At 46.8% G+C, this 168,730-nt stretch carries 165 protein-coding genes, 15 tRNA genes, 1 rRNA gene, 2 pseudogenes and 2 riboswitches (2 of these 185 cut by a window edge); of the genes and pseudogenes, 45 read left to right on the forward strand and 138 right to left on the reverse strand.

Annotated features, from left to right (window positions below):
* Positions 1–283: the 5' end (the start) of a DUF1796 family putative cysteine peptidase gene (locus tag ACYCS5_RS05990; protein ID WP_029518295.1), read on the reverse strand. The gene continues 365 nt to the left of window position 1, outside the view; the window shows 283 of its 648 coding nt (coding positions 1–283); it begins with the start codon at positions 281–283; its stop codon lies off the left edge, out of view.
* Positions 284–528: 245 nt separating this feature from the next.
* Here ACYCS5_RS05990 and ACYCS5_RS05995 point away from each other — a divergent pair, with 245 nt between their 5' ends.
* Both ACYCS5_RS05995 and ACYCS5_RS06000 read left to right on the forward strand, forming a co-directional pair.
* Positions 529–876, forward strand: coding sequence for a hypothetical protein (locus ACYCS5_RS05995; protein ID WP_459760951.1), 348 nt, complete (start codon positions 529–531; stop codon positions 874–876).
* 25 nt (positions 877–901) lie between these two features.
* Positions 902–1,324 carry a hypothetical protein gene (locus tag ACYCS5_RS06000; protein ID WP_459760952.1) on the forward strand — a complete coding sequence of 141 codons (423 nt, stop codon included), beginning with the start codon at positions 902–904 and terminating at the stop codon, positions 1,322–1,324.
* Positions 1,325–1,388: 64 nt separating this feature from the next.
* Here ACYCS5_RS06000 and ACYCS5_RS06005 read toward each other — a convergent pair whose 3' ends face one another.
* From ACYCS5_RS06005 to ACYCS5_RS06020, 4 genes are read right to left on the reverse strand one after another with little or no spacing between them, the layout of a single operon-like run.
* Positions 1,389–1,562, reverse strand: a complete 174-nt coding sequence (locus ACYCS5_RS06005) for a hypothetical protein (protein WP_165148594.1) — start codon at positions 1,560–1,562, stop codon at positions 1,389–1,391.
* Between the two features lie 31 nt (positions 1,563–1,593).
* Entirely contained in the window at positions 1,594–2,814 is a 1,221-nt protein-coding gene (locus tag ACYCS5_RS06010) for a glycosyltransferase family 4 protein (protein WP_459760953.1), read from the reverse strand.
* Between the two features lie 33 nt (positions 2,815–2,847).
* The gene (locus tag ACYCS5_RS06015; protein ID WP_165148588.1) at positions 2,848–4,074 is read right to left on the reverse strand and encodes a sialidase family protein; all 1,227 of its coding nucleotides are present in this window, start codon (positions 4,072–4,074) and stop codon (positions 2,848–2,850) included.
* Positions 4,074–5,297 (reverse strand): sialidase family protein, encoded by a 1,224-nt coding sequence (locus ACYCS5_RS06020; protein ID WP_459760954.1) that lies wholly within the window; start codon positions 5,295–5,297, stop codon positions 4,074–4,076. The genes ACYCS5_RS06015 and ACYCS5_RS06020 overlap by 1 nt, the downstream gene beginning before the upstream one ends.
* Positions 5,298–5,512: 215 nt before the next feature.
* Here ACYCS5_RS06020 and ACYCS5_RS06025 point away from each other — a divergent pair, with 215 nt between their 5' ends.
* Positions 5,513–5,869, forward strand: a complete 357-nt coding sequence (locus tag ACYCS5_RS06025; RefSeq protein WP_239645229.1) for a hypothetical protein — start codon at positions 5,513–5,515, stop codon at positions 5,867–5,869.
* On the opposite strand, the gene ACYCS5_RS06030 is transcribed toward ACYCS5_RS06025, so the two are convergent.
* The 18 genes from ACYCS5_RS06030 to ACYCS5_RS06115 form a co-directional block, all read right to left on the reverse strand.
* Positions 5,866–7,065: a glycosyltransferase gene (locus tag ACYCS5_RS06030; RefSeq protein WP_069012648.1), complete on the reverse strand. Its 1,200-nt coding sequence runs from the start codon at positions 7,063–7,065 to the stop codon at positions 5,866–5,868. The two genes, ACYCS5_RS06025 and ACYCS5_RS06030, sit on opposite strands and share 4 nt — an antisense overlap.
* 28 nt (positions 7,066–7,093) lie before the next feature.
* Entirely contained in the window at positions 7,094–7,810 is a 717-nt protein-coding gene (locus tag ACYCS5_RS06035; protein WP_459760955.1) for a glycosyltransferase, read from the reverse strand.
* Complete coding sequence (locus tag ACYCS5_RS06040; protein WP_029518286.1) at positions 7,807–8,805, reverse strand: NAD-dependent epimerase/dehydratase family protein; 999 nt, start codon at positions 8,803–8,805, stop codon at positions 7,807–7,809. The genes ACYCS5_RS06035 and ACYCS5_RS06040 overlap by 4 nt, the downstream gene beginning before the upstream one ends.
* Positions 8,766–9,620 (reverse strand): dTDP-4-dehydrorhamnose reductase family protein, encoded by an 855-nt coding sequence (locus ACYCS5_RS06045; protein WP_069012647.1) that lies wholly within the window; start codon positions 9,618–9,620, stop codon positions 8,766–8,768. Before ACYCS5_RS06045 ends, ACYCS5_RS06040 begins: the two co-directional genes overlap by 40 nt.
* Entirely contained in the window at positions 9,617–10,603 is a 987-nt protein-coding gene (locus tag ACYCS5_RS06050) for a polysaccharide biosynthesis protein (RefSeq protein WP_029518284.1), read from the reverse strand. The genes ACYCS5_RS06045 and ACYCS5_RS06050 overlap by 4 nt, the downstream gene beginning before the upstream one ends.
* Positions 10,596–11,687, reverse strand: coding sequence for a non-hydrolyzing UDP-N-acetylglucosamine 2-epimerase (wecB, locus tag ACYCS5_RS06055; RefSeq protein WP_209949724.1), 1,092 nt, complete (start codon positions 11,685–11,687; stop codon positions 10,596–10,598). The genes ACYCS5_RS06050 and wecB overlap by 8 nt, the downstream gene beginning before the upstream one ends.
* Before the next feature lie 121 nt (positions 11,688–11,808).
* Positions 11,809–13,470 (reverse strand): glycosyltransferase, encoded by a 1,662-nt coding sequence (locus tag ACYCS5_RS06060; protein ID WP_459760956.1) that lies wholly within the window; start codon positions 13,468–13,470, stop codon positions 11,809–11,811.
* A 60-nt stretch (positions 13,471–13,530) separates the two neighbouring features.
* On the reverse strand, positions 13,531–14,664 hold the full coding sequence (locus ACYCS5_RS06065; protein WP_459760957.1) for a CgeB family protein: 1,134 nt from the start codon (positions 14,662–14,664) through the stop codon (positions 13,531–13,533).
* 33 nt (positions 14,665–14,697) lie between these two features.
* The gene (locus ACYCS5_RS06070) at positions 14,698–15,789 is read right to left on the reverse strand and encodes a CgeB family protein (RefSeq protein WP_459760958.1); all 1,092 of its coding nucleotides are present in this window, start codon (positions 15,787–15,789) and stop codon (positions 14,698–14,700) included.
* A gap of 182 nt (positions 15,790–15,971) precedes the next feature.
* Positions 15,972–16,331 carry a FliH/SctL family protein gene (locus ACYCS5_RS06075; RefSeq protein WP_039272662.1) on the reverse strand — a complete coding sequence of 120 codons (360 nt, stop codon included), beginning with the start codon at positions 16,329–16,331 and terminating at the stop codon, positions 15,972–15,974.
* A complete protein-coding gene (locus ACYCS5_RS06080; RefSeq protein WP_039272663.1) occupies positions 16,279–16,629 on the reverse strand; it encodes a hypothetical protein in 351 nt (116 codons plus the stop codon). The genes ACYCS5_RS06075 and ACYCS5_RS06080 overlap by 53 nt, the downstream gene beginning before the upstream one ends.
* Entirely contained in the window at positions 16,629–16,961 is a 333-nt protein-coding gene (locus tag ACYCS5_RS06085) for a hypothetical protein (protein WP_029518277.1), read from the reverse strand. Before ACYCS5_RS06085 ends, ACYCS5_RS06080 begins: the two co-directional genes overlap by 1 nt.
* Before the next feature lie 29 nt (positions 16,962–16,990).
* A complete protein-coding gene (locus ACYCS5_RS06090) occupies positions 16,991–17,278 on the reverse strand; it encodes a hypothetical protein (RefSeq protein ID WP_013311765.1) in 288 nt (95 codons plus the stop codon).
* A gap of 119 nt (positions 17,279–17,397) precedes the next feature.
* Positions 17,398–18,858: a glycosyltransferase family 2 protein gene (locus tag ACYCS5_RS06095; RefSeq protein ID WP_459760959.1), complete on the reverse strand. Its 1,461-nt coding sequence runs from the start codon at positions 18,856–18,858 to the stop codon at positions 17,398–17,400.
* A 72-nt stretch (positions 18,859–18,930) separates the two neighbouring features.
* On the reverse strand, positions 18,931–19,662 hold the full coding sequence (locus tag ACYCS5_RS06100) for a sugar phosphate nucleotidyltransferase (protein WP_029518275.1): 732 nt from the start codon (positions 19,660–19,662) through the stop codon (positions 18,931–18,933).
* Positions 19,659–20,459, reverse strand: coding sequence for a glycosyltransferase family 2 protein (locus tag ACYCS5_RS06105; protein ID WP_459760960.1), 801 nt, complete (start codon positions 20,457–20,459; stop codon positions 19,659–19,661). Before ACYCS5_RS06105 ends, ACYCS5_RS06100 begins: the two co-directional genes overlap by 4 nt.
* A complete protein-coding gene (locus tag ACYCS5_RS06110; protein ID WP_459760961.1) occupies positions 20,456–21,391 on the reverse strand; it encodes a glycosyltransferase family 2 protein in 936 nt (311 codons plus the stop codon). The genes ACYCS5_RS06105 and ACYCS5_RS06110 overlap by 4 nt, the downstream gene beginning before the upstream one ends.
* Positions 21,388–22,317 carry a glycosyltransferase family 2 protein gene (locus ACYCS5_RS06115; protein ID WP_069012640.1) on the reverse strand — a complete coding sequence of 310 codons (930 nt, stop codon included), beginning with the start codon at positions 22,315–22,317 and terminating at the stop codon, positions 21,388–21,390. Before ACYCS5_RS06115 ends, ACYCS5_RS06110 begins: the two co-directional genes overlap by 4 nt.
* Positions 22,318–22,876: 559 nt before the next feature.
* Between ACYCS5_RS06115 and ACYCS5_RS06120 the strand changes: the two genes are divergently transcribed.
* Together ACYCS5_RS06120 and ACYCS5_RS06125 are read left to right on the forward strand one after the other, a co-directional pair.
* On the forward strand, positions 22,877–24,655 hold the full coding sequence (locus ACYCS5_RS06120) for a M4 family metallopeptidase (protein ID WP_322252305.1): 1,779 nt from the start codon (positions 22,877–22,879) through the stop codon (positions 24,653–24,655).
* Between the two features lie 468 nt (positions 24,656–25,123).
* Positions 25,124–26,923: a M4 family metallopeptidase gene (locus ACYCS5_RS06125; RefSeq protein WP_459760962.1), complete on the forward strand. Its 1,800-nt coding sequence runs from the start codon at positions 25,124–25,126 to the stop codon at positions 26,921–26,923.
* 130 nt (positions 26,924–27,053) lie between these two features.
* On the opposite strand, the gene ACYCS5_RS06130 is transcribed toward ACYCS5_RS06125, so the two are convergent.
* On the reverse strand, positions 27,054–27,836 hold the full coding sequence (locus ACYCS5_RS06130; RefSeq protein WP_459761304.1) for a WIAG-tail domain: 783 nt from the start codon (positions 27,834–27,836) through the stop codon (positions 27,054–27,056).
* A gap of 113 nt (positions 27,837–27,949) precedes the next feature.
* Positions 27,950–29,113 carry a glycosyltransferase family 4 protein gene (locus tag ACYCS5_RS06135; RefSeq protein WP_029518269.1) on the reverse strand — a complete coding sequence of 388 codons (1,164 nt, stop codon included), beginning with the start codon at positions 29,111–29,113 and terminating at the stop codon, positions 27,950–27,952.
* A gap of 204 nt (positions 29,114–29,317) precedes the next feature.
* Between ACYCS5_RS06135 and ACYCS5_RS06140 the strand changes: the two genes are divergently transcribed.
* Both ACYCS5_RS06140 and asd read left to right on the forward strand, forming a co-directional pair.
* The gene (locus ACYCS5_RS06140; RefSeq protein ID WP_029518268.1) at positions 29,318–30,445 is read left to right on the forward strand and encodes a YheC/YheD family endospore coat-associated protein; all 1,128 of its coding nucleotides are present in this window, start codon (positions 29,318–29,320) and stop codon (positions 30,443–30,445) included.
* Between the two features lie 88 nt (positions 30,446–30,533).
* A complete protein-coding gene (asd, locus tag ACYCS5_RS06145) occupies positions 30,534–31,331 on the forward strand; it encodes an archaetidylserine decarboxylase (protein WP_029518267.1) in 798 nt (265 codons plus the stop codon).
* Positions 31,332–31,518: 187 nt separating this feature from the next.
* Here asd and ACYCS5_RS06150 read toward each other — a convergent pair whose 3' ends face one another.
* Positions 31,519–32,304, reverse strand: a complete 786-nt coding sequence (locus ACYCS5_RS06150) for a helix-turn-helix domain-containing protein (RefSeq protein ID WP_069012637.1) — start codon at positions 32,302–32,304, stop codon at positions 31,519–31,521.
* Between the two features lie 180 nt (positions 32,305–32,484).
* On the opposite strand from ACYCS5_RS06150, the gene ACYCS5_RS06155 reads away from it, so the two are divergent.
* Positions 32,485–33,783: an aminotransferase class I/II-fold pyridoxal phosphate-dependent enzyme gene (locus ACYCS5_RS06155; RefSeq protein ID WP_069012636.1), complete on the forward strand. Its 1,299-nt coding sequence runs from the start codon at positions 32,485–32,487 to the stop codon at positions 33,781–33,783.
* A gap of 101 nt (positions 33,784–33,884) precedes the next feature.
* Here ACYCS5_RS06155 and ACYCS5_RS06160 read toward each other — a convergent pair whose 3' ends face one another.
* On the reverse strand, positions 33,885–35,162 hold the full coding sequence (locus tag ACYCS5_RS06160) for a sensor histidine kinase (RefSeq protein WP_029518264.1): 1,278 nt from the start codon (positions 35,160–35,162) through the stop codon (positions 33,885–33,887).
* A 206-nt stretch (positions 35,163–35,368) separates the two neighbouring features.
* Between ACYCS5_RS06160 and ACYCS5_RS06165 the strand changes: the two genes are divergently transcribed.
* The gene (locus ACYCS5_RS06165; RefSeq protein ID WP_023990126.1) at positions 35,369–35,485 is read left to right on the forward strand and encodes a hypothetical protein; all 117 of its coding nucleotides are present in this window, start codon (positions 35,369–35,371) and stop codon (positions 35,483–35,485) included.
* A gap of 111 nt (positions 35,486–35,596) precedes the next feature.
* Here ACYCS5_RS06165 and ACYCS5_RS06170 read toward each other — a convergent pair whose 3' ends face one another.
* From ACYCS5_RS06170 to ACYCS5_RS06190, 5 genes are all read right to left on the reverse strand, one after another.
* On the reverse strand, positions 35,597–36,820 hold the full coding sequence (locus ACYCS5_RS06170; RefSeq protein ID WP_039272674.1) for an ABC transporter permease: 1,224 nt from the start codon (positions 36,818–36,820) through the stop codon (positions 35,597–35,599).
* 2 nt (positions 36,821–36,822) lie between these two features.
* Positions 36,823–37,569, reverse strand: coding sequence for an ABC transporter ATP-binding protein (locus ACYCS5_RS06175; protein WP_013311782.1), 747 nt, complete (start codon positions 37,567–37,569; stop codon positions 36,823–36,825).
* Positions 37,570–37,587: 18 nt separating this feature from the next.
* Positions 37,588–38,979, reverse strand: a complete 1,392-nt coding sequence (locus ACYCS5_RS06180; protein ID WP_029518262.1) for a DEAD/DEAH box helicase — start codon at positions 38,977–38,979, stop codon at positions 37,588–37,590.
* 122 nt (positions 38,980–39,101) lie between these two features.
* On the reverse strand, positions 39,102–39,881 hold the full coding sequence (locus ACYCS5_RS06185) for an SDR family NAD(P)-dependent oxidoreductase (protein ID WP_029518261.1): 780 nt from the start codon (positions 39,879–39,881) through the stop codon (positions 39,102–39,104).
* A 39-nt stretch (positions 39,882–39,920) separates the two neighbouring features.
* Positions 39,921–40,379, reverse strand: a complete 459-nt coding sequence (locus ACYCS5_RS06190; protein ID WP_029518260.1) for a chemotaxis protein CheX — start codon at positions 40,377–40,379, stop codon at positions 39,921–39,923.
* Between the two features lie 429 nt (positions 40,380–40,808).
* On the opposite strand from ACYCS5_RS06190, the gene ACYCS5_RS06195 reads away from it, so the two are divergent.
* The 3 genes from ACYCS5_RS06195 to ACYCS5_RS06205 all read left to right on the forward strand — a co-directional run bounded on the left by ACYCS5_RS06195 (position 40,809) and on the right by ACYCS5_RS06205 (position 43,477).
* Positions 40,809–41,711: a LysR family transcriptional regulator gene (locus ACYCS5_RS06195; RefSeq protein ID WP_023990132.1), complete on the forward strand. Its 903-nt coding sequence runs from the start codon at positions 40,809–40,811 to the stop codon at positions 41,709–41,711.
* 60 nt (positions 41,712–41,771) lie between these two features.
* Positions 41,772–42,581, forward strand: a complete 810-nt coding sequence (locus ACYCS5_RS06200) for a histidinol-phosphatase (RefSeq protein ID WP_029518259.1) — start codon at positions 41,772–41,774, stop codon at positions 42,579–42,581.
* A 155-nt stretch (positions 42,582–42,736) separates the two neighbouring features.
* Positions 42,737–43,477, forward strand: a complete 741-nt coding sequence (locus ACYCS5_RS06205; protein WP_165148567.1) for a GTP pyrophosphokinase — start codon at positions 42,737–42,739, stop codon at positions 43,475–43,477.
* Positions 43,478–43,730: 253 nt separating this feature from the next.
* On the opposite strand, the gene ACYCS5_RS06210 is transcribed toward ACYCS5_RS06205, so the two are convergent.
* Entirely contained in the window at positions 43,731–43,949 is a 219-nt protein-coding gene (locus ACYCS5_RS06210; protein ID WP_340933066.1) for a hypothetical protein, read from the reverse strand.
* A gap of 99 nt (positions 43,950–44,048) precedes the next feature.
* On the opposite strand from ACYCS5_RS06210, the gene ACYCS5_RS06215 reads away from it, so the two are divergent.
* The gene (locus ACYCS5_RS06215) at positions 44,049–44,927 is read left to right on the forward strand and encodes an NAD-dependent epimerase/dehydratase family protein (protein ID WP_459760963.1); all 879 of its coding nucleotides are present in this window, start codon (positions 44,049–44,051) and stop codon (positions 44,925–44,927) included.
* A 351-nt stretch (positions 44,928–45,278) separates the two neighbouring features.
* Here ACYCS5_RS06215 and ACYCS5_RS06220 read toward each other — a convergent pair whose 3' ends face one another.
* From ACYCS5_RS06220 to ACYCS5_RS06250, 7 genes are all read right to left on the reverse strand, one after another.
* Positions 45,279–45,887 (reverse strand): GNAT family N-acetyltransferase, encoded by a 609-nt coding sequence (locus ACYCS5_RS06220; RefSeq protein WP_069012630.1) that lies wholly within the window; start codon positions 45,885–45,887, stop codon positions 45,279–45,281.
* A 51-nt stretch (positions 45,888–45,938) separates the two neighbouring features.
* Entirely contained in the window at positions 45,939–46,679 is a 741-nt protein-coding gene (locus tag ACYCS5_RS06225; protein ID WP_069012629.1) for a metallophosphoesterase family protein, read from the reverse strand.
* Positions 46,680–46,783: 104 nt separating this feature from the next.
* Complete coding sequence (locus ACYCS5_RS06230; RefSeq protein WP_069012628.1) at positions 46,784–47,728, reverse strand: metallophosphoesterase; 945 nt, start codon at positions 47,726–47,728, stop codon at positions 46,784–46,786.
* Positions 47,729–47,792: 64 nt separating this feature from the next.
* Positions 47,793–48,602, reverse strand: a complete 810-nt coding sequence (locus tag ACYCS5_RS06235) for an AAC(3) family N-acetyltransferase (RefSeq protein ID WP_459761305.1) — start codon at positions 48,600–48,602, stop codon at positions 47,793–47,795.
* Between the two features lie 171 nt (positions 48,603–48,773).
* The gene (gene sdhB, locus ACYCS5_RS06240) at positions 48,774–49,541 is read right to left on the reverse strand and encodes a succinate dehydrogenase iron-sulfur subunit (protein WP_039272681.1); all 768 of its coding nucleotides are present in this window, start codon (positions 49,539–49,541) and stop codon (positions 48,774–48,776) included.
* An 18-nt stretch (positions 49,542–49,559) separates the two neighbouring features.
* Positions 49,560–51,305 carry a succinate dehydrogenase flavoprotein subunit gene (gene sdhA, locus ACYCS5_RS06245; RefSeq protein WP_459760964.1) on the reverse strand — a complete coding sequence of 582 codons (1,746 nt, stop codon included), beginning with the start codon at positions 51,303–51,305 and terminating at the stop codon, positions 49,560–49,562.
* A gap of 94 nt (positions 51,306–51,399) precedes the next feature.
* On the reverse strand, positions 51,400–52,074 hold the full coding sequence (locus ACYCS5_RS06250) for a succinate dehydrogenase cytochrome b558 subunit (RefSeq protein ID WP_069012627.1): 675 nt from the start codon (positions 52,072–52,074) through the stop codon (positions 51,400–51,402).
* Positions 52,075–52,299: 225 nt separating this feature from the next.
* Between ACYCS5_RS06250 and ACYCS5_RS06255 the strand changes: the two genes are divergently transcribed.
* Positions 52,300–53,205: a LysR family transcriptional regulator gene (locus tag ACYCS5_RS06255; protein ID WP_029518250.1), complete on the forward strand. Its 906-nt coding sequence runs from the start codon at positions 52,300–52,302 to the stop codon at positions 53,203–53,205.
* Between the two features lie 5 nt (positions 53,206–53,210).
* On the opposite strand, the gene ACYCS5_RS06260 is transcribed toward ACYCS5_RS06255, so the two are convergent.
* Together ACYCS5_RS06260 and ACYCS5_RS06265 are read right to left on the reverse strand one after the other, a co-directional pair.
* Complete coding sequence (locus ACYCS5_RS06260) at positions 53,211–53,888, reverse strand: potassium channel family protein (RefSeq protein WP_023990146.1); 678 nt, start codon at positions 53,886–53,888, stop codon at positions 53,211–53,213.
* Positions 53,889–53,906: 18 nt separating this feature from the next.
* Complete coding sequence (locus tag ACYCS5_RS06265; RefSeq protein WP_459760965.1) at positions 53,907–55,247, reverse strand: TrkH family potassium uptake protein; 1,341 nt, start codon at positions 55,245–55,247, stop codon at positions 53,907–53,909.
* 413 nt (positions 55,248–55,660) lie between these two features.
* Positions 55,661–55,814, reverse strand: a riboswitch (cyclic di-AMP (ydaO/yuaA leader).
* Positions 55,815–56,075: 261 nt separating this feature from the next.
* Here ACYCS5_RS06265 and ACYCS5_RS06270 point away from each other — a divergent pair.
* The gene (locus ACYCS5_RS06270) at positions 56,076–57,806 is read left to right on the forward strand and encodes a CPBP family intramembrane glutamic endopeptidase (RefSeq protein ID WP_459760966.1); all 1,731 of its coding nucleotides are present in this window, start codon (positions 56,076–56,078) and stop codon (positions 57,804–57,806) included.
* On the opposite strand, the gene uvrC is transcribed toward ACYCS5_RS06270, so the two are convergent.
* The 4 genes from uvrC to ACYCS5_RS06290 form a co-directional block, all read right to left on the reverse strand.
* The gene (uvrC, locus tag ACYCS5_RS06275) at positions 57,775–59,859 is read right to left on the reverse strand and encodes an excinuclease ABC subunit UvrC (RefSeq protein WP_459760967.1); all 2,085 of its coding nucleotides are present in this window, start codon (positions 59,857–59,859) and stop codon (positions 57,775–57,777) included. The two genes, ACYCS5_RS06270 and uvrC, sit on opposite strands and share 32 nt — an antisense overlap.
* A gap of 160 nt (positions 59,860–60,019) precedes the next feature.
* Entirely contained in the window at positions 60,020–60,337 is a 318-nt protein-coding gene (gene trxA, locus ACYCS5_RS06280; RefSeq protein ID WP_010347861.1) for a thioredoxin, read from the reverse strand.
* A gap of 125 nt (positions 60,338–60,462) precedes the next feature.
* Positions 60,463–61,410, reverse strand: a complete 948-nt coding sequence (gene dnaI / locus ACYCS5_RS06285) for a primosomal protein DnaI (protein ID WP_029518246.1) — start codon at positions 61,408–61,410, stop codon at positions 60,463–60,465.
* A 53-nt stretch (positions 61,411–61,463) separates the two neighbouring features.
* A complete protein-coding gene (locus ACYCS5_RS06290; protein ID WP_069012623.1) occupies positions 61,464–62,981 on the reverse strand; it encodes a replication initiation and membrane attachment family protein in 1,518 nt (505 codons plus the stop codon).
* Between the two features lie 345 nt (positions 62,982–63,326).
* Between ACYCS5_RS06290 and hemQ the strand changes: the two genes are divergently transcribed.
* The gene (hemQ, locus tag ACYCS5_RS06295; RefSeq protein ID WP_023990152.1) at positions 63,327–64,106 is read left to right on the forward strand and encodes a hydrogen peroxide-dependent heme synthase; all 780 of its coding nucleotides are present in this window, start codon (positions 63,327–63,329) and stop codon (positions 64,104–64,106) included.
* A gap of 89 nt (positions 64,107–64,195) precedes the next feature.
* Here hemQ and ACYCS5_RS06300 read toward each other — a convergent pair whose 3' ends face one another.
* The 5 genes from ACYCS5_RS06300 to ACYCS5_RS06320 all read right to left on the reverse strand — a co-directional run bounded on the left by ACYCS5_RS06300 (position 64,196) and on the right by ACYCS5_RS06320 (position 68,633).
* Positions 64,196–64,354 carry a hypothetical protein gene (locus ACYCS5_RS06300; protein ID WP_459760968.1) on the reverse strand — a complete coding sequence of 53 codons (159 nt, stop codon included), beginning with the start codon at positions 64,352–64,354 and terminating at the stop codon, positions 64,196–64,198.
* Positions 64,355–64,405: 51 nt separating this feature from the next.
* Positions 64,406–65,353, reverse strand: coding sequence for an ABC transporter permease (locus ACYCS5_RS06305; RefSeq protein WP_459760969.1), 948 nt, complete (start codon positions 65,351–65,353; stop codon positions 64,406–64,408).
* Complete coding sequence (locus tag ACYCS5_RS06310) at positions 65,350–66,687, reverse strand: HlyD family secretion protein (RefSeq protein ID WP_459760970.1); 1,338 nt, start codon at positions 66,685–66,687, stop codon at positions 65,350–65,352. Before ACYCS5_RS06310 ends, ACYCS5_RS06305 begins: the two co-directional genes overlap by 4 nt.
* A gap of 114 nt (positions 66,688–66,801) precedes the next feature.
* Positions 66,802–67,308, reverse strand: a complete 507-nt coding sequence (locus ACYCS5_RS06315) for a MarR family winged helix-turn-helix transcriptional regulator (RefSeq protein ID WP_013372886.1) — start codon at positions 67,306–67,308, stop codon at positions 66,802–66,804.
* 134 nt (positions 67,309–67,442) lie between these two features.
* Positions 67,443–68,633 carry an NAD(P)/FAD-dependent oxidoreductase gene (locus tag ACYCS5_RS06320; protein WP_340886326.1) on the reverse strand — a complete coding sequence of 397 codons (1,191 nt, stop codon included), beginning with the start codon at positions 68,631–68,633 and terminating at the stop codon, positions 67,443–67,445.
* Positions 68,634–68,864: 231 nt separating this feature from the next.
* Here ACYCS5_RS06320 and ACYCS5_RS06325 point away from each other — a divergent pair, with 231 nt between their 5' ends.
* On the forward strand, positions 68,865–69,869 hold the full coding sequence (locus ACYCS5_RS06325) for an NAD(P)/FAD-dependent oxidoreductase (protein ID WP_165148522.1): 1,005 nt from the start codon (positions 68,865–68,867) through the stop codon (positions 69,867–69,869).
* 160 nt (positions 69,870–70,029) lie between these two features.
* Here the strand turns inward: ACYCS5_RS06325 and sda are convergent, their stop codons facing one another.
* Positions 70,030–70,173 carry a sporulation histidine kinase inhibitor Sda gene (gene sda / locus ACYCS5_RS06330; protein ID WP_007431918.1) on the reverse strand — a complete coding sequence of 48 codons (144 nt, stop codon included), beginning with the start codon at positions 70,171–70,173 and terminating at the stop codon, positions 70,030–70,032.
* 282 nt (positions 70,174–70,455) lie between these two features.
* Positions 70,456–71,112 carry a YheC/YheD family protein gene (locus ACYCS5_RS06335; RefSeq protein WP_165148519.1) on the reverse strand — a complete coding sequence of 219 codons (657 nt, stop codon included), beginning with the start codon at positions 71,110–71,112 and terminating at the stop codon, positions 70,456–70,458.
* A gap of 216 nt (positions 71,113–71,328) precedes the next feature.
* Between ACYCS5_RS06335 and ACYCS5_RS06340 the strand changes: the two genes are divergently transcribed.
* A complete protein-coding gene (locus tag ACYCS5_RS06340) occupies positions 71,329–72,864 on the forward strand; it encodes a Ppx/GppA phosphatase family protein (RefSeq protein ID WP_029518238.1) in 1,536 nt (511 codons plus the stop codon).
* Here ACYCS5_RS06340 and ppk1 read toward each other — a convergent pair.
* Positions 72,824–74,932 (reverse strand): polyphosphate kinase 1, encoded by a 2,109-nt coding sequence (gene ppk1, locus ACYCS5_RS06345; RefSeq protein WP_029518237.1) that lies wholly within the window; start codon positions 74,930–74,932, stop codon positions 72,824–72,826. The two genes, ACYCS5_RS06340 and ppk1, sit on opposite strands and share 41 nt — an antisense overlap.
* A gap of 307 nt (positions 74,933–75,239) precedes the next feature.
* Between ppk1 and ACYCS5_RS06350 the strand changes: the two genes are divergently transcribed.
* From ACYCS5_RS06350 to ACYCS5_RS06360, 3 genes are all read left to right on the forward strand, one after another.
* On the forward strand, positions 75,240–75,485 hold the full coding sequence (locus ACYCS5_RS06350; RefSeq protein ID WP_029518236.1) for a hypothetical protein: 246 nt from the start codon (positions 75,240–75,242) through the stop codon (positions 75,483–75,485).
* 201 nt (positions 75,486–75,686) lie between these two features.
* Entirely contained in the window at positions 75,687–76,349 is a 663-nt protein-coding gene (locus ACYCS5_RS06355; RefSeq protein ID WP_340956752.1) for a futalosine hydrolase, read from the forward strand.
* Positions 76,350–77,207, forward strand: a complete 858-nt coding sequence (locus tag ACYCS5_RS06360) for a 1,4-dihydroxy-6-naphthoate synthase (protein WP_459760971.1) — start codon at positions 76,350–76,352, stop codon at positions 77,205–77,207.
* Between the two features lie 156 nt (positions 77,208–77,363).
* On the opposite strand, the gene ACYCS5_RS06365 is transcribed toward ACYCS5_RS06360, so the two are convergent.
* The 5 genes from ACYCS5_RS06365 to ACYCS5_RS06385 all read right to left on the reverse strand — a co-directional run bounded on the left by ACYCS5_RS06365 (position 77,364) and on the right by ACYCS5_RS06385 (position 80,319).
* Complete coding sequence (locus ACYCS5_RS06365; RefSeq protein WP_023990165.1) at positions 77,364–77,684, reverse strand: hypothetical protein; 321 nt, start codon at positions 77,682–77,684, stop codon at positions 77,364–77,366.
* 313 nt (positions 77,685–77,997) lie between these two features.
* Positions 77,998–78,288, reverse strand: coding sequence for a hypothetical protein (locus ACYCS5_RS06370; RefSeq protein ID WP_029518233.1), 291 nt, complete (start codon positions 78,286–78,288; stop codon positions 77,998–78,000).
* Positions 78,289–78,306: 18 nt separating this feature from the next.
* On the reverse strand, positions 78,307–78,633 hold the full coding sequence (locus ACYCS5_RS06375; RefSeq protein WP_039272696.1) for a hypothetical protein: 327 nt from the start codon (positions 78,631–78,633) through the stop codon (positions 78,307–78,309).
* Positions 78,634–78,690: 57 nt separating this feature from the next.
* The gene (locus tag ACYCS5_RS06380; RefSeq protein ID WP_459760972.1) at positions 78,691–79,305 is read right to left on the reverse strand and encodes a hypothetical protein; all 615 of its coding nucleotides are present in this window, start codon (positions 79,303–79,305) and stop codon (positions 78,691–78,693) included.
* Positions 79,306–79,389: 84 nt separating this feature from the next.
* Positions 79,390–80,319, reverse strand: a complete 930-nt coding sequence (locus ACYCS5_RS06385; protein ID WP_069012614.1) for a DMT family transporter — start codon at positions 80,317–80,319, stop codon at positions 79,390–79,392.
* Between the two features lie 149 nt (positions 80,320–80,468).
* Between ACYCS5_RS06385 and ACYCS5_RS06390 the strand changes: the two genes are divergently transcribed.
* From ACYCS5_RS06390 to ACYCS5_RS06400, 3 genes are all read left to right on the forward strand, one after another.
* A complete protein-coding gene (locus tag ACYCS5_RS06390) occupies positions 80,469–81,347 on the forward strand; it encodes a LysR family transcriptional regulator (protein ID WP_029518230.1) in 879 nt (292 codons plus the stop codon).
* Positions 81,348–81,540: 193 nt separating this feature from the next.
* Positions 81,541–81,876 (forward strand): DUF421 domain-containing protein, encoded by a 336-nt coding sequence (locus tag ACYCS5_RS06395; RefSeq protein ID WP_459760973.1) that lies wholly within the window; start codon positions 81,541–81,543, stop codon positions 81,874–81,876.
* Positions 81,873–82,247, forward strand: a complete 375-nt coding sequence (locus ACYCS5_RS06400; protein ID WP_459760974.1) for a DUF421 domain-containing protein — start codon at positions 81,873–81,875, stop codon at positions 82,245–82,247. Before ACYCS5_RS06395 ends, ACYCS5_RS06400 begins: the two co-directional genes overlap by 4 nt.
* A 20-nt stretch (positions 82,248–82,267) precedes the next feature.
* Here the strand turns inward: ACYCS5_RS06400 and ACYCS5_RS06405 are convergent, their stop codons facing one another.
* The 3 genes from ACYCS5_RS06405 to ACYCS5_RS06415 form a co-directional block, all read right to left on the reverse strand.
* Complete coding sequence (locus tag ACYCS5_RS06405; RefSeq protein ID WP_069012664.1) at positions 82,268–82,711, reverse strand: ferritin-like domain-containing protein; 444 nt, start codon at positions 82,709–82,711, stop codon at positions 82,268–82,270.
* 134 nt (positions 82,712–82,845) lie between these two features.
* Positions 82,846–84,420: a sigma-70 family RNA polymerase sigma factor gene (locus ACYCS5_RS06410; protein WP_459760975.1), complete on the reverse strand. Its 1,575-nt coding sequence runs from the start codon at positions 84,418–84,420 to the stop codon at positions 82,846–82,848.
* A 93-nt stretch (positions 84,421–84,513) separates the two neighbouring features.
* Positions 84,514–84,879, reverse strand: a complete 366-nt coding sequence (locus ACYCS5_RS06415; RefSeq protein WP_340886337.1) for a hypothetical protein — start codon at positions 84,877–84,879, stop codon at positions 84,514–84,516.
* A gap of 261 nt (positions 84,880–85,140) precedes the next feature.
* Between ACYCS5_RS06415 and ACYCS5_RS06420 the strand changes: the two genes are divergently transcribed.
* Positions 85,141–85,341: a hypothetical protein gene (locus ACYCS5_RS06420; RefSeq protein ID WP_029518226.1), complete on the forward strand. Its 201-nt coding sequence runs from the start codon at positions 85,141–85,143 to the stop codon at positions 85,339–85,341.
* Between the two features lie 149 nt (positions 85,342–85,490).
* Here the strand turns inward: ACYCS5_RS06420 and ACYCS5_RS06425 are convergent, their stop codons facing one another.
* Entirely contained in the window at positions 85,491–85,850 is a 360-nt protein-coding gene (locus tag ACYCS5_RS06425; protein WP_013311832.1) for a HesB/IscA family protein, read from the reverse strand.
* Between the two features lie 371 nt (positions 85,851–86,221).
* On the opposite strand from ACYCS5_RS06425, the gene mqnE reads away from it, so the two are divergent.
* A complete protein-coding gene (mqnE, locus tag ACYCS5_RS06430; RefSeq protein WP_029518225.1) occupies positions 86,222–87,328 on the forward strand; it encodes an aminofutalosine synthase MqnE in 1,107 nt (368 codons plus the stop codon).
* Between the two features lie 204 nt (positions 87,329–87,532).
* Complete coding sequence (locus tag ACYCS5_RS06435) at positions 87,533–88,600, forward strand: NAD(P)/FAD-dependent oxidoreductase (RefSeq protein WP_029518224.1); 1,068 nt, start codon at positions 87,533–87,535, stop codon at positions 88,598–88,600.
* Positions 88,601–88,684: 84 nt separating this feature from the next.
* On the opposite strand, the gene ACYCS5_RS06440 is transcribed toward ACYCS5_RS06435, so the two are convergent.
* A complete protein-coding gene (locus ACYCS5_RS06440; protein ID WP_023990179.1) occupies positions 88,685–88,942 on the reverse strand; it encodes a YuzB family protein in 258 nt (85 codons plus the stop codon).
* An 87-nt stretch (positions 88,943–89,029) separates the two neighbouring features.
* Between ACYCS5_RS06440 and ACYCS5_RS06445 the strand changes: the two genes are divergently transcribed.
* The gene (locus ACYCS5_RS06445) at positions 89,030–89,275 is read left to right on the forward strand and encodes a NifU family protein (RefSeq protein ID WP_013311836.1); all 246 of its coding nucleotides are present in this window, start codon (positions 89,030–89,032) and stop codon (positions 89,273–89,275) included.
* A gap of 92 nt (positions 89,276–89,367) precedes the next feature.
* Here the strand turns inward: ACYCS5_RS06445 and ACYCS5_RS06450 are convergent, their stop codons facing one another.
* From ACYCS5_RS06450 to ACYCS5_RS06485, 8 genes are all read right to left on the reverse strand, one after another.
* A complete protein-coding gene (locus tag ACYCS5_RS06450) occupies positions 89,368–90,132 on the reverse strand; it encodes an SDR family oxidoreductase (RefSeq protein WP_029518222.1) in 765 nt (254 codons plus the stop codon).
* A gap of 142 nt (positions 90,133–90,274) precedes the next feature.
* Positions 90,275–91,117 carry a MetQ/NlpA family ABC transporter substrate-binding protein gene (locus tag ACYCS5_RS06455; protein ID WP_029518221.1) on the reverse strand — a complete coding sequence of 281 codons (843 nt, stop codon included), beginning with the start codon at positions 91,115–91,117 and terminating at the stop codon, positions 90,275–90,277.
* A gap of 74 nt (positions 91,118–91,191) precedes the next feature.
* Complete coding sequence (locus ACYCS5_RS06460; RefSeq protein WP_069012611.1) at positions 91,192–91,860, reverse strand: methionine ABC transporter permease; 669 nt, start codon at positions 91,858–91,860, stop codon at positions 91,192–91,194.
* Positions 91,857–92,879, reverse strand: coding sequence for a methionine ABC transporter ATP-binding protein (locus ACYCS5_RS06465; RefSeq protein ID WP_340886339.1), 1,023 nt, complete (start codon positions 92,877–92,879; stop codon positions 91,857–91,859). The genes ACYCS5_RS06460 and ACYCS5_RS06465 overlap by 4 nt, the downstream gene beginning before the upstream one ends.
* A 136-nt stretch (positions 92,880–93,015) precedes the next feature.
* A riboswitch (SAM riboswitch) is annotated at positions 93,016–93,155 on the reverse strand.
* A 125-nt stretch (positions 93,156–93,280) separates the two neighbouring features.
* Positions 93,281–94,006 (reverse strand): Cthe_2314 family HEPN domain-containing protein, encoded by a 726-nt coding sequence (locus tag ACYCS5_RS06470; protein ID WP_069012609.1) that lies wholly within the window; start codon positions 94,004–94,006, stop codon positions 93,281–93,283.
* Between the two features lie 51 nt (positions 94,007–94,057).
* The gene (locus ACYCS5_RS06475; protein WP_459760976.1) at positions 94,058–95,824 is read right to left on the reverse strand and encodes a UbiD family decarboxylase; all 1,767 of its coding nucleotides are present in this window, start codon (positions 95,822–95,824) and stop codon (positions 94,058–94,060) included.
* Positions 95,825–95,953: 129 nt separating this feature from the next.
* The gene (locus ACYCS5_RS06480; RefSeq protein WP_230585119.1) at positions 95,954–96,823 is read right to left on the reverse strand and encodes a COX15/CtaA family protein; all 870 of its coding nucleotides are present in this window, start codon (positions 96,821–96,823) and stop codon (positions 95,954–95,956) included.
* Between the two features lie 279 nt (positions 96,824–97,102).
* A complete protein-coding gene (locus ACYCS5_RS06485; RefSeq protein WP_025723593.1) occupies positions 97,103–97,447 on the reverse strand; it encodes a thioredoxin family protein in 345 nt (114 codons plus the stop codon).
* Positions 97,448–97,686: 239 nt separating this feature from the next.
* Here ACYCS5_RS06485 and ACYCS5_RS06490 point away from each other — a divergent pair, with 239 nt between their 5' ends.
* A complete protein-coding gene (locus ACYCS5_RS06490; protein WP_029518215.1) occupies positions 97,687–98,976 on the forward strand; it encodes a DUF2515 family protein in 1,290 nt (429 codons plus the stop codon).
* Positions 98,977–98,993: 17 nt separating this feature from the next.
* Here the strand turns inward: ACYCS5_RS06490 and ACYCS5_RS06495 are convergent, their stop codons facing one another.
* The 7 genes from ACYCS5_RS06495 to ACYCS5_RS06525 all read right to left on the reverse strand — a co-directional run bounded on the left by ACYCS5_RS06495 (position 98,994) and on the right by ACYCS5_RS06525 (position 108,144).
* The gene (locus tag ACYCS5_RS06495) at positions 98,994–100,628 is read right to left on the reverse strand and encodes a putative polysaccharide biosynthesis protein (RefSeq protein WP_029518214.1); all 1,635 of its coding nucleotides are present in this window, start codon (positions 100,626–100,628) and stop codon (positions 98,994–98,996) included.
* A gap of 138 nt (positions 100,629–100,766) precedes the next feature.
* A complete protein-coding gene (locus tag ACYCS5_RS06500; RefSeq protein ID WP_023990190.1) occupies positions 100,767–101,246 on the reverse strand; it encodes a DUF456 domain-containing protein in 480 nt (159 codons plus the stop codon).
* Between the two features lie 51 nt (positions 101,247–101,297).
* Positions 101,298–102,047 carry a Cof-type HAD-IIB family hydrolase gene (locus ACYCS5_RS06505; RefSeq protein WP_029518213.1) on the reverse strand — a complete coding sequence of 250 codons (750 nt, stop codon included), beginning with the start codon at positions 102,045–102,047 and terminating at the stop codon, positions 101,298–101,300.
* An 82-nt stretch (positions 102,048–102,129) separates the two neighbouring features.
* Positions 102,130–104,208, reverse strand: a complete 2,079-nt coding sequence (locus ACYCS5_RS06510; RefSeq protein WP_459760977.1) for a peptidoglycan D,D-transpeptidase FtsI family protein — start codon at positions 104,206–104,208, stop codon at positions 102,130–102,132.
* A gap of 180 nt (positions 104,209–104,388) precedes the next feature.
* Positions 104,389–106,473, reverse strand: coding sequence for a peptidoglycan D,D-transpeptidase FtsI family protein (locus ACYCS5_RS06515; protein ID WP_341039981.1), 2,085 nt, complete (start codon positions 106,471–106,473; stop codon positions 104,389–104,391).
* A gap of 20 nt (positions 106,474–106,493) precedes the next feature.
* Complete coding sequence (locus tag ACYCS5_RS06520; RefSeq protein WP_264217538.1) at positions 106,494–107,645, reverse strand: transglutaminase domain-containing protein; 1,152 nt, start codon at positions 107,643–107,645, stop codon at positions 106,494–106,496.
* A 16-nt stretch (positions 107,646–107,661) separates the two neighbouring features.
* The gene (locus tag ACYCS5_RS06525; protein WP_029518209.1) at positions 107,662–108,144 is read right to left on the reverse strand and encodes a hypothetical protein; all 483 of its coding nucleotides are present in this window, start codon (positions 108,142–108,144) and stop codon (positions 107,662–107,664) included.
* 223 nt (positions 108,145–108,367) lie between these two features.
* Here ACYCS5_RS06525 and ACYCS5_RS06530 point away from each other — a divergent pair, with 223 nt between their 5' ends.
* The 3 genes and pseudogenes from ACYCS5_RS06530 to ACYCS5_RS06540 all read left to right on the forward strand — a co-directional run bounded on the left by ACYCS5_RS06530 (position 108,368) and on the right by ACYCS5_RS06540 (position 110,301).
* Entirely contained in the window at positions 108,368–109,537 is a 1,170-nt protein-coding gene (locus tag ACYCS5_RS06530) for an MFS transporter (RefSeq protein ID WP_459760978.1), read from the forward strand.
* A gap of 184 nt (positions 109,538–109,721) precedes the next feature.
* Positions 109,722–109,790 (forward strand): annotated as a pseudogene (locus ACYCS5_RS06535) (YjcZ family sporulation protein); the annotation flags it as partial.
* Positions 109,791–109,956: 166 nt separating this feature from the next.
* Complete coding sequence (locus ACYCS5_RS06540; protein WP_029518206.1) at positions 109,957–110,301, forward strand: toprim domain-containing protein; 345 nt, start codon at positions 109,957–109,959, stop codon at positions 110,299–110,301.
* Between the two features lie 89 nt (positions 110,302–110,390).
* Here ACYCS5_RS06540 and cyoE read toward each other — a convergent pair whose 3' ends face one another.
* Positions 110,391–111,335: a heme o synthase gene (gene cyoE / locus ACYCS5_RS06545; protein ID WP_013311855.1), complete on the reverse strand. Its 945-nt coding sequence runs from the start codon at positions 111,333–111,335 to the stop codon at positions 110,391–110,393.
* Between the two features lie 203 nt (positions 111,336–111,538).
* Between cyoE and ACYCS5_RS06550 the strand changes: the two genes are divergently transcribed.
* Positions 111,539–112,522 carry a metal-dependent hydrolase gene (locus ACYCS5_RS06550; protein ID WP_039272715.1) on the forward strand — a complete coding sequence of 328 codons (984 nt, stop codon included), beginning with the start codon at positions 111,539–111,541 and terminating at the stop codon, positions 112,520–112,522.
* A 254-nt stretch (positions 112,523–112,776) separates the two neighbouring features.
* Here ACYCS5_RS06550 and ACYCS5_RS06555 read toward each other — a convergent pair whose 3' ends face one another.
* On the reverse strand, positions 112,777–112,998 hold the full coding sequence (locus ACYCS5_RS06555; RefSeq protein ID WP_013311857.1) for an alpha/beta-type small acid-soluble spore protein: 222 nt from the start codon (positions 112,996–112,998) through the stop codon (positions 112,777–112,779).
* Positions 112,999–113,119: 121 nt separating this feature from the next.
* Between ACYCS5_RS06555 and ACYCS5_RS06560 the strand changes: the two genes are divergently transcribed.
* Positions 113,120–113,287 carry a hypothetical protein gene (locus ACYCS5_RS06560; protein WP_007431986.1) on the forward strand — a complete coding sequence of 56 codons (168 nt, stop codon included), beginning with the start codon at positions 113,120–113,122 and terminating at the stop codon, positions 113,285–113,287.
* Between the two features lie 43 nt (positions 113,288–113,330).
* Here the strand turns inward: ACYCS5_RS06560 and trpS are convergent, their stop codons facing one another.
* Positions 113,331–114,320, reverse strand: a complete 990-nt coding sequence (gene trpS / locus ACYCS5_RS06565; RefSeq protein ID WP_459760979.1) for a tryptophan--tRNA ligase — start codon at positions 114,318–114,320, stop codon at positions 113,331–113,333.
* Positions 114,321–114,774: 454 nt separating this feature from the next.
* Between trpS and ACYCS5_RS06570 the strand changes: the two genes are divergently transcribed.
* A complete protein-coding gene (locus tag ACYCS5_RS06570) occupies positions 114,775–115,740 on the forward strand; it encodes an aldose 1-epimerase (RefSeq protein ID WP_165148483.1) in 966 nt (321 codons plus the stop codon).
* Positions 115,741–115,830: 90 nt separating this feature from the next.
* On the forward strand, positions 115,831–116,067 hold the full coding sequence (locus tag ACYCS5_RS06575) for an alpha/beta-type small acid-soluble spore protein (protein WP_013311861.1): 237 nt from the start codon (positions 115,831–115,833) through the stop codon (positions 116,065–116,067).
* 144 nt (positions 116,068–116,211) lie between these two features.
* Here ACYCS5_RS06575 and ACYCS5_RS06580 read toward each other — a convergent pair whose 3' ends face one another.
* Positions 116,212–116,613 (reverse strand): hypothetical protein, encoded by a 402-nt coding sequence (locus tag ACYCS5_RS06580; protein ID WP_029518202.1) that lies wholly within the window; start codon positions 116,611–116,613, stop codon positions 116,212–116,214.
* Between the two features lie 261 nt (positions 116,614–116,874).
* Positions 116,875–118,662, reverse strand: a complete 1,788-nt coding sequence (locus ACYCS5_RS06585; RefSeq protein WP_039272717.1) for a M3 family oligoendopeptidase — start codon at positions 118,660–118,662, stop codon at positions 116,875–116,877.
* 97 nt (positions 118,663–118,759) lie between these two features.
* On the opposite strand from ACYCS5_RS06585, the gene ACYCS5_RS06590 reads away from it, so the two are divergent.
* Both ACYCS5_RS06590 and ACYCS5_RS06595 read left to right on the forward strand, forming a co-directional pair.
* Complete coding sequence (locus tag ACYCS5_RS06590; protein WP_014277894.1) at positions 118,760–118,930, forward strand: YycC family protein; 171 nt, start codon at positions 118,760–118,762, stop codon at positions 118,928–118,930.
* Positions 118,927–119,163: a hypothetical protein gene (locus ACYCS5_RS06595; RefSeq protein WP_029518200.1), complete on the forward strand. Its 237-nt coding sequence runs from the start codon at positions 118,927–118,929 to the stop codon at positions 119,161–119,163. Before ACYCS5_RS06590 ends, ACYCS5_RS06595 begins: the two co-directional genes overlap by 4 nt.
* An 88-nt stretch (positions 119,164–119,251) precedes the next feature.
* Here ACYCS5_RS06595 and ACYCS5_RS06600 read toward each other — a convergent pair whose 3' ends face one another.
* Together ACYCS5_RS06600 and ACYCS5_RS06605 are read right to left on the reverse strand one after the other, a co-directional pair.
* Entirely contained in the window at positions 119,252–119,983 is a 732-nt protein-coding gene (locus ACYCS5_RS06600; protein ID WP_049817024.1) for a DUF2225 domain-containing protein, read from the reverse strand.
* Between the two features lie 21 nt (positions 119,984–120,004).
* On the reverse strand, positions 120,005–120,382 hold the full coding sequence (locus ACYCS5_RS06605) for a globin domain-containing protein (protein ID WP_029518198.1): 378 nt from the start codon (positions 120,380–120,382) through the stop codon (positions 120,005–120,007).
* Between the two features lie 412 nt (positions 120,383–120,794).
* On the opposite strand from ACYCS5_RS06605, the gene ylbJ reads away from it, so the two are divergent.
* Both ylbJ and ACYCS5_RS06615 read left to right on the forward strand, forming a co-directional pair.
* On the forward strand, positions 120,795–122,090 hold the full coding sequence (gene ylbJ / locus ACYCS5_RS06610) for a sporulation integral membrane protein YlbJ (protein WP_165148480.1): 1,296 nt from the start codon (positions 120,795–120,797) through the stop codon (positions 122,088–122,090).
* Between the two features lie 66 nt (positions 122,091–122,156).
* Positions 122,157–122,960, forward strand: coding sequence for an NAD kinase (locus ACYCS5_RS06615; RefSeq protein ID WP_013372943.1), 804 nt, complete (start codon positions 122,157–122,159; stop codon positions 122,958–122,960).
* A 58-nt stretch (positions 122,961–123,018) separates the two neighbouring features.
* Here ACYCS5_RS06615 and ACYCS5_RS06620 read toward each other — a convergent pair whose 3' ends face one another.
* Together ACYCS5_RS06620 and lipA are read right to left on the reverse strand one after the other, a co-directional pair.
* Positions 123,019–123,933, reverse strand: a complete 915-nt coding sequence (locus ACYCS5_RS06620) for a YutD family protein (protein WP_165148477.1) — start codon at positions 123,931–123,933, stop codon at positions 123,019–123,021.
* 24 nt (positions 123,934–123,957) lie between these two features.
* Positions 123,958–124,860, reverse strand: coding sequence for a lipoyl synthase (lipA, locus tag ACYCS5_RS06625; protein ID WP_029518195.1), 903 nt, complete (start codon positions 124,858–124,860; stop codon positions 123,958–123,960).
* Positions 124,861–125,106: 246 nt separating this feature from the next.
* On the opposite strand from lipA, the gene ACYCS5_RS06630 reads away from it, so the two are divergent.
* Positions 125,107–126,213: a M23 family metallopeptidase gene (locus ACYCS5_RS06630; protein ID WP_039272724.1), complete on the forward strand. Its 1,107-nt coding sequence runs from the start codon at positions 125,107–125,109 to the stop codon at positions 126,211–126,213.
* A 46-nt stretch (positions 126,214–126,259) separates the two neighbouring features.
* Here the strand turns inward: ACYCS5_RS06630 and yunB are convergent, their stop codons facing one another.
* From yunB to ACYCS5_RS06700, 14 genes and pseudogenes are all read right to left on the reverse strand, one after another.
* The gene (gene yunB / locus ACYCS5_RS06635) at positions 126,260–127,069 is read right to left on the reverse strand and encodes a sporulation protein YunB (protein ID WP_165148474.1); all 810 of its coding nucleotides are present in this window, start codon (positions 127,067–127,069) and stop codon (positions 126,260–126,262) included.
* Positions 127,070–127,195: 126 nt separating this feature from the next.
* A complete protein-coding gene (locus tag ACYCS5_RS06640) occupies positions 127,196–128,128 on the reverse strand; it encodes an aldo/keto reductase (protein WP_165148471.1) in 933 nt (310 codons plus the stop codon).
* An 89-nt stretch (positions 128,129–128,217) separates the two neighbouring features.
* On the reverse strand, positions 128,218–128,907 hold the full coding sequence (locus tag ACYCS5_RS06645; protein ID WP_318628419.1) for a DNA alkylation repair protein: 690 nt from the start codon (positions 128,905–128,907) through the stop codon (positions 128,218–128,220).
* 19 nt (positions 128,908–128,926) lie between these two features.
* Positions 128,927–129,544, reverse strand: coding sequence for a DNA-3-methyladenine glycosylase family protein (locus ACYCS5_RS06650; protein WP_459760980.1), 618 nt, complete (start codon positions 129,542–129,544; stop codon positions 128,927–128,929).
* Between the two features lie 63 nt (positions 129,545–129,607).
* The gene (locus tag ACYCS5_RS06655; protein ID WP_165148462.1) at positions 129,608–130,423 is read right to left on the reverse strand and encodes an SPL family radical SAM protein; all 816 of its coding nucleotides are present in this window, start codon (positions 130,421–130,423) and stop codon (positions 129,608–129,610) included.
* A complete protein-coding gene (locus tag ACYCS5_RS06660) occupies positions 130,413–130,955 on the reverse strand; it encodes a methylated-DNA--[protein]-cysteine S-methyltransferase (protein WP_029518188.1) in 543 nt (180 codons plus the stop codon). Before ACYCS5_RS06660 ends, ACYCS5_RS06655 begins: the two co-directional genes overlap by 11 nt.
* Positions 130,956–130,971: 16 nt before the next feature.
* Positions 130,972–131,541 (reverse strand): bifunctional transcriptional activator/DNA repair enzyme AdaA, encoded by a 570-nt coding sequence (locus tag ACYCS5_RS06665; protein ID WP_039272725.1) that lies wholly within the window; start codon positions 131,539–131,541, stop codon positions 130,972–130,974.
* A gap of 190 nt (positions 131,542–131,731) precedes the next feature.
* The gene (locus ACYCS5_RS06670; protein WP_459760981.1) at positions 131,732–133,216 is read right to left on the reverse strand and encodes an alanine/glycine:cation symporter family protein; all 1,485 of its coding nucleotides are present in this window, start codon (positions 133,214–133,216) and stop codon (positions 131,732–131,734) included.
* A 221-nt stretch (positions 133,217–133,437) separates the two neighbouring features.
* A complete protein-coding gene (locus ACYCS5_RS06675) occupies positions 133,438–135,327 on the reverse strand; it encodes a beta-glucoside-specific PTS transporter subunit IIABC (protein ID WP_459760982.1) in 1,890 nt (629 codons plus the stop codon).
* Between the two features lie 250 nt (positions 135,328–135,577).
* Positions 135,578–136,408, reverse strand: coding sequence for a BglG family transcription antiterminator LicT (licT, locus tag ACYCS5_RS06680; RefSeq protein ID WP_029518185.1), 831 nt, complete (start codon positions 136,406–136,408; stop codon positions 135,578–135,580).
* A 275-nt stretch (positions 136,409–136,683) separates the two neighbouring features.
* Positions 136,684–138,123 (reverse strand): 6-phospho-beta-glucosidase, encoded by a 1,440-nt coding sequence (locus tag ACYCS5_RS06685; protein WP_069012595.1) that lies wholly within the window; start codon positions 138,121–138,123, stop codon positions 136,684–136,686.
* A gap of 830 nt (positions 138,124–138,953) precedes the next feature.
* A pseudogene (locus tag ACYCS5_RS06690) lies at positions 138,954–139,052 on the reverse strand (transposase); the annotation flags it as partial.
* Between the two features lie 1,011 nt (positions 139,053–140,063).
* Entirely contained in the window at positions 140,064–140,903 is an 840-nt protein-coding gene (locus tag ACYCS5_RS06695; RefSeq protein ID WP_459760983.1) for an enoyl-CoA hydratase/isomerase family protein, read from the reverse strand.
* Between the two features lie 28 nt (positions 140,904–140,931).
* Positions 140,932–142,158, reverse strand: coding sequence for a M20 metallopeptidase family protein (locus tag ACYCS5_RS06700; protein ID WP_340887109.1), 1,227 nt, complete (start codon positions 142,156–142,158; stop codon positions 140,932–140,934).
* 224 nt (positions 142,159–142,382) lie between these two features.
* Here ACYCS5_RS06700 and ACYCS5_RS06705 point away from each other — a divergent pair, with 224 nt between their 5' ends.
* On the forward strand, positions 142,383–143,696 hold the full coding sequence (locus ACYCS5_RS06705) for a hypothetical protein (protein ID WP_029518181.1): 1,314 nt from the start codon (positions 142,383–142,385) through the stop codon (positions 143,694–143,696).
* A 173-nt stretch (positions 143,697–143,869) separates the two neighbouring features.
* Here ACYCS5_RS06705 and ACYCS5_RS06710 read toward each other — a convergent pair whose 3' ends face one another.
* The 3 genes from ACYCS5_RS06710 to ACYCS5_RS06720 form a co-directional block, all read right to left on the reverse strand.
* A complete protein-coding gene (locus ACYCS5_RS06710) occupies positions 143,870–144,349 on the reverse strand; it encodes a DinB family protein (protein WP_340886364.1) in 480 nt (159 codons plus the stop codon).
* 290 nt (positions 144,350–144,639) lie between these two features.
* The gene (locus tag ACYCS5_RS06715) at positions 144,640–145,428 is read right to left on the reverse strand and encodes a TrmH family RNA methyltransferase (protein WP_459760984.1); all 789 of its coding nucleotides are present in this window, start codon (positions 145,426–145,428) and stop codon (positions 144,640–144,642) included.
* 83 nt (positions 145,429–145,511) lie between these two features.
* Positions 145,512–146,174 (reverse strand): potassium channel family protein, encoded by a 663-nt coding sequence (locus ACYCS5_RS06720; RefSeq protein WP_459760985.1) that lies wholly within the window; start codon positions 146,172–146,174, stop codon positions 145,512–145,514.
* A 163-nt stretch (positions 146,175–146,337) separates the two neighbouring features.
* Here ACYCS5_RS06720 and ACYCS5_RS06725 point away from each other — a divergent pair, with 163 nt between their 5' ends.
* The gene (locus tag ACYCS5_RS06725; protein ID WP_016819939.1) at positions 146,338–146,571 is read left to right on the forward strand and encodes a small acid-soluble spore protein SspI; all 234 of its coding nucleotides are present in this window, start codon (positions 146,338–146,340) and stop codon (positions 146,569–146,571) included.
* Between the two features lie 151 nt (positions 146,572–146,722).
* Here the strand turns inward: ACYCS5_RS06725 and ACYCS5_RS06730 are convergent, their stop codons facing one another.
* The 3 genes from ACYCS5_RS06730 to ACYCS5_RS06740 form a co-directional block, all read right to left on the reverse strand.
* Complete coding sequence (locus ACYCS5_RS06730) at positions 146,723–148,303, reverse strand: peptide chain release factor 3 (RefSeq protein WP_029518174.1); 1,581 nt, start codon at positions 148,301–148,303, stop codon at positions 146,723–146,725.
* Between the two features lie 307 nt (positions 148,304–148,610).
* Positions 148,611–150,167, reverse strand: coding sequence for a glucose-6-phosphate dehydrogenase (gene zwf / locus ACYCS5_RS06735; RefSeq protein ID WP_029518173.1), 1,557 nt, complete (start codon positions 150,165–150,167; stop codon positions 148,611–148,613).
* 187 nt (positions 150,168–150,354) lie between these two features.
* Positions 150,355–151,119 carry a YwmB family TATA-box binding protein gene (locus ACYCS5_RS06740; protein ID WP_322252334.1) on the reverse strand — a complete coding sequence of 255 codons (765 nt, stop codon included), beginning with the start codon at positions 151,117–151,119 and terminating at the stop codon, positions 150,355–150,357.
* A gap of 247 nt (positions 151,120–151,366) precedes the next feature.
* Here ACYCS5_RS06740 and ACYCS5_RS06745 point away from each other — a divergent pair, with 247 nt between their 5' ends.
* Positions 151,367–151,831, forward strand: coding sequence for a hypothetical protein (locus tag ACYCS5_RS06745; RefSeq protein ID WP_459760986.1), 465 nt, complete (start codon positions 151,367–151,369; stop codon positions 151,829–151,831).
* 75 nt (positions 151,832–151,906) lie between these two features.
* On the opposite strand, the gene ACYCS5_RS06750 is transcribed toward ACYCS5_RS06745, so the two are convergent.
* The 14 genes from ACYCS5_RS06750 to ACYCS5_RS06815 all read right to left on the reverse strand — a co-directional run bounded on the left by ACYCS5_RS06750 (position 151,907) and on the right by ACYCS5_RS06815 (position 163,742).
* Entirely contained in the window at positions 151,907–152,557 is a 651-nt protein-coding gene (locus ACYCS5_RS06750; RefSeq protein WP_013372995.1) for a response regulator, read from the reverse strand.
* Positions 152,535–153,614: a sensor histidine kinase gene (locus tag ACYCS5_RS06755; RefSeq protein WP_459760987.1), complete on the reverse strand. Its 1,080-nt coding sequence runs from the start codon at positions 153,612–153,614 to the stop codon at positions 152,535–152,537. Before ACYCS5_RS06755 ends, ACYCS5_RS06750 begins: the two co-directional genes overlap by 23 nt.
* Before the next feature lie 16 nt (positions 153,615–153,630).
* A complete protein-coding gene (gene liaF, locus ACYCS5_RS06760; protein ID WP_165148438.1) occupies positions 153,631–154,278 on the reverse strand; it encodes a cell wall-active antibiotics response protein LiaF in 648 nt (215 codons plus the stop codon).
* Positions 154,279–154,427: 149 nt separating this feature from the next.
* Complete coding sequence (locus ACYCS5_RS06765; protein WP_025718885.1) at positions 154,428–155,132, reverse strand: PspA/IM30 family protein; 705 nt, start codon at positions 155,130–155,132, stop codon at positions 154,428–154,430.
* Positions 155,132–155,620: a PspC domain-containing protein gene (locus tag ACYCS5_RS06770; protein WP_459760988.1), complete on the reverse strand. Its 489-nt coding sequence runs from the start codon at positions 155,618–155,620 to the stop codon at positions 155,132–155,134. Before ACYCS5_RS06770 ends, ACYCS5_RS06765 begins: the two co-directional genes overlap by 1 nt.
* A gap of 7 nt (positions 155,621–155,627) precedes the next feature.
* Positions 155,628–156,299 (reverse strand): PspA/IM30 family protein, encoded by a 672-nt coding sequence (locus tag ACYCS5_RS06775; protein ID WP_013311897.1) that lies wholly within the window; start codon positions 156,297–156,299, stop codon positions 155,628–155,630.
* A gap of 84 nt (positions 156,300–156,383) precedes the next feature.
* A complete protein-coding gene (locus ACYCS5_RS06780; protein ID WP_013311898.1) occupies positions 156,384–156,695 on the reverse strand; it encodes a LiaF transmembrane domain-containing protein in 312 nt (103 codons plus the stop codon).
* 127 nt (positions 156,696–156,822) lie between these two features.
* Entirely contained in the window at positions 156,823–158,049 is a 1,227-nt protein-coding gene (locus ACYCS5_RS06785) for an MFS transporter (protein WP_459760989.1), read from the reverse strand.
* A gap of 153 nt (positions 158,050–158,202) precedes the next feature.
* Positions 158,203–158,754, reverse strand: coding sequence for a TetR/AcrR family transcriptional regulator (locus ACYCS5_RS06790; protein ID WP_029518165.1), 552 nt, complete (start codon positions 158,752–158,754; stop codon positions 158,203–158,205).
* A 383-nt stretch (positions 158,755–159,137) separates the two neighbouring features.
* On the reverse strand, positions 159,138–159,377 hold the full coding sequence (locus ACYCS5_RS06795) for a NifU family protein (RefSeq protein WP_013373004.1): 240 nt from the start codon (positions 159,375–159,377) through the stop codon (positions 159,138–159,140).
* Between the two features lie 314 nt (positions 159,378–159,691).
* Positions 159,692–161,089: a Fe-S cluster assembly protein SufB gene (sufB, locus tag ACYCS5_RS06800; protein ID WP_029518163.1), complete on the reverse strand. Its 1,398-nt coding sequence runs from the start codon at positions 161,087–161,089 to the stop codon at positions 159,692–159,694.
* Positions 161,090–161,132: 43 nt separating this feature from the next.
* On the reverse strand, positions 161,133–162,440 hold the full coding sequence (sufD, locus tag ACYCS5_RS06805) for a Fe-S cluster assembly protein SufD (RefSeq protein ID WP_412178896.1): 1,308 nt from the start codon (positions 162,438–162,440) through the stop codon (positions 161,133–161,135).
* Between the two features lie 23 nt (positions 162,441–162,463).
* The gene (gene sufC / locus ACYCS5_RS06810; protein ID WP_023990247.1) at positions 162,464–163,240 is read right to left on the reverse strand and encodes a Fe-S cluster assembly ATPase SufC; all 777 of its coding nucleotides are present in this window, start codon (positions 163,238–163,240) and stop codon (positions 162,464–162,466) included.
* The gene (locus ACYCS5_RS06815; protein ID WP_069012661.1) at positions 163,221–163,742 is read right to left on the reverse strand and encodes a MarR family transcriptional regulator; all 522 of its coding nucleotides are present in this window, start codon (positions 163,740–163,742) and stop codon (positions 163,221–163,223) included. The genes sufC and ACYCS5_RS06815 overlap by 20 nt, the downstream gene beginning before the upstream one ends.
* Positions 163,743–164,032: 290 nt before the next feature.
* Here ACYCS5_RS06815 and ACYCS5_RS06820 point away from each other — a divergent pair, with 290 nt between their 5' ends.
* Positions 164,033–164,176: a hypothetical protein gene (locus ACYCS5_RS06820; protein ID WP_459760990.1), complete on the forward strand. Its 144-nt coding sequence runs from the start codon at positions 164,033–164,035 to the stop codon at positions 164,174–164,176.
* A gap of 853 nt (positions 164,177–165,029) precedes the next feature.
* On the opposite strand, the gene ACYCS5_RS06825 is transcribed toward ACYCS5_RS06820, so the two are convergent.
* The 16 genes from ACYCS5_RS06825 to ACYCS5_RS06900 all read right to left on the reverse strand — a co-directional run.
* Positions 165,030–165,108: transfer RNA gene (locus ACYCS5_RS06825), tRNA-Leu, on the reverse strand.
* A gap of 11 nt (positions 165,109–165,119) precedes the next feature.
* Positions 165,120–165,194: transfer RNA gene (locus ACYCS5_RS06830), tRNA-Cys, on the reverse strand.
* A 12-nt stretch (positions 165,195–165,206) separates the two neighbouring features.
* Positions 165,207–165,278: transfer RNA gene (locus ACYCS5_RS06835), tRNA-Gly, on the reverse strand.
* A 7-nt stretch (positions 165,279–165,285) separates the two neighbouring features.
* Positions 165,286–165,360: transfer RNA gene (locus tag ACYCS5_RS06840), tRNA-Gln, on the reverse strand.
* Between the two features lie 10 nt (positions 165,361–165,370).
* Positions 165,371–165,443 (reverse strand) — tRNA-His (locus ACYCS5_RS06845).
* A gap of 17 nt (positions 165,444–165,460) precedes the next feature.
* Positions 165,461–165,534 (reverse strand) — tRNA-Trp (locus ACYCS5_RS06850).
* Positions 165,535–165,541: 7 nt separating this feature from the next.
* A tRNA-Tyr gene (locus ACYCS5_RS06855) sits at positions 165,542–165,627 on the reverse strand.
* Between the two features lie 5 nt (positions 165,628–165,632).
* Positions 165,633–165,708, reverse strand: a tRNA-Thr gene (locus ACYCS5_RS06860).
* 22 nt (positions 165,709–165,730) lie between these two features.
* Positions 165,731–165,803 (reverse strand) — tRNA-Phe (locus ACYCS5_RS06865).
* 37 nt (positions 165,804–165,840) lie between these two features.
* Positions 165,841–165,917 (reverse strand) — tRNA-Asp (locus ACYCS5_RS06870).
* Between the two features lie 15 nt (positions 165,918–165,932).
* Positions 165,933–166,009, reverse strand: a tRNA-Met gene (locus ACYCS5_RS06875).
* A gap of 26 nt (positions 166,010–166,035) precedes the next feature.
* A tRNA-Val gene (locus tag ACYCS5_RS06880) sits at positions 166,036–166,111 on the reverse strand.
* A gap of 69 nt (positions 166,112–166,180) precedes the next feature.
* Positions 166,181–166,252: transfer RNA gene (locus ACYCS5_RS06885), tRNA-Glu, on the reverse strand.
* 17 nt (positions 166,253–166,269) lie between these two features.
* Positions 166,270–166,361 (reverse strand) — tRNA-Ser (locus ACYCS5_RS06890).
* Positions 166,362–166,364: 3 nt separating this feature from the next.
* Positions 166,365–166,440 (reverse strand) — tRNA-Asn (locus ACYCS5_RS06895).
* Positions 166,441–166,507: 67 nt separating this feature from the next.
* Positions 166,508–168,730: ribosomal RNA gene (locus ACYCS5_RS06900) — 23S ribosomal RNA — on the reverse strand; it runs 708 nt beyond the window's last position.

The raw sequence follows: 168,730 nt of genomic DNA on the forward strand, positions 1-168,730 counted from the left end.
GCTCCTGCGGAAAATCATGTACCGAGATCACATTATAAGCGATATCTCTGACCATATAATTCAGTTGGCTCGTACCAACGACACTCAAATTGGGCAATTCCATAAATCCGGCAAACCGATTTTCAAGCAAGCGGTTCACATCGGACAGCGTGTCAGACATCATCCAATCCAGTACCCCGGCAAACGGCCGCAAACGGTTCTTTTCCAATTGAATGGCAGGTGTACAGTTTTGCCCCAGACTGAAGACCGCTTCATATTCCCCTGCCAGCTGTGCGAGTCTCATAGCCGTGCCTCCTTTTTTAATACGACCCTTCTCTCAGTTCCTACTCTATCCTTCTTCTGTAGTCGAAAAAGGGACTTCAGGCCGTAGTTTGTTCCACTCTACATTACATGCACAGCACGGCGAAAAGGGTTGGACACCGATACGATTTTTGTCAAAGAGGCGTACAACTATCCAGTCCAAACCCGTCTATTTTTCATATCATGTTAAGGCTGGTAACCTAACGGAATTCAAGGAGGCATCATCATATGTCCGTGTTTCTTTTAACCGTCGACCACCATTTCGCTTACCCCAGCGCCCATATACAAAGCTGCCATATGACCTTATTCAATCGTGAAAAGAGAGCCGTCGATGTGTTGCTGGAAATGGGAAATGACAGTGGTGTTTTCCGTCGGCAGCTCCTTCGATTGAGCCCTTCTCCCGAAGCTGGCTCCGTGCTAGAACTCAAGGATATGGAGGCAGCCCAAAATCCGTTTTATCTGCGAGTGATCACGAATATTTACAATCCAGAAACGCTGTTTATCCTGGCTGAATTTTTGGAAAATGGGAACGTTGTCGCTAAGCGTACAGCCAGTCATTTTACCGTGACACCCTAATGAACGGGCAGAGGAGGAAGAAGGTATGTTGAAATATTCAGTTCAAAACAAAGCTGAGCCAGGCACATATGCACTGCCTTTTCAGGTCACCGAACAGGAGAGCGTGCTCTCTACATTGATCATTCCTGCAAGTGAAGCTGAAGGACGTATTGTCATTGAAGTCTCTTTGGCATGGGAAAATCCGCTGCTCAACTGGGATATCGGGGAGCTGGATATTCGATTGCGTCGCAACGATGAGCGGGGACCTATGCTGGACTGGTTGCAGGATTCCTGTTATCAGGAGGGATTTGCCGAGTTAATCTATGAGGAAACGGGAACACAGGGAGAGCCTTATGTATACTGCCTGACCGTACAATCAGCCGACCGCCGTGCTGTTGTTACAGGACCACTCATGGTTCGAGGCTCTGTGTATGTAGATTCGATGGACGAAAACCCGGATGGACAATGAGCTGAAATAACTAAAGGCAGGTGGGAGTTTTAAGCCCAACCTGCCTTTTATAGGGTCTGTATTCTCATGGCGCGGATTGCTTCAGACATTCTAAAATGTCAGCGTCCGGCAGCGTATAATCTTCTGGCAACGAAGTGTTAATTCGGTTCCATATTGCGTAATCGACCTTCAAATCCGGGTGTGACTGCTGGATTTCAAAAATACGGTTGTACAAGTCTCCAACGACAGGAAAAGTCATGCTCTCCCTCCTAACTATTGAATCAACGTATTCAACGTACTTGATTCAGCGCTTGCCCATAAATATTCACGAGTCGTTCAATCATAACATCCAGAGACCAATGCGCGATCCCCCATGCTTTGGCACGATTTCCCATGACTATCCGCACTTTATCCTGAGCCAGCAAATGCTGCAAATGAGCTGCCAGTGCCTCCACATCGCCAACCGGGGAGACCAGTCCGGTGTATTCATGCTTCACCATTTCCGGCAGTCCGCCTGCATCCGATACCACTGCCGGAAGCCCCATAATCTGCGCCTCCATGACCGAAAACGGCTGATTGTCCTGTATGCTTGGATGAACAAAAAGGTCCGCCAGTTGTAAAAGAGCAGGTACATCTTCACGATGCCCCAGAAAAACCACGTCTTCTTCCAGCCCTAGCTCCTTCGCCTGTGTTTGAAGCTCTTCCCTTTTATCTCCCTCCCCGACAATCCAGCAAACCCAATCCGTACGACTTGCTTTCAGCAAGCCAAGAGCACTCATTAAATAATGCAGTCCTTTGATATAGACCAGCCGTGAAGGACAAATGATAACTTTTTTCCCCTCAGGTCGTATCATGTCCGTTCCCCGGGCGTGGACTTCCCAGAAGTGCTCGGTATCCAATCCGTATTGGAAAGTAGCAATCTGCTGCTCAGGCACTTCGAACTCACGCACAAGCGTCTGTTTCATCCATTCTGTAGACGTAATGGTAATATCCGCGGATAGAGCGCCATAGTGCTCTAGCGCCCAATAATACTTCCACATCAGCGTCTCACGGTAACCCTCCTCATGATCCCGCTCCAAAGCCATCATAACTTCACGAGCCAGCGAGCCATGAATATTCGCTACCAACGCGCTATCTTTGCGTTTGACCCGACTTAGCGCACGCGTCGCAATGACATCTTGCGTGTGAATCACATCATACTGCTCGACCCCGAAATACGCCGCTGCCAGCTCCATACAGTATCGATCCTTTTCCACCGTCTGCACCCATGAATCCAAATGTAATACAGGGACAGCCGATTCATTCAGCTTCGTATCCAGCAGGGGCAGCAGTTGATCCTTCAGTAGCTCCCTATCTTCAAAAACAATATGGTATTTAGGTGTATCCGGTCCGTTCCCCATCAAGTCTACCGTGTGGCCCAGTAGCTCCAGTCTCCGTTTAATTTGCATCATAAAGGGCCATACGCCACCCAAATGAGGAATCGGCCAGTACGTAGCCAACAAAATTTTCAAAACAGCCTCACCTCCTCTGTCTCGTACGCTGAGCTACATTCCGTTGCTTCCGTAAATTTGCTGGAAACCCGATAACGCATCTGTCCAGACCGCAAAAAAACCATTATTCGGCACGATCGTTACATCAATAAAATTACCGATTGTAACGACTGGAACCGGACTAATCCCGTTAGGATTAAAGGAGCTGTCTGTTACTCTGAGGTTCGTAAATGTACTTCCTCCGTCCGTTGATTCGGCCACAAATACGTCTAATAAAGAGGTCGTTATTTGATTGGTATAATATACGATCTTGATCACGCCGGTCACAGGCGAAACATCAATAGCCGGGAAAAAATGCTGTGCCCCTGCACTGGCCCCTGTCACCGATTGCGGTGCAGTCCAGCTTAATCCACCATTCACCGACCTGGCAAGCAGCACATCCGCATACCCTGCCCGATTATCCTGCCAGACCGCATAAAGTGTTCCCTGATTCGGGCTCGTAGAGCGATCCACGGCAATGTTAGCTGCCGGCAGCACATTGAAACCAAAGCCGGCCACGGGCAACGGACTCGGAACCGGGACCACAGAAGATACAGGTAGCGAGGAACTAAATGCTGTCCCTCCATTGAAGGACACAATGACCTGATATTGGTTAACCGGATTTGTGACAATGTACCCGACATAAATCACCCCTGTAATGCTCACAGTGATTTCCCCCCGCGTAATCTGATTGGAGCCAGCGGTGAGCACCACGGGTGTCCCCCATGTGATCCCTCCATCCTGCGAACGTTGGAAGAACATGACTGATCCGCCGAAAAAGTCAGGATTGTACTGATGCGTATAACATAAATAGATATTTCCGGTATAGGAGCTGACCTGAGAAGTATCGAATTTCACGCTGACCTCAACATTATTGACAAATGTCCCATACCCTCGCTGGGCAATCACAGGCGGATCAAATGTATTGCCGTTGTCTCTCGACACATAAGTGGCGATGGTACCGCTCAAACCGTCTGCGGTAAATACGTGACAGGCTATGACAAACAAGTTGGGAAAACCGTAGCTGACGCTATGGGATTCCGCCCCTACATAGCCGGCTGGTAGCGGTAAAATCTGCTGTGTGAAAGAGGCACCGCCGTTACCTGAACGGTATACCGCCGTCAACGGCGGTCCTGTCGTAAAATCGATAGCCGCAGACACAATGGTACCGTCGAGCAGGTTGAAAGCTACACTCGGCTCCTGGGCCAGCCTTCCGTTAGGCGTAAGCTGTACGTTCGGCATCAGGCTCCACCTCCTGGCACACCGGCAAATATCGTCAAACTGCCTGTGCGCGTATCTGTCCAGACGGAAATATAGCTGTTCGGCGGTACATTGGCGACATCAATATAATCGCCGATCAGCTCTGATTCGCCTCCACCGACATTCGGGTTAAAGGAGGTCGTCGTGAGACGACTGTTCGTAAAGGTGTTACCTCCATCGGACGACTCTGCGGCGAACACATCCAGATTAAAGCCGTCCACGCGATTGGTATAGTACACGACAACGACCAGTCCCGTCTTGGGCGACACTGAAATTGCAGGGAAAAAATTTTGCGAGCCGGGCGGGCTGTCTGTCACAATGACCGGAGCACTCCAGGTACCGCCAAAATCGCTTGATTTGGACAACAAAATATTGCTGTATCCCTGACCAAAGTCCTGCCACACGGCATATAGCGTATTTGTTGTGGAAGGCACACCCGAGCAGTCCGCGGCCAAGCTGGGGAAATTCAATATCCGAAAGTCATAACCAGGAACGGGCAAAGGATTGGGCACAAGCGTTATATTGGATACGAGAATATCCCCGCTGAAGGTTGCCCCGCCATCAAAGGAGCGTCGGATAAAAAAAGCTGGTGTTTGCGGTCCCGTACGAATCCAACTGACATATACGCTTCCATATTTGTCGACCGCAGGCTCAGGCCGCTCCGTTGAGGATTGGATATTGGAGAGCATTAACGGTCGGTCCCAAGTTAGTCCTCCATCGGTGGAACGCTGGTAGAAGGCCGCAGATTGAGCATTAAAATCCACATTATATTGGCGGTTATACGTGACATAGACGTGCCCGAGATAGGGACTTGCCCCCGCATTATCCGTCGTAATATTAGTCCAGTCATTATTAATGTAATCTCCATAGCCCGGGTTAATGACCACGGGAGGAGCAAAAGAGGCTCCATCGTCCGTAGAGCGATAGATCACGATAGCCCCGTTTTCATTGCCCGGAAATACATGCGCGGATACGATAAAAATATTGGGGAACAGATAGGCTACCATTCCTGCCTCGGCTCCTGTATAACCCGGCGGAATCGGCAATAAAGTATCCGTCCAGTTCGCTCCGGCATCCAATGAGCGATACAGTCCAATCAAGGGAGGCCCACTGCTAAAATCAACAGCTACAGCTATAACAATATTCGGATTCAGTAAATTAACAGCAACACTAGGCTCAAATTTGGGCAGGCCGCTGGGTGTCACCTGAAAATTCAAAGGCATCGCGAGCATTCCCTTCATTATATAAATAGATACGCCTGAAGTATTTCTATCAAAATGTACTTTTTTCAGCACAGCCTAGAGACAACCATACAAGCTTTCTTTTCAATAGATTCATAGTATAAAAGCATCCCTTCAAGGGTTATCCAATATTCTGTTTTTTTGAGAGGATGATTCGATTGGCTTTTACAACCGGTTATATGACGAACACTAGAGATTTTGGTACTGCCTGCTCCAATGTTGTTGTGAACTTGGTCAATGAGGACACAGTAAATGCGGCAACCGTGACCATCCAAATTTTTTTCTCGCTGGTACCGGATACCAAGACACCACTGTATGTGACATCGGTTAACTTGCCTGCAAACTCCATTGCCCGCCGTACCTTCTTTATACAAGGGGTTCTTGCCTATGAGGTACAATACAACGTGGCCTCCGCTGCTCCAGCGAATGTCGTGCTCTCCAACTTTGGACTGGATCAGTTTGGTAATGTTGTACAGGAGCACCGTGTTCTCCAGTCCGAGCTGACCACAATCCCTGCACTGTCCCCTGTTATTTAAAAGCCACCCTGTTCCAGTGCCTGATGCAATCTGTGGGTGTAATACACGTAATTCCATTCTGGCGGTACGGACTGAACCCCTCGTCCGCTGCCGATGGTGGAATGGTCATCTGTATAGTAGGAAAAGGCATGTGTATCCTGTAACGGGCGCAACAAATCCGTGAGATACAGTAGATCCGTCACGGCAATATAAGGTTTGACACCGAAGCATACAACAAAGCGAGTCGTGGTTTCACCAATAGCCTGAACCAGTGCTTCCTGGATCGAATAATGCTGCCGTGATGTTACGATTAACCGAGGGTCGAGCATCATCGACAGGAAAGCGCTAGCTTCCTGTTCTGGCGTTAAATCCAGCAGCCGTACCACGCAATTGCTGTAGTGCTGCTCCAGCAGATTATCCAGCAATGATTCAGCTTGAGCCATATCCGTGACAGGCATTAAAATCGTCATTTCAAGTGGGATGCCCCGGCGTGCTCTCGCCTCATACTTGGCGATTTGGAATGCGCGCCGCCAGCGTCGGTGCTCCTTTTGGCTGTGTAGGCCGGCCGATACACTAAATGTGGAATTCACCCGGTAATCCATCAGGATCTCCGGGATGAATTTCATATTGCACGTCTCGGTCAGCCGCAGCCAGTAATCATAATCCTCAACGGGTTGCAGCCGATAGCCGCCAATCTGGAGGGCATATTTGCTTTTGTACATAAATGAAACCCCAACAATGCTGGCGTTCAGCAATTCGTGATGTGGCTGACTTTGGTACCGGATCAACGCCTGTTGATGCTGCTCGTCATACAACGGGTTCCCATATGCGTCAACCTGGCGGAAGGTAGAAAACACAAGACCGAGTGAGTCTGGCCCCTGCTTCAGCTCTTGCCGCAATCGTTCAATAAAGGAAGCATTATAAACATTGTCGCTGGAGACCCAGGTCACATACTTGATCCCAGGATCTTTAAACAACTCATCGAATCCCCGGTTTAGGGCGTGGGATACTCCTTGGTTCTGAGGGAGTGTAACCAACTGAACGCGCGGGTCTCCCATTGCTGCATAGAGCGCTGGCCCCACCATTTCCGGCGCTCCGTCAATAACAATGATGAAGCGAAATCCCCTGTAGCTCTGGGCTAGTACGGATGAGATTGCAGCTTGCAGATAGCCGATATCCTGTTTGTACAGTGGCATAACAATCCCCGTATCTACCATATCAATCCCCCCTGACAGACTTTCGGCTTCATGAGGATAAACCACTCAATACCTGACTGAAGCGATCTCGATAACGTGCTTGGGTGATGTTGTACTCCCGCTCCACAGCGGGCCAATATTTTTTGGTTCCCATTTCATCATGCCAACGGTAGTTAACCAAGGACTCGTTCAGAAAAGGAAATGGATATCCCGCCAGTATCACTCGGTACCACATATCCAGATCATGTGTGTACGGCAGCAATTCATCAAACAAACCGATATGTGCAAACAGCTCCTTTTTAAACATAACCGTGCATCCATTGACCGGATTTCCTTGTTGAAAAAAACGGTAAAACTCCGTCATAGACGGAAACACGGCGGCTGCCTGGTAGCTTGTGACTTGGCTATATTGATTGATGAAATTGAAGTTGGTATGGGAGATGTACGCACCGTTTTCCACCATAAAAGAAACCTGATTATTAATTTTGTCCCTATGATAGGTATCGTCGGAGCTGAGCCATGCAATATATTCGCCGCTGGCATGTCGGATACCATGATTCAGAGCGCTGGCTGTTCCACCATTGGATTTACCTAAATAATGTATATAAGGAAGATAGGCCTGAAGCATATCAACATGTTCCGTGGAGCCGTCATCGACGACAATAATCTCGAGTGGGCCATAAGTTTGCTCTAGTGCACTTTGCAAAGCCTGATCCACATATGCACAGTTATAAAAGGGAATGACGATCGTTACTTTCGGTCTCATATCGTTCCTTCCTTTCCGGCTCGGCGGTATTGAATCATATCCTCCAGAGATTGCCTCAGCTGTATGGTCGGCTTCCAGCCCATGTCCTCCAGCTCTTTCGCACGGTATGCCTCGGTAGATGCTGACTCTGCCACATCCCCCCATTGTATGGGAATAGATGTTTTGGCCAGCGCAACCATACGTTCCACGATATTGCCCAGTTCCACAATGCGGCCTGTGCAGACCGAGTACACTCGGCCTGGCACACCCTGTTCCAATAGCACACCGTATGCGCGAACGGCATCACGAACGTCGAGAAAATCACGTTGCGCATGTCGGGAAGATACCCGGAACGGGACAGTTTCAGTTGCGGACTGCCCCTCCCTACGTTCCGTCTGAACGATATACCCCGCGAGTAATGCACAAAATCCGGTAGATGGACCCGGACCGATCAAGTTGCAAGGCTCTGCCAGCATGACGGATTGTTCGAACAGCGCGCCCCACGAGAGCGCGACTGCCTCTTGAAGGCTTTTGCTAAGGCTGTATGGATGTGTTGGATGATACGGAGCCTGCAAAGCCGTCTTTAGCCGAGAACCCGCCACGACAATTCTGGCTTTGGGGAAAGGTCGCAGTACATCGAGCAGATACAGGGTGGACAGTACATTGGATTCCATGTATAGCAGGGGACTCTCCCAAGATTCAGGGACGGAATTTTTACCACCCAGGTGAAGCACATAATCCGGAGCAATCTGTCTAATTACTTCGCCCAGACGTTTCTTGTCGAGCAAGTCACACACATAAGGCGTAATACAGTTGCGAGTCTCCGCCTCTGGGCTGTTATTTTCATCATCGCGAGCCAGTAAGATCAGTTCTGAGACGGAAGCGGCAGTGCGAGTCAGCGCCGCTACCTCCCAGCCGAGCTTTGCAAAATGGCGGCAGGCATGCATCCCGGTATAGCCCGCCGCTCCGGTAATGACTATGACAGGCCGACGTTGTTCCGCTGTGCTTCCGTCCATTCCAGCAGCTCCTTCAGCATGATGCTGTAGTGAGGAACATCGTAGAGCAGATCGGCCCGGGTAGAACGAAGCGTCCGGTCCTGCACCGGCTCATCTTTCGGCACGATCCGAATATCCTCCCTATTCCAGATGTCTTTGAACAGCAGCAGCAAATCGTGCTTGCTGATCGGTTCAGGGTGAACCAGATGAATGAGTCCGTCCAGCGGCTCATTCATCTGCACCTGTATCGCCTTTGCTAATTCCAGCGTCGTAACCCCGTTCCAAAAGACCCGGCGATACCCGTTAACGTCTCCGCTCTGCTGCAAGAACCAGTGCAGCAGACCAATGCCACTGGGCCGAATTTCCGGCCCGATAATGGAGGTACGGATAGTCAGATGCCCTGCGGCCTTTACTTCTCCGAGTATTTTCGTCAAAGCATAGGCACTTGTCCCATCGGGTTGATCCGTCTCCTTATATAAACCAGGTACCCGATTTCCCTCGAATACGCAATCCGTGCTGATATGAACCAATCGGGCACCGATACTGTCCGCTGTCCGCCGGAGAAGATGTGGCAGCAACCCATTAATTTGGTATGCTGCAATTTGATCCTCCCCGGCATGCTGATTCAGTACACCTACCGCGTTAATAATAACGTCTGGCCGTACACTCCGTACCAGCTGCTCCACCATAAAGCTGTCCTTTACATCCAGCAGCAGACCACCTTTATTTTCGGGATCACGGGTGGTGTAGAACACGTTATACCCGCTCTGGTTTTGGAAATACTTCACCAGAACATGGCCCGCCATGCCGTTACCACCCAAAATAAGCAGCTTCATTTGATGAACCCCCCGCTTTGGAGAATGCTGCGAATCTCCTCTTTCGACATCAAATTAAACTCCGAACTAAAGCTGCTGAATGACACGGGAGGGCACTGATTATAGCGGTCCTTTAATTGAGGAATATTCAGCGTTGGGAGAATGACCAAATATTGCTCGTCATAGACTACCGTCGTCAGGCTTTCAAAATCGCTCATCAAAATCTCATGAATTTTCTCACCGGGACGCACACCTTTTTCTACAATTTCTACGTTTTCCACACCTGAATCCTCAATGAGCACCTCAGCCAAGTCCAAAATACGGCAGGTTGGCATGGTCATGATAAAAATTTCCCCGCCTACACTTTCCACCGAGGCTTTGAACAGGAGACTGATCGCATCACGCAAGGTTAGGAAGAAGCGCGTCATGTTCATATCTGTGATCGAAACCTTGCCCTTTTGGCGAATCTGGCTTTGGAACAGATGCACCACGCTTCCGTTTGTGCCCAAAACATTACCGCCGCGCACCGTCACGAAACGTGTATCGCTATTCAGCAGATTGGCGTAAACAATCAGTTTTTCTCCTATTGCCTTCGTCATGCCGTAAAAATTGGACGGATTCGCGGCCTTGTCGGTCGATATATAAATGACTTTCTTGACCTGATTAACGACAGCGGCCTCGATTACGTTTTGAGTGCCTACGACATTGGTTTTGAGTGCCTCGTAGGGCTGATCCTCACAGACGGGCACGTGCTTGAGCGCTGCCAAATGAAATACATAGTCCACTCCTTGACAAGCGGTAGTCAGCGCATCCTTATCCCGAATATCTCCAATACAGAAGCTGAGTCGTTCATCCTCAAACTGCCTGTTCATGGCAACCTGACTGGATTCTCCGCGTGAAAAGATAATGACCTCTTTGGGGTTACGCGGCAGTAACTGGGCAACCAGCTCATGCCCCCAGGAGCCGGTACCGCCGGTAACCAAGATACGTTGGTTTTCAAACATGCCGTTTCCCTCCAAGCAGAAATTTAACTACCTTATCCGACACATCTTCCACCAGATAGCCCGCGGGACATTGCCACTTATGGGTCATCCCGGTCATTATGGCTACCGCGTTTGCTATAACCTCGCCATCAAGGCCGGACACGATATTGCTGCCGCAATCTACCGTTTCCGGCCGTTCAGTCGTCCGGCGCATCGTAACCGTCGGCACCCCCATGACACAGCATTCTTCCTGTACGGTACCACTGTCCGTCAAAGCGCAGCGGGCATGCCGCTCCAGCAGAACGAAGTCAAAAAAACCGAACGGTTCGTGAAATTCCACTAGCGGATCAAGCTGGATCGGCGGATGGCTTGCGATCCGGGCGGCAGTCCGGGGATGAATACTGCAAATGACCCGCTGCCCGAACTGCTGGGCTACCCGGTTAAGACCATCTAAAATAGCCAGCAAATGCGGTGGATGGTCGACATTTTCGGCTCTGTGGGCAGTGACCAGGAAATATTCTCCCGGCGACAGTCCCAACTTTTTCAAAATCCCACTACCGGTTACCTCTTTCTCATAGTGCTGCATTACTTCGTAGATCGGATTTCCAGTCAGTATGATTCGTTGGCTTGGGAAGCCTTCGCGTAGTAGGTGCTGCTTGCTTTGCTCCGTATAAGGCATATTAATGGTAGATATCGCATCAATGACACGCCGGTTCTTCTCCTCCGGCACATCCAGATCATAACAGCGGTTCCCCGCCTCCATATGCACGACCGGATAACCCATACGTTCCGCAAGTAAGGCACATAGAGCGCTGTTCGTATCACCGAGCAATAGCACATGATCGGGGCGTTCCTTGTTTAAAATATCCTCCATCTGCGAGTACATGGCGGACAACTGTTTGCCCAGTGTCCCCGCTTTCTCCTGAAGTACATAATCCGGGGCACGCAGTCCCAGTTCGCGAAAGAACTGCCCGCTCAGGCTTTCGGTGTAATTTTGGCCCGTATGCACAAGCACATGTTCATCTGCATGGCGGTCTAGCTTCGGAATGATCAGGCTGAGCCGTATAATCTCCGGTCTTGTGCCGAGCACGGTCAATATTTTCATGGTTTTGGAACCCACCTTTGCTGTCGTTGTTTCATTGAATTGTGGCGTTCAATGAAGGATAGCCATCCAGCAGACTGGCTGTGCTCCAGCTTAACGTTCATCTCAAAGGTCCGGCGTAGGTTCACCCGGACCGTTGTTTTGTATGCTGTCCAGCCTTGAGTGTGACTCGCTTCGGTTTGTGCGCGTTGTGTCGCCGTGACCGGTGCTTGATTTTCCGCTTGAGCTTCTGTCTGGACTTGGTTTTCGGATAAAGTCCCTTCGACAACGGGAACCCGTGAATTTTCTTAAGGCGACTCTTGCCGCCGCTTCTCTTATACCTGCGATTCCGAAGTCTGGTACGCTTGCGGCCCTTTGGCCATCTCGCCCGAATACTACGCTTGCCGCGGGGCAATTCGGGTGGTGAATCAGGTAGAGGGGGTGCTGGTTGTGGCAAGCCCTGAATGGCTGCATATTCGATTGGCGGCAGACCCAGCACAGGCAGCTGACACACCACCGATTCAGGAAATTCTCGAATCGTGCTGGTATAACCCTCCGGTATAGCGGTAACCTGGCGCAGCCCTTCGCCTTCCCTCGTCCATACAGGTCCACCCGGCTGCTGAATCAACGGGAACCAATGCGGATGATGACATACCCATTGACTGACCATGAGGTGCATACTGCTTCGGTAGGAATCAGGTCCGTATACACGTGTAGCTGCACTGTTGTTACGGACACCAATCCGTTCCAATTCCTCGGGATGATCGAGCAGATAACCCACTTTTTGCGCCAGCATGTCGCTGTTGCCCGGCTCTACCAAAAAATCTGTATTTCCGGTAGCCTCCATCAATTCCACAAGTCCACCCTGCGCAAAGGCTACTACGGGCTTACCGTAAACTAGCCCTTCCAGGGCTGTCAGACCAAAGCCTTCTTCCACCATACTTGGGATCACAACAATATCCATTGCGCTATAGGCCGTTGACACGGATTCCTCGAATGAATTGAACTGGAAGCGGCGGCTATAACGAGATTGGCGGATTAAAGAGACACATTTTACGTAATATTCCGAGTCCACCGAGCTGCCGATGATCCAGAAACGACACCGCGAATTGGTTTCGCACAGCTTTAGAGCCATTTGGACAAAAGGTAACAGCCCTTTGGCTTCGTAGATAAAGGAAGAAATATAACCAATGCAAATATGAAAATCCCGCAGCCCCAGTTTTTCACGTTTCCTTTTCCGTTCCAGCACATGCTCTCTGGGAGACGGCATATCCATATCCCGGCAGGGAGACAACACCGTATGCGGACGTGTCAGTCCCCCACCATGCAAAGGACGCATTACAGCTTGAGAAATGCCGATGACCCATTGGCTATAGCGCTCAATGATAGAAACAGAAACTGGCGTATGCGCATTCTGGTTAATGACCTCGGTAATTTTCCAGATCACCGGAATATTAAGCTCATGGGCAGCCATTGCAGGCATGACGTTCACACAGGTATTAACCAGCACCACATCAGGCCGAGCATGCCGAAGCATCTGGAACAACGGCGCATATGCCACATGGGTCCGCAAATTCTCCGCATCCTGCGCCAATCCCTCATATGGGGTATACATGCCATGCAGCATGAACAAATTCTGTGTCAGAACGGTGATTCCGCGCTTGCGGGCCATTGAGGTCAGCCGCCCTTCACCAGGCGTTACGAGAATACAATCGAAGTACGTACGCATATCTAGACAAAATTGCAATAGCAGCTTCTCTGCCCCCGTAATACTGCGGACGTTGCTAACATGGCTGAATAACATCATTTTCGGCTTGATCGGAGTTCACCTCCTTTAAAATAGCAACCACCGGACGTGTGAATCACCTTATGGAAATATGACCGACAACAGTTGGTCAATCCGGTGACCATACGTGTGCTCCCGCAGGGTTCGTTCCAGAGCACGCAGAGCAATCTCACGACGCTCCTTTTCATGCGTCAAATAAAACTCAACCTTCTCCAGCAGTTCCTGCTGAGAACTGTAAGTTTCAATCTCTTCCCCTGGCTTGTAAAAACGAGCCAGATCATCTCTTGTATCCGTCAGTTGCAACGTGCCACTGGCGGAAATTTCAAACGTACGCGGATTGGGCGAAGCCCCCGGAATTTTCAGTGAGTTGTTGTTCACCGAATCATCCTGATGGGAACGATGAAGATTAATTACGATTTTGCTGCCGTTGTACGAATCATTGGTCTCGCCCGGAGACATCCAGCGACCCAGCTCAATTTTGTCACCATACGACTGATAATCTGGGAGACGATCCCACCAGATTCCGTTGATTTTAATGTTACGAGCCATGAGTTGCGGCATAATCGGATTAAAGAAATAGATGCGGTTCCAGTAGGCTGAGCCTGTAAACCCAATCTCACGTCGTACCGAAGCGGGCGAGCTGAGGGGGAAATAGTGAGTCAGAAATGCTCCAAAGGGCAAATAGTGCACAGACGTGCAACCCAACTGACGGTACAGCTCCAGGCAGTTCATTTCTAACGTGAACACATAATCATAATTCGTAACGATTTTGGTCGTCGTGTCGGTGTAATATGGATCGTCCGTTAGCCAGATGGCGGTGGGGATGCCCAACTGGCGTACCGCAGTAACCTGCTCCAACGGAAGATCCATTCCATCCAGTGCCAGCATCAGATTCGGACGGAGCTGAGCGGCAATATCTCCTACCGGCTGACGTGGGTCTGTTACGGTAACCTGAGCCGTCATGCTCTGCAATGTGGTAATGACCGCCTCATCCAGCGGAGAATACGGAAGGCCTTTGCCTGAGACGACATACAGTACATGGATTTGTCGAAAAGGGAAAACTGCTTTCATCCGCGCAACAATTGCGTTAGCACGGCCGCGCAGATATCCTTCGTCGTATCCGTCATGCAATCCCGCAGTTCTCCCCTTTTCCCAGGAGGCTGCCGCCGTCTGGTGAACAGCCGGGTCATACGGTCCTGTCGTAGATATCGTCATCACTTTCACTCCTCACTGTTTATGGTGTTTACTTTAGGCCATCGCCTTGTCCAGCAGTTCTTCCATGCGATTGGAGTACATATGCTTTTGCATAGTCGTGTACAATGCGCGCCAGGCCATGCGTTCGCGTTCCCAATCATGCTTGAGATAGTAGTCCAGCTTCACTTTCAATTCATCTGCTCCAGAGAAAGTTTCAATATCATAGCCTGGTCGGTAATAACGGCTCAAATCCTTCCGAACATCCGTCATTTGAAGCGTGCCGCAAGCAGAAATTTCATATGTCCGAGGATTGATGGACTCCGCTGAAAGCTGGTGTGTATTCCGATTATCCAGTCCGGGGTCTGTCGGGCGGTGCATATTGATGACAATTTTGGAGCCGTTATAATATTGAGCGGTCTCTTCCGGTTCCATAAAACCCGGACGGATAAAGCGTTCCAGCACATCCCGCCGGTTCAGCCGATCCCAGTGCCCACCTACGATCAGCACTCTTTTGTCCGCCAAGAAGGGAGCTAGGTGGTCGAATAGCTTCACACGGTTCCAGAAGGCATTTCCAATGAAGCAAATATCATGCTGATGCTCCCGCTCTACCCGCCGAGGATAAAAGATACGAGCTGACGCAGCCAGCGGCAAATAGTGAACCCTCGTTACTCCCTGATCGCGATAAAACGGCAGGCAAGAAATTTCGTGCGTAAATACGACATCGTAGGATTGACAGATCAACGCCGTATCCTCCGTAAAGTAAGGATCATCTACAAACCATATGGCCGTCCGAATGCCTAGGGCTCGTATTTGCTGTACCTGCTCCAGATGATCCGCCGGAAAAACATGCAGCCCGTTCATGACCAGCACGAGGTCTGGACGTTGAGCCTCGGCGTCAGCTAGCATCGTAGCAGGCGTACCGATGGCGCATGAGCTGCATATTTGGCCTAATGCTTCTTGCACACCTGTGTCTATAGCTGCGAAACCTTGCGGAATATACAACACTTTCAAATGACGAACAGCAGGCTGTATGGCCACGACCTGTGACAGAGCAGCCGTGCAACCGCCCATTCTGCGTCCTTCCCGATAGCCGCATCGGTACGCTTCGCGTTCATTTCCGCTTTGTTGATCGTTCACATCCTTCACCCTGTCCTGTTGTAGGATAAACTTCTGTCACTCCTAAACTATATGCGGAGGGGTCAAACGCATCATGGACGACTGCCACTGCCCGGACAAAATTGGCGTTTGCCCGTCCAACTGCCGAACCGCAAATAACCCCGAAGCTGTGTAGCTTCGGGGGGTTAGCTGTCATGGATGTTCTGCATAGTTTACTGAGCCTTGTAAGCGACCTGGTGTCCATCTTCATAACCTTTGGCAAAGCCTGAATTGAAACCCTCGTTGTAAGCTGCATCATACCCCTGCTGAAATGCCTGCGGATCATGCTCCAATGCAACAGTCCCGGGCTGTGGATTCTCCGCAGAAGGGACTGCCACCGGGTTAGCTTGAGGTTTTTTTCGCCGCCGCAAAAGAGGATGTCTTCTACGTGCAGAATGATGTCCTCTTTTACGGCGTCTTAGAGCAAGCAGACGTCTTCTTCTCCGTTTTAATCTGCGAATGCTGGAACGCCGGGCATCTTTACGTCTTTTGCGGGCTTTTTCCCGAGTGGCGCGTTCCCACCTTGTGCTCATTTTCATTCCTCCTTTGCTTTCTCGTGGTGGTTTCATTTTTCTGAACAGGCACATGGAGCCACGGCTTCGTCGGTTTTCCATATACCTGTCGTCTTAATGGAATACCCGCCAACATTTGCGTGATTTCGCCCTGGTAGTTGCTGAGTATACGAATGGTTTCTTCCAGACGGGTAGCCGACATATCCGCATGGGGCGTCAAGTCCGCAAGACTGGTCAGCATCCGGGCAACGGCGTGCTGGCTGGCAGCAATAGACTCCATTATATCCAGCTTGATCTCACGTTCACGCCTCATGCTCATTAGTTCATATCCCCCGAGCCCATGCCTCCCATCATCCCTTCCATGCCGCCACCCTGCTGCTCATCCTGATCCAGCAATGCTTTGAGATTGCTGCAAAGACCAGTCTGAAGCCGCGTTAATCCCTCCAGCATTTCCACCATTTGCTCGTGAATCTCCAAAGGTCGCCCCAGCTGTTCTTCATCGGTGTCAAAGGCGTGGGGCGCCAGATGGTTCAGCGCCCAATTACGCACTTTTTCTGCTTCGACCGCCTTGGCCTCCAGGATCATAGACACATTCCGCTGCATTTTGGAGGCTGCGTCCAGCATGTGAATCATTGCTTGTTCCCTACTCATGTGTTCACTCCCTGCCCTCGGTTGTTACGTTACTCCTCTTCCGGGTATGCCGTTTCCTTCACGACACGAACGAGCATTTCAGCCATTGCTTCCTGAAGATCGGCAATGCCGTTCAGATAGGCCACAATGCTTTTGTTTACTTGTCCCGAGCTGTCGAGAATGCCCGGAATTCCGTCAAAACGCGGCTCCTCATCTGGCAGTTCATGTATGATCTGCGCCATGCGCACAACCACCTGCCGTTCCGCATCCAACAACCTTGACATCTGCTGCTGCGAGTGCGAAATGTGGATCAGCAAATCATCTAACTCGTTATGCATAAGCCCCTCCTTTATGTGCTCCGCCGTGCGGAACGCACGAATTACCTACGGGCTTTCCGCTACTACAGCGTATGCCGCAGCGAGTAGTCGGTTCCGCCTAAAAGCGCCTATTCAGATCATTACAGATGCCCGTGCAGCACCGGTGGAGCAATAATAGGCTGCTTCTCCGGCAATGCCGACAATTCTTCGGAGGACAAAAATTGAATTGGATAGTCCTCAGCCCGCCAACTCATCACAGCGTAGAGGGTAAGGAATGGTCTTTTCCAACCGTTGCCGATTTGGTACAGTTGCCCACCTTCAGCATACAGTAACTCGATCCATCGCCTACGTTGGGCCGGGATATGAAGTGTGGGAAGCATGGACATGTTCCCCAGCTCAGGAGCCGCCAGCACAGGCAAGGGTTCCTCTGGCGACTCAGCTACAGGTGCATCAGTGCTGCCGGAAACTGTGACCTCCGGCTTCCCTACCAAGGGAAGTGCCAACAAGTCCAGCTGAGACAATCTGACAGGGCGCACGTTTTCACCTCCCGCAGCACTGACTCCATGCAAATACCGCCTTCTTCCCGACTCTAACCGAAATACTACACCGGACGGTCCCTGAACAACCGCTCCGATGGGGTAAAAGCTTGCCGCTGATACGTGTGTTTCCTTACCTGTTGAGATCTGGCCGTCCGTCTCCGCTGTACTGAATTTCAGGTTGTGGAACAGCTTATCCGCGTCCCCCCACTTTTGTACAAAAAAGGATCGGTTCCGGCTGCTTTCCTCCATTGAACCGCTTGTTTCGGTCGTTAGAGGAAAACCATACACCGTATCCCGATCTCTTTCTTCATAATGGATAAAAGCATCTCCGGCAATTGCCATACGTATCCCCAACAAACGCACACGCAGTAGCCAATCTGCATGGGCCTCCTCAATACTGTGGCAGCCTTCGTCCCAGTAGCCCGTTTTTTTCAGTGTCTCTCTGCGCAGCAATAAACAAAATCCAGCCAAGCTTTCGGTCTCTCGCCATGCATCCGGTTTGGGAACATTGAAGGTCATGGCAAATTGACGTGCTCCATTTTCGTTCATATCAGGAACCTCGATCTGCTGTTCTTTGAATGGACCATTCGTTACAGGCCCAACAACACCCATACACGGATCGCTGTGTAAACACCCTAACAACCGATCCAACCAGCCGGGGGTCACCATGGAGTTTTGATCCAGTACCACAATAGTAGTGCCTTTTGCCATCATCAGCCCCTGATTCAGGCTACCTATCATTTGCACATCCTTTTTTAACAGCGCATAACGCACAGCGATGCTTTTACGGAGCAAATAGGTGGATGTCCCGTCCGTCGAGCCGCAGTCCACTACAATAATTTCGTGAGGATGGCTCGTATTCTCCTCAATACGGTGAATGCATGCACGGAGCTGTTGAAGCTGATTGCAGGACGGAATGATAATACTGACGCCTTCAAATACTTTGCCGAACGAAGCCTGACCCAACCTGTTACCTTGCTCCTGGCCCCTTTTATATCCTGACCAATAGCCTTTCTTTCCGAGCCGCTTGCTGTGTTTCCTTTGCATATTCAGGCGTTTCATGCCGTTCACTCCTCCGGGTGGCATTATGCCTATACTATATGCCTGGCCCGGTAGGATGGTGTTTCATTGAGATCAAGGTAGAAGTCCTTTCATTTTCAATCCAGCTTCCTGAAGGGAATCGAAGGTTCCTGCGTCGCTCCAATAACGCCGTAAAATATCATATTCCAGCTTGCCTTCAGCGGCATAACAGTTGTTAACATCCGTGATCTCAAGCTCACCACGTGCCGAAGGTGTAATTTGCCGGATTTTATCGAACACGGCAGTATCGTACATATAGATACCCGTAACGCAATATTTGGATTGGGGATGCTGCGGCTTTTCTTCAATCCGCGTAATGCTCTCCGGGCGCTCAGGATCAAACACGGGTACCCCGTAACGACGGGCATCTGCCACCTTTTTCAACAACACTCTGGCGCTCCCCGGGGGCTGTTGCTTGAATCGTTCGATCACAGGTCCCAAGTCTTCCTTGAACAAATTATCACCTAACAAAACAGTGAATTTCTCTTCTGCCTGCATATAGCTTCTTGCCAGTTCGAGTGCTTCTGCAATGCCGCCCGCCTTTTCTTGAATCCGGTATGTCAGTTGGACACCATAATCACTGCCACTGCCCAAAAAATCGGTATACAGTCCGGCCGATTGTTTACCAATAATAATAAGCATATCCGTGATCCCGGCCTGTCGCAGCCTCTCGATACCATATACGATCATGGGATACTTGCCGACCGGAAGCAGATGCTTGTTGAGTAATGTAGTCAACGGATGAAGGCGCGATCCGGTTCCTCCTGCGAGAATAACCCCTTTCATATCTTCCTTCCTCCTTCGACAGCATGTTCAGTGCATACAACCCCAGCGTTTCCAGTTTCGATGAACATTCTGGGATCTATGCTCCATTTCTCTATAAACAAACGATAGTTCCGCTCGATCAGCTCTTCAATCCAGGAAGTTTCCGAGCGTGAGAAGCTCGCATTCCCCTCGTGATAGACAAAACAGTCGTTGCACATGAGTAGCTTGTAGCCATGCACGCGTGCGCGCAGACAATAATCGTCATCCTCATAATGTCCGGGGCTGAACCGTTCATCCAGCAATCCGATCCGTTCCATCAGATCACGCCGGAATAACAAACAAAACCCGACCAACCGCTTAACCTCCTGCCATCTGGAGGGATTACTTGCATTATTCTGCTCCGCATATCTCAGACAGCTGGCCAAATCTCCTTCTAATCCGTGAATCTGCTGAATACCGCTGACGCAATTCGTCACCGGCCCCACTAATCCCACGATGCTTTCGCTCTGCAATGCAGCTAACATATTCGATAGCCATCGCCGCGTAACCGTCACATCATTGTTTAAAATAACGAACTGGTCACCTGAAGCCAGCCGGAGCCCCGTGTTACATGCTGCTGGAAAGCCTTTGTTTTCAGGAAGACGTATACTGATCAGCCGCTCGGATGCACAAAAATCATCCGTTCCGTCATTCGAAGCGTTGTCCACAACAATGATTTCATACGGTACATCTATCGTATGTGTCCGAATCGCCTCAATGCACGGCTTTAACAGATGCAGGCCGTTATAAGTCGGAATAATGATGCTCGTCAGACTCATAGCTTATTCCTCCCTTTGGCAACGTCTACCCGTGTTGGAACAGGCCCGAGCGGGGAGTACCCGGCTACCTGAAACACCGCCGTCAGTGCCTCTGCATGGTCACCGACGATCAACTGTTCCATAGCGTTCCCTTTGCCAACATTGAAGGTCCGCTTACGGTTCGTTTTAATGACATCAACAGCATGTACTGCCGCCACGATCATGCCATACAGAATTGCCATGGCGTGGGCTTTTGGCGGTACGGCAAGCACGGCTGAGCCAAGCTGATCCAGTAAACGCCGAGATAATGCATGCGGTACCGCGGTCAATGAGCTTGCTCCCAAATCCGGTCTGCGCAGTACGCGATTCAGGAATGCTTTGCACCGTGTCACGCTGTCTTGCTGGGCATAGGGGGGCAAATGTCTGCCCAGATCATTAAGCGCGACATCCGTTCCCTGATCCACCGCGTGGAGAAAAGGCAGCAAATCAGATGCTGGAATCGGCAAATCTCCGTCCACGAACAGCACAATATCAGCCTGCGTCATACGCGCGCCTACTGCACGGCCAACATCATGCCCCAGTCGATCGGGCACGTTGACGAGAGTCACATTAGGATGATGTTTGGCTACGATGGAGCGCGTGCCGTCCGTGCAGCCGTTCAATACGACAATGATATCCGTAAGCGGAAGTTTTTCCAGCTCGCTCAGCACCCGTTCAATCGTAGCCTCTTCATTACAGGCGCTGACCACGGCCGCTGCGGTTCCCTGTAATACAATATCTCCCGGAACTTCGCGTTCCACAGGCGGAGTCACTTTGGTCATTCCTGTTGCCCGAGGTGTGGGCTTTCTCACCCTACGGCTATGCATTGAAGTCGTCGTTCCTCGTTTTCGCTGAACACGTCTGATCCCCCAGCTCGGTTCTTCACGCTTCCCTCTGCGATACGGTCTACTCACAGTTTCACCTCGTCTCTGATCCGTTTGCGCTCCAAATCCGTAAAGCCCGCACGCGTTCCCAGATGCGATGTAAGCCAGGCAATGGCATCCAGATGATCCTGAACAATTACACCTGCCAGCGGGTCCTTGCCGTTCTGTTTTTTACGTGTCGCATTTATTTTACCGACAGCTATTCCATATACAGTCACCACTCGTAACCCGGAAGCGATGGACATAGCTTGAAATAAAGGAGGTTTCTCCAAGGGCTTTGGACCTATTTTATTTAGAGCCTTTTGACTAATGGCGTGTGGAATGCCAGTCATAGATGCCCCCCCTAAATCAGCACGATTCGACAAGATATTCAATACATGCTTTGCCTCCACTACAGGATGTACGGGCGTATGATTCACAGGTCCATGGTAATCATTCAGCACCACATCCGCTCCTGCACATATGGCGTGTATAAACGGCCGGAGTCTAACGCAGGGAATGACGATATCCCCATCCAGGAAAAGCAGGATCTGTCCGGATGCCGCCTCCGCTCCAACACGACGGCCAACATCATGTCCGAGCGGTTCCGGGAAAGAAAGTACACGAGCTCCCGCCGCTGCTGCCACCTTCGCCGTTCTATCGTGTGATCCGTTCTCAACGACGATAACCTCTGTATGTGGATGGACACGGCGCGCCTCGCGAATCACAGCTCCGATTGTTTTTTGCTCATTCATGGCCGGAATAATGACAGATACGAAAAACTTTCCCACTGATGACGGTCCAGATGGTCGCTCTTCGCCGATCTGTGCCCCTCTCTCCGTGTCGAGTACCTCCCTCATGGCAGGGGTCTTATGCATGTTCGGCATTCGTAACGGCAGCCACATCTTAGAATGATAGTATGCGCCGGAATGCCGCCTCCGTTTGATCTTGTATCCAGCTCTTCCCTGCTTCTTCATGCTCCCGTCTCACCTCCCTTCCTGCTGTATAGATGGACAGCATGATTAGGACAGTTCAACATAACCTATGCGGTCCAAAAGCCGTGTGTAACGGCAAGCGTGGAGTCTTTTCGACATAGCAATTTTCGACTTTATTTTACATAACTTATTAATCCTATTAAATAAGTGAGTTATTAGGGTCTAAAGATTCATTTTGGATAAATTTGTGACATAGATCTTCTCGTCTGTCATTCTCTGTGCTAATATCAGAGCCAGATGATGGGAGTTCAAAAAATCAACATTAGTTTTTTTTGCATAAGTCATTCTTTTCCATTATCCACCATTATTCTATTTTCTTTATATACGACAGGAAAGGAGGAGTTTGTCACCTTTTTAGGCCACATGCTTCATACTGCAGTACCCTCTTTTCACGTACGCTTCATGAAAAACACTTCGGTATTTCTCTTCATGTTCCATTTTCTTCTATTCCAGACGACAACACGACCTACATAAATGGCGCAATGCCTTATTCAAGACAGGATGATTCATCCTGACATTAATCGAGGAGAGTGAATTTTTAATGAAAAAAGTATGGGTTTCGCTTCTTGGAGGAGCTATGTTGTTAGGGTCTGTCGCGTCTGGTGCATCAGCGGAGAGTTCCGTTTCGGGGCCAACTCAGCTTACACCGACCTTTCACGCCGAGCAATGGAAAGCCCCTTCCTCGGTATCGGGTGACGACATTGTATGGAGCTATTTGAATCGGCAAAAGAAATCGTTATTGGGTGCGGACGACTCTAGTGTACGTGAACAATTCCGAATCGTTGATCGCACAAGCGACAAGTCCGGTGTGAGCCATTATCGGCTGAAACAGTATGTAAACGGGATTCCCGTATATGGAGCTGAACAGACTATTCATGTGGGCAAATCTGGTGAGGTCACCTCTTACTTAGGAGCGGTGGTTACTGAGGATCAGCAAGCTGAAGCTACACAAGGTACAACTCCAAAAATCAGCGCTTCTGAAGCGGTCTACACTGCATATAAAGAAGCAGCTGCACGGATTGAAGCCCTCCCTACCTCCGACGATACGATTTCTAAAGATGCTGAGGAACAAAGCAGTGTAAGCAAAGACACTTACGCCGAAGCAGCTAACAACGAAAAAACGCTATCCATTGATAAAGACGAGCTGAGTCTTGATAAAGCGTCTGCCTTGAAAGATAGCAAAATTGAAGCGGTGGAGACAGAAAAAAGTTCCATTGCCAAAATCGCTAATCTGCAGCCAGAAGTAGATCCTAAAGCCGATCTGTACTTCTATCCTAAAGGGGATGACCTGCAGCTGGTTTATGTAACAGAAGTCAATGTTTTAGAACCTGCCCCACTGCGTACTCGCTACATTATTGATGCCAATGATGGCAGCATCGTATTCCAGTATGACATCATTAATGAAGCGACAGGCACAGGTAAAGGTGTGCTTGGTGATAGCAAATCATTCAACACGACGGCTTCCGGTAGTAGCTACCAGTTAAAAGATACAACACGCGGTAATGGTATCGTGACTTACACGGCCTCCAACCGCCAAAGCATCCCAGGTACCCTTCTGACCGATGCCGATAATGTATGGAATGATCCAGCCGGCGTGGATGCCCATGCATATGCTGCCAAAACATATGATTACTATAAGTCTAAATTTGGACGCAACAGCATTGACGGACGCGGACTGCAACTCCGTTCGACAGTCCATTACGGTAGCCGCTACAACAACGCCTTCTGGAATGGCTCCCAAATGACTTATGGAGACGGGGATGGTAGCACATTTATCGCCTTCAGCGGGGACCCCGATGTAGTGGGACATGAACTTACGCACGGTGTCACAGAGTATACTTCGAATTTGGAATATTACGGAGAGTCCGGTGCATTGAATGAAGCTTTCTCGGACGTTATCGGCAATGACATTCAGCGTAAAAACTGGCTTGTAGGCGATGATATTTATACGCCAAACATTGCAGGCGATGCCCTTCGCTCTATGTCAAATCCTACGCTGTATGATCAACCAGATCACTATTCCGACTTGTATAAAGGCAGCTCCGATAACGGTGGCGTTCATACGAACAGCGGCATTATTAATAAAGCCTACTATTTATTGGCACAAGGTGGTACTTTCCATGGGGTAGCTGTAAATGGAATTGGCCGCGATGCAGCGGTCCAAATTTACTATAGTGCCTTTACGAACTACCTGACTTCTTCTTCTGACTTCTCCAACGCACGCGCTGCTGTGATCCAAGCGGCAAAAGATCTGTACGGTGCGAACTCGGCACAAGCAACTGCAGCTGCCAAATCTTTTGATGCTGTAGGTGTAAACTAAATCATATACGCTATAATCCTCATATTCTCGTCCATAGACCGTTGCCGTTGTGCAACTGTCATGTGGCCCTACTCATACAATGGACGAAAAAATAGGGGTGCAGTGTACAAGTCTGCGCCCCTTCCCCCCTTATTTATGGCGTCCCCTCAAAGGGGCGCCCTTTTCATATTCATAGAGTCCCTCCGATCATTTTCGACTAAATAAGACAAATAAACCGTAAATCAGGGACTAAAGATTCATTTTGGGGTATTTTGTAAAATTAATCTTCTCGTTCGACAACCTCTGTGCTAATATCAGAGCCGAGACGATGAAATTGCAAAAAAAATAAACCTTAATATTTTACATAAGGTCATTTTTATCCAGCCTCTTCACGTTTCAAAGGAGCAACAAGACTTACATATATGACGCTAGGCTTCTGCAAACAGGGTGTTTTTTACCCCAACATTAATTAAGGAGAGTGAGTATGAATTGAAAAAAGTATGGGTTTCACTTCTAGGAGGAGCTATGTTATTAGGAGCCATTGCGCCTGGAGCCTCCGCAGCTGAAAATTCTGTTCCCGATCCGACTCAGTTTACGCCAACATTCCAAACGGTGAACTGGAAGTCTCCTTCAACGGTAACAGGCGACAATCTGGTCTGGAGCTTTTTAAATCGACAACAAAAAACATTATTGAGTCTGGACGATACTCACATCGGTTCCCATGTGCGCGAGCAATTTCGTATCGTGGATCGTACCAGTGACAAATTTGGTACAAAGCATTATCGGTTAAAACAATATGTAGACGGAATTCCCGTATTTGGAGCCGAACAGACCATCCATGTGAACAAGTCTGGTCAAATCACCTCTTATTTGGGAGCTGTCATTTCAGAAGATCAACAAGCCGATGCTAAAGAAAATACAACTCCAAAAATCAGTGCTACTGAGGCTGTATATACCGCTTATGAAGATGCAGCTATACGGGTTCAATCTCTCACTTCCTCCGTCCCAATCGTTCCTGAACCTTACGAGGGTACAAGTAGTGTAAGTAAAGACACTTACGGAACAGCATCTAACAATGAACTTTCAATCTCTGTTGATAAGGACTCCTTGGATTTGGATAAAGCAGCTGAACTGGAGAACAGTACATTGGAAGTGGTAGAGCCTGCATCCTCTATTCCCAAGATTGCCAATCTGGAACCAAGCGTGGACCCTACAGCAGAACTGTACATCTATCCCGATGGAGACTCCACACGTCTCGTCTATGTAACCGAAGTTAATACTCTACAGCCCACTCTGCTGCGCACACGTTACTTTATTGACGCTAATGACGGAAAAATCGTATTCAAGTATGACATTCTTAACGAAGTAATCGGCACAGGGCGCGGTGTATTCGGCGATACCAAAACATTTGAAACCACAGCCTCGGGCAAGAAGTATCAACTAAAGGATACGACTCGTGGTAAAGGAATCCTAACTTATAACGTCCACAACACCGAGACGCTCCCCGGCACCCTGTATACAGATTCCGATAACGCATGGGAAGATCCTGCTGCGGTGGATGCCCACGCTTACGCTATTCGCACTTACGATTATTACAAGGATAGATTTGGACGCGACAGCATTGACGGGCATGGCATGGCCATCGCTTCGGCAGTCCATTACGGCGCAAAGAACTACAATAATGCCCACTGGGGTGGCACTCACATGCTTTACGGAGACGGAGACGGCACGTTATTTGCCCCTTTTAGCAGCGACCTTGAAATTGTTGCCCATGAGCTGACACACGGTGTGACCGAGCATTCATCAGGGCTCGTGTATTTCGCTGAATCTGGTGCATTAAGTGAAGCCATCTCAGATATTATAGGCAACGACATTGAGCGTACCAATTGGGATTTCGGCAAAGTCGCTTATACCCCTAATATTAAGGGCGATGCCATTCGCTCCCTTTCCGATCCTGTCAAATACGGTCAAGTCGATCACTACAGCAATCTCTATCCTGATCCTAACAACGAGGATTATGGTGGAGCCCATATTAATAGCGGTATTATTAATAAAGCCTACTATCTACTGGCACAAGGTGGCACTTTTCATGGTGTCAAGGTAGATGGAATCGGACGTGATGCAGCCGTATATATTTATTATAATGCCTTCACCAATTATCTGACTTCCACGTCTAACTTCTCCACCGCACGTGCTGCTGTTATCCAAACAGCCAAAGACAGTTATGGTGAAAATTCAATAGCCGTAACCTCTGCTATTAAGTCTTTTGATGCCGTAGGTGTGAAATAAGTGTAATAATATAAACTTCCCCGATATTACAAGTCTACCCCCTTCTCTCTTATGTATACGGCGTCCCACTATGGGACGCCTTTTTTCTAGTATAAAGTTGATTATGGACACTTATATTCCTGGCTTCTTATTATTGCCCCATCGCAATCCAAAGGACCAACCCTTCACATATCGGTCCCGAGTGTATGCGTTCCACAGTAAGTACTACCGAATGCCTCTGACGTTGTGTGACGGATACCATCACTCCCGGTATACTCGCATTGGCAGTGATTACATATTGTGTATCTATAAATGGCTTCTCAAATACAACGCTCACTTCGCCCCTATCTGCCCGTGCGGGTAGGTGAAAAGAAATGCTCCCATATTGTGGTGAAGCTATATGATCGTCAGAAGCCTCGTCACTGGTCGCTGATCCATCGTGAATGGCATTCAAGTCTAATTCTTCTTTCTCCGTATCGAAGGCTAGATCGATATCTTGCTCAGGCAAGATCACACGCTGCTTTGGGCGGTGTCTTCCTTCCGCAATGTGAATACTGGTTATGGAACATTCCAGTAATGAATCTTGCTCTGCCTGATCTTCCGTCGTAATAGACGGTTTATCGTTATCCATCCTGCATTCCGTATCTGACTCAGGCACAGACAACAGCAGTACAGATGCTCGATTCATCTGCATCGCTTCCTCTAGCGTTTTGGGAAGCTTATGCTTCTTCCACGCCGCTTCCTCTACAGCTTGAACGGAGGTATCCTTCTCTACAGGGGCAGGAACCGTTGCCGTCCCGCGCTGGCTCTGTCTAGGACTGCCGGAAGTCGAAGCCGCTTTTTCCTTGTTAACACGGCGGGAGGGAACCGCATTGGAAGGGTTACGTCGCGCTGTTCTTTTATCCTTAGGGCTATGGTTCGTACGATGGTTCATGGTGACCGCTCCTTTGGCACAGGAGTGAACCAGCGGTCGCTCCGCTTCATTCACCCGGCTGGGTATCATGGCTAATGCCTATAAGATAACCTATGCGCGTAACAGCGCCTGCGTCACTCCGTTGCGCAGTCCGTTATGATTTGTGCCCAGCGTTGTGCTGAGTGCTGCCACAAAAATCGTCTCCGTACCTCGCCAAGTCCGGCTTCTCCCATCCGTCGTCGCAAGTCAGGTTGCTGGAGCAGCCTGATGATGGCATCGGCCATTTCCTGCTCACCGTGAGACGGATACACAAGCCAGCCTGTCTCGCCGTGTTGTACTACCTCTGGAATACCGCCGATTCGTGAAGCGACCACCGGCACTCCTGCCGCCATAGCTTCCAGATTGACCAGCCCGAAGGCCTCATCCTTCACTGAAGGAACAACAGTCACATCGGCTAGCTGATATAGCGAGGCCAATGCTGGATGCGGAACATAGTCTAGGAATTGCACATGCTTCCCCAACCTTAGTTTACGCACCTGCCGATGCAACGACGCCGTATACGGCGTGAGGCGGTCATGCCCGTAATAGGCACTACCTGCAATGAGCAGCAGTACGCCCGGGCAGGCGCGGACGACATGCCGCAGGGCCTTGAGCAGCCGGTGAACGCCCTTCCCTGGCATCAGTCTGCCCGCAAATAATACGATTTGGCGGCCTGACCAGCCGAAATCGTCCAATCGCGCCGACCTGGCCGCTTCTGCTGCTGGAGTCCACCGTGGCAGGAAATCGCCAGGATGGATACCCAGCTTGTTTACGACGATGCGTTTCCTGACTGCTTCGGAACAGTCAGAAGCTACGATTGCTCCCAAATACGCACTGTTCACAATAATGCGATCCATTGATGCCAGTAGCCTACCCATGTCCTTCCGTTCAAGGTGAGGCTCCCGGATGAACGTGGTCGAATGCAAGGTCAGCACAACTCGGCTATTGGGCAAAGCCTCGCGAATGGCATACGCAACTGCCGGGCGGTTGTGTACATCTACTACCGCTGGTGACCATCTCTTTAAATCGGCAATCACCTCAGAAATATAACCTGCTCCCCGCGTAAAACGCATACAGGGAATTCCGTCGACATCGCCATGATCCGATGCCTCTGCTCCCTTTATGCCATAGATCTGCGCCTGAAGCTCATGACTAGCCAGCGGTACCATGCGGGCAATTACCCGCTCCACAGAACTGCTGCGGGGCGAAGGTATAACAAAGGAGCCCGGTGTAACAACTGCTACCTTCGGCCTCTGCATCACCACACCTACTTTCTGACCTTATTCCAACACTCTGCAACACTCATCTTGTATCATATCGTCTGCCTCCCTGAAAGGTGCCTCGCTTCTAACTTTGGGCTTACCGCAAGGCTAGCGTCCATGCCTGGCCGATCTTTGATACATATGATGGACTACAATCACAGTATGATCAGTTGGAGTGCTACAAGGAGGGCGGACATACTCATGTTGCATGTCGGCGTCATGCTCAACCCGGCAACCTACCGGGGCATTCCCGCCATGAGGACGCGATATGAATCCATCGCCAATTACGAGGACGCCGGGTTAAGCTACGAGCTCATCCCCTGCTTTCTTCGTCTGGAGGATATTCATATAGCGACCGGAACATGCCGGGCTTTTGTTAAACACGGCAACGAGTATCGGCAAATGACTCTTCCGTTGCCGCCGGTCATCCACAATCGGACTCTCTATCGGCAAAATGAAAATGCTAGAGATATCAACAAGCTTGTACAAAAGGGATACTATATTTTTAATGAACAAAACCGTTTCCCCAAAGACCATATACATGCAATTCTGCAGGAAGACCCTCTGCTACGCATCCACCTCCCCAAAACCTTGCAAGGCAACCTTTCCTCCATCCATACCTTAATGGAGGAAACCGGAGATGTTGTCATTAAACCCAGTAGCGGTAGCGTGGGTAGAGGAATTATGCGTCTGCGGCATTCCCGCGGAGGCTGGACTTTGCAATGTGCACATCCTTCTATACCTGAGCGTTGGTCCACACTACGTTTGCATGTCGGAGAACTCCCGTTATTTCTACACAAACGACTGCTGCATGTGCCTCATATCGTACAGGAAACCATACCGCTTGCTTTGTACAACAATCGTCCGTTTGATATCCGTGTGACGGTTCAGCGCGGATATGGCGGTATCTGGGGTGTGACAGGCATGTTCGCTAAAATTGCTCCTTCCCACACCTTTGTCTCCAATGTGGCACAGGGGGGGACGGCCCGTTCCTTACTGGAGGTGTTATCACAAACAGAGACGGTTCAGACTTCGAACGCAGTCCGGTTAATGAATGAACTAGAGCGGCTCTCGTTACAAATCGTGCACCGACTGGCACAAACCCTTCCTCGTCTCGCCGATGTCGGTCTGGATCTGGGAATTACCCGTGAAGGCAAGATTGTTTTTATCGAATGCAACGGTCGTGACCAGCGCTATGGCTTCAGCCAGGCTGGCATGCACAATGTCTGGAAAGAAACATACACTCAGCCGATGGCTTACGCTCGTTGGCTTCTCGAACGGATGCCTTCGTCAGATACCGAACGTTCACCAGGCCGTCCACTGTATTGATTTACGTCACATTCTGTGTCAATATAGTTCAGAGCGGCCGGACAGGTTCCGGCCAAGACGGCTCGGAAATGAACAAGGGGGATCTGTAATGGCAAAACAGTGGCTGCGGCTCATGACGGAGCTATCATCGCGCAAGTGGGTGTGCCGGATTGTGGGCTCCTTCGCGCAAAGCGGTGCAAGCCGACTTTTTATCCCCACCTTTATACGTACGTACCAGATCCAGACGCATGAGGCTGAACAGGAATGGAAGGAATACCGTTCTCTGAACGCCTATTTTACACGCAAATTAAAAGCGGGCATGCGCCCGATTGATACGAACGCCGAGGTGATGACCAGTCCGGTGGATGCACGGATTACTTTCACTGGCCCAATTACGTCCGGCACTCTTTTGAATGTCAAAGGGCAGGACTATACGCTGGAAGAGCTTCTTAACCGCTCTCCGCGTCTTGAAAAATACACACACGGCTATGCTTTTGTACTCTATCTCAGCCCGACGGATTATCATCGCATTCATGCACCAGTATCCGGTACGCTGGTAGAAAAAGAGCATCTGCGCGGCAAGGTATACCCAGTGAATGACTTCGGCTTGCAGCATATGCGAGCAGTTCTTAGCCGCAATGAACGACAGATTACGTACATCGCCCACGAATACGGTGAGGTGGCGGTCGTTAAGGTTGGCGCAATGAATGTGAGTAGCATCAAATATACGGATGATAAAGCCGTCTCATGGACAAAAGGAGACGATCTCGCCTATTTCGAATTTGGGTCAACCGTCGTTTTGCTAACTGAGAACGGTACGTTTGAGCCAGACCCCGCATTGAAGCTGGGGGATGTGGTGAAAATGGGACAACGTCTGGGTTGCTTTCGACATGATCCCAAAGCATAAGTGAATATATCATAACAGGATTATAGCTACACATATGAGCATTGGGATCGAATGATATAAATTGCTCATATAAAAAAGGACCCGGCGTAATGGCTCGGGTCCTTTTTTTGGAATTTATCCTTTATATTTGTCATGCGTTACTCCCATTATGCCTAAATCCGAAACAGCTTGTCCACCGTCTATAACATTACCGGATCTCAGACGGACTTTTCCCCGTGTATTGCTTGAATTGGCGGCTGAAAAAAAAGATGTCACGATACCCCAAAGCCTCTGCCACCTCGGTCACATTCATTCCCGCATGCAGCAGTAGATGCTGTGCACGCTCAATCCGCATGCTGATAATATGAGATTGCGCGGAAACACCTAGCAGCTCCTTGAATTTAATCGAAAAATAACGCGGTGACAGCCCTGCCCGTGCAGCTAAATCCTCGACGCGATGAGGAAGTCCCGGATGCTGACGCACGTAGTTGGCCGTTTCCCGAATGACCTCGGTGAGCTGGTTACTGGCCTGTTGCTCCTGCGGCTCCTTACGGTCCGCACGCAGCAGATGAATCATCAGTTGTTTTAGAATCAGCTTGCCTTCCTCGTCAGCTCCGTAAGCACGCTCCAGGCGCAGTCGAACGTACCTGGCAAGCATATGCTCTACCTCGAACGTTTCCTCCAGCATACGGTAGCTTGCAGGGACTAGCTCTGGTTGTTCGATGAGATCAAAATGAATATAGGTAAGTATGAGCGGCTTTTGCGGGTTATGTGTGGCACGGGTATCATCCCCCGGCTTGAACAGGAAGCAACTCCCCTTGCTCACCGGATACGATGTTCCGTTTAAGACCACTGTTCCTTCTCCGCTCCATACATAGAATAAATCATAGTTTGGCATCGGCTTCTCGCGTACCTGCCATTTCCAGCCCGGCTCGCACACAATTTTGGCGAAGGCCGACAACAGGATAAACGATGACGCAGATGTATCCAGCAAAATCTGCACCTCCTCTTGTTAATCTTTGGTTGTCCTCTATCCCGTTAATTTATAATATAAGCTCAGCGCCTTCATTAAGCAAAAAAATGCGTTTTTATGCTCCCAGATGCTTTTGCGTGACGCTTACCGTGTGTGATGCTATAATATGTAATCAAAATGACTTGGAAGGATGAAACGGGAATGAATCCACTGGCAGCGCAGTTAAACCAAAACATTCAGACAGGCAACGAGCATGTATATCAAATGCTTTCTCTTTTAGGGAAAGAAATTTATTTCCCAAAAGAGGGGATTTTGAGTCAATCCGCAGAAGCCGGGAAGCTTGCTAAAAAGTACAACGCCACGATTGGTATTGCTACGGAAGGTAACGGTCCTATGCATTTGGAGGTCATTCAGGAGAAGCTGTCCGCTTACAATCCCAAGGATTTATACCCTTACGCACCCCCTGCGGGCAAACCTGAACTTCGTAGTGTATGGCGTGACAAAATGCTGAAGGAAAACCCTTCATTGGCTGGAAAAGGTTATGGCCTTCCCGTAGTTACGAACGCGCTGACCCATGGTTTGAGCATCGTTGCCGACCTGTTCACGGATGAAGGGGACGCTGTCATTTACCCAGACAAAAACTGGGAAAACTATGAGCTGACTTTCGGTATTCGCCGTCATGGACGTTTGGTGAATTTCCCGTTGTTCACAGAGGATCAACGTTTTAATAGTGAAGGATTACGCGAGGCGCTACTGGCACAGAAAGAATACGGCAAAGCAATCGTTGTGCTGAACTTCCCGAATAACCCGACGGGCTACACACCGGGAGTCGAAGAGGGTAAAGCGATTGTTGCTGCCATTCAGGAAGCCGCAGAAGCAGGCATCAATGTCGTAGTTGTGACGGATGACGCTTATTTTGGTCTGTTCTTCGAGGACTCCCTGCATGAATCACTATTCGGTCAGTTAGCTGGACTTCATCCGAGAATTCTACCCGTCAAAATTGACGGAGCTACCAAAGAAGAATTCGTTTGGGGCTTCCGTGTCGGATTTATTACCTTTGCTTCGGAACATCAGGATGTACTGAGCGCACTGGAACAAAAAACATTAGGGATTATTCGGGCAACGATTTCGAGCGGTCCTCACCCATCTCAAACCTTCGTCCTGGATGCCCTCAAATCACCCGATTTTGCACAACAGAAAAATGAAAAGTTCCAAATTATGAAGGGGCGGGCTAATAAAGTCAAAGCGTTGCTCGATAGTGGAAAATACGGAGATGTATGGAGCTACTATCCTTTCAATTCGGGTTATTTTATGTGCCTTAAGCTGAACGGCTTGTCCGCTGAACGACTGCGCACACATTTGCTGGAACAATATGGGGTAGGAACAATTGCGCTGGGTGAATATGATCTCCGAATCGCATTCTCATGTATCGAGGAAGAGTATCTGGAAGACCTGTATGACATTGTTTACCGTGGCGCACAAGATTTGTTGAACGCATAATATGTAACAGATTCAATATAGCATCATTAGCGGTATGCCGGATGTTGTGGCATACCGCTTTTTAATGGGCTGAACCATTGTAAGTCACACTTCGAAACAAACTATCCTTCAGCAGCGAGCATTGATTCTTGTGCGAGTGGCAGCAGGATGACTACCTCCGTTCCGACTCCGGGCTCACTCTCATAGTGTATACTTCCGTTCATGGCTTCAATGATTCGAAAGGAGACGACCGTTCCCAGTCCCGTTCCTACCTCTTTGGTTGAAAAAAACAAAGTACCCACTCGCTCCAGATGCTCCTGACTCATGCCTTTTCCTGTATCCCTAATATGCAGACATGCCTTCTCTTCCTGAATCGCCAGCTTTATGTATACCCTGCCTCCATCATCCGCAGCTTCGATCGCATTTTTCGTCACATGTATTAACGCCTGTAACAGCTGATTACGATCCATATGTACGTATATTTCATTCCTTAGCTCAGTATACAGTCTTACGCCTTGCTTGGTCGCCATCGGTTTCAAAAGCAAAACAATCTGTTGAACCATGCCAGACAGATCCATCAGCTCTGTGTTCCCAATCTGCGGTCTGGATAAGTTCAGATAGTCGCTAATAATTCTTTCAGCCCGATCGACCTCTGCTAGTGCCAAAGCAATATATCTGCGATTTTTCCCTTCTAGCCCTGACTGAACCATTTGCAAGAACCCTTTAATAACGGTCAATGGATTCCGTACTTCATGAGCCATAGAGGCAGCCAGTTCACCTAACGTATTCAGATGCTCAGCATATTTAATCTTTCTTCTCATTTCTTCCCGTTCCAAACTAAACTCCATCCAGAAAGAGGAGGCTCCAATGCTTAGGAATTGAATCATACCGAACCAGAGTATTGCCCGGATCAGCTCGATCTCATCCTTATCTAGCCTTCCATTGACCCAGGAATGTATTAACAGAAATATAAACATGGCAATACTGGTCCATATACTCATTAGCATATTCATGCCCACCCGAAGCAATATACTATTGAGCTGCATAAACTTTTTTCTCACCAAGAGAGGCCCCAAATAACACAACATCATGCTGGGAAAACTCACCACTATAGACTCAGGATCTATATACATACGAGCCATCACCATCAACGTTATATTCAGAAGCCCTGCCTTAGGACCAAAATATAAAACAGAAAGGATCAGAGGAACATATCGAAGATCCCAAAATAGTCCATACCAAATATACGAAAACATAAGGCAAAGCACAGAAGACACACCCAGCACCCCTCCCATAAGCAACGGGGTATGTTTCATATGCCGATGATCTGACAAAGCGCTATATACCAATAACGGTACAAACACAAGAAATATGTTCACGAGCAGCTTATCTATCAGCATCTCGTCTTTCCCACTTTCCAAGTGATAATGATTACGTACTTCTTCTATTCTCGACAATACGTGTCTTTTCCTCTCTCCTCCCCTACATCTGATGAAAAATATAAGGCGATTCAGCAACATACCTGAGCAATGGCCCACGCAATCTGAAAATCCACTTCATAAGATACGATGTATCCTTTATCACAATGACCGAGAGGAGAATGAGCATGGGAGCAGAAGAAACAAGAGGCGGTTACGGTGGTTACGGCGCATTCACAAGCACAGGAACAATTCTGGTACTGTTCATTTTATTAGTTATCATCAGCAAAACGATCTTTATATAAGCTGACGGATATCTGCACCCACGGCTATGATAGCAGTACAAAAAAAGGCTAATTCGCAAGCAGCAAGTGCTGCCTGCGAATTAGCCTTTACTTTATTCACATAGATACAAATCACACTTCTTCTTCATCCTGACCGTCCAAACGCCATTTTTTGGCTTGAGCGCCTCGTAGCAGGAACACTACTGCAACTCCCCCAAGCAACGTGAGCAGTGTAGACAGTAGATCTTCCGTTCCCTTTGCCAGAAAAGGAAGCCACAGAACCACAGCAGCCGGCAACGTCAACCGAACAACAAAGTCGAGAAAAGACGCACGACGACTATGCGCAGGAATCGGATACAACTGAAGCCATAACGAATCCTTGTGATACTGCCTTAGTGAAGTGACCTGTACACCAATGAGGAATATGAAAAATAAATATACTGCAATACCAATCCAACTAGCATGGGTGATATATATAATTAACAACCCCAGAATCCCGAGCCGAATGACAATACCTGCTGGCTCTGTGCGCAGGAACGTCTTAAACAGCAGATAACGATACGCTCCCCTTCTGTTCCAAGGTATGTTACCTCCCAACCAGGATAGCCAACGGCGCGGCGTCACTCTCTGCGTAAGGGCGGGCACATCGACAAACCAGCCCAAAGTGCGCATCACCCGAGCAGCCTGCATACCCTCTGTACGAATCAGCTTTTCCCAAGCCACTAGCAGCTTGACCGGAAAACGCAGAACAAGCACGTACACCACACCGACCAATATGATAAATGGTACGCTGTGTAGTGGAGGCTGCCATAGCCATGCGGCTACCATCAGCACAGCCAACACCCACCGAAGCAGACGATAGCCTATACTCCCGCCAATCGATACCATACGAAGCTCTTGCCAGCCGCCGTAGCTGAATAGCAGCTTTAATAGCACGAACAGTAGCAGGGTCAGTAGCAACGGCTTAGGCGCGGAATCACTGCGAATATACAGCGGCCACACTATAATAGACAGCAATAGCAAACCGAATATTTTATACACCACACCCCGAATCCGGCTGGCCTTAAAATAATAGTGCATTGCGTGCTCCTGTGGACGGAGAAAAACAATATCCGCTGCGTTTAAATACGTACGAAAGCTCGCATGAGCAATCGGAATAGCCACAATAAGCATGATCCAGCGGATGGGCAAATCCGGTGGAGTATGCATTAGTAGCGACGTGTACCATGCGGCAAAGGCAATCAGTGCAAAGCCGAACACCACCGCCAGACCGCTCTGAATGACATAGCCCAGATAAGGCAACACCTGTCCCCAGAACGCTACACGTCTTTCTTTATGCAGACGTTGCAAATCCATGCTCATTCCCTGCCCTGTACCAGCTCATAAAATGCATCTTCCAGCGGCATGCCCGGCTTACCCGCCTGTGCTGTCACTTCGTCCAGCGTACCCTGCGCAATGATGGCACCCTGATGAAGTACAATGAAACGATCGCAATAATTTTCAATCGTGGACAAAATATGAGAACTGAGTAGAATGGACGAACCCGAACGCTTCATCTCTAACATAAAGTCAAGCAGGGAACGAATACCAAGCGGGTCCAAACCCAAAAAAGGTTCATCTATGACATACAACGGCGGTCCCGCTAAAAATGCACACATAATCATCACTTTCTGGCGCATCCCTTTAGACAGGTGCATCGACATACTTCCACTTTTATCCCGCATACGGAACAAGTCCAGCATTTGATCACTGCGTGTGCGGAAATCTGCTTCGCTAACTCCGTACGCTCTGGCCGTGAATTCCATATGCTCCATCACCGTCATTTCAGGATACAGCTCTGGAGATTCAGGTACAAAAGCAATGGCTCCCTGATATTCCTCGGGATTTTCATCCTGCTTATGCCCCTGCACACGAATTTCTCCGGCCTGCGGTGTCATCAGGCCCAAAATATGCTTCATGGTCGTACTTTTCCCGGCCCCGTTCAGACCAATCAGTCCTACCATTTCGCCCGGTTTCACATCCAGCGAAATCTGATGCAACACCGGGCGCTTGGCGCTATATCCGCCGGTCAGTCCGTTAATTTGCAACACAGGCTGTTGTTCCATGGCTCCCCCTCTTCTCCCTTACTCGTTCGGTTTTGATCCTTTTTCCTTCAGCCATCTTGGTGCACCCTTGTTTTTGCGATCACGCTCGCGCTGTGCTTTTCCTGCTTTGGACAAGGCTGCACCTTTGCTCTTGCCTGGAGCTGAACCGTTCGCGGAATTCCTGCCAGGACGTCCGTTTTCGGCACGAACAGGTGCCTTTCGGTCCTCCGCCGATGCTCCGTTAGATAAGGATCTAGCCTCGGAGGGTCTTACAGGTGCACGCTTGGCATCCGCCGGACGCGGCACAACTACTCGACCTCCATGCAACGCACGCTCTGCGATGTCAATGCCCAGTTCACGGGAGAACTTACGCATGATGAACGTTTCACGGTCAGTGACAACCGATGCCACCAATCCTTTGCGTCCCATCCGTCCTGTCCGTCCTGCACGGTGAACATAAGCTTGACTATCCGTAGCCGGATCAAAATGAATAACCATTTCAAGGCCCTCAATATCCAGACCACGGGCTGCCACATCCGAAGCGACCAGCACTTTGAGCTTGTCCTCACGGAATCGGGCCAACACATTGCTACGCGTGACTTTATCCGCATCTCCATACAAGGATGCCGTAGTCAGCCCCATATGCTTGAGCTTGGCCTCAATCTCCCCGATGGCATTGGTTGTATTCACGAACACCAGCGCTTTTCTCGGATTAAAATGACGTACCAGACGGCGCAGCATATCCACCTTATCCCGTTCTTCAGATACAAAGTAATAGTGTTCCAGTCCACTGGCCGTCTTCTGGTCGGGATCAATCCCAATTTCTACGTATTCACGCATCTCCCGTTTCGCCAGCGACTGAATCTCGTCGTTCAGCGTTGCGGACAAGAATACCAATTGACGATCGCGTTGGGCGGTGCCCAATATATTGGTTACATCGCCTGCTCCGCCGAGCTGGAACATCTGATCCACCTCATCGATAACAATGGCTGTAATATTGTGCATTTTCAACTTTTTTGAAGCGATGAGTTCCCGTACACGTCCTGGTGTGCCCACGACAAGCTGTGGATGATCCTTGAGCTTTTCGATTTGACGTTTGATAGCCGCCCCACCAATCAGACCGAGTACACGGATTCCGCGATGCTCACCGTAGCGCTGACCCTCACGTACAATTTGCATGGCCAGTTCCTGGCTTGGAGCTAGTATCAGCTTTTGCGTAGCCTTTTTCTGCGGATCAATCGCTTGCAACAGCGGCAGCAAATAAGCCAGTGTCTTGCCTGTGCCAGTTTGTGAGCGCGCCAATACATGCTTTCCCTTCATTATTTCCGGTATAGCCTCTGCCTGAACTGGCGAAGGCTGTGTAATTTCATGCTCAGTCAGTTTGTCCAACAGATCTTGTTCAACGCCGAGCGATTCAAAATTCAATGTCATGAAAAGGTCCAACCCCTATACGTAAATTCGTTACTCTCCATTATATGCGAAAATAGCCCTGTTACCAAATCACAAAAATAAAAGATGTCCCTCACCATAGCTAATGGCTTACGGGACATCTTTTATTTCTTATTCATCACCCCATGACCCAGCCTGTCGGTCAGTCTGGGAGCTAACTGATACAGCTTGAGAAAAGGAGATACCCACCGTGGCAGATTAACCTCCTCCTTGCGAAGCTCCATCGCTCTTACGATATGCCGTGCTACCTTATCTGGTTGTAGCATAAACCAGCTTACATTTCGAACATATCCTCCTGAAGGATCTGCCAACTCAAAAAACGGTGTGTCGATCGGCCCCGGATTAATCGTCGTTACAGTCACTCCACTCCCGCGCAGCTCTTGCCGGAGCGCATTGCTGAAACCGAGCAAAGCATGCTTCGTCGCCGTGTAAGAAGACGATTTGGCTGTCCCGATTTTCCCGGCCATTGATGCTACATTGACAATCTGTCCAAGGCCCCGCTCTGTCATTTGTGGCAGAAACGCCTTGATGCAGCGAACAACACCCATGTAGTTCACGTCCATCATTTGTTCAAACTCCGTCAGGTCGGTTTCATTAAAATACTCAAACTTTCCGTAGCCTGCATTGTTAAGTAATATATCGACCCGTCCGTACTGTCCCAATACTCGTGCTGCAACAGCCTCTACCTGCTCCTGGCGGGTGACGTCCAGTTGGATAAGCTCATGTCTGCCGCTGATTCCCGCAGATACTTGCTTCAGTCGCTCCTGCGAGCGTGCTGTTAAAATAGGAATCGCGCCCTTTTCGCTTAACAACTGAGCGCAAAGGGCGCCAATCCCACTAGATGCACCTGTAATCACAACTATCTTGTCCTGTAGTATACTCACGCTCATCCCTCCACATTAAAGAAACTTGCTCCTTTAATATTAAGAGATCATCACCTGAATATCCAGCTCACCGATTCCTTCCACCGTGAGCGGAATATAAAGGGCACGCTGAGGCACAAAAGTGGTCAAGTTTTCTGATTTCATGACCTGCGGAGGCGTAATATCCACGACAATTCCCTGACTGGACAAAATCGTACTGGCATTACCACTAATCATATTGCCCAATTCTGAAATTGCGCTTTTTCCCATCTCATCAATTTCAGTCAACACAAATCCGCCCATCATCGCTGATACCATACGTAGCGCCACCTGTTCATTCAGGCCGAACACAATATTTCCGCTAAGCTGTCCGGTCATCCCGATCATAATCCAGATGTGGTCGTCCACCAGCTCGACATTTTTCACACCAAGATTTCCGGATGAAGGAGATACTTGGATCAATTGTTCAATGACCCGTCGCGCCGACTCCAAAAAAGGATTTATCACTTCTGCCTTCACGATCAAAGCGCCCCTTTACGATGGGCTTTTAGACACACAACAAAAGTCCCATTTAAATTAGAATTTTTTAATTAAATATTACTGTAAAACGAATCGATCCTCATTAAAATGCTCTCTATATCACTTATCGACAGCTACCCGGTAATTTTTTATAGCTAAACCACAAAAAATGTGAATAATGTCCTATATCTTTACTTCTTACCGGTTTTAGATTGATTATTTTTGAAGGATATCAGGACTTTAGTCTTTATTTCCCAATATACCACACTTTAAGGTGCTCTGCTTCGATTCATTGCCCTTCCTGCTCGAATAACCTATAATTTAATGAAATAAAGCATAACGACGGTTTTACATATGAACCTATGGATTGGCTAAAAATATTCATTCTATACAGCTGCGATAAGATTAAGAAAAGAGAGGAGGAACTTCATGAACATCAGTCAACTCGAAACACTTATCATGATTTCCAAAACGATGAGCTTCCGCAAAGCCGGAGAACTTCTCAATTTGACGCAGCCGGCGGTGTCCGCCCAAATTAAAAGTCTAGAGGATGAGTTCAAAACCATCCTGATTGACCGCAACCAGCCTGTCACCCTGACCGACCGGGGAGCTGTTTTTTTGGAACATGCCGAGCGCATATTAGAGGTTGTTGAGGAATTAAGACAAAAATTGTACGATCTAAACGAAACACCACAGGGTCACATTGCGCTGGGTACCACAACATCCATCGCTATTCAAATTTTACCGCGCGTGCTTTCCTACTTTCAGGATCAGTTCCCTCTCATCAAAACCTCCATTCAATCCATGGCTTCCTCCATGATTTATCAGCAGGTGGAGAACGGACTTATTGATGTTGGCATCGGCTATCTGATCGAACGTAATCCTAATTTAAGCACTTCGGTTCTGTATTACGATTCCTTTGAGCTAGTCGTGTCTCCTACTCATCCGCTGGCTTCACAACCACATGCTACCATTGAAGCCCTTCGGGAAATTCCGCTGATTCTGCTCTCTCCTGATACGGTGGGACGAAAATTCGTAGACGATGTATTTAAAAAGCACCAAATCGTGCCTCATGTCGTGATTGAGTTGTCCAGCAGTGAGGAAGTCAAACGGATGGTCGAAATTAATCTCGGTGCGGCCATTATTTCCAGACTATCGGTCACTTCTGAACTGCGTGCAGGCACATTAAAAATGATCCATATTCCTGAGCTGGAAGTTAGTCATCCGGTAGGAGTGATTTATAAATCCGGCCGATATCTAAACTCAGCCATGCAGCAATTTTTAAGTGATCTGAAGGGGATGCCGGAGACGAATTTCACCAGTTCTGAATAACGTAATTCGCTATGAACAACATACGCAATATAAACCCTGATTACGAAAGGAAGACAGGCTATGAAATTTGATCTGCACACCCATCATTTCCGCTGCGGTCATGCAGACGGAAACATTCGAGATTACATTGAAGCAGGCATTCAGTCGGGCTTACAAGCGATTGGTATTTCGGACCATTCCCCTTTCCTGGGCAGCGAACAGGATCAGGCTTTTCCTAAAATTTATATGGCCAAATCACAGCTTGCTGAATACGTAGAAGAGGTACAACAGCTTAAAAAAGAATACGAAGGCCGTATTGACGTGCTCCTCGGATTGGAAACGGATTATTTTCCTGATTTTGCTGAATTATATCGTTCCACTCTGGCTCCTTATCCATTTGATTATCTCATTGGGTCGATTCACAATGTCGAAGGGGACAGCATTTTTAACCGTAACCGTTGGAACAAATTAAGCGACGCTCGTAAAATCGAGGTCAAACAAGCCTACTATGCGCTCATTCAGGAATCTGCGCGAAGCGGCATGTTTCAGATTTTAGGCCATATTGACGCAATGAAGGGGAACTTTCCAGCCTTTTCAGACATTCCTGCTGATGAAGCCATTGATGAAACCTTGCAGGTAATTGCGGAATCCAATGTGGCGATTGAAATTAACACTTCGGGTAAAACCAAACTGAGTGGCGGATGGTACCCGTCTGCTTCTATTTTAGAAAGAGCGCACCATTTTGGTGTGGAGGTTACTTTTGGTTCGGATGCCCATAAACCTTCGCGGGTAGGCGATGACTGGGAAGAAGTAAAGGCAATGCTGAAGGATATCGGCTTCCGGGAATGGGTCTATTTTAAAGAAAAACGTAAAATTTCTGTGGCGCTTTAAAATTCAAGGTGGGAATTGCCTCTCCGCAAATCATTTGATCTTACGAACGCTGCTGCAATGGAATTGTTGGGGATTGTAATTTATAAGGTAATAATTCCATTGCAAAGGCGAATGCTTAGCAAGATTATGACATCTATGTGTGAGGAGAATTACATATGCACTTGGAAGATCCTATGGACAAATTTAAAAAGCTAAAGCATGACATCACGCGATTTATGCTAATCTATAAATTTGCGCTCGACGAAATGGAAACCAAGATTGAAATATTAAAGCAGGAATTTCAGGCATTACACGATTACAGCCCTATTGAGCATACCAAATCACGCCTTAAATCTCCTGAGAGCATCATGAATAAAATGATTCGTAAACATAGTGAGTTATCGCTGGATGCTATCAAAGATCATATCAAGGATATCGCCGGCTTGCGTATTACTTGCTCTTTTATTTCTGATATTTATGATGTCAGTAACATGCTTCAGAGACAAAGTGACTTGAAGGTGCTGGAAATTAAGGATTACATCAAGAACCCCAAGCCGAACGGTTACCAGAGCCTGCATTTGCTGGTTCAAGTTCCTGTATTCATGTCGGATTGTGAGGAGCTAGTCTGCGTAGAGGTGCAAATTCGAACCATTGCGATGGATTTCTGGGCCAGCCTGGAGCATAAAATATTTTATAAGTACAACCAGTCCGTTCCCGAAAGTCTGACACGTGAATTAAAGAACGCAGCAGACTCCGCTAATGCGCTAGATCTCCAAATGGAGCGACTGCATCGTGAAATTAAGGAGATTAAAGACGCTAGAGGTGAAGAGGACTCCATGGAGGAGCTTCGGAAGATTATGATTAATAATCAGCAAATTACGGTGCCGGCCAATTTCTTGAAGCTTCTAGGAGAGTAGGATTAGGCAGTGCTCCACCGCTATGCGAATGATTGGTTCAACGAATCGCATGTTTGTTCAAAAATGAAAGAATAGAATCATTGATTAAGATCGGCTTCTCTCTAAGCATGTGCGGTCGATGACTACAACTGGAGCAATTAGATAACGTGAGTCTTGAACCCATGAGCATAATTCTAAAAGCTGCTCTTCTGTGACGAAATCGTCATGTTCTCCCGCGATAAATAATGCAGGGCACGTAATGCTACTTAACTCACTACGTGTCAATTGCGGATATTGGCGCCAATCCTGTGCGCTCTGACGCATAATCAAATTCATCTGCCCCCTCAGGACAGGCGACTCCACTACAGCCTATGGTTGTAACGGTGGCGAACATTTGAGGGTGCTTCACCGCACAGTATAAAGCCCCATTGCCTCGCAGCTGTACCCATTTTTCGTAATACATTTCTAAATCCTGAATCTCTACGTATGGCATATGATCCTCCTCTTTTTCATTACGTCCTGTATCTTTTACATTCATTAGTCCGTCTATCTTAATATAAATGAAAACCATTTCAGAAGGAGTGATGTAAATATGAAAAAGGTACTTGTTTTGGGTGGAACCCGTTTTTTTGGCAAGAGACTGGTGGAACGTCTGCTGGAGAGTTCCGAGAACTCCGTTACCATCCTCACACGAGGCCAAACAAGCGATTCGTTCGGTGACCGCGTTCAGCGGATCTGTGCAGATCGTACCGACCAGCAAGCGCTCGCTAAGGCAGTAGGCGAGCAAGTGTGGGACGTTGTTTATGATAATATTTGCTTTTCTCCTGATGAAGCCAGCGAAGCCTGCCGCATTTTTGATGCTACAGCCAAAAGGTATATTGTGACCTCCAGCCTATCCGTCTATGATTCGAGCCCGGAAGTGCTGACAGAGAGCATCTTTGACCCTCAGGCTTACCCGGTTCGCAAGGGCGGGAAGGACGATTTTACATATCAGGAGGCTAAACGGCAGGCAGAAGCAGTTTTTATGCAGCAAGCTACATTTCCTGTAGTTGCTGTTCGTTTTCCGATTGTATTGGGGACAGACGATTATACGAAAAGACTTCATTTTCATATCGAACATGTTCGTGAAGGAATAGAATTCGGAGTACCTAATGCCGCAGCACAAATCTCATTTATTCGTTCCGATGAAGCCGCAGATTTTCTGTTTTGGCTTGGTCACACTCCTTTTACAGGTCCTGTAAATGCTTGCTCCAACGGTACAGTGAGGATTGGGGAGATCATTTCGATCATTGAGCAGGTAACTGGAAAACAAGCTGTGATGAAAGAAAAAACAGCAGACGAGCACATGTCTCCATTTGGTATTACACAATCGTGGTACATGGATACGTCCAAAGCCCAGTCAGAGGGGTACTCATTTCTCTCCCTAAATGAATGGCTTCCGGAGCTGATAACCAGCCTGACCCGTTCCTAAAAACCATAAAAAAAAGGGGACCCGAAGCTTCGGGTCCCAGCAATATATATATGATTCAAAGGGGGTCATGTTTATGTTGTACCCACTCTATGTTAAAGTAACTTTGCAGTTATATTTCATTTTGTAACAAATTGAAATATAACTGAGCACAGCCAAGGCAAGAAGGCTACTCGCTTCCGCAGAAATAGAGAAGGCACTACTATAGGATAACAAAAAAAGAGGACCCGAATGATCGGGTCCCAGCAACATATATTATTCAAAAGGGGGTCATGTCTGTATTGTACCCGTCCTGTGTTAGAGTTGTTTTGCAGTTATATTTCATCTTTGTAACAAAATATTCCAATGTTATTTCTACGCATAATCCCCTTGGGTCAGCGAAAATACCAATACACTCGGCACCTCTCCTGAGGGATCATAGGCACCAATGGTACGCAGCAGACGCATCTTATTTTTAATAAGCACGCGCATGGAAGCCTGATTATCCGCTTGGCAACGACTTTCGATCCGCTGGAGCTTCAAAGATCCGAAACCAAAATTCAGCATTTCTCCTACCACTTCTGTAGCCAGCCCCTGTCCCCAAAAAGGACGATCCAGAATATAGCCCAATTGCGCCTCACCCGTTCTTTCATTCCATTGCTGAAAAGAGACGATACCGAGCAACGGTGAAGAGGTAAGCTCATTGGATTCACTAAGTAGATTGCTTTCTTCTGTATTTCTCGGATGCCATTCCACCGCAAAATGCAGGGAATCTAGTGAATCGGAAGAAATTTTAATTTGCGCAACCAGACGCCGCATTCGTGCATAGACTGGCTTGCGAATTCGATTCACATATTGGATCACCAATGGATCGGATAGGATCCGTTCCAGCGCGGGATAATCCTCCGTTCTTAGCTGGCGCAATCGGACTCGACGGGTGTAAAGCTCTGGTAGCCCAAGACGAAGCATTTCTCTGGTCAGCACAATGTTCCCTCCTGCGGATGGATTGGCTTTTAGAAATGAATGTTTCCATACTTAATCCATGTCCTGAATCCCGCGGTAAATTCCTGTACGCAGCTCTCGAATATAATACGGCAAAGAAGGCACATCAGCTTCCTCCGCTTGTTTTACCGCCAGTTCTATATCATAAGGTACACGTACAAAATGAATGGAGAAGGACGTAGGCTGCTCCTCTCCCATCTCCCCCTCTAAAATGCAGTAGGAAGCCTGCGTAACATCCAACGGATTCCCGACACTGCCGACGTTAAAAAGTGTTTTCCCCTGAAAATGCTGGATAAAAGCATTGTGCACATCACCATATCCCACAACATCCGGAGCAAAAGCAACTTTTCCATTTTCTTCTGCTAACGGATCGAACATGGCAAGCCGTTTTTCCGGCTCATCCCATGGCTGCACACGGTGATACACACTTTGCGGCGAGGCATGCACCAGACGGATACGGCGTCCGCTCATTCTGAAATCATAATGAAACGGTAACTGTGCCAAATACTGCACTCGTTCTGCCCCCAAGCGCTCGGCTTGCCAGCTAAAATTGAGATCATCCGTAATACTGACCAGCTCATCCCAATTCCCCCGCACTACCACTTCACAACGTTGACGGACAGCATCCAGTACCTCGCTCGGGCTAGGCCCTTTGCCGATCAGATCCCCCAAACAAAACACACGGCTAATGCCTCGGGAAGCAATATCCTCCAGCACCGCCTCACAGGCAGGCCAATTGCCATGAATATCTGAAATGACAGCAATACGATCCATCTGAACCTCACTCCTTTGTCCGAAACGACTACATCTCTACACTACATTCAAGCCATCTTTATGTAGTTCCAAACTATATGACGAAGATGAAAAAAAATCATGGCCTATTGGCCAGATTTTAGCGTAATGACACTAAGCTCCGGCCTGCACAGCACGCGAATCGGCAAATGTGTCATGCCAATGCCTCGGCTAACATATAGCGGCATTCTCTCCGTTCCCACATGAAATAATCCCTGGATGTACTTGCGTCCACCCGGAGGCGGCATTGGCGCTCCAATGACCGGCAAGCGTACCTGTCCTCCATGCGTATGCCCCGACAATTGAAGATCAAAGGACATTTGCGCCGCCACATCTGCATAGTCCGGCTCATGCATCAGCAGGAGCTTGCACATCTCATCAGGTAGTCCGTGGATGGCACGCTGCGGATTGGGCTTGCCCATAATGTTATCCTCTAAACCGACCATGGCTACACGCTGCCCCGCGCGCTCTACAATCGCATGCTCGTTTCTCAGCAACGTAAACCCGGTTTTCGGATACAATTCCTGTACTCCGGCGGGTAAGCCTCTATAATCATGATTGCCCAGAATAGCAAACTTACCAAGGGTAGCGTGCATGGAAGCCATAACTGGAACAGCAGCCTTCATGGATACTGCATAGTCATCCACAATATCGCCTGTAAAACAGAGCAAATCTGGCTTCAGACCTGCTATCCGGTCCGCAAGCTCGCGTAGATCCTGCTCATCCATATGAAAACCCAAGTGCACATCACTAAAATGTACGACCCTGATTCCGTCAAAAGCAGACGGAAGACGAGGGATAGACAAGTTGAAGCGTGTAATTTCCAAATGATTAGGCTCCCATAAGGAAGCATATCCTCCAGCCAGAAGCGCGGTTCCGGCTGTGGCTAAAGCCGCTTTTTTCAAAAAATGGCGGCGCGAAGGATTGGCTGGTTCATTTGAAACGGAACGCCGCGAAGAACCGGGAGGGATAGCGGCCCCCTGATGCGGGCCATCCTGACTCTCGCGGCGGGTGTGCGGCGTCTTCTCCATATGCGTTCCCCCTTGCGATCTATTCCTTGATCTTACTTATTCGAATTCTTACCGTCCAAAAGCTTTAGCGATGGGTGGACAACCACTGCTCCGCATAGTCTACCAAATCACGTTGCCTCGCGAAAAAACATGAAGCCTCCCCAATGTTCACCCGCGTAAAAGCTGAGGGACAGTCCCGTTCAAAATCAAGTCCCAGCTTCTCAAAGTCATCTGAGGTAATATTAAAATCCTGAAAAGATACCCACGCTTTTGCTCCATCCACCATCATAGGAGCTTGATGAGTGATCACTTCACGTCCATTGTAGGCTGTTCGATATTCCGCCAAATGCAAGGACGTGTTGCTGTCATGTCCGCAGCCCAACAGCACTACATAGGCATCTGCCTCGTACAGCTTCGCCAAGGGCGAATGCTCACCCAGTCCAAAGTCGAGCTCATGAGCTGCCAGTAATTCCGAAGCTGTGGGTCCACGTGCCGCCAGAGAAACATGCGGATGCCCGCTGCGCTTGGTTCCCGGCAGGCCCCGGAACGTTTCTACAATGATGCCCATCCCTCCGGTCAGCGTCCAGGCCGGATCATAAGCGGGCATTTCCTCGCGCACCAGTTCCCACCATGACTCACCCAGAGGCGGGTTCATCCAAGTCGAGGGATCAGTCAAGTCATGTGACTGTGTCGGCATCACCAGCGTCCCTTCCGGGCCAACTGCTTCGGTTAGTGCGGCAAGAATGACCGAGGCCCCGCCTGGAACAAAGCGTCCAAAGCTGCGCATCGACGAGTGAACAAGCAATGTCATGCCGCTCCGAACCCCCAGATCCTCTAATCCCTTCAATACATCCGACCTAGTGACAGGTCGATTCGTTATCGGTTGCACAGTCACCTGTCCAGCCTCCTTTTCTCCAAAAACGATACACAATACCATAATTATACCATAACTGCTATCCCGCGCTCCTTCCTCCATGTTACCCTCCATCATTCCTGAGCGCAAAAAACAGGCTTTCTCCAGTTTGAGAAAAAGCCTGTTTGGGCATAACCTATTCGCTGTCTAGTGCTATACAGTCAGCCAGCGCTTGAACATATGCTTGGTCGTTTCCTTGTTCATTTCGGCAATAGAAGTGGTCAACGGAATACCTTTCGGACAAGAGCGTACGCAGTTTTGCGAGTTCCCGCACCCTTCCAGCCCGTCGTCTGTCATCAACGCCTCTAGCCGCTCTTCCTGATTCATTTCCCCTGTCGGATGGCTGTTAAACAGGCGAACCTGAGATATCGCCGCAGGTCCGATGAACGTCGTCTTCTCGTTGACGTTCGGACAAGCTTCCAGACAGACACCACAGGTCATGCACTTGGACAGCTCATACGCCCACTGACGCTTTTTCTCAGCCATTCTAGGACCAGGGCCCAGATCGTAGGTACCGTCAATCGGAATCCACGCTTTGACCTTCTTGAGCGCATTAAACATCCGGCTGCGGTCGATGACCAAATCCCGAACTACCGGGAATGTGTTCATCGGCGCGATCGTAATCGGCTGCTCCAGCTTATCGACGAGCGCTGCACAGGCCTGACGCGGCTTGCCGTTAATCACCATGGAGCATGCTCCGCATACTTCCTCCAGGCAATTCGACTCCCAGCACACCGGAGCCGTCTCTTTACCGTGGCTGTCCACCGGATTACGCTGAATTTCCATCAGCGCGCTAATCACATTCATTCCCGGACGATAAGCCAATTCGAATTCTTCCGTATAGGGACTGGCTTTAGGATCAGCTTGACGGGTCACAACGAACTTCACTGTTTTATTCGACTTCACTGCTTGCTCCGACATCTAATACACTCCCTTCCGTTATTTGTTCTTGGAATAATCCCGAATGCGTGGCTTGATCAGCGAAACATCCACCGCTTCATACGAGATTTGTGGTCCTTCCGGTGTCCAGTCCGCAATCGTCGTTTTCAGGAAATCCTCATCGTTGCGATCCGGGAAATCTGGTTTGTAATGGGCCCCACGGCTTTCGTTGCGCAGCAGCGCACCTTTGGTCATCGCTTCAGCCAGCTCCATCATATTCCACAGTTGCCGTGTAAACGCCGCACCCGCATTGTTCCAGCGCGAAGCGTCATTGATGTTAATGTTAGAATAACGCTCCTTCAGCTCCTTGATCTTGTGGATCGTAGCTTCCAGCTTGTCATTATAACGAACCACAGTCATGTTGTTCGTCATCCACTCGCCCAGCTCTTTATGAAGAACATAGGCATTTTCTTTTCCGTCCATATGCAAAATACGCTCATACTTCTCCGTCTGCTGATTGACTGCGGCATCAAATACGGAGGACGCTGTATCCTGTGCAGATTTTCTCAAGCCTTTGATATATTCCACAGCCTTAGGTCCAGCCACCATCCCGCCGTAAATGGCTGACAGCAACGAGTTCGCACCCAAACGGTTCGCTCCGTGGTATTGGAATTCACACTCACCAGCCGCGAACAGGCCTGGTATATTGGTCATCTGATTGTAATCGACCCACATGCCGCCCATTGAATAATGAACAGCCGGGAATATTTTCATCGGAATTTTGCGCGGATCATCACCGACGAATTTTTCATAAATTTCAATAATGCCGCCCAGTTTTACATCCAGCTCTTTCGGGTCCTTGTGGGACAGATCGAGGTAGACCATATTCTCGCCATTAATACCCAGTCCATCATCAACGCATACACTGAATATTTCACGTGTCGCAATATCGCGAGGGACCAAATTTCCGTAAGCTGGATACTTTTCTTCGAGGAAATACCATGGCTTACCATCCTTATACGTCCAAATACGACCGCCCTCTCCCCGTGCCGACTCGGACATGAGACGCAACTTGTCATCACCGGGTATAGCCGTCGGATGAATCTGGATAAACTCACCGTTCGCATAGCGTACGCCTTGCTGATACACCGCACCGGCAGCTGTGCCCGTATTAATGACGGAATTCGTGGTTTTACCGAAAATAATCCCGGGCCCACCAGATGCCAAAATAACTGCATCCGCCGCAAAAGTCTTCACTTCCATCGTACGCAAATCCTGCCCGCAAATCCCTCGACAGATGCCTTCATCATCCAGTACAGCCTGTAAAAACTCCCAGTTTTCATACTTGGTCACCAAACCCGCAGATTCCCAGCGCCGTACCTGCTCATCGAGAGCGTACAGAAGCTGCTGTCCTGTCGTCGCACCAGCAAAGGCGGTCCGATGATGCTGGGTACCGCCGAAGCGGCGGAAGTCCAGCAGTCCTTCCGGTGTCCGGTTAAACATGACGCCCATGCGGTCCATGAGATGAATGATCCCCGGAGCCGCTTCGCACATCGCTTTTACCGGAGGCTGGTTGGCCAGAAAATCCCCGCCATAGACCGAATCATCAAAGTGAATCCAGGGGGAGTCTCCCTCACCCTTGGTATTTACCGCACCATTGATGCCACCTTGAGCACAAACGGAGTGGGACCTTTTGACCGGAACCAAAGAAAATAAATGAACGTGAACTCCCGCCTCTGCCGCCTTGATCGTAGCCATTAGACCTGCCAGACCGCCGCCCACGACAATAATGTTGGATGCTGCCATTTCTGCTCACTCCTTTTTTTCAGGATTTTTAACCAAATCCCCTTTTACGTTTGAAAATAGAATTTCAACACAATGTATAATGGATATGACTCATTTACAGTAGTTGTTTAAAAGTACTGCATTGCACCAAGGCAGTTGCTGTTTCCTGAAATTCCGCGCTGCGGAATGCAAGCAGGGAGGCGATGAAGCCGATAGACACCACCACGAACAGGGTCATACAGATATAAGAAGATACTTTTTGCGCACGTGGTCCCACAGTAATCCCCCAACTGACCATAAATGCCCACAGTCCGTTAGCAAAGTGAAAGGATGCCGAAACGACACTGATTAGATACAAAATGAAATAAACCGGGTTCGTCACGATGCCATGCATGACCCCGCCTAGCTCCTCATGAGTTACATTACCCAGAGCCACCTGAAAGCGTGTGTCGTATACGTGCCAGATAATAAATACAAACGTAATGACGCCGGAAATACGCTGGAACAGAAAGCGCCAGTTACGTGAATAGCCGAACCTTTTGACATTCGGATCAGCTTGATAAGCGATATACAAGCCATAAATTCCGTGGAACAGTAATGGCAAGTAGATGAATAACGTTTCTAGTACAATAACCAGCGGCAAACCATTCAGGAAGGCCACGCTGCGATTAAATCCTTCCTTGCCACCCTCCACCGCTGTGAAGTTCGTCACCAAATGCTCAACAAAAAATAGAGCCAACGGAATGACGCCAAGAAGCGAATGCAGCTTTCTGGAATAAAATCCTCTCATCTAGGTCATGCTCCCTTCTCCCAATAATAGCGTTTTCAATAGTAATATAACATATAAAATGACAGTTCCCGACAGGAAATGTCCAACAAGGTGTCCCTTATTAGGAAAAACAAAAGTGTGAACATCTTGTGTCGCTTTCATGTTACTCCTTTTCGGCTTATAATGGAATTGCAATATACGTATTAATTATTATGTCTTTTTTGCATAAGAGAGGAAGTGGATGATTTGTTTGAGGATTTGAACGCTTTTGCCGTCATTGTCGAGCAGTCCAGCCTGAATAAAGCCTCCAAACTGCTGAATCTGTCCCAACCCGCCCTGTCCCGCAAAATTGCCAAGCTAGAGGAAGAGCTGGGTGTAAATCTCTTTGATCGTCGGGGCAAACGACTCGAAATTACGTCCACCGGCCGATTTGTTTATACATTCGCACTAGAGCAACGGCAACGACAGCTTCGCTTCTTACAAAAGCTCTCCCAGCACAAAAATGAAGCCCAGAGTATGCTTACACTCGGCGCAAGTCTCACGACACTCCAGACAACGCTGCCTACCCTTGTCGAAGCTTTTATGAGCAAGCATCCTCAAACCGAGCTGAAGCTGCTCACCGGTAAAACCCATGAAATCGTCGCCTTTGTACGTGACAAAAAAGCAGACGCCGGTATTGTCGGGTCTGCCATTCATGAAGTCGGACTGCGTTGCATTCCGCTATTTGACGATCATTTGGAGCTCGTTGTTCCCATTGGACATGAATTAACCGTTAAGACAGGAACGGCCTCGATGAAAGATCTGCAAGGATTGCCGATGATTATTTTCTCCAAAGGAACCTGGTACCGCAGTCTGACGGATGACTTGTTCCAGCGTAGCGGCATCATGCCGGATATCCGCATGGAAATCGACTCCTTCGAGGCGATTGTACGCCTGCTTCCAACCTGTAAGGCTTCCGCCTTGCTACCCAAATCCTATTTGCGTAGCGAACTGCTGCGGGATAATGGACTCACTGCATTGTACTTGCCCGATTTGAAGGAGACACGCCGAACGACCTCCCTCATTTACTCGGAGACGACCGATCTCGGTCCGACAGCACGACGCTGGATTAGCGAGACACGTGCGTCGTTTGCAGGCTACCGTATGGTGTAAAGGGTTTAGCCCTCTTCATTAACATTAACAACCTCATCCTCAAAGCGGCCGATATTATCATTCGAGCCGATGATGACCATAATATCGTCGGCTTTTAATCGATCCATAGCCGTCGGTGCGATCAGGATACCATTCGCCGTATGAAGCGCCACGACGCTACAACCAAAGCGGGTACGGGCATTTAGCTCTGCTAGCGTTTTGCCATTCAGACATGCAGGTACATTGAGTTCCACAATACTATATTCCTTAGACAACTCCAAATAATCGAGCAAATTAGGCGTGACTAGCTGGTGAGCCACCCGGATACCCATATCCCGTTCTGGATAAATAATCCGGTCCACACCGAGCTTTTCTAACGCACGCCCGTGCAGCACAGATATGGCTTTGGCTACGACTTTTTTCACACCCAGCTCCTTCAGCAAAATGGCGGTGAGGATGCTTACCTGAATGTCATCACCAATAGCAACAATGCCACAATCGAAATTACGGATGCCCAGTGATCGCAACGAGTCTTCATCGGTAGCGTCCGCCACGACAGTATGTGTCAACATCTCACTCATACTGTCCACAACATCCTCATTCCGGTCAATGCCTAGCACCTCGCACCCCATATCCACCAATTGCAAAGCCAGGCTTGAGCCAAACCGCCCCAAGCCAATAACTACAAACTGCTGCGTCTTCATATCTACTCGAAAACTCCCTTATCCTATAATCATTTTACCTTCCGGATGACGATATAATTCTTTACCCTTTTTCGGCCCCAGTGCATAAGCTAGCGTGAGTGGCCCCAGTCTACCTGCAAACATCGTCAGGGTAATCACCAGCTTGCCTATGACTGTCAAATCAGGTGTAAGCCCCATCGACAGCCCCACCGTACCAAACGCAGATACCGTCTCGAACAAGATCATCAGAAAATGATGATCTTCGGTTGCCGACAAAATCATCGTCACCCCGATCACGAACAGCAACCCCAGCAGTGTAATGGTCAAAGCCTTGTAAATTCGTCCCTGCGCAAGTCGGTACTTGAACAGTACAATATCTTCTCGCCCCCGCAGCATCGAAATCACCGCTCCAATGAGCAGGGCGAATGTTGTGGTCTTAATCCCGCCTCCAGTAGAGCCAGGAGAAGCCCCGATAAACATGAATATGATGATAAAAAACTGCGTAGCCTGCCGCAAGCCTGCAATGTCCAAGGTATTGGCACCTGCGGTACGGGGAGTAACGGACTGGAATAAAGATCCCAATAGCTTACCACCCCAATCAAGCGAGCCGAGAGTCTTCGGATTCGTAAACTCAAATACAAAAATCACGAGCGTGCCGACTACAATCATAGCGCCCGTCATGCTGAGTACCACCTTGGTATGCAAGGACAGTCTCTTGCGCTTGCGATATTCTGCCAGGTCTGACATCACTACAAAACCAATGCCGCCTGAAATAATCAAAAACATGGCTGTAAAATTAACAATCGGATCATATACATAACCTGTCAAGCTGCGAAATTCACCGAATAAATCAAAACCAGCATTGTTAAACATGGAGATGGCATGCCAGATTCCAAAATAAATCGCCCTGCCTACGGGCATATCAAAGGACCAGCGAACCGAGAATATCGTAGCGCATACGCCTTCAATAACCAGTGAGTACAGTAATACCTTACGGATTAACCCGACAATTCCCTCTACAGAAGTCTGATTCATCGCTTCCTGCAAAATGAGACGCTCCCGCAGGGAAATCCGACGCTTGAACACCAGTGCAATCAAGGTAGCCATGGTCATAAAGCCTAGGCCGCCGATCTGAATGAGCGCCACGATAACAACTTGACCAAAGGTTGTAAAAAAGGTCCCCGTATCCTTTACGACAAGCCCTGTAACACAGGTCGCGGAAGCGGCAGTAAACAAAGCGTCTACAAACGCAAGTGGCTTTCCTGTTGTATTGGAGATCGGCAGCATTAACAATAAACTACCTATTAGAATGATAATGGCAAAGCCCGCAACGAATATCTGCGGTGGAGAAAGCCGGAGCCAGCTTGCATTGGGATTCATCTATTCATCACTTCTCTCCTAATCCTTAAAACTATAAAAACAGTGATTTAATACGGTGTAAGCTCGCTACGCGTTCCATTTGATCTTCCGATCGTCGTTGCCCCTGAATTTTTTGATTTTTCCAAACCTTAGTTAACTATAATTAGCATTCCCTGAATACAGGAAGAATGCATGTCAAGCACTACTCGGTCCCCTGTGCTATTGGCGGGCAGTAGCGAAGGGGGCAGAATTGTTCTGAAGAAGCGAAGCGTTTGCCTTTATCTCCGGATTTTAACCATTAAAGGGGGTATACAATCAAAAAATCCGGGGATAACAGCAATCGGAAGAATAATCTGCACCCGCAGCGGTCTATCTAACCAATCCAAACACTTTTATACGCACAAAAAAAGACACCGGAAAACCGAGTGCCTGACTTGGTTCCTGCTCATAGCCTACGAGGTTAGCTGACGGATTCGGGCAGCACAGTATGCCCTATTTACACTTCCGATCCACCAGTGATCGGCTGTAAAATTCACCCCAGTAACATGGTTCCCCCGTTTTCCCATAGAAATTCGGCTCAACTGTATATCATTACCTATGTATTTTATAGGCATTGCCTCAAGATTATAATCCTTCTATATCCAGATCACAAAACCGATTTCGTCGAAAAAACGTGAAATTGGCTTTATTTTGCGAATGGGCATCGTTTAATCGCAGCTTATCTTATTTTATTGGAACTTTAAAGTGCTTTCACTCTATTTTCATGAATATCGCTGGTCTGTTGGCGGGAACCTGTGCAGTATGATATCTTTAATGGATGTTCTTATTTACAGATTAAGGAGGAAACTCATGAATCCTATCGGGAAACCGGTCGTGCTCACGGCCAACTTCAAAAAATTAGGCTTGCTGGGCGGGATTGGCCTGATTTGCTTTTTTATCTTTCAATTGCTTATTCCCTCGCTTAGCAATCCGAGTCCAGAATCAGTAATGAATGCAAAGGTCATCAGCAAACAAGAAGCGGTCATACACGCATTGGACTTCGCCCGCTCCGAGCTGGGATATACTGAATCACAGCCAGAGGAGCCTCTGGTGACCTATCAGGCCGAAACAGATTTGTACGGTTATTTATCTAGAGAAAAACTGCTTCAACAGTACGACCGTACATGGAAGAAAAATTACCCTTACGAAACCTTTCGGGTCGATCTGCCTGAATCCTCAGCGAAGAGCAAGCTGCAAATTCATGTAGATTTATCCACTGGGAAGGTCGTTAGTTTTAAACGGATCACCTCCAGCACCAATTACACGCAGGCTGATATTTCTACGGATGAACAAGCACGTAACAGGCTTGTACGTGTGGCTGAGGACGGCATGACGCTTGAAGCCAAGGAGCAGGCGGCCGCTGTATGGGTGAAGCGCTTTGGCTTTAAGCCGTCGGACTTGAAGCTCGCGACCACTGAACAAGAAGGCGGATTAAAGTATACCGTAGACGATAAAAAAATTGGCGCCTCGGTACTTACACTGGCTTTTACTTTTGAAGACGGTGATGTTCGCTCCTTCACTCAAAGCTTTTCGGCCCCGTCATCCTATACCGATTATATCGAAAAGCAAACATTTTGGGCGAATTGGATGACCTATGCGGGTTATGCCCTATTTAGCTTTGTGCTGGGTGTACTTGCCATTGTGTATGCGTCACTCACCCGACGACATACTTCATTTGTACGCGGCATTGTTCTATCCGTTATATACTTTATTGCTAGTATAGCTGGGACCATGAACATGCTGCCTTTATTGCAAGCAGAAGCAGGCGGTAAGGGCATGCTTATATTTCTTATGGTTTTCCAGATTGGTGTTACCTTCTTCATGGCTGTAGCGCTCTACTTCTCCTTGGTCGGCGGTGACGGACTTATGCGTCAGGTTGGACTGAATGCATGGCCGCGTGCAAAAGAGCCGGGCTACGGGCTGTATGTGCTTCGCAGTATGTATGTTGGCTACTTGTGGGCCTTTATTTTACTCGGGGTACAATCCATCTTGTTCTTTATACTGGAGCGGACATTTAATACATTCTCCACCACAGATGCCACGCAATCCCCTTACAATATGGCTTATCCATGGCTACTGCCGATTATGGCCTGGATGGCAGGTATTGGAGAAGAGACTGTCTACCGTCTGTTTGGTATTCCGATGGTCAAAAAAATAGTGAAAAATACTTTTGTTGCTTGTCTGATCACCACGCTGATTTGGGCACTGGGACATACACTTTATCCGATCTATCCAGTGATTTCCAGACCTATTGAGCTGACTTTTCTTGGTTTGCTGTTCAGTTTTGTGTTCCTGCGTTACGGCTTTATTGCCGCTATGTTCAGCCACGTTATTTTTGACAGCATTCTAATGGGACTTAGTGTGATGAGTCTGGGAGACACTGTGAATGTGAGCGCTGGTCTATTCTGGATCTTACTTCCAGCCATCGTGGGTTACATCATTTATTGGTTTAGTCCTAAAAAACCAAATCGAATGATGTTTGAACCTATACAAAAAGAGGAGCCGTATTCTACGACTCCTCCTCCCGAAGGGCAGCTATAATCTGACGCGCAAGCTTATCCCCAATAGAGAGAGGCCGGAAGTCTTCGACACTGGCCTCTCTTATTTTTTTGAGCGATCCAAAATGCTTAAGCAGTAACTTACGCCGTTTCTCGCCGATGCCTGGAATAGAGTCCAGCCGGGAAGTTACCATAGATTTGCCGCGTTGCTCGCGGTGGAACGTAATGGCAAAACGGTGAACCTCGTCCTGAATCCGTTGCAGCAGATAAAATTCTTCGCTATTGCGTGCAAGTGTCACGGCCTCAGAGGACTCTCCCACTAATAGTTGGGAAGTTCTATGTTTGGCATCCTTCACCAGACCACACACAGGAATGAACAAACCCAGCTCATTTTGCAATACATCGGTCGCCGCCTTAATTTGTCCACGTCCACCATCGACAACGATCAAGTCGGGACGTTCCAAATTTTCCTTAAGCACACGTTCATATCTACGTCGGATAACCTCACGCATTGTTTCATAATCATCGGGTCCCTGCACAGAACGGATTTTATATTTACGATACTCCTTCTTGGCAGGTTTGCCATCAATAAACACGATCATGGCTGAGACTGGATCGGAACCCTGGATGTTGGAGTTATCAAATGCCTCCACCCGGTGCAAGCTATCCAGCCCAATGGCACGTCCGAGATTGCTTGCAGCTTTGGATGTTCGTTCCTCATCCCGCTCGATCAGCTTAAACTTCTCATCCAAAGCTACACGTGCATTTTCCGTCGCCATGCCTGTCATTTGCTTTTTCAGTCCACGCTGCGGTACAAGTACCTTTACATCCAACCATTCAGCCAGAGCGAGAGCCGCCGTACTCGGGTCCTCCAGTCCACCGGATAGTTGAGTTTCTATTTCCTTTATCTCGGCATCTTGGTCACCAGCTTGATCTTGATTCGTTGCCGCTGCATAAGTTGCCCGTTCTTCAGCCACCAGCAGTGAGTCAGCAGAATGCTCTGTCTCCGTTTGTATCGCATTCTCATCTGTCTGTCCGGTAACATCGGCTGTAGCTGCACTGTGGAGTGCAGTTTCAGCCGCAACCGGTTGATCGACATTGACCTGTTCCGCCTGCATCAGCTTAGGAGAATCCGGCAGCAATATTTCCTGCGGCACTGCTGGGTTGTCACTATAATATTGCGTCACATAGGACATAAAATCACTGTAAGCCTCACCGTAGAAAGGAAAAGTCGACATATGGCGCTCGATCATTTTACCTTTGCGGACATATAGGATCTGTACACACATCCAGCCCTTATCTACTGAAAAACCGAATACATCTCGATCTTTCGCATCCGATGTGGTGATTTTCTGCTTTTCCATCATCGCGTCGATGCTGATAATCTGATCTCGCAACTCCTTGGCCCGCTCAAAGTACAATTCCTCTGCGGCCTCCTGCATTTTATGCTGAAGATCCTTTTTAATTTCCTCATGTCCCCCGCTCAAAAAGGAACCAATTTCCTGACCAATCTGGTCATACGTTTCCTTCTCGACCTCTTTCACACAAGGCCCCAAACATTGATGCATGTGATAATACAGACACACTTCCTTGGGCATCACACCACACTTGCGTAACGGATACATACGGTCCAGCAACTTCTTCGTCTGATGTGCCGCGTAGGAATTGGGGTACGGTCCAAAATATTTTGCTTTATCTTTCAGAACGCGACGGGTCACCTCCAGCTTGGGGTGTGCCTCGTTCGTAATTTTCAAATACGGAAAGGTTTTATCATCCTTCAATAGCACGTTATAGCGTGGCTGGTACTTTTTAATGAGATTGCACTCCAAAATGAGCGCCTCCATATTACTGCCTGTAACGATATATTCAAAATCACGGATATCGGAAACCAGTCGCTGCGTCTTGCCGTTATGGCTACCTGTAAAATAGGAACGGACCCGGTTTTTCAACACTTTGGCCTTGCCGACATAAATAATGGTGCCTTCGCTATTCTTCATCAGATAACAGCCTGATGCATCCGGCAGTAACGCTAATTTGTGCCGTATGTTCTCCAGCGCCTTTTCCTGATTCTGCAAGTCCTCCGCATAAGGTTTCATTTGCCCGGTTCCTCCTTCCATTCTTAATGACTACTCAACTAACTACTTATAATATATAGGAATAATACACAAAAACGCCCCCGGTATTTACAACCGGAGGCATTGACCTTTCATGGCCGCTCCACCAAGCCCCCGCGGGAGCATGGGTCACATGCGATGATTATTGGTGCTTAGTAAGCATGCTTTTCAGCGCTTCTTTGGAGTTCAGACCTACCACTTTATCAACAGGCTGTCCGTCTTTGAAAACGATCAGGGTCGGAATACTCATCACGCCGAAACGGGAAGCAGACTCTGGATTTTCATCCACGTTCACCTTCGCGATTTTGACGCTGTCGCCAACTTCTGTGGACAGATCCTCCAGAATAGGAGCGATCATTTTGCAAGGACCGCACCATGGCGCCCAAAAATCAACCAAAACGGTTCCTGTGCCTTCGACTTCTGCGTTGAAGGATTGATCGGACACGTTAACAATTGCCATTGTATGTTCCTCCTTTATAGAAAAGTCAAGATTATTATAACCTGTAATGTCTGTTTCGACACCTTTTAATTATATCACAATAGTCTTTTAATTGTAAGATATCGAAATAGCAGACGGATAAACGCTTACCCCCGCTGATTTTTTCCCTTTACGGTAATGACATCTACAAAAGGACGAATCCGGTCCATCAAGCGTTGTCCTTTATACATTTCCTCTCCATCCTTGCTCGTAAAGCTGAGATGCTTCTCCAGTCCCTGCAAAGAATAATTGGAAGTATAAAAAGTAGGTTTGCGGTTCATTCGGTAATTCAAAATAGAGCCCATCACGTGGTCCCGTACCCACGGGCTTAAATTTTCGGCACCAATATCGTCAAATACAAGCAGATCACAATTTTTGAGCATTTCGGTCGTTTCCTTAAGCTTCTGCCCATCCTGGATCATGGACTTTAAGTCCTCCACAAAATCAGGCATATACACGATCACACCGTTCAGACCCGACAGGGCCAACTCGTGCAATAAATAGCCCATCAAAAAAGTTTTACCCGTACCAAACGTACCTTCCAGATACAGTCCTTTTTTGGATAGACCCTGACTTTTCGTTTCTTCAATGTAACGGAATAGCTGTGTGACGGCAGGCATGCGTTGTGAATCTTTACGCGCAATTTCAAGGGCGTTATATCCCTCCAGAAGTGCGCGTTCATCCACATAGAAGCTTTTAATTCGCTCACGCACCCGTTGCTCATGTTGGGAAGCAATCTGCTTCGCACATGGGGTCCGAATGTCTACAATTTCAGCAGTTCCATTCGGATATTCCACGCCCAGCTTGCAAAAGTGGCCCTGAAAATCGTTAGGACACCGTTCCAGTCCCGGACAATTGTCGCAATTTCGACGATCTCGGGCATACTGAAAGAGCATGCTCATGTTGAGTCGCAATTGTGTTTCGTCCACATCAGGATGCGCAGCACAAAACTCCTGCACGAGCGGATCATTTAGAACCTGATCGGCTACATTGCGAGTGCGCTGGCGAAACGAAGGGTTCTGCATCTGCTGCAGCAAATCGCCCAGTGATTCCAAGAACGCTCCTCCTTTCTTAAAAAGTGCAGAGTTATGGATACCTTAAAATCTACCTACACCTTTTTCTGTTTACCGGATTGCATTCGTTCGGCCAGACGCAGCAGTTCATCCAATTCTTCCTCAGATACAGACTCCTCGGAAGGTTGATCTTGAACGATTGGAATGGATGGCTTGGCTGGCCCGTTATTTTTGGCATACGCGCGGGATCGGCCGCCGGAAGGAGAAGCAGAGGACTGTTTTCCTTTTACCTTAGCTTGATCCCTTATATATTGAACGGCTTTCTCGTAAGTGTTTACCTGCTTAAGCAGCATATTGGAAGCAACGGCCTCGACAAAGTTGCGGTTAATCCGCTGATCGCTCCCGGATACGAGCAGTGACATCAAATAATGGATCAGCACGTTGATGACTTCGCCTGGCAGCTTATAGCTGATATCAATTTTCTCGAATATATCCAGCAGGTTACCGGGAACCGTGCCGGGGAAAAAGGTTTGCAGCAAACGACGATAAGGCTCGTTGCGCAACATCATATTATATTGGTGAATGTCACACTTGGCTGTGAATTGTGGGGGAACCTCCACATAAAATTCCATTTCCACAGCTTGCTCTGCAGGCGGCTCTTCAGATGTGGAAGCTTCCCTTTGGCGCAAAGCAACTACCTTGGCGGCTTGAACCTGCTGCTCCTCCTGACGCTTGCGATCCTGTCTGGAGTGCTGGCTAGCCCGAAGCTGAAGCTCGTCGAGCAACAAGTCGCCTGCTTCGGTAAAAATACCATCCTCATCCAGCAAGCGGCTAATATCCTGTACAGAAAGATCAAATTTGCGAACAACGTAATTGACCATGCCTAACTGCTCGTGCTCAAACCGAAGACGCTCCACGTGCTTACGATTGGCAGATTCACGCGGAAAACGGAGAATAATATCTGCATAATTCAATGCTTCCTCCGATTCTGACGCAAGTGGTCCAGTCTGACGGCTAGTAGACACCTCGGACAACGCCTGCTCCAATTCATAATCTATAACATGGGTATTCAGTTCAAATAACTCATAAAATGGAATCGAAATATTCTCTTTATTATAGGAAGATTGCGACCATTCGCTAGATTCTCTGCTCCACAATGATTCTCTCAGAGAAAGCACTGCAAACTTACCGATTTTGTCTCTCAACAAAAGGGTGAGATGCTGTGTTCTGAAAAATTCAGCAGGTGCGAGCGGCGGCTGCATCTCATATTCATACATATAGTCGTCCGTTTCGGGTGCATACAGCCTGGACGTCTGTAACAGACCGACGGCCTCCAGTTTGGAGGTCTGTTCAATCAAATACTTGCGTCCCTTCTCACTCGGCTCCAGTCCCAGTGTCAGAAAAAGGCGACGCTGCTGTTCCAACGGCGAATAACCGATTTGTCCGACTGGCACATGCTGGAACAACAGTCGATACAGACTGACCGCAAATGCGCCTACCATCGGCTGATAGACGCTTCCCAGCATCAATTCATCCAGTGCGCTCAAGCCAAATTCCCGATAAACGCAGTAGCGGTGGTTCTCAGTATAGTGCAGCAGGTTTTTCATCCGCATTCCAACATTCTTCCTTTCCTGACATAACGGTCTCCAAGATGTTTTTCTATTCTATCATACTTGCCTTCTGGTGGGACCAACAAAATAAGGGCAATTGTTCTCCTTTTTGGCAGCCGTATTCGTCTGAGTTCTACTTTTTTCGAGAATACTAACTATTTTATGACTTTGTGACCTGCATCATGGTAAAAATAAAATTCTTCACACTTCTTTCATTGGTGAAAAGCTTTACTTTGAGCTACAATATAATGGTTAAGTATCACGTATTGGATACAGGAATGATATTAGGAAGTACACATATTTCGGCTAAGCCGATTACCATTTACAGATCGTAAAGGAGTGTAGATCGTGAGTCAACATCAACCTCAACAAACCCCAGCAACACCTAACGAAGTAGCCTCCACACTGGAAGGCTGGTATGCGCTTCACGATTTTCGGTCCATCAACTGGACAGCATGGAAGACAGCAGACGATGAAGAGCGCGCCGGAGCACTGGACGAGCTTCAAGAGTTTATGAAGGAATGGAACGTTACCGAGGAAGCGGGTCTGGGCAGCTCAGCTGTCTATACTGTAGTCGGACAAAAGGCTGATTTTGTCATGATGCACCTGCGCGAAACGCTGGAAGACCTCAATAAACTGGAAAATGATTTTAACAAAACAACCTTCGCCAAATATACAACTAAAACCTACTCTTATGTGAGTGTGGTGGAACTGAGCAATTATTTGAGCAAAGATGAAGATCCTATGCAAAATCCACAAATTGTCGCACGCTTGAAGCCTGTATTAAACAAGGCCCGTTATATTTGTTTCTATCCAATGAACAAAAAACGTGATCTAGATGACAACTGGTACATGCTTTCAATGGACGAGCGTCGCACCTTGATGCGCAGCCACGGTTTAATTGGACGCAGCTATGCTGGCAAAGTAAAGCAAATCATTTCCGGTTCTGTCGGCTTTGACGATTGGGAATGGGGCGTAACACTGTTCTCCGATGACGCACTTCAGTTCAAGAAGCTAATCTACGAAATGCGTTTTGATGAAGTCAGTGCCCGTTACGGTGAATTCGGCTCCTTCTATGTCGGCAGCGTGTTGAATGAAGAGACATTTGAAGACATGTTGAAGCTGTAAAGCACAACCGTTAGTACCATATCGCAGCATACAATTAAGGATTCCGCGAACTCCCACTTTCGGGACGACGGAATCCTTTTTTTATTGCATCACAGGCTCACCACGACGGACGAATCCTCACTTTTCGCCAGCTTTCTTTTCTCCAAAGCGATCTGAATAAAGATAACAAGCAGCAGACCACTTAATAGGATCAAAAAGCCGCCAAGCTCAGGAATAAAATACTTCAGGCTCCCACCTTTGAAGCCCATCCCTCTCAAAAACTTGAAATGCCAGGTCAATGGAAGAATATTACTAATATATTACAGCGATGTAGGCAGCATAGCTACTGGCAATTGAGCGCCGCTCAGTAAAAACGAAGGCAGTATAATTAGCATGAGGCGTGGGGAAGCTTTTCCCGGATTCGCCGCATTCCACCCTAAAGCCATCGCAAACAAACTCAACGTAATCGTGTACAGGAGAAATGGGATACTGAGCTGCCATACATTCGCTTCAAAGCGCAGTCCGCCAATTTGCTTAAGTAAACCAATGGACAGGTAAAAGGAAACACATCCTACTAACGCATACGGCAACACCCTAAGAATCAAACCATACGAAAACTGAAGCTCCTCTTTTAATCTTCCTTGCTCCCGCAATCGCGGGACAATTGTCAGTACAGTAGCACCCATCAGTGAAATCATGACCGTATTAATGAACCCCATAACTGAGGTCATCAAAGTAGCATTGGTAGGATTATATAACAGGCGCTGCTGAAGCAGCATATTGGAAGTAAGCCCTGTAACCTGGCTGTCACTCATTCCCATACCCTTTAATCCACCACCAGCCAGCATCGCATTTTCCGTCGCCATGATCTCTGTGACTGCCGAGCGTAGATTTCCAGTAGCCTGACCTACCGTATTATCTACATAGAAACCGATGTTGCTCTGAACTCCTTTGATCCTATTTTCCTCCAACCCAGCTGGAAGGTAAATCACCGCAAAAAACTTTTCATTATATAAAAGTAAATTCGGATCGGCTTCATTCTCTTGCACATGGCGTACATCAATATACTGCGATGCATCCAATTTATTAATAAGCTGTCGGCTATAACTGCTATGATCTAAATCGACTACAGCTACAGAGGCATCGTTAAGCTGATTATTTTTAAAAACAAATCCAAAGGCTACAGCTACTACGATAGGAACGAGCAGCATGATAAAAACCATCTTACCACTGATCATCAGCTTCCATTCTTCTATAAACGCCTTCATTTCGTCACAACCTCTACCGTCATTCCAGGTAATAATTCAGATGTTCGCTGGACATCCACCCGCACTTGGAAAGAGCTTATATCCGACAGACCTTTGTCCCGACTCATTCTCATGTTGGTATACTGAGGGGCAGAAGTAATGTACCTCACCTTGCCTTGGACATCTTTATCTAAAGCTACGACGTGCGTATTCACATTTCCCCCAGCTTTAAACTGTGACATGGAATCCTCGCCCACATAAATATCGTAGTATAGCTGATTGGTTTCAATAACGACGCCCGTTGCCCCCGTAGAAACGATCTCTCCCATTTTAGGTACAATACGCGACACCTTACCATCTGCGGATGCCTTCAGCACCATACGTCCGCGCTGCAATTCCAAAGTTTTGAGTTGAACACTTAATGCCTGCTTTTGTTGAGCCAGAAGATCCACATTGTATTCGCTATTCTTAACATCTTTTCGTGTTTGCGAGGTTTGAGTCAAGGCTTCCTTGGCTTTTTCTGTTTTGATACGAGCCTGCTGGCGTTCCTCAGCCGTTGCGCCTGCCTCCATTTTATCCAAAGCGGTTTGCTGCTGAGCGATCCCATTTTTAGCAATATCCGATTGTTTGCTAGCCGCTATAATCTGGTTTTTGGCAATTTCAACCTGATCTGTAGCTGTATCTAACGCGATTTGGGCATTATCCAGTTGGTTTTTGGCGTTATCCAGTTCTGCTTTAGTTCCAGCTCCAGCATCATATAACGCTTTGATACGGTTGTAATTCACATTAGCCAAGTCCAGAGCCTGTTGTCTGGATGATACTGTTTTTTGCGCGATTTCCGCATTCCTTTTGGCTGTCTCTACTCCTGTCAGAGCTGCGTCCAACGATTGCTGTGCTGCTTCAATAGCCAGCTTTTGTCTTAGAATATCCTCCGCACGTGTTCCTTGATTTAATAAGGACTCTCCTGCTTGCGCGGCTTGAATGTCCAATTGTCCCTGTTTTTCTGAAGTTGAAATTTTCTCCGACTGATTTTGCAGCCCGTCTTTAGCCTGTTTTATTTTCACATCAGCCTGTGCGATATCCGTTTTTAATTTCTCAATTTGCAAATCAAGGTCTACAGGATCGAGGGTCATGAGCACATCCCCTTTTTTCACCTGTTGTTCTTCCTTCACCTCAATCGTGTTTACTCTTCCCCCTACGCCCTGAAAAGCAACATTTACGGTATCTGCCGTAAGCAGTGTGTTTTTTTGTTGGGCTGCCATACTCACAGCATCCTTGCCGCTCATTGCCATCAGCGTACCTCCGGTACCTAATGCAACAACAAGTAGCACGTACACAATGACCTTTTTATTCATTGCAATAAACTCTCCTTCATGATGATTTAGCCAATGATAGTTAAAAAATAATAGTCAAAAACAAATAAGGAATCTGATAGTACGGCATCTAACTATTTAAGCCGGGAAATTTGATTACTCCCGTTTTATCCGTTCAAGTCCTGAGGAAAACTTATTTAATAACGTAGCAAATAGAATATGATCTTCCTTTGTAAATTCATTCATTAAATCCGAAAAAAGCTGGATGAACATCGGAATTTTTTCCGTCATTAACTGTTTTCCTTCATCAGTCAAGGAGATCGCGGTCATACGTCGATCCGTCAGCGTACTTCTTCGGATGATGCCGTCCCGTTCCAGCTTATCAATTACGCTGGTTACTGTTGAACGAGTAACCCCTGAATATTCAGCCAGCTCTGATGGAGTCAATGCACGTTCATGTAAAAACAATGGCATTAAAATTTTCAGGTTGCCTACAGATAGCCCATATTCCGAGAGTCTGGAAGACACTCCATTGTACACTTCATGTGCTGCCTGCACGAAAAGTACCCACGTATTCAACGATTGGGAGTCCACATTTGGAAACTTTTCAGTCAATAAATGTATTCTACTGGGATCGGCATTGATTTTAAAATCAGAATTCAATGTGAAGCTCCCCCTCTGTAATTAGTAATCATACTATACGACGTCAAATAGTTATGGGTCAATATCTTTTTTTGTCCACCTAAATAAAAAAGGTCTCCAAGCTCTTTTCAAGGAGTCATGGAAACCTTCTGGCCTTAGAAAAACCGTCCTTTTTTCAGTACCAGTGGAATTCCGCCAATGATGAACAGATAGCGGAGATCCACAATTTTTTTCAATTGTGCGGCCACCCAACCTTTTATTTTGCGCTTACCCACCACAGCGACGGCTTCGCCTTTTCCAAGAGAAGCAACCGTCCCTTTGTTGGAAAATACGAACTTGTGCAGTTCCTTTTTGCGAAGAGTAGCGGCCAGATTCTTGGCACAAAGGACCCCTTGCTGCATCGCAATTTGGGCCGTCGGTGGATAAGGGCGTCCTTCGGGATTAAACATCAAGGAGCTGTCCCCGATAATAAAAATGTCATCATGTTCCGGTGCACGCAGAAAATCGTCGATTTTCACCCTTCCGCGCATCACTTCGAATCCAGCTTTCTCGATTAATCCGTTCCCACGGATTCCTCCCGTCCAGACCACGGTGCAGGCTTCGATTTTCTCACCCTCACCAACGATTACACCATCCTGTAAGCATTCCTTAATCGGAATTCCAATGCGGAAGGTGACCCCTTTTCGCTTAAGGACATCCATCGCATACTCCACCAGCTCAGGATCGAACCCTGGCAGTGCCGTTGGAGCCGCCTCGACGTTAATGATTTGAATTCGGTTAAAATCGATGTCATACGCTCTAGCCAGCTGTGGCAAACGATCCGCTAACTCCGCTACAAACTCAATACCGCTAAAACCAGCGCCCCCTACGACGAAATTGAGGCGACCTGGTTTACCGTCGTTTTTATACAAGGCCAGCTGGTATTCAATATGCTCACGAATCAGGCGAACCGAGTTAATACTGCGAATCGTCAGCGCGAACTTATCCATTCCCGGAATACCGAATGTTTCTGGCTCCCCGCCTAGTCCAATGACCAAATAATCATAGGAGAGCGAACCATCCTCCAGCAAGATTTTTTTCTCCTTCGGTATGATTTCCTTAACCGTTCCTTTGACTAAATCCACCTTGAACTCATCGATCAGTTGGGCAATCGGAATCCTTGAATGCTCAATCGTATCCGTACCTGCCGCAGGCATATGAAGATGTGTCGTAATATAGTGGTAATCATGACGGTTGATCAGCGTGACATCCGCCTCATTGTGCTTGAGCTCCTTTTGCAATTGCTGAGCCGTCAATATACCGCCATATCCGGCGCCCACAATGACAATTTTGGGAATACTGCTCATGCTTCTACCCCTTCCGATATACATAATTATTCAAAGCTGTTCTCTCAAAACGGTTAATTTACACTCACAAAAAAGTCTTCATCAAATATTAATAGCTTTAACTTTGCAAGCGGAACCTGGCAGTTTATAATGATAAACAGTGAATCATGCGTTCGGCGGCTATCTGAACCTCTATGCGGCTGATTCAATAATTACAAATTCCATACTATCCCTTTCGGAGGTGTTTTTAGAGTGACAACTCAATCCACAGGCGCGGAGATCCGCGATCTGATCATTATTGGAGGCGGTCCAGCCGGTATTTTCGCCGCTTTTTACGGAGGAATGCGTCAGGCATCCGTCACCTTAATTGAAAGTATGCCCCAACTGGGCGGCCAGCTTGCAGCCCTTTATCCTGAAAAATATATTTATGACGTTGCTGGCTTTCCTAAAGTAACTGCACAGGAACTGGTCAACAATTTGGTTCAACAAATGAACCACTTTAATCCAGAAGTGCAGCTAGAAGAGAAAGTCGTATCGTTAGAGAAAAAAGAAGAACGCCACTTCATCGTAAAAACAGACAAAGGTGGCGAGTATCATGGTAAGGCGGTTATTATTACCGCTGGTGTTGGTGCTTTCGAGCCGCGCAGACTGGAGCTTCCAGGTGCCGAACATTTTGAAAAAACGAACCTGCATTACTTTGTTAGCGACCTGAGCAAATTTGCAGGCCGAAAAGTGCTAATCAGTGGTGGCGGTGACTCTGCCGTAGACTGGGCACTCATGCTGGAACCAATTGCAGAACAGGTTACATTGATTCACCGCCGCGACAAATTCCGTGCGCATGAACACAGTGTCGAAAACCTCCTCGCATCCAAAGTAAATGTTATTACACCAACGGAAATTACAGAATTGCATGGAGAAGACACGATTACGAAAGTCACTCTTGCTCATGTAAAAACCAAAGAAACACAGGAAATCGAAGTGGACGATGTGATCGTTAACTTTGGATTTGTATCCACACTTGGCCCGATTGCTGAATGGGGAATTGAAATCGAAAGTAATTCCATCGTGGTCGATTCTCGCCAGGAAACCAATATTCCCGGCATTTTCGCCGCAGGGGATATTACAACCTATCCAGGCAAGCTCAAGCTGATTGCGGTCGGCTTTGGTGAAGCCCCTACGGCAGTCAACAACGCCAAGGTCTATGTAGATCCAGATGCCAAGTTGTCTCCTGGTCACAGCAGTAACATGAAAATGTAGTTTAGTTTAGACTATGACAAAAAAGGGTATTTTACTCCAAATTTGAATGTTTGGAGTGAAATACCCTTTTTTACGGTGTGCCTATTCGTTGCAGTGATTGTCCGTAAAGCCATTCGAACCCTGAATGACTTTACAGTCGCAGTACGAGAGCTTGTCCGGTCTAATGAAGGACTACGGCTGTATTCATCTCTAGATTTCTTTTGTGAATTTCAGCCAGCAACAGTGCAATGAAGTCACATTCAAGTTTAAGCTCGATTGCCATCTGATAGGAATCCAAAAGCATCTCATCCGTCAGCATAGCCATCCTCGACACAACCTTTCCTTTTATTTCAAAATCTATTCTATCAAAATACCAAAAACGGAACAAGCGTTCTGTTATCCACAGCCAATTGTGGAAATCCTGTGTATAAATTGTTGGTAAGTGTCGTTAACCCTTATATGTGACAGGGGATAATGTGGACAATATTTATACACAGAATTTTGAAGCTTGAACACAAAAAAAATATTTTTATTATTTATACAAATATATTATATTTAGCGTCTTGTTAATAGATTAAATTGGGATTTTATTGAAGAAAACAGAAATTTATTGAGGTCTTGTATTAACCTCTAAAATCCATACCCTTCCATTCTGATCAAGCCCGTAATCAAATCCTAGTTGTCCAATCCCAGGAAACCTTTTTTCCAGCACAGGAATACAGCGCTGTGTAAGTTCAATGATCTCTCGCCGCTTTCGCGTAGCAAGCCGCCGGGGATATATCATTCGAAGCGCATCTGTTCCCTTCAGCAAAGTTCCCCCTCTGCACAGATTCGTAATGACCAGTCCGGGACGAGCATGACGTGCAACTACCGCACGAAAATCCCATCTCTGCCCTTCCTTCACAACTTTGACTCGATAGTCGACAGGTCTACCTTGAATACTTGCCAGTTGGATCCCTTGTTGAATGAGATATGGGCGTTGGATTCGGAGCTTATGGATTCCGATTACAAGTGCTCTAAAATGACTGAACCGGTGCGTGTGCTCCATACGCGTGCAGGTGTATCCCCTACGCTCCTTTGCCACACGCATGACTCCGATTCCTCCGCCTCCTTTTACAGGTTTTATAAACACAAAAGCATGCCGCCGCAGCATCATGCGCAATTGATCTTCACTATATAGACAGGTTTCCGGTATATAAACGGCGGTATGTGGATGGTGGAGCAGCGCCTTCGTCTTTAGCCATTTGCTTGCAAGTTGTCTCATCTAACCCTCTCCTTTCGCCGTCAGGTATACTTATACATACTCAACAGGAATATTCTATTCTTGGATGATTGTCCGCGGCATGTGTCTATTTCGACAAGATCATGGCGAACGGTAGCATGCACCGAATATCACTGGTACAATGACAATAATCTACTACCATTTGCACGGAACAGCGGAAATTACCGCCAAATCGTTTTTCAACAAGGAGGTCAACTCATGAATAGCAAAATTGGCATCATGGACATTGGCTCAAACTCCATACGTCTGGTGATCTATGAAATGACAGAGACAGGAGCCTATCGCATTGTGCAGGAATGCAAAGAAGCTGCCCGACTGAGCGAAAAGGTTGGGGCCAACGGCCGTATGGAACGGGAGGCGATTCGAAGCATCGCTCCATTGTTGCGCCAATTTATGGCGGTATGCCATATGCACGGGGTTGTCCGTATGCGTGCAGCAGCAACAGCAGCCATCCGCAATGCCACGAATTCGGACGAAATCGTCCAATGGATTGCGGAGGAGACAAATTTAACACTGGAAATACTGAGCGGAGAGCAAGAAGGCTATGCCGGTTTTCTGGGTGTAGTGAACACTATGAATGTGAGTGATGGAATCATCATTGACATCGGGGGTGGCAGTACCGAAATTACGCTGTTCCGCGATCGAAAGCGACTGCATACGGTGTCATTTCCCTTTGGCGCCGTCAATATGAACTGGCGCTTTGGACGTGAGGTCAAGAATGGCGAATGGTCTCCTCAGCAGATTGAGGAAATGGAGAGCTTTGTCCGTTCTTCACTGCAAAATCATGATTGGATCTTCTCCAATCCGGATCTGCCATTCATCGGGCTAGGTGGGACCCTGCGTACTTTGGCTAAAATCAATCAGAAGCGGCAGGATTACTCACTTCCTGTGACGCACCATTACGAAATGACGATAGAAGATGTCGATTACTTCTATGGCAGTCTGCCCCATCTTCCCTATGAAAAACGCAAAAAAACAGCCGGCCTGTCCAAGGACAGAGCCGACATCATTGTACCGGGTCTTATTATATTGAAAACGATATTTGAAGCTGCTCAAGGCTCCGCGTATCTGGTCAGTGGAGCGGGTCTGCGAGACGGCCTATTTCATGAGCTGGTCAACGCTGAACAGCCCGTGGTAGCTAATCCGCTTATCACATCCATTCGCAATATCCTTTCGTTTGCTGTCCCGGTTAGCGAAGCGCATGTCAAGCGGGTTAACGAGTACGCCGTCCGGCTCTATGACACATTAGCTAGCGGAACCTCAGCTGCTATGGACAAACGTTTGTTACTGACCGCAGCAACTCTTTACAAAACGGGAGCTGCCTTGAATTACTATCATTTTCGCCAGAATTCCGTGTTCTGGATCTTACATGCAGGCATTGGCGGTCTATCCCATAGGGAAACGGTACTAGCCGCGTTGATCGCGGATTACCATCCCAAGAACCGGACCCCCCGTTTGCTACGCACACATGCGGATATTTTGGAGCCTTCCGACGAGGAACGTGTACATCGGCTCGGCTCGCTGCTCCAGCTCGCGATTGGCATGGATCGGAGTGAGTCCGGAATGATTACCAGCATCAATCCTACTACAGGGGATGACGCAATGCATCTTCGTTTGGAAAGCAAGAGTGAACCCATATTAGAACAACGAGAACTAGAATCCGTTGCGAAAGATTTCCAAAAGGCGTGGAACCTCACATTGTCGTGGTCCATTCTACCTTCTTCCAATTTCTAACCTTCATCGCTTCAGATTGGCTCCTGATGGGAGCCTCTTTGTCGTTTCTGGACACAAATTGATAGCTGCCATTAGGCAAAAGCTGGCGCGCCTTCACATTATCCCTTAACGATAAATGCAGAATATCTGCCAGCATTTCTTTGATCCCGTCATCATAAATCGGGCACATCAGTTCAATTCGGCGGGTCAAATTGCGCGTCATCCAATCCGCACTGGACAGAAATAACTCGGATTTCCCTCCATTTTCAAAATAAAACAATCTGGAATGCTCCAGAAAGCGGTCTACAATACTGATGACACGTATATTCTCGCTGAATCCTTCCACACCGGGACGCAAACAGCAGACCCCTCTGATGATAAGATCAATCTTCACACCTGCTTGGGAAGCCGCATATAGTTCATCGATCATCTCCTGATTGGATAAGGAGTTGATCTTGGCAATAATCCGGGCGGGCTTACCTGCCAATGCTTGCTCTGCTTCCCTACGGATGAGTTCAAACAGCTTGTTCTTCATTCCCGTTGGAGCCACCGTAAAAGCTTGCAAAGTCTTGAGCGCAGAGAATCCCGTGATTTCATTAAACAGTTCGGAGGCATCCTCACCAAGTACTGGATCCGACGTAAACAATCCGATATCCGTATACACACGCGCCGTGCTTTCATTATAATTGCCTGTACCTACATGCACATATCGTTTGAGTGCGTTGCGCTCATGGCGTATGACAAGAATGATTTTGGCGTGCGTCTTCAAGCCAACCAACCCATACACTACGTGACAGCCTGCTTTTTCAAGCGTACGCGCCCAGGCAATATTACGTTCCTCGTCAAAACGGGCTTTCAGCTCCACCACCACTGTTACCTGCTTGCCCGATTCGGCCGCACGTGCCAATGCCGGAATCAGCTTCGATTCCCCGTTGACACGGTACAGGGTCATTTTGATTGCCATCACATCTGGGTCCTCTGATGCCTCAATGATAAAATCAGTTACCGCATCGAATGATTCATACGGGTGGTACACGAGCACGTCCCGTTTGCGAAGTACGTTGAAAATATCCTCTTGCGGGGGCAGTTCTTCCGGATACAGTGGTTTGATTGCCGGAAATTTCAAATGTGAATACCCCTCCAAATGATCGGCAAAAGACGATAAAAATGTCAGATCCAACGGCCCGTCCACCTCAAACACATGGTCGAACAGCTTGAATTCGCGTTGAAGCTCCATCAGGGCATAGGGATGAATCCCTTTTTCTACTTCCAGTCTTACTGGCGCGCCCCGTCGTCTTCGACGCAGCTCTTTTTCAATCTCTTCGAGCAAATCTTCGATTTCTTCTTCATTAATGGATAAATCGGAGTTACGTGTCACACGAAAAGCATGAACGGCCTCTGGGATATACCCAGTGAACAGCGTTTGGATATGATGCTTGATCAGTTCCTCAATTAAAATAAATGATTTCTTCTTGCTATTGGAACGTAACGGCACTGTAACCACACGTGGAATATTCGAAGGCACCTGCACAATGGCAAAAAGCGGTTTATCCTCCTCCGTATCCCCCGGACGTCTCAAAACGACCGCTAAATATACGTATTTATTGTGAACGAGTGGAAAAGGACGGCTCTGATCGACCGCCATCGGCGTGAGCACCGGAAATATAATTTCATGAAAATATGCATCCAGCGACTTGCGCTGTGTCGTATTTAAGTCTTCATATTCGAGCAGTAAAAGACCTTTTTTCGTCAAGAGGCGAGAAATATCACGATAGGTCCGGTATTGTTCCGATACCATCGAGACAGTACGCTTGATCAGGCGTTTGTACAAACCGGAGGGGGTATATCCCGTAAAATCCTTTTGCATAAAACCCGCCTTGATTTTCTCGCGCGTCTCTGCAACACGAACAGCCATAAACTCATCCAAATTGCTAGATACAATCGCCAAAAATTTGGCTCTCTCCAGCAACGGTGTATCTGCATCCTGAGCTTCCTGAAGCACACGGCGATTAAATTCAATCCAGCTTAAATCTCGGTTAAAGTAACGTTCTGACCCGGCTTTATCCTTATTCTGACTCTCTATCAACATATGGCCTCCATCAATTCATGCAGTATAGTTACCCTTTATTGTACTATTAGATGAAACGCACTAGCATCACAGTAGTGTAAACGCAATGTAAAATGTGTGTAAACACAAACTGGATATTTGAAAAGGTCATTCGGATGCTTTACAAAAATAGCATTAAGCGGTACAGTGTTTACGTCTGTTTCATAGAGTAGATTGAAGAACCGTTTCTTTTTCAGTTGTTTATGTTCGTTATGATGTGTAGTAACCACTTAGAAGCCACATTCAATTGCTGATTTTCAAATGGCATGATATAGGGAGGATTTACGTTATGGAACCCAAGAAAACGCCACGCGTACTGCAAAAAAACATCGAATTTTTCACCGCAGCGCTGTCTCAACACCTCGTTACGGTCTGGCAAGAGGACCCTACAGGTGTATACTGTGAGATTGGCTGTGGATATATCGAGTTATTCAGTAGCGAGATGATTCGGGTGCGCAATCAAGATGGAACCCCAAGCCATTATGACCGCAATATTACCATGTTTCAGCTAATCACAAAGGATCAGCCGATATAATTATTATATGCTATGCCTGCGCTGTTCTTCCAGATTAGAATTGCTTTATGTTTACAACTACCGATTTTCATATCTGCTGAATCTTGCAGTTTTTTCAAAAAGCGCCTCAGAGCGCTTTTTTTGTCGACCTTTTTTGAACATCGTTTCGAAAAGCAGTATGATAAGGGAGCATATTACCTAAATTTAAAGGGGAATCAACCGATGGAGCATACAACATCAGATGAGCGCATCCTGGTTATGACCGCGGTTGAAGGCGAACGGGAAGCTGTACTGCGGGGCCTGAAAGGCGACACCCGTTTTGTGGTCGAGCTAGCTGGCGTGGGCGCACCGTCCGCGGCGGCTTCAACCGCGCTAGCACTGGCGGCGGCTGGTGACTACCGTCTGGTCATCAGCGCCGGAATTGGTGGCGGCTTCGCGGAGGTCGCTGCATTGGGGAGCGTCGTTGTTGCTGACGCGATCATTGCCGCCGACCTGGGGGCCGAGACGGCAGAGGGCTTCAGCAGCGTGGACGAGCTGGGGTTCGGCTCAAGCCGAATTGCCGTGAACGTTGCCATCGCGCAGCGATTGGTTCAGGCGTTGCGTGCCGCCGGACAGACGGCTGTCGCGGGGCCGATCCTGACCGTCTCTACGGCCACCGGTACGGCGGCAACAGCGGAACGGCTGGCCAAACGCGTTCCTGGAGCTGCTGCCGAAGCGATGGAAGGCTACGGCGTGGCCGTGGCGGCAAATAGGCTAGAACTGCCGACGATGGAAATCCGCACGATTTCCAATGCTGTCGGTCCACGTGACCGTGCAGCTTGGCGAATCAAAGAGGCTTTGCAAGCGTTGGAAGCCGCATTTTCTACATTAACGGAGGTTATATAGATGCAAATTGCTTTTTCACCTTGTCCCAACGACACTTTTGTCTTCCATGCCCTGGCGCATGGTTTGATTCCGGGCGCACCCGCGCTGGACATTACATTCGCCGATATCGACATCACCAACAATCTGGCGATCACACCAGACGGACTGGATATTATGAAAATTTCGTATGCTGCACTCCCTTGGGTACTGGATGAATATGCCCTGCTGCCTTGCGGGGGCGCACTGGGCCGGGGTTGTGGGCCACTCGTGCTGACCAAGGAAGGTTCCACCGTCGAAGGCCCGGAAGCCCTGTCCGGCAAGCGTGTAGCCGTTCCGAGTGAACGTTCCACTGCCTATCTGCTGTTCCGCCTGTGGGCAGCCAAGCATGTGCCTGGGGGTGTCGGCGAGATCGTCGTGATGCCGTTCGACCAAATTATGCCTGCTGTCCGTGACGGGAAGATAGATGCCGGACTAGTTATTCATGAAGCACGGTTCACGTATCCGTCCTACGGGCTTAGTAAGCAAGTCGATCTGGGGAACTGGTGGGAAGAAGATACAGGGCTGCCGATCCCGCTCGGAGCTATTATTGCCCGCCGTACGCTGGATCTGGATGCGATCACAAACTGGATACGCGCCTCTGTCGAATACGCTTGGCAGCATCCCGAAGCTTCGCGTGAATATGTATTGTCTCATGCACAGGAGCTTTCACCCGATGTTGCCCAATCGCATATCGACCTGTACGTTAACGATTTTACCGCCAATCTGGGCGACAGCGGATATGCCGCCATCGAAGCTTTGCTCGGTCGTGCCGCGCAGGAAGGGCTGGTACCTTCGTTTGATTTAACCCAACTGCGTCCTACATCCACAACAACACGTTAAAAGGGATAGACATGCCTTGCATGTTTTCCTACTGAATAGAGTAGTTTAAACATATAAAACCTCCCGAACGAGCACATGGCCTAGCCATGCGCCCCATTCGGGAGGTTTTATCATTTCATATGGCGAATCTTCATTCGACTCGCTTGATCCCTATCCTTAGTTCTGTTCCTGCTCGACAACCTCGGTCTTAAATACGTTATCCAGTTTGGTACCCAATCTTTTGACCAGCGGCACCTTGATATCCCGGCTCAGCTCCTTGAAAAAAGCGTCCATGTCACAATTAATCTTATCCAACACGACCTTCACGGTACCCTCTTCCAAGATCTGCTCATTCAGATCCTCCGGTACGGTAACCGAGATATCATACTTCTTGCTTAACGTTTTAATGTAGCGGGTAAAGATTTCGATAAGCTCCTCATTGTTGAACTTCTCAACTGCAACTTGCCCTTTGTTGGTAAATTTCAAATTCACTCTCACGTTAGCATTTCCCCTTTTCCTTTTGACCATTTATTTTGGATAAACGTTGAACCTTTCAGAGGCTCTTCAAAGAAAGGGCCTTACCGGTCGTTTTAGACTCTTGTCCTTTGATATACTAAGTATAACACATTAAGGCCGTTTTCATTTCCCAACTTGTCGTTTTATGATAAAAAATGATAAAATTTGCGCATTTTCAGCATAAATTCTTTCTTTTCATGCCAATCATTAGGAATATCCCCTACACAAATACACAAAAAAACGCCTATCTCGCAAAAGAAAGACGTTTCCGTATAGATGCCTAAGTGGTATGCATTTACAGAGGTTTCGTACATTCCCAACCATGTGAACGATACTCACGCACAGCGTCTCGTATATCCTCAATATCATCAGAATGCAGCAAAACGGCAGGTAGAATAACCCAATATTCATTCTCCGCTAGATCAATAAATACGTCCTCGACATCGTAATATTGCATATCGCCAAATGCCGTGTCTCTGATCTTCTGTCCAACTAAAGGTGTAAACGGAGAATCAAATGTTTTCATCACCTTCGTATATTCCTTCACGCCCGTTGCCGAGATTTGCTGTGAAATAATGACGCTCAATGCTGTTACCTCCCTGACCTAATAATGCTCATTATACCCTTCTCTCAGACCCTCTACAAAACCTTGCGTAAAAAAAATCATAAAAATCAATAGACCGATGCCAATAGCAACGGAGCTGATTACAATAATGAAGATGCCCTGCGTGTTTCTTTGTTCCATTCGTTTCGTCAAAATTCCAAAAACCAAACCTAAGACACCCAACAATCCTCCAAAGACAAAAAAACTAAATATGAACCCCAAACCTGCAAAAATCCAGCCAAAGAAAGCGAGCAGCCATCCCTGCTGCTGCGGCTCGCTCTGTTTCATCTGCCAGCGTTCCCTCGCTGTAGGTGTGTATCTGTCCATTCCTTAACTCCCCCGCTTCATCTGCAAAACCCAACATCGGAATACATTAGGTTCCCCCTATTGCTGACCGGTGAGTTTAAAAGTGCCGCCTTCCCGCTTCCCAAGCGGATAATTTTGAACCGTCATTTCCACCCTCGTATTCTTATCCCATACCGGAAGCTTGTCAGATGTACCGTACTCTTTCATAGCTATGTTTATGACTTCCTCCGCCTTCTTCGTCAATACAGCTGAGGACATATTATATTTACCATAACCTTGATAAGCACCGCCAAAACCAAGATTAGGTTGATTGTTCACATTCAGTAGCACACCCTTCAACGTGCCATCCTCTGTTACATCAAAAGTCACTTTTTCCAATACAAAATCATCGGTAACGACAGATGTCTGCTCTAACATATGCGTTATAGCTGACAGGTTAGCTGTTAATCTAACTCGTCCCAGTAGCGCCTCTGTATCGTTGTGTTGCTTCGTTAACGCTTGTGTTGTTTTATTTAGTGAAGCGTTCGCACTAGTTAAAGTATTGACCTTCGTATTCAGATTATAATTCCACACCGCCAAGGCTATACATCCTAGTACAGCTACTCCTGAAATGACTGTTGCTACACTTGCGAGCTTACGAACAGAATGTGCTTGCGGCTCCACAGACTGAGCATGACTGCTTAATTCTCCCATACCAAACTTCCTCTCTACTTATATAGTCATATTTTACTATTCCCTCCTCTGATAATCTAGTATATTTTTCCTAATTCCATATTTCTATGCATTTGTACAGGAATTCGTTTCATCAGCCCTGGAGTTTCGGTTCTTTCGTTTTCTAGGAGATGCTGTATTTACCAGATACACACTGCCTGCAATCAGCACCAGCCCCACAACAAACGTCAAAGTAAGCGATTCCTTGAGCATTACCATACTAAAGACTGTGGACAACACCGGAATCATAAACGTATATGAGCCGACGGTTCCTGCATCTCCATTGTCGATCAGTTTAAAATAAATTATCCAGCCCATCGCAATCACGAATATCGAAATAAACAATAGAATTGCGATAAAGGAGGTCGTCCAGTGAATATCGCTCCATTTCTCGGTCGTAAATCCAATCCCATTGAGTATAATCCCTCCCAATACGAGCTGCATCGTCACCGCCCAAATGGAGTCCAGCTGCTGACTTTTTTTCTTCATATAAATCGTTCCGAGCGCCCAGCACAATCCTGAAGCTAGCCCCAACACAATACCCAGTACCGATAAATGCCCTGCCATTCCACCAGAGCTAATCACGATCACCCCGCCAAAACCCAGTACCAGTCCAATGACCTTCAGGGGAAACATGCGCTCCCCTAACCACATCCAGGAGAATAATCCCAACAGGATCGGCTGAAGGAATACTAAAGTGGAAAATAACCCAGCAGGCAAATAACGCAGCCCTACCGTCTGCAAGCCATAGTAGCCTGCAATATTAAATATGGACAGCACAAGATAAGTCCACGCATTCTGTCTAAAACGCAAGGTTTCCCGGTGACGTATAGCGAACAATAGCAGAATCACACCACCCAGCAGGGTACGGATTCCTGAAAAAAATATCGGCGGCGTATCTGGCAAAGCCAGCTTGGTCAACGGCCAGTTGATCCCCCATACCATCACTAATATCAAGACAAGCCACAACGTAGCTTTAGGTGTTAATTTTTTCATAGATGTCTTCTCTCCCTTAGATTTTTCATCGCTCATTGCTACCGACTAAAATCTGAATAGCCGTTTGCAAAGTTTTGCTTTACTAGCGTATACTGTGGTCACTAATAAATAAAATGAATGTTTTCAATAAGGGAGATAACTTTTCACTTATGACCATTACTCAGATTATGATCTTCGTTCGTGTAGCTGAAACGCTAAACTTCACCCAAACTGCCCATGAGCTGCATATGACGCAGCCCGCGGTCAGCCATGCCATCGCCAGCATCGAAAACGAGCTGGGTGTCCAGCTATTGCTGCGCGACCGAAAAAAAGGAGTGCTGCTGACAAATATCGGGCACAAGGTACTGCTGCAATTCCGTATGATGCTGCAAAGCATGGAAAAGGTACAGCAGCAGGTGGCTGCTGAAAAAGGTCTAGACGTGGGCACGATCACGATCGGTGCCTTTCCTTCTGCCTCAGCCTATTTTCTGCCCCCGATTATTCATCATATTCGTCAGCATTATCCGAACCTTGTTTTCGATCTACATGAAGGCTCCACGAATGAAGTCAAGGAGTGGGTGCATACCAGAGAAATCGAAGTCGGTATCATCCTGTTACCAGACCCTCAGGTAGATATCATCCCATTATGTCAGGATGACATGGTTATTCTCCTGCCAGACGGTCACCCTCTACAATCGCACAATAAAATTGCCATCCGTGACTTGAATGAGCAGGATATGATCTTTTGTAAAGGTGGACATGAGGTCGCCATTATGGAAGGTTTTGAACGGGAACAAAGTCAGTTGCAGGCACAATTCATTACTCACAATGTCAGCACCTTGGTCAGCATGGTTCGACAAGGACTGGGTATGGGCATTGTTTCTTCACTCGCCTTGTCCACGTTCCCCCATGATCTGACCGTCAAGGAGACTTCACCTCTGATCACACGTCAAATCGGTATCGCTGTACCATCCCTGCACAATGCTTCTCTGGCTGTACAGTTATTTGTGCGTACTGCGCAGGAGCTGTTTACGGATATGAAGCAGTAGAAGCATTGGATTATGAACATAAGGAGGTCTATTCATATGCAGAGAAATCAAATCATTCGACCAAATAGCTAAATTTCTAACCTATAAGCTTATACATCACATATAATGCATTAATTACATTGGTATATTATCCCATCCCAGCGGGTAACCTATATGCTGAATACCTGCAATTTTCAAACTAGGAGGGTTTTGCATGGATCATCTCGTTATTTTGATCAGAAGTTTTTCTGCATTCGTTATCCTCATGCTAATTGGGAGAATATTGGGGAAGCAAACCCTTTCCAATATGAACTTTCACGAATTCGTAACGGCAGTTATATTAGGAGCTATGGCTGCTAATTTTGCATTTAACCAAAAAATAGAAGTTGTCCACCTATTAATAGCCCTGTCTGTTTTTACAATTACTTCTTATGTTTTATCCAAGTTTTTTTTGAAATTCAGAAACTTTAAGATGTGGACAGAGGGAGCACCCACCGTTCTCATAGAAGGAGGGTTCATTCTCGAAGATAACCTAAAAAAAATAATATGACATTGGATTCTTTAAACCAACAACTTCGCCAGAAAGAAATTTTTAATATAGAAGAAGTGCAGTACGCCCTCCTTGAGATTAACGGAAAACTATCTGTTCAAAAGAAAAAGGAACTGCAAGCCGTGACATTAAAAGACCTGCAGTTGAATGCAGGTAATGCCACACAGTTCCCAATTGAGCTTGTAATCGACGGACAGCTTTTGCATGGCAATTTAAACTCCAATCATATTCCCGAATCATGGCTGCTGTCTCAACTGAAGGCCCGCGACAAAAAGTTAGAGGACGTATTCTATGCCGTTAAAGGCAGCAACGGCCAACTCTATGTGGATGAATATAAGGATAAAATCCAGCATCCAATTGATGTGGAGTAGTATTGACTTTCGGTCAATAGTTACCTGAGATTCAACGTAATCAGATAATTGTATTTGGCAGCGTGCTTAAGCTCATCCAAAATGATACCGTACACCGTGTCCTTATAGATACCGGCAGGCAAACCAAACCAGATGTTGCGATATCGTTCCACCGCACCCAACTCTCCCATCAAGGCGCGCTGTAGACCTTCTGTATAAGATTGCACCCTCTCATATTGCTCACTACTGATGCCTGCAATTTCCTGTCCTGTCAAAGCCCGATACATCTCTCTGAACATTTTATTGTGACCGCGCTCATCATTACGGATGCTTTCAATAATAGCCACCTGCTCTTGTGAGGGTGCCAAATTGATCAATTCATCGTAGAACAACTCATCGTTACGCTCCCCTTGTACCGCTTCCTTTATCATTTGTACTGCTTTCGGAAATCCTGTGTTCCAGATCGGTACAAAATCGGCCCGCATATAGTATGAATTTCCCCAGTAAGAAGGTACTTGATACAAGTTTATTCCTCCTAATGTTAGTTTTTAGAAAGTATATGCGCATCTGCCCATGTCGGTTCCTAACATTAGGAGAATATACTGATGATAGCTATCCTTCAATGTCGGATCAAACCTCCAGCTATATCATCCCAACGCCAAGAAACCTCATGTCCATGGAGATGCAGCCCCCCAAACCACTCATCGATCCCTTGAACTGCAATGCGGTCCGCTGATCCATTCAGTACCTCTTTACCCAACTCTGTCAGAATTACCTTTCGGTTCAGAAAATCCGGAATTTGTCTAAAACCCAAGCCAGCCTCATCCCCGTCAATCATCAGCAAAGGATGTTCGCCTTGCGCCAAAGCACGAATAAATTTCCAGTATTCAAGATCACCCATGCCAAGCACATGCAGAACGTCAGTTACCTGACGAAACAATTCCAATGACGTATCCACTCCATGATGAACAGCCTGAAGCGTGGTCTGTTCCACAACGCCAAGACCATTCCGTTCCGAGGGCAACCGCTTGAGATGCGCTGTGAAGGCTTCATAGGCAAAAGTCAGGCCGGATGCTGCCAATTCTGTCTTCTTGTTTTCCAGCAGATTAGCCATTTGTACAGGATCAGGAGAAGCATACGCCTGCCAAAGCTCGCTTCCGAGTTCCATTTCTTGCCGCCCAATAGTCCGCCAGGTACCGGATAATGTCTGAAGCTGTGCCGGAGTGAGCTGTCCCAAGCCATGAAAGCGTTCGATTCCCGGAAACTCCCCAATGCAGAGCAGGCTCAGCTTCGTGCGGCCCAGTTTCTGTCTTTTGAACCAGTGGAGCAGATAGGCGAGCATGCTCTGATCAAACAGGTCATGCTCAAACCACAATACGACTTCATCATACTTAATAAACTCACGAAGTTTCTGCTCCTGTTCCTCACAACCCGTAATATATTCGCTGGTCGGAATACCCATCGATTCTTCTAGGACCCTGGCCCGCAATGCCCGTTCTTTCGCCCCCGCTGGATTTAAAAATATCGGTCCTGCCGGATATACCTCTCTCCATACAAGCACATCACCCTGTACAACACCCTGCTTCAACATCTCGCCTACAACATCACCGTTAACAATATGTAGCATGTTTTGCCCTCCCTCATACAAATGATTGAACACAGAAACGAGATCAGCTACCGGGAGTGTACCTTTCAGCTTTCGACGAGCATCGTGCAGCCGCTTCTTAAGCGTCGGGACCGGAGTGCCCAGATAATCGGAAATTTCCTGAAGAGAATAGCCGTAAAAATAAAACAGCAGCAGAGGCACGCGCAGCTTGGCAGACAGTGCCTTCACCGATTGTTGCAGAACTTGGCTCTCCTCCCTACGCTCCGCAATTTCTGCTACACCCGGTACTCCTCCCGATATCTGCATAGCCTCATCCAGAGGAAGCATCGAATGATGCTTGCGCCGCAGCATCCGCTGGCACTGTCTTACGACAATGGTCTTGAACCAGCCTGGAAAAGTGGACGCGTTCTGCAGCTTCTCCAGATTCTGATAAGCTTCTATGAGCGCATCCTGCACGGCATCTTCCGCGAGATGGACATCCTTCAGCATGTCATAGGACACCGCATAGGCCATCCCGCGAAAATGCAGCATCAGCTGCCCAAACGCTTCTGCATCTCCTAGCCGCGCCTTTTCAACCCACTCCCTCATACGTCCCTAGCCTCTTTTCTTTCGTGTTCTTATTCTTAAGTGCCAACTCCGTGGAGGAAGGTTACAAACCAGCTAGTTTCCAACAGAAATATATCATCCTTTATTTTTTACGAGGTTAAGTTCAATATGACTTCGACCATGTAGCCATAGCAGTTCATCCAGTAAAAACGTCAATCCATCCTTACTACGCAAACGCTCGATCAGTTCTGTAACGACTTCCATAATCCCACGCTGTACATTCTTCGCTAGTTGGAGGCCCCCACTTTCCCCATCCACATAAAGATGTGGATGGTCCGGTTGTTCTACCTTTCGTACATGTCGCAGACACAATATCCCATGTTCAAGATAAAAGAAATAACTACGATCATACAGAACTCCCTCAATTAATTCATACATATGAGGATCATCATCAGGTCCATATGTCATGGTAGCCCTTTTTAAACTAACTGGATTGTTCATATATTCTTTCACTCCCTCAGAATTTAAATTGTAAGTTCCTATACTGAAATTCTAGTGAAGTAAAACTCTAATTAAAATAATGTGAATTTTTTATTTGATAAGTCCTGAATGTTTGTATGCAATACTGTAATTTATGTATAAGAAGTCGTTCATTAAATACATTCGCAATATGGTATATATACCAAGTTAACTTCTATTTTGTTAATGAGGTACTTATACTATATGTTTTGAATTCTTATAATCAAATTGGAGAGTGATACAATGAATTTTATAAAATCTATTTATACAAAACAAAACGTAAATAGCTCAGTACTCTTTTTTGCATTTTTAGTTCTATATAGTGTTTTTTCTAAGATTGAAATTAAACCCGTAGCTCTTTTGCTTTTTACAGTTGCATTTGCCTTTTTTAATGCCCTGAGTAAATTTGTCCAATCCACACGTAGTGATAATGATCCTAAGTAAGTAATCTCTACATATTAAAAAAGACCTCCAGGACGAATATAGTACGTGACTATACCGTTCTGGAGGTCTTGATTTACATTTTCGAATTGTTAACACCCCATCATGCAGGTTTGCAGACAATTCATTTCATTGTACCCTTTTAAACTACCTTAACAAGGCTCTTCGTTCGGTTTCCCGGCATCTGTAGCTGTACGGAAGCTTGAACCGCAGCCGCATGTAGCTACGGCATTCGGGTTATGAATCGTGAAGCCGCCTGACATTCCAGACTCTTCAAAGTCGATTTCCAGACCGTCCAGGTAGCGGATGCTTTCCTTTTCCACTACAATCTTCATATCCTGTACGTTCATATATATATCCTGATCCGTCTCGTTGTCGTCAAAGCCCATTGCATACGAGAATCCGGTGCAACCACCTGGCGTAACACCCAGACGTAAAAACATATTCGGCGTTTCCTGCTGCTCCAGCATATCCTTCAAACGCTCAGCAGCGGAATCGGTGATGTTAATCATAGCTCCATCCTCCTCTTTTACTTCATGTTCTCCTTCAGTATACTCCACTATTTGCAGGTGCTCAAGTCATGGAATGTCCTTCCCTTACAGGCTTCAAGACCTGTTTTTCTATTCGTTTGTATTGAACACCGGTGGTGTGAGGTTTATAATAGGTGAAGAGTGTGTAAAAGAAACTGTCGGAAATTTGTCATTTCAAAGGCGATATTTTGAGATATTCATCATTGTAGCCTGGCATTGTAACATTTTTCACATATCGTATATCCGCGCTGCCGGATTTTACCGACGGAACGGGACATCCTGTGCGCATCAAGCGCTTGTGCCGCTGATTTGGCGGACAGCCTCGCACAGAGCAACTTGAAGGAGGAATAGGCATGTCCACATTAGTTACACCTTTTACAGACCGCAGAATGGCGGAAATTGTAGAAAAGGTACAGAACGGGATTCGTTTGAACCTCGAAGATGGTATATATTTGTATGAAACTGACGATATCCTCACACTGGGTCAGTTGGCTAACGAAGCTAATTTACGCAAGAACGGAAAAAAGGTTTATTTTATCGAAAACATGAGCCTGTACTTCACCAATGTATGCGAAGCGCGCTGCGCGTTCTGCAATTTCCGCAAGGATCAGGGGGAGGACGGCTCTTATACGTTGTCCGGGCAGGAAATGATTGATTATGTAGAGCAACACATCCATCCGGGGGTAAGAGAATTTCATATCGTCGGTGGTCATAATAATCATGTGCCTTTCCAATACTATGTAGACTCATTGAAGGCGCTGAATGAAAAATATCCCCACGTTACACTGAAAGCCTACACAGCAGCGGAAATTGACTTTTTCACACGCATAAGCGGCTTGAGTATTAAAGAAGTGCTTGAGGAGCTGCAAAAGGCTGGACTTCAATCCCTGACTGGTGGTGGCGCAGAAATCTTGTCCGACGAATATCGCAAGAAGATGCGTGTTACCAAAGCCAACGTGGACCGCTATCTCGAAGTACATCGCACGGCCCACAATCTCGGTATGAAAACTCATACGACTATGCTGTACGGTTCGGTCGAATCGTATCAGGATCGTATTGAACATATGCTGCAAATTCGCGAATTGCAGGACGAAACGAACGGATTTATGGTATTTATTCCACTGTCCATGCAGCCGAAAAGCAAAAACGCCAACATTATGCGTCGTAACTCCGCTTACGAAGATCTCAAAACCATTGCGATCAGCCGCCTGATGCTGGACAATATCGACCATGTCAAAGCTTACTTCATTAATATTGGCCCGCAATTGACGCAGGTCGCTCTCACCTTTGGCGCATCAGACGTCCATGGCACGATTGTGCGCGAGCAGATCAGCCATGCCGCAGGTGCGTTGACCCCTGCCGGATTGACCCGTAAAGAGCTGATCTGGCTGGTCAAAGGTGCAGGACGCATACCTGTAGAACGAGACACCTTCTATAACGAAATTGAAGTTTTCGAATAAATGTAATATCGGATTCAGATTTCCCGCGAGCATATCATCCCCATTACTCACATCATGCAGCATCATGCTGCCCCGGAATACGCTGGTCTGTCTGCCACAGGCAGGCCCGATTCTCGGGTTTTATAACAACAAAAACTTGTGTTAGATCGACGAGACACCAGACCATTTGCCGGGGACACGGTAGCGAAAGGAAGGCGGATTTTGATGAAAAATTTCGTTATTCTGGGGGGCGGCTATGGCGGCCTTACCATTGCCAAAGAATTGCTGGATAAACACATTCCCGACGATGTTCAAGTTATTTTAGTGGATCGAATGCCCTTTCAGGGCTTGAAAACAGAGTACTATGCCCTCGCAGCAGGTACGGTTTCTGATTTTGATTTGCGGGTGCATTTTCCAGATGAGCAACGTCTTATTCGCAAATACGGAGAGGTCACCTCGATGGATCTGGAGAATAAAATGGTCCATTTTCAAGACGGTGAACCCTTGCCCTATGATCAGCTTGTCATTGCGTTGGGTTGTACCGACCGCTTTCACAATACACCGGGGGCTGAAGAACACAGCTGTACGATCCAGTCGTTTAACCATACCCGCCAAACCTATCTGCGCTTGAACGAAATCAAGCCATATGGACATGTCCATATTGTAGGCGGCGGTCTTAGCGGTGTTGAGATTGCAGCGGAGTTACGTGAAAGCCGCACGGATTTGAATATTACCATTATGGATCGGGGCGAGCGGGTGCTGTCAGCATTCCCGCAACGTTTGTCTGCCTATGTACATGCTTGGTTCAAGGAGCATCAGGTTAATGCCCTGAACCATGTTGCGGTTTCTCGTATTGAGCCGGGGGCTATTTATAACCGTGACGAGCAAATTGTAACGGATGCAGTGGTATGGACGGCCGGGATTCAGCCAGTAAAAATCGTGCAGGATTTAGCTGTCCCTAAAGACCCTCAGGGTCGTATCGTGCTCAACGATTACTACCAAATACCAGATCATCCAGAGGTATATGTGGTCGGAGACTGTGCGAGCCTTCCCTACTCTCCAAGCGCTCAGGCAGCAGAGGTGCAAGGGGAACAAATCGCACATATTGTACGTGATCTATGGAAAGGTCAAACGCCTCACCCGCATCCTTTAAAGCTGCGCGGTACATTAGGCGCACTTGGCAAGAAGGCCGGGTTCGGCTATGGCTTTATGGGCAGCACTTCATTGCGCGGCCGTGTACCACGCCTGCTTAAAAGCGGTGTGCTCTGGAAGTCCAAACGCCATTTTGGCTGATCATGCTAAACAAACAAAGAAGACCCGCTCCCAAAGCAGGTCTTCTTTGTATATTGCGTGTATGGGCTAACAGAGCATTATATTTCAATCCAAGTCTAGGTTATCCCATGCTTCAGCTTCCTTAATTTTGTTCATAATCACTTCGTACAGAAGCTCTGCTGAATCTGCGGATACAATCTCACCATTGACCATCGCATAGGGTTCCGCGTTACACTGACCGCAATTACTTAGGCAGCCGTATTCAATCACATCATAATCTGGATTCTGTTCCAGCTTGGACATGATTTCATCAGTGCCCCAATGCATATTACTGGTGCAAAACTCAATAATAGGTCTTAACATTTTTTCACCTGCTTTGGATGACGGGCATTTTAATTTGGCCCGCTTTGTAATATAATAATAAAGGTATAGGAAAGGAGTTGAATTCTAATGAGCGAAACACAAAGCGTTCAAATGTATGATGAAGTAGCAGATGTACTGGATAAGCTCCGTCCGTTCCTGCAACGCGATGGCGGCGACGTTGAGCTGGTTGACGTTGAAGACGGCATCGTTAAGCTGAAGCTGGTAGGCGCTTGCGGCAGTTGCCCAAGTTCCACAATCACGCTGAAAGCAGGGATTGAACGCGCTCTTCTCGAAGAAGTCGACGGCGTCCAAGAAGTGGTACAAGTATTTTAATGCTTGATGCATAATGATCATGAGAGTCTTGACTTCGGTAACGAAGCTCAAGACTCTTTTTTGTGTTACAGCGTCTGAGAGATCACTCAAGCTTATATGGTTGGCCGAATGGGGTCCAATCCTCCCGATACATCCATAATATTGCCTGTTATAAAATCCGAATGCTCCTCACACAAATAGGCGATCACTCGCGCAATGTCCTCTCCGCTCCCCGGACGCCCACGCGGTGTCTCTTTATCCTGCATGCCGATGACATCGGCGATTGACATTTCCTTATTTGCTCCTCGAATATCCCCTGGACAGATCATATTGACCGTGATGCCATAAGGAGCCTCCTCCACAGCCAGTGACTTCGTAAAAGACACCAGCCCCACCTTGGCGGCTGCGTAGACGGCGCGATGCGGCCAAGCCCTCGCTTCTCCAGCATGACCAAAGCCAAAATGAATAATACGTCCCCATTGCTGGCTACGCATGTGAGGCAATACCAAATGATCCAGCAACATGGTACCGACCAGATTCCCTTGTATCATGGTATGAATCTCAGCTACACTGTAATCCGCAAACAGGCGGCGTTCCCGGATGAACGGTCCAGCATTGTTCACCATAATATCGACTCCGCCTAGCCGATCCTGGACTTCACCAATCAGCCTCGTGATATCTTTCTGAACAGTGATATCCCCTTGTAAAGACAGGCAGCGTACTCCCTTAGACTCAATCACCCGCTTAAGCGCTTCGGCTTCTGCTTGGCTATGCACATAATTCAGCGCAATATTACAGCCTTCATTCGCCAGACGCAGAGCGGTCGTTTTACCTAAACCTTTGGCACTACCCGTTATGAATGCGACTTTATCTCTCAACAATTTTCCTCCTGTTCACAGAGAACGGTCACCCCCAAGTATAAAATATTTAAGCTTCCCCTACAACTCTATCCAAAAGAAACCCCAGTCCTCTTGTTCAAGAGAATCTGGGGTTTGCGTGCAATGTGTTCTCGTTCCCTACTTAAAATGCCGGGATAATTGCGCCTTGGTATTTATCTTCAATGAATTTTTTAGTTTCTGGGGATTGCAAAGCTTTAAGCAGCTTCTGAATCGCTTCAGAATCTTTATTATCAGGACGAGCTACCAGAACGTTAGCATATGGAGAATCTTTATCTTCCAGTGCCAGTGCATCTTTCGTCGGGTTCAGCTTAGCTTCCAGAGCGTAGTTCGTGTTGATCAACGCAATGTCCACTTCAGGCAACTGACGTGGCAGCATAGCCGCTTCCAGCTCCTTGAATTTCAGGTTTTTCTTATTTTCAGTAATATCTTTTACGGTAGCTTCAATGTTGCTTGCGTCTTTCAGCTTGATCAGACCTTGTTTTTCCAACAACAACAATGCACGGCCTCCGTTTGTTGCATCGTTCGGAATGGCTACCGTTGCGCCATCTGGGAGTTCATCAAGCTTTTTATATTTTTGGGAGTAGATGCCGAAAGGCTCCAGGTGAACCGCGCCCACAGAAACCAAATTCATTTTGCGCTCTTTGTTCATAACATTCAAGTAAGGTACATGTTGATAGAAGTTAGCATCCAACTGCTTGTCAAACAATTGAACGTTCGGCTGTACATAGTCGTTAAACTGAACGACTTGAAGACGAACCCCTTCCTTTTCCAACTGAGGTTTGATTGCTTCCAAAATTTCCGCATGCGGCACAGGAGAAGCTCCAACTTTCAGCTCCACTTCACGTGGTGATCCGCCTGTATTTTCGGCCGCATTATTTGTATCCGATGTTGTGCTCTTTGTGCCGCAAGCAGCCAGCACCGCAATTAATGTCAAGCTTAATACAGCCAATACCCATTTCTTCATGTTATTACCCCTCCAATAATTTGTAATATTCAGGAGCAGACGTCCTGATCAATAAGGATATCTATATGTTTTCCCTATTTTCGAGTATAATGCCGCACGAGACGGTCTCCCGCCATTTGCAGCAATTGAACCAATACGACCATCAGCACGACCGCAACGATCATTACAGCCGTTTCATAACGATAATAGCCGTAGTTGATAGCCAGTGTACCCAGTCCACCGCCCCCGATCATCCCGGACATTGCCGTGTAGGATACGAGTGTAACGACGGTAATGGTTAATGCGGCTAGCAGTCCCGGAAGTGCCTCACGTAACAGCACACGCCGGATAATTTGTCCTGTCGAGGCCCCCATTGCTTGTGCGGCTTCAATGACACCCTTGTCCACTTCACGCAGAGACGTTTCGACAAGACGTGCGAAGAATGGGGCAGCCCCGATAACCAATGGTGGGATGGTTCCCAACACCCCGGTCGAGGTACCTACCAGCGATCGTGTAAAAGGAATAAGTGCAACGATCAAAATGATAAATGGCACGGAACGTAAAATGTTAACGATGAATGATAATACAATGTATATCACCTTCATCAGAGTCAACGAGGAGCGGCTCGCCAGAAACAATAATATGCCGAGCGGCAAACCAATAATGAGGGTGAACAATGCGGATGCACCGAGCATCTGAAGGGTTTCCATAGTAGAATTCCCTAGCTCTTCCCAACTCACTTGTGAAAAATCAAGTTCGCTCATTGTCCGATCACCTCCACATCAAGTCCTTGCCCAGACACTTCGCGCAGCGTATGCTCTATATCCTCATGATTTCCTTCAAAACGAACGATTAGCTGACCATAGGGTACATTTTTAATCGTAGATATGGTTCCCTGCAAGATCGCAAAATCAACCCCAGTGCTTCGAGCCGTACGCGACAGAATCGCATCATATGTTTTGCTGCCCAAGAAGGAGATACGTACCACCTGCGCCGACTCGCCCTCACCTGCTGCCGCAATCGCTGCTTGCAACTCCTCGGGATGTTCTGACTCCCGCTGGATAAAGTCCTTGGTTACCTGGTGCTGCGGCTTCAAAAATACTTCCGCCACCGGACCTTGCTCCACGATGTCGCCCTGATGAATGACGCCAACTTTATCACAAATGCTTTGAATGACATGCATTTCATGTGTAATCAACACGATGGTTAAATTAAAACGCTGATTAATATCCAGCAGCAATTTCAGGATAGACCCCGTCGTCTGCGGATCAAGCGCCGAAGTCGCTTCGTCACACAGCAATACATGAGGATCACTAGCCAGCGCCCGTGCAATTCCTACCCGCTGTTTCTGTCCACCTGAGAGCTGTGACGGATATTTTCCACTGTGTTCTTCGAGACCCACCAATTCCAGCAGTTCACGAACCTTCTGGTCCAACTTCTGCTTGGGCGTGTTTACCAGCCGCAACGGAAATGCAATATTGTCATATACCGTCGCCGAAGACAACAAATTAAAATGCTGAAAAATCATTCCGATTTTTCGGCGCTGCATTTGTAACTGGGATTGACTCACAGTAGTGAGGTTTACCCCGTCTACCCATACTTCACCTGAAGTAGGGCGTTCCAATAAATTAATACAGCGGATCAATGTACTTTTCCCTGCCCCGGAGTGACCAATCACTCCGAATATTTCTCCACGCTGTATAGAAAGATTCAACCCAGACAGCGCATTAACGCGTCGGTTGCCTTTGCCATAATGCTTGGTTAACTGCTTAAGCTCTATCAACGTGCTGCGACCCCCTTCACTTCTTCCTTACCCTTTTTACCAGTTGTCATCTCTCAGGATTGTATAAAATCGCTATTTATTTATACAAAAAAGAGCCCCTTTCACAGAATGAAAAGGGCCCCACCTTGCGATCCTTTTCTCATCTGCCAAAATCGCTATAACTCTAGCGGTTTTGTAGGAATTAGCACCATCATGTTCCCTCCCAGTGTATTACACCGGGAAAGAACGGGTTGCCGGGCTTCATCGGGCCAGTCCCTCCACCTCTCTGGATAAGAAAAATATGTTAAACTCCAGCTTTAGCTGTCCGTTAAGTTTATATAAAAAAACATAATTCAAGCATTTTTCTGAAACTAGGTTTCAGTATAGATAGTTTACATTGCTTTGTCAAAGGATATTTTCTATCATATTTTTGGGCGTACTGCCCGGTTCTCCCATTGTTTCGCAGTATAAGTAAAGGCGATTGACAACGACCGACACACCATTTCCAAGCCCTGCTGCAAATCTTCCAAATGGTGATCGAGGTCCTCCAATTGGATTTTTCCATACAAAGCTCGGTGTCGTTGCCAGAGATCATCCTGCATTTCCGTATTCATATAGTGTATCTCCGTATTCCGCCGCTTACGCAGCCGATTGATGGCATCGTTGTATGTATCCTTGATATCATTTAAATTATCGGTCAATACAGGATGCATTTTGAGATACTTGAGTTGCCGCAACACGGTAAAATACGAATAATGCGCCTTATACTGCCCTGTTTTTAAATCATACAGATCATTCAGCCAGTTGCCCAGCTTATCCAAAATGGAAAATACCCTCACAAACCCATCCTTATAAAAGAAAACATACAATGCATAGTCGGATTTTTCATCCTCACTCATATCTTCAGCATATCCGGCTTTCACTTTCATACGGAAAAAGGCGGCAGCATGATGGCTCTGCTCCAGTTCATCCAGAGATGACATTAGACCACGTGTCAAAATATCCGCCTTCCGAAAATCGTGGGTCGGATCTCCACCAGCCTGAATTTGCCGCTCCAGCAGGTTTAACATATCTGACATGCTATTCATGGCATCCAGCAAGATGCCCTTGTTCACACGTGGCGGCTCACCCAGTAGCTTGCGTATCATGCTTACGCCTCCTTATAAATGTAAAATCCGGCTGTAGGTTTAATTAGGGCGTCAAGCGAAATAACTCGTCCATCGTTGATCTACAAGCTTAACAATATCCTCACGCGGTAACACCTCATCCGGATACCCCGGCTTCATACGCGCATCCACTACAATCGGCAGCTTATAGTTCAGATGATGCAAACGCACTTCGCTGTCCGCGTACATATCCGTAGCCGGGTTAAAGCGAGTGAATACCGTCCATAGGAACGAGGCTTGAGAGCGAACGACTTCTTTGGCATCGTCCACAATGAAAACGAGCGGCCACTCTTGCTCACCCGCAGCTAATCGCTCCAAAACACGTGCCGCCAGCTCAGGATCTTGCTCAAAAGACGCACCCGATACGACGAGGCAACCTCCGCAATAGGGTTCAATTTCACGAATCCCCGGCAGATCGCTTCCCTCATAAGCACGAGGCAATTCACGTACAGGCTCACCTATTCCCATCAGGATCGCCTTACTGCCATGATTCAGCTTGCGGCCTGTGTAATCGAGTGTATCGTGTGACGTGTGATTGAAAATAAATAAATCCCTTGCTGGATTAAATCGCTCCAGAATGGTTTCCAGCAGCAGGTTAAAGTCAGATAAATCAATGACTCGATCTGTCAGCATCAGGAACTTGGTCAATGACAATTGACCTTGACCCAAAATGGTAAAACCGGATACAAGCGCTTCACGGGAGTAGCTTTCACGTACGACTGCCGCTGCCAGCGCATGTACGCCCGTTTCCGCATACGCCCACAGGGACTTGACGGAAGGCATCACAAGCGGATAGGCAGGCGACAGCAGACGTTGCAAAAACTCACCGAGGTAGTAGTCTTCTTGCCGAGGCTTACCTACAATGGTTGCCGGATAAATGGCATCCTTGCGGTGATGCATATGTTTGACATGAAATACAGGGAAATCATGCTGTAATGAATAATATCCAAAATGATCGCCAAACGGGCCTTCCGGACGGCGTTCATGAGGTGGCACATAACCGCTGATTGCAAATTCTGCTTCTGCTGGAATCCGATGACCCCCAAGCGGGTCCTCTGTCATGGGCAGCTTGCCTCCCATAATAAGCGAAGCCAGCAACAGCTCAGGCAAGTTTTCCGGTGCTGGAGCAATGGCAGACGCAATCAGAGCAGGCGGGCCACCGATGATAATCGTCGTAGGCAACGGCTCATTACGCAGCTCCGCTTCATGATAATGGAAACCGCCGCCTTTATGAATTTGCCAGTGAATGCCCGTCGTCTGATCATCATAAATCTGAATGCGGTACATCCCCAGATTATGATCCTTGGGCTGACCTGGCTTCTCGGTATACACGAGTGGAAGGGTAATAAACGGTCCTCCATCCTCATGCCAACTGGTCACTTTAGGCAGTGGTGCCAGCGGAGCCTCTGTACGGCGAACTCCCAATACAGGAGCCTCGCTATGAGATACTGTTTTTAGGCCTACTTTTAGCATGTCCTTAATCAGGCCACGTTCATTCCACAATGCTTTGGGTGTAGGTGGAAACAATGTTTTGGTTGCTCCTACAATCGCATCCATCAGTTGCTCTGGGCGCGGGCCAAAAGCCATGTCCACACGGCGATTCGTGCCAAACAGATTACTGGCTACAGGAAACGGAGTTCCTTTTACATTCGTGAACAGCAGTGCCGGCCCTTCTTCCTCAATGACTCTTCGATGAATCTCAGCCAGCTCCAAGTAAGGATCGACAGGTGCCTCTATAATTTTAAGATGATTTTCTTTACGCAGTGCTTCAATAAATTGGCGCAAATTCTGGTAGATCAACTGGACGATTCCTCCTAAGCAAATCAAGCCCTCGAGAAACTCGTGGGCCTGGTTTGTTTCTTATATGCTATTATACGTGTTTAAACGCCACTTGGGCAAAAATCCGCTTCACTATGATCTATGAAATGCTTAGGTACGTTGTGCTTGGGTCGGAACAAGCTTGCGATCCGGTGACAATTGCCATACACGATAGCTCAGATAAGCCAAGATGGAGAACAACGATGCAATCACCAGCATATGCCCCAGCACGATAAACATGTAGATTTCAGGTCTGTTGACGTACAGCAAGATAATTCCAATCACCACTTGAAGCAGGATTAACAAGACCGATACAACACCCAATATACGGATGTCCCGGTGATTCGGGTGATAACGGTATGCGTAGTGACCCACAGCCAAGATAATGACGAACAGCAGACCGGCTGAAATCTGATGAAGCAACAGTGGAGATATGAAGCCTCCAATATTTACAACCTTCTGGATGACCGAGTGACTAAGCAACGCCCCTGAATAGACAGCAATATAGGTATAGATCGTCGATAGCCATATAAAATTACGAAAGCCCCGACTGACAGGCCCAGGAATCAGACGCGGAGTGTGGCGTGAGTCCGCATGCTCCTGCCAGGCCCCCAGCGTCATCATAGTCGCACTGGCAAAAGCGATAAGCGCAAAGCCAAAATGCAGTCCCATGACCGCAGCTGATTGGGAGAATATGACAGCCAACGCCCCCATTGCACCTTGTATGATCACAAACAAGAGCGTGAGCAGCGAGAATAGCTGTAAATCCTTTCGATGCTTCATAAACAGCAAAAAGCCAACAAATGAGGCGATAGAAAGAATCCCGGCCATGGCACTGACGGAGCGGTGAGAGAACTCAATAAGGGATGCGATCGTATGTGCCGGAACCAGCTTACCATTGCATAGCGGGAATTCCCGGCCACAGCCCAGACCCGAATCCGTCCGCGTCACAACACCTCCACCGAAGGTAGCCAAAAACATGACAATACATGTTACGAGTGCCAGCCATTTTAATATTCTAATTTTGTTATTCAAATTCACCCGTATCCTTCCAAATATAATATTTATTCACTTTATATGTTGTGAAATGATCACTTATAGTAATTATAACTGATATATCGTTCCTTGACATACGAGCTTTGTTGACAAAATGTGAACGTGTTCGTGAGAAAGCCGCCCCCTTGAAAGGAAGCGGCTTTCTGAATGTCTTGATGTTTAAAATTCAATTTGGAACCTTCATGTATGCATGTACAGCATTCATTATTTTGCCAAGCTCGCATGGACTTCAACAGCCCGATCCAAAAATTGCTCAATCTCCTCGCGGGATTTGCGCAGTCTGTTCACCAGACGTACCAGTTCTCGCCCTTCACTGTAAGCGATAAAGCTAGGAATCCCCAATACATTCTGCTCTTGACTGACGCTTTCGGCCTGTTCTACATCAATCTCAATTAATGTAAGCTTATCTGCATATTGTTGTTCCACATCAGGCATGAACGGATCAATGAAATGACAATCCCCACACCAGTCCGCCTTAAATACAGCCACCGTTACGCCCGGAGTGGATATTGCCTTATTAAAGTCTTCATGAGAGACGATTTTTTGCATGGATGATTCCTCCTTAAATTCTTTTTATACTGAAAAGATTGCACTTTCTATTGTAACGCCAAGTGAAGCTTTTGCACACTCCCCCATTCTGCTCACATGCCGATTGGAAGCCCTCTCATTGAGGCATACTAAAGATATACTTAAGAATCCACCACATAAACGACGACATCCTAACAGCATACCCAACTTACTTGGCAGGATACGGGGATGCTTGCAGTTGGAAAGGAGGTTATTTAGTCATGTCTCTTACCGAATGGCTCCATACGGCATCTCGACAGCTTCAGGGAGGGCTAAAGTTACTGGGTTCCGTTCCCCGTGTTGCTGAGGAAGCTTGGGAAGGCAAACGGGCAGCCTGGACCGAATCCCGCAAATTACGCTACCCCTTGCGTGAACTAGCGTGGGATTATCATACAGCACAGGCCGCTATGAATGAAGCTGAAGCGTTAATGTTGGTGAACGGACCCGCTACGCGTCCCTCTTCTCTGAATATGCCCTTATGCGAAACAGACTGTGAGCTGCTGGAGCGGATCAAGAACGATACAGCACAGGAGAATCGCAGCAACGTTACCCGCACTGCTGCTTACCTTGAATGCTATCGTGGCTACCCGGAGTTACACTGGGCATTACTGGCCCACCTGGTTTCTCGTAATGGCGGCTATCATATGACCGATCTGAAAGGGGGACTGATTGACAACCTATTCGGCGAGCAGGAAAAGGAATGGCTGTATCGGCTACTGGAGCGCTGTAACGCCCTTATTTTTCAAGACGCTTATCCGCAGTTGCAACTTTACATGCACAGCCGTCATTTAGGTCGGAGTTGCTTTCATTTGTTGCCTTATTTTCACGTTTCGCCATTCATGAAGCCCTTTTGGGAACGTTTCTGGGCATGGCGTGATAGCTCTCTGTTGACTGTGGCGCTCATCATTAATGAACAAAACTATATTGAAGGACGTGTGGTAAAAGATCCGTATTTTCAAAAATTTGTGACACACAAGCCGGGCTTTTATTTGCATGACTGGCTCCAGCTTAATCAGGTTATATTTCCACTTGGGCTAAACGGTGGGCTTGCTGGACTAGTGATGGAGCGTTTCGGCCATTTGGACGAGCGGATCGGCTTTGGCAAAAGTCTCTATGCTATGCTCTTCGGCCATCAGCAGGTGCTGGACCAGGCATCAGCATTCGCTAACAGTGTGCCGCATACGGGTTCACGCAGCGACTATTGGCCTGGACTATTCACCCCGAATGAACAAAAAGCGTTGCACTCTCCAGATGAAAGTGCAACGCTTTTAGCACATGAATGGCTACCGCCAGGACAACGTCTGTACAGCCCGGAGCTGAACGCCGTCTGGTCCGATACAACTTATGATCCAATCCCCCGGTATGACTGGTTTCAGGACGGCTCCACACTTGGGCATCTAAGCGAACCAAGGCGACCGCTGTTATTTGCCATGCGCCACGAGCATCGCCATGGCATACAAAAAACAGCAATGGCCCACGTTGCCCATAACAGCTTGCAACCTTTCCACTGAAAGACTGGAGAGCTCTTTTAGCCTCGCTGTCCTGTGGACTCACGCTGTAGGCGCATTAACGGACGTAGTACCTTTTGCAACATACGTGGGTAGTTGCCCAGCTCGTCCCTGCGCAATACGCGCAATACAACCAGCAACACCAAGTAGCATACCAGTACAGTCGCTCCGGCAATGCAGCATGCGATGAAGAAGGCTACACGCGCAGGCATCAGATGCACCAGCAGAATACAGGCTTCATTTACACCGTATCCGATAGCTCCTGAGACGACGACTGCGGTTAAGAAACCTGCCCAGCGACGGCCCATGATGGAAAAGGAGACGATCCCTTTAAGCACACGCAAATTCAGCAACGTGATCACGAGGAAACATAATCCGGTTGCGGCAATGATCCCGTAAATCCCAAGCCAACCAGCCAGCAGCCAGCTCGCTGCAAACTTGACGACGATCCCGACCATGACATTAACCATTGAAATACGCGGCTTGCCCATACCGATCAATATCGAATTAGAAGTCATCATCGTAATCTGGAATATCGTTCCGAGTGTCAGAACAGCGATGATACCACTGCCTCCAAGCGAGCTGAACAGTAAACCATTAATAGAATAGGCGGTCACACATAAAGCCAGCACAATCGGCATTCCAGTCAAAATAGAGATACGCAAAGCCAGCGTCATCTGATTTTGTAAATGCTGCTCATCCTTACGAGCAAATGCCGCTGAAATGATCGGAATGAGCGATTGGCTGAGCGCAATGGCCAAAATCGGCGGAATTCCCGCCACACTCTGTGCCCGAGAGCCTAGATAACCCAACTGAGTAGTCGCCTGATCCAACCCCACTTGACCAGACAGCAGTCTCACCACAATCGAGGTATCAATAAAGTTGACCGCCGGAACGGTCAGAGACGACAATACAATCGGAATGGAAAGCTTAAAAATATCTTTGTAAATGCGCATCATCGGTAGCGCGGAGCTTTCCTCTTGGAATTGATCTTGACGATCCTGTCGATCCTGACGACGCAATTTTACCGTGTAGTACAACATGACCGCCAGAGCGCCAAGACTTCCCATGACACCCCCAAAGGAGGCCCCAGCTGCAACCTCGCGATCTCCATAACCCAGCTTCAAAATAATAAAAGCGAGTATAATAGCGGTCGCTACCCGTGCAACCTGCTCCACGATTTGTGAAATACCGCCTGCGGTCATATTACCGCGCCCTTGGAAGTATCCACGCATCATAGCAATGGCAGGGAACAGCAGTAATGCTGGTGCCAAAGCCTGAATGGCCAAAGCGGATTGCGGAACCCCTGCTACATGCTCGGCAAAATAAGGCGCTCCAAAATACAGCAGCGCTGTAATGATAATGCCTGCCGCAGCCGCGAATATTAAAGCTGCACGATACACACGTCGCGCTTCCGAAGGCCGATCCAGTGCATAACGTTCTGAAACCATTTTGCTCAACGTGCTTGGAATGCCGGCCGTAGCCACCGTGAGCAGCATCAAGTAAGCGTTGTTCGCAATGGTAAACGAGGCGTTCCCGACGGAACCGAGCAGATGCTCCAGTGGAACACGCTGTACCAGACCAAGCACTCTGGCCACCAAGGCGGCAGCGGCTAAAATAAGCGTACCTTTAAGGAATGTTTCTTTATTGGACAAAATGCGTTCCCTTCTTTCTTGCTGTTCACACGCATGCAAAAGCCCCGCACAAACTGTCATGGCCTGAGCCATCACCGGTGCGGAGCCGCATGTCGATTCTGTCTCTGCAAATCATAATAAATGATAACGAATCTCGGGTTATAACACCCAAATTAAGAATACAATAATCATGGCAAGCTGCAAAATCACTTTCATCACGGTGCTGGTAAAAAGGCCTAACACAGAGCCAAAGCCCACTTTAATAGCTCGGTCCAGCGGGGCTTTGCTTATCAGCTCACCTAGCACAGCGCCAATAAATGGTCCCAAAATCAGGCCAAATGCCGGAATAACAAAGGGGCCAATAATAATCCCGATAGTACTCAGTATCGCTGACAGGCGCGAGCCACCAAATCGCTTAACTCCCCACGCATTCACAGCATAATCCGCAACAAAAAGGGCAACGACGATTAGTGTTTGTATAATCCAAAACAGTGCATTGTATGGAGCAAACGAGAAAAACCAGCCGTATACAAAAAATGCAAAATAGATGGCGAGCGCCCCCGGCAATACGGGATATACCGCCCCGGCCATGCCCACAATGAATAGCACAATAACAACAATCCAGCCTACAACGTCCATGGGCCTCCTCCTTCTCGTCCATTCATCCTGCTAGCTGCATCATTCGTTTTATTACACAAGCACATAATCACGGATCACTTCTACAATGCCGTCGTCATTGTTCGAAGCCACGACCACATCAGCGGCTTCTTTAACCGTATCCTGAGCATTCCCCATGGCTACGCCCAGTCCAACCGCTTGAATCACAGCCAGGTCATTCAGACTGTCGCCAACGGCAACCACCTGCTCCAGAGTAATGCCAAGCAGGTCGCACACTTCAGCGATTCCACTGGCCTTGGATATACCAGCTGGGTTAATTTCCAGATTCGTCATTGAAGAATTGGAGATTTCAAGTCCACCCATGTCCTGAAGCTTCAGCAAAATTTGGTGGCGAATTTCGTCATTTTCCGTATTATAACCGAATTTAAGCCATTCCTGTGTGTCCAATGTATTCGGCCAACGATCTCTGTTATATAATTCCTCCGTTGAGTAAGCCCAGAACCAGGAGCCTGTTTCTACAGCAATCTGGTGCATCTTACGAACGAGCTCCTTATCAAGTAAATAACGACGCCACAACTCGTGGGGTGATTTCCACACCTCACTGCCGTTTACGGTTACCATTGGCGTCTCCAGGCCGAGTTGCTGACCGTAAGGCAGAGCATGCATCGCTGCACGTCCGGTGGACAAGCATACATGGATCCCTTCCTGTATCGCCTTGTTAATCCAGTTAATCGTTTCCAAGGAAATTTCATGATTATCATTCAGTAAAGTTCCATCCATGTCGAGCGCAAGCAGTTTGTATTTATATTGGTTCTCTCCCATAGTGTCTCTTCCTCCTGTATGTCCCTTATGTCCAACGACATTTTACCATGAAAAAGAGAAGCCCACAAAAAAATTCAAGTCCTCACTTTGCTGCCAGAGGCTTTTTAGGAGTACCATCTAGCCCATATACTTCGTCATACGCATCAAATATTTTACGCGCAACCGGTCCCGCGCTCGTCGCACCAAAGCCCCCTTCAGGAATGATGACCGCTACTGCCAGCTTCGGATTTTGACGGGGAGCAAAAGCGATGAACACCCCGTTATCTTTAACCGTACGTCCCACCACCTGCTCGGAAGTCCCCGTTTTACGGGCATAATCGTAGGGAAATCCGTTAAAAGCTTTAACATCCGTAGCCATACCCCGAATCACTGTATTCCAGTACGTATCTGAAAAAGCGACCTCATTCAGTACCTTCGGCTTAAATTCACGTACAAGATTCCCCTGATCATCTACAATTTTGCTGACCAAATGAGGTTGCATACGCTTGCCCTTTGTTGCCAGTACAGTCGTATACTGGGCTAGTTGCATGGCTGTATACTTTCCCTGCTGACCAAAGGATGCCTGTACCAAACGTGTCAACGCACTTTCCTTTTTGCTCGTATACTCGAGTCTGCCTGCCCACTCGCCCGGCAGATCAACTTCAGTCGGTACGCCTAATCCAAATTCCTTCATATACTTGTCCCATACGTCAATTCCCTGATGCACCCCTGCATTACTTCCGTATTTGCCATATAGCGGCTTGCCGATCATATCCACCATAAACGTATTTGACGAGACCTCAATTGCCCTGCTAGGTGTCAAAGAACCATACACATGTCCGCTAGAGTTCCCAACCCGGCTGGAGCGATTTTTGCCGTAGTACGCACTTCCCGTATCCAGATAAGTTTGTCCGGGAGAAAAAAAGTTTTCCTTCAACCCGATCAGCACGGTCAGTGGTTTAATGGTTGAACCCAGAAGAACCGAGGATTCTGGATGTGGACCCGCTTTTCCGCTAGGTACAGATTTAATGGTCCCATTTCCCATTTTATGCTGGATTTCGTCATATACCGAAGGCGAGGTACTCCCACTTTTCCATACATTAGAGTCATAATCCGGCATACTGGCCATTGCTACGATATTTCCGGTCTCTACCTCCATCGCTACAGCGAAGCCAGTGGTCGCGTCTTGATGAAGCTTCCCCGATACGGCATGAGTATGAAGCCAGCGAAGCTGATCCATAATGGCCTGTTCGGTTTTCTGCTGAATTTCCTTGTTGAGGGTGGAATATAGATGATGTCCTTTTTCCGGTGGAGTAATGGATTCAATGCCCTCCGGCATGCTGCGCGGATTGACCTCTACCGTTTTATATCCGTTTTTTCCTCTCAGCTCGTCCTGATACTGAAGCTCCAAGCCATCATATCCAACCGTTTCACTTTCCGAATACACCTGTTCCGGTCTTAGGACCTCCGAATTCGCTTCATAGAGCTCTTTATATTTGGGTCGGTTCGTTCGAGCTCCTTTGAACTTGTACATATATCCAATCGTTTGTACCGCCACCCGATCCGGGTCATAATGGCGTACACTTTCTTCTACAACCTCTACACCAGGGAATTCTGTCCGATGCTCCAGAAAATAAGCGATTTCCTCCCGACTCAAGTCGGATTTGACCAATCGCGGGGTAAATCCCCTAAATTGATTATAGTCCGGGTCCAGTCGCTTTTTTATTTCCTCTGCATTAAGTTGCTCCCCTTCGGTATGACCCAGTTCGTTTAATTTGGCAGCAAGTTTGGTAGCAAAAGCATCGAGCTCAGGGAGCAGCTTTCCCCCCGGCTTGCGGTCTTTCTCCGTACGTTTGCTATAATCCTTAGATAAAGTTACATACAAGGACTGTACTGAAGTCGAATACGCCAGCTTAACCGTACCTGTAGAGTCATAAATCGTGCCGCGACTCGGGGCTAACGGGACATTTTTCGTATTTACGGATTGCTGCTGCCCTTTCAGCTCCTCCGATTGTACAAACTGCAATACAGCCAGTCTGGTAATGATCAGGGCAAACAGCACAAAAGCACCAAAAAACAGTAGGTTGGTTCGTAAAACCGTCTGTTTTTTTCGCGACCCTTCATTCTCTTCAACATTTTTCTTTTTAAATGAAAACTTTTTATCCAAACTTCCTCTGTCCATATTAGCTGGTCATTACTCCTTTCAGTTAGGTTTTTATATTCCTGATCCTACCATATCCAAAGCAATAAACGATGAATTCCCAGATGACAATTTTGTAAGAAAACGTAGAAAAAGCATAAAAAGCTTCCCGCAGCCTAAAGGCTAAGAGAAGCTTTCATGAAATGATATCGTATAAAATGATTATGGCTGTTTGGTAGTGTTAGGATCGGTTGCTGTGGCATCCTTTTTCTTAGGTACCCCATCCAATCCATAAACTTCATCGTAGGCATCAAAGATTTTACGTGCCACAGGTCCGGCGCTCCAAGCCCCGAAGCCTCCTTCCGGTATGACAACGGCTACGGCCAGCTTAGGATTCTGACGTGGTGCAAAGGCGATAAATACTCCATTATCTTTCAATTCTCTGCCTACACTTTGCTGCGATGTCCCCGTTTTGCGAGCAAAGTCGTAAGGGAAACCTTTAAATGCGCTGACATCTGTTGCCATCCCGCGTATGACTTCATTCCAGTAGGCATCCGGAAATTTTACTTCATTTAGTACTTTCGGCTTAAACGTTTGAACTACATTGCCGTTGGTATCTTTAATTTGACTGACCAAATGCGGCTCCATCCGTTTACCCTTGGTAGCCAATACTGCTGTATATTGTGCAAGCTGAAGCGTTGTATATTTACCCTGCTGACCAAAAGAAGCATATGCAAGTTTAGATAATGAAGACTCTTTCGAATTATGAGCATACTCTCTGCGTCCAGACCATTCACTTGGTAAATCTACACCCGTAGAAACACCTAGTCCAAATTCCTTCATGTAGCGGTCCCATACATTCACACCTTGATCTTCCTTGGCATTATTAATGTATTTGTTGTACAATCTTTTGCCCACCATATCGACCATAAATGCATTGGAGGAATGCCGAATGGCAGAAGCTGGGTCCAACCCGCCGTACACATGACCCGAGGAATTCCGAACTCGTGACGAATTATTACGCCCAAAGTAAGCCGCTCCTGTATCCTGGTAATACGATGAGGTACTGAATAGATTTTCCTCCAGTCCTACTAACACAGAAAGCGGCTTAATGGTGGAGCCAAGTAGGACAACCGACTCTGGATGTTGACCTGATTGGCCCGATCCAAAGGAGCGAATAGTACCATTCAAGTATACATTTTGTATTTTTTTATAATTATCGCTAGATATATTTCCGGTCTGCCAGTAATTAGCATCATAATCCGGCATACTAGCCATCGCCACCACATTTCCTGTATCCACTTCCATAGCCACAGCAAAGCCTGTTTTAGCATAAGGATGGGTCTTGCCAGATACAGCGTGTGAATGGAGCCATCTCAATTGATCCATAATAGCATCTTCCGTTTTAACCTGAATTTCTTTGTTAATCGTAGAATATACATTATTTCCTTTTTGCGGAGGAGTAACAGAATCTACACCTTCCGGCATATTGCGTGGATCAATCGGAACCGTTTTATAGCCATTTTTCCCTCGTAACTGTTCCTGATATTGATATTCCAGTCCATCAAAGCCAACAGATTCGTTATCCATATAAATGAGGCCCGGATCATTTTCAGCTGACATGGATTTTTGAATATTCTTATATTTATCCAACGTTTCACGCGCACTTTTATAGCTTTTAATGTAGCCAACCGTTTGGACAGCTACCGTATCTGGATCGTAATGACGTACCGTTTCCTCTACGACATCTATGCCCGGGAACTCACTCTTATGCTGCATAAAATAGGCCACTTCATCTTTGTTAAGATTCGTTTTAATCAGACGCGGCGTAAAACCGCTAAATCGCTGATAGTTACGGTCCATAGCGTCCATAATTTGCTCTGCCGTCATTTTCGGCTCATCTTTATTCCCATATTCAGCAAAGCGATTCGCCAGCTTCTGTGTCATTTTCTCCAGCTCAGGCAATAGCTTTTTGTCATTATCACGCTTTTCTTCCATACCATCACTGTAGTTCTTGGAGAGCGTGATATACAGCGATTGTACAGGTGTAGAATACGCTAGTCTGTTCTGCCCGGTGGAATCATAAATCGTTCCGCGAATCGGCGTAAGTGGTACATTTTTGGTAACATTACTGGCCTCCTGCTGCTTGAGCTGAGGTCCATCCACGAATTGAAGTATCGCCAATCTTACAATGATGACTGTAAATATAATGAACGAGCTGAAAAAGAACAGATTGATCCGAAAGCTGAATCTTTTTCGATCAGACGTCCCATTGTCTGTTCCCTGCTCGTTGTCTATCTTTCTCATGTGCCCTTTTCCACTCCTTATTAAATCACTTTATCCTTGATATGTGTTTGGGCAAAACCAGGCGGATTAAACCAGTCCCCACTTTGCGCCCAGGTCGGGTCTAGCGGTACCCACTGATTCTGTCCGCTCAAATATACCTCATTCCAGGCATGGGACCCGTATCCTCCCTGTCCGTTGTACCCAAGGCCTGTCACCACCTTGACCTGTAGCCCCTGCGAACGAGCCATCATTGAGTACAGGCGGGCATAATCAATGCACACTCCTTTACGTGTATCAAACGTATCTCTAGGAGTCTGTTCATGCCAGTCACCACGTTGCTCATAGGCTTCCACCTTACTGTAATCATAGCTAATACGGGTGCCTACCCATTCATACAACGCTCTAGCTTTTTGCTCGTCACCGCTAGCCCCTTCTGTAATCTTGGCCGCTGCCTGAACGATATCGCTTGGAATGTCCCGGTCGATTATTTCATATTTGCGCTGCATGATGCCATTCAGTTCCTTGGTAACAGCCTGCGTAAATACGGGCAGCTTATCCTTAATCAGAGTCCCGGACAACGGTTCAATAACCGATTGCGCACCTTGCTTATAAATCGGTGAAGCTTGTACGTAGCTGCTAAACCCGCTGTCTGGGTACAGACTAACGCCTATGAACAGCAGGGCTATGATCATCATGGCGCGAGCTCCACCAATAAGGGTACCTATTCCGGCCCCTGCCACCCTGCTGAAAAAGCCCGATTTTTTTGGATGCTCATGGAGGGAGGAATCTGATTTTCCACCTACCATCAACACATAAATGGCACGCAGTATAAACTGGGCAATAGCATAACTGAGCATGAACAATACGGCGAATCGCAGCAGCGGAAAACCCTCTATCCCCGCCACAAGCGTATAATAAAATTGCTCAATCCCGCTTAGTTTTCGCTGTGGCAAATGCTCCATGTAAGCTGCCAGCCATTGTTGCACCTTCGGTGAAAGCCACATGGCTAATCCTAGCGAGCACAAAATACCCGCTACAGTCAGTATGCCATCCACAATAAGACTAAACAGCGCCCCTACAGATCTGGAAGCTCCTCGTCTCCAGCCCTGAATCAACGACAGCAGTACAATGACAATTAAAAACACCGTCACGCCATTCCAATGAAGAATAGGCTCCAGCCAGGATGGTTTCATTGTGTTCCTCCTGTCTCTACGGCGACTGTGGCGACTGTGTTACAGCCGAGCCTTTCGCACCTTCGATATATTTCTTGACGGTATCGCCCATACTCCACTCGCCCAGCGACATCCCCTGAAACCATACCTTGACCTTGTCACCATCAAATGGACCTTTCACTTCCAAGTTGGAGCTGGTTACCGAAAACGTACCATCCGCGTTGGATGTGTATTGGGCATCCCGTCCCTCTTTGATCATCATGTTCAAGGCCTCGCTCTGAACCTTGTTAATCGCATCATCCTTTGCCTGAGTAACGACCTTGCCGACCTGTTCAAAGGAAATGCCACTGTAGATAAGCAAGCCTGCAATTACGACGATGACAATCAGCCATTTTATGAGAGTTCTTACAACCTTCAATATGACTAACAATAGGACAAGCCCAATTAATATATACAGCCAATTATCTTGAACAATCTGCCAATTATGTTCCAAAAACTCTCTCCAGACGCCCTTATCCATTTCGCTACACTCCCGTTTTCAACTACATGATTCGAATTGCAAAATTGTCTCTGTAATTATACATGATTACGCAATGTCCTGTCAGCTTAGGTCTTATACATACCTTGTCTTTCAATTCTTGTCCATACAAAGTGGTCTATGTTCGTCTAATCCAGCGTACAACTTAGGAAGGGCCAATACGAAGTAACATGAAAGTTTACATTAGGGAAAGGGGGTCATTCACATGAAAACAGCCCTCTGGCTGTATCTCTTTTTGTTCATTGCCTTTTTTGATCTGCATGCGCAATATCCTATTTTGACGCCATTCGCCATCTCTCTGGGGGCAGCTCCTACCTTTATCGGTTGGATGATGGGGATTTACTCTCTGACTCACCTGCCTGGCAATTTGATGGCAGGTCCCAAAGTCGACAAACACGGCAGTCGCCGATATATTATGTTCAGCCTGACAGCTGCAGGCCTGATCCTGATCATTCAATCGTACATCCATACACCGTGGGAATTACTTTTTCTGCGTGCGATTAGTGGCTATGTGTTGGCTTTTTTATCTCCAGCCTGTCTGGCCATGCTGGCGCAACTGTCTGATCATCCGGTTACGCAGGGTAAATATATGTCGGGGCATGGTGTCGTCCATACGTTGGCCTCTGTTCTGTCTCCAGCCGCAGGCGCATTTATCGTAGCCAGTTTTGGCTTTAGCGAGACATTTAGTTCCCTTGGCATCATTCTCGTAATCACGGGGCTTATGGCTTATTTCACCTTACCCAAAAAAGCACCCGCTCCGCAGGCCCAATTATCTGATGGTCATACGACACCTGCTCCACTCTCGGCAGCACAGACGCGGTTACCATTCAATTGGCGCTACCTGCTTTTACCTTTTGTTTTGGCGTGCGCACAAGGCATTTTATTTTATGAGATCCCATTACGAAATAACGGTTCTGCGTCCATGATGTCCACCGGATTGCTTTTTTCCATCATCAGTTTGGGAGCACTCTGTACGCTTAGTTTGCTTTTTCTGAACAAATATTCACCGATGGTCAGGCTACTTTGTGGCATTATTCTGATGTCTTTAAGCTTCTATGCACTCGCCACCACGCCCGAAGCGACAATAGGCATCATCCTGTTTATTTTGGGAACAGCCAAAGGCATCATTTTTCCAGCGCTGGCCTCTCTCTTCATACGAATTGGAGGTGCTCGATTGGGCAAAACCTTTGCCCTGCAATCCATTGCAACGTCAATCGGCTCCTTTGCCGGGCCTGTACTGGCGGGTCAGCTTCCGGATCACATATCCCCTTTTTTTATCGCATTTCTGATTCTGATGGCTGGCCTGCTATTCGTTCCCGTTAAGCACATATCTCCGACGCCGCCACTGTCTGCCACAGGACCTTATCATTCCTAGCTAGTCTGAGGCAGTGGGTATGCTAAAATGCTATCTTTAAAGCCCAAAATGCCGTTCCAGAGGGCAGATGCACAGTACACTATACCCCTATCCACATAGACTATTTTGACTGAACATTCACTAATAAAGGGAGGTGCAGCCTGTGAGCCACTGTCATCCTGTAAGCCCTTGCCCTGTTTTTGGAACTTCAACTGGCACCATTCTTGTTCTTTATATTCTGCTCGTCATCATTCTCCGTACTTGCTGGTTTTAATGTCTAAATTGCCCTAACATGTTGTCCCTTGTACCCATGCCTGCCACTTCTGGCAGGCTATTTTGTTATTTTTTGCATGAGAACCCTATTTGGAGCTACACTATACTCATATTCTTCATTTCCCGGGGAATTTCGAGCATATGTATCAGACAAGGGGTGAGCTTAAATGGCGATAACCGTGATCGTCGAAGGGAAAAATGACCGCAGCAAACTTCGCCGATTACTTGACCCGGAGGTTCACATTTTATGCACCTTCGGCACACTAAACTCTATAAAACTGGAATCCCTCCACAAGCGAGCCAAGCACGACGAAATATATTTATTTATGGACAATGACAGCTCAGGGAAAAAAATAAGGGGTGTGCTTGCAGACTCTTTTCCAGATGCCTACCATATGTATACCCGCAAAGGATACGCTGGCGTAGAAGGGACTCCAGACGAATATGTGATCGCTCAATTGGAAAAAGCAGGATTGGAAGAATACATTATATACCCGCCACCTGTTCTTTAGTCTTGAATAACAAAAAAGGCTGTCCTCAGGCCGCTTTCATGCCTGTTGGACAGCTATATGGTGTACTATAAAATGCCTCTAAAATGACATTAGAATTTATGAACCGTATCGACGATCATCAGCAAGAAGCTGAGTGTCAGATGGTTAATGGAAAAGAAAAATACTTTTTTGGCCCAGGAATCCGTTTCTTCTTCCTTAATCGTAAAACCTTTAAAGGCATAGAATGCCCACAGCACGGACAGTAACACGGACACGATCATAAAAATCATACCGGCATATCCATAAGCATACATAAGGATGGGTACCGGAATCAGCAATACAATATAAGGAATCATCTGAATCTTTGTCCGATGGATACCTTTTACGACTGGCAACAACGGAAATCCTGCTGCGCGATATTCCTCAACTCTGCGAATAGCAAGTGCCCAGAAGTGAGGCGGCTGCCATAAGAACAGGAGAGCGAATAAAAGCCAAGCGCCCATATCAATACGACCCGAAGCGGCCACATAACCAATTACAGGAGGCATTGCACCAGAAATACCGCCGATGGATGTACTCCATGTAGATGAACGTTTTAACCAAAGTGTATAAATACCGACGTAGACGAACATACCAAGTAATCCCAGTAATCCTGCCTTTACACCAGAGAAGAAGAATAGAACAGCTAACCCGACAACACCCAAAATAATAGCGTATGACAACACCGTTGTAGGGGTCAGACGCCCTGTTGGCAGTGAGCGATTACGTGTACGTTCCATTTTCAAATCCAGCTCACGGTCAAAATAGTTGTTAAAAACACATGAAGATGCCATAACCAGCATTGTACCTAAAAGTGTAAGAATTAGCTTTATATAGTCAACGTCCCATTGCGATGCTAACCAAAAACCACCAAAGGCTGCAACCAGATTGGTACGAAGGATGCCTGGCTTGGTAACTGTAATAAAATCTTTCCAAGTGCCCGCTTTGCCGGGTGGTTTAGATTTTACAGAATAGGTAGCCGCATCCGAAGAAGTCTTATAACTTATATTATCCATTGTGAGTAACTCCCCCTTAGAGATGTATGAATTCGGGAGTAAGTTGAACTCCGATATAAATTTTATCATATACCTACCCTAAAAAGTTTGACAGAAAACGCACAAAACGTTCACAATTCCGATGGCAAATCGCCCCTGCTGATCGTTTACAGTAAATTTGGGTAGTAATAAGTACAGGAAACAATACAAAAGGAGCGACAGATATGGATACAGCCACACACTTTGTCATGGGAATCGGATTGGCCGGTCTGGCCTACACTGACCCTGTCGTCGCCGGAGATCCAAAGTTGGCCGCAGTGGTGCTGCTCGCTACAGTTGTAGGGTCACAAGCTCCGGATTTTGACACTTTGCTTCGGTTGAAAAATAATGCAGCCTACATTCGCAATCACCGTGGACTGTCGCATTCAATTCCCTTCTGGTTGATATGGATCTTGTCCATAACAGGGCTAATTTGCCTGATCTTCAGAGATGTGCCCCCAGGTCATGTAGCATTATGGGTAACGATTGCCGTCTGCCTGCATGTATTCACAGATTTATTTAATACGTACGGAACACAGGCATTCCGGCCGTTTACAAACAAGTGGATATCTTGGAATATCATCCATATTTTCGATCCCTTTATTTTTGGCACCCATGTTGCTGCGATTATGCTGTGGATCACCGGATTGATTCCACCCGCTCCCTTATTTATTACGCTGTACGTCATTATTGGCCTGTATTACATTTGGCGAACCTGGAGTCATTTTATAACCAGAAAAGCGGTACGTAATATGGACAACGAGCGTCAGGAGGGCGACAATTATTATATCATTCCCACCGTATCATGGAACCGGTGGCATGTGGTAAAAGCTCATCAGAATGGAAGTTATGACATTGGCGGATTAAATGGCTCGCACTTATTTTGGACGAAACACGCAATTCCATCCACACATCCTGCCGTAGAAGCATCCAAATCCTATCGCGATGTGCAGGCATTTCGCTATTTCTCCTCCTTTGCTGTTGCCGAGGTGGAAGAACTGGAATGGGGCTACATTGTGCGATGGGGAGACGTGAGGTATCGACACCGGAGGCAATATCCATTCGTGGCTGTGGTCGCGATGGATAAGCAGTTCGGGCTGATCAACAGTTATATCGGATGGCTCAGTGACGAAAAGATGCAAAAACGCCTTTCCCTGCATACGAATTAAAACTGCTTACAAGCTAACAACCAGCCTTATGAACAAGAGACAGCAAGTTCCCCCTTAATCTGGGAGCTTGCTGTTTTTTTGGCCATTCGCGCCAAAAATCACATCTCATGAAAGCGCCCTCTTGACGAAGCGGACTTGCGTGATTCACAATGGTCATAAGCCATGCGTAAAAAAAATCCGGAGCATGATCGCTCCGGATTTTCTTCATGACAGTTGCTCATAATACAGCTTCCAAGATGGAGTGTTTATGTGTATTACTGCAAACGGCTGCTGCCCGACAAGGATTGTTCTGCTTGTTGGACTAGCTTTTTCGTAATATATCCCCCAAGAGAACCTGTTTCGCGGGAAACAACATTACCGAAGTAACCGTCCTGAGGGATGGTGATGCCAAGTTCTTGAGCTGCCTCATATTTTAATTGTTGTAAAGCGGCGTTGGCCTGCGGTACTTGCAGGTTGTTTGAACGACGTCTGCTCATATTTGAATCTCCTTTCAGTTCTTTGTGAGTGAGGTTCATTGCAAGCTTGCAAGATTATTATGGCTCGCTTACAACTACTTATTCCTGAAATTCAACATTCGAACACTGGAGGTTTTTACCAATGAGCAAAGGTTTATCCCTATGGTTCGCCGTTTCATCCATTGTCCTGCTGACCGCAGCCGCTATATCCATCAGTTATTCCGCATGGCTTGCCATTCTACTGGGGCTATTATCTGTCGGCAATATTGGCTGGGGTTTCGTGGTCAAAGCCCGACAACGCCGCTCCTAATCCAATCCTATAAAAGGCCTAATTCGTTTCGCCTCAATATGCTTTAGCGTAGACGTGGCAGAAAGCCCATGCGCTCTTTGACCGCAGACAGCGTGACTTCAGCAGCTTCTTGAGCACGCTCTGCGGATTGGGCCAAAATATGTCCAATTTCACCGGATTCCCGGATATCGCGATAGCGCTGCTGAATCGGTTCAAGCATAGCCACAACCGTCTCTGCCAGTTCTTTTTTAAATGTCCCGTACATTTGGCCTTCATAACGATCCTGCACTTCTTGGAGCGACAAACCGGAACACTGGCTGTAAATGCTCATTAGATTACTAATTTCAGGTTTATTGGCCAGATCATATATAACCTCACTGCCAGAATCGGTCGTAGCGCGGCTGATTTTCTTGCGTATGACTTTCGGTTCGTCCAGTAGCGCAATAAAACTGCCTGCATTCGGATTACTCTTGCTCATTTTTTTGGATGCATCATCCAGGGACATAATTCTTGCCCCTACTTCAGGGATATACGGCTCGGGAATTGTAAAATAATCTCCATAACGATGATTAAAGCGGCCAGCCAAATCCCGTGTCAGTTCCAGATGCTGTTTCTGATCTTCGCCCACCGGGACGAGATCCGCGTTGTAGAGCAAAATGTCAGCTGCCATCAACGACGGATATACGAACAACCCTGCTCCTACGGAATCCTTGCCAGCAGCCTTGTCCTTAAACTGAGTCATACGTTCCAGCTCGCCCATATTCGTCAGTGTTGTCATCAACCATCCCAGCTCAGCGTGCTGAGGAACATGGGATTGTAAAAAGACGTTGGATTTCTCTGGGTTAATACCCGCTGCAATAAATAATGCCGCTACCGCCTCCGACTGCTCGCGTAATTGAGCTGGTTCCTGCGGTACGGTAATCGCATGAAGATCTGGAACCATAAAGTAACATTGGTGATCCTCTTGCAATTTGACAAAGTTTTTCATTGCACCAATGTAGTTGCCCAAAGTAAGTTGTCCGCTAGGCTGAATACCTGAAAGTACAGTTTTCATATTCTTCCTCCTCCGATTATTTCAATATTTTAGAACGCAAAAAGGCCCCGCATCCTCAAGGGACGCGAGACCGTGGTACCACCCTTATTCATTGCCGTCAGCCTTTGCTTGTCGGAGCTATGCCCCATGACTGATTGCAATCTTAAAGCTCCGTTAACGGGGAGCAATCGGCCGTCATACTGAGGACTGTAAAATCCTGTTCTGTGCGGCACTCCAAGGTCCATTCAGCAATGCAGGCTCACCGGTTCCCATCCACCACCGGCTTTCTGAAGAGCTTATGCGAAAGCTTACTTGTCCTCATCATCGCGTTATCCATGTCATTACTTTCTAAACTACATTAATGATAATTCCGCATAATGTTATTGTCAAATGACGATTGTGCCCTACGATCAAAAATCTGTTATCATAATGACACGAAGCTTCAACCGATTATAGTGGACAAAGGAGCATGGATATGAAACAAGTGACCAAAGAACACTGGAACGGTTACGACACGTATGTTTTACATAGTGGTGAACTGGAAGTTACGATGATCCCTCGCCTCGGGAATAATATTATCTCAGTGCGTGATCTGAAGCTCGACAGGGATATCGTACGTCGGCCCGGTGAGGAAGAATTGGCTTTTTATTTACAAAAGCCTTATCATTTTGGCTTGCCCATTTTGATTCCTCCTGGCCGAATTCGCAAAGGACAATTTGAGTTTGACGGTGTTCCTTACCAGTTCGACCGAAATACAGCCAATGACAACCATATACACGGTCTGCATCGTAATCAATCCTGGCGCTGCAGTGATATTGAAGAGGATGAAGAAGGTTGCAGTGTCACTACCGAGCTTTTGACAGAAAGTGATCCGCACTGGATGGAACAATTCCCCATTCCTTTGCGTCTGGAGATGACGTATCGCTTGCAGGGTGCTATATTAAGTCAAACGCTGCGCGTAACCAATTTGGGTGAAAAAGCAGCCCCATTTGGCTTGGGATATCACACTTGGTTTATGGTGGACGGAGAACCTGAGCGCTGGCGCCTAAAGCTACCTGTGAACGGCGTATATGAGCAGGATGCTGAACAGCTACCTACAGGTATGATTACTTCGTTGAATGACTTGGAACAGCTCTCTTCGGGTCTTTCACTGAAAGGAACAAATCTAGACACGCTGCTGCGGGCAACGGAAGGCCCTGCTGTAGCTCTTTTGACTCGTGATGATGGTTATCAAATCCGCTACACAGCAGATGAGCAATACTTTAAGTATTGGGTGTTATACACCAAAGGTGAATGCGATCAGTATCTTTGCATTGAGCCTTATACCTGGCTGTCAGATGCTCCTAATTTACCTGATCCTGTTGAAGGAGGCGGGCTGATCCGTCTGGAGCCTAAGCAATCCATCGATCTCAAAACTCAGATTCATATCATATATCCGTAATTTCCCTCTAGTCACTTTCCTTCCTTCGGCGCATATTTTCATAACTCTGTCGCATACTAACCTCATCACAGCCGAAGGAGGTGACTACACATGAATGAAGCTAATCAAGGCAGAAGTCGTCGCAGTAACAACCTTGTTGTTCCTCAAGCCAACAACGCACTGCAACAATTGAAATATGAAGCTGCACAAGAGCTGGGCATCACCATTCCGGCAGACGGTTACTACGGTGACATGCCATCCCGTGAAGCTGGTTCTCTGGGAGGCTATATCACTAAACGCTTGGTACAGCTGGCCGAACAGCAATTATCAGGACGTTCAGGTCAATAAGCGTCATTATTCCACATGAGCATTCCGTTCATCGTAATTTACCAAAATGCGTTATAACGGGCATATAACATAGGCGGTCTTCCCAAGGAAGGCCGCCTTTTCTCTTTTTTAAATTAGGATTTTGCAAAATTCTCATATTGATGATTATTCCGAATTAGCCGCTCGGTATGTAGGCTTGTTGTAGCGGATCATGAGATTCGCCATGTTGTAGTTGGACTCCAGTGTTGCATCTACCAAAATCGTTCCTTGTCTGATGGCGAAATCAAAAGCAATCTCACCATGAGTCCAGCTACGCTTATGATTTAGCGTTTCTAGGGCCATACGCCGAAAATCCTCCCGATGCTTTGCTGATAACCCCGGTTCTACTGCTGCTAACGTGCCACCTTTACCTGCAAGCGGATTATGGCGAATCCCAAACTTCCCAACTACATTGTTACGTATTTGTACAAATACGATGCCTGACGACAAACCCGCCAGTTCATTATCCAGTTCTTTTAAAACGATATCCATCTGCCTTGCCAACGACAATTGACCTACTTCATCCATTACAAAAACCCTCCTATGTACCTTATTCAAAAATAATTAATAGGTCTTACGGCTCAATTATATGCGAAGATTTTTAACCTTACAATCAAAACCAACATAATTGGGTATTTATAACTATTTTCTAAGTATATCCATCATTTTAAATTTCGCCAACAGGTAATGTTAATTACACTTCGACATTTTGCGACTTTGTTCATCATCTTCTGCAAAAATTACAAAAAAGGCCTCCCTTATAGGAGACCTTTCAAAAGTGTAAATCCGTTATTTTGTCATTTGTAAAAATTGCTCAATATCCTGAACAGTAACTTGCGCAGCATTACGCCAGAAGTCAGCCTGTGTTAAATCGGTACCTAAGTGCTTGGAAGCCAATTCTTCGACTGTCATGCGACCTGTATCACGCAGCAAGGCATCATATTGGTCGGCGAAGCCGTCAGGGTTTTCCTTCGCAAAAGCGTAAATTCCTGCACTGAACATATACCCGAATGTGTACGGGAAGTTGTAGAAAGGAGTGTCCGTAATATAGAAATGCAGCTTGGATGCCCAAAAATGAGGATGAGCCTCATCCAGGATACCACTAAACGCTTCACGCTGCGCTTGTTCCATCAACTCGCTTAATTGTTGTGCTCCTACGACTCCTTTTTTCCGCAACTCGTAAAAACGGGTTTCAAATAGGAAACGGGCATGAATGTTCATAAAGAAGGCTACACCACGCTGAATTTTATCCTCCAGCAAAGCTACCTTCTCCTGACCCTCGGCAGCTTCCAGCAAAGCATCTGATACAATAAGTTCTGCCAGCGTCGACGCCGTCTCAGCTACGTTCATGGCATAATTCTGATTCAATGGGTGCAATTCATTCATCACATGCTGGTGATAACCGTGTCCGAGCTCATGGGCCAGTGTCGAAACGTTGGATGGCGATCCGGCATAGGTCATAAAAATACGGGTCTCTTTGCTTAGACGCAGAGATGTACAGAAACCACCCGGACGTTTGCCAGGACGATCCTCTGCTTCAATCCAACTTTTCTCAAAAGCCATTTGGGCAAAGTCAGCCATTCTCGAGCTAAACTTACCAAATTGCTCAACAATCGTTACAGCAGCATCGTCGTAAGGGATTTTAGTGGTTGATGTTCCCAGCGGAGCTTCAACGTCATGCCAGGACAGCTTCTCTAAGCCCAGCAGCTTTGCTTTCCGCTCCAAGTATTTAACTACAATAGGCTTCGTTTCATTAATAACCTGCCACATCGTATCCAGCGTTTGTGCGGACATACGGCTGATTTCCAGCGGTTCCTTAAGCACATCTGTCCAGCCTCGTTTTTCATATAGCTTCAGACGGAAGCCTGCCAAATGATTCAATGTATCCGCGCAATAGTCCTCTACCTGAGTCCATGCCTCTTCCCAACGTGCAAACACATCTTTACGTACGCTGCGATCTGCTTCATCCAGCTTATTAGCCGCCTGACCTACAGACAGGTTTACGATCTCGCCATTTTCCGGTACAGGGATCGTCATATTTTTGACAATGGTATCATAGAAGTCGCCCCATCCATGGTAGCCATCCACTGCCAGATCCAATGCAAGGCTTTCCAGCTCAGGAGCCATTTTTTCACGTGCTTCGTTCCGATATTCGTTCAGGACAAAAGAAATCGGCTGGATAGCTTCGCGCTCCATCCATTTCTGCCAAATGTCTTCACTGGTTTGTGCCAGCAAGTTCTGGAAAGATACTAAAGCACTTTTCCCTTGGGCATACAGCGTGTTGACACGCGCTCCCAGTTGAACAGCCAGCTTGTCGTGCTGGTTTTGAGCAGTTAGACAAGAGACAAAGGAACCCGCCTGCGACGCGCCATTAAACAGCTCCTGGATGCTACTCAATACACTATCCAGACGCTCGGTATCCAATACCGTTTGTGGTACTTTAGCTGCTTTAAGCTGGGACTGCAGCTGTTGGACCTTGCTTTCCAATTCTTCCAAAAATGCATGGAATGAGGCAGAGGAAGACCCTCCGCTAAAAATAGATTCCAGATCCCATGTTTGCTTTAACGGTGTTTTCATAATAGTTCCACCTTTCTTTTTTGGCGAATTCATGTGGTTTCATATACAATAAAGCTACATCGTGATAGTAAATCACTACAATTGGGAGGAAAACAGAATGAGACCCTTACAAATTTCGCCGGAAACGGCTGTGAAATTATCCGAAAAGCTCGGTATTCCGCTGGAACACCTTATGCATACACCCCAGCACATTTTGATGCAAAAGCTGGCCGAACTGGCTAAAGAAGAAACCGCTGACCCGAACGGCGGAGAATCGGACAAATCATGATCCCTTTTCATAAAACCTGGCCTTATGACATCGTCATGGGAGACGTTTATGTACAGTCTTGTCCGTTTTGCGACCAGGATAATGTATTGCTGCCCCTGAAGCCTAAAGAACTTAAGCTCATACACGAAGGTATGAAAAAGCTGCTTGTGTTTCCATGTTGCCATAACAAGGTTACTTTAGTGGATTGTGATGACGATTATTTGCTGTCAGATACCACATTGCGTCATCATTAATTCATGAGTTGTAAGAGAATATAACCCGTTTTACAAACAAGGTGTGAACCATGAGCCTAAATCGGCCATAGTGCACACCTTTATTTCTTCAGGAGGAGCTTGCGTCTTGCATTTCCTCCGGCAGTTGGAAATTTTTAGCCATCATTTGTTCTCGCAGTACAGACCACTGTTCGCGGGAAGCCCGGATCATGGCTGCATCCATAATCTTTTTGTCATTAATGACACGCGAAAACCAGCGTACCGCTTCGTTAAAGTTCCCTGTACGTCGATGCAATTCACCAATCAGATACAGCAGTTTGGCATTATTCGCCCCGACACCCTCCAGTTCATAAACCCGAACGTAAGAATCCAGACTAAATTTGAGAAAGCGAAGCTCCTGCTCCTCATTTCCCTGGTATCTGTACATCCATGCGATATGCTGTAATAGACTGGCTACTACGCGTTCCTTTTCTCCGATGACCTGGGCACAGAGTAAACCCAGTTTATACGTTTCTAATGCCTCTTCCCAGCTACGATGCCCGCCATATTCGCGAGACTGCCAGCGATTACCGATTTTATCTCTAAAAATCTTGGTTTGCTGATCGCTTAACTGAACGGTAGAGTGCTCTGTCGAGGTAAACCCACAATGAGGACAGACCCTTACGACATAAAAATCCGGATTTTCATTCTTATAATAAGCGCAAAAATCTGAATCTGTACGAATGGCCTTCTTTAGGCTTGGTCTGACACGAGATGTCTGAAATTCTTCTTCACAATGTGTGCAGGTGATTTTAATCTGATATAACGGTTCAAGTTCCAATGTTTTTACAACCCTCTCCAAAATTCGGCAATCCCCGCAAGCTTACGGGGTATTTACAAAATGATGCGCAGGACCAGACAAACGGTTAAGTATGATGGAACGAAGCGGCTCCTCAATGCCCGTATCCGTTAACGCACCTGCCATACAAGACAACCATGCCTCTGCTCGCTCCTCCGTAACGGGAAACTTCATATGTCTCGCACGTAACATCGGATGACCATATGCATCAGAAAAAAGGGACGGTCCTCCAAAAAACTGGCTCAGGAACATAAACTGCTTTTCCTTAACCGGTTCCATGTCTTTAGGAAACAGGGGACTTAACAACGGATCTTTATAAACTCTCGGGTAGAAGGCCTCAATAATAGCACGAATACCTTCCGCGCCCCCAAGGTTGTCATAAATGCTCAGGCTAGGGTTCACTTTTCCTCCAACTTTCTGTGCTATGGTAATAAATATACACCCGTATTATAACAAAAAACAAAAAATGACGCTAAAAATAAGCGTCATTTTATCAATTTAACATATGAAGAGGATGTGCTTCGTTGCACATAGCTTCGTCATTCTATAAATACAATTAATAACTCCGCCAATCCTCTTCACCGGAATGGACGAGAGAGGCACGAATAACATACACAAAAGCACATACGAACAGACCGGCAACGATACTCATCCTGATCACTCCATCCTTAAGGTTATGGATCGTTGTTTTCCTATTTTAACATACTATTTACAAAAATACAGCAACAAATGTAACCGTTTTCTTTGTTTTTTTTGTACTCTTTGTCCATCCCCGACATAGGTATAATAGTACAACTCCAAAGGAGGGGCCTCTATGTCGCTATACCGTCGTTACTCGCTTCCTCTGCTCATCCTTTCACTGCTATTCCTATTTATACTTATGGCTGTATACCCGCAATCTTCTCTGAATGCCGGGCTTCGGGGGCTTGCCATCTGGTGGGACGTGCTGTTTCCATCTTTATTCCCGTTTTTCGTTATTTCCGAGCTTCTCCTCGGTTTCGGAATTGTTCATTTCATAGGTGCGCTGTTGGATCCGCTGATGCAGCCTCTATTCCGTGTACCTGGCTGTGGAGGTTTTGTCGCTGCGGTCAGCTGTGCATCCGGTTACCCGATTGGAGCTAAACTAACAGCCAAGCTGTGGGAGCAAAAATGGATCACACGCATTGAAGGAGAGCGTTTGGTCGCATTTACGACTTCCTCTGATCCGATATTCTTGATCGGTGCGGTTTCCGTTGGCTTCTTCCATCAACCAGAAATTGCACTCGTACTGGGCGCGGCTCATTATGGTGGTGTGCTCATCATCGGGCTACTTATGCGCTTCCACGGTTCTCGTTCAGGGGAAACAGATACTCGCAGCGACCGCCCTCAACCTACTCCAAAAGCCTGGTCGAAGTCCACAAATACAAAAGCTGCTGGTCGCAATAGACAGCCTGGACCCCTACGCCAAGCATTATATGCCATGCATACAGCTCGTTTGGAAGATGGTCGTCCATTGGGTGAGTTACTCCGTCAGGCGATTACTTCCTCCCTACGCCTTATTATTGTCGTAGGAGGGCTAGTTGTATTCTTCTGCGTCATTTTAGAAGCTTTGACGAACTCCGGTTTAATGAGCGGGCTTCATCTGCTTACGGCAAACCTCTTGACTGCATGTGGTCTTCCTCCTACGTTAACGGAGTCCATCGTAGGTGGTATTTTCGAAGTCACTTTAGGAGCGCAGGCCGCAGGTAAAGCCACGGCAGCGATACCATTCAAGGTAGCCGCAGCCGCTTTTGTGCTCTCCTGGGGCGGGCTATCGGTTCATGCGCAGGTTGCAAGTATTTTAAATATGACGGATCTTCGTTATATGCCATTTTTGTTGGCCCGGGCTGCGCACGGCTTCATCTCGGCACTGCTCGCTCTCGTGTTATGGCAGCCTCTGATGGGACAGGGAAGCTCTCCAGTCTTTTTTCCAATATACGACATCGTATGGTCCCCTGGCTTCTCGTCCGCCATGCTGTTGCAAAGTCTGCTGTTTCTTGGCTTTATACTGGCTGGAATGCTTAGTCTCTCATGGTTGAGTGTGGGTACCCGTCGCTTATACGTACGTTTGAGAAGAACACACAGGCAATGAACGATTGTGTTCTTGCTCATAATTGATTATGATCGATATATACCCATGACAAAGGAGCTTTTCATCTTGAGATATTATGTTCTGGATCGCGGGGATCAGCACTCCATGGACTTGAGTCAGCAATTTCACCGTCTTGCCCAAGAAAAGAATTTCAAGCTGGATGCCGAATCGCCGGAAATCGTCGTGTCTATTGGAGGCGATGGTACAATGCTTCATGCGTTTCATACCTTCATCGACCGCATTCCGGATATTGCCTTTGTTGGTGTACATACCGGTCATCTAGGCTTTTACGCCGATTGGCGTGCGGACGAGCTGGAGGAGCTAATCCACCTGATGAGCCAAAGCGGATCTGAGGGACCGCTTAACCCGAGAATCGTTAAGTATCCACTGATTGAGTTGGAAATTCACAAGAAATCAGGCAATGCTTCTTTTATTGCCTTGAATGAGTTTACGTTAAAAGGGGTGGATGGCACTGTCGTTGCCCAAGTAGATATTAACGATATCACCTTTGAAATGTTTCGCGGTGACGGTATATGTGTTTCTACCCCCTCAGGGACGACCGCCTATAATAAAGCACTTGGCGGAGCTATGGTTCATCCCACCATTGAAGCATTGCAATTGACTGAGATCGCTTCCATTAATAACCGCGTGTATCGGACACTAGGATCGCCATTGCTACTGCCCAAACATCATCATTGTGATATTTTTTCACGGAAAGATCAGCGTCTTTTATTGACAGTAGATCACCTGAACTTTCCTGTGGATGACTTAATCTCTGTTCGATGTCAGGTCGCAAGTCAGAAGATCAGCTTCGCTCGTTACCGTCCTTTCCCATTTTGGGATCGAGTACGCAACGCCTTTCTTAATTAGAACCTATAAAAGAGCCGACTCTGGCTCTTTTTTTACAAACAAAACGGTTCCTGAAAATTCAGGAACCGTTTTGTTGTGGAGCAGTAAATGTTTTATTCTTTTTACTACCCTCAGTTTTTTCGGCTTTAGCAGCTGGATGGGTCTGACGCTGGCCCTCAGGTTCACGTGAGACACGAACTTGCCGTCCCTCCCGATTTTCCTTTGGTTGACGCTCATAGCGTGGTCCACGCGATTCCTTTTTATCGAAATTCCCTTGCTGATTGCGCTGTCTACGCGGTTCTCGAGTTTGCTGCCCTTCACCCGGATTGCGTCCATCCTTTGCTTCACGTGGTTCTCTTGGCTGGCGCGAATCACGTGCTTCACGTGGCTCACGTTGCCGATTTCCTTCACGTCCTTCTCTGGATGAACGACTTTCGCGAGCTTCACGCGGCTGTCGCTCACGTACTTCCTGGGCATCCTTCGGTTCCCGACGTTGCAACTCGCGTGGTTCTCGGAATTCTCGAGGCTGCTCCACTAGCGATTCCTCCGTAGCTGTGGAATCCTGTTGTGGTTGCGGCCACTCCTGTTCTCCAGCTATATGTTGCAATACTTCTTGCTGCTCTTCGGTTTCTAACGTTCCCGCTTGTTCCCTTTGAGCATCTACCAACTGCTGAATATCTGGAGCAACGATTTCATCATTGACGCCGTTTTTATTAACCACTTCACGGCTTTTTTGCAGCACAAAATAGGCACAGCCAAAATTGCAGTATTCATTAATGTAATCGTCCAGTACCCCTATAGATGTATCCTTATTTGCTTTGGGATGGCCGTCTCGATAAAAGCCCTTCAGACGCAGCTGATTGTAACCCCAATCACCAATAATGTAATCATAGCGATCCAGCACTTCACTATACCGATCACGAAACGCTTCGGGATTCCATCCGTTCTTGTGATCCTGCAACAATTCATAGTTTTTACCACCGATTTGAAACAAGCTATTCTGACCGCCTTTCCCGGATCAAGCCTGCGAAAGGGCGCTTTCTTCCTTATGCTGAGCGGCTGACTTCACCTGCTCATGCGCTTGGTAGGAGCTGCGGACCAACGGTCCAGATTCGACGTGGCTGAATCCCCGCTGTAATCCCTCTTCCTTTAACTTCGCAAAATCTTCCGGTGGATAATATTTTTGCACATATAAATGTTTCTCGGACGGCTGCAAATACTGACCAATTGTCAGAATGTCACAATCGACTTTACGCAGATCATCCATGGCTTGTAAGATCTCGTCCCACTCTTCTCCGACACCTAGCATGATGCTTGATTTCGTTGGAATAGCCGGATTTAATTGCTTCGCACGTTGAAGCAGCTCCAGAGAGCGACGGTATTTCGCTTTAGCCCGAACCTTGTCGGACATGCGCTCCACCGTTTCAATATTATGATTCAGAATATCTGGTTTGGCATCCATGACGATTCGCAGCGATTCAATATCGCCCATAAAATCGGGAATCAATACTTCTACACTGCACAAAGGTAACCGGCCGCGAATCGCACGAACCGTTTCTGCAAATATAGTAGCGCCCCCATCTTTTAAATCGTCGCGAGCCACACTGGTTACGACACAGTGCTTCAAATTCATGTTCCCAGCCGCTTCCGCGACGCGATCAGGCTCCTGCAAGTCAAGTTCCGTAGGCAATCCCGTATTTACTGCGCAAAAACGACACGCACGCGTACAAATATCACCCAAAATCATAAATGTAGCTGTCCTATTGGCCCAGCATTCATATATATTAGGGCATCGTGCCTCCTCACATACGGTATGTAATGTCTTGGAACGCATCATGCTCTTGATTTCTTGATAGTTATCGCCTGTCGTAAGTTTAATACGAATCCAGTCGGGCTTAGCTTCCTTCTCTTTTCTAGACAATGGCATAGACCTTCTTTCTGATAAGCTTAAGCTGTCATTGTCATACATTATAACATGAAAGCCATGGAAAAACCTCCATTCATTGTTCCCTTTTTGATATGACATTGATGCCGAAAAAAGTAAACTTTTTATATGGATAAAAGCGGCGGATATGGCTCAATCTAAACAAAAGCGCCCTATTCACGCTATTGAATAGGGTCTAGAATTTACTGGGCGGTTAAGCCCTTCTATAGGAGGTCGGTTCACGTGCCTTACCCTACGCGGACAGCCCGCGCTGTTCGTCTGTTATCGCTGCTGATATGCGCTGCTACACTGACAACGGCCTGTCCGCTTCCTGCCCATGCCTTTGCCAATCACTTACAATCCTCGTCCGCCGGAAGCAGCCTGACAGTTAATGTAGATGCTGAACATGCACAGTCTTCAATGTATATTTCCAGGCTTGCTTTATATCGTTCCATCGAAGCCCTGACAGGAGTCCCTTGGTACAGGCTGGCCGCCATCGACCAGTATGAACGTACACTTACGGTGGCTCATCCCAAAGATCGCAAGCATGCAGAACGGACCATAGGTATTTTCGTTACGGGACCGATCTGGTCCGGCTTGATGAACCCTGATTCGGAGGATCAAAATCCACGTTCCATAGAACTATTTTCCGGGCTGGGACAAGACGGTTCGGGTGATGGAATTGCTGACCGTAATAATGACAAGGATCTGCTGTTCAGCATCGCATCTTATCTCGGAAAGTATGGAAACAACGAGGATGAATTTGGTATTGCTGTTTGGGAATATTACCATAACAGCCGCGCAGTTCAAAGAGTTCAGCAGTTTGCCAAGCTGTATCGGACGTATGGCAAGCTGGATCTGGTCAGTCAAGCTTTCCCCCTTCCTTTAGGCAGCATTTATAGCTACCGCAGCACATGGGGAAGCCGTCGCAGCTGGGGGGGCTACCGTATACATGAAGGAACTGACCTGTTTGCTGGCTACGGAGTTCCAGTTCGCAGTACCTGCTACGGTGTAGTTGAAATGAAGGGCTGGAATCCCTTTGGAGGATGGCGCATCGGAATCCGAGATCTCAACAACCGCTATCACTACTATGCGCACCTTTCCGGCTTTGACAAAACCGTTCACAACGGAGACGTCGTTACACCTGGCCAGACGGTTGGCTGGGTCGGAAGCTCGGGCTATGGAAAACCTGGTACCCAAGGCAAGTTTCCACCGCATCTGCACTATGGTATATATCGGGACAATGGCTGGGCAGATTGGTCCTTTGACCCGTATCCATTATTAAGACAGTGGGAGCAGTCCGAACGCAAAGCGCTCAAAACAGGAAAGACAAAAGGGACCTCCTCATAGGGTCCCTTTTATTTTTCCAGAGCAACTCACGTCACTCCATTCTGCTCTATGGCGTTGGGGGCTGACTAGAGGAGTTTGGGTCTTCCTGTACCTCTGGAACACTTACTATGCTGGAATCTATAGCGCCGCTACTCTCTATGGAATGGGGAGGCAACGCCAACTGCGGAGCGGCTGCACCATTTTTACCTACTGGTTTTCCCTGATTGTCATAGTAGTACATCGGAACGTTGCCCACCACCAGCAAATAAGAAACGGGGATTTCCGTCTCCACAATCTGAGGTTGCATCTCAAACGGTATAACCACAGACACTTCCGTCGTAATCCGAATATACACTTCAACCAAGATCATGTTTATGCCCGCATCCTGTTGCCGCGTATTTAAATCCACCTTGATCGCTCCATGCGGCTCCACCTTTAGAGGAATCTTGGGGCCATAAGCTGCCAACAATGGACTGCCCAATGCCTGACCAATCGGAACGCTCTCATCAAAATGGCTCATGCTGTCCATCGTTGCCTTAACTGCTTTGAGCGTGTCTGACGTAATTTTCATATGCTCTGCATAATTCAGAACAAAGCCGGAGGTTCTTCCTTGTGCATCCGTTCTCCATTCGATCAAATTATCAGCTGTCTTCCCCTGCTCTACCTGTGCTGTAATTGCTGAATTAATAGCCTCCGTCGCCATTTGTTTGACCCGCACTTTTGCCAGATGCATCATAGGCGGCTTCAAATGCTGCTCCACATAAGCAGCCACCTGTATGATTCCTACCAGCAGCGCCAGTACCACAATCAAAAATACTCTACGTCTGCCGCGTCGCCTTCTGTTGGGCGCGCTGTGCCATTGCGGTCTTCTCATCATCCGATCCCCCCGCAGCGTTGAACTTACCCTACAAGGATATGCAAGGAAGGGACGAAAAAGAAGCCGCCCGTCCGGCAGCTCCTCTAGATGGAACAAATATATAATTGCAAATATAAGGTGCACTCATTATTTGAAAATATGGTCAATCTTTTCGATATCAGCCTGACTCAATTGGACATTTAGCGTCTTCAGATTCGCCAGCACCTGCTCCGGCCCCTTCGCCCCTGGAATGAGGGCATCAATCGAATCGCGGGTCAAATACCATGCGAGCACTACGTGAGCAACCTCTGCATTCAACGCATTGGCAATCTCCCGTACCTGCTCCACTTTGTCCAAATTAAGAGCAAATGTATCTCCCTGAAACAGTGGATTATTCGCTCTAATGTCCGTGAAGGTCATGTCTTTCGTATACTTACCACCCAGCAATCCTGAAGCTAGCGGGAAATAAGGCACAAACGAAATGCCATTTTCCTTAGTATAAGGCAGCAGATCCTTCTCAGCTTCCCGTTGAAACAAATTATATTGGGATTGGAGCACATCTACATAACCGTCGCTATTCGCATCCTTAAGTTGTTCAATGGAAAAGTTAGATACGCCAATAGCCTTGATTTTGCCTTCGTCCTTAAGCTTCTTCAGTTCTCCGACTGCTTCTGCCTTCGGCGTAGCTTCATCGGGGAAATGGATATAGAACAGATCGATATAATCGGTCTGCAATCTTTTCAGACTAGATTCGACGGATTCTCGTAAAAAAGCAGGCGAGTTGTCAAAAACAATCTCTCCGTTCACAAATTTGTGTGCACCCTTCGTGGCAATAACAGCTTTATCACGCTGACCACGCTCTTTCAATACCTCACCAATTAATCGTTCCGAGTGCTCAGGTCCATAAATAAAAGCCGTATCCAGAAAGTTGATGCCATTGTCCAAAGCTGTGCGAACGACTTCTTTGCCCGTTTCATTGTTCAAATCGGAAAAGAGATTATGTCCTCCCACCTTATTTGCACCCAAACCGATTGGTTTTACATATAAATCTGTTTTACCAAGACGCACTTGCTCTGCCAATTCACGTCATCTCCTTTTCGAAAGTTACTTCCATTTTATTATTAAATTCCAAAAAAGGCAAAGTGCGTACCTGGCTGCTGAGCCCCATCCTATTTTCTTTTTCGCTTCATACTACGAATGGTCGTTTTCGTTGCCTGATCCACCCGGTATGATTCTGTAATTTTCTGCAGAGCTTTATTGAAAGTAAAATCATCCAATGTATTATGACTTAAATACGCCATCGTTGCCTCAGGCAGCTTGATATAACAGATCGATATCGCCCATGCTACCGCCATTTGTACATAATAATCCTCACGATGGGTCTGATCTAGCAGAGCAAACACCCGGTTCATATACTGTTCCTCAATATAAAAATTCAGAAGCATAACTACACCAAACCGAATTTCATATTCTTTCTTGGAGAGCAAGTAGGGTTGAATAAACTCCCACACCCGTTCTTTATGATGTTTGGTGATTTTCAATCCGGCACAGAAACTATCACATACGGACCAATTATCAATTTTAGGAACAAACTTGGCGGTATAACTCAAAACTTCCTCTATATCAGTTTTTACAGAACCAATCACCATGCCTTGCAGCATGACTTCTTCGAAGTGATCACTTTCAGCAGTCTCCAGATAGAGACGCCAATCCCCTTTGGCGATATTTTGAGCTAGCTTACGCAGCATTGGCAGACGTACACCCAGCACATTATTAATCGTCGGAAGCAATGCAGCCGTGAATTTCTGAAAATCCGCATCCACATATGACAGTATTTGTTCTCTGATTGTTTTCTCCATCGTTTCCACTCCCTGATTTTTAACGAAATGAAATACTCCACAAATAAATGGAGGCCACCGAACCATAAGGCGAATAGACTCGGCGGTACTCCTCGAATTGCTGCTTGGTCAATGTATCCAGATGGTACAACTTCATCATTCCCCGTCGAATAGCCATATCACCCCAACTGACGACATCTGGACGCTCCATGCAATTCATCAGCATCATTTCAGCCGTCCAAGGTCCTATCCCTTGCAGCGAGGACAATTTCTCGATCACCTGTGCATCGGAAAGCTCATATAATTTCTGTAAATCCAACAGGCCCTGCTCGATCGACTGGGCTATATTAAGGATACATGTGGCCTTTTTCATGGTGATGCCACAGCTTTGAATATCTAAAGCCGTCTGAACAGCTATATTTTGTGGAATGATCACGCCTAACTTCTCCTGCATCCTTGCCCATATGGTCTGAACCGCCTTGGCCGATATAAGCTGTCCCACAATTGCATGAACGAGCGCCGCAAACAGGTCAGGAATGATCACCCGTTCTACCTTGCCCATTTGCGTCATCGCTGCACCAAGTACGGTGTCTACGTTTTTTAGATAATTGATTTCCTTGTCCCCATAATCAAAGTTTTTGGTCATTACGGTTTGCATTCGTTCTCCCGCTGCCCCCTTATATGGTTCACTCTTGGTTCAATGGCATAGACTTCTGTTCCATCAAGGTTCGAATCCTTCTTTGCTCACGTAGAGCTGTTCTTTCGGGAAAACATGGAGAAAACGTTCATAAACCGTCTTATAGGCAGCAGGATGATACCATTCTTCCAGCCCCAATGACTCGTACAGCGCACCTATTTTTAAGCTACGCGTTCGTCTCCCCCCACTGCCATCTCCCATAAAATAATCATCAATACAGACACGGTTGACCAGAGGCACGAGCTTGTCTGCAAAATGTTCACTGCTTGGAAGCATCGGAGCAATCGTAGCTTGCGTCGGTACACCTGCCTCCTTTAAGAGATGCAGCGTTTGGAGACGAGCCTGGATGGGAGGAGCTTCCGGGGTAAAATGTTTGCGTATATCTTCTCGATCTGTTTCTACAGTCATACTTACACGAACACGATCCCCCAATCGGAGCAGTAAATCGGTATCCCGCCGTACCAGTGGACTGCGCGTCTGTAAAAAGAGAAAATCTGGTGGCTCATCCACCATCACCTCCAGCAGAGACCGGGTCACCTCTTCCTTGTACTCAGCAGGCTGATAAGGATCTGTGCTTGACGACATGAAAATCGTGACTTTACCTTTGGATTTGGCTCTACGAAGTTCCTTGCGAAGAATATCTGCCGCCTGATTTTTAATATCAACCCATGTCCCCCACGCTTCCTTCCGAAATGTGGAGACTGGCAATTGGCGTACATAGCAATACGAGCAACCAAAGGTACAACCTGTATACGGGTTCAACGAGTGTGTATACCCTGACAAGAAGCCGGTCCCTTTATTCAGAAGTGTCTTTGGGGATTTGTAATACTCATTTTTCATACTGAACCAACGCCACTCTTTCCTTTTCGAGCTGCAAAAGCTTAACCTTCATGTCCAAACCACCACGATATCCGGTCATAGCTCCATTTTTACCAATGACCCGATGACAAGGGACCGTAACCAAAATCGGATTAGCACCGATGGCGGCCCCCACCGCACGAACAGAGGCTGGTTTTTGAATAGCGTTGGCAATATCTGAATAGGATAGTGTTTCCCCATACGGAATATCACACAACGCATTCCAAACCGCCAGCTGGAATGCAGTCCCCTGAAAGTCAAAGGGCAATGTAAATTGGGTGCGCTCCCCTTGGAAATATTCAATCAGCTCCTTGGCATAGGGCTGTAAAGCGGCATCCTCTTCAACTAAAGGGCTACCGGGAAATCGACTTCCTGCCCATGAAAACAATTCCTCTACAGGATGATTGGGCGAGCCCACATAACATAATCCTTCCGATGTAGCTGCAATATATAAATTCCAATCCTCATGTGTCAACAATGACCAATAGATCGTTTTATTTATTTGATGTGCCATGCTGTGTACCTCCATTTTATGTTGCTTTCGATTTGAGTTGGCGATATTGCAATGGGGTGTAGCCTGTATTCTTTTTAAATAACGTAATAAAGTAAGGTGCATTGGACAGACCTACGTTCTCCCCCACTTCCGCAACAGATATATCTGAGCAGATGAGCAGCTCCTTCGCTTGTTCCAACCTGGTCTGCTGTATATATTCCATCGGGGTTAGATGCATGACCCGCTTGAAGGTACGATGTAAATGATACGGACTTCCATGACTTATCTCAGCTAGGATGTGCAATGTTAAGTCCTTCATATAGTTAGAATTCACGTATTCTGTAACCCGTGCGATCCATTCATGATCAGGCAATCGTTGTCCTGTCGGTTTACACCTTTTGCATGGACGGAAATGCTCAGCCAATGCCTGTTCCGCTGTTTTAAATATACGGATGTTCTCTCTTTTGGGAGGTCTGGATTTGCAGGAGGGGCGACAAAATATTCCCGTTGTCTTCACAGCGTACAAAAATATCCCGTCATAAGACTTGTCGTTTTCTACGATAGCTCTCCACTTGTCGTCAGTTATGGATAAATCGGATGTACTCATTCAAATCCCCTCTCTGATGCAAATGTGGCTCCCCACATACCATGGCAGGATTATTCAAAATCCCTCTGTCTAAATTATAAACTAAATAGTGAACATATGTACCCTTCTTGGAATGTAAAGGCAAGATAACGAAAAAAAGATGACTCCCCGCGGAGCCACCTTTGATCTTACTTATCTATCTTATTTAGGCTTAAAGCTTGCTCGGTTTAGCGGTGATCGTCAACTCATCTGAAAGAGGCTGATATTCCTTTGACCAGTACTCGGTATTTGAAATACCTGCCTTCTCCGGGTCAAACACCGGGTCAAGCCCTTGCCTCCGCTGCTGTTCGTAATCCTTAAGCACCAGAAGAGCAGGCTTGGCCAACAGAATCATAGCAATCAGATTCACCCAAAGCATAATGCCGACACCCATATCCCCCAGTGTCCACGCCAGAGCCGATTCCTTGACGACCGTTCCATAGAACGTCGAACCCAGAATAACCAGCTTTAACAGGAACATAGGCCATTTGGCTTTACGATCGGCAATCAGGTAGGCCATATTCGTTTCAGCGATATAATAATAGGCGATAATGGTGGTAAAGGCGAAAAAGAACAATGTAATGGACAAAAGACTCGACCCAAAACCCGGAAATACCGATTCGATGGCAGCCTGTGTATATTGAGTTCCTTCTTCAACACCCGGAAGATGCTGCACAATATAGCCCCCACCTGGTCCCTTCACATTGTACATCCCTGTAAACAAGACCATGAAAGCCGTAGACGTACAGACTAAAAAGGTATCTACATATACAGAAAATGCTTGAACCAGTCCTTGCTTTGCGGGATGAGACACTTCTGCGGCGGCGGCTGGATGGGCACCAGAGCCTTGTCCTGCTTCATTCGAATAAATGCCTCGTTTTACCCCCCAGGCAATGGCTGTCCCTGCTATACCACCGAACACTGAATCGATACCGAAGGCACTGCGAAAAATAAGGGCAAATACATCGGGAAGCGCAGTAATGTTCGTCATCATAATATAGAAAGAGACAAGGATGTAGCCAAGTGCCATAAAGGGTATGACTACCTGTGCCACATTGGCAATTCTTTTTACACCACCAAATATGATAAGCGCCAGCAACACGACAACTACTATCCCGGAAACCTTCATATCCATACCAAACGAACTATGAAAAGCTACCGCAATCGAATTCGATTGAGTTCCCGGCAACAGTAAACACATAGCGACCAACGCTACAACTGCGAAAATAACCGCAAACCATTTTAAGCCTGTCCCTTTTTCAATATAAAAGGCTGGACCGCCCCGGTACTGACCATCGCGCTTTACCTTATATACCTGAGCCAGTGTGGATTCCACAAACGCAGTAGCTGATCCGATAAAAGCCATGATCCACATCCAAAATATCGCCCCGGGTCCACCCATACCGACTGCCAATGCAATCCCCGCAATATTTCCCGTCCCTACACGCCCTGATAAAGCCATCGTAAAGGCCTGAAAGGAGGATACACCTGCCTCGGAACTTTTCCCTTTAAATACGAGACGAATCATCTCTTTGAAATGCCTGATTTGTAGGAATCGAGTCATGATCGAAAATAATAGCCCCACGCCCAAACAGATATATACCACAGGATTGCTCCAAATGACGCCGTTTACTGCCTCTGCCCACTGCTCTAACATTCCTTGTATTTCCCCCTGATCAATCAATTAATTTTCTTATCTATGTTTTCAGAAAATTTGCATAATTACAAAAAAATTATAGATTAGTTTTTACCCCCATACAAGTTAATTTAATTGACATATTGTCAATTACAAGTGGGCTTACCAGCTACATAAAATGACGACAAAAAAGCTCTGATGATCCGGGAATATGGATCATCAGAGCCTTGTCCTTAAGACATTTAGGCAATGCTTTCTTTCTCATTCAGAGCGCTAGACAGTTTCAACAGCGGGGCCTGCTCCGTTACCTCTCCTTGAGCGATTGGAAGGACTTCAGTATATTCGGAAGAATTCGTAATGATAACTGGCGTAATCGTAGGATAACCCTCTGCCCTGATTTGCTCAACATCAAACTCAAGCAGTAGGTCCCCAGCTTTCACCTGATCGCCTTCTTTGATATGGGACGTAAAATGTTTACCGTCCAGCTTGACCGTATCTACTCCGACGTGAATCAGAACTTCTGCGCCATGATGCGAAACAACTGCAAGCGCATGTTTTTTCTTGAACGCCACGGTGATGGTTCCATCGAACGGGGCTACGACTCTGCCCGTTGTCGGTTGGATGGCGATACCTTTACCCATAGCTTCCGAAGCAAATGCTGGATCGGGAACCTCCGACAGAGCGACCACCGTTCCTTCAATCGGGCTTAGTACCTCTTCATTAGAAACTGCAACTGTAGATGTCGATTCTTTAGCCGAATTGTTAGTAGTTTCCTCTTCTTCAACTGGATCTTCAAAACCTAAAATATAAGTCAAGATGGCCGACACCAGGAATGAAACGGTAATCCCTAAAATCAATCCCGGGAAGCCTTGTCCACCAGGACCGTAAAAGATCGGCAAGGTCAGCAAGCCAGGTGCGCCAGAGGCAAATGCTTGCGTCCCAGCTTGGCCAATAATGGCACCACCGACAGCACCGCCGATAACACCGGCAATAAACGGGCGCTTCAGCGGCAGCGTAACCCCATAGACCGCTGGCTCTGTGATTCCGAACAACGCAGTAAGTGTAGCAGAACCTGCTAGCGTTTTCAGCTTTTTATTTTTCGTTTTCAGCATGACACCAAACGCTGCGCCGGTTTGAGCAAAGATGGAAGCCGCAGCGGAAGGCTTGATCCCGTCTCTGCCATTAACAGCAATATTATTAATGAATACAGGTACAAGACCCCAGTGAACACCGAAAATAACGAGCAACTGCCAGCAAGCACCAAGAATTGCTCCAGCCAGCAGCGGACTAAAGCTGAACGCAGCAACGAGCGCGGTAGCGATTGCGTTGCCCACATACACCCCAACTGGACCAAAAACCATCAGGGTCAGAGGAAGCATAATTACAAGTAGAATCAAAGGTGTAATAAAGTTTTTGACACTCTCATGGATCACGCGATTGCACCATTTTTCCAGCTTACTCATGACGATAACGGCTAAAATAATCGGAATAACGGTAGATGAATAACTCATCATCACAATAGGAATACCGAAAAAGTCTGTAGGTGTACCTTCTGTTTTCAACGTGACAATGGTCGGGTAAAGCAGCCCTCCGGCGATGGTCAGAGCAACGAAGATATTACCTCCAAATTTCCGTGCCGTTGTAACCGCTAACAAGAGCGGCAGGAAATAAAACAAGCTGTCAGCCGCAGCATACAAAATCATATAGGTAGTGTCTTTCGGAACCAACCAGCCGAGGTTACTCGCAATCAGCAGTAGACCTTTCAAAATACCGGACCCCGCCATAACTCCGAGCAACGGTGCAAAAATACTGGAAATTACGTCGATTACAGCGCCAAACCCTTTCTTGCCTTTAGCTGAATGATCTTCTTTTCCAGTTTCATTTAAAATGTTGGATACTTGGCCGATGGCATTATACACTTCTGGTACTTTGTTGCCGACCACAACCTGGAACTGGCCACCGCTCTGCTTGACCGTAATAATTCCATCAGTTTTCTCCAGCTTTGCCTTGTCTGCTTTCGCCTCATCTTTTAGTACAAAACGCAGGCGCGTGGCGCAGTGTACGAGCGATACTACATTTTTTTCGCCGCCTACCAGGTGCACAATTTCTTTAGCCAGTTGTTCATAACTCATGATGGACACCTCCATGTTCTAAGGGGCTTTTTACCATATTTAGGCACACAAAAAACCTAAGCCTTGAAAAATGGTGGGCACTTGAGTCCCGCAATTTTTCATGACTTAGGTTTTGCCTGCATAACCAGTAACAATCCCAGTTAAAAATTATTAAATTCCTGTTACTCACATAATACATTTAATCTACCATATTTGTCAACAAAAACATTTTAAATATATTTTTGATTCTTTTTTACTAAAAAAGTTCAACTTATCTGTTCACCACTCGTTCAATATGCACAGTCAAATACAGCTTTTCTTCGTTCGTCAATTCGTGATTGTATTCTTTTTTTACAAAGGTTCCGATTTTCTCAGTACAAGCAGCTGCTTCCTTGTGCTTTTCCTTAATCATGTCATACAAATGGTCATAGTTATTTTCATAGTGATTTCCCTTAAATACGCGCTGGGCAAAAAATTTCAGATGCGTAATAAAGCGGAAATAACTCAAAGAATCCTCGTCAAAATCAACCTTAAAATGGTACTTTGCGATATTGATAATTTGCTGGATAAACTTCGTGATACTCATGGTTGTAATGACTTCCTCGTTCATTTCAGCATTCACGATGTGAAGGGCAATATAAGCTGCTTCATCTACAGGCAGTTCAATATCGAGCTTTTGTTTGATTTGTTCCAGCGTTTTCAGACCTATCGCAAATTCTTCTTTGTATAGCTGTTTGATTTCCCACAACAACGCGTTTTTGATTTCCAATCCTTCCCGGTATCTTTCAACAGCGAAATTGATATGATCGGTCAGCGAAACATAAATATTTTCGTTCAGCTTTCTATTCAGATTATGCTTGGCGTCATTTATGACTTCCTCTACAATCATGATCAAATCAAGCGGTACCTCACGTAACAGCATTTTAAAGTTATCGGACGTCTGTTTGTTTTTCAGAGCAAATACCTTCTGAATTCTGGTTTCGTCTACTTTGTCTCCAGGCTTTTTCTTAAAAGCAATCCCCCGCCCCATCACCACGAGTTCGGTACCGTCCGTCTGGTAGACGCTGATTACATTGTTGTTGATGACCTTTGCTATGTTCATCTTGATCCCCCGTTCCATATGCCAGCAAGAGCCACACTTGCTCCATCCTATTTATTGTAAACAGAAAAAAACCGAAGCACGCCAAATAAACAAGACTGTAACATCTTCTTATTTGTGGCTTAGGTTTTGCCTGCTACGCAGTAACAATCCTAAAAATGATGGAATTGCGTCAAGTATAGCCCGAAGAGGAACGATTGTCAACGCTTTCAATGAAGAAACGAAGATCGGAAATCCCCGTGGGCCCGGGATGTCCGATCCTATTACTTGTGGTACGATTATTCGCCCAGATTTTCTCCGTCGGAATGAATTACGTTTTTGTACCAGTGGAAGCTTTTCTTTTTAATCCGTTTCAACGAACCTTCGCCTTCGTTGTCGCGGTCCACATAAATATAACCGTAACGTTTTTTCATCTCTCCTGAGGAAGCGCTGACAATGTCAATAGGTCCCCAACTTGTGTAACCGATAATTTCGACTCCGTCTTGAAGAGCCTCACCCATTTCGGCAATATGCCGCTTGAGATAGTCGATCCGGTAATCGTCGTTAACTTCTCCTTCAGGCGAAACCACATCATTGGCACCAAAACCGTTTTCCACTACGAACAGAGGCTTTTGGTAACGATCATGCAATTGGTTGGCTGTGATGCGAAATCCTTTGGGATCGATCGTCCAGCCCCATTCGGACTTATCCAAATATGGATTGGCTACGGAGCCGAATACATTACCACTGGTCATATTCTTGACGATTTCCGGGTCTGTGCTGGTCGTCCGGCTTGAATAATAGCTGAATCCGATATAGTCAACGGTGTGATCTTTCAGAATGGCTGCGTCGCCTGATTCCATCTCAATGTTTAATCCATGATCCTTAAAGAAGCGCTTCGCATAACCAGGATATTCGCCGCGTGACTGAACATCAATGAAGAAGTAGGACTCGCGGTCTTTTTCCATGCCCTGATATACATCTTCGGGATTACACGTATACGGATAGAAGCTGCCGGCAGCAAGCATACAGCCAATCTTCGCATCTGGGATAATCTCGTGACACGCTTTTACAGCCAGCGCACTTGCAACAAGCTGATGATGTGCAGCCTGGTACTGAATTTGTTTAACGTTTTCACCTTCTTGAAAAACAAGACCGGCGCCGAGAAACGGCAAATGGAGAAGCATGTTAATCTCGTTAAATGTCATCCAGTACTTCACTTTATCCTTATAGCGGGTGAATACTGTTTTGGCATAGGTTTCAAACAGACCTACCAGCTTCCGGCTCCGCCAGCTTCCATACTTCTCGACCAGATCCACTGGCACGTCAAAATGAGCGAGAGTAACGACTGGCTGAATGCCATGTTTATGCAACTCGTCGAACAAATCATCGTAGAATTGCAAACCTGCTTCATTAGGAGTAACGTCTTCTCCTGTTGGAAAAATACGAGCCCAGGCAATGGAAACACGCAGCGCCTTAAATCCCATTTCTGCAAATAGCGCGATATCCTCACGATAGTGATGATAGAAATCAATGGCTTGGTGGGAAGGATAGAATTCGCTTTCAAGTGGAGTCAGTGAAGGAACATTCCCTTTCATTATGCTTCTTCTCTTCTCTCCGGTAGGCAGCAGATCCACCAGACTCAATCCTTTACCGTCCTCCAAATAAGCACCCTCGGCCTGATTGGCAGCAAGAGCACCGCCCCATAAAAAGTCTTTAGGAAAAATATAACTGGACATAAACATTCTCCTTCCAAATGTGTAATAAAAGGGGTAGCGAAGGGTGACAGACAATAAAAAAAACCCAAACCAGCCTGTGTACACTTACAGTGTAAACAAGCCAATTCAGGTTATGCCCTATCGGTAACATCCCATGAAAAGGTTATACGTATTTGTTTGAAACTCTAACAAAGATTTGGGAACCTGTCAAATTCATTTGATAAATAACACGCAGCCCCTGTGGGTTATATCATACAACAGCATTAATTCAAATGCCTATTGGGTAATGAATTGAACCATGAAGGAAACCCCAGATAAACGACTTTACGAAAGATACCTGGCTGTTCGTCTTTGTCTGGAAGGGCACGTGTTTTCGAAGATCGCTGATCTACTCAGTCGCTATTTTAAGATATTTTGTTGCAAGAAATTTAGGAAATCCCTTTGCATAGAGCCAAGAGGAATAATTTTTTTGATTATCTTGAACCTCCAATGCTGTCCTTTAATGTTAAATGACCATATTGCAGAAGACAGATATATGGAATGATATTTTTGTTCTTGTAAATCAGCTACTTCAAATTCAACTTTCTGTACTACTTTAGTGGGAAATAGATTGAGGAAAAGGATAATAATTTTATCATTATTTAGGAGTAATATAGCTCGACTTGTCCAAGCCGAAAGGCTTTGAGGAGTTTGTTAATGAATATCATAATCAAATACCTTTCTATTTGGATGTTCAAATGAAATAACATTTTAAAGAGTATCTTCCGAAATATTCAAAACTCGAATTGTTTCCAGTTGTTAATCCGTTTCATAAACTGGCCGACATGAAGCTTAGTCTTATAAAACCTCTAAAAAAACACGTTATTCGCCACATTGGATTTAAGCCACAGCCATAGCCCCTCTACTGGATTTAGGTTGGGACTATAGGGCGGAAGAAAGACCAGGTGCAGGTGTAGATGTTCCTATCTCATTTGACAATATAATTAGTCTCATTTAATGTTATGAACCACATCTGGTGCCTCTTTTATCTGATATAACAAAGGAGGATAACCATTTCGAAATACCAGAACATCAGGCACATGTAACCAAAATTTTTTCTCTAATTTTTTTGTTTTATATGGGATGGGGACTTCAACGGGTTGAACATAGTAATATAATGTTGAAATATCCATCTCTAGAAAATAATAAAATAAACACTCATTCAATGAGTGGTACTCGACAGTACGCTTCATCTTTCTACTGTGAAAACTTCCGATGATGTGAGGCCTTTGCCAGCTGATTTTATTATCTACTCTCCGTTTTGGTGAGAATTCTTGGTCTTCTTGTAGCCAGTTTTTATTATTCTACATTATAGATTCCATGTAGAAAACCTCCCTTCCTGGTAATCAATATTACCAACCTCCAAAGCGTAAATCACTCGGCTATAATACAATGCTAAGTTTGACTTCTGGCCCACAGTCCGTTATCAGATACGGTTGCTCGACAAGAAACACCGTGCTGAAAATGCGGTTTTCCTCTTTAGGAATATATCCCCTTCTCCTTTCGGGTAACAAATTAATTAGCTGATCTAGTTTTTATCTTTTCATAAATAAAATTAAGAATAGAGATTTTCACATGTAACCTCTAAAAAAGCGACACTACATATTTTCTGCAGCGTCGTCTCGTTAGTGTTATTTTTAATTGTTGTTTCAAAGTGTCTTATGGCAGTTATTAACCACATATAGCTTGAATTAAAAACGTCCTCAGAATATCTAAAGTAATTTAACGATACGGATTCAATTCAGACAATAATCTTTCTTATCTTTTAATAATTCATGCCTTTTATTTTCTTATAGAGCACAGTGTAAATGTATCCGGTAGATATATTTTTAGCTTCGCGGTATTGATCAATTTCTGTCATGAAGAACAAGTCCTTGTACTTCTCCGAGTATTCTACGAATCGTGTAGGTCCCGCCATAGCTCTAATGAACTTCTTTGCCCATTAGACGTCCTTGCATTTTTTTCAGCCGCTCCAGAGCTCCTTCTTCATCAATGGCCATGTCGTACATTTGGTGGGCAAGCTGGAACCCTTGATCACTGACCAGGGCTTGTTTCCATGGACGGGATATAATGGAGTGGGACAGATGTCTCGTTGAACGCGGTGCCTGCATGATCATCTCCGCAAGCTCCCATGCGCGAGGAAGAAGCTTTTCCCGGGGCAGGACTTCACTAACGATGCCCAGGTCCAAGGCGGTTTGACCATTGATATTCTTGCCGGTGTATGCGTAATATGCTGCTTTCTTGAAACCGATCATGTTCTGCAGTGTGAGCAGCATTCCATCTCCGGGAGGTGTGCCTCCCAGATAATGAGGATCAAAAAAGTCCGCGTCTTCAGCACAAATGGTAATATCGCAGAGAGTTGCGAGTTCACAGTGCGTTCCCGGCCCGTTGATCGCCCCGATGGTGGGGATGTCAATGCAGAATATCAAATTTTCAAGCAGTCTCAGCGATTCATGATACTGTTCGAGCTTCTTTTGCTTCGGCCAGTCCATAAATTTTGTATTCCAGACCTCAGGGTCCCCTATTACCCATTTATCCCCTGTTCCTGAAATAATCATTACCTCGTTCTCAGGGTCGCGGCCAATATCTGACCATGCATGGGACCATGCCGTATGGGCTTCCCAAGAATGCTTGTACGGCCCTCCGTCGGTATGCAACCGTACTTCGATGATTCCGTCACGGCGGGTCATTAATAGAAATTCCTTGTATTTCTCCGAGTACTCTTCAAATTTGGTTGGTCCAATCATACGTCTCTCTGTCATTTCAATTCCTCCTGGTTTTGTTGAGATATTATCTATTACTTTCAAGCCAATCTCTGGCGAAAGCAGCGTAAGCCGCAGCCCCTTTGTACAGCACCTCATCCGAGAACATCGTCTTTGGATGATGCACAGGGTAACCATAGCCTTCCTCGGTATTGCCTGCGTTAAGAAATACTGAGGTACTTGGCACCGCTTGTGAGACAAATGCGAAGTCTTCCGATCCCATTAATTTCCCGCCGGGTATCAATTGGGTTATACCGATTAAGGAACTGGCGCCAAAAGTGTTTGCAATCGTAGTTCTCATTTGACGGTTAAGCCCGCTGTCCGTTTTCACCTCAGGACATCCCCTGGTATAGATCACATCCACCTTTGCCTGAAAAGTTTCTCCGATACCTGCAGAAATGTCGTGGATACGGGTTTCCATTTTGTCCCGCAATGCGGCGTTAAATGTGCGTACGCTTCCTTTCATTCTGGCCGTATCGGGAATCACGTTGTTTGTACTTCCGCCTTCCATCACGCCAATGGTAAGGACGGCACTCTCAACTGGCGGAATTTCACGGCTGAGAATACCCTGCAGCGCCAGATGAAGATGAGCAGCCACATTTAACGGATCGACCGCGGCACTCGGCATTGCTCCATGTGCACCCCTTCCGCGGATGATGATTTCGAACCAATCAGAGGAAGCTGAGATAGCTCCACCGGCCTCAGGCACTACAAATTGCCCGATAGGAATTGGCATTCCGGTCAACACATGAAGCATCATGGCTGCATCCACCTTAGGATTATCAAGAATCCCATTCTCAAGCATCATCTTTGCCCCGTGCAGAGTCTCTTCACCCGGCTGAAACATAAGCTTAACCGTCCCGCGAAGCTGCTCTTCGTTGGCCTTCAGGATCTCCGCAGCTCCGAGCAGCATGGAAGTATGCAAGTCATGACCGCATGCATGCATGTTTCCGTTCAACGACGCAAAAGAAAGCTCCGTTTCTTCTTGAATGGGCAGCCCATCCATATCCGCACGGATAAGGATCACCTTCCCGGCATGTTGTCCGCCGATCGTAACCATTAGACCTGACTCTCCTACGGGAGTAGGCTCAAGCCCCATCGACTCCAACACCTCTTTTACGTAGGCAGTTGTCCTCGGCAAACTTAAATCAAGTTCCGGAACCGCATGAAGATGATGCCTGTGCTTGACCAATTTGTCCTGCAGCTGGTGGGCCATACTCAAAAAATCTCCAGCTTCTTCAATCACAATAAACATCTCCCAAAGCACAAATTGAATGAACGTAAGAACAGAGTAAACATTCCCCCCTTCATATTTTAAGACTTTTTAAGAACGCTTTTATCGTACTTTTAAATCCATTCGCTGTCAAGAGAAAATAAGACATTTTAAGAACATTATTTTAGAGGCTGCCGGAACATTGAAATATCACATTTATTGTGATATAACTCTTTTGATTGAACTGTTTATGAAAGGAATCTATCATGAAAATCAAGCTGGGTATTATCACGCCTGAGACCCATATGGACTATTTCCGCGCCATTGAAGAAGAAATGCGGCCCTTATGTCAGTTCAGGTTTCTTACAATCAGTAACTTCCGGGAAACAACAGACATCTATCTCAAAAACTTAGATTCGGTGGATGGATTTGTGATCAGTGGCAGGATGCTTTACGAGTCAATCGATAAGGAATGCCTGGATGAAAAAGTACCTGTTCACATTTTGCAGGATGATGAAAACCTGCTTTACAGGGAACTTTTCCGGCTGCTGGTTACAGAACCTGGGCTTGATATATCCCGGATCTATGTGGATTATGCGTATATAATCAAGTCTTTCAGCGAATTCCAGCAATACCTGACTCATGAGGGAAAGCCCATTGACAGCGGTGATCTGCTCGAACGGGTGGAGACAATGCTGGAGAACCATATCACTCTATGGGAAGACAAGAAAATAGACTTGTCCATCACCGCGTTCGGCCACTTTGTTCCAGAACTCAAAAAGCACGGAGTCAGATATATCTTAATCCGGCCCACTTTGGAAAACGTTAAAGAGACCATAAGAGAGATCATCAACGAGATTACTATCCTCAAGCTTAAGAGTCAGAGGGCAGTTGTCGCATGCTTATCGACCAGAACGGCGGATCCGCTATCTGAAGAGCAGCTTCATGAGCTAAAGGTCCTTGTCGGCAGGTTTCTGCGCAGCGTGAATCTGGCAGACACGGCCCAAATTTCGGAAGGCTTTGTCAGACTATACACCACCTACGGAAATTTCATGAAAATCACCACTAACGCGCATAACTGCACCCTACTGGAGTATCTGGAAGAGCGCATAAGCGACAAGGTGAAGATCGGGTGGGGCTCGGGACATGAATATTTTCAAGCTAACATTAACGCCACCAAAGCTCACAGACAGGCGGAAGCCTTTACGGGCAGCTGCAGCTTTTTTATAAACGAGGATCAGAAGGTTATCGGCCCAATGCGGAGCATGAATGTCATACAGTTCTCTGAACAGGGGGACCCGGAAATCATCGCGTTAGCCAAAACTATCGGAATAAACAACATCAACTTGCAAAAAATCATGTCCTATGCAGAAATCATGAGAACAAATAAATTATCCTCTGAGGATGTTGCTGGCTGCCTGTCCATGACCGTCAGAGGTGCAAACCGTATCCTTAACAAAATTGAAGAAAGTAAATACGTACAAACGGTATTTGAAAAACGAGACAACAGTAAAGGGCGACCCAAAAAATACTACGAACTGTTGTTTCTTGACAAAGAAGGGCGCAAATTAAGCAGATGACACTCATTGTTACGCTTGCCATTTCGACTTTAAATTAATGGCAAAAAAGGCACATTTTCAAAACTGAAAACGTGCCTTTTTTTTTGAGCTTGATTTACCAAGCCAAATCACTTCCTGGCCGGACGACCAGCTCTGCATATGCTGCCCCCTCATCTGCGAACAGCCTAAAAACATTATTTAACTCGAATTTGTTTCTTTAACAACATGATTTGTCCGATATGATATGCATTATGAATACTTAAATTAGAAACAACTCCCCACCAAGGAGCATTAAAATATTCTGAAAGTTGTTTTGTGAGCTTTGATTCATCTGTTTCTTCTAAAATAACTCTCCAATTGCTAAATACATTCTCAAGTCTATTTAATGTTTCCTTCCAGCCTAAATCATTCAATTGATCTTGAGTCAAAGAAAATGTCTCATCATTGTTAATAGCATTATTTAATATAAATTCTCCTGCCTTAAAACGCTCAAGCCATGTTTCATTCCAATAAATAAGATGATTCACTATAGACCATATGGTTTGTTTATTGTCATTCTCAGTAACTGCTTCCGTTGCTGTTAGATCATCCAGTATATCCGCAAGAGGAATGAACCAACTCTTTTCGTTATAACATGCAGTTAATTGATCTATTAAAATTGATTTATAGGTCATCAAATGCTCCTCATCTCTTAATCGATTTAGGGTTCTTTCGGATAACGTTCCTATATTCACGACTCAGCGAATGCCGGACCCAGGACGAAAGTCCGCAGCATGAATATTATGTTAGATGTAACGGCCTACTTTGAATTACCTTCAGTCGTTCTTACAAAAAAAGAACACCAAGCCACTTCTACTTGGGTTTTCGGGGACTGACTGTCTCATTTAGATGGTATAAACAGTCTCATTCGATAATATAATTAGTCTCAATTGATGTTATAACCCACAGCCCCGTGTTCACTCTCTTAGTTTCGTTGTCTCATGGCCTCAAATAACAGCACCGTAGAAGCCATCGCCGCGTTCAGTGATTCCGCTTGCCCCTGCATCGGAATGAATATCGACTCATCCACCATGCGCGCGGTAGCATCAGAAATACCTTGGCCTTCGTTTCCGATCACAAGCCAAGTGGAAACACGCAAATCTATGGTATAGCATGACAAGCTCGCATCCAACGAGGTGCTGAGCAAGCGGGCACCTTTACTTTTGGCCTGCGGCAAAAGCTCCTCCAGACTGCCTTCAATCACCGGCAGGTGAAACAACGATCCCATCGTGGAGCGAATCGTTTTGGGATTGTACAGGTCGGCGCAGCCATGACCCAATATTACGCCTGCGGCTCCAGCAGCGTCCGCGCTGCGGATGATGGTGCCTACATTGCCGGGGTCCTGCACCCCGTCCAGCACCATTACCAGTGCATCCGGCTGCTCCAGCAATGCCGGGAATGCGCTGCGCTCCTCCTTACGCACGATGGCAAAGACCGACTGCGGCGTCTTCGTATCGGTGCATTTTGCAATGACCGCCGCTGACACGGGAACCCATTCCACCGGCTGGTCGACTGGATCCAGGCCATTCAGCTCGGCGGGAATGCCCTTGTCCAAATCATAGGCGACGGTTTCGACAGCCGCGTCCGAACGCAGCGCTTCCTGCACCAGATGAATACCCTCGACAATATATTTATGCTGCCGTGTGCGATGCTTTTTCTCCAGCAGTTGCGCCCACTCTTTTACACGCGCATTATTCGGTGAAATGATTTCCATTCGTTTAACCTTCCGTTTCTTTGTCCGTTTCAATAAAAATAAATAATGTATCACTTCACTTGTACTCGAACATCAAACCCTCATTAGGCTGCAAATGCCAGCTCCAGCTTGGTCAGATCATCCTTGTGGCCCACAATAACCAGTACATCACCCGGCTCCAGACGATCTTCGGCATAAGGTGAAATATTCATTTCCTGATTTCTGCGAATTGCCATCACATTGCAGCCGAAGCGTGCACGTATGTCTAGCTCCTTCAGGTTTTTGCCAATCATGGAATCGGCGGCTCGCATCTCCAAAATACTGTAGTCCTTGGACAGCTCGATATAATCCAAAATGTTGGGAGATGTCAAATGATGGGCTACCCGTAACCCCATATCCCGTTCAGGATAAACGACCTTATCTGCACCTATCTTTTGCAGCACTTTCCCATGCAGTTCATTTTGTGCCTTGACCACAAGAGCTGGTACGCCCATGTCCTTGAGAATCAATGTCGTCAGAATACTGGCCTGTATATCTTTACCAATCGCAACTACGATGACGTCAAAATTACGGATACCCAACGCTCGCAGCGCTTCCTCATCCGTCGAGTCGGCAGACACCGCATGCGTCACAGTATTCGACATTTCCTGTGTACGCTGCTCGTCCGAGTCAATAGCCAGCACATCAAAACCCATCTCACTCAGCGCACTGGCAACACTGGAACCAAAACGGCCCATACCAATGACCGCATACTGTTTTTTTGCCATTCCTTCTTTACCTCCCGATCACCATACTGTCCGTCATAGTATAGCATATCATGCTACAAACATAAATTTTGACATACTTATGCCAAATGCTTCTCCATGTATACTGGACAACAGCCCAAGCCATAATACATTCGATCACTACTACAACATACGGGAGGTACACATGCCCATCACAATGGATTTACGACAAGCAATTGTTCACAAAGTACACGGCAAATCAGAAGCTGATCTTACGGATATGATCATTGGGTCAGTGGACGGACCTGAGGCCGCTCTGCCTGGACTGGGTGTCATTCTTGAAATCGCTTGGAAGCATATGAGCCCAAACCAACAGCACGATTTCGTCCATTTGGCACATGAACAAATCGATAAAATCAAACCTGTACCCTTAACCTAGCTCTAGCTATTTAAGTTCTTGTTCCAATTTAATTGTGCTCATTATTTTACCCGTATTTGAAAATGAGAATAGTCCACTCGCATTCACATCGAGTGGACTATTCGTTGTATACATCAAATGACTGAGACCAAACTGTTCTGCTTACTCAATCTTATGGGGCCATTTCCAAAAACTTAGCTGTCGGATTTTTCTCCATAGCCGTACGCATGGCATACTCGTTTTCGAACAAGGCGACATAATTGCCCTTCTTATCCTTTACCAGCGTAGAGTTAATACGGAACTTGCTCGGGTCAATCTGCTCATCCACAATCCAACGTGCAAATTGGAATGGCATACGCTGAAGCTGTACATCAACCCCATACTCACCCTTCATGCGGTACTCAAATACTTCAAATTGCAGTTGGCCGACAACACCTAATAGCGTATCGTCAAAGCTTACCGTACGGAAAACCTGAATCATACCTTCCTCGGTCAACTGGTCAATACCCTTCAGATACTGTTTGTGCTTCAAGGCATTTTTCACCGTGACCTTGGCAAAAATCTCAGGCGAGAAGGTCGGCAGTTCATCAAACACAACCTCGCTACCTTGGCTGAGTGAATCACCAATACGGAAAATACCCGGGTCAAACAATCCTATAATATCGCCAGGAAAAGCCTCCTCGACAATATCACGGTCCTGTGCCAGGAACTGCTGTGGCTGAGACAGCTTAATCTCCTTGCCCATCCGTACATGCTTAACACTCATCCCGCGTTGAAATTTACCAGACACAATACGCAAAAATGCAATACGGTCACGGTGAGCCGGGTTCATGTTCGCCTGAATTTTAAATACATAGCCAGTAAACTTTTCGTTTGTTGGTTCAATTTCCCCAGCTGTACTACGGCGCGGCTCCGGTTTAGGAGCAAGCTGAAGGAAGTTTTCCAAAAATGTTTGTACACCAAAATTATTAATCGCACTGCCGAAGAATACCGGTGTTAATTCTCCGCGCTGTACTTTCTCCATGTCAAAAGGGTCACCCGCGACATCAAGCAACTCCAAGTCTTGGCATAATTGGTCATGCAAATATTCGCCCGCCATCTCACGAATGATCGGATCATTGTAATCTTCCACTTTTTGTACTTTAATCGTGGAATGGTCATCACCCTGAAACAGCTCGACCTGGTTTTTGACACGGTCATAGACACCGCACAGCTCGCGTCCTGTACCAATCGGCCAATTCATAGGCACCGAACGGATGCCAAGTACCTGCTCCAACTCCTCCATCAAATCAAAAGGACTGCGTCCCTCACGATCCAGTTTGTTAATGAAGGTGAAAATCGGAATTCCACGCTTCGCACAAACTTGAAACAGCTTAATCGTTTGCGCTTCCACACCTTTCGCTACGTCAATCAGCATGACTGCACTATCTGCTGCTGTTAATGTACGATACGTGTCTTCACTGAAATCCTGGTGACCTGGCGTGTCCAGAATGTTGATGCGGTGACCATTATAATCAAATTGCATCACTGAGGATGTTACAGAGATCCCCCGCTGTTTTTCAATCTCCATCCAGTCACTCGTGGCGTGTTTGCTTGCTTTACGCGCTTTAACTGAACCAGCAAGACGAATCGCGCCCCCGAACAGCAGCAGCTTTTCCGTTAGTGTCGTTTTACCCGCATCCGGGTGAGAAATAATCGCAAACGTACGCCGTTTGTCGACTTCCTGTTGAAGTATATCTGTTGTTTTACTCATTTCACATATCCCTTCATGATCAAATCCATTGCATTCCTGCTCAAGCTATTCATAAAAAGGCCATGATGCACGCCTGTTTTCATAAAATCATCGGCTCTATCGGCTCATTGCCGTTAGCCCCATTATTCGGCGTACCCCGTTACCATATTCATTATAAATACGATCTATTTACATGTTTTAGCCTGCCTTTAACTTATAATCAGTTGCAAACTGAAAACCTGAGACTAAGCTATTATAGCACACTCCGAACGCAAAGCATCCCCTTACGTCCTAAACAGGACATAGGGGGATGCAGGACAAAACGGGATTACTGAACGCCGCCTACTCGCCAGATGACATTATCTTCATCCTGACCGCTAACCGGCCACCACTTGAAGCCATCCTGCTCCAATAGCTTGTGAGCACCTTCCGGTCCCCATGAGCCTGCAGCATAGGTTTCCAGCGTATCCGGGGTCTGCTGCCATGCTTTGGCGATTCGATCGACGAATCCCCATGCCGTGGCAACCTCATCCCAACGCGTGAAGTACGTCGAATCACCCTCAATCGCATCCATCAGCAACCGTTCATAAGCCTCCGGTGAGTTGATGCCCACCATACAGCTTTGGCAAAAATCCATAGCCAATGGCTCAATATCTGATTCCGAGCCAGGTTTCTTGGCATTAATTTTAATGTAAATGCCCTCCATTGGATTGACCCGAATTACGAGCAAGTTCGGTTCCAGCTTATGCTTTTGACCGAGGTACACGTTCGTTGGCATGCTCTTAAATTCCACAACAATCTCCGTTGTTTTTACAGGGAGACGTTTGCCCGTACGAATATAGAACGGTACGCCAGCCCAACGGAAATTATCAACAAACACGCGTGAAGCAAAATAAGTCTCTGTGTTTGACTGCGGATCAACCTTGTCTTCTTGGCGATATCCCGGCAACTGCTGACCGCGATAACTGCCTTCGATGTATTGACCACGCACCACATTGGTTTTCACATCGTCAGACGTTTCAAAAGGGCGCAGCGAACGCAGCACTTTCACCTTTTCATCACGGATATCCTCAGGCAACAAACGACTAGGTGGCTCCATCGCAATCATCGTTAGCATTTGAAGCATATGGTTCTGTCCCATATCCCGCAAGGCGCCGGAATGATCGTAGTAACCTCCGCGTTCCTCCACCCCTACCGTTTCACTAAGCGTAATTTGCACATTGGCAATATGCTTATTATTCCACAGTGGTTCAAAGAAGGCGTTCGCGAAGCGGATCACCTCAATATTTTGTACCATTTCCTTGCCAAGATAGTGATCAATCCGATAAATTTCTTCTTCGGCAAATACTTCTCGTATTTCAACGTTCAATTCTTGTGCAGATTCGAGGTTATAACCGAATGGCTTCTCAATGACAAGACGATTCCACCCTTTGCCATCCATCATGCCGCCATCTTTCAAACTCTTAGACACGCTTCCGAATAATTCAGGAGCCAAGGCCAAATAAAACAACCGATTTCCCGGTATGTTAAACTTGCTTTCTATAGACTCCGTCTGCTGTCTCAACTCATGGAACCCTTCGACATTGTTGATATCAAGCGATTTATATTCAAAATGCTCGGCAAATGCCTGCCAATCTTGATCATTTTCTGCTTTGTAGCGACTAAACTCCTGTATGGAAGCGTACAGGTCATTACGGAATTCTTCCTCTGTGCGAGGACGCCTTGCTACACCAATAACGGCAAAATCCTCAGCAAGCTTGCCTTCGCGGTACAAGCTGTAAATAGCAGGAAAAAGCTTGCGACGAGCCAAATCGCCCGTAGCGCCAAAAATAAACAGAACTGCGCCTTGCGTCACAACAGATTCTTTAGCAGGTATGTCAGCCATGTAGTACCTCATTCTTCCCATGTCAAGATTCCGCAATCCACAATCCCCGAAATCCGCATGTAGTATTGTGTATATTTATACAAGATCATACTTGATTTTCGAAAAACATGGAACTAAAGATTTGATGATATTTTAGCATATCCTACATGGATAAGCTATCCGATGAATCATCAATTTACCTTATAAGTCAGTATTCAATCGTGATGAGCGGAAAACCGAGCGTTATACGTGTATCCTGTTGCTCCTTATCTTCATGTACAGCCATCTGCATCTGGACCTGATGCTCACCGCTTTGAATCATTAACGGCAGCTCTGGAGCTTCATAGGATATAGCCACAGTAGTCGCATCCGTATATCTTTCTTTGGCCTGCATGGAGATGTTCCCTGTTAAGCTCGCTTCTGTCAGTTTCAACAGTTGATCTTTGGATTCCTTTGTATGCAGCGAACGCTGAAGGGCCGTGTTCCACTGCGCTTGAATCCCCATAGACTTTAATTGCTCAGCACAGAGTTTATGAAGCTGAATCAACTGCTCACGTCCTGCATCGTTGCTCTCCAGTTGAACGACTACATACCATTGCCCAGTTTGCCGTTCCATTACATTTAAGCGGATTTTTAGATCCTCACTATTACGAACAGAACGATAAACCGTGTGTCCATTTTCCACGAGTTTGTTTACTGTGGGTATATTCAGTTGATCAGCTATCTGTGCCGCCATATCTGCCGGCTCTTCATGGTTAGAAATCCAATCACCTTGCCACTTCACAACCAGCTTATCCAGCGTACCCGGGGCCTGGTCCGAGATGGTTAACAATGAGCGTAAAGCCGTTTCTGCCTCGCGGGAATCATATCGGTTTGTCTGAAGGGTTCCGTAACGCCAGCCAGCCAGTATCAGCACCGTTCCTAATACCAAAATCGTAATAATCCCTTTTTTAATCAACTCTGCTTTTAGCATTATCGTTCCTCCCGCTCCACAACCATCCGATTCCCACACCTACGCTCTGGATACTTTCTTTTTCGGCTGGTTTGAAATCTATGAATCTATCAATAGCATTCCCGTTGTCAGAGGTTTTATACACACAGCAATACGGCAAAGCAATTCTAAAATATTCATCTGCCTATTGGGTGTTCGACCATACATCGTAGGCACCGTAAGAATAGACTATGATCACAATGCATCTTACACCAAAAGAGGTGAAATCATGTTTCCGATTTATCCTGTAAATGAAGCCAGTGTGGCACCTCATGGTGGACGTCTGGTCTGTGCCGTTATGCGTGATGGTACACGACACATCGGCATCTTAAGTGGGTGTAGCAAAGGCAAGCTGATGTTGAACGGATATCCACCCTCCTTTCCTGGCAGTCTCTATGCCGGGAGCTACAGTAACAAAGGAAAACAAACCCCTAAAAAGATTTCCTCTAAAAAGAAAAAAAGGATTCCTAAAAACAAAGTTCGTACCTCTGCCAAACTAAATGCATTAATTAAGCCGCCCAATGCACCTCTGAGTCCATCCTTTCCTTATGACGCAGGCGGATTTGCTGGAAATGGCTATAGTAGTTATGGAAATGGCAGAGCAGGCTATCGCGGTGGGTACGGCGGATATGGATACGGTGCAGGGCTTGCACTAGATCTGGCTTTAATCGCCTTTTTATTCCTCCTGATCTAAACACCTTGTTATAGAACACAAAAAACCGGAGAGCTATTATCGTCTCCGGTTCTTTGTATTCGTTTATTCTACATTCTACTCTGCTAATCCGTTCTTATAGGCATAGATCGCCGCCTGTGTACGGTCTTCCACTCCTAATTTAGCGAGAAGGTTCGTGACATGGAATTTTACCGTCTTAATCCCAATAATCAGCTCATCTGCGATGTCCTGGTTAGACTTCCCTTGTGCCAACAGGCGGAGCACCTCCATCTCACGATCAGTCAGCTCCGTATGCGCGGGCGCTTCAGCCTGTGGCTGGCGGAATCGATTCATCATCTTGGAGGCCACCTGTGACTCTAGTACGGACTGTCCACGTGCAGCTGCACGGATCGCATCCGCTATTTCGGAAGCGCGAGACGTTTTAAGCAAATAGCTGAATGCCCCTGCCTCAATGACCGGATACATTTTCTCATCGTCCAAATAACTCGTCAGCACAATCACCTTTGTCTCTGGAAGCAGACGAGTTACTTGGCGTGTCGTTTCGATGCCATCCATGCCATCCATGACCAGATCCATCAAAATCACATTTGGCTTGTATTCAGAAGCCAACCGTATGCCTTCTTCTCCGCTTCCGGCCTCGCCGACCACTTCAATACCTTCTTCCGTCCCCAGCACCGCCGCAAGACCAATCCGTACCATTTCATGGTCGTCTACCAGCAGTACGCTAATCGGTAATTCCGTTTCCATGATCATCGTTCCTTCCGCTTTCATCATTAATAACTGGCACGGACACCTCAATCCGTGTACCTTTTCCAGGAGCCGTTATATACTGAATAGCCCCTCCAATTTCACTGACCCGCTCCTGCATGGTGGATAATCCATATGAAGTCTGCTTTTTCTCATCCAGTTCAAAACCAATACCGTTATCCCGAATCGTCAGCCTGATGGAATCCGGGCGTTGCACGATACGAATTTCCATGCGGGTTGCTTTGGCATGGCGCAATGTATTAGACATCGCTTCCTGAACAATACGAAACAAGTGGTTCTCAATGCCTTTAACCAACTGTACTCCGCTTTCAATCTCAAAATCAATCTCCATCGGTACCTTTGCCTGCAACTCCTGTACCAAATCACGCAACCCCTGCTCAAGCCTTTTCCCTTCCAGATAGACAGGCCGTAGATGAAGTAGTAACGCCCGCATTTCAGATTGTGCCACAGAAGACATTTCTTCAATTAGTGCAACTTGACGCTGTGCTTTATCAAAATCCTTATCCAGCGTCCTCCCCACAGCCGTCGCGGTCATTGAAATAGCAAATAATTGCTGTGATACGGCATCATGCAACTCTCTGGCCAGCCGCTGCCGCTCCTCCACAATCGCAGTCATCCGTGCCTGTTCCGCCAACTGAGCATTATCCGTGGATAAGCGTTGTAAAGACGTAACTTGTTCCTGCCATTTACGTCCAATCCGTTCCAGCTGCTCTCCCAGTCTACCAAGTTCATCATGCCCTAGGGGCGGCAACTCACGTGCAGGGGTTCCCTTTTCCCACATCAGCAACGTCTCTCTCAACATTTCCAGTCTGCTTTTGAAGCGGTAGCTCTCATAAAATCCGTACATTGCCCCTGTACCAATCAACACCAGTATAACGGCTCCTGCAACTTTCAATATCATTCCCCAGGTTGCAAACGACTTCACATATCCATATGTATACAGCATATAAAAGACAACTACGCCTACAACAACACACAGGAGGATACCTTGACCCATACTGCGGGTTACCATGTTGGACGTTTTTTTATGATTCATCCCGGCTCCTCCTGATTCAATAAAATCGGACGCGGACATCGCCCGCCAAGTACGAAACGACAAACTTCACTTTATATTCACTCTGCTCAAAATGGGGAGACTTCCAAACCAGTCGATTGAGCATCCCCGCCTCATGATCCCGGTCAAACTGAATCTGTCCGAACAGGACGAACATCTCCACCTCTACACCGTAATTATCCGGTAGGGTGATATCAATGTCACCGAAGATCCCTTGTAAAAATATGACGGACTCACGTTCCTCTGGTAGAGCCAACGTCAGATCGGCATCCACATCGCCAACCACATGCCATATGCTTGTGCTACGCAGGCTCCACGGCACTTCATCCCATTTATGATTCGATATAAAATTGTGCTTGAATATGGAGCTTTGACCTTTATGCAGCTTCCTTGAACGTGAATAGAATATAGCTAATGATGCTAGTGTAACTACCACAAACAGGAACAAATGATCCAGCACTAGCAATCCAGCACCAATCGCGAGCATCGTGTAACCCTTTTTGATTTTGGAATTGCGGATCTTATATATTCCGGCCAACATTAGAATCAGTGCAACCACGGAGAGGAACCCAATCCACTGACCGAATAAAATGATAATCCCGATGCCAATCCCTGCCAGTGCCAAGGCTGATTTTCTTCTCTCCATGCTGCACCCCCTTTTTGTTTATACAGGACGGAAAAGCCATAGTGGCGCAACATTCCGCCATATGGCTTTCCCGAACCATACAGATTAGGCACGATCATCGACCAATGTCCATTCCATACAGCATATCATAATGTCTTGTTTCCGAGTAGTCAGTCCTTCTTCATATCGACTGGTTTAGCACCTGTCTGAATTTTGGACTTAAGCTGTTGAAGCTGCTCATCCACTTTAAACTGTTTTTCAGCCTCAGCCGGATTAGTATATGCTTCTCCTGGAGCTTGACGGTATGGAGCACGCAGTACGTCAGCTTCAGCTTCCATTTGCATAATTTTTTCTTCCATACGGTGGAAGCCCAATGAAGCAGATCCACTTTCAATCGTATGCAAACTATTGATTTGAGACATTTGCTTTTTGGCTTTCGCCATTTGAGCACGGGATACTAACTCATTGCGCTTGTTGCGCATTTTATAGAACTCATCTTTCATGTCGTGAAGCTGTTGTACTAATTCTTTTGCTTGAAGCTCAGCTTGTGTATGCAAGTCGCGGTATTCGTCCTGCTTTTGCACAAAATAAATCTTCTCTCCCAACAGCTTGCGCGCTACTTCTTCCTGACCATTTCGCAATGCGGATTCGGCTTGCTTCTCACGCTCATTGGATACACGTACCGCTTCCTCTAAACGCTGTTTCATACGTCGTTCATTCGCCATTTGCTTGGCAACCGTTACCTCAGCCTCGTGAATTTCCGCCTCCATATCGCGCAGATATTGATTCAACATAATAATCGGATCTTCCACTTTATCCAACACTTCATTCACCGATGCTCTTGTCATATCCTTCATTCTTTTAAAGATCCCCATTATTTACGATCTCCCTTCTCAAATTGCTCTACTTTTTTGCGTAACTCTGCCAATTCTTTTTTCATTGCCTTTTTCTCAATATCTTCCATCATGGAATCCAAGTCATTGTTCTGACCTGTGTTAAATTTGGATGAGTTGCGGGCATCTTGACCAAAAAACGGGTTCGAATTGCCATATGCACCGCCCTGGTTGTAACCAGTTCCCTGCCCATACTGCGATCTTGTATTGTGACTGCCATAATAGCGTGGATCCTGTTGATGGTAGGGCCCGCTGTTAGGGCCAAATCCTCCATCGAAAGGAGATCTCGGCTCCTTGGAGATAACCAGTGCCGCAATCACATAAATCATAAATGTGGTTCCTGCTGTAATAAAGAAACTGATCACAACCAGAATACGAATCCATGTTGAGTCCATTCCTGTTGCGTCAGAAAGACCGCCACATACACCTGTTATTACTCTATCCCGGCTTGATCTGTAAATTCGGGTCATTATCAAATTACTCCTTCCCGCTGTTGTTCAGCTTGCTTTTCAGTCTCGCCCACTCTTGTTCGAGCAGCGATCCACCGCCTTGGGCATCCTGTGCATGGTCGCCCTCACCCCGACGTAAATCACGCAGACTCATCGTTTCTGCTTCCATATCGGCTACCCGGTCTTCCAAGCGGTTGAACATTCGGGGAACATTTCGTCCGCCGTATGTACCAGCCCGTTCGTTCATTTGCTGCTGGAGTCTCAACGTCTGTACCCGTGCCGCATAATACTGACGCTTGCTGTGTACCGTTTGATATTCTGTCTTTAACGTATCTAGCTGTTGTTCTAGCTCACGTAGTGATTCACGGCTCTGCTCCCACAGTTCTCTATACTGCTCTTCTTTTTCTGCATATAGCATTTTCTCCTGTAGGGCCAGCTTCGCAATATGTTCTTCATCAGCCTTCAAAGCCAGTAGCGCCTGTTCCTCCCGTTTGGTCTGCATGGACAATGCATGATCCAACTGCTGCTTCATCTGTCTTGTATGCATCGCATACTGTTGATGGAGTTTTTCCGCTTCGGCAATTTCCTGGCGGGTATTATACAAGAACTGGTCAATCAGTTGCACTGGGTCTTGGCTTTGTTCCAAATGCTCATTGAAGGTTGCTACTGTGATATCGCGCATTCTTCGAAAAACACTCATTTGCGTCTGCTCCTTTCACAATTCGTATCCCCATAATCAAAACTTCGTTACTGCAATATTTCTTCATTCGCTAAACTGCTAAAATCAGTAACGTCTTCTGCGGTCACTCAGCAGGGAAACACCAAATATGATCAACCCGATTGCCAGTAGTGGTCCCAGAAGCCAGGACAGTTTGCCGAGCAAAATCAGTACCCCAAGTACAAGTACGATCCAGCCGAAGAGCGCATTTCCTTTTTTCACACCGTAGTAGCCTAGCATAACCATAGCTATCGGAATTAAGTAACCAATCAGATGTCCTAAAAAGTGACCGAAAAACGGAGTAAACTTACCGAGCAGCATAATCGAACCCAACACGATCAGTACAATGGCTAACCCATTCCCTTTGTTAACTCTCATCATCTCTCACCGCCTTTCACTGTGTCTTGCTTATGTCCTTATTGTACGCTGAACAAGCGTTTGACAAAACGGACCCCAGACGGTTTTTGAACCTAGACCTAAGTCGGGGATGAGTATAGACCTGCGGCTATCCTCCTTTATGCTGTTCTGCTGCACGGGCTATCGAATGTTGCTCACCCGCTTGCTTGGAACGTAGTGAAAGGACGAGACAAGCCAGTAACGCTATAGCTGCAACCATATAAGGCAGATTAATATGAACATCGAACAACAGTCCTGCAATTAATGGTCCAATCACATTACCCAAGCTGGTATAGGATGAGTTCATGCCTGCCACAAAGCCTTGCTCATCTCCGGCCTGCCGCGATAGAGAAGTACTTACTGCCGGGCGAAGGATATCCATAGCCAGAAAAATGATGAAGGTCGTCAGCATAATCATCATGTACTGTTCAGCAAATAGGGTTAGGAAGATGAACAGGCCCCCAATAGCCAAGCAGAGATGAATTACTTTTTTCTCTCCAAAACGATTAATGATCCATCCAAATATAGTTGCTTGGACAACTGCTCCCAAAATGGAGCCTGTCGTTATGATGATGGCAATATCCATCGGTGTGAAACCATATTTATGGTCAACAAACAGTCCAAATACGGTTTCGAAGTTCGCTAACCCAAAAGCAACGACAAATACAATGAGTAAACCCATGAAATATGGAGATTGATATGACTTGGCAAATTGCTGCAAAAGATTTTCTTTTTGACGTGGAAGCTCTCTATTATATTGTTGCTTTTCCTTGCTTAAAGACTCAGGCAGCACTAACAGAGACAAGATAGCTGCTATTCCCGCAGCTCCAGCTGCCGCAAAGAAGGGAATGCGTATTCCATATGTGGCAAGCAATCCGCCAATCCCTGGCCCGATTATGAAGCCTGTGTTGATCGCCGCATTGATCATGCCCATTCCCTTGCCTCTTTCTTCGAACGAGGTCACGTCAGCGACATAGGCCATTATAGAAGGAGTCAGCAACGCTGCCCCTGCTCCACCCATGATTCGTGCTATGAACAGGGTAGGAATGGAATGAGCCAGTCCAAAAACAAGCTCTGATAACATGAAGATGAACATCCCAGAAACAATCAATTTTTTACGTCCATAACGATCAGACAACTTTCCTGACAATGGTGATAATAAAAGCTGAGTCAACGCAAAAGCTGCAACCATCAGTCCCATCGAAGAACCATTCATCCCTAGCTCACTTATAAATTTAGGTAATACAGGGACAACTAAGCCAATCCCCATGAACGCCAAAAAAATGTTAAGCATCAATAACAGCATTGCTCCTCGATTTCTTGTGAGTATAGACATATTTCCACCCTTCCTTTTCCGTATCTCTTTATTCGATATCAGGTAAACTTCATTATCCCTTTTCAAAAAACAATTGAAACTAAAAATGTTTTCTTAGTTTTCATATAAAAAAGTGGCCTCTTCAAATATGCAGCATATTGTTGAGGCTATTTTTTAATTCTCGACCAAACCGAACAACAAAATATCTACAATAGAATAAGTAGCTTCCTCTACCGTCACACTGTTATCCAGAAAGAAACGCTGATCAAGCGTTAAATTTACAGATTCAATAATAAGCTTCATGATCAGAGCCTCATTTTTGTTCACAATAATTCCTTCTCGGATGCCTTCCTGAATTAATGTTCTAATCGGAGACCAATCATTTAAATCGGCATGTACCCTTTTCCATTGTTCAGGATAATACTTTTTCATCTGGTCCAATATCCTTAAATCGTAAAACTTATAATACAGAGGCATGACCCTAATCGACTGCTTAATCTTGTCTAACAAAGATAACTCATTATTTTGGATAATCTGCTCCGTTTTTCGAATCATATCATCATTTGTACGCTCAATAAGTGTTTCTAAAATAAGCGTCTTAGACGAAAAGTTTTCATACAACGTACGCTTGCTAATAGCGAGTCTTTTCGCAAGATCATCCATCGTAAATTTCAATCCATTTTCATGAACTTCATCTACAAAAGCCTCCAATATTCTTTCCTGCATATTCTTCCTCATTTCTTTCGCGCTCGGTAAACTAGAAAAGTTTTTTCAGTACCATCATCTTACGATAAGATCAAAGCGCTGGTCAAATCCATGTTAACCTTGTTGCCAAAATCATGAATATATAATAAAAAGGATGATAAAATGCCTTTAAGCATTTTATCACCCTTTTGTGTATGGGCGAGAGGACTAGAACCTCCACGGTTTCCCACTCGATACCGAATATAATATTGATAATACCTTGTTTAATGAAGGGAGATAAGCGCTGCTCGTCGATTTCGACCCGCAAGGTAATCTGTCAATGTACTTTGGTATTGAGCAGCGGGATCAACTTCCGTAGCTATGGTCTGCGACAGGACTAACTCAGTTGCTCAGTATCAAGGAATTTAGAACACTTGTACAACTTCTTTAATATCATCAATTTCCTCAAGAATTGCGCGCTCAATAGCAACCTTTAACGTAATCGTAGCACTTGGGCAACCATTGCAAGCTCCCAAAAATCTTAATTTTGCTATACCGTTCTCAACTTCGACCAGTTCAGCATCTCCACCGTCACGCAGTAAGAAAGGACGTAGTTTGAGAAGAACTTCCGATACTTCATCGAATAAAACTCCATTTTCATCCATTATGTCAATTCCTCCCATTTTCTTTACCAACCGTCATTCATACCTTTTTTCACCCTAGATCGTCTGAGTGATCCTTTGCTTTTTGCCTAAGAGTGACCTCTTGATCCGAAAGTTCCCTTATAAGCGTAAGAATAGAGTCTAAAGGTATCATCACACCACAACTTGCGCTCAATCCTGACAGCATATTGAAGCAGAACTGAAGTTTTCGTATCTCTCGGGTAATTTGAGCTAGTTCTGAATCGTCCGAATTATTTTTCTTCATTACTAGCACCTCTTTAAAGAATGATAAAGGTTTGATCTATTAAATTAATGAATCAACCGATGCTTCCTTCCATCTCAAATTGAATCAACCGATTCATTTCAACGGCATATTCCATTGGCAATTCTTTGGTAAACGGTTCAATAAAGCCCATTACAATCATTTGTGTAGCATCTTGTTCTGTAAGCCCGCGGCTCATTAAGTAAAACAATTGTTCCTCGGACACTTTGGATACTGTTGCCTCGTGCTCCAAAGTAATCTGATCGTTTTTAATTTCATTGTACGGAATCGTATCTGATGTTGACATGTTGTCCAATATCAACGTATCGCACTTAATATTGGACTTGGACCCTGCGGAATCGCGGCTGAAGCTGGACAACCCTCGGTAGTTTACTTTTCCGCCCTGCTTGCTGATGGATTTGGATATAATCGTAGATGTTGTCTCGGGAGCAAGGTGAATTACCTTCGCGCCAGCATCTTGATGCTGATCTTTACCGGCTACGGCAATAGACAGGATGGACCCCTTGGCTCCCCGTCCTTTCAATAATACTGCCGGATACTTCATTGTTACCTTGGAGCCGATGTTGCCGTCCACCCATTCCATTGTGGCATTTTCTTCTGCCACAGCCCTTTGGGTTACCAAGTTGTAGATATTAGGAGCCCAATTCTGAATGGTCGTGTAACGGACACGGGAATCTTTCCGGCAAATAATTTCAATAACTCCACTATGCAGAGAACTGGTACTATAAATAGGTGCTGTACATCCTTCAACATAATGGACAAAGCTGCCCTCTTCGGCAATAATTAATGTCCGCTCGAATTGACCCATATTTTCAGAATTAATACGGAAATAACCTTGTATAGGAACCTCGCACTGAACCCCCTTCGGAATGTATACAAAGCTACCGCCTGACCAAACCGCACTATTAAGCGCCGCAAATTTATTGTCGGCGGGAGGGATGATCGTCCCAAAATGTTGCTTAAACACTTCGGGGTATTGCTTTAATGCACTATCCGTATCAAGGAAAATAACGCCCTGATCCTCCAGTTCTTTCCGCATGCTGTGATAAACTACTTCCGACTCATATTGAGCGGATACGCCCGCCAGGAACTTTTGCTCCGCTTCAGGGATTCCCAGCTTGTCAAAGGTTGCTTTGATCTCGGAAGGAACCTCCTCCCAGGTCTTTCCCTGTTTTTCAGAAGGGCGAACGTAATACTGGATGTCATCAAGATTTAGCTCGGTCAAATCCGCTCCCCATTCAGGCATCGGCATTTTGTAGAATTGATTCAAAGCTTTCAACCGAAAATTGAGCATCCACTCCGGCTCTTCCTTGATCCGGGAAATTTCCCGGACAATCTCTTCCGTCAGACCTTTTCCAGATTGAAAAATAGACTGGTGCTTGTCGCGAAACCCATATTTATATTCGCCCATATCTGGTGCTTTTTTAGCCATTGGTATCACTCCTTTTTAACCTTTCAAGATTCATTTTGATTTGCTATGATCTGCCGAGCTTGCTTTCCACTAAATCTTTTAGGCGACTGCGAACACCTTCCAGCGGGATCTCCGAAATGACAGGAGCGAGAAATCCGAAAATAACAAGATGTTCGGCTTCACTCCGTGATATCCCGCGCGACATCAGATAATAGATTTGCTCTGCATTTACTTGCCCCACGGATGCAGCATGACCCGCGGTTACATCATCCTCATCTATCAGCAGGATCGGATTGGCATCGCCGCGAGCTTTAGGACTTAACATAAGCACGCGTTCTGTTTGCTGACCATCACAATGGGTTGCACCTTTTTCAATCTTTGTAATGCCGTTGATAATGGCCGTAGCTTCTTCAAGCATGACTGCACGCGTAATCATCTGGCTTACCGAGCTTCTGCCAAAATGCTGAGCTTGAGTTGTATAGCTCGATTTTTGATTGCCCGTGCCAATAGCAATCACCTTATTGTCGGAGACCGCCCCGTTGCCTTGTAGCAAAGTCTTGGTATCGCTCACGGTATAACCATTGTTCATCTCACCGATAATCCATTCCACACCCCCATCAGCAAGAACGACCGCCCGTCGCTGGGTGAAATCTGTTGTAGTTACAGCAAGTTGATGAACCGAAGCTACTTGCACCTTTGAGCCCGCCCCCGCGAAGACCTCTGTCACACCGTTATGCAATACCTTGACATCATCACCACTCGATACACAATTATCCACATAAGTGATCTTGCTGTTGCTCCCTGCCACAATTAAGACGTGAGGAGCAAAACACACACCGCTTGTATCGTTAAGAAAGATCGCTTGAATAGGTGCTTCAACCTCTACACCGTCTGGGACATATAGAAAAACGCCACCACTCCATAAGGCACTGTGTGCAGCAGATAAACGATGTTCTTCTGGCTTTACTGCCTGAAAGAGATAACGTTGAACCAGCTCCTCATGCTCTTTTGCCGCAGTATGCAGATCCGTTAAAATGACTCCCTGGGCGGCTAAGCTCTCGGACAATTTCGTATACACTACATCCGAGTTGAACTGAACGATTAGTCCGCCTTTCACCGGAGAAGCAACCAAACCTCGAACAACCTCCGGCGCTTCCTCCAAACTAGACCACGCATTCTCAGCTTTGTAATCTCCACTTTCGTAGATATCCCATTTTTCAAGATTGATTTTCTCCACTTTAGGCAACTCCAGCGTCCCTGCCAGTTCGAGGGCGTGAACGCGGCGTTCAATCAGCCAACGAGGTTCATCCTTAGCGCTTGACCATGCGCGTAAATCGTCCACATTCATTGAAACTCTAGCTTGTATATCCACGTGCTGTTCCTCCTCTCCGGCTTTTAAGCTTCCCTTACCGTCTCATCCGTAATCCCAAGTTCCTCCTTCACCCAATCGTACCCTTCAGCCTCCAAACGGTGGGCAAGCTCCGGACCGCCAGATTTAACTATCCGGCCTTGCATCATGACATGCACAAAATCCGGGGTAATATAATTCAACAGTCGTTGATAATGGGTGATGATTAAAAAGCCTCTATCCGGGCTGCGCATCTCATTTACGCCATTGGCCACAATACGCAGTGCATCAATATCAAGCCCTGAGTCCACTTCATCCAGGATCACAAACTTGGGTTCAAGTAGCATCATTTGCAAAATCTCATTCCGCTTTTTTTCACCGCCAGAGAATCCCTCATTCAAATAACGATGCACAAATTCCGGGTTCATCTCCAGCCCCTTCATTTTGCTCTCCATTTCACGGATAAAACGGATTAAGGATATCTCATCGCCTTCTTCACGCCGTGCATTGATGGCACTTCTGAGAAAATCCGAGTTGGTCACGCCAGCAATTTCACTTGGGTATTGCATTGCGAGGAACAAGCCTGCCTGGGCACGCTCATCCACCTCCATCTCCAGAAGGTCTTCATTGTCCAATGTCACCTTACCGCCAGTAACCTCATATTTGGGATGGCCCATTAAAGCTGAAGCCAATGTACTTTTTCCCGTCCCATTAGGCCCCATAATCGCATGAATCTCTCCGCCATGAATCTCCAGTGTGAGCCCTTTTAAAATTTCTTTCCCTTCAATCTTGGATCTTAATTCCTCAATCTTTAATGTCGTCATTTATCGTAAACTTCCCTTCGGAGTATTCTTCGGCACGCGCCACCAAATCACTCATAAATTTTCCAATAGTCTGCAGCTCAACCTCTGAATAGGATTCAATGAATTGGTAAAACCTTTCTTCTTTTTCTTTGTGCATTTCTTTATGCAAATGATAAACGTGTCTTCCCTTATCCGTTAAACTAAAGTAAATCTCCTTACGATTGCTGTTCAGTTGACTTCTCATAATGAAGCCCATTTCCAGCAGCTTTGCACTAATTTTAGTAATGCTAGCTTTGGACAACCCCATCTTCTCCACAATCCCGGTATGATTTATCGGTTCATAATCACCAATGCAATCAATAACATGCACACTAGTAATATTGTTGGAGAGCATGTCAATCTGGTACTTTTTGGCCTGTTGCCGAAACGAGTTAAATTCTTGTTCAGTATACAGCTCATTCAGATGTAGCATTTTAATATATTGCTCGTAAAGGTGACCTTTAAAATGATTTTGAAACTCCAATTTCCCAATCTCCCCTCTCTTGTAGTAGTTGCAGACCAAGTTCAGTGTCCCCATTAGATTTTTTTGTTCACTAGTAAACAAAATTATATTAACACAATTGATATTGATAATCAATATCAATTGTGTTAAATGTGACGTAATTTTGAAGTCGCATTTCACGGGTTTGTTGTCATTGTCATAGGCCTCATGCTGTGTTTTTACTAGGGCACGTCCCGGAAATAGTTTTAAATACCTCTGATCAATCCTGCTTTGCGGGGGTTGAACAATGGAACCAATTCGGCAGCACCTGGATGGATCTGGTAACCGGAGCCAAGTCCAATACCGTTGCCTATGTACGTCATGGTACACCTGCCACAGACCGGGGTCGCTACCGTAAAAAGAGGACAAAGGTGGTGCTTGGCCGAGCTGTTTTAAAGCCGTATCGCCGCGTTTGAGTACGCTATCGTGAGCATGTATGGCAATGAATAATCCGTCAGTTACCTGTGTCTAGATATATTATGGGGCCAAAGAGTATACCAAAAACTGTGGTTTTTGCTGGTGAATCCGAACAGGCGATGCTCCATTCTAGCCAGCACCGATCTGACACTGGAGGCGACCTAGATCATCGGACATTATACCGCCCGGTTCAAAATCAAATGCACCTTCTGGGCGCTAAAGCAATCCATCGGCGGATTCGGCTACCACTTTTGTAGCAAATCCATTCCGAAGCTCAACCGGTATTTGAAAAAGGATCGGGTTCACCCTCTGGAGGTGTTGGAAGAGGAGAAAGCGCAACGGGACATCCGCCTAACTGTAAAGATGAGAATGGTAAACGATAACCAAAATGGATCCCTACGGGGCTTAAGATAAAAGGAACCAAGAAAAGAGCCGAAATCTTGCTTCAGGAAGCCAGGAAGAATTCTCATATGGAAGGACAAGCACTCGCGGTTGAATACGAAGATATGCTGTAAGAGTAAAAGCGGCTACTCCATCCGGTAATCTGCCACTGGTGGACACGTTCTATGAGCTTCTGATTCGTATGAAGGAATAACAGGAATCCTATCGCTTATCTTCTGACAATTCTTATTGTCTTGAGTACCTGGAGTATATTTATGTAGATGTATTAGGGGTAAGTATGAAAGAAGTTCAGGAATGGTTAGGCCACAGCGATTATGCAACAACGGCAAATATTTATTCGCATTTGGAATACAACTCAAAGGTGTCTTCAGCTCAAGCAATGAGTGGGGTACTAAAGCTCAAATAAAAAAAGCTCACTAGAGAATGTCTCTAATGAACTCTTTTAGTTAATACCGGCGAGAGGACTCGAACCTCCACGGTTTCCCACTCGATTTTGAGTCGAGCGCGTCTGCCATTCCGCCACGCCGGCGTATTCAATTATGGAGGCGCCACCCAGATTTGAACTGGGGAATAAAGCTTTTGCAGAGCTTTGCCTTACCACTTGGCTATGGCGCCAGAGTGTAACAAAGCGGACGACGGGAATCGAACCCGCGACCCTCGCCTTGGCAAGGCGATGCTCTACCGCTGAGCCACGTCCGCATAAAGATGGCTGGGGATATAGGATTTGAACCTATGCATGACGGAGTCAAAGTCCGTTGCCTTACCGCTTGGCTAATCCCCAATAAGTAAAGGGCGGCCGATGGGGCTTGAACCCACGAATGCCGGAGTCACAGTCCGGTGCGTTAACCACTTCGCCACGACCGCCGCAAGTAATGAATAATTGGCAGGGGCAGCAGGAATTGAACCCACACCAACGGTTTTGGAGACCGTTGTTCTACCTTTAAACTATGCCCCTATAAAACTGGTGGAGGATGATGGATTCGAACCACCGAACCCGTAAGGGAGCAGATTTACAGTCTGATGCGTTTGGCCACTTCGCTAATCCTCCAAAAATGGTGCCGGCGAGAGGACTTGAACCCCCAACCTACTGATTACAAGTCAGTTGCTCTACCAGTTGAGCTACACCGGCACATAAAATATTCAATTAAAAGTGGCTCGGGACGGAATCGAACCGCCGACACGAGGATTTTCAGTCCTCTGCTCTACCGACTGAGCTACCGAGCCTTAGAATAAGGCTCTTCATTACACGTTATAATACTAATGGCGGAACTGACGGGATTCGAACCCGCGATCTCCTGCGTGACAGGCAGGCATGTTAGGCCTCTACACCACAGTTCCATAATAATTTTTAATTGGTTGCGGGGGCAGGATTTGAACCTGCGACCTTCGGGTTATGAGCCCGACGAGCTACCGAACTGCTCCACCCCGCGACAATAATAAATATTAAATTTTCAAATGGTGGAGGCTGAGGGGCTCGAACCCCCGACCCTCTGCTTGTAAGGCAGATGCTCTCCCAGCTGAGCTAAGCCTCCACACCGAAACACTTTTCATATTATACCATAATAAAATTTTTATTGCAAGTTTTTTTTATGATATTTTTATGACCCGTAGGGGATTCGAACCCCTGTTACCTCCGTGAAAGGGAGGTGTCTTAACCCCTTGACCAACGGGCCATGCTACAAATGAATTATGGCGGAGAGAGAGGGATTCGAACCCTCGAGACGCTTTTGGCGCCTACACGATTTCCAATCGTGCTCCTTCGGCCAACTCGGACACCTCTCCATATGGCTCCCCGAACAGGACTCGAACCTGTGACAACTCGATTAACAGTCGAGTGCTCTACCAACTGAGCTATCAGGGAATATTAAGCATTTGTTTCAAGGTTACACCCTGAAAACTGGATCCGAAACTCATTTGCGTTTTATCTTTAGGATAAGCCCTCGACCGATTAGTATTGGTCAGCTCCATGCATTACTGCACTTCCACCCCCAACCTATCTACCTCGTCGTCTTCAAGGGGTCTTACTAATTGGGAAATCTCATCTTGAGGGGGGCTTCACGCTTAGATGCTTTCAGCGCTTATCCCTTCCGTACATAGCTACCCAGCGGTGCTCCTGGCGGAACAACTGGTACACCAGCGGTACGTCCATCCCGGTCCTCTCGTACTAAGGACAGCTCCTCTCAAATTTCCTACGCCCACGACAGATAGGGACCGAACTGTCTCACGACGTTCTGAACCCAGCTCGCGTACCGCTTTAATGGGCGAACAGCCCAACCCTTGGGACCTACTTCAGCCCCAGGATGCGATGAGCCGACATCGAGGTGCCAAACCTCCCCGTCGATGTGGACTCTTGGGGGAGATAAGCCTGTTATCCCCAGGGTAGCTTTTATCCGTTGAGCGATGGCCCTTCCATGCGGTACCACCGGATCACTAAGCCCGACTTTCGTCCCTGCTCGACTTGTAGGTCTCGCAGTCAAGCTCCCTTCTGCCTTTGCACTCTTCGAATGATTTCCAACCATTCTGAGGGAACCTTGGGGCGCCTCCGTTACTCTTTAGGAGGCGACCGCCCCAGTCAAACTGCCCACCTGACACTGTCCTCGCACCGGTTTACGGTACCAAGTTAGAACCTAGATACGATCAGGGTGGTATCCCAAGGATGCCTCCCTTCAAGCTGGCGCTCAAAGTTCGACGGCTCCCACCTATCCTGTACAGATCGTACCCAAATTCAATATCAAGCTGCAGTAAAGCTCCATGGGGTCTTTCCGTCTTGTCGCGGGTAACCTGCATCTTCACAGGTATTAAAATTTCACCGGATCTCTCGTTGAGACAGCGCCCAAGTCGTTACGCCATTCGTGCGGGTCAGAATTTACCTGACAAGGAATTTCGCTACCTTAGGACCGTTATAGTTACGGCCGCCGTTTACTGGGGCTTCGGTTCATAGCTTCGCCCCGAAGGGCTTACCACTCCCCTTAACCTTCCAGCACCGGGCAGGCGTCAGCCCGTATACTTCGCCTTGCGGCTTCGCACAGACCTGTGTTTTTGCTAAACAGTCGCTTGGGCCTTTTCACTGCGGCCCCCTCGGGCTATTCACCCTACCGAGGCACCCCTTCTCCCGAAGTTACGGGGTCATTTTGCCGAGTTCCTTAACGAGAGTTCTTCCGCGCGCCTTAGAATTCTCTTCTCGCCTACCTGTGTCGGTTTGCGGTACGGGCACCTTCTCCTGACTAGAGGCTTTTCTTGGCAGTCTGAGATCATGACCTTCGCTACTACAATTTTCGCTCCCCATCACAGCCCAGCCTTAACGATGTGCGGATTTGCCTACACATCAGCCTCACTGCTTAGACGGACATCCATCAGTCCGCGTCACTACCCTACTGCGTCACCCCATCGCTCATAGCGGATTACGGTGGTACAGGAATTTCGACCTGTTGTCCTTCGACTACGCCTATCGGCCTCGCCTTAGGTCCCGACTTACCCTGAGCGGACGAACCTTCCTCAGGAACCCTTAGGCTTTCGGCGGATCTGATTCTCACAGATCTTTTCGTTACTCATACCGGCATTCTCACTTGAATGCAGTCCAGCGCTCCTTACGGTACACCTTCAACCCGCATTCAACGCTCCCCTACCCCTGATGCAATGCATCAAGCCATAGCTTCGGTGGTGTGTTTAGCCCCGTTACATTTTCGGCGCAGAGTCACTCGACCAGTGAGCTATTACGCACTCTTTCAATGGTGGCTGCTTCTAAGCCAACATCCTGGTTGTCTGTGCAACTCCACATCCTTTCCCACTTAACACACACTTGGGGACCTTAGCTGATGGTCTGGGCTGTTTCCCTTTCGACAATGGATCTTAGCACTCACTGTCTGACTCCCGGAACTAAATCTATGGCATTCGGAGTTTGACTGAGCTTGGTAACCCTTGCGGGCCCCGCACCCAATCAGTGCTCTACCTCCACGATTCTTCTTTCCGAGGCTAGCCCTAAAGCTATTTCGGGGAGAACCAGCTATCTCCGGGTTCGATTGGAATTTCTCCGCTACCCCCACCTCATCCCCGCATTTTTCAACATGCGTGGGTTCGGGCCTCCAGTGCGTGTTACCGCACCTTCACCCTGGACAGGGGTAGATCACCCGGTTTCGGGTCTACGTCCACGT

Source organism: Paenibacillus sp. SEL3 (genome assembly GCF_054602585.1).

Coding starts and splice junctions, on each gene's coding strand:
- ACYCS5_RS05995 (WP_459760951.1), top strand. CDS start 529: ATGTCCGTGTTTCTTTTAACCGTCGACCACCATTTCGCTTACCCCAGC.
- ACYCS5_RS06000 (WP_459760952.1), top strand. CDS start 902: ATGTTGAAATATTCAGTTCAAAACAAAGCTGAGCCAGGCACATATGCA.
- ACYCS5_RS06005 (WP_165148594.1), bottom strand. CDS start 1,562: ATGACTTTTCCTGTCGTTGGAGACTTGTACAACCGTATTTTTGAAATC.
- ACYCS5_RS06015 (WP_165148588.1), bottom strand. CDS start 4,074: ATGCCGAACGTACAGCTTACGCCTAACGGAAGGCTGGCCCAGGAGCCG.
- ACYCS5_RS06025 (WP_239645229.1), top strand. CDS start 5,513: ATGACGAACACTAGAGATTTTGGTACTGCCTGCTCCAATGTTGTTGTG.
- ACYCS5_RS06030 (WP_069012648.1), bottom strand. CDS start 7,065: ATGGTAGATACGGGGATTGTTATGCCACTGTACAAACAGGATATCGGC.
- ACYCS5_RS06035 (WP_459760955.1), bottom strand. CDS start 7,810: ATGAGACCGAAAGTAACGATCGTCATTCCCTTTTATAACTGTGCATAT.
- ACYCS5_RS06040 (WP_029518286.1), bottom strand. CDS start 8,805: ATGGACGGAAGCACAGCGGAACAACGTCGGCCTGTCATAGTCATTACC.
- ACYCS5_RS06045 (WP_069012647.1), bottom strand. CDS start 9,620: ATGAAGCTGCTTATTTTGGGTGGTAACGGCATGGCGGGCCATGTTCTG.
- ACYCS5_RS06050 (WP_029518284.1), bottom strand. CDS start 10,603: ATGTTTGAAAACCAACGTATCTTGGTTACCGGCGGTACCGGCTCCTGG.
- wecB (WP_209949724.1), bottom strand. CDS start 11,687: ATGAAAATATTGACCGTGCTCGGCACAAGACCGGAGATTATACGGCTC.
- ACYCS5_RS06060 (WP_459760956.1), bottom strand. CDS start 13,470: ATGATGTTATTCAGCCATGTTAGCAACGTCCGCAGTATTACGGGGGCA.
- ACYCS5_RS06065 (WP_459760957.1), bottom strand. CDS start 14,664: ATGACGATATCTACGACAGGACCGTATGACCCGGCTGTTCACCAGACG.
- ACYCS5_RS06075 (WP_039272662.1), bottom strand. CDS start 16,331: ATGAGCACAAGGTGGGAACGCGCCACTCGGGAAAAAGCCCGCAAAAGA.
- ACYCS5_RS06080 (WP_039272663.1), bottom strand. CDS start 16,629: ATGAGCATGAGGCGTGAACGTGAGATCAAGCTGGATATAATGGAGTCT.
- ACYCS5_RS06085 (WP_029518277.1), bottom strand. CDS start 16,961: ATGAGTAGGGAACAAGCAATGATTCACATGCTGGACGCAGCCTCCAAA.
- ACYCS5_RS06090 (WP_013311765.1), bottom strand. CDS start 17,278: ATGCATAACGAGTTAGATGATTTGCTGATCCACATTTCGCACTCGCAG.
- ACYCS5_RS06095 (WP_459760959.1), bottom strand. CDS start 18,858: ATGAAACGCCTGAATATGCAAAGGAAACACAGCAAGCGGCTCGGAAAG.
- ACYCS5_RS06100 (WP_029518275.1), bottom strand. CDS start 19,662: ATGAAAGGGGTTATTCTCGCAGGAGGAACCGGATCGCGCCTTCATCCG.
- ACYCS5_RS06105 (WP_459760960.1), bottom strand. CDS start 20,459: ATGAGTCTGACGAGCATCATTATTCCGACTTATAACGGCCTGCATCTG.
- ACYCS5_RS06115 (WP_069012640.1), bottom strand. CDS start 22,317: ATGAAGAAGCAGGGAAGAGCTGGATACAAGATCAAACGGAGGCGGCAT.
- ACYCS5_RS06120 (WP_322252305.1), top strand. CDS start 22,877: ATGAAAAAAGTATGGGTTTCGCTTCTTGGAGGAGCTATGTTGTTAGGG.
- ACYCS5_RS06130 (WP_459761304.1), bottom strand. CDS start 27,836: ATGAACCATCGTACGAACCATAGCCCTAAGGATAAAAGAACAGCGCGA.
- ACYCS5_RS06135 (WP_029518269.1), bottom strand. CDS start 29,113: ATGCAGAGGCCGAAGGTAGCAGTTGTTACACCGGGCTCCTTTGTTATA.
- ACYCS5_RS06140 (WP_029518268.1), top strand. CDS start 29,318: ATGTTGCATGTCGGCGTCATGCTCAACCCGGCAACCTACCGGGGCATT.
- asd (WP_029518267.1), top strand. CDS start 30,534: ATGGCAAAACAGTGGCTGCGGCTCATGACGGAGCTATCATCGCGCAAG.
- ACYCS5_RS06155 (WP_069012636.1), top strand. CDS start 32,485: ATGAATCCACTGGCAGCGCAGTTAAACCAAAACATTCAGACAGGCAAC.
- ACYCS5_RS06160 (WP_029518264.1), bottom strand. CDS start 35,162: ATGCTGATAGATAAGCTGCTCGTGAACATATTTCTTGTGTTTGTACCG.
- ACYCS5_RS06165 (WP_023990126.1), top strand. CDS start 35,369: ATGGGAGCAGAAGAAACAAGAGGCGGTTACGGTGGTTACGGCGCATTC.
- ACYCS5_RS06170 (WP_039272674.1), bottom strand. CDS start 36,820: ATGGATTTGCAACGTCTGCATAAAGAAAGACGTGTAGCGTTCTGGGGA.
- ACYCS5_RS06175 (WP_013311782.1), bottom strand. CDS start 37,569: ATGGAACAACAGCCTGTGTTGCAAATTAACGGACTGACCGGCGGATAT.
- ACYCS5_RS06180 (WP_029518262.1), bottom strand. CDS start 38,979: ATGACATTGAATTTTGAATCGCTCGGCGTTGAACAAGATCTGTTGGAC.
- ACYCS5_RS06195 (WP_023990132.1), top strand. CDS start 40,809: ATGAACATCAGTCAACTCGAAACACTTATCATGATTTCCAAAACGATG.
- ACYCS5_RS06200 (WP_029518259.1), top strand. CDS start 41,772: ATGAAATTTGATCTGCACACCCATCATTTCCGCTGCGGTCATGCAGAC.
- ACYCS5_RS06205 (WP_165148567.1), top strand. CDS start 42,737: ATGCACTTGGAAGATCCTATGGACAAATTTAAAAAGCTAAAGCATGAC.
- ACYCS5_RS06210 (WP_340933066.1), bottom strand. CDS start 43,949: ATGCCATACGTAGAGATTCAGGATTTAGAAATGTATTACGAAAAATGG.
- ACYCS5_RS06215 (WP_459760963.1), top strand. CDS start 44,049: ATGAAAAAGGTACTTGTTTTGGGTGGAACCCGTTTTTTTGGCAAGAGA.
- ACYCS5_RS06225 (WP_069012629.1), bottom strand. CDS start 46,679: ATGGATCGTATTGCTGTCATTTCAGATATTCATGGCAATTGGCCTGCC.
- ACYCS5_RS06230 (WP_069012628.1), bottom strand. CDS start 47,728: ATGGAGAAGACGCCGCACACCCGCCGCGAGAGTCAGGATGGCCCGCAT.
- sdhB (WP_039272681.1), bottom strand. CDS start 49,541: ATGTCGGAGCAAGCAGTGAAGTCGAATAAAACAGTGAAGTTCGTTGTG.
- sdhA (WP_459760964.1), bottom strand. CDS start 51,305: ATGGCAGCATCCAACATTATTGTCGTGGGCGGCGGTCTGGCAGGTCTA.
- ACYCS5_RS06250 (WP_069012627.1), bottom strand. CDS start 52,074: ATGAGAGGATTTTATTCCAGAAAGCTGCATTCGCTTCTTGGCGTCATT.
- ACYCS5_RS06260 (WP_023990146.1), bottom strand. CDS start 53,888: ATGAAGACGCAGCAGTTTGTAGTTATTGGCTTGGGGCGGTTTGGCTCA.
- ACYCS5_RS06265 (WP_459760965.1), bottom strand. CDS start 55,247: ATGAATCCCAATGCAAGCTGGCTCCGGCTTTCTCCACCGCAGATATTC.
- ACYCS5_RS06270 (WP_459760966.1), top strand. CDS start 56,076: ATGAATCCTATCGGGAAACCGGTCGTGCTCACGGCCAACTTCAAAAAA.
- uvrC (WP_459760967.1), bottom strand. CDS start 59,859: ATGAAACCTTATGCGGAGGACTTGCAGAATCAGGAAAAGGCGCTGGAG.
- trxA (WP_010347861.1), bottom strand. CDS start 60,337: ATGGCAATTGTTAACGTGTCCGATCAATCCTTCAACGCAGAAGTCGAA.
- ACYCS5_RS06290 (WP_069012623.1), bottom strand. CDS start 62,981: ATGCGGATGAAAAACCTGCTGCACTATACTGAGAACCACCGCTACTGC.
- ACYCS5_RS06300 (WP_459760968.1), bottom strand. CDS start 64,354: ATGGGCTTCAAAGGTGGGAGCCTGAAGTATTTTATTCCTGAGCTTGGC.
- ACYCS5_RS06305 (WP_459760969.1), bottom strand. CDS start 65,353: ATGAAGGCGTTTATAGAAGAATGGAAGCTGATGATCAGTGGTAAGATG.
- ACYCS5_RS06310 (WP_459760970.1), bottom strand. CDS start 66,687: ATGAATAAAAAGGTCATTGTGTACGTGCTACTTGTTGTTGCATTAGGT.
- ACYCS5_RS06320 (WP_340886326.1), bottom strand. CDS start 68,633: ATGAGCAGTATTCCCAAAATTGTCATTGTGGGCGCCGGATATGGCGGT.
- sda (WP_007431918.1), bottom strand. CDS start 70,173: ATGGCTATGCTGACGGATGAGATGCTTTTGGATTCCTATCAGATGGCA.
- ACYCS5_RS06335 (WP_165148519.1), bottom strand. CDS start 71,112: ATGAGACAACTTGCAAGCAAATGGCTAAAGACGAAGGCGCTGCTCCAC.
- ACYCS5_RS06340 (WP_029518238.1), top strand. CDS start 71,329: ATGAATAGCAAAATTGGCATCATGGACATTGGCTCAAACTCCATACGT.
- ppk1 (WP_029518237.1), bottom strand. CDS start 74,932: ATGTTGATAGAGAGTCAGAATAAGGATAAAGCCGGGTCAGAACGTTAC.
- ACYCS5_RS06350 (WP_029518236.1), top strand. CDS start 75,240: ATGGAACCCAAGAAAACGCCACGCGTACTGCAAAAAAACATCGAATTT.
- ACYCS5_RS06355 (WP_340956752.1), top strand. CDS start 75,687: ATGGAGCATACAACATCAGATGAGCGCATCCTGGTTATGACCGCGGTT.
- ACYCS5_RS06360 (WP_459760971.1), top strand. CDS start 76,350: ATGCAAATTGCTTTTTCACCTTGTCCCAACGACACTTTTGTCTTCCAT.
- ACYCS5_RS06375 (WP_039272696.1), bottom strand. CDS start 78,633: ATGGACAGATACACACCTACAGCGAGGGAACGCTGGCAGATGAAACAG.
- ACYCS5_RS06380 (WP_459760972.1), bottom strand. CDS start 79,305: ATGGGAGAATTAAGCAGTCATGCTCAGTCTGTGGAGCCGCAAGCACAT.
- ACYCS5_RS06385 (WP_069012614.1), bottom strand. CDS start 80,319: ATGAAAAAATTAACACCTAAAGCTACGTTGTGGCTTGTCTTGATATTA.
- ACYCS5_RS06390 (WP_029518230.1), top strand. CDS start 80,469: ATGACCATTACTCAGATTATGATCTTCGTTCGTGTAGCTGAAACGCTA.
- ACYCS5_RS06395 (WP_459760973.1), top strand. CDS start 81,541: ATGGATCATCTCGTTATTTTGATCAGAAGTTTTTCTGCATTCGTTATC.
- ACYCS5_RS06400 (WP_459760974.1), top strand. CDS start 81,873: ATGACATTGGATTCTTTAAACCAACAACTTCGCCAGAAAGAAATTTTT.
- ACYCS5_RS06405 (WP_069012664.1), bottom strand. CDS start 82,711: ATGCGGGCCGATTTTGTACCGATCTGGAACACAGGATTTCCGAAAGCA.
- ACYCS5_RS06410 (WP_459760975.1), bottom strand. CDS start 84,420: ATGAGGGAGTGGGTTGAAAAGGCGCGGCTAGGAGATGCAGAAGCGTTT.
- ACYCS5_RS06415 (WP_340886337.1), bottom strand. CDS start 84,879: ATGAACAATCCAGTTAGTTTAAAAAGGGCTACCATGACATATGGACCT.
- ACYCS5_RS06420 (WP_029518226.1), top strand. CDS start 85,141: ATGAATTTTATAAAATCTATTTATACAAAACAAAACGTAAATAGCTCA.
- ACYCS5_RS06425 (WP_013311832.1), bottom strand. CDS start 85,850: ATGATTAACATCACCGATTCCGCTGCTGAGCGTTTGAAGGATATGCTG.
- mqnE (WP_029518225.1), top strand. CDS start 86,222: ATGTCCACATTAGTTACACCTTTTACAGACCGCAGAATGGCGGAAATT.
- ACYCS5_RS06435 (WP_029518224.1), top strand. CDS start 87,533: ATGAAAAATTTCGTTATTCTGGGGGGCGGCTATGGCGGCCTTACCATT.
- ACYCS5_RS06440 (WP_023990179.1), bottom strand. CDS start 88,942: ATGTTAAGACCTATTATTGAGTTTTGCACCAGTAATATGCATTGGGGC.
- ACYCS5_RS06445 (WP_013311836.1), top strand. CDS start 89,030: ATGAGCGAAACACAAAGCGTTCAAATGTATGATGAAGTAGCAGATGTA.
- ACYCS5_RS06455 (WP_029518221.1), bottom strand. CDS start 91,117: ATGAAGAAATGGGTATTGGCTGTATTAAGCTTGACATTAATTGCGGTG.
- ACYCS5_RS06460 (WP_069012611.1), bottom strand. CDS start 91,860: ATGAGCGAACTTGATTTTTCACAAGTGAGTTGGGAAGAGCTAGGGAAT.
- ACYCS5_RS06470 (WP_069012609.1), bottom strand. CDS start 94,006: ATGATACGCAAGCTACTGGGTGAGCCGCCACGTGTGAACAAGGGCATC.
- ACYCS5_RS06480 (WP_230585119.1), bottom strand. CDS start 96,823: ATGTTTTTGGCTACCTTCGGTGGAGGTGTTGTGACGCGGACGGATTCG.
- ACYCS5_RS06485 (WP_025723593.1), bottom strand. CDS start 97,447: ATGCAAAAAATCGTCTCTCATGAAGACTTTAATAAGGCAATATCCACT.
- ACYCS5_RS06490 (WP_029518215.1), top strand. CDS start 97,687: ATGTCTCTTACCGAATGGCTCCATACGGCATCTCGACAGCTTCAGGGA.
- ACYCS5_RS06500 (WP_023990190.1), bottom strand. CDS start 101,246: ATGGACGTTGTAGGCTGGATTGTTGTTATTGTGCTATTCATTGTGGGC.
- ACYCS5_RS06505 (WP_029518213.1), bottom strand. CDS start 102,047: ATGGGAGAGAACCAATATAAATACAAACTGCTTGCGCTCGACATGGAT.
- ACYCS5_RS06510 (WP_459760977.1), bottom strand. CDS start 104,208: ATGGACAGAGGAAGTTTGGATAAAAAGTTTTCATTTAAAAAGAAAAAT.
- ACYCS5_RS06515 (WP_341039981.1), bottom strand. CDS start 106,473: ATGAGAAAGATAGACAACGAGCAGGGAACAGACAATGGGACGTCTGAT.
- ACYCS5_RS06520 (WP_264217538.1), bottom strand. CDS start 107,645: ATGAAACCATCCTGGCTGGAGCCTATTCTTCATTGGAATGGCGTGACG.
- ACYCS5_RS06525 (WP_029518209.1), bottom strand. CDS start 108,144: ATGGATAAGGGCGTCTGGAGAGAGTTTTTGGAACATAATTGGCAGATT.
- ACYCS5_RS06530 (WP_459760978.1), top strand. CDS start 108,368: ATGAAAACAGCCCTCTGGCTGTATCTCTTTTTGTTCATTGCCTTTTTT.
- ACYCS5_RS06540 (WP_029518206.1), top strand. CDS start 109,957: ATGGCGATAACCGTGATCGTCGAAGGGAAAAATGACCGCAGCAAACTT.
- cyoE (WP_013311855.1), bottom strand. CDS start 111,335: ATGGATAATATAAGTTATAAGACTTCTTCGGATGCGGCTACCTATTCT.
- ACYCS5_RS06550 (WP_039272715.1), top strand. CDS start 111,539: ATGGATACAGCCACACACTTTGTCATGGGAATCGGATTGGCCGGTCTG.
- ACYCS5_RS06555 (WP_013311857.1), bottom strand. CDS start 112,998: ATGAGCAGACGTCGTTCAAACAACCTGCAAGTACCGCAGGCCAACGCC.
- ACYCS5_RS06560 (WP_007431986.1), top strand. CDS start 113,120: ATGAGCAAAGGTTTATCCCTATGGTTCGCCGTTTCATCCATTGTCCTG.
- trpS (WP_459760979.1), bottom strand. CDS start 114,320: ATGAAAACTGTACTTTCAGGTATTCAGCCTAGCGGACAACTTACTTTG.
- ACYCS5_RS06570 (WP_165148483.1), top strand. CDS start 114,775: ATGAAACAAGTGACCAAAGAACACTGGAACGGTTACGACACGTATGTT.
- ACYCS5_RS06575 (WP_013311861.1), top strand. CDS start 115,831: ATGAATGAAGCTAATCAAGGCAGAAGTCGTCGCAGTAACAACCTTGTT.
- ACYCS5_RS06580 (WP_029518202.1), bottom strand. CDS start 116,613: ATGGATGAAGTAGGTCAATTGTCGTTGGCAAGGCAGATGGATATCGTT.
- ACYCS5_RS06585 (WP_039272717.1), bottom strand. CDS start 118,662: ATGAAAACACCGTTAAAGCAAACATGGGATCTGGAATCTATTTTTAGC.
- ACYCS5_RS06590 (WP_014277894.1), top strand. CDS start 118,760: ATGAGACCCTTACAAATTTCGCCGGAAACGGCTGTGAAATTATCCGAA.
- ACYCS5_RS06595 (WP_029518200.1), top strand. CDS start 118,927: ATGATCCCTTTTCATAAAACCTGGCCTTATGACATCGTCATGGGAGAC.
- ylbJ (WP_165148480.1), top strand. CDS start 120,795: ATGTCGCTATACCGTCGTTACTCGCTTCCTCTGCTCATCCTTTCACTG.
- yunB (WP_165148474.1), bottom strand. CDS start 127,069: ATGATGAGAAGACCGCAATGGCACAGCGCGCCCAACAGAAGGCGACGC.
- ACYCS5_RS06645 (WP_318628419.1), bottom strand. CDS start 128,907: ATGGAGAAAACAATCAGAGAACAAATACTGTCATATGTGGATGCGGAT.
- ACYCS5_RS06650 (WP_459760980.1), bottom strand. CDS start 129,544: ATGCAAACCGTAATGACCAAAAACTTTGATTATGGGGACAAGGAAATC.
- ACYCS5_RS06655 (WP_165148462.1), bottom strand. CDS start 130,423: ATGAAAAATGAGTATTACAAATCCCCAAAGACACTTCTGAATAAAGGG.
- ACYCS5_RS06660 (WP_029518188.1), bottom strand. CDS start 130,955: ATGGCACATCAAATAAATAAAACGATCTATTGGTCATTGTTGACACAT.
- ACYCS5_RS06665 (WP_039272725.1), bottom strand. CDS start 131,541: ATGAGTACATCCGATTTATCCATAACTGACGACAAGTGGAGAGCTATC.
- ACYCS5_RS06670 (WP_459760981.1), bottom strand. CDS start 133,216: ATGTTAGAGCAGTGGGCAGAGGCAGTAAACGGCGTCATTTGGAGCAAT.
- ACYCS5_RS06675 (WP_459760982.1), bottom strand. CDS start 135,327: ATGAGTTATGAACAACTGGCTAAAGAAATTGTGCACCTGGTAGGCGGC.
- licT (WP_029518185.1), bottom strand. CDS start 136,408: ATGAACATAGCAAAGGTCATCAACAACAATGTAATCAGCGTCTACCAG.
- ACYCS5_RS06685 (WP_069012595.1), bottom strand. CDS start 138,123: ATGTCCAGTTATATTTTTCCTAAAGACTTTTTATGGGGCGGTGCTCTT.
- ACYCS5_RS06695 (WP_459760983.1), bottom strand. CDS start 140,903: ATGACAGAGAGACGTATGATTGGACCAACCAAATTTGAAGAGTACTCG.
- ACYCS5_RS06700 (WP_340887109.1), bottom strand. CDS start 142,158: ATGTTTATTGTGATTGAAGAAGCTGGAGATTTTTTGAGTATGGCCCAC.
- ACYCS5_RS06705 (WP_029518181.1), top strand. CDS start 142,383: ATGAAAATCAAGCTGGGTATTATCACGCCTGAGACCCATATGGACTAT.
- ACYCS5_RS06710 (WP_340886364.1), bottom strand. CDS start 144,349: ATGACCTATAAATCAATTTTAATAGATCAATTAACTGCATGTTATAAC.
- ACYCS5_RS06715 (WP_459760984.1), bottom strand. CDS start 145,428: ATGGAAATCATTTCACCGAATAATGCGCGTGTAAAAGAGTGGGCGCAA.
- ACYCS5_RS06720 (WP_459760985.1), bottom strand. CDS start 146,174: ATGGCAAAAAAACAGTATGCGGTCATTGGTATGGGCCGTTTTGGTTCC.
- ACYCS5_RS06725 (WP_016819939.1), top strand. CDS start 146,338: ATGCCCATCACAATGGATTTACGACAAGCAATTGTTCACAAAGTACAC.
- ACYCS5_RS06730 (WP_029518174.1), bottom strand. CDS start 148,303: ATGAGTAAAACAACAGATATACTTCAACAGGAAGTCGACAAACGGCGT.
- zwf (WP_029518173.1), bottom strand. CDS start 150,167: ATGGCTGACATACCTGCTAAAGAATCTGTTGTGACGCAAGGCGCAGTT.
- ACYCS5_RS06740 (WP_322252334.1), bottom strand. CDS start 151,119: ATGCTAAAAGCAGAGTTGATTAAAAAAGGGATTATTACGATTTTGGTA.
- ACYCS5_RS06745 (WP_459760986.1), top strand. CDS start 151,367: ATGTTTCCGATTTATCCTGTAAATGAAGCCAGTGTGGCACCTCATGGT.
- ACYCS5_RS06750 (WP_013372995.1), bottom strand. CDS start 152,557: ATGGAAACGGAATTACCGATTAGCGTACTGCTGGTAGACGACCATGAA.
- ACYCS5_RS06755 (WP_459760987.1), bottom strand. CDS start 153,614: ATGAATCATAAAAAAACGTCCAACATGGTAACCCGCAGTATGGGTCAA.
- liaF (WP_165148438.1), bottom strand. CDS start 154,278: ATGGAGAGAAGAAAATCAGCCTTGGCACTGGCAGGGATTGGCATCGGG.
- ACYCS5_RS06765 (WP_025718885.1), bottom strand. CDS start 155,132: ATGGGGATCTTTAAAAGAATGAAGGATATGACAAGAGCATCGGTGAAT.
- ACYCS5_RS06770 (WP_459760988.1), bottom strand. CDS start 155,620: ATGACCCGAATTTACAGATCAAGCCGGGATAGAGTAATAACAGGTGTA.
- ACYCS5_RS06775 (WP_013311897.1), bottom strand. CDS start 156,299: ATGAGTGTTTTTCGAAGAATGCGCGATATCACAGTAGCAACCTTCAAT.
- ACYCS5_RS06780 (WP_013311898.1), bottom strand. CDS start 156,695: ATGAGAGTTAACAAAGGGAATGGGTTAGCCATTGTACTGATCGTGTTG.
- ACYCS5_RS06785 (WP_459760989.1), bottom strand. CDS start 158,049: ATGTCTATACTCACAAGAAATCGAGGAGCAATGCTGTTATTGATGCTT.
- ACYCS5_RS06790 (WP_029518165.1), bottom strand. CDS start 158,754: ATGCAGGAAAGAATATTGGAGGCTTTTGTAGATGAAGTTCATGAAAAT.
- ACYCS5_RS06795 (WP_013373004.1), bottom strand. CDS start 159,377: ATGGATGAAAATGGAGTTTTATTCGATGAAGTATCGGAAGTTCTTCTC.
- sufB (WP_029518163.1), bottom strand. CDS start 161,089: ATGGCTAAAAAAGCACCAGATATGGGCGAATATAAATATGGGTTTCGC.
- sufC (WP_023990247.1), bottom strand. CDS start 163,240: ATGACGACATTAAAGATTGAGGAATTAAGATCCAAGATTGAAGGGAAA.
- ACYCS5_RS06820 (WP_459760990.1), top strand. CDS start 164,033: ATGGATCTGGTAACCGGAGCCAAGTCCAATACCGTTGCCTATGTACGT.